Source organism: Rhodococcus sp. As11 (assembly GCF_048957735.1).
Lineage (GTDB): Bacteria > Actinomycetota > Actinomycetes > Mycobacteriales > Mycobacteriaceae > Rhodococcus > Rhodococcus gordoniae.
On sequence record NZ_JARDJE010000001.1, the window covers coordinates 55316 to 286001 of the forward strand.

Sequence of the window (230686 nt, forward strand, 5' to 3'; positions counted from 1 at the left end):
TCGAGGCGTGGAGGCGGCAATCGCACTCCCGGACGGTCGCGGGGAACACGAACGCGTAGCGCTCCGGTGGAGATCGTGCATCGAACGGGTGTCGACAACATCACCGACTCGCCGTCGACTCCGACCGGAATCTCCGGTACGTCCGCATCGACGACCACCTCTGTCGCGGTGCGCTGCAACAGCCCTCGGTCGTGAGTGCGACGGAGCAGGCCGATGGCCTGGCGGGCGTTCGAGACCGAGATCGCGACGACACCGAGCCGCCCACTGTCCAGACGGGCTCGTCGCCCGAGTCCCGCCAGGTCGTCGAAGGTGTACGGGCCGTTGCTGACCAGGACGGCCTGCGGTCCGTCGACGGTCTCGGTGTCGATTCCCGCCCGCAATGCAGGCCTACCCTGCTCACCGAGCAGATCCGGCAGCATCTGCAGTACCGTCGCCGTCTTGTCGGCGCGGTACTGCGGGCTCCGCACCACCTCCGCGTAGACACCGAAGGACGCGTTGTTGACGAACGGGCGACCGTTGATCCGGCCGAGATCGACGCGCAGTTCGACACCGTCGCCGAGAGCGCCCAGGCCCGCAGCGGGATCGTCCCGGTCCAGCCCGAGATCGAGGGCGAAATGGTTCCGGGTTCCGGCGCTGATCACCACGAACGGAAGTCGATGTTCCGCTGCGACCGCCGCGACCAGGGCCTGGGTTCCGTCGCCACCCGCCACGCCGAGCAGGTCGGCCCCGCGCTCGATTGCCTTCTCCGCCAGTTCGGTGACGTCGAGTTGCTGCGGTCCGCTCAACAACACCACTTCCGCCCCGAGTTCTTCGGCCTTGCGCTGCAGGTCGAAACGGACGACCTTGCCGCCGCCCGAGCGTGGATTCATGACGAAGAAGGGATGCCGAACGGGCACGGCCGGAAATTCCGGCTGCGGAGTCACCCGGGCATGTCGTAGAGCCCGGCGTCCACACCCGACCGCCACGGCCACGAGCAGCACCGATGCGAGGGCGGCCCACAGGTGACCCGCCGCCACGAAGACGACCACCACGACGACCGGCGCGAGCACGGTCACGGCCAGCGCAGCCGCGCGGATCACACCGTGGTGGGTGAGAAACCAGTAGGCTCCGGCAACGGCCAGGGCGCCACCGGCCACCGCGACCAGCAGCAGCGCGACGACGCCGCGCAGACCCGCCTCCGCGAGTGGCACCACGATCGCCGCGATCACGGCGATGCAGCCCGCCCATGCCCACCAGCGCGATTCGGCGACGTTCTCGTCGGTACTCGGGTGATGATCCTCGGACATGGGCGTCGACCTCGCATTCGCGTCGAGTACCGAGCACTCGGGGACGGATCGATCCGCAGCGGGCCGCGGTCGTTCCTACGGGTCTACGCCTTTCCGGAAGAAGTGTCCAGAGGCGTCAGTTCCCGCCGTAGCGGCGCGCGAAGGTGCCGAGCGACGACTGCAGGTCGCCGTGCAGGGCGCGCGCCACCCCCGACCCGATCGGGCCGAACAACGGCGCTCCGCCGAGTTCTATCTTCATGGTCAGCGCCGAACTGTCCCCGCGGGCCGCGACGGCGAGTCGCATGGAGAATTTCGTACCGCCCTTGCCCGTTCCCTTCAACACCACGTGGTGCGGCGCGTCCAGTTCGACGATGGTCCACGTGACCCGGTTGCGCATGCCCTTGACCGACACCACCGACTGCAGCGTGGTGCCCTCGGACAGGGCATCGGGAAGGTCGCTGCGCCAGCCGTCGTGGATGCTCAGCCACTCACCGAACGACTCCAGACGGGAAGCGTGCTCCCAGGCAGTGTGCGGGTCGAGCGGAAGATCGGTCGACACTTCGAGTTTCGCCATGGTCCGCAACAGTAGACGCTCGGTTCCGGGGACGGAGACCCGAGACACGGCGGTGGCCCGCCCCCGATCGGGAGCGGGCCACCGCGGCACGGAGGGTCAGTGGGAGACGGCCTTCTCCACACCGACACCGGTGAGCGAGCGAACTTCCATCTCCGCCTGCTTGTACCGGTCCTCCTGCTTGCGGCGTCCGACGAAGGTGCCCACGATCCCGAGGACGAACGCGAGCGGGATCGACACGATGCCCGGGTTGGACAACGGGAACCACGAGAAGTCGACCTCCGGGAACATCGCCGACGGGGCACCGGATACCGCCGGGGAGAACACGATGAGGACGAGGCAGCTGATCAGACCACCGTAGATGCTGAACAGGGCGCCGGTCGTGTTGAACTTCCGCCAGAACAGCGAGTACAGCAGCGTGGGCAGATTCGCCGAGGCGGCGACCGCGAAGGCGAGCGCCACGAGGAAGGCGATGTTCTGTCCCATGGCGAGGATGCCGAGGACGATCGACACCAGACCGATCACGACGACCGTGATCCGCGAGACCCGCACCTGCTCGTCCTCCGTGGCGTTGCCACGCTTGATGACGCTGGCGTAGATGTCGTGCGCGAAGGATGCCGAGGCGGTGATGGCAAGGCCGGCGACGACCGCGAGGATCGTCGCGAAGGCGACCGCCGAGATGATCGCGAGGAACAGCGTTCCGCCGAGTTCGAAGGCCAGCAGCGGTGCCGCCGCGTTCTCCTTGCCGGGAGCACCGAGGATCGCGTCGGGGCCGACCATCTTCGCGGCACCGTAACCGAGGACCAGGGTGAACAGGTAGAAGGCACCGATGAGCGCGATGGCCCAGGTGACCGAGCGACGGGCTTCCTTGGCGGTGGGCACGGTGTAGAAGCGCATCAGCACGTGCGGCAGACCCGCGGTACCGAGGACCAGCGCGAGGCCGAGGGAGAGGAAGTCGATCTGCGTCATGTTGCTGATGCCGTACTTGGCACCGGGAGCGAGCACGTCACGCTGCGCGACGGCCTCGTTCGACGAGCTCGACACCATCGCCTGAGCGTCGGCGAGCAGCTGCGAGAAGTTGCCCCGCACCGCGAACAGGACGAGCACGAACATCAGGCCCGCACCGGCGATGAGCAGCACGGCCTTGACCATCTGCACGTAGGTCGTGCCCTTCATACCGCCGATGAGCACGTACACGATCATGAGCACACCGACGACCGCGACGACGATGGCCTGGCCGACCTTGCCCTCGATGTCGAGCAACAGCGCCACGAGTCCGCCGGCGCCGGCCATCTGCGCGAGCAGGTAGAACAGCGACACCGCGAGGGTCGAGAGCGCCGCCGCCATACGCACGGGGCGTTCCTTGAGCCGGAAGCTCAGCACGTCGGCCATCGTGAACCGGCCCGTGTTGCGGAGCAGTTCGGCGACGAGCAGCAGGGCGACGAGCCATGCCACGAGGAAGCCGATCGAGTACAGGAAGCCGTCGTAACCGTAGACTGCGATCGCACCCGCGATACCGAGGAACGACGCGGCCGACAGATAGTCACCTGCGATGGCGAAACCGTTCTGCGGGCCGGAGAACTGGCCGCCGCCGGTGTAGAAGTCGGAAGCCTTCTTCGTCGTGCGGCTGGCCTTGATGACCAGTGCCATCGTGACGACGACGAACGCGACGAAGATGGCGATGTTGAGGATCGGGTTACCGACGTCGGTCCCACCCTGGGCGAGAACGGTCACTGCTGCGGTCCTTCCAGTTCCTCGCGGATCGCCGCGGAACGCGGATCCAGCTCACGGCCGGCGAACTTCACGTACACGGCGGTGATCACGAAGGTCGTGACGAACTGACCCAGACCCAGGATCAGACCGACGTTGATGTTGCCGAGGACCTTCGTCGCCATGAACTCGTCCGCATACGTGGCCAGCAGGACGTACAGGGCGTACCAAGCCAGGAAGAACGCCGTCACCGGGAACACGAAACGGCGCAGGCGGCTGCGCAGTTCCTGGAACTCCGGGCTCTCCTGCATCGTGACGAACTCCTGCGGCGTCGGTATCCGACGCTGCTGGGGTACGCCACTCTCGCTGAGTGGTGCTGTGGTCACTGCCGACTCCTTGGTAGTCGTGTGAAGTGAGGATGATCACAAGATTAATGAGACGGCAGTCACACGAACAGAGACGGGTACGGGTGGAACGACGAGGGGTGCGCTCGTGCGACGAACGGTCGCGTCACCGCGACGAACGGCGCCCCTCCCCGGGTCCCCGCCCCCGGTCGCCGAACGCACCGAGTTCGCGGTCGCGTCCCATGCCGAGCCGCTCGGGGACGTGCATGCGGGAGAACGTCCGGCCCAGGTCACGAGGGATCCGCCGGCGCGTCAGCACACTCACCGTGATCATCGTGAGGAACGCCAGCGGCACACTCAATGCCGCCGGATAGGCGGAGAGCACCGTCGGCCACCCTGCGGCCACCGACGGATCGATCGGCAGCAGCACGGTCGCCAGAGCGGCGGCCCCCGCGACGAGACCACCGACCACCATTCCCGCCGCGGCGCCGATCGCGGTGAGACCGCGCCACCAGATCCCCAGGACCAGCAGCGGACACAGCGTCGACGCGGCGATCGCGAAGACCTGCCCCACCGACCGCGACAGGTCGAGGGAGGTCACCGACAGCGCCAGCACGAGCGGCACCACGCCCGCGAGTACCGCCGCGATCCGGAAGTCGCGCACCCGTCCGCGCAGCACGTCCGTGGACAGCACGCCCGCGACACTGACCAGCAACCCGGAGGACGTCGACAGGAAGGCCGCGATCGCGCCCGAGGCCACGAGGGCGGCGAGCAGCTGCCCACCCCAACCGGACAACACCGATCCGGGCAGCAGCAGCACCGCGGCGTCCGACCGTCCCGTGATGAGCAACTGCGGGACGTACAGGCGCGCGAACACCCCGAGCAGCGTCGGGAACAGATAGAACAGCCCGAGCAACCCGATCACGGCGAAGGACGTCATGCGCGCCGCGCGACCGTCCGGGTTCGTGTAGAAGCGCACCAGCACATGCGGCAGACCCATGGTCCCGAGGAAGGTGGCGAGCATCAGCGAGTAGACCTGGAACAGCGGATGTTCGCTGCTCGCCCCCAATCCGGCCCCCGGAGACGCCCAGCTGTGGTTGTCGGTCGGCGCACCGGCCACCACCGGCACCGGAGACCCCGCGTCGAGGACGAGTTCGGTGCCGGCCCCGAGGACGTGCTCTCCCGGCTCGAGTTCGAAATCACCTGCGACCGATCGGCCGTCGACCTCTCCGGTCACCACGACCGGCAACGGCTCGGCGACCTGCACGACCACGTCGATCGTCACGTCGACGGTCGTGGTCTCCGTGACGGTGGGCGGCACGGGCTCGTCGACGGCCCGGTGGTCGCCGACGAAGTGCAATGTCAGCACCAGCGCCGGCAACGCGACGGCGGTGAGTTTGAGCCAGTACTGGAATGCCTGCACGAACGTGATCGAGCGCATCCCGCCGCCGACGACGTTGGCCACGACGATCACGCCGACCACCGCGACACCCACCCAGTCGGGTACGCCCAGAAGGATGTTGAGGGTGAGCCCTGCCCCTTGGAACTGCGGGACCAGGTAGAGGATGCAGATGATGGCCACGACCATCATCGACAGGGTGCGCAGCCACTTCTCCCCCAGCCGGAACTCCGCGAAGTCGGGGACGGTGTAGGCACCCGACCGCCGCAGCGGCGCAGCGACGAACAGCAGCAGACCCAGATAGCCCGCCGTGAAACCGACGGGATACCACAGTGCGTCGGCGCCGAACTTCGCGACGAGTCCGGCGACACCGAGAAAGGATGCTGCGGAGAGATATTCACCGGAGATCGCCGCGGCGTTCCAGCGAGGGCCCACACTGCGCGAGGCGACGAGGAAATCCGAGGTGGTGCGCGCCATCCGCACGCCGTACACGCCGATCGCGACGGTGGCGATCGCCGCGGCGACGAGACCGACGACGGTGGCGACGGGAATCGATCCGCTCACGGGGCGTCAATCGTCGGTGAGGTCGGTGAAATCCTGCTCGTTGCGTTCGGCGAGGCGCAGGTACACCCACGCGATACCGAGCAGGATCGGATAACCGACCACCCCGAGCAACACCCACGGCAGGCGGATGCCCAGCACCGTCATCTCCGCGAGACCGGGAAAGGCGTGGAACAGCACCGGAATCGCGCCGAGCAGGCACACCGTGAACAACGCGACCCGAAGGGCGAGCCCGAGTTGCGCACGGACCAACCCGCGGACCATCGCGTCGCCGACCTCGGTCTGCTGTTGCACCTCCACGCGGGTGCGGACCATGCGCGCTCCGCGCCGCTCGGCGAGAACGACCTTCTGTCGCTGCGGAGGTGGGCCACCGGTGCTGCTCATCGCGACGTCCACGACTGCATGGGCCCGCGGATGAGCCGGTCCTTGAGCTCGCGCGTATGCCGGCGGCTGACCGGTAGTTCGACGGGCGGGGAGTTGCTGTCGCCGCGCAGGCAGACGACGAGGCCCGAACCGACGCTGCGGATACCGGTCACCAGCGGCAGCGCCACCAGATAGGAGCGGTGCACGCGGAGGAAGCCGGCCTCGGCCCAGCGGTTCTCGAGCGTCGATATCGGGATGCGGACCAGGTGCGAACCGGTCGCGGTGTGCAGTCGCGCGTAGTCGCCCTCGGCTTCGACCCAGTGGACCGACGAGCGCGGCACGAGCGTGGTGACGCCGCCGAGCTCGACGGGAATCACGTCGTCGCCCGGACCGGTGTCGGATGTCGTCTGCGCGGCGGGTCGGCTGCGCTCGGCGATCCGCCGGACCGCTTCGGCGAGCCGTTCCTCACGGAGCGGTTTGAGGACGTAGTCGACGGCACCGAGGTCGAATGCCGAGACCGCGCGGTCGTCGTGCGCGGTCACGAACACCACGGCCGGGGAGACCGCGAAATTGCGGAGGATGCCCGCAAGCTCCAGGCCGTCGAGTCCGGGCATGTTGATGTCGAGGAAGACCGCGTCGATGCCGCCGTCGCGCAGCACGCGCAGAGCGGTCGTCGCGTCTCCCGCGGTGTGCACGACGCCGATCTCCTCCTGCGCGCGCAGCAGGTAGGCCAGCTCGTCGAGGGCCGGCGGTTCGTCGTCGACCGCCAGCACGGTCAGGTTGTCTGTGATCTCGTTCACGGCGAGTCCATCGTGCCATGTCGGGTCTTCCTCACGGCCGGATACCCGCCCGGAACTTCGGCACGCGCATGCTGACCCGGGTGCCGGCACCCGGCGCGGTCTCGATGACGAGACCGTAATCGTTGCCGAAGGCGGCACGTAACCGGTCGTCGACGTTGGCGAGACCCACGTGCGCCGACTCCCGGACACCGCTGCCGTGCTCGCTCTCGGCGATCGCGTCGAGCGTCCCCGAGCGCAGCAGTTCCGGATCCATGCCGATGCCGTCGTCCTCGACGCTGATGACACAGTCGGTGCCTTCGTCGGCCGCCGTGATGATGATCGTCCCCGTGCGGGTGTCCTTGCCCGCGATCCCGTGCCGCACGGCGTTCTCGACGAGCGGCTGCAGGGCGAGGAAGGGCAGCGTCACGTTGAGCACCTCGGGCGCGATCTGCAGACGCACCTCGAGGGCATTGCCGAAGCGGGCGCGTTCGAGCGTCAGGTACCGGTCGATGTTGCGCAGTTCCTCGGCGAGCAGGGTGTACTCACCCGCCGCGCGGAACGAGTACCGGGTGAAGTCCGCGAAATCCAGCAACAGTTCGCGGGCCCGATCGGGATCGGTGCGGACGAACGACGCCACCGTGTTGAGCGCGTTGTAGATGAAATGCGGACTGATCTGGGCGCGGAGCGCACGGACCTCGGCACGGTCGAGCCGGGCGCGGGAGGCGTCGAGTTCGGCCAGTTCGATCTGACTGCACGCATAACGCGCCACCTCGGTGATCGCACCGAGCAGCGCCGGGCCGGGTTCGACGGTCGTCACGACTCCGAGCACCCCGGCGACACCCACGTCCTCCACGACGAGCGGCTGCGCGATCAGTGCGCGGGCCGCGAGATCGCCGTTGGTCCGGCGCAGATCGTGGTGGCCGACGAGGACACGTCGCTTGTCGGCTGCGGCACGGCCGGCGGCGGCGAGCATCTCCTCCGTCAGCTCCTCGAACGGACCGTCCCATGCGAGCAGTGCGCCGTCCTCGTCCAGCAGTGCCACCGCGCGAGCTTCGGCCAGCAGCATCCGCAGGTGCGGAGCCGCTTCCTTCGCGGACGACGCGTCGAGTCCGGCCCGGAGCGGACGGGCCGCGAGCGACGCCGTGTGCAACGTCGCGTGGACCGCGCGTTCGGCGGGTGTGGTGACCACCCGCCGGGTCCACAGCACCACCGAGATCACGACCAGCACCAGGAGCAGCACCGCCACTGCGAGCTCGATCGCGATCATGCGCCCACGTTACGTCGGATCGGCCGGGCGATCCGGGAACGCCCGTCCTGTCGTCCTACCGTTGTGCACCGCTGTCGCGGCGGCGACGGATACGTTCCTCCACGGCTGCCTCGTCGACATCGAGACTCTCCAGCACGTCGCGAAGGATCTCGTCGTCGAGTTCCCCGCGATCGCGTGCGTCGATGAGCGCCTGGCGCCGCGCCTGCAACGTCGCGCGCCGGATGTCGTCGAACAGCGCGGCCGGTCGCGGTCCCGCATCCTCCGCCGCGTCCTCGGCGGTCTCCGCCTCCTGCCGGGATCGGAGCGACGTGCGTGCCCTGTTCAGCAGTGTCTCGTAGATCTCCGGGTTCACACCGTCGGGGGGGTCCACGGCGAGTTCGCCGAGCACACGGTCGCTCGACTCCGCCGAGATCCGGCGGGCCACCGCCATCTGTTCCTCGGTCCGCAGACGCTCGTAGGGGTCGGTGACGTCGAGCCTGCGGATGAGCCACGGCATGGTCGCTCCCTGGATGACCAGTGTGCCGATGGCGACGACCAGCGCGGAGATCTGGATCATCTCCCGACCGGGGAAATCGGCACCCGACGCGATCACGACGGGCACTCCGCCGGCGGCGGCGAGAGTGACGACTCCCCGCATGCCCGCCCAGGACACCACGACGTGCTCCCGGAAGCGCAGCTGGTCGCGGCCGAGGCGCTCGGATCCGGCGCGGCGCACGAGTGCGCGCCGCCCCCAGTGCAGCAGGCCCCACGCGGGTCGCACGAGCATGACGACGAGCAGGATCGCCACCGCGCCGAGCAACGCGACATGCAGATCGGTGCCGCTGCCGCGGACGTCGTCGAGGACGAACCGGAATTGCAGGCCCATGTAGGCGAAGACGAAGGTCTCGAGCACCACGTCGACGCTCTTCCACACCGCGCGTTCCTGCAACCGCGTGCTCACCGAGACCTCGGTGGCGCGGTGCCCGAGGAACAGTCCGGCGGCGACGACGGCGAGCACTCCCGAGGCGTGGACCTCCTCGGCGGCGAGATAGGCCGCGAACGGAAGAACCAGCCCCAGGACGGTCTCGAGCGGCGAGTCGTACATCCGGGCGCGGATCAGGTGCACGATGTACGCGAGCACCAGACCGACGGCGACCCCACCCGCGACCTCGTAGAGGAAGAACAGGACCGGCGAATCGGCGAGGATGTGCGTTCCCGTGACGGCCGAGATCGCGACGGTGAACAGGGTCAGGGCGGTGGCGTCGTTGACCAGCCCTTCCCCGGTCAGCACCGCGAGGACCCGTTTCGGCAGTCCGAGTCGCTGACCCACGGCGACGGCGCTGACCGCGTCGGTCGGTGCGACGACCGCGCCGAGAGCGAGCGCCGCACCGAAGCTCAGCGCCGTCACCATCGCGGACGCGGTCCACGCCACGACGAACGCCGTGACGAGCACGGTGAAGATTCCGAGCCGCAGGATCGACGGCAGGTACCGACGGAAGGTGGGGACCGAGAACCTCAGGGCCGACGAATACAGCAGCGGTGGCAGAACGACCCCGAGGATGATGTCCGGATGCAGTTCGAGCCGTGGCAGACCGGGCACGAACGATACGAGCGCTCCGACGGTGACGAGCACGAGCGGAGCCTGGAGGTCGCGGCGCGACGCGACGGTGGTCACCGCGATTCCGGCGATGACGACCAGCAGGATCCAGGCTCCGTTCATCGCGGCAGTACCGTGCCAGGCGTCCGGTTCACGGTGTGATCGTGGCACAGGAGCCGCTCGCCCGGAGGAACCTGCAGACCGTTTGTACCGACACGGCACGGGTATGCAACCGATCGACCGCCCTGTACCCGTCCCTGCGAGGAGTGCGTGTGATCCCAGACCGCGACGACGACGGTTGTGCGGACCTGCGCACCTGTGCCGCACCGGGCGCGATGAGCCGGGGAGACCTGCCGGCCGGACGAATCGGGTTGCCACACCGCTTGTCCGGGCACCGATCGGCTGGACGCCTCCGTATTGCCCGGAACCCTCGGCGGATACGACCGAGGTCCGCGCGTGCAGGCCACCTGCGATGGCCTGCCCTCCTCGGCATTCTCCCCCGGGGACCGAGTCACCTCGTACTCACGACCGCTGCACTGACACTCATCGAGAAGTACTGATCCCCGATGGACCGGAGGAGCGGACAGTGATGACACTGATAGGTTTCCACGCCTCACACGAACAGGTGTCTCCATCCCGCCTGCTCGAGGACGTCCGGCTCGCGGAAGCAGCCGGTTTCCGGGCGGCCATGTGTTCGGACCACATCGAACCGTGGTCGCACAGGCAGGGACACTCGGGTTTCGCGTGGTCGTGGCTCGGTGCGGCCCTGGCCACCACCGAACTGCGTTTCGGCGTCGTCACGGCGACGGGCTTCCGCTACCATCCCGCCGTCACCGCTCAGGCCACCGCGACTCTGGCATCGATGTTCCCGCACCGTTTCTGGTTCGCGCTCGGCAGCGGTGAGCATTGCAACGAACGCATGTCCGGGACTCCCTGGCCGCCCAAGGAAGAGCGTCAGCAGATCCTGGGCGAGAACCTCGACATCGTCCGGCGTCTGCACGCGGGCGAGGTCGTCGACCACGACGGCGCTGTGAAGGTCGACCGCGGACGTGTCTGGGACCGACCACCGGTCCCTCCCGAAATCCTGCTCCCCGCACTGACTCCCGAGACGGCCCGCCGATTCGCCGGCCGGGTCGACGGCCTCGTCACCGTGAACGCCCCGCTCGACGACCTGCGCCGCATCCTCGACGCCTACCGCGACGGCGGCGGAACCGGACGGACCGTGCTGCAGGTGCATCTGAGTTGGGCGAGCACCCGGGACCGGGCCGAGGCGATCGCCCGCGAGCAGTGGTCGACCAACGCCCTACCGCCGGAGCTGATGGCCGATCTCGCGACACCGGAGGAATTCGAGTCGCACGCAGTCGAAGTCGTCGACCACGACCTCCACAACTCCGTCGTGGTCTCCGACGACCCGGCCGAACACGTCGACCGCCTGTGCGAATTCGCCGATCTGGGCTTCGACGAGATCTACCTGCATCACGTCGGTCCGGAGCAGCGTCCGTTCATCGACACCTTCGGCGACGCGGTGCTGCCGCACCTGTCGTGATCGGTGCTGCCGCACCTGTCGTGATCAGGGCTGACGCGGACCGGGCTGCGCTTCGGGACCGGGGCCGCCCTCGGGACCCGGCTGCCCGCCGGGCTCCGGCTGCGCTCCCGGAGCGGGATTACCGGTGGTACCCAGGTGTTTGCGGGCGGCGTCCTGTGCCTTGTCGACGTGCTGGGCGTACTTCCCGCCGGTGCGTCCGTCGACGTGGTCGCCGGCCTTCTCGATGAAACCGTCGGCCTTGTCGGGATTCTTCTCGGCGTAGTCCTTGCCCTTGTTCACAAGGCCCTTCAGCGAATCCATGAAACCCATAGCGCGGTCCTTCCCTCGTGCAGAGTGCCGTGGGTCCGGGCACACCGAACCATGTGCTCCGAGTCAGTGTACGCCCGGGAGCAGATCGTCGGGGGCCGCGAACAGGCGGCGGTGCTCACCGTGCAGGCGGCCCGACACCCACCACAGGATCTCGACGAGGACGACTCCGATCAGGCCGCACGTCACCGCGATCGTCGTATACGCGACGTTCGACGGATCGAGGGCGAAGAACTCCCGCGTGACCGGCACGGAGAACAGGATCACGTATCCGAGTACCGAACCGGCGAGCAAGGCGATCTTCCACCACTGGTACGGGCGGGCCACCACGGCGAGCACCCACAACGCGATGATCAGCAACGTGATCAGGGCAGACGTCCCGGCCTGGATCTTCTGCTGCTCGGTCTGGTCGGGACCGCCGTAGACGAGCACGTAACAGACGAAGGTCGCCACACCCACGACGACGCCGGACGGGATCGCCAATCGCATCACCCGGGAGACGAAGCCCGAGCGCGCCCGCTCGTTGTTCGGGGCCAGCGACAGGAGGAAAGCGGGGATGCCGATGGTGAACCACGCCGCGATCGTCACGTGCCGGGGCAGGAACGGATAGGGCAACGGTTCGAAGTCGAACACCTGGGACAGCACGCCCGACATGCCCACCAGGAAGGCGAGCAGCACCGAGTAGACGGTTTTGGTGAGGAACAGATTGGAGACGCGTTCGATGTTGCCGATCACCCGGCGACCCTCGGCCACCACGTAGGGCAGCGTCGCGAACTTGTTGTCGAGCAGGACTATCTGTGCGACCGCGCGGGTCGCGGGGCTGCCCGATCCCATCGCGACTCCGATGTCGGCGTCCTTGAGGGCGAGGACGTCGTTGACGCCGTCGCCGGTCATGGCGACGGTGTGTCCGCGCGACTGCAGTGCGCCGACCATGGCGCGTTTCTGATCGGGACGGACCCGGCCGAAGGTCGTCGATCCTTCGACGACGTCGGCAAGTTCGTTCTCGGCCTCCGGCAGGGAACGCGCGTCGACGGGAGACGTACTTCCCGGCAGGCCGAGCGACGAGGCGACCGCGCCGACGGCGATCGCGTTGTCGCCGGAGATGACCTTGACGTCGACATGCTGGCCCGCGAAGTACTCGAGGGTCGGTTTCGCGTCCGGACGCACCCGCTGGTCGAGGACCACGAGTGCGACGGGCGTGACCGTGCCGGGCGCGTCCACCACGTCGACCGGACGGTCGCTGGAGGCGAGCAACAACACCCGCAACCCGCCGGCTCCGAGTTCCTCGGCGCGTCGCGCCGGCTCGCTGCCCGGATCGAGCAGTACGTCGGGAGCACCGAGCAACCAGTTGCCGTGCGTGCCGTAGGACTGCCCGCTCCACTTCTTCGCCGACGAGAACGGTGCCACGGCCGTCGGCTCGCCCCAGCCCGGGGCGGTGGGGAACGCCTCCGCGATCGCGAGGACGCTGGAGTTGGGACGCGGATCGTCGGCCGCGAGCGCAGCGAGGGCGGCGCCGGCCTCGTCGAAGTCGCTCCCGTCGACGACTTCGACGTCGGTCAGGCGCATGCCGTTCTCGGTCAGCGTGCCTGTCTTGTCGGCACACACCACGTCGACGCGCGCGAGCCCTTCGATCGCCGGCAGTTCCTGCACGAGGCACTGCCGGCGTCCGAGGCGGACGACGCCGACCGCGAACGCGATGGACGTCATGAGCACGAGCCCCTCGGGCACCATCGGCACGAGGGCGGCGACCATGCCGCTCAGCGCGGGACCGAGCGACTCGCCGCTGGAGAAGAGCTGGTTGTAGATGATCAGCAGACCCGCGGGAATCATCAGGTAGGTGATGAAACGCAGGATCTTGTTGATGCCCGCGTTCAGTTCCGATTTCACGAGGGTGAACTTGCTCGCCTCTTCCGCGAGTCGCGCCGCGTAGGCGTCGCGGCCTACCTTCGTGGCGCGATAGGAACCGGAGCCGGAGGCGACGAAACTACCCGACATCACCGTCGACCCCGGAACCTTGTGCACGGCGTCCGCCTCGCCCGTCAGCAGCGATTCGTCCAGCTCGAGTCCCTGGGCCTCGACCACCTCACCGTCGACGACCAGCTGGTCGCCGGGGCCGAGTTCGATGATGTCGTCGAGCACCACTTCGTGCGGAGCGACCTGCGCGGCGGTGCCGCCCCGGCGCACGACAGGCTTCGTCTGACTGACGATGGCGAGCTTGTCCAGGGTGCGCTTGGCGCGGACCTCCTGGATGATGCCGATTCCGCTGTTCGCGATGATCAGCAGACCGAACATACCGTCGATGATCGAACCGGTGGCCAGCACGATCAGCAGCAGCACCCCGAGGATCGCGTTGATCCGGGTGAACACGTTGGCCCGGACGATGTCCTCGACCGATCGGGACGCGCGGTCGGGTACATCGTTGGTGAGGCCACGCGCGACCCGCTCGGCGACCTGCTCGGTGGACAGCCCGGTGGCTGCGTGGTCGGGTGCGAGGGCAGGTGCCTCGCCCGTTCCCACCACCGTCGGGGGCTCTTCTACTGCCATGACGAACCAGATTAGGGTACGAAAGCGAACAACCGGCGTCGTGGCGGGTGGATCAGCTCGACGCAAGCCACCACGGATCGACCGCGACGGGCTTGGATATATCGATCCGTTGCCCCGGCATCGGCACCGCGGTGGTCACCTCCGACTCCCTCGCCGCGGGTAGCAGCCGGGCGACCGGTTCCGACCAGGCGTGGAAGGCGAGATCGAAGGTTCCCCAGTGCACGGGGACGAGCAGACTGTCGCGCCGGTCGACACCTCCGAGGTCGAGGTGCGTGCGCACCGCCTCCTCGGGATTCATGTGCACGTCGGGCCAGCGCTTGTCGTAGGCGCCGACGGGCAGCAGCGTGAGGTCGAACGGGCCGTAGGCTTCACCGACATCCGCGAACCGCGGGGTGTAGCCGCTGTCGCCGCCGAAGAACACCCGGCGCGTCGGTCCGGTGAACACCCACGACGACCACAGGGTGATGTTGCGCTGGAGACCGCGTCCGGAGAAGTGCCGGGCCTCGGTGCACGTGATGCGCAGCCCGTCCACCTCGACGTGCTCGTCCCAGTCGAGTTCGACGATGCGTTCCTCGGCGATCCGCCATCTGCGCAGGTGCGCGCCCACACCGAGCGGCACGACGAAGCGGGCGGTCGGTTGCAGCACGGCGAGACTCTCGACCGTGAACCTGTCGAGATGGTCGTAATGGTCGTGCGAGATCACCACCGCGTCGAGGCGCGGCAGGGTCTGCAACTCGGCCGGCACCGGGTGCAGGCGCGCCGGGCCGACGGTCGGTGACGGCGAGACCCGCTCGCTCCACACCGGGTCGCACAGCACCCGGTAACCGTCGACCTCCACAAGCGCACTCGAGTGCCCGAACCACGTCACGGCGAGCTCCGCCGCGTCGACCGGAGCGAGATAGGGCGACAACGGCACCTCGGCGCGAGGTCTCCCCCGCGATCCGCGAGTGAGCAGGTCCTTCGCGAAACCGCCCGCCTCCTCGGGGCCGAGCACGGACGCCGGATCGGTGTTGTGGAACCGACCGTCCCGGTAACGGGGCGACGCGGCGGCGTAGGGGCGGATGTCGGAGACCGAGGCGCCGAGGGAACCGGGCAGCCCGTTCACGGCGCGTGCGACCCACAGCGTGCCCGCGCCCGCGAGGGCGGCGGAGACCGCAGACCGGATGTTCATCGTCCGCGGAAGATCGGGTCGCGGCGCTCGGCACGAGCGAGCCGGGCTTCCTGGACGTCTTCGCTGAGCCACGCCGCGGCGAGCGCGGCGGTCTGCTCGGGGGTGGCCTCGTCGCGGGTGCCGTCGTCGTTGAGGAACAACTTCATCGCATGCAACGACAGCGGCGCGAGTTTCGCGATCTCGCCCGCCCATGCCTGAGCGTCGGCGAGGTCACCGATGCGGTTGGCGAGTCCGCGCGCGAGCGCTTCTTCGGCGTGGACGGGCTCGGCGGCGAGGAAGACGGAGCGCGCAGGACCTCCGCCGAGGAGCGAGGCGAGTCGCCGGACGGTCCAGCGATCGACCGAGATGCCCAGTCGTGCAGCGGGTACCGCGAAACGCCCGGTGGGAGCCACGACCCGGAGGTCTGCGGCCAGCGTGAGCTGGGTGCCGGCACCGATGGCGGGGCCGTTGACGGCCGCGATCACCGGGATCGGGGCTTCCACGATGGTGCGCAACATCTCGGCGAGGCTGTCGGTGAATCCTTCGGCGTAGACGTCGCCGGAGAGGTCGGCGCCGGCACAGAAGCTCGTGCCCCGTCCGGTGATCACCATGACCCGCGCGTCGTCGGCCACGGCCTTCTCCACCGCTTCGCGGATCTCCACGCACAACTGCGTGTTGAGCGCGTTCCTGCGCTCCTCGCGTTGCAGTTCCACGGTCACGACGTCGCCGTCGCGGCTGATCCCGATCATGTGCGATCCCCATCCCTTCGTCACCGGACACCCCGCATCATTCCATCAGTTCGAGCGTGCACTGATCGCCTGATCCGATTTCGGTGGGTCCGGCCCCGCCGAGCGGGGGTGGAACCACCGACATCAGTGGAACCAGTCGAGGAGCCGGCCCCGCGACCAGCAGCGCGCCACCGCATCCACGCGTTGCCGAGAACCCTCGTACAGCGCGATGCCGACGATGCTGTGGCCGGAGGCAGGGCGATCGCCGAGTGTCGGGACCGACGGCGCGACGCCCACCCCCTCGGCCGACACCCACGCGACCGTTCGTCCCGCAGCGGCGGCCCGGAGTCGTTGCACGAACAGGGGACGCCGGGCGACGGGGAGACGCGACAGCGCCCAGGTCGTCGTCACGACGGGCAGAGCATCCTCGGGTACGGCCGCGATCGCTTCGGGCAGCAGGTCCACGATGTCGCCGCGGAACCGGAGGGGTGGATCCGCGGCGAACAGAACGTCCTCGCTGTCGGGCCTGTTGCGGGTCACCGCGACGCGCGCGACCACAGGAGGCATCGCCCGGCCCGGGACCGACCCGCCGTGGACGATCGAACAGTTCTCCTGCACAGAAGAATCCGGGTCGCCCAGGAACAGGCCGTCGCTGTAGGTGATGCCCACGCGGTCGACACACAGGTTCAGGGCTGCGGGGCGCCCCACATCGATCAGACCGATCGCGGTCGCTTCCGCGCGGTGGGCAGCCTCGGTGATCGCCGGGTGGAGCACCGCGTAGCGCCCCGTCTCGTCGGTGGCAGTTCTCCCTCGCGCCGTGCCGGCCATGTCTGCTCACTCCTCGTCGTCGGCACGTGGACGGCCGGGCCCGCGCATGCGGCCCACCTCGCGTGGCAGCCGGTCGGCATCGGCGAGGGCGCGCCGGAGCAGGAATTCGATCTGAGCGTTGGTGCTGCGCAACTCGTCGGCAGCCCACCGCGCGAGCGCGTCGTGGACTGCCGGGTCGAGGCGCAGCAACACCTTCTTACGTTCGGGCATGCCGCATGATCCCTACTGGTACAGCGATCCCGTGTTGAGGACGGGCTGAGCACTCTGGTCGCCGCACAATACGACGAGGAGGTTCGAGACCATCGCAGCTTTGCGTTCCTCGTCGAGTTCGACGGTGTGTTCGGCCTCGAGGCGGGCCAGTGCGGTTCCGACCATCGACACGGCACCCTTGACGATCTGCTCGCGGGCGGCGATGACGGCACCGGCCTGCTGGCGTCGCAGCATCGCCTGGGCGATCTCGGGCGCGTAGGCGAGCTGGTTGATGCGGGTCTCGATGACGCGGATACCGGCGGACTGCACGCGGTCGTGGACCTCGGCCGAGAGCTTGGTGGTGATCTCGTCGGCGTTCTGGCGCAGCGACATCACTTCCGGCGCACCGTCGTACGGGTAGGAGCCGGCGATGTGGCGGACCGCGGCCTCGGTCTGGACCGCGACGAATTCCTCGAAGTCGTCGACGTCGAAGACAGCCCGCGCGGTGTCCTCGACCTGCCACACGATCACCGCCGAGATCTCGATGGGGTTGCCGTCGGCGTCGTTGACCTTGGCCTTGCCGGTCTCGTGGTTGCGGATGCGTGTGGAGATCTTGCGCCGAGTGTTGAGCGGGTTCATCCAGCGCAGACCTGGTTCACGCAGGGTGCCGGTGTACGAACTGCCGAGGAGCTGGAGGACGCGCGCCTCGTTCGGTTCGACGAGGACGAGTCCGGCGAGCGACACGAGGGCGAGCACCGCGATCACAGCGCCGACGACGATCAGGGGAACCGTCACCTCGACCGCTCCCCAGCCGATCAGCCCGGCGCCGACGGCGACCGCGACCAGAGCGGCGATCAGTACGGGCCAACCGTTGGACGAGGTGCCCGGCCGCTCGGTGGTGACGGGTGATTGCACGACATTCATGTTCCTACCTCCCAGAGTCAAAGCGATATAAAAGTGATATCACATTTATTCGGTGGGCGACAGCGTTCGCTCCGCGCACGGTCCGCGAGAGCGGCATGATGAAGGACAACGATCCGAGAGGGAGGCTCGTGATGATCGCCGACGAGGCACTCGATGCTGCCGACACGCGCACCGCCGACGCGACACCGGTGGACATCGTCGTCATCGGCGCCGGACAGGCCGGCCTGTCGACCGCCTACTTCCTCACGCGATTCGGAGTCGCACCCGAGACCGGATTCGTCGTCCTCGACCGCTCGTTCGGCCCCGGCGGGGCATGGCAGGACCGCTGGCCGTCGCTCACCCTGAGCACCGTCAACGGTGTCCACGACCTGCCGGGCCTCGCGTTCGCGGACGTCGTCGACACCTCCGCGGGAGAAGTCCCGGCGGCCTCGGCGGTACCGCAGTACTACGCCGCCTACGAGAAGGAGTTCGACCTTCCCGTCCATCGCCCGACCACGGTCCGGGTCGTATGCGACCGCGGCGACCGGCTGCGCGTGGAGACCGAGTCGACCGTCTACGCCGCCCGCGGCATCGTCAACGCGACCGGCACGTGGGAGCGGCCCTTCGTCCCGTGGTATCCGGGGGCCGCGCAGTTCACCGGGCGGCAACTGCACACCAAGGACTACCGGACGGCCGACGAGTTCACCGGACAGCACGTGCTCGTCGTCGGCGGCGGCATCTCGGCGGTGCAACTCCTCGACGAGATCTCCCGCGTCACCGAGACCACCTGGGTGACACGTCGCGAACCCGCTTGGAGGGACGAACCTTTCACGTCCGCACGGGGTCACGCCGCCGTCGCGCTCGTCGAGGACCGGGTGCGGCGCGGACTGCCACCCGGATCGGTCGTCTCCGTCACCGGGCTCCCCCTCACCCCGGCGCTGCGCGCCGCACGCGAACGCGGTGCACTGGAGCGGTCGCCGATGTTCTCCGAAATCACCGAGACCGGTGTCCGGTGGAGCGACGGCCGAACCCTCGACGTCGACGTCATCCTGTGGTGCACCGGTTTCCGCAGTTCCCTCGACCACCTGGCTCCCCTGTCGTTGCGCAACTCCGGTGGCGGCATCACCATGGCCGGCCGCCTCGCGACCCGGGTCGCGAAGGATCCGCGCATCCACCTCGTCGGGTACGGTCCGTCCGCGTCCACGATCGGTGCGAACCGGGCCGGCCGCGCCGCCGCGCGCGAACTGCTCGACCATCTCACCGGCGAGGTACCGCAGCAGTGAGTGGGCGGGGCGGATCGGTACTGCTGGTCGCCCTCGCGACCACCGCCAGCCTCGTCGCCTCGTCGCCGGCCCTGGTCGACATCGCCCTTCCTCCCCCACCGCCGGCGCCGGCCGCACCTCCACCGACACCGCTGACGGCCGACGAGCTCGTCGCGCGTACCGTGCCGGTCGTCGTGACCATCGATGCGAGCGCGGGCTGGACCGGGATGACGGGCACCGGGATCGTGCTCACCCCCGACGGCACGGTCGTCACGAATCATCATGTGGTGAGCGGAGCCACCGACATCAGCGCGGTGAGCGGTGCCGACGGATCGATCTACGACGCGGAGGTTCTCGGTTACGACCGCGAACGCGATCTCGCCGTCCTGCAGCTCGGCACCGCGAGCGATCTCCCGGCCGCGACGATCGCCGACGTCCTGCCGCCGGTGGGTTCCCGCGTCACAGCGTTCGGCAACTCGGAGGGTGGCGGAGTCGTCGTGGCCACCCCCGGCACCATCGTCGAGTTCGACCGCAACGTCGTGGTGCGCGATGCCACGAACGGGTCGCGACACCGTCTCACGGGGATGATCCGCACCGACGCCCCGATCCGGCCGGGCGATTCCGGTGGTCCCCTCGTCGACGACTACGGAACGGTCGTGGGCATCAACACCGCGGGTGCCGTGCAACGGAACACCGACACCTCGCCCGGGACGAGCCCCGAGGCGTATGCCGTGCCCATCGCCGAGGCGATCACGGTCGTCGAGCAGGTGCGCGCAGGCGTGAGCGAAGGATCGGTGCACGTGGGTCCCACGCCGCGGCTGGGCGCGAGCGTCACCACCGCTCGCAAGGACGGGCAGGATCTCGGTGTCGAGGTGCTGTGGGTGTCCTACGGCAGTCCCGCCTACCGTGCCGGACTCGATGCCGGCGACGTCGTGGTGTCCTTCGACGGTGAGCCGGTCTCGTCGACCGCCGAACTCGAGCAACGACTGCTGCGGCGGCGTCCCGGCGATGTCGTGTCGATCGAGTGGACCACCGAGGGTGGCGAAAAGCGTTCCACCGAGATCGTTCTCGAATCCGGACCGGCACGCTGACGTCGTCGTTCACGAAAACCGGTTGATTCCCGGGCCGGCCGGCGAAGACACTCGACCTGGAGTCGCCTCGAGGTCGCAAGATCTCATCGGACCGCTCGACGACCGGGGAAAGACGATGAGCAACCACACCGCACCACCGACGCACAGGCGTCCACGCATGGCGCGCGGGCCCGTGCGGCCGTTCGCCCACCCGCAGTACCGCCTGCTGGTCCTGGCGCTCGCGGCGGGACTGCTGTCCGTGGATACCTGGCTCATCGCGGTGGTGTGGCAGGTCGTCGACATGGGTGGCGGTCCGGCCGAACTGTCCTCCGTCGCAGTCGGACCAGCGGTCGGCATGCTCCTCGTCGCGCTTGCCGGCGGTGTCCTCGCCGACCGGATTCCCCAGCGCACCCTGCTTCTCACGACGTACATCGCACGTGCGGTGCTGGTGGCGGTGACGGCGGCACTCGCCGTCGGAGGATCGCTCACCTTCGGGCATCTCACCGTCGTGGGGTTCGCGCTGGGGCTGGCGAACGGCGTCCAGTTCCCGGCCTATTCGGCGTTGCTGCCCTCCATCGTCCCTCCGCAGGACCTGCTCGCCGCCAACGGCGTCGAGGGAGTGCTCCGGCCGACGCTCATGCAGGCGGCCGGCCCGGCGGCGGCGAGTGCTGTCGTGGCCGCCTCGTCCCCCGCAGTCGCGTTGTGCATGGTCGCGCTCCTCGAGGTGGCCGGGGCACTGTGCATTCTCGCGATGCGTCCGACCGCGGTCCGCCGGGCCGGTGCACGGACGGGCGGAGTCAGCGGTTTCCGTTCCGTCGTGGACGATCTCGCGGAAGGCGTGCGGTTCACCGTGCGCACTCCCTGGTTGCTCGGAACGCTCCTCTTCGGATCCGTCGCGGTCCTCTGTGTGCTGGGACCGATCGAGGTGCTCATCCCGTTCGCGATCCGCGAGTCGACCGGGGGTGGGCCATCCCAGCACGCGATGGTGATGGCGGGTTTCGGCGTCGGTGGCGCCGTCGGGTCGACGATCGTGGCGTCGCTCCGGTTGCCGAGACGCTATCTCACCGTCCCGCTCCTGATGTGGGGCCTGGGCTGCGTCCCCCTCGCCGTCATCGGGGTCTCCGGGTCGGTACCGATCATGATCGCCGCGGTGTTCGTCGTCGGCGCGCTGTTCAACGCCGGATCCGTCGTGTGGGGAACGCTGCTGCAACGGCGGGTGCCCGCGCACCTGCTCGGTCGGGTCTCGAGTCTCGACTTCTTCGTCTCGATCGTGTTCATGCCGCTGTCCATGGCCGTGGCCGGGCCGCTGGCCCTCACGGTCGGGCTCGCGCCGACCTTCGCGATCGCCGGGTCGGTGCCGGCCGTCGCCGCGGTGATCGTGATCGTCGCGGCCCGGACGCGGCGCGACGAGATCGACAATCCACTCGACGCCGTCCCGGTGGGCGACGGTGGGATCGTGCCCGCGGAGTGCGGCGGCTGAGGGACCGCTCGTGGCCGGTACCGACCCGCGCCGGACCTCGGACTCGTCGCACCCGGGATACTCGGTGCGTGAGCGCAACACTTCGTATCAACGGCCTGTCGGCCTCCCGCGGGGAACGTGTCCTGTTCGACGGACTCGATCTCACCGTCGCACCCGGCGATGTGATCGGCCTGGTGGGGGCGAACGGCGCCGGAAAATCGACGCTGCTCACAACCCTCGCGGGGATGGGGGACGCCGACGTGACGGGCTCCGTGATACTGAGCCCGCCCGACGCCACCATCGGCTATCTCGCCCAGGAACCCGAACGGGTGCCGGGCGAGACGATCCTCGGTTTCCTCGCACGTCGCACGGGTGTCGCGGCGGCAGAACACGTCATGAACGCCGCTGCCGAGCGACTCGGCGACTCCGACGAGGACGAGTACACCCCGGCGCTCGAACGGTGGCTGGCGCTCGGCGGGGCCGACCTCGCCGAGCGTGCCGAAAAGGTGATCGACGACCTCGGCCTGGAAGCGGGCCTCGACGCTCCGATGACGGCGCTCTCCGGTGGCCAGGCCGCCCGCGCCGGGCTGGCGGCACTGCTGCTGTCGCGCTACGACGTCCTGCTGCTCGACGAGCCGACGAACGACCTCGATCTGGCCGGGCTCGAACGGCTCGAACGGTTCGTGGACGAGACACGCACGGCGTTGGTGGTCGTCAGCCACGACCGCGAATTCCTCGCGCGCACGGTGACGGGCATCGTCGAACTCGATCCCGTGCAGCAGCAGATCTCGGTGTACGAGGGCGGGTACGAGGCGTATCTCGTCGAGCGTGAGGTGGCGCGCCGGCACGCCCGTGAGCAGTTCGAGGAATACGCCGACACGAAGACCCAGCTCGAGGAACGCGCTCGGATGCAGCGGAACTGGCTCGAGCACGGTGTGCGCAACGCGCGTCGCAAGTCCAAGGACAACGACAAGATCGGGCGCAAGCACCGCGCGGAGGCCACCGAGAAGCAGGCGGCGAAGGCCCGGCAGACACAGCGGCGCATCGAGCGACTCGACGTCGTCGAGGAACCGCGCAAGGAATGGGAACTGCGCATGTCCATCGCCGCCGCCCCACGCAGCGGCACGGTGGTCGCGACCCTCGACGACGCCGTCGTCCGGCGGGGAGACTTCGTCCTCGGCCCGATCACCACGCAGGTCGAGTGGGGCGACCGCATCGTCGTCACCGGCCCGAACGGCGCGGGGAAATCCACGTTGCTGCGGTTGCTGCTCGGCACGATCGCACCGGATTCCGGGCGCGCGTCGCTCGGGTCGGGTGTGCTGGTGGGTGAGATCGATCAGGCCCGCAGCCTGTTCGAGGGCGACGAACCGCTGGTCGAGGCGTTCGGGCGCAACGTGCCCGAGTGGCCGGACGCCGAGGTCCGGACCCTGCTGGCGAAGTTCGCCCTCAAGGGGCACCACGTCCTGCGCACGGCGTCGTCGCTGTCACCGGGCGAACGCACCCGCGCCGGGCTCGCGCTGCTGCAGGCCCGCGGCGTCAATCTGCTGGTGCTGGACGAACCGACCAACCACCTCGATCTGCCGGCGATCGAGCAACTCGAGCAGGCCGTCGACAGTTTCGAGGGCACCCTGCTGCTGATCACGCACGATCGCCGCATGCTGGAGACCACGCGGACCACGCGTCGATGGATGCTCGACGGCGGGACGCTGAGTGAGGAGTTGCTGTAGATGGGTGGAAGCGTGCGGGTGGACAGTTGGACGTGGTCGGTCCGGTTGTTCAAGACCCGATCCGCCGCGGCGAGTGCGTGCCGCGCCGGGCACGTCCGCGTCGATGGTGTGACGGCCAAACCGTCGACACCGGTGACGCTCGGCGCCGAGGTCCGTGTGCGTGCCCACGGCACGGAGAAGATCGTCGAGGTCACCCAGCTCGTGAACAAGCGGGTGGGCGCACCGATCGCCGCCACCGCCTACATCGACCACAGTCCCCCGCCTCCGCCGAAGGAGATCCTCGCCGCGCTTCCCCGCCGGGACCGCGGAGCGGGTCGCCCGACGAAGAAGGAGCGCCGTGAGCTCGATCGGCTTCGCGGAGTCGACGACGACTGAACAACCCGCTGAGCAGGCAGTCGTCTTCAGCAGTTGACAAACTGTTGTGTTTTCCCAACACTTTGTTCCATGAGTCCGGTACGCCGTGGGGAAACGCTTCCCATCTACAACCGCATCCGCGTCCTGCGCGCGGAGCGTGGCATGAGCCGCGCACAACTGGCCGCGCTCATCGACGTGAACCCGCAGACCGTCGGCGCACTCGAACGTGGCGACCACTATCCGAGTCTCGATCTCGCCTTCCGCATCTGCGACGTGTTCGGGCTGCCGGTCGAAGCCGTCTTCTCCCGCACCGAGTTCACGCCGTTGTCGACGGAGCTGTACAAGCCTCGGAAGGAGGCCTGATGACCACCGAATCGCTGCTCGACCGCTACGAGGACTACCGCACCCGCCGGTTCCTGAAGAACGAGGAGATCACTGCGGGATGGATGCCGAACTGGCGCACCCGACGCCGCCGGCGCATCCTCGCCGGCGCGGTCGTGGCATTGATCGCGCTGATGTTCGTCACCGCCATCGCGTCGTACTTCACGATGTGGGCAGCGATCGTCTGGTTGCCGGTCGCGCTGATCTTCCTGCCCACGTGGACGTGCCTGCAGATCGTGTCGGGACGTCAATCCGACGCTCCGCGTCACGCGCTCGACGAACGTGAGATCGCCGAGCGCAACAGCGCCCGTTCGATCGGTCTGTCCGTGGCACAGGGGCTGCTGATGCTGCCGATCTTCGCGCTGCTGTGGAGCGCCTCGATCGCGTCGATCGACCATCGGGCGCTCGCCTACTCGGCAGGCGGATTCGCTCTCGCCTCGATACTGTTCAGCGGCTGCCTGCCCGCTGTTCTGCTCGCCTGGACCCGCCCCGACGACGACCCGGAGGACGTGCTGTGACACTGACGATCGACACTCTCTCGAAACGCTACGGCGACAAGATCGCCCTCGACGGCGTGAGCTTCGAAGTCCGCCCCGGTGAGTTGTTCGGCTTCGTCGGCAGCAACGGAGCGGGCAAGACCACCACCATGCGGATCGCGCTCGGCGTCCTGGCCGCCGACGCCGGCGAGGTCCGCATCGACGGGCGGCCCGTCGACCTCGAGATGCGCCGCAACATCGGGTACATGCCCGAGGAACGCGGCCTGTACCCGAAGATGAAGGTCGGCAAGCAACTGGCCTATCTCGCTCGGCTGCACGGACTCTCGAAAACGGAGGCGACGGAGGCGGTGCAGCGGTGGACCGAGCGGCTCGGCATCGCCGAACGCCTCGGCGACACCGTCGATGCCCTGTCGCTCGGCAACCAGCAGCGCGTGCAGCTCGCCGCCGCCCTCGTGCACGACCCGAAGGTGCTCGTGCTCGACGAGCCGTTCTCCGGACTCGACCCGGTAGCCGTGGACGTCATGAGCGACGTCCTCGTGGAGAAGGCGAAAGAGGGTGTGCCGGTGGTGTTCTCGAGTCACCAGCTCGACCTGGTCCAGCGCCTGTGCGACCGGGTGGGCATCATCGGCGCGGGCAGGATGCGCGCCGTCGGCACCGTCGACGACCTGCGCGCCGGCGGCGACGCGCTTCTCGTCGTCCACGCGCCGCAGGCACCCCGCGGCTGGGCGGACGGTCTGCCGGGAGTCACCCACGCCGAGTACGAGGACGAGCGCACCGTGCTCACCGTCACCCCCGGTGCCGACGACCAGCTGATCCTCAAGGCCGCCCTGGCCACCGGCCCCGTCCACGAGTTCTCGCTCCGGCGCCCGTCCCTGACCGAGCTGTTCCGAGAGGTGGTGTCCGCATGAGCGCCCCGTTGAGCAACGCCCGAGCGGTCGGTCTCGTCGCGTCGCGCGAGTTCGTCACGCAGGTCCGGAAGAAGAGCTTCCTGATCAGCAACGCGATCATCCTCGTCGCGATCGTCGTCGGCATCGTCGCCACCTCGATCCTGTCCGGCGGCGGCGAGGATCGACCCACCGTCGGAGTCGTGGGTGCACCCGCTCTGCAGACGACGATCGAGTCGCTCGGTGAGACCGTCGGCACCCCGCTCGAGGTCTCCGAGGTTCCGGATGCCGCCACCGCGCGCGACCGGGTGTCCTCCGGCGATCTCGACGTCGCCCTCGTGCCCGGCGACGGTGCGTCCGTCACGGCGATCACCGAATCGGAACTCGACACCGACGTCCGGGCTGTCGTCGAGGCCGCGGTCGTGCAGCAGGCCCAGGTCGCCGCACTGACCGATCGCGGTGTCGATCCCGCTGCGGTCGCGGCCGACGTGGCCGCGGCGACCGTGACCGTCGACGCCCTCGACCCGCCGGATCCCGAACAGGGACAACGCATCATCCTCTCGATCATCGCCGTGGTCCTGCTGTACATGCAGATCCTGATGTTCGGCATGTACGTCGCGATGGGTGTCGTCGAGGAGAAGTCGTCGCGGGTCGTCGAACTGCTGCTGTCGACCCTGCGGCCGCTGCAGTTGCTGTGGGGCAAGATCCTCGGCATCGGCGCGGTGGGGCTCCTGCAGCTCACCGCCTACGGCGCGGTCGGTGTCGGCACCGCACTCGCCACCGGCACCCTCACGATCACCGGCACCGCCCTCGGGGTTCTCGCCGGCACGCTCGGCTGGTTCGTCCTCGGTTTCGCGTTCTTCGCCGTGCTCTACGCGGCGGCGGGATCGATGGTGTCTCGGCAGGAGGACGTCAACTCCACCTCGGGCCCGCTGGTGTTCCTCATCCTTGCGATGTTCTTCGCGGCCTTCTCGTCGGTCGACGACCCCGAGGCCGGATGGAGCACCACGCTGAGCTGGATCCCGCCGTTCTCGGCGATCCTCATGCCCCTGCGCATCGCCGCGGGTGTTGCCACGCCGGTGCAGATCGTCGGCACCATCGTGCTCATGGTGATCGCCATCGGAGTGCTCAGCGTGATCGCCGCGCGCATCTACCAGCGGTCGATCCTGCGCATCGGCCGGACGGTCACGTGGAAGGAAGCGCTCGGCCGATAGCCGATCCCGCTTCGAGGGGGAGAATATGTGCGGTTTCTCGCAAGACGCCGCACATATTCTCCCCCTCGTTCGCGTCGGTATAGGTTGACCTTCGACCGACGAGGACAGGTGGAGGCAACGTGGCCGGTGGCAGGATCTCGGCGCAGGAGTTCATCGACAAGGTGCTCGACCCGGGCAGTTTCGCCTCCTGGGACGTTCCGCCCATCGACGTCGGGGCCGGTGAGAAGTACCTCGCCGATCTGGGCAGGGCCGCCGAGAAGTCGGGTGTCGACGAATCCGTGCTCACCGGTTCGGGCACCGTCCACGGCCGGCGCGTCGCGCTGATCGTGTGCGAATTCTCCTTCCTCGCAGGCTCTATCGGTGTCGCCGCCGCCGAACGTATCGTTGCCGCCGTCGAACGCGCGACGGCCGAGGGACTGCCCCTGCTCGCGTCCCCCACCTCGGGCGGCACCCGCATGCAGGAAGGCACCCTCGCCTTCGTGCAGATGGTGAAGATCGCCGCCGCCGTCGCTGCCCACAAGGCCGCCCATCTCGGCTATCTCGTGTACCTGCGCAATCCGACGACCGGTGGCGTGTTCGCGTCGTGGGGGTCGCTCGGGCACGTCACCGCCGCCGAACCCGGCGCGCTCGTCGGTTTCCTCGGCCCGCGCGTCTACAAGGCGCTCTATCAGGAGGACTTCCCGGAAGACGTGCAGACGGCGGAGAACCTGTACCGCAAGGGCGTGATCGACGGGGTCGTGCCCCTCGGCGGTGTGCGGCAGGTGGTGCACCGGCTGCTGCGCGTGCTGGTCGAGCCGAACCGGCCCGAGGTGGCAGCGAGTCCGGCGATCACCGCCGTCGACGACGTCCCCGACATCCCGGCCTGGCAGTCGGTGATGCTCAGCCGACGTCCCGAACGACCCGGCATCCGGCAATTGCTGCGGCACGCCGCCTCCGCACAGGTACCCCTGTCCGGAACGGGGCAGGGCGAGTCCGACCGCACCGTGCTGCTCTCGCTCGCCCGGTTCCGCGGCGTCTCGTGCGTGATGTTCGGCCAGGACCGCGCGGGACAGTCGCCCGAACGCACGATGGGGCCGGGTGCGCTGCGCGAAGCCCGGCGCGCGATGCGGCTGGCGGACGAACTGCGCCTGCCGCTGGTGCTCGTCATCGACACCCTGGGCGCCTCGCTGTCGAAGGAGGCCGAGGAGCGCGGGCTGGCACCCGAGATCGCCCGCTGCCTCGCCGATCTCGTCACTCTGCCCACCCCGACGGTGTCGGTGCTGCTCGGCCAGGGCACCGGAGGAGGTGCGCTCGCCCTGCTGCCCGCCGACCGGGTGTTGTGCGCGCAGCACGGCTGGCTCGCACCGCTCCCACCCGAAGGCGCCAGCGCCATCGTGCACCGCGACACCACCCACGCCCCGGGGATGGCGCAGGATCAAGGGATCCGCTCCCGCGACCTGCTGCGCAACGGTGTGGTCGACGCGGTCGTCCCCGAGCACCCCGACGCCACCGAGGAACCCGTCTCGTTCGTCAAGCGGGTCGGCGCGGCGGTCGCGCGCGAACTCGCCGTCCTCACCGACGAACCCGCGGAGGAACGGTACCGGCGACGGATCGAGCGGTATCGGAAGCTCGGCGTGCCCTCCTGACCCGGCGCGATCCGGATCAGCTCGAACCCGCCACCGCTCCACCCGCAGCGATGGCCGTCATCATCGCCGCGTTGACCGATGCGACGGCGTCGCGCACCGCCTCGGCCGCCCACTCGCCCTGCGCGATCTCCTTCGCCCGCTTCTTCACCGCCCGCTTGTCGGCCTCCGGGAACACCTTCGGCGCCGCATCCGCCGCCGACAGCAGCGCGATCAGGGCCGCGGTGCGTGGGTCCGGGGTCAGGCCGTCGATCAACGCCGCGCGGATCGGGCCACGGACGCGCTCCTCGTGGCCGGAATCGCTCGCGGGCCACTTCTTCGTCGGAAAGACACCGAGTATCTTCCCGCGCTCCTCCGAGACCGAGCCCTGCTCGACGACCCGTGCGAGAAGCTTCTCCTGGAGGCCCTTCTGCAGTTTCTCGATGGCCACCGTCGGCTTCACCGGCCTGCCCGAGCGGAGCCGTTCGACCGCCTCGGCGAGGATCGGGTCGGCGGGTCGCGCCTCGGTGCGTATCACGATCCGACCCTTTCTCACCTGCTTCCCCTCGGTGTCGACCGCCACCACGTCGTCGAGGGCGAGTTCGACGAGCACCGCACCCGCGAGAACACGGGGCAACTTCACTCCGTCGACGAGCGGCTTCCCCGATTCGTCGTCGAGCAGCAGGAGCAGAAGGTCTTCCGCTATCGAGGTCATGCGAGTCAGGGTAGGCACTTCGCCCGCTCGTCGCGCGATCGTGTCCGTCCGACGCAGACACGAGGTCGCCCCACCGCAGGTCCCATAGAGTGGTTCGGTCCACAACTACCGTCGAGGAAGGACACAAGCGATGGGCTCGTACGAGGAGGCGTTCCGCCGGAGCACCGAGGATCCCGAGGGATTCTGGCTCGAGGCCGCCCAGGCGGTCGAGTGGGAGAGCGCGCCGACGCGAGCTCTCGACGACTCGGCGGCACCGTCGTACAGGTGGTTCCCGGACGGCACCCTGAACACCAGCGTCAACGCGCTCGACCGGCACGTGCGCGCGGGGCACGGCGATCGCCCGGCGCTGATCTGGGATTCGGCGATGGTACCCGCGAAGCGCACCTACACCTACGCAGAGTTGCTCGACCGAGTCGCGACGTTCGCCGGGGTGCTGCGCGACCAGGGTGTCGTGGCCGGCGACCGCGTGATCGTCTACATGCCGATGATCCCCGAGGCCGCGATCGCGATGCTCGCCTGCGCCCGTATCGGGGCGGTGCACTCGGTGGTCTTCGGTGGGTTCGCCGCGAAGGAACTCGCGACCCGCATCGACGACGCGAAGCCGGTCGTGCTGGTCACGGCCTCCGGTGGTCTCGAACCGGGCCGCACCATCGAGTACCTGCCGATCGTCGAGCAGGCGATCGGTCTGTCCCCCACGCCGCCGCACACCGTGATCGTCAAGGATCGTGAGCAGATCCCCGGTTCGGCGGCCGACTACCAGACCTCCTCCGCGGCGTGGTTCGACTGGGACGAGCTCTGCGCCGACGCCGCTCCCGCCGAGCCCGTGACTGTCGCGGCGACCGACCCGCTCTACATCCTCTACACCTCCGGCACCACCGGGAAGCCCAAGGGCGTGGTGCGCGACAACGGCGGGCACGCCGTAGCTCTGACCTGGTCGATGCACAACATCTACGACATCGACCCGGGCGACGTGTGGTGGACCGCTTCCGATGTGGGCTGGGTGGTCGGCCACTCCTACATCGTCTACGGTCCGCTGCTGGTGGGCGCGACGACGGTGATGTACGAGGGCAAGCCCGTCGGCACACCCGATGCGGGCGCGTTCTGGCGGATCATCGCCGAGAACGGCGTCAAGGCGTTGTTCACCGCCCCCACCGCGATTCGGGCGGTGCGCAAGGCGGATCCGAACGCCGAGGAGCTGAAGAAGTACCCCATCGACTCGTTGCGGACGCTCTTCGCCGCCGGTGAACGCCTCGACCCCGACACCTACCACTGGGCGACGAAGGTGCTCGACCGTCCGGTGGTCGACCACTGGTGGCAGACCGAGACGGGCTGGGCGATCGCCGCCAATCTGCGCGGCCTCGAGGCGATGCCGCTCAAGGCCGGCTCCCCGACCGTCCCCGTTCCGGGATACCGGGTCGAGATCGTCGACGGCGAGGGCGGGCTCGTCGATCCGAACACCGAGGGCAACATCGTCGTCCGGCTGCCGTTGCCGCCGGGCACCCTGGCCGGCCTGTGGCAGGACGAGGATCGTTACCGCCGCTCGTACCTCGACACATTCCCCGGTTACTACCTCACCGGCGATTCCGGGTACATCGACGAGGACGGCTACGTCTTCGTCCTCGGCCGCTCCGACGACGTGATCAACGTTGCCGGGCACCGGCTCTCGACCGGCAGCATGGAGGCCGTGGTGGCCGGACATCCTGCCGTCGCCGAATGCGCGGTGGTGGGCATCCGCGACGAACTCAAGGGTCAGCGCCCGTCGGGTTATGTAGTGCTCAAGGCGGGCGTGGAGATCGATCCCGAGACCCTGCGCCGAGAGCTCGTCGCGATGGTCCGCGACCAGATCGGCGCGGTCGCGACCTTCCGCGATGTGACGGTGGTCCAGGCTCTCCCGAAGACACGCTCCGGCAAGATCCTGCGCAAGACGATGCGGCAGATCGCCGACCACGAGGAGTACACCGTGCCGTCGACGATCGAGGATCCGGCGGTGCTCGACGCGCTGAAGCAGCAACTCGGCGGCTGACGGCACGCCACGGAGGGTGTACACGGCAGCGGACGGATACTCGGTGCAGAACACGAGTATCCGTCCGCTGGAGTACGCCTACGTCACTTCCGTCGTCGGCGCCTCACGACCATCAGCACGAGCACGGCCGCGATGACCCCGCCGGCCACCGCGATCAGATCGGGCCGGTTGCGGACTTCCTGGGCCCGTTCGGCCGCGGACTGCTTGACCCGGGTGGGCACGTCGAGTCTGTCGGTGAGTTCGCCGACGGTCGCGGCGAGTTCGGCCCGTTGACGTTCGATGTCGGCCACGTCCTCCGGACGCCCATCGTTGTCCGATGCGGTCACTTCGTTGCTCCCTTCGCGGCGTCGATGTCGGCGCGGACACTGGCAACCGTGCGTTCCGGTACGGGGGGTGCGGCGTTCTTCGCCTTCGAGGCACCGACCGCCGCGAGGATGCCTCCGACGACGAGCACCACTAGCGCGACGATGAGGGCGGCGAGCCACGGCTCGACGGCCGTGGCGAGGCCGAGCACGGCTGTCGCGATCAGCGTCGCCAGTCCCAGGAACAGCAGGATCGCTCCCGCACCCGAGATACCCACGCCCACACCGATACGGGTGCCCTTGGACTTGACCTCCTTGAGCGCGTGGGAGACCTCGGTCCGGACCAGGGTCGACACCTGTTCGGTGAGCCGCTCGGTGAGTTCGACCGTGGACAGGTTCTTCGGTTGTTCGGCCACGGGACGCGCATTGCCGCCGGGCGTCGTCATCGCGGACTCCTTTCTGTCGGGGGTCGGGGAGGGTCCACGGAGTCGGTCGCCTCCTCGGAGGAGTTGTCCACGCTGTGGGCTTCACGCAGTTTCCGCCCGTGCTCGACGAGTTCCTCGAGCTTGGCGGCGTTCTTCTCGCTCGCGCGTGAATCACGTTCGGGCAGTTGCAGTGTCTTCTCGGCGGGCATACCGGCCTGTAGCTGGCGGCCTCGCTCCATCTCGGCGTCGAACTCGGCACCGAACAACAGGGCCAGGTTGGTGATCCACAACCACAGCAGGAAGATCACTGCGCCGGCGAGGGATCCGTAGGTCTTGTTGTAGCTGCCGAAATTCGAGACGTAGAAGGCGAATCCCACCGAGGCCACGATCCACACCAGGATCGCGATGAGTGATCCGAGGCTGACCCAGCGGAATTTCGGCTGGGACACATTGGGTGTCGCGTAGTACAGCACCGCGACGATCATGACCACCAGCGCGAGCATCACGGGCCACTTGACGATGTTCCACACCGTCACAGCGGTGTCGCCGAGGCCGATGACGTCGCCGATCGTCCGTGCCACCGGACCACTGATCACGAGCATCAGGGCGGTGGCGCCCGCGGCCACCAGGGCCACTGCGGTGATCAGCAGCATCAGCGGACGCAGTTTCCAGACGGGCCGCCCCTCTTCGATCTCGTAGATCCGGTTCATGGCGCGGCCGAAGGCGCCGACATATCCCGATGCCGACCACAGTGCGCCGAGAATACCGACGACCAGGGCGAATCCGGCTGTCGGTGCGGCGACGAGCTGTTCGATCGGCCCTCGGAGCGTATCGACGGCGGAGGACGGACCGAGATCCTCGACCATGCCGAGCACGGCATCCACCGTCGTCTGCCCCTGGCCGAACACACCGAGCAACGAGACCACGACGAGCAGGGCCGGGAACAGCGACAGGACGGCGTAGTAGGTCAGCGCGGCGGCGAGATCGGTGCACTGATCCCGACTGAACTCTCGAATCGTCCTGCGCAGCACATACTTCCACGACGGTTTGGACAAATCGGTCGGAGAGTCGGGTTTGCGCGGATCGTCGGGTGCGAGGGTGGCACCCGATGACCCGTCACGTCTGTGCTCGGCATCCATACTGCGGCGGATACCCGCGGTCGCACACGGACCAAACTCACAACCGCACCGAGACCGAACGCGCCGCCCCAGCGGCGCGACGGCCGTACGATTCGGCTCATGCCCGACATCCCACTCGAAGGATCCGCCGACGGTTTCGCCGACATCGCCTCGCAGCTCGACTACCCGATGTTCATCGTCACCGCATTCGACGGTGAGGAACGCAGCGGCTGCCTGATCGGATTCGCGACGCAGTCCGCGATCGATCCGGCGCGCTTCCTCGTGGCACTGTCGGACAAGAACCGGACGTACCGGGTGGCGTCGAAGGCGAAGCATCTCGCGGTACACGTCCTGACCCCGGCCGATCGCGAACTGGCGGCGCTGTTCGGTGAGCACACCGGTGACGACATCGACAAGTTCGACCGCTGCTCGTGGCGGGAGGGACCGTACGGCCTGCCCGTGCTCGACGGCCCGCGGGCCTGGTTCGTCGGCCGGATCCTGGAGACGTTCACGACCGGTGACCACGGAGGCTTCCTCCTCGAACCCGAACGCGGCGAGCTCCGCGGCGACCTGGACCGCCTCATGACCTTCGCGTCCGTGGGCGATCTCGAAGCCGGGCACGGCGCGTGACGTGCATCCGTAGAGCACAAGTGATCTGATCGGCGACATGCGACGACTCGACGGCACCCCTGCGGCGCAGCACGTGGACGACACGACGCTGCGCGCCCTCTACGCCTATCCCGACGACCTGTCCCGGCCGTGGCTGCGGATCAACTTCGTGTCCTCGCTCGACGGCGCCGTGGCGGTCGAAGGACGGTCGGGCACCCTGGGTTCCCCTTCCGACAAGAAGGTCTTCGGGCTGTTGCGCGAGCTCGCCGACGTGATCCTCGTGGGTGCGGGCACGGTGCGCGCCGAGAACTACGGTGGCGCCCGGACGAGCGAGGCCCTGCGGGCGCGGCGGCAGGAGGCCGGACTGGCTCCGACACCCCCGGTCGCGGTGGTGACCGCCTCGTGCGACCTGCCACCCGACCTGCGTCTGTTCACCGATACGACGATCCCGCCCGTGGTGTTCACGACCGCACGTGCCCCCGAGAGCGCCCGGCGCGCGGTCGAGGCCGCCGGTGGCGAGGTACGCGTCATCGCCGACGCGGTGATCGACGGACCCTCCTTGCTCGCCGCGATCGGCGAGGCAGGATGGCTCCGCGTGCTGTGCGAGGGCGGGCCCAGCCTGTTCGGCCGCATGATCGAGGACGGCGTTGTCGACGAGCTGTGTCTGACCTGGGCGCCGGTCCTGGCCGCCGGTAACGCCGGGCGCATCGCGCACGCACCGACGGCTGCCCTGACCCCCCTGCGACGTGCGCACCTGGTGTGCGACGACGACGGCACCCTGCTCACCCGCTGGGTGCGGACCGATGCTCTGGAAGGAGACACGCATGGCCGATGACGATGTGGTGGAGGGGACGGACACCTCCGACGAGCTGATCGAGCAGTTGGCCCAGCTCGCCTCCGACAAGGAATTGACGCTCGGCTGCGCGGAGTCGCTCACCGCCGGCACGCTCGCAGCCCGCCTGGGTGCCGCGAAGGGCAGCTCCGACTGGTTCCGCGGCGGCATCGTCGCGTACTCGCGCGAGGTCAAGTACGGCCTGCTGGACGTACCCGAAGGTCCGGTGGTCAGCGAGACCGCGGCGCGCACGATGGCGGAGAGCACCTCCCGCCTCCTGGGAGCCGAGATCGTCGTCGCCGTGAGCGGAGCCGGCGGACCCGATCCGCAGGACGGCCGTCCGCCGGGCACGGTCTGTTTCGCGACGACCGGTCCGGACGGAACTCGCAGCGAGGAGCAGCACTTCGACGGTGACCCGGAGAAGGTGCTCGCACAGACGGTGCGTCACGCGCTGTCGTTGCTCGTGGAGCGGGCATCCGCCTGAAAATCGGATGCGGTCCCCTGCCTGCGGGACCTACCGTGACGGCCATGCGCGTCGTCTTCACGAAAGGTCCCGGCATCGGGTACGAGATCGCGGTGCATCGCGAGACCGGACCGGAACTCGCTCCGCGCAACGGCCCGGGCGGTCACCCCTATCTCCCCCACGACCTCGTGCACCTGCTGGTCGAGAGGGAGGCGGGCATCGAGCTCGGCGTCTACGGGCAGTTGGCCGCCGGCGACAACGGCCTGTTCTGGCCTGCCGACGACGCAGAACGAACCCGGGCCGGTCGGCGTCGCAGGTCGAAGAAGCATGCGATGCCCCCGCGCGCGGAGGCCGACATGATCAGGTCGGAGGAACTGGCGCGCATCGCCGTCCCCGTCTGGGAGGCGCGGCGCCGCCCGGCAGACGGGCTGCCGGCCCATGTCTCCGAGAAGGACGTCGTACCGGTGGTCGACCGCATCGTGGACACCTTCGACGACTACGCCGACCGGTGGCATGCGCTACCGGTCGGCGGGTCGCTCACGGTGACCTGGGAGAGACCGTCACAGAGCCGACGGTGACACGTCCAGGGTCGTCCGGTCGAGGCTCGCGAGCAGATCGAACTGCGGGCCGGTCCTCGGCAGTTCGAAACGGAAGAAATAGCGTGCGGCAGCGCGCTTCCCGTCGAAGAAGTCACCCTCGCGGTCGCCTACGGCGAGGAGCTGCTCGAGCCACAGCCATGCCACGACGACGTGCCCGACGGCTTCCAGATAGACCGACGAGTTCGCCAGGGCCACAGCGGGATCGCCGGTGGACCACAGTGTCGCGGTGGTCTCCGCGACGCGCCCCACGGCCGCGCCCAGCTGTTCCGCGTAAGCGGCGGCGTCACCCCCTGCCCGTGTCGCCTGCGCGATGGTCCGTCCTACCGTTTCGCCGAGCAGCGCAAGAGCGGCACCGCCCTGCATGATCACCTTGCGGCCGAGCAGATCCAAACCTTGGATACCGTGGGTGCCTTCGTGAATGGGGTTGAGGCGGTTGTCGCGGTAGAACTGTTCGACGTCGAACTCGCGGGTGTAGCCGTAGCCCCCGAGCACCTGGATCGCGAGGCTGTTGGCCTCGAGGCACCACTGCGACGGCCAGGACTTCGCGATGGGCGTGAGCAGGTCCAGCAGCAGACCGGCGCGTGCGCGCGCCGCTTCGCTCTCGGCGGTGCGCTGGTCGTCGACGAGCTTCGAGCAGTACAAGCCCAACGCCAGCGCACCTTCGACGTACGACTTCTGCGCCAACAACATCCGCCGTACATCGGCGTGTTCGACGAGGGGAACCTGCGGTGAGGCCGGATCCTTCGCGCCGAGCGGACGGCCCTGGGTGCGGGTGCGGGCGTAGTCGAGGGACTGCAGGTATCCGGCGTACCCGAGGGAGGTGGCAAGGAAGCCGACGCCGATCCGCGCCTCGTTCATCATGTGGAACATGTACGACAGGCCCTTGTGCGGCTCGCCGAGCAGGTAGCCGACCGCACCGGCCTTTCCGCCGGGCGTGTGGACGCCCTCCCCGAAGTTGAGCAGGGTGTTGGTGGTGCCGCGGTTGCCCATCTTGTGGTTGAGGCCGACGAGAGCGACGTCGTTGCGTTCGCCGAGGGTGCCGTCGGCCTCGACGAGGAACTTCGGGACGATGAACAGCGAGATGCCCTTCACCCCGTCCGGTCCGCCGGGGATCTTGGCGAGGACGAGGTGGACGATGTTCTCGGTGAGTTCGTGATCGCCGCCGGAGATCCACATCTTGGTGCCGGTGAGGCGGTAGGAGCCGTCGTCCGCGGGCACGGCCTTGGTGGTGATGTCGGCGAGCGAGGAACCTGCCTGGGGTTCGGACAGGCACATGGTGCCGAAGAAGCGCCCCTCGAGCATGGGCGGTACGAAGGTGGCGATCTGCTCGTCGCTGCCGTGCGCGACGAGCAGGCTCGCGTTCGCCGCCGTGAGGAAGGGATAGGCGGAGGTTCCGGCGTTCGCCGCCTGGAACCACGCCATCGACGCGCGCTGCACCGTCACCGGAAGTTGCATCCCGCCGTGTTCCTCGTCGAATCCGCCCGCGAGGAGGCCCGCCTTGGAGAACAGCTCCAGGGCGTCCTTGACCTCGGGGATGATCTCGACGCGGCCGTCCTCCCCGATGCGGGGTTCCTGGGCGTCGGCCTTCTTGTTGTGCGGCGCGAAGTGCTTGGTGGCGATGTCGGCGCTCAGGGCGAGTACGGCGTCGAAGGTTTCCCGAGAGTGGTCGGCGAAGCGTGTCCGCGTGGTCAGGGACTCGACGTCGAGCCAGTCGTAGAGAAGAAAGTCCAGATCGCGGCGGGACAGGAGAGGAGAGGGCATCGGGGATCCTTTCGGGCGACGCGGGTATCCGGCCGCAGCAGGAACGAACTAAGCGCTCACTCAGTAGAGCAATGCCGGTGCATGATGTCAACGACGCCTTTTCCGCGACCCGCAGGACGGACCCCGTGACCGACACACCCGAGCAGACCTCCGACGCGCCCGTTACCGTCGATTCCCCCGCCGCCGCCCTTCCGGGCGGCGGATCCGACGTCGCGCGCCGGCTCGTCGCCTCCGCCGTGGAGTCCTTCGCCCGACGTGGCTACCACGCGACCACCACCAGGGACATCTCCGTCGGCGCGGGGTTGAGCCCCGCCGCTCTGTACGTGCACTTCCCGTCCAAGGAGGCGGTACTCTTCGAAGCCGGTCGCAACGGACACCTCCACGTTCTCGAGGAGGTCGAGAGCGCTGCCGCGATCTCCACCGATCCGGTCGAACGGATGCGCGCGATCGTCGACCGGTTCGTGCGGATCCACGCGGTGCACCACACGACCTGCCGCGTCGCGCAGTACGAACTGCACGCGCTCTCGGAGGAGCACTACCGCGAGATCGCCGAGATCCGCCGGCGCACCGACGCCGTGGTCCGCGAGGTCATCTCCTCCGGAGTCGGCAGCGGTGCGTTCCGCGTCGGCGACGTGCCCACCGCAGCCCTGGCCGTCCTGTCGCTGGGAATCGATGTCGCCCGGTGGTACCGCCCGGGCCGAATGGACGTCGACGACCTGGCCCGCCACTACGTCGACCTGGCGTTGTCGATGCTCGGGGCACCCCCACACTGACCCGGGCCGGCCGCCGAACGACGACGAGGCCCGCGACATCGGTGTGACCACCGTTGTCGCGGGCCTCGAATGTCGTTGCGGGCGCGGTTATCCGACGCCGAGCAGATCGATCACGAAGACGAGTGTCTTGCCTCCGAGCGGATGCCCGGAACCGGCCGGTCCGTACGCGAGCTGCGGGGGCACCGTGAGCTTGCGACGTCCACCGACGCGCATGCCCGGAATGCCCTCCTGCCAACCCGGGATCAGCCGTCCCAGCGGGAACCGGGCGGAGTCGCCACGAGCGAACGACGAGTCGAACACCTCGTTGGTCTCGTACTCCACACCGTGGTAGTGCACATCGACCACGCCGCCCGGCTGGGCCTCGTCGCCGTCACCGATCGTGATGTCCTCGATCACGAGATCGGCGGGCGCAGGGCCGGTCGCCGGCTCGATCGTCGGAACCTCCGGCGGCACCTGCACGGCGAGCAGGTCGATGATGAACACGAGGGTCTTGCCGGACATGCGGTGTCCCGATCCGGCCGGACCGTAGGCGAGTTCCGGCGGGATGGTCAGCTGGCGACGCCCGCCGACCTTCATGCCCGGGATGCCTTCCTGCCAGCCGGCGATCAGGCCGGACAGCGGGAAGGTGATGGACTCACCGCGGCTCCACGACGAGTCGAACTCCTCACCGGAATCGAACTCGACCCCGACGTAGTGGACTTCGACCTTCGATCCGGGTTCCGCCTCGGCACCGTCGCCGACCACCAGGTCCTTGATGACCAACTGGGTGGGAGCGGGGCCCTCCTGGAACTCGATTTCGGGCTTTGTCATGCGTGTCTCCTCGTCGGGATTCGGTCGAGATGTCCGGTCGTTACGAGGGTCAGCGCTCCTCGAGGGACGTGTACGGCCGCTCGGTGTAGCCGGTGTAGATCTGACGCGGACGGCCGATCTTCAGGGTCGGGTCGGAGTGCATCTCACGCCAGTGCGCGATCCAGCCGGGCAGGCGGCCGAGGGCGAACAGCACGGTGAACATGCGGTCCGGGAAGCCCATCGCACGGTAGATCAGGCCCGTGTAGAAGTCGACGTTCGGGTACAGCTTGCGCTCGATGAAGTAGTCGTCCGTGAGCGCGGCCTCTTCGAGCTTCATGGCGATCTCGAGCAGTTCGTCGCCCGCACCGAGCTTCTTGAGGATGCGGTCGGCGGTCTTCTTGACGATCGCGGCCCGCGGGTCGTAATTACGGTAGACGCGGTGCCCGAAGCCCATGAGCTTCACGCCGTCTTCCTTGTTCTTGACCTTGCGGACGAAATCCTTGACGTCGCCCTCGGACTTGGCGATGCCGTCGAGCATCTCGAGCACGGCCTGGTTGGCGCCGCCGTGCAGCGGGCCCCACAGCGCGTTGATGCCACCCGAGATGGACGTGAAGAGGTTGGCATCGGACGAGCCGACGAGACGCACCGTCGAGGTCGAGCAGTTCTGCTCGTGATCGGCGTGCAGGATGAGCAGCATGTCGAGCGCCTGCGCGATCTCGGGATCGATCTCGTAGGGCTCGGCCGGGAAGCCGAAGGTCATGCGCAGGAAGTTCTCGACCAGCGACAACGAGTTGTCGGGGTAGAGGAAGGGCTGACCGACCGACTTCTTGTACGCGTAGGCCGCGATGGTCGGCAGCTTGGCGAGCAGACGGATCGTCGACAGCTCGACCTGCTCGGAGTCGTCCGGGTCGAGGGAGTCGGGGTAGTACGCCGACAGGGCGTTGACAGCGCTCGACACGACGGGCATCGGGTGCGCGTTGCGCGGGAAGCCATCGAAGAACCGCTTGAGATCCTCGTGCAGCAGGGTGTGGCGGCGGATCTTGTCGGTGAAGACCTCGAGCTGCTCCGCGGTCGGCAGCTCACCGTAGATCAGCAGGTAGCTGACCTCGATGAACGTGGACTTCTCGGCGAGCTGCTCGATCGGGTATCCGCGGTACCGCAGGATGCCCTCCTCACCGTCGATGTACGTGATCGCCGACTTGGTGGAGGCGGTGTTGACGAAACCCGGATCCAGGGTGGTGTACCCGGTCGCCGCAAGGAGCTTGCCCAGCTCGATACCGTCATTGCCTTCCGTCGCCTTGGCGATCGACATCGTGTGTTCGCCACCGGGGTAGCTGAGGGTGGGGTTGGTGTCATTCTCAGCGGGCACGAAGGATCCCTCTCAAGCTCAGACCTACGAGAAACTTCCGGACATTCACGTAGAACCTAGCCGTAGCGCGGGGTATGCGCTGAGGCAGGGTCCGCCGAAAGTCCCCGATCGGTATGTCGTCCATGTGGGCTCCGAACGCTCGCCCGCACCCTCTGCGACAGCGCCGCAAGGCCGGCACACGCCGATAACCTGCGGCAATACTACCCAAGTCTCACCAAGGTCGTTACGCGGGGATCTGCGCGTATCCGGCGCCCACGCGGTCACTCTACTCACGGCACCGCGAGGAGCACATCGAGGAGTGCGGCGGTGGCCTGCGCGACGGCTGCACCCTCGAGAGGCGCATCGGTTCATCGGTCGTCGAGTCCGACAGGATCGCCGCCATCACCGGCTGCCCGTCGGGCGACCACACCATCCCGGCGTCGTCCGCCGTCCCTTCGGAGGGATCCTTCCGCTTCGAGGCGCAGAACAGCGGCGGCGGAGAACAGCGCCCCGGCATCGTGCAGAACATTCTGCGCGGCAGAGTGTTTCGAATCGGCATGACGCAACCCCGCGCATCGCCGTCACCGGGTTGCACGCGCCGCTTCCGGACGAAGTCGTTTCCGGCGAGAATGTGGACCTGTCGTCACCCGAGGGTGCGTGAGACCCGGTAGCGCACGAAGGCCGGGAAGGCGACGACGCACACGAGCGTGCCGACGATCACGAGCACGCCGCCGCCGGCCGCGGCGACCGCGGTTCCTGCCGCGGCCGCAGCGGCGCCGTGAAGCACGTCGCCGATGCGCGGTCCTCCCGCGACGACGACGATGAACACACCCTGCAAGCGGCCGCGCATCTCGTCGGTGGCGACGGTCTGCAGCATCGTCGAGCGGAAGGCCGCGGACACCATGTCGACCGCCCCGCCGAACGCCAGGAAGAACAGGGCGAGCCACAGCAGCAGACCGCTGCCGTCGGGCTCGGCCCACCACACCGCGGCGCCGAAGCCGACCATCGCCACGCCCCACAGGACGATGCACACGATCACGGCCAGTCCCTGGCGCTGCACCCGCGGCAGCCACCCGGAGAAGACGCCGCCGATCACCGCGCCCACCGACATCGCCGCGAACAGCAGACCGAGGGCGAAGCCACCCTGCGCGGGATCACCGAACGATTCGTGGGCGATCTGCGGGAACAGCGCGCGCGGCATCCCGAACACCATCGCGACGATGTCGACGACGAACGACGCCAGCAGGATCTTCTGTCCGGACAGATACCGGAAGCCGTCGAACACCGCGCGCAGACCGGCGCGGGTCACCTCGCCCAGCGGCGGGATCGCCGGTAGCCGGACCACCGCCCACAGGGTTGCGAGCAGGAAGATCGCGTCGAGCAGATAGAGAGTGGGCAGACCCACGACCGGGATGAGGGCACCCGCGAACAACGGCCCGGCGATGGCACCGAACTGCACCACCGTCATGTTCAGCGAGGTGGCCGCCGCGATCTGCCCCGTCGGCAGCAACCGCGGGATGATCGCCGCGCGGGTCGGCTGGTTGACGGCGAAGAACGCCTGCTGCACCGAGAACAGACACAGCAGGATCCACACGTTGTCCAGTCCGCTCGCCGCCTGCACCCACAGCAGCAGGGACGTGGCACCGAGTCCGGCGGAGGTGATCAGGAGCAGCTTCCGGCGATCCATGGCGTCGGCGAGGGCTCCACCCCACAGTCCGAAGACCACGAGGGGAACCAGCCCGAAGACACCGGTCAGGCCCACATATGCCGAATTGCGGGTGATCTCGTAGATCTGCTGCGGCACGGCGACCACGGCCATCTGGGCGCCGATGACGGTAACGATCCCGGCCCACCACAGCCGGGCGTAATCCTTGGTGCGCAGGGGTGTGGTGTCGGCGAGCAACCGCCTCACGGTTGCAGGCGCTCGGTGACCCAGCGACCGTCGACCGAGCGGGTCCGGATCCTGTTGTGCAACCGATTGGGTCGGCCCTGCCAGAACTCGACCGACTCCGGCACGATCCGGAAGCCGCCCCAGAACGGCGGCACCGGGATGTCGTCGTCGAGGTCGTACCGCTCGGCGGCCTCGACGAGGGCGTGCTCGAGATCGGCCCGCTCCCCCACCGGCCGTGACTGTTGCGACGCCCACGCGCCGAGTCGTGATCCGCGCGGACGGGTGTGCCAGTACGCGAGCGTCTGATCGTCGGGCACGCGGACGACCGGTCCGCGGACCGTCACCTGCCGGTAGACCGGCAGCCACAGGAAGGTTGCCGAAGCGTAGGGATGCCCGGCCAGATGGCGGCCCTTGTCGGACTCGAAGTTCGTGAAGAAGGTCAGGCCGTCGGCGTCGATCTTCTTGCACAGCACGGTGCGGGTCGCCGGGTGGCCCTGCTCGTCGACGGTCGCGAGCACCATCGCATTGGGTTCGGGCACAGCGGTGGCGACCGCGTTCGCAAACCACGTACGCAACAGCGGAAGCCAGCCTCCGGCGACATCGTCCGGGGTGAGATCGCGGTCGGCGGGGGACTCGTCGGTCGGCCCGGCCGGGCTGTAGTCGACACGCATACGCGCGAGGTCGTCTCCCTCGGGGCGCGGCAACGGTGTATCGGACGGCACGAACGACGACGGTACTCCGGCATCCGGAAGGCGGCGCTCGGACCACGAGGACTACAGTTTTCAGGACGACCCGAGTGGGGTGCCGATCACACCTGGCGGTGACCTCATTCCACCGGCAGCGCGGCTCGGACCGGGCCGTGCTCGAATGAGGAGAGCCCAACCGTCATGGCAATGCGCACGTCAGTTCCCGAGGATTTCGTCGCAGGACTCGAAGGCGTGGTCGCCTTCACGAGCGACATCGCCGAGCCCGACAAGGACGGTGGCGCACTGCGCTATCGCGGGGTCGACATCGAAGAACTCGTCGAGAAGGGAGTCACCTTCGGCGACGTGTGGGCTCTGCTCGTCGACGGCGAGTTCGGTCGCGGCCTGTACCCGGCCGAGCCGTTCCCCCTCCCGATCCACACCGGCGACGTGCGTGTCGACGTCCAGGCGGGGCTGGCGATGCTCGCACCCATCTGGGGTTTCCGTCCGCTGCTCGACATCGACGACGCCACGGCCCGCGACAATCTCGCGCGTGCCGCGGTGATGGCCCTGTCCTATGTGGCCCAATCGGCCCGCGGCATCTATCAGCCCGCCGTGCCGCAGCAGCGCATCGACGAGGCGAGCACCGTCACGGAGCGTTTCATGGTGCGCTGGAAGGGCGATCCCGATCCCAAGCACGTCGAGGCGATCGACGCCTACTGGGTGTCGGCGGCCGAGCACGGCATGAACGCCTCGACGTTCACCGCCCGGGTCATCGCCTCCACCGGCGCCGACGCGGCCGCATCGCTCTCCGGCGCCGTCGGCGCGATGTCCGGGCCGCTGCACGGCGGCGCCCCGGCCCGCGTGCTGCCGATGATCGAGGAGACCGAACGCACCGGCGATCCGCGCGGACTGGTCAAGGGCATCCTCGACCGCAAGGAGAAGCTCATGGGCTTCGGTCACCGTGTGTACCGCGCCGAGGACCCCCGCGCCCGGGTGCTGCGCAGCACCGCGAAGCGGCTCGACGCTCCCCGCTTCGAGGCCGCGGCCGCGCTCGAGCAGGCCGCGCTGGCCGAACTGCGCGAGCGTCGCCCCGACCGCGCGATCGAGACCAACGTCGAGTTCTGGGCCGCGGTGATCCTCGATTTCGCGGAGGTCCCTGCGGCGATGATGCCTGCGATGTTCACCTGCGGGCGCACCGCCGGCTGGTGCGCGCACATCCTCGAGCAGAAGCGCCTGGGCAAGCTGGTGCGTCCCGCGGCGATCTACACAGGCCCGGATCCGCGACCTGCCTCGGAGGTCACGGGCTGGGACTCGATCGCACACCGTTGACCCCTCCCCCGGCCGGGCCCGACCAGCGCCCGGCCGGGGCTCCGAGGAGGCGGTCTAGACTACCTGTGCACCATGTCCCTCGACTCTTAGGACACGCATTCCGATGGCAGACGCGTCACCGATCATTCCCGCCGACCTGAAGCCCGCAGACGGCCGCTTCGGCTGCGGCCCCTCCAAGGTTCGTCCCGAGCAGCTGCAGTCGCTGGTCGATGTCGGCGCTTCGGTGTTCGGCACCAGCCACCGGCAGAAGCCGGTCAAGGACGTCGTCGCCCGTGTCCGCTCGGGTCTGCGCGACCTGTTCTCCCTGCCGGAGGGTTACGAGGTCGTCCTCGGCAACGGTGGCACCACCGCCTTCTGGGATGCCGCGGCGTTCGGTCTGATCCGGGAGCGTTCGCAGCACTTCACCTACGGCGAGTTCTCGTCGAAGTTCGCGACCGTCGCGAAGAAGAACCCGTTCATCGGCGACCCGATCGTCGTGGGTTCGGAGCCCGGTTCGGCCCCCGAGATCGTCGCCGACGCGTCGGCCGACCTCATCGGCTGGGCGCACAACGAGACCTCGACGGGTGTCGCGGTTCCCGTGCAGCGCCCTGCCGGTTCCGACAACGCCCTGATCGCGATCGACGCGACCTCGGGTGCCGGCGGCCTGCCGGTGAACATCGCCGACGCCGACGTGTACTACTTCGCTCCGCAGAAGTGCTTCGCCGCCGACGGTGGTCTGTGGATCGCGCTGATGAGCCCGGCCGCGCTCGAGCGTGTCGCGGAGATCAAGGAGTCGGGTCGTTTCACCCCCGAGTTCCTGTCGCTGCCGATCGCGGTGGACAACAGCAGCAAGGACCAGACGTACAACACCCCGGCGCTGGCCACCCTGCTGCTGTTCGCCAACCAGATCGAGTGGATGAACGGCAACGGCGGGCTCGACTGGGCGGTCGCCCGCACGAAGGATTCGTCCGCGCGCCTGTACGAGTGGGCCGAGGCATCCGAGTACGCGACCCCGTTCGTCGCCGATCCGGCACTGCGTTCGCAGGTCGTGGGCACCATCGACTTCGCCGAGTCGGTCGACGCAGCCCAGGTCGCGAAGATCCTGCGCGCCAACGGCATCGTCGACACCGAGCCCTACCGCAAGCTCGGCCGCAACCAGCTGCGCGTCGGCATGTTCCCGGCCATCGATCCCGAGGACGTCTCGCAGCTGACCAAGAGCATCGACTGGGTCGTCTCCCAGCTCTGAGCACGCTCGCGAAGCGGGGCCGGGTCCGGGATCGGACCCGGCCCCGCTGTCGTTCGAGTCTCGACCTCGCATCGAGACATTTCGGCGAACCCTGGACGATAACGCGCCGCGCCGGATTTCTTGCGATGCCACTCGGCGTGGCGCGGCGTGTCCGGCCACGAAAAATATCGCGGTCGGTTACAGTCGGGCGGGTCAATCGCGATCGGCGCGAGGAGGTCAAGGTGCGAGAGCTTCGAGTGGTCGGTCTCGAGCCCGATGCTAAGCATGTGGTGCTCGCCGATCCCACGACGGGGGACAAGTTCCGCATTCCCGTCGACGACACCCTGCGCGCAGCCGCTCGCGGGGATCTGGCCCGTCTCGGCCAGATCCAGATCGAGACGACCAGCCAGCTCCGTCCTCGCGAGATCCAGGCCCGCATCCGCGGCGGCGCCTCGGTCGAACAGGTGGCCGACGAGGCGGGCATCCCCGTCGCCAAGGTCGAACGGTTCGCCTATCCCGTTCTGCTCGAACGGTCCCGGGCCGCCGACATGGCCAAGAAGGGTCACCCGGTCCGACCCGACGGACCTGCTGTCGAAACCCTGCTCGACATCGTCACGCATGCCTTCCGCGCCCGTGGGCACAGCCTCGACGAGGCCGAATGGGATGCCTGGCGCGACGACGACGGATTCTGGGTCGCGCAGTTGCGGTGGCACGCCGGTCGTTCCACGAACCGGGCCCACTGGCGGTACCAGCCCGATGCGCACGGTGGCACGATCACCGCTCTCGACGACATCGCGGCCGATCTGGTGGATCCCGATTGCGGTCGTCCTTTGCGCTACCTGACCCCGGTCTACTCGGCGCGCGACGTCGACGATTCCACCGAGGCCGAGAACGCCGAACGTCACGCCCCGATCGCACTGGAGTCCCCCGCTGCCGAAGAACCGGCTCCCGAGCCGGCCGCTGCAGAGGAGGCTGCCGTCGCCGCCACCGTGGGCGACGAGGCACCACAGGCCCCCGCGAAGGACAAGCGCGGCAAGCCGGCCCTCCCCTCGTGGGACGACGTGTTGCTCGGTGTGCGCAGTAACGGACGCGTCTGAGGAAGACGTCGGCGATGTCGGCGACGGTGTCGACGCTCTGGTACGTCGACGCACCCGATCCTGCCGCGGTCCTGCGCGAGTTCTCCCCGGATCGTGATGCGGCGCAGGCACTTCTGTCGCGCATGTTCCCCGACGTCCACGTCGATCCCGGTGTGCGGGTTCCGCTGACCGAGGTCGGTCGAGACGATACGGCGGACTCGGTCGAACGGTTCTGGGTCGGCAGCTATCCCGGCGTGACGGTCGTGTCGAACCGCCGATTCGCACTGCGCCACCCATCGGAGCTTCCCGCGATGTGGTTGCGTACGCCCGCCGCGGAACACACCTGCCTGCTGGCCTCCGATCCGGCCGGCGCGTGGGGATCGTTCGCCGTGTGGGAGTGCGGCAGGCTGCGACGCAGTTTCGGGGCGAGCACGGTCGAGTTCTTCGAGGACGAGGGCCTGCCGTTCGTGTGGGAACGGCCGTTCTGGGCGGGTGACCATCCGCTCCGCTGGCCGCCGAACATCCCACCGCCCCCGGAGTCCCTGCCTTTCCACCCCCGCAAGCTCGTCGAGGAGGCGCACGGCGCATGGCTCGGATTCCGCTACGTCGGGCGTCGCCACGACGAACCGGACCCGCGCGAGATCGAGACGTGGAGTTTCACGCTGCGCACCCCGGTCCCGCAGGTCACCGCCCCGGCTCCGAAGACCGGCTGGTGGCGGCGCCTCGTGGCGCGTTGACCTCCCGCCCCTACCCCGGAATCTCGACCGGACTGTTCATTCCCCTTCTGTGATAAGAGTTTTCAGGGAGTCGACGTCCGCCGGCGTGATCTCCGGGGACTGGAGGACGATGGTCCAGGCGTCCACGTACTCGGTGCTGTACTTGTGGCCGTGACCGGCCGGCACACCCGTGGAGAAAGGCAGATCTGCCGTGATCTGCCAGAACGTCACGAACGGTATCCACACCATGTCCTCGAGCACGTCGCGACCGGGGGCTTCACCGATCCAATCCGGTTCGCTCGTGATCAGACGCGGACTCCACCACACGATCGGGTCCGACGGATGCATCAGATACAGCACCCGACTTCCCTCCCACGGAGCGGCGTCGGGAGGAATACCCGCCTGCGGGTCGTTCGTGAATCGCACCGTGCGACCGTCCCGGAAGACCGGCTCGACCTCCGGGCTGCCCTCGTCCCGGCGATCGCTGAACTCCCGGAAGAGGACGTTGAAGTTCGGAGGACCGGCGAACACCGTACCCGCCGTCCGATTGCGCAGGTCGTACTCGCCGCTGAAGGCCGTCTCCCCACCGAACGAACCGAGACTCTCACCTGCCACGAACAACCGGGGGCGGGCGTCCTGAGGAAGCTTGGACCAGACGTCGTAGACCGCGTCGAACAGATCGCGTCCGGCTTCCCTCGCCTTCGACTGGTCGACCAGATAGGAGATCCACGAAGGCAGGTAGGAGTACTGGATGGCAACGGTCGCGACATCGCCGCCGGTGAGGTACTCGACGGAGTCCACCAGAGCCGGATCCACCCATCCACTCCCGGTCGTCGTCACCACCACCAGATTCCGGCGTTCGAATCCGCCTGCCCGCGTGAGGTCTTCGACCGCCAGCGCCGCTCGCGTCTCGGTGTCCTCGGACGACGCCAGACCGGCGTAGATCCGGATCGGTTCGAGGGCAGGACCTTCGGTGAACCGGCCGATCTGCTCGGTGGACGGACCCTGCCCGACGAAGATCCGCCCCTGCCACCCCAGGGAATCCCACGGCACCACCGAATCCGGTCCGCCGGAGCGCAGCGCGGTCGTCGGTTGCTGCACACCTTCCTCGGTCTGCGTGTCCCGTGCCGAGAACGCCGTGTTGGCGACGTCGATGAAACCTGCCAGCAGCACGCCGGAGACGAGCGCGTACACCAGGCCGGCGACGAGCACCCATCCCACGACGTTCGCGGCTCGCTGCCCGATCCACCGGTCGAGCGTCTTCGCCGCCCAGCGATACAGACCGCGAATACCGCGTCCGATCGCCAGGAGGAGGCCGAACACCAGTACCGCGATGACCGGCGAGAGCACCGTGAACACGAGATCGTACTCGGAAATCCCCATCAGAGATCGGATTTCGTGCTGCCAGTACTGGCCGAGTCCGAAGAAGACCGCGAAGAGGACCGCCCCGCAGACTCCGAAGATCCACCACGACGCAGCCTTGGGAGACCGAAGAGGCCGGTCGGCGAACGCGCGCCACACGAACGCGAGGAGCACCCCGAGGCCGTATCCGATCGCGGCCGTGATCCCGCAGATCATCCCCTGCAGGATCCCACCGCGCGGAAGCAACGACGGGGTGAAGGACAAACATGCGAAAAGCACTGCACCCCAACACCCGGGAAGCGTGAGATGCAGTGCACTCCGTCGTCGCTGCGAACGGGAAGCGCCGGACTCGGTCGTGATGTTCCCCACCGCTCCGCCCCGAACGCTGCGACCGCCTTCCTGCACGGCCGCGTCAGTAGTAGTCGGAACGCGGCTGCCAGGTCGAAACCGCCCAGATCACAACCACATCGAGCGCGATGATCAGGATCGACCACCACGGGTAGTACGGCAACCACATGAAGTTCGCAAGGATCGACAACGCGGCGATGACGATGGCCGTGACGCGAGCCCACATGGCGCCGCTCATCAACGCGAGACCGGCGACCAGCATCACGACACCGAGGACGATGTGGATCCATCCCCACGCAGTGAAGTCGAATTTGAACGTGTACTCCACGCCCTGCACGAAGACTTCGTCCTCGGCCACCGCGGCGATGCCCTGGAAGATCTGGACGATGCCGACGGTTGCCAGGATGATCGCTGCGCCGATCGAGGTGCCTGCGGCGATACCCTGTTCGACACTCGTCCCGCCCCGGTCGGGGCGTACATCCTGCGACATGACAATCCTCTCGTGTAGGAAGAAGACATCGACCGTGCGCCGCTCCTCGCGAGGAGCGGTCACGATCCGATTCTCAGAGCAAGGGCGTTTCCGGCTTATGCTGCCACCCTTGCACTTTCAACCGCCGGCTTCTCGACTCGACGAGGCGTCGAACGCACGAGCCGACCGCGGGAGGGCACCGTCGCAGTGCCCTTCCCGCGACGATGTTCACGCGATGGGCACGCCGTCACGTCCGGTCGTGGCGTTACCGAGCGCCTGAGCCTTGAGGTGTTCGTACTCCGCGGGCGTGATCGCACCGGAGTCGAGCAGGGCCTTCGCATCGGCGATCTGTTGAGCCGGGGACTTCCCGGCCGCCACGGTCCGGATGTATTCGTCGGTGGCCTGCTTCGCCTCCGCTTGGGCCTGCTGTGCCCGCAGCGCCATTCCCCGACCGCGAGCGATCAGGTAGACCAACGCCGTCAGGTACGGAAGGACCACCAGACCGATGACCCACACCGCTTTCACCCAACCGGATACGGAGTGATCCCGGAAGAGGTCGACGATGATTTGGAACAGGACGATCAGATACGCCACGAAGGCGAACACGACGACGGTGTACCACACGTAGTCCCAGAATGAATCCATAGCCGAACCTCCCCGGCCGAACCGATGGCGGGCGATGCCCTGTGAAACCACCGGAGAATGAAGATCTCGAATTCTGTTGTCCTGCGGTGTGCCGCAACGGCACTGCCACTACTCGCGGCCCCCGGTCCACTCGTCGACACCGGTGTCGAATCGTGACGACTGTCCGATTCGGGCTTCGGCAGGTCCATCTTCGGTCATGACGACCTCCGTCCCTCTGTTCGGGAGGGCCGGATATACCATACGCCCGTTCCCGGGTGGAGGGCGCCGGTTTGCGCAATCGGCGCGTTTCGGTACCGGATCGGGTCGATCAGGAGTACACCGCCCGGGGGTTCCAGGTTGCGACCGCCCAGATGACCACTACATCGAGTGCGATGATCGCGAGCGCCCACCCGGGATAGTAGGGAAGCCACATGAAGTTCACCAGGATGGACAGCGCGGCGATGACCATCGCCGACACCCGCGCCCATGTCACCCCGGAGATCAACGCGATGCCCACGATCACCATCACGACACCGACGACGATGTGGACCCACCCCCACGTGGTGAGATCGAACCTGAACACGTACTCCTGACCGGTGACGAACACTTCGTCCTCGGCGACCGCCGCAATCCCCTGCAACAGCTGCAGAGCGCCGATCAAGGTCATGATGATCGCGGCGCCGACCGACGTTCCCGCGGCCAGACCCTGCTTGACCGACATTTCCTCCCGATCGGCATGCACATTGTGAGACATGATGCTCCTTCCGGACGACCCGTCATCATCGAGTGTGCGCTCCGCCGGAATTCTCCAGTAGGGGTTGACGATTTTCCTCCGCCGGTGAGCACACCCGGAACGGTCAGGCCACGAGCAGCGCGAGCCACCCGAACGGCACGCCGCCCACGACACCGGCCGCGAGCCAGCGCAGCACCGGCACCCGCAGCCACGACCACACGGTCGGGACGATTCCCGCGGCCGTCACGATGTTGACGACGACCGCGAGAACCGGATCGATCCGGCCGAGCACCCGGCCGCAGGCCACGACGGCGATGACGGTGGCGACGAAGGAGAATGCCGTCAGTGTGAGCCCCGTCCCCCACGGGGTGGGCGCGGGGTCGCGAGCCGGGATCATCGCGGCAGCCGGACCCGCTCGTAGAACGCCATCGCCGCCGCAGTGGCCACGTTCAGCGAATCCGTGCCGGGCGCCATGGGAATTCGGGCACGCACGTCGGTCGCCCGCATCGCCTGCTCGGTCAGACCCGGGCCTTCGGCACCGAGCAACAGTGCGACCTTCTCCTCCGTCATCGCTTCCGCGAGCGGGATCGCCTGCGGATCGGGAGTCAGCGAGATCAGCTGGAATCCCTTGCCACGCAACTGATCCAGGTCGGACGGCCATCGGTCGAGATGCGTGAAGGGAACACGGAGGACGTGCCCCATCGACACGCGGACCGCCCTGCGGTACAACGGGTCGGCGCAGCCCTTCCCGAAAAGCACACCGTCGACACCGAGGCCGGCCGCGTTGCGGAACATCGAGCCGATGTTCTCGTGGTCGTTGACCCCTTCGAGCACCGCGACCGTGGTCGCCTTGCCGAGGACCTCGTCGAGCGACAACGGTGCGGGTCGGTGCGAGACCGCGAGCACGCCTCGGTTGAGGTGGAACCCGACGATCTCGGCCATGGTTCCGGCGTCGGTGCGGTAGAAGGGCACGTCGACGTCGCACAGGTCGCCGGCGAGTTCGTCCAGCCGTCGACCCACTCCGAGCAGGCTCGCCGGAGAGAACCGGGAATCGAGCATGCGCTGGACGACCAGCACACCCTCAGCGATCACCAGCCCCTTCCGACCGGGAAGGTCGGGCCGACGATCCGCCGAGTTGAGATCGCGGAAATCGTCGACCCGGGGGTCGGAAGGATCGTCGATGTCGATGACGTGAACCACCGGGACATTCTCCCAGCGTCCGCGTCCCCTCCCGCACCGGGTCGGTCGACGCGACCGTGACACGAGGTCGACGCGACCGGGGGTACGGTCAGTCGTCTTCCGCGACCAGCGCCGTGAGGATACCCACGGCCTCGCGCAGCGTCGCGAGCGATGCGGAGTCGAGATTCTCGAGCCGTTCGGTCAGCCACACTTCACGTGCCTGGGCTTCGTCGGCGAGCAACTCGGTCCCGGCGTCGGACAACGTCACGATGATCTGTCGTCCGTCCGTGGGATGCGGTGTCCGCTCGACGAGGCCGAGTTCGTGAAGCGAGGCGATGACCCTGGTCATCGAAGGCGGTTGGACGCGTTCGCGCGCAGCCAGCGCCCCCGGGGTCATCGCACCCTCCTGCGCGAGGGTGGCCATCGCCGAGATCTGGGTCAGGGAAACTCGGGAATCGGTGCGTCGCCCCCGCAAATGACGCGTCAGACGCACAACGGCGAGTGAGAGGTCACCGGCGAGTGCGCGTGTATCCGAGATCATGGCGTGCAGAATACGTCACATCGCCCGAAACACGCCTCGGCCCTCTACGTGAGCAGTTCCGTGATCGGATCGACCGAGAAGTACAGGGCGAACAGCCCCGCGACGATCCACATCAGCGGATGGATGGTGCGGATCTTGCCGCTGGCCGCGTGCAGGACCACCCAGGTGATGAAGCCGACGCCGATGCCGTTGGCGATCGAGTAGGTGAACGGCATGACCATGATGGTCAGGAAGGCCGGCAACGCCACGGCGAACACCGAGAAGTCGATGTCGCGGACCTGGCCGATCATCAGGGCACCGACCACGACCAGCGCCGGAGCGGCCGCCTCGATCGGGACCACCTCGTACAGCGGAGTCAGGAACATCGCGAGCAGGAACAACACGCCGGTGACCACGTTGGCCAGGCCGGTGCGGGCTCCTTCCGCGATACCCGAGGCCGATTCGACGAACACCGTGTTCGAGGAGGCCGAGGCGCCGCCACCGACGATGGCGCCGGTGCCCTCGACGACGAGGGCCTTGCCGATGCCCGGCAGGGTGCCGTTCTTGTCGGCGAGGTCGGCCTCCTTGCCGAGACCGGTCATGGTTCCCATCGCGTCGAAGAAGTTCGCGAGGACGAGGGTGAACACGAGCAGCGTCGCGGCGATCACGCCGATGCGGGTGAACGCGCCGAACAGGTCGACATTGCCGACGAGGCTCAGGTCCGGGATCCCGAAGAAGGAGTCCGGGGCCTCGGGGGTGCTGAGGTTCCAGCCCTTCGGGTTGGTGCCCAGGGACGGACCGACGTCCGTGACCGCTTCGATGATCATCGACAGGATGGTCGTGACGACGATGCCGATCAGCAGTCCGCCGCGCACCTTGCGTGCGACGAGCACACCCATCAGCAGGACACCGACGACGAAGACGAAGGTCGGCCACGAGGCGATCGATCCGTCGATACCCAGGCCGACCGGAACGGTGGTGCCGGCGGCGTCGGGGATGCGGCGTACGAAGCCGGCGTCGACGAGACCGATCATGGCGATGAAGGCGCCGATACCGGCGGCGATGGCGGCCTTCAGTTCCGCCGGGATGGCGTTGAACACCGCGGTGCGGAAGCCGGTCAGGGCCAGCACGACGATGATGATGCCGTCGATGACCACCAGACCCATCGCTTCGGGCCAGGTCACCTGCGGGGCGATGGTCACCGCGAGCAGGCTGTTGATGCCCAGGCCGGCGGCGATGGCGAACGGATAGTTGGCGACCACACCGAAGACGATGCTCATGAAGCCGGCGACCAGCGCGGTGACGGCCGCGACCTGATTGATGGGCAGGATGTTGCCCAGCACGTCGACCTTCGCGCTCGCGTCGTCGGCGGAGAAACTACCGAGGATGAGCGGGTTGAGGACCACGATGTACGACATCGCGAAGAACGTGACGATGCCGCCACGCACCTCCCGGGACACGGTCGAACCGCGCTCGGTGATCTTGAAATAGGCGTCCAGAAAGGACGTTCGCTTGGAGTCGGTGCCTACGGCCATGTCCACAAAATCCGCTCGTCGAGTACGGGGCGTCGCAACGGGAACCGATTATTGCAGCGCGAAGGAACTAATCTGCAATCCGTGGAACCCGCCCAGCTCGTCGCCGCCCGTATCCGACGCCTCGCCGACCCCCGCCCCGCGCTCGCCGTGGGAACCGCTCTGTGGGTGGTGGCGACCGTCGTCGTGTTGTGGGTCGGCGGCGATCTCCGCGACGATGCGCTACCGATCTGCGTGGCGGGAATCCTGGTGGGGCTGCTGGGAACTGCGCTCTTCCTGCTGCAGCGTCGCGCCGCCCGTCGCGGCGACCGCGGCGCCCAGGTGGGTCTGGACTGATTCCCGTACACCGCCGTCCGCGAGACACCCACGGCGGGTCAGCGGCGGATCCGCACGCGAGTGATCAACCACACCCACAGCACGGCCCATGTGATCCCGAAGATCCAGCCCGCGACGACATCGGTGAACCAGTGCGCGGCCAGGTAGACGCGGGAGAACCCGATGGCCAGGGTGTACGTTGCGAGCGCCGCCGTCGCGACCGTCCGGCGACGATCCCCCCGCGGCCACGTGCGCACCACCACCGCCACGAGCACCGTGGCCAGCACGGCACTGGTCATCGCATGTCCCGAAGGGAACGACTCGGTGTGCAGGACGACCAGTCGTTCGGGTTCGGGGGGCCGGACGCGGCCGAACAGATGCTTGAGCAGCGACATCACCGGCCAGCCCGTCAGTACGGCACCGGCCACGAAGACGGCATCGCGCAGACGATCGGCGCGCACCAGCAACAACGTCGTCACCGTCGCGATCAGACTCGTCGCGATTCCCCCACCCGTATGGGTGAGGACGGTCACTGTGGTGGTCAGTACGGGCTCGCGGATCGAGACCATCCAGTCGAGCACCGCGACGTCGATCGTCACGGTCCGGTTCCCCGGTGCGGCGCAGCTGCCACCACGGTCGCGCGGCCCGCCGCGAGCGCGGTGAGCGCGGCGGCCAGGCCCTTCGGCGTGCTGTGGACGGTGCCGGCGGCATCGACCCACCATTCGACCTCGATCTCACCGGCCAGAGCCCCGGAGCAGCGCACGACCAGCCGGTCGTGCAGGGCGAGCACCCCGCGCGGCAGCGGTACACCGGCGACGATCCCGGCCAGGACGGCGGCAGGCTCGCGTTCCCAGGTCGAGCTGTGTCCCTGCTCGACGGGTTCGGCGTCGACGACCGCCGACGCCACGGCGATGTCGAGCACGTCCGCAAGCGCGTGCGCGGTTCCCCGTCCGCCGGTGACGAGCCGGTCGTGCGGGATGACGGCCGCGAACCACGGACGGTCGGGGACGAGGGCGTCCGCGGCATCGGCGACGGTGCCCGCCAGGCTGCGCACCCCGTCGGGCAGGGTGACCGACTCGGGATCGAGACCGCCCGACGAGAAGGCCGCGGCGAGCGCGTCGTGAGCGGCGACGATCGCCGCCGGTCCCGGCGATCGGCTCTCGTCGGCGAGCCGGTCGAGCAGTGTCTGTGCCAGGTCGAGGTCCTCGATCACCGTTCCGGCGAGGGCACCGCGGAAGGCGGCCGCGTCGGGATGGGTGCAGGGATCGAGGAGACCGTCGAACAGGACGTCGTCGGCGAAGCGGTAGTGCCCCAGGGGCCGGCCGTCGAGCGACGCGCGGGTGCGCAGGTACCACGCGGTGTATCCGGCAGGGTCGGCGAGCGCCTCGGCCGTAGTGGGTTCGGTCGCCAGCAGGGTCAGCGCCCGTGACCAGCGACGATCGTCGACGAGATCGAGATCGCGCACCGCGACGAGTGTCTCGGGATCGTCGTCGAGTCGCTCCCACCAGAGGTGTTCGTCGGGCAGGTCGTGATCGGGACCGGTGGGCAGGTCGGCGCGGAGGACCGTGAAGCCCCAGCCCACACCGATCGCGCGCAGCGCGTCGGCCCCGTACCGGTCGACGACGGACGGGTCGACGGTGCCGAAGGGTGCGTCCTCGACCAGCACCTCGGCGAGCGGCGCGCCGGGGAGCAGGAGTTCGTCGGCGGGAACGGCATCGCCGTGGGTGTCGGGCAGCAGCAACGCCCCGAGTTCGCGAGGCACGGCCGCAGCGGAGGCGAACGGCACCAGCCGGAGCACGACGTCGGCGAGCTCGCCGGCCGGGAGGTCGCCGTCCGGGTCGATGTCGTCGGGATCGGCGTCCTCGACAGCGGCGGCGAGCGCCGGGTCGGCGAGCAGATCCTCGACCGTCACGGTGCCGGCTCCGAGCCGGGCGAGCAGAGGATGCGCGGCCTCGGGATGGACGAGGCGCACCCACGGCATCGACACCGCGCCCACATCCTGCAGTTGCGTCGCGAGGACGGTCGTGCGCGGGCCGGTCACGGTCCGGCCGTCCGACAGCGGAACCGGCAGGGATGCGAGTTCCTCGGCCGCCACCGCGTCGACGACGAGCGGAGTCAGCGCCTCGTAGAGGCGGTTCCACCACTTCGGATCGCGTTCGTGGCCGGAGAGCAGTTCGGCCAGTCGCGCGAGACCGAGCCGGTGCACTCCGACGGCCGAGAGCGCCGACGAATGTCGCGGGCCGCACAGCTCCGGGATCACGAGCCCGGGGACGACCTCACCGAGGACGTCGGCGAGCTCGTCGGTGAGACCGGGCAACGCGACGGCCCGGTCCGGTACCAGATCGGCGTCGCCGTCGGCTGCGGGAAGCCACGCTCCGGCGGCCAGGTCGTCGAGGATCGCCTCGCGGATCCTGCCGTCGACCTCGCTGCGCGCGAAGCCCGGGAGGGGCACGAGGTCGAGTCGCTGGTCGGGGGGCAGAGCCGCGACGAACCGCGCGTACCCGCGGGCGACGTTCTCGACGTGGGCCCCGGGCAGCACGCGCCGCCGGTCGGGTTGCATCGCGACGTCGGCGACGACGATCGCGGGCAGCGACAACTCCTCGTCGGAGCGGGTGGGAGCGCGCAGGACGTCGCTGCCGACCGGTGCGACCCGGCCGTCCACGACGGGGACGAGCCACCGCGCCGACGATCCGGTGAACTCCCACCAGGTGCGACCGCCGATCCGCACCTCCCCCAGGCCGTTGTCGAGTTCGCGCCGGTGGCGGGTGAACTCGTCGTCGCCGATGACGACGGTGCGCAGGCCGGGAAGTTCGAGCAGGATGTCGTGGGCCTCGGCGCGGAAGGCATCGAGCAGCGCGACCGGGTCGACCCCGGCACGCAGGGTCAGCACGACCTCGGTGTCGCTGCCGGGCACCGGTGGTGTCGCCGTCGGCCACACGAGGCGCAGCGCCGGGACACCGGACTCCGGTTCCGGCAGGCCCCGCTCGGCGAGGACCGAGCGGGTGCGCTCGGCCGAGAAGTGGATCGAGCCGGTCCGCGAACGGACCTCGATGTCGTCGGAGACCGCCAGCACCGCGGTGAAGCCGACACCGAACCGTCCCACTGTGGATGCGGTACCGCTCTTGTTCGACGAGCGCAGCGCGGTCAGTGCATGGACACCGCCCACGTCGAGCGGCTCGCCGATGTTCGCGACATGGAGCCGACCGTCGGCGACCCGTACCCGCAGTTCCCCCGGTGTACCGGCGCGCGCGGCGGCATCGGCGGCGTTCTGGGCGAGTTCGGTCAGGACGCGATCGCGGTACCCCGCACGGACGTGATCGGCCTCGGTGGCGGCGTCCTCCCGGAGGCGGGTGGGCGACGACGACCACGCCGCGAGGATTCCCTCGCGTAACGCCGCGGTCCCGAACGGATCCGCGGGGCCCGGCCGGGTCACGTCAGTCGGTCTGTTCCGGTTCGGACGAGGACGACTCGGCAGCGGCAGGCTCGTCCGCGGACTCGGCGGGCGCCGAGCCGAGTTCGACGACCTCCACGGCCGAATCGTCGAATGCCTCGTACAGCGGGGAGCCGGCGCCGGTGGGCAGAGAGGTGTCGGAATGCGCACCGCACCCGTACTCGGCGTGCACGACATGACCGTCGGCGGCGAACTCGTTGCCGCATACCCCGAAGGCCGCACGCAACGAACCTGCGAGGGGGAGGTAGAAACCGCACAGGCGGCACGAGGACGGGGCGGCCTTCGCCATCTCCGAACCGGGGCCGTACTCGCCGTCGAACCACCGCTGCGCTGCTTCGAGGCGACCCTCGAGGCTCATGACCTGCCTGCGGCCCAACCCGATCTCGAGGGCGGTCTCGTCGACCTCGGGATCGCCGGACTGCATGTAGCCGGGTACCAGCCGCACATCGTCGGGAGCGGGAGCCAGCAGATCGCCGGGACCGAGATCGCCGGGACGGATCCGCTCGCTCCACGGCACCCACTCGGGCGCGACGAGGGCGTCGGGGCCGGGCAGGAGCACGAGTTCGCTCACCGTCACCCGGTCGGAATCCGGTGCGGCGGACACGACGACGGCCCACTGCCAACCGCGGTAGCCCGGAAGCTCCGCGACGAAGCGGTGGGTGGCCGAGCACTCGTCCTCGCGCGTGACGCCCAGATAGGCGCCGACTCCACCGTCTCCGAGTTCGTCGAGTGCGGCCCGAGCGAGGTCGGCGGCGTCGGCGAGCACGGAACGCACCGCCGGATCGACCACGGGGTTCGTTCCTCGGGAAGCGGAAGCAGAGGCAACACTCACGGCCCCCATTCTGCCTGACCTGTCGGCCCGGGCGCCCGCGGGTCGCGGAAGCTGGTGCAGACGCGGGTCGCACATGCGATGCAGGATGGGCGCGTGTCCCGTCTTCTTCTCTCGGCCGCGGTCGCGGCGATCGTCTGCGTCACCACCGCCGGATGCGGTGACGATCTCGTCGCCGAACCCGGGCCACCGGCCACCGAGCTCGGTGTGGAGGTCGTCGCCACACACCCTCACGATCCGGAGGCGTTCACCCAGGGCCTCGAGATCGACGAGGACGAACTGCTCGAAGGCACCGGCCGTGCCGGACACTCGTGGGTCTCGGCGCGGGAGGTCGACGTCGACGGCGGCACCCTCACACTCGCCGAAGCCGAACGCACCCGTGAGCCCGTCCTCGACGACTTCTTCGGGGAGGGCATCACCGTGGTCGACGACGAGCTGTGGCAACTGACCTGGAAGGACGGCACCGCCGTCGTGCGCGATCGCGACACGCTTCTCGAGAAGCGCCGCGTCGGCTACGACGGCGAAGGCTGGGGGCTGTGCGCCCGGCCCGACCGTCTGGTGATGAGCGACGGCTCGGCCGAGCTGATCTTCCGCGACCCCACCTCCTTCGCCGAGATCGGACGCGTCACCGTGCACCGGGAGGGCCGCGCCGTGACGAATCTCAACGAGCTCGAGTGCGCCGAGGACGGCAGTGTCTACGCGAACGTCTGGCAGACGGACGAGATCGTGCGGATCGATCCGTCCACCGGCCGGGTGGACGCGCGGATCGACGCGGCGCCGCTGCGCGATCTGCTGCCCGACGGGGCCGAGGTGGACGTCCTCAACGGCATCGCGCAGATCCCGGGAACCGACCGGTTCCTGGTGACGGGCAAGTACTGGCCGACCCTGTTCGAGGTGCGTTTCGTGGGGTGATCCGGGTGGCATACCGATCGCGACACGCCTCACCGGGGCCACGACCCGCCCTTGTGTTACAGCCGCTACAGCGTGGGGAAGAATCGAAGACGTGACCGAACCGGACGAGCGACCCGCCCCAGAGGGAGCAGACCGACCTGCCCCGGGCTCGCAGCATCCGGGGTACAGCAACTATCCGCCTCCCCGCCGCGTCTCGGGACGTCGCACTCCCCTGCCACCCCTGCATCCCGTCGACCACCCGCGCCGACCTGCGGGTGCGCCGGGTGCCGATCGCGACGAGTCCGCGTCCGGCACCGATGCACCGCGCGCTCCGCGCATGCCGCGGAAGCTGACGGTGACGCGGGTCGCGGCTCTGCGCAGCCGCGAACTCACCTCGAAGGGCATCGCGACGTTCCGCCGGGCCGCCACCGCCGACGGCGCCGACAAGTCGGGACTGACCGCGCTCACCTACGCGACGATGGCGAACTTCGCTTCCGATGCGGCGATCGCCGTCGCCCTCGCGAACACCCTGTTCTTCTCGGCGGCCACCGGGGAGGACAAGACGAAGGTCGCGCTGTATCTGCTCATCACGATCGCGCCGTTCGCGATCATCGCGCCGCTCATCGGGCCGTTGCTCGATCGGCTGCAGCACGGTCGCCGTCTCGCGCTGGCGACGTCCTTCGCGCTGCGCACGGTGCTCGCGATGGTGCTCGTGTTCAACTTCGACAGCTGGCTGCTGTATCCGGCCGCCCTGGGCATGATGGTGCTGAGCAAATCGTTCGCGGTACTCAAATCCGCGGTGACCCCACGCGTCCTGCCACCGGAGATCGATCTGGTGCGGGTGAACTCCCGGCTGACGGTCTTCGGCCTGGTCGGCGGCACGATCGGCGCCGGCGCGGTCGCGGCGGCCGCCGCGTGGGCGTTCGGGTCGGCGGGAGCATTGTGGCTGTGCGCCGGGATCACCGCCTTCGGCGCCTATCTGAGCATGCGTATCCCGGCCTGGGTCGAGGTCACCGAGGGCGAGGTACCGGCGACACTGTCGTACCACCGCTCCGATGCGCGTACCGAGGTGCTGCATTCCGACACCGTGACCGAGGTGATCGTCACCAAGTCCGGAAAACGGAAACAGCCCCTCGGACGGGCCGTCGTGACCGGACTGTGGGGCAACGGCACGATCCGCATCCTCACCGGCTTCCTCACCCTGTTCATGGCGTTCGTCGCGAAGAACACCACCGGACAGGATCCGCTGATGCAGGCCGCGATGCTCGGGGGTGTCGGCGCCGCCGCCGCGATCGGCAACTTCGCCGGCAATGCGACCGGAGCGCGACTCGCGCTGGGGCGGCCCGCCCTGATCGTCGTGCGGTGCACCGCGGCGGTCGTGGTCGTGGCCGCCGTGGTCGCCGCGACCGGCAACGTCCTGACCGCAGCCCTGGCGGCGCTCGTCGCGGCGTGCGCCAGCGCGCTCGCCAAGGTCTCGCTCGACGCGTCGCTCCAGCAGGACCTCCCGGAGGAATCGATCGCGTCGGGATTCGGACGGTCCGAGACCGTCCTCCAGCTCAGCTGGGTGTTCGGCGGGGCGATGGGCGTGCTGCTGCCCACCGAACTGTGGCTCGGATTCGCCGTGGTCTCCGTGGTGCTGGTCGTCGGATTCGCACAGACGGTGCTGACATACCGTGGGGGGACGTTGCTACCGGGATTCGGCGGCCGTCGACCCGAACGCGTCTCCACCGAGACGGCTGCCGGGCGACGACGCGCCGGCGGATCCCCCACCGAAGATTGGAACAGTTGAGTTGCAGGCCCGGACGAAGAAGACTCTCGCGCTGCTGCTGGTGGCCCTGGTGATCGTGGTGGGGGGAGTCGCCGCCACGGTGTGGAAACTGGTCGATTCGGCCGAGCCCACGCTTCCGACCATCACCGCGTACGCCCGGGGAAAGACCGTGACGGTCGACCCCGCGCAACACTGCAATCTCTATCTCGAGGACTGCGTGGAGAACCCCATCGGTCAGCTCGACGTGCCGGCGGGCTACCCGCTGCAGTTGTCGCTCCCCGCGGAGATCGCCGATGCTCCGTGGCGCATCATCACCGTCTACGGCGACACGCAGACCGGTCAGACCTACGTCGACGGCGCCATGTTCGAGGCCGGGGCGCGTCGGACGCTCACTGTGAAGAGCTCTCCCGAGCTGCAGCTGCTCGGGGTCGAGATCCAGCTGCCGTCGGCCGTGGTCGACGAGGCCGGTGAACCGATCGCGCACGCAGTCTGGGCCGTGAAGACCTTCTGATCCGGCCGCACGAACGACGCCGGGCCGCTCTCGCCGGTAGCGAGGCGGCCTGGCGTGTTTCGTTTCTAGTGGTCGAGCTCGCGCGCGATCGCCCGCATGACCTCGGAGATGCGCTGACCGGTCTTGCGGTCGGGATAGCGCCCGCGCCGCAGATCGGGCTGTACCGCTGCTTCGAGCAGCTTGATCATGTCCTCGACCATGCCGTGCAGCTCGTCCGGTGCGCGGCGCTTCTGCTGGACAGGAGCCTCGCGGCGTCCCTGCCGCAGCGTGGGTTGCTCGAGGAGCTCGACCTTCAGCGCCTGCGGACCCCGGCGACCCACTGCCATGCCGAACTCGACGCGCTGCCCGGGCTTGAGCGCTTCCACTCCTTCGGGGAGCGCGGAGGCACGCACGTAGACGTCCTCGCCCTCGTCCTGGGACAGGAAGCCGAAGCCCTTTTCGACGTCGTACCACTTCACCTTGCCGGTCGGCACCGCGCTCACCCGCTCCTCGACAGCTGTGCCCCCACGGGGCAACCCGTTTACCATGCAAAACAACGCGCCCCGACTCGGTCGAGTGGGACGCGTAGACGCCTGCCAGTGTACCTGCCGGGATGTGCGTCCCCCCGAATCGTCTTCCCGCTCCCGGACCTCACCGCCGGACCCCGCGACGACTACCGTGGTCACGTGGGTACTTCATCTTCGGATTCGTCCGCCGCTCCGCGTAACGGCCTCCTGAAGGCCGCGATCGTGTGTTTCGCCGTCGGCGTGGTGGCCGTCCTCGCCATCTTCCTCACCCCGGTGATCACCGACGGCAAGCCCGGGCTCGTGCTGTATCTGCTGACCCTCGCCTGGCCGCTGGGCTTCGCGCTCGCCATCGCCTTCGCGCTGAGCTCGGGCCGGCGCGCACGGAACGGAGACCGGACATGAGGATCCTCCTCAACATCATCTGGCTGATCTTCGGCGGCCTGTGGCTCGCGCTCGGTTATTTCGCGGCCGGTCTGATCTGCTGCATCCTCATCATCACCATCCCCTTCGGCATCGCGTCGTTCCGCATCGGTGTCTACGCGTTGTGGCCGTTCGGCAAGACGACGGTCGACAAACCGACGGCCGGTACCGCGTCGCTGATCGGAAATGTCATCTGGATCGTGGTCGCCGGCATCTGGCTGGCCCTCGGGCACATCGCCACGGCGATCGCCATGGCCGTGACGATCATCGGTATCCCGCTCGCGATCGCGAACCTGAAGATGATCCCGATCTCCCTGATGCCCCTGGGGAAGGAGATCGTTCCTGTGGAGACCCGCCCGAGTTATATGTGATCTTTATCACATAACAGGGGGATAACGAGCGGGACTCGAAACGGATTTTCGGGTACCCGAACCCCACTACCTGGGACTTTATTCCCTGGTACGCGATGCGCGCGTTCGCCGACCCTCGAATCGGCGCGTTATCAATTGGTGACACTTCGCCCTCGGGCCGTTACCGTCATGTCCGGTCGAACCGCCAGGCTCGGCCGGTCCGGAACCGCCGCGCCAAATTCCTGTCCCGTGGTTCCGGAAATCCCGACGAACGATCCACAGGGGACAGGAAACGGGGGACCCACCGGTCTCCCAGGAACCGACCGGCCCACAGCCGGACGGTGTCCAGGAGGCCCGGGCCGACGCAAGCGCGACGGCCCTCGGGGTGAAGCCGAAGGCGCTCCCAACGGAGCGACACGGCCGGGCAACCTCTTCAGCCCGAACCCGACAGCTGACCTCGTAGGTGCGTACGGAGAGGAACACGGAACCGACATGAGCGGACGCCATCGCAAGCCCACCAATACCGGTCGTACCGTCGCGAAGTTCGCGCTGACGGGTGCAGTCCTCGGCGTCACGGGTGTCGCGTTCAGCGGCACCGCCGCTGCCGCCCCCGACTCCGACTGGGACCGCCTCGCACAGTGCGAGTCCGGCGGCAACTGGGGAATCAACACCGGCAACGGCTACCACGGTGGCCTGCAGTTCTCGCCGAGCACCTGGAACGCCTACGGCGGCCAGGAATACGCTGCCTCGGCCAGCCAGGCCAGCCGCGAACAGCAGATCGCCGTCGCCGAGCGTGTCCTCGCCGGCCAGGGCTGGGGCGCATGGCCCTCCTGCTCGTCGAGCCTCGGACTGTCGAGCGCGCCCACGCAGCGCTCCGTCGACACGGTCCCCAGCGCTCCTGCGGAGACCCCGGCGCCGAGCATCGAGAACGCTGTCCCGCAGCTTCCGGAGACCCCCGCCCTCCCCGCCGATGTCCAGGGCATCCTGGCCGGCTTCGAGCAGGGCGTCACCGCGCTCCAGGACGCCGGCGTCGAGCTCGACCCGAACATCCTGGACGCCGTTCGCGCGGTGCTCCCGCAGTAACACTCCGAACATCCCGGGAAGGCCCCGCACCACTGATGGTGCGGGGCCTTTCCGCATGCGCGGACCCGGCATGGGCCCTGAGAACGACGACGCCCGGCCCCTGCGAAGGGACCGGGCGTCGTGCGGAAGAGCCGAATCGGTGATCCGCGATCAGCGGTTGATCACCGTCTTGGGGTGCGTGTAGGGCAGGTCCTCGACCGGCAACGGGAACACGGTGTCCTCACCGTAGGGGGAGAGCGGACCGGATCGCGTGGACGACAGTTCGGTGACAGCGTGCTCACCGTCGGCCAGCTCGGGCCATCCGTGGTCGACATAGTGCTTTTTCGAAGAGGTAGCCATGCGCTCATTTTGGCAGGTGAGTTCGGGGCCTGCTACCGCAGGTCTCTAATCTGGAGGGGATGTCCCCGACCACGCCCGCTCCCGACACCGCCTCGGACTCCCTCGCCCGCTGGCTGGCAGGTCGACGCGACACGGATCTCGCTGCCACGCTGCGTGCCCGGCCCGACCTCGTGGTGCCGCCACCGGCGAGCATGAACGTGCTCGCCAACCGGGCACAGCAACGCGCCTCGGTGTTCCGTGCTGCCGACGAGCTCGACACCGCCACCTTCGGAATCATCGAGGTGCTGGCGCGTCTCGGAGCGGTCGTGTCCCCCGTGGCCCGGGCCGCCGTACTCGACGAGGTGTCCGGCCGGCTCAGCGCGAGGAATCTCGACCGGATCCTGTCCACCCTGCGGTCGCTGCTACTGGTCTGGGGATCCACCGACGAGTTGCGTCTGTCCGCTGCCGCCGTGGACGCCGTCCCGTGGCGCGTGGGACGCAGCAGCGACGTCGCCGGTCCGTCCCGGCAGGAACTCGACGATCTCCTCGCGGCGCTACCGCCCGAGCAGCGCAGCATCCTCGACACCCTGTCCCGTACGTCCCCGATCGGCCGTACCCGCGACGCCGCGCCCGGAACACCCGACGAGCGGCCCGTGCAGAAACTGCTCGCCGCCGGACTGCTCCTCCGCATCGACGACGAGACCGTCGAACTCCCCCACCGGGTGGGTCAGGCGCTGCGCGACGACGCACCCTTCGACCCGGCGGCGCTCGCTCCCCCGCGCGCGCCGAAACCCACCCGGTCGACCGCCGACGTCAACGCGACCGCCGCCGGTGCCGCCCTCGAACTGCTGCGGCACTGTGAGGACGTCCTCGACGTGCTGGGCGCGCAACCCGCCCCCGTCCTCAAGGCCGGCGGACTCGGTGTCCGCGAACTGCATCGCATCGGGAAGTCGGTCGGCCTCGACGACGACGAGACGGCGCTGGTCGTCGAGGTCCTCGCCGGCGCCGGGCTGATCGCGCGTGGCCTTCCCGACCCGCCCACACCCGGCGACGACGATCACTGGGCCCCGACCACCGCCACCGACGCGTGGCTGGCGTCCTCCCCCGCCTACCGCTGGGCGGTCCTGGCCGGCGCCTGGCTCGACCTGCCGCGGCGCCCCTGGCTGATCGGCCGGCGCGACCAGAACGACAAGCCGGTCGCCGCACTCTCCGACGAGGTGAAGTCCCCCACGGCCGCCCGCGATCGGCGACTGCTGCTCGACGTCCTCTCCGACGTGCCGGCACTGGGCGCGGACGTCGCCGATCTCCGTGCAGCTGCGGCGTGGCGTCGTCCTCGCTGGGCGGGTCGTCTCGACACGACGAGCGTCGTGGAGACCGTGCGTGAGGCGACGACCCTCGGTCTCGTCGCGCACGGCATGCTCGCGTCGCCCGGTAAGGCGTTGCTGCACGGCGGCGACGCCGAGGCCGAGATGGCGGCCGTGCTGCCCGAACCCGTCGACTACGTGCTCGTCCAGGCCGACCTGACGGTCGTCGCTCCCGGACCGCTCGTCCCCGAACTCGGCGAGCGGATCGCACTCGTGGCGGACGTCGAATCGGCCGGTGCCGCGACGGTCTACCGGATCGGCGACGGCAGCATCCGGCGCGCGCTCGACGCCGGTCTCGGCGCGAGCGACCTGCACGGTCTGTTCGCGACGCATTCCCGTACCCCGGTGCCGCAATCGCTCACCTATCTGATCGACGACGTCGCGCGTCGCCACGGACGTCTGCGCGCGGGTGTTGCGACGTCCTTCGTCCGCGCCGACGACCCAGCTCTCCTCACCGAGGTGTTGTCCGCCCCGGTCGCCGCGATGCTCGCTCTGCGTGCGGTCGCCCCGACCGTCGCGATCTCGCAGGCACCGCTCGCCGAGGTGCTCACCGAGCTGCGTGCCGCGGGCTTCGCTCCGGCCGGAGAGGACGCCTCGGGAGCGATCGTGGATCTACGGCCCCGAGGGGCCCGTGTCGCGATGCCGCGCGCCCGCGCCCGTTACGCCGGACCGACCGCGCCGAGCGGCGAGCAGCTCGACACCCTGGTGCGTACGCTGCGCGCCGGCGACCGTGCGGAGGCCGCGACACCGACGGCCTCGGCGCGCGGCGACGGCAGCAGATCCGGGGGCGCGGCGACTCTCGCACTGTTGCAGCTTGCCGTGCACGGCAAGCGCAGCGTCACCCTCGGCTACGTCGACGCCCAGGGGGTGGCGACGCGGCGGATCGTCGACCCGGTGTCGGTGGGCGGCGGACAGGTGCAGGCTTTCGACCCGGCGACGGGCTCGGTGCGCAGCTTCGTGCTGCACCGTGTCACCTCGGTGGCACTGGTCGACTGACGACGGAACCGGGTGCGGCCGTCGGCATTCGGCGGCCGGTCGCGCACGAGCCCGCCCCCTTCATGTGCTCCCGCGGAACAGATTCCGCGGCAATGGATTCGAGTCCTCGATCACCGATCTGCTCGACATCGGACCGGTGGCACCATCCGGGTTCGCCGAGGAGCGTCGAGATCTCCCGGGTCACTCCTCGCGCACCCTCGTTCTCGTACCGGTTCGAGTACCGGTGAGGGTCCGTTCCGCCAGGGGCGCGACCTCGGGTGCGACAGGAATCGACGCACCGTGAAATCGACTCCGGGAACCCGGACGCCTGCACTATTTCTGCATTGTGTTCGGATGGCGCACAGAATATTTCGGGCGACTGGCTTTTTCCCGGAAATGACGTATGGTGTGGTCCTGTCGAGTGGTTGTTCATCGAAGATGGAGTGACAATGGCCGACAAGGGCAAGAATCCGAAGAAGCCTGCGAAGTCCCTGAAGGAACGTCGACAGGAGAAGCGGCAGAAGACCGCCGAAGCCGGAGAGTTCATTCGTAAGCGGAAGCGGAGCTGAATCCACTTGCAGGCCATGGATCTCGAAATCGCAGCGCTCGAAGCGCTGTACGAGAAGATAAGTGGATTGTCCGGTCGGGAATCGGGCACCGACGCGCAGCGGCACGGATATCGGTCCGCACTGGCGCGTGCGCGTGTGTTCGTTCTCGACGAGCGTGCCGGCGCGATGAAACAGCCGGCCTGAGAACAGAGAATCGGTACTGGAATGAAGCGGACGCTGCATGCCCTGGACAGGATCCAGGAACGACTCGAGTCGGAATTGGATTCGAGGCCTCCGGCCTCCGAGAAGGACGCCGGTTACCGGTCCGGGATCTCCGAGGCGCTGGTGTGCGTGATGGAGGTGCGGCAGTCGCTCGCACGGTGAGTATGTCGTGAAGCCGGGTCGGGCGTGCGTTCCCCACAGGGAGCGCACGCCCGATCCTGTCGTGGTGGCGCGGTACGGCCCGAACCTGGAGAATGGGAAAGTTCAACTTTCTACCCACAGGAGGCACTCGTGGCCGACGGACCGCTCATCGTCCAGTCCGACAAGACCGTGCTTCTCGAGGTCGACCACGAGGGCGCCGACGCGGCTCGTCAGGCGATCGCACCGTTCGCCGAACTCGAACGCGCCCCCGAGCACATCCACACCTACCGGGTGACGCCGCTGGCACTGTGGAACGCCCGTGCCGCCGGTCACGACGCCGAGCAGGTCGTCGACGCGCTGGTCTCGCATTCCCGGTTCGCCGTCCCGCAGGCCCTGCTCGTCGACATCGTCGACACCATGAGCCGCTACGGGCGTCTCCAGCTGGTCAAGCACCCCGCGCACGGCCTGACCCTGGTCAGCCTCGACCGCGCGGTGCTCGCCGAGGTTCTCCGGAACAAGAAGATCGCGCCGATGCTCGGCGCCCACATCGACGACGACACCGTGATCGTGCACCCGAGCGAACGCGGACGTGTCAAACAGATGCTGCTGAAGATCGGCTGGCCGGCCGAGGACCTCGCCGGCTACGTCGACGGCGAGGCCCACCCCGTCTCGCTGGACTTCGAGACGAACCCGTGGCACCTGCGCGACTACCAGGAACTGGCCGCCGACTCGTTCTGGGCAGGCGGCTCGGGTGTCGTGGTGCTGCCGTGCGGCGCCGGAAAGACCATGGTCGGTGCCGCCGCGATGGCGAAGGCCGGCGCGACGACGCTCATCCTCGTGACGAACACCGTCGCCGGGCGGCAGTGGAAGCGGGAGCTGATCGCCCGCACCTCCCTCACCGAGGAGGAGATCGGCGAGTACTCGGGTGAGAAGAAGGAGATCCGCCCGGTCACCATCGCCACCTACCAGGTGATCACCCGCAAGTCGAAGGGCGAATACCGCAATCTCGAGTTGTTCGACTCCCGCGACTGGGGGCTGATGATCTACGACGAGGTGCACCTGCTGCCGGCACCGGTCTTCCGGATGACCGCCGACCTGCAGTCCCGCCGGCGCCTCGGCCTCACCGCGACCCTCGTGCGCGAGGACGGACGCGAAGGCGACGTCTTCTCGCTCATCGGCCCGAAGCGGTTCGACGCGCCGTGGAAGGACATCGAGGCCCAGGGCTGGATCGCGCCCGCCGACTGTGTGGAGGTTCGCGTCACCCTCACCGATGCCGAGCGCATGGCGTACGCCGTGGCCGAGCCCGAGGAGCGGTACAAGCTGTGCTCGACCGCCCGTACCAAGATCCCGGTGGTGAAGTCGATCCTCGCGCAGCACCGCGATGCACCGACGCTGATCATCGGTGCTTACATCGATCAGCTCGACGAGCTGGGCGAAGCGCTCGACGCCCCCGTCATCAAGGGTTCGACGAAGACGAAGGAACGCGAGGCGCTGTTCGACCGGTTCCGTGCCGGCGAGTTGAAGGTGCTGGTGGTGTCGAAGGTCGCGAACTTCTCCATCGATCTGCCGGAGGCCTCCGTCGCGATCCAGGTGTCGGGCACGTTCGGGTCGCGGCAGGAGGAGGCCCAGCGTCTCGGGCGGCTGTTGCGTCCCAAGCACGACGGCGGGCAGGCCCACTTCTACTCCGTCGTCTCGCGCGACACCCTCGACGCGGAGTACGCCGCGCACCGCCAGCGGTTCCTCGCCGAGCAGGGCTACGCGTACCGGATCACCGATGCCGACGATCTGCTGGGCCCGCAGATCGGCTGACTGCCCGCGGGAGGCCGTTCGGGGCTCCCATAAGCTGGTGGCGTGCGCCGCTTCGACTTCCCCCTGGACCTTCCCCATGCCAAGGCCGTGAACCAGACCCTCGCGGATGTCCGTCGTCTGCGGTGGTCGGCGATATTCGTCGGCGTGGTGTGTGTCGCCGGTGCGGTGGGCCTGTTCCTGCTCGGCGAGAGCTGGTCGTACATCGTCGCCGCCGTGCTGGCCGTGGCGGCCGCGACGTCGGTGTGGGTGGCGCTGTGGGCACCGCGCAAGGTCGGGACCATCGAGCAGCTCTATCACGACAGCCCGCTCGTTCCGGCTGTCGTCGCGGCGAAGCGCGCCCGCGGGTTGACGCTCCTCGCTCTGGTGGACATCGCGAAGCCCGAGACGACGGGCCGGCACTTCGCCCTCGTCACCCGCAACGTGGAAGCGGTCCCCGGCCACCGCATCGCGGTCGGCGAGCGGGTGCCGTGTGCCGCGGTCCTCTCCGACCGCACGACCCGCAACGACTCGGGTGTGTGGCAGATGGTCGGGCCGATGCCGATCGCGTGGGGCACCCGCGACAAGAAGGTCATCGCCGATGCCGTCGCACAGATTCCCGACGTCGAGTGGCGCGTGCTGAAGGACCAGCTGAAGAGGGTGGACGAGGTCGATGCCACCGACGAGCGTCGTCTCGAGCTGTCGAGCAAGGAACTGCCGCCGGAATTGCGGTGACCCGGAAGTTCGGTGACATGGAGATTCGCACGCTGACCGACGACGTGGTGGTGCTCTCGCCGCCTCGCTCGGCCGATGTCGACGCCATCACCGAAGCGTGCCGGGACCCGCGGATCGCCCGCTGGACCACCGTGCCCTCTCCCTACACCCGGCCGGACGCGCGGCATTTCGTCGAGGACATCGTTCCGGCCAAGTGGGAGAAAGGTTTCCCCGATTGGGCGATACGATCCGCCGCAGACGGGGTGTTGTGCGGCATGGTCGGATTCGTCCCGCGCGAGAGCACGGATCCGGAGATCGGCTACTGGATCGCCCCGGCCGCGCGGCGCCGGAGTCTCGCGACCGCCGCGGTGCGACTGGCATGCGGTTTCGCGTTCGCCCCGGACGGCCTGAACGTCCGGCGGGTCGCCTGGCGCGCCTTCGTCGGCAACCGTGCCTCCGCTGCCGTCGCACGGCGGGTCGGATTCCGGTACGAGGGCATCGTCCGGAACGGTCTCGTCCAGCGCGGCGTTCCGCGGGACGTGTGGGTCGCCGGGCTGTCTGCCGACGACCCACCCGGACCCGTGGACGGCTGGCCCTTGTAGGCCGTCACGCGAGGTGAGGAAGCACTTCCTTCTCGAGCAGTTCCAGCCCCGAGGTGTCGTAGGCGGCCTCGGGCACGTAGAAGATCGCGTACTCGAGCCCCTGCTTCTTCAGGGCAGTGAGGTTCTCGACGATCTGCTCGGGGGTGCCGACGGCAGGCATCCCCCGGAAGGCGTCGAGCGCCCCGCCGGCCTTCTCCGGTCCCACGATCGGTTCGAGACGGGCCCGCAGCGCCTCGAGTCGGTCCTGCACCTCGGCTTCGGTGCGGCCGATCGCCACGTTGTAGTTGGCCGACCGCACGATCGCGCCGAAGTCGGTGCCGACCTCGGCGCAGTGCTCCCGCAGGATCTCCGATTTGCGCGCGAAACCTTCGGGTGTGCCGTCGAAGTTGGTGTACTGCGCGTACTTCGCGGCGATCTTCAAGGTCACCTTCTCGCCGCCGCCCGCGATCCACAGGGGAATACCGCCCTCCTGCAGCGGAAGCGGACGGACGATCGCGCCGTCGACGGTGTAGTGCCTGCCGGAGAAGGTCGCGGAACCCGTGGTCCAGGCCTGCCGGAGGATCTGTACGCCCTCGTCGAGGCGGCGCAGTCGCTCACCCGCCGACGGGAAACCGTAACCGTATGCGCGCCATTCGTGTTCGTACCAGCCACCGCCGATACCCATCTCGATGCGTCCGCCGGAGATGATGTCGGTGGTGGCCGCGACCTTCGCGAGGTAGGCCGGGTTGCGGTAGGCCATGGCGGTGCACATCTGGCCGATGCGCACGCGCTCGGTGACGGCCGCGAAGGCCGACACGAGGGTCCATGCCTCGTGGGTGGCCTCGTCGGTGGGTGCAGGGACCGTGTGGAAATGGTCGTACACCCAGATCGAGTCCCACGGGCCGCGATCGGCGCGGACCGCGAGGTCGCGCATCACCTGCCACTGGTCGGAGGGATCGATGTCGACGAGGTCCAGTCGCCAGCCCTGGGGGACGAACAATCCGAAGCGCATGCGGGTCCTAAGGTCGAAGTGACGGTGTTCGGTGCCGGTTCGGCCGGCGCCACCTGTTCCAGTGTGCGACGCGGCCACGGCGAGTATCGCGGAACGAAGCGGAACATGCAGGCCGCTCCGATCTGAGGCTTCGGGTCGAATCCCTTCGTCGTGCACCCCCGGCGGGGAGCTCGGATGATCCGGCAGAGCTCACCGGTCGGCGCGCCACCGCGACAGGCGACGTTCGATCGAGACGAGGATGCCGTTGAAGACGAGCCCGACCAGCGAGATCGCGACGATGCCCGCGTACATGTCGGGGATCCGGAAGTTCAACTGCGACGCTGTGATCAGATATCCGAGACCGGCCTTCGCGCCGACCATCTCGGCTGCGATGAGCACCAGGATCGACGACGCCGCCGACATCCGGATACCGGTGAAGATCGTCGGCACCGCTGCGGGCAGGACGACCTTCCGGAACAGGAGGTGCGTCGGAAGACCGAGCGAGCGCGCGGATTTCACCAGCAACGGATCCACGGTGCGCACACCGGAGATGGTGTTGAGGAGGATCGGGAATGTGCACGCGTAGATCACCAACGCGACCTTCGAGGTCTCCCCGATGCCCAGGATCAGGATGAACACCGGGAGCAGCGCGAGCGCGGCCGTGTTGCGGAAGACCTCCAGGATCGGGTTCGACAGGTCGGCGACGGGTTTGTACCATCCGATCGCCGCTCCGAGCGGCACCGCCACGGCGACCGCGACGAAGAACCCCACGAGCGCACGGGAGAGGCTCGCAGCCAGGTGGTCGGCGAGCCGGCCGTCGCCGATCAGGTCGGCGAAGGCACCGACCACGGTGGTGAACGGGGGCAGGAACACCTCGTCGACGAGCCCGACCCGGGGAGCGATCTCCCACAGGGCCAGGAAGGCGACGATCGCCGCCGCGGGCTTGACGACACGCCACACCAGGGCGACGGTGCGCCGCCCGGCACTGCGCACCGGCGATCCGGCCGGCGCGACGGCGGGCTCGGCGTGGCCGTCGAGCCCGGGCTTCGTCAGAACGGCACTAGTGCTGGACATGCTGGGCCTCTTCCGTTGCTGTGGCGAGTTCGAGGTCGTGCGTGCGGGTCACCTCCGAGTGCAGCAGCGACCAGATGTCGTGCCGCAACGTCCGGAATGCCTCGCTCGAGCGGACGTCGTCGACGTTCCGGTCGATGTCGACGTCGACGATCGTCTTGATCCGGCCCGGTCGGGACGTGAGGACCGCGACGCGCTGCCCGAGATACACGGCTTCGTCGATCCCGTGGGTGATGAACAGGATGGTCTTACCCGTCTCGCGCCGGATGCGGAGCAGTTCGTCCTGCAGCGATTCGCGGGTCTGGGCGTCGAGTGCCGCGAACGGCTCGTCCATGAGCAGGACCTCGGGGTCGAAGGCGAGGCTGCGCGCAATGGCGACGCGCTGCTTCATGCCTCCCGACAACTCGTGCGGGTAGCGGTCACCGAATCCGTGCAGTCCCACGAGATCGAGGTAGTGTCCGGCGAGCTCACGCCGCTCCCGTTTGGGCAGCCCCTTGGCCTCCAGACCGAATTCGATGTTGTGGCGGGCCGTGCGCCACGGGAGCAGTGCGTACTGCTGGAAGACGATTCCGCGATCCAGACCGGGGCCGGTGACGGGACGGCCGTCGAGCAGGATCTGTCCAGAGGTCGGCGTACCGAGACCACCGAGGAGGTCGAGCAGGGTGGACTTTCCGCAACCGCTCGGACCGACCAGCACGAGGAACTCGCCGTCGGCGAGGTCGATGCTGATGTCGTCGAGAGCGGTGAAGGTGTCGTTCGTGCCGCGTACCGGGAACTGCTTGGTGACGTGGTCGATCCGGAGTTTGGGCTCGCTCACTTCGCCTCCTCGAGAGGTTCACCGTTCGGACCGCTGGTGGGTTCGTAGGTGCCGTTGGCGTAGGGGTTGAACTCGTTCGTGAAGACGTCGTCGAGTTCGACCTGTCCTTCGTCGAGTTCGCCGTTGCGCGTGAGCCAATCGATCCAGGTCCGAATCTCCTGGTCGGTGATCACTCCGCCGGGTCCGGCCACGCCGGGGCTGCGCCAGTACTCGACGAGACTCGTCGACTCGTTGCGTCCGCGTCCCTCGATGATCTCCTTGTACTTCGCGATCACCTCGTCGCGAGGAGTGACCTGTGTCCAGCGGATGGCACGGGCCGTGCCCTGCACCAGATCCGCGACGGCGCCGCGGTTCCGTTCGATGAAGTCGTCGCGGAACACCAGGGTTCCGTAGGAGAACGATCCGAAGAGGGATTCGTCGGTGAACAACGGGCGGATGCCGCCTCGTTCGACGGCGGTCTCACGGAACACGCTGCCGAGCGTTCCGACGTCGATCTGTCCTTCGCGCAGAGCCTGTTCCGTATTGACGGGCGGCACCACGATCAGTTCGACCTGCGCGATCTCCTCCGCGTTCAGGCCCTGCTGGGCGAGCCATTCCCGGACGAGAAATTCGTGGTGGGCGCCGAGGGTGTTCATGCCGACCTTCTTGCCGATCAGATCGCGTGCGGTGCGGATCGGGTTGTCCTCGAGGACGAAGTAGCCGGTGAAGGTCTGCTCGTCGGAGCCGTAGTAGGCGAGCACGGAGGTCAGCGGGGAGTTGCCGGCCTGCGCCTTGATCACGGCGCCGTTGAACGCGCCACCGAAGTCGACCTGGTTCGTGGCGGTGTTCTGGAGCGACTGGGGACCGTTGCCGTTGTCTCCGATCCACTCCAGTTCGACGTCTTCGAAGTACCCGAGCGCTTCGGCGAGTTCGGGGAATCCGACCTGGCCGGCCGAACCCTCGTAGCGGAGGACGGTTCTTCCGTCCGCGGTGGTGGTCGCCCCGGAACCCGAGCACGCGGTCGCGACGGAGGCGAGGGTGAGAAACGCTGCGGCGGCAGCGACGACGCGCAGACTACTTCTGCGCAGAGGGGATGCGGGCATCAGGATTCGAGTCCTCGTGTCGGCCCGAGGGTACGGGCGCGGTGATGGGTACCCGGCCCTTCCGGGTACAGGAACTACGCACCGGTGGTGCGACGATGGCATGACTGTCGCTCAGCGACAACACAACCGACACTCGGACACGGTTCGTCCCCCTTCGATGTTCTGCGACGGTGACAGCATCCCCGCCCGGCAGAGGTGGTCACAACGATTGTGCGCAGAGTGATCCGAAGTGGGTGAATCCTCGTCCACACACGACGAAGGCCGGCACATCGACTGTGCCGGCCTTCGCCGTGGTGGACACGATCCGCGCGGGCGCTTCACCGCCTCGGATCGTGTCCGTCTTCCGCCCCCTACCGATCGGCCGGGAGCGGTGGGTGGGTTTCGTACACCGTCTCCCTGTTGCGGCCGAGGTCAGCGACGGAAGAGCGACCGTATGCTCCGACGCTCGGCGCGGGCCGGGACGGTGTCCTGACCGCAGGTGCAGCGATCGGCGGCGGGGACGGAACGCAGGACGGCGTCGACATGCTGTCCGCATCCACCCCATCCGGTCTTTCCGCAGTTCGGACAGGCGACGGGGTAACACATGAGAGTCCTCCTCGATGAGAATTCGCTACGGACCCGGCGACGGGGTCAGGAGCGCGAAGCTGCACGTCGTTCGGCAGCCCGGTGGTGGATCTCGGTCATGTCGAGGGCCTCGATCCGGGTGATCAGGTCCTCGAGAGCCGGTGCCGGCAACGCCCCGGGCTGCGAGTAGACGAGCACACCCTCCCGGAAGGCCATGATCGTCGGAATCGAGCGGATGTTCGCCGTGGCAGCGAGTTGCTGTTCGGCTTCGGTGTCGACCTTGGCATGCACGATCTCGGGGTGCGCCTGCGACGACTTCTCGAAGACCGGCCCGAAGGCACGGCACGGGCCGCACCACGATGCCCAGAAGTCGACGAGCACGATGTCGTTGCCGAGAACGGTGGATTCGAAGTCCGCCATCGTGAGGTTCTTCGTCGTCATGAGTTCTGCTTCCTTCTCGGGGTCGGCACGATCAGGCGGGGACGTGGGATTCGGCCCATGCGTTGTAGCCTCCGAGCAGATCCGTGACGTTCTCGAAGCCCTGGGCCCGCAACAGTGAGGCCGCGACGCTCGAACGCCATCCCCCTGCACAGTGCACGACGATCGGCTTGCCGGACGGGACCTGGTCCAAGCGGGTACGCAACTGGGCCAGCGGGATCGGCATCGCACCCGGAATGGTTCCGAACTCGCGCTCACCGGGATTGCGGATGTCGACGAGGGTGACCGCGTCGGCGGCGAGCAACCGGTCGAGTTCGTCGACCGATGTCCTGGATGCGGTCTCGACCAGATCGGCCAGTTCCGCCGGGAACACCCCGTCCCGATCGACGTTCAGATAGCCTGCAGCGCCGTCCGATCCGATTCGGGCCAGACGCACCGCGGCGTCCTGCTCCTCGCCGGGATAGGTGATCAGTACGATCTTCTCGCCCACCTCGGCGACCATGCCGCCGGTCTCGGCGAAACGCCCGTCGAATCCGACGTTGATCGAACCGCGCAGATGCCCGGCGGCGAAGTCGTCGACGCTGCGCGCATCGAGGACACGCGTGCCGGCGGCGAGTTCCGCCTTCATCCGCTCGGGGCTCAGCTCGGGAATCGTGTGATCCTGCGCCAGAAGCGGGTGCATCCGCTTGTTCATCGCGGCGTCGACCGAGAAGTACGACGGTGCGGCCGGCTGACCTTCGGTGACCAGGGCGACGAAGTCGTCCTCGCTCATCGGTTGCACGGACGGGTTGGTGGCGCGCTGTTCGCCGATGGTCGAGGTGAGTTCGGTCGACAGGTTCTTCCCGCAGGACGAACCGGCACCGTGAGCAGGCATGACGACGACTTCGTCGGGCAATGTCAGCAGCTTCTCGTGCACGGTGCGGTACATCGCGCGAGCCAGATCGGCACTCGAGCCGTCGCCGAGGTTGACCAGATCGGGACGTCCGACGTCGCCGATGAACAGCGAGTCCCCGGTGAGCACTGCGGCCGGGACGGCGCCGGAATGCTCGCGCACCAGCACCGAGATCGACTCCCAGGTGTGGCCCGGGGTGGACAGGATCTCGAGTTCGACCTCCCCCAGCGACAACTTCTCGCCGTCACGCAGACGGCGGATCGGGTAGTCGGTCTCCGCCGCTTCACCGAATCCGATCCACGCACCCGTGGCGTCGACCAGCTCGAGATGACCGGAGACGAAGTCCGCGTGGAAGTGGGTGTTGATCACACCCTCGATGGTCAGGCCGTACTTCTCTGCGTCGGAAAGATATTCGGTGATGTCGCGGCGGGGATCGACCACGACCGCCCTGCCCGTGTTCTCGTCACCGATGAGGTAGGACGCATGGGAGAGGCACTCGATGTAGTACTGCTCGAGAATCATGGATTCCTCCGTTGCTGGATCCGGATGGCGTTCCGGTGATATGGACATCGTGGCATATACCCCCTAGGGTATGTCAAGTACCCCCTGGGGTATCAGTTCGCTCCCGGAGCTCGGCCCTGCCGGGACGATCACATTTCTTGCATATACCCCCAGGGGTATGTATACGATGGTCCTGCAATACCCCCGGGGGCACCTCCTCGAACCCCTACCGATCCTCACGCTCGAAAGGCCACTCATGACCGAGTCCCCTACCGCCACCGTCGATCCGAATTCCCTGCACGAGTCGATCGATTCGGGCGGGCCCGTACGGATCGTCGACGTCCGGACTCCCGGCGAATTCGAGTCCGTGCACATTCCCGGCGCCTACAACGTCCCCCTCGACCTGCTGCGTGAGCATCGCGACGAGTTCTGCGCCCATCTCGACGAGAACGTCGTACTGGTGTGCCGCTCCGGGCAGCGTGCCGGCCAGGCCGAACAGGCCCTGCGTGAAGCAGGGTTGCCGAACCTCCACATCCTCGAGGGCGGCATGCTCGGCTGGGAATCGGCCGGCCTGCCCGTCAACCGCGGCGCAGATCGCTGGGATCTCGAACGCCAGGTCCGGCTCGTCGCCGGCTCGCTCGTCCTGGGCTCGGTTCTCGGAAGCATCGCCGTGCCGAAACTCAAGTGGCTCGCTGCCGGCATCGGCGGCGGGTTGACCTTAGCCGCACTGTCGGACACCTGCGCGATGGGCATGCTGCTGTCCAAGCTGCCCTACAACCGCGGGGCACAGTGGGATCTCCAGAACGTCGTCACCCAGTTGACCGGAGGTCCGTCCTGCCCGGCCGAAAGGAAACTGGCATGGTCGCGCTGACCGTAGCCCTGGCGGTCCTGGTCGGCGTCACCCTCGGACTGCTCGGTGGCGGGGGCTCGATTCTCACCGTCCCCCTACTCGCTTACGTCGCAGGGATGGACGCAAAGGAGGCGATCGCCACCTCGCTGCTGGTCGTGGGTGTCACCAGCGCGGTCGGCGCGATCTCCCACGCTCGCGCCGGCCGCGTGCAGTGGCGTACCGGCATCCTGTTCGGCCTGGCCGGCATGGTCGGCGCCTACGGCGGTGGTCTGCTCTCGCGCTTCATTCCGGGCACCGTACTGCTGCTCGGCTTCGCCGTGATGATGATCGCCACAGCGATCGCCATGCTCCGCGGCCGCAAGAACAAGGCCGCGGCCGGTGAGGGCGACGCTGCGATGCCCGTCGGCAAGATCCTGCTCGACGGTGTCGTGGTCGGCCTGGTCACCGGTCTCGTCGGTGCCGGCGGCGGCTTCCTCGTCGTGCCGGCCCTGGCATTGCTCGGCGGCCTGCCCATGCCGATCGCGGTCGGCACGTCGCTGATCGTGATCGCCATGAAGTCCTTCGCCGGACTCGGAGGCTATCTGTCCACCGTGCAGATCGACTGGCGTCTCGCGGCGATGGTCACCGGTGCCGCCGTCGTGGGCAGCCTCATCGGCGGCCGTCTGACCTCGCTGGTCGATCCGGACACCCTGCGCAAGAGCTTCGGCTGGTTCGTGCTGATCATGTCCTCCGTCATCCTCGCGCAGGAGATCCACCCCGGCGTCGGCATTGCCACGGCGGCACTCACCGTGGTCGCCGCCGGCGCCACCTATGTCTGCAACCGCAGCGAGCACTGCCCACTGCAACGCCTCGGAGGACGCTCTCGCACAGCCGCGGCGGCGGGCTGAACGCACGACGCGGAAGCGCTCACCCGTTCTCGACAGACCCGAACCGAGGAGTTCACCATGCAGGAAGTCGACACTGTCGCTCTGATCACGGCGTGGGAGTCCGGAGCTCCGGTGCTCGATGTCCGCGAGGACTACGAGTACCTCCGGGGCCACGTCCCCGGCGCCCGGTCGATCCCCCTCCCCGAACTGTCCGCCCGCGTAGGGGAGGTACCGCCGGGAGGGACCGTCTATGTGATCTGCGCGTCCGGAAACCGGAGCAAGCGTGGAGCCGAGATCCTCGAATCCGCGGGACGGTCCGCAGTGTCCGTCGCCGGCGGGACGAGGGCGTGGGTCTCCGCGGGTCGGGAAGTGCGGCGCGGACCCACCCCCTGAGCGCCGCGCCGAACTTCTTCACCAGCGGCCTGCATGCCGCCTTCGATGACGGCATGCAGGCCGTAGAGTGGAACTTCGCCGGGCCGGGCCCGGACGATGGTGAAACGAAAGCGGTGACACGGACGTGATGGGCCTCGGCGAGCTGGAATCGGCGATCATGGACGTGCTGTGGCAGAGCGACGAACCCCTTCGTGTACGCGATGTGCTGGCACGCCTCGAGCCCGACCGGTCGCCGGCCTACACGACCGTGATGACGGTCCTGGACAACCTGCACACCAAGGGCATGGTCACCCGCAGCCGAATCGGCCGTGGTTACAGCTACCGCGCAACCCGTAGCCGCGAGGAAACCGCGGCAGAACTGCTGCGGCACGTGCTCCGGACGTCCGGCGACGCCGAACAGGTCATGCTGCACTTCGCCAGTTCTGCGACGGAGGACGAATCCCGGATCCTGCGCCGCGCCGCCCGGCGGACCACGGCCCGCAACCGCAGGAATCTGCCCTCGTGATCGTTGCAGCAGCACTGTTCGTGGCAGCGCTCGTCCTCGGTTTCGCAGCGCCGCGATGGCTTTCGCATCTGGCCTCCCCGGGCCGCGATCCGCGCGGTGCGCTCACCGCGTGGGTATCGACCGAGGTCCTGTTCGTCGCGGCCCTGGCCGGCGGTCCCCTGGCGGTAGCCACGCGACCCGGCTTGCAGATCGATCATCTGCCGGTACCGGCGTCGTGTGTGCGTACGGCGCGGGACGAAGGATTGCTGCCGTGGCTGCCCTATCTGGAGACAGCGCTGTGGGTGGTCGCGGGCGCGGTTCTCGTGCGGATCGCCGTGGTGGTGTCCCGTTCGTACCGCAGGCACCGCCGCGAAACCGTTGCCCACCTCAACCTGGTCCGCATCCTCGGAAGGATCCGGAGACACGCCGGGGGTGAAGTCATCTGGTTGCAGGACACCGCCTGCGCGGCATACAGCATCGGCGGCCGTAACGGCACTGTCGTGGCCGGCGAGGGACTGAAAGCGCTGGACCCACCGACGCGTCGGGCGGTACTCGATCACGAGTACGCACACATCCGCGGTCGCCACCATGTGCTGGTGGCGATCAGCGGGGCCCTGAGGACGGCGTTGCCGTTCGTGCCGCTGTGCCGCCAGGGAGCGCCGTGGATACGTGTGCTCGTCGAGCTGGCAGCAGATCGCCGGGCCGCGCAGTCCTGCGGACACGATGCGGTCCGCGATGCTCTGCTCCGGTGCGCAACGACGCTCGATCCGGCGGCACGAGAAGAAGCATCCGACGGGTATCTCGACGCGAGGCTCCGGTGGTTGAGTCCGGTTCGCCGGTCCGGCCGTTCGCACGGCGTACTCGCTCGTCCTTTCGCAGTGGCCTTGTCCGCTCTTCCCGCATTCCTCACGGGAGTCTCCGTCGTCGGAATCGTGACCGCGTCCTGCCTCACCGTGTGATCGGCGATTCACAGGAGTCGTCGCAGGGACGTCGCCGCCACCGGTAGAGAACGGCGCCGGCGAGCAGGGCCAGCGAGAGGACGGCGAGGATCGGCTGTAGCGGGGCCCACCATCCGAGCGCTCCGGACGCGCCGATCGTGACGAGCACCACTTTGTTGCAGACCGGGCAGCCCACGGCGAACACGGTCAGCATCACTCCGGCCGCGGGTGTCGCCGTCCGCGGACTCCCGGAGTGGGAGTTCTGTAGACCGAACCACAGCGCGGTCAGCACCACGGTCGCGCCGAGCACCGGGTATTCCCACCAGCGCACCGGGATCTCCCGGCCGAACCACGGATTCGCGAGGATGTCCGTCGGTACGCCGACGACCAGAAGAGTGATCACCCCCGCGGCCACCGCTCGGAGCAGGGCTCTGATCCGATACGAATTCTTCTGAGCGATTGCGGGATTGCGAGTCTCGAGAGCTGCGGGAGGGGTGGTCACATCGGGATCCTTGTCGACGGAGAGTGGCACAACTACTAACCAGCTTAGTAGCTCGAGCTACTATCCTGCTTAGTAGTTCGGGGCGGTCGATCCACTCCGGCACGACCGACCGTGGAGGCACGCATGACCCCGACGAAACACACCGTCCGCACCCGGCGGGACCTGTGGCTGCTCGGCGCGCTCGGCGTCGTCGTCGCGGTTCTGCTCGCGTTTCTCGTCGTCGGCCGCACCGGCGCCGAAGATGCGGCCGACCCTGTGACGGCTCCGCAGATGGGACCGGTCGGAGATATGTCCCGGCGCATCGACGGTGACCCGTTGGCGATCGGTGCGGTGGATGCTCCCGTGGTGTTGGTCGAGTACTCCGACTACCGCTGCCCGTTCTGCGCCAAGTTCAGCCGAGACGTCGAGCCGGCTCTGATCGACAAGTACGTCGACGAGGGCATTCTGCGCATGGAATGGCGCGATCTTCCGATCTTCGGCGACCAATCGATGGCCGCTGCCCGTGCCGGACGCGCCGCTGCCGCACAGGGGAAGTTCTGGGAATTCAACGCGACCGTCTACGCAGCTTCCCCCGATCGCGGCCATCCCGACCTGACGCCGGAATCTCTGCGCAGCTTCGCAGCTGCGGCCGGAGTGCCCGACCTGGATCGATTCGACCGGGAGGCTGCGGACCCGTCCGTCGACCAGTCCATCTACGCCGACATGCTCGAGGCGAACACCATCGGCGTATCGAGTACGCCGTCGTTCGTGATCAACGGCACCCCGATCCTGGGCGCACAGCCGCTCGGAGTCTTCGAGCAGGTCATCGAGGCAGCAGCCGGGGCGGCGGAGTGACCGAGATCGGCCTGCTCGGTGCTCTGCTCGGCGGCGTGCTCTCCCTGCTCAGCCCGTGCTCGGCGCTGCTGCTGCCCTCGTTCTTCGCGTATGCCTTCGACGGTGCGGGGCGCCTGGCGGCACGCACCGCACTCTTCTACGCCGGATTGACCTCGGTACTCGCGCCCCTGGGAGCCGGACTGGGATTGATCGGTGCGCTCCTGACCCAGCACCGCGCCGTGATCACCCTGGTCAGCGGCACCATTCTCATCGGTCTCGGCATCATGACCGTTGCCGGCGGAGGCTTCGCATCGAAGTCGGCGCAGCAAGCCGCGAACTCGCTGACCGGCTCCGGCGCCCTGTCGGTGTTCGCGCTCGGAGCCGTGTACGGATTCGCAGGATTCTGCTCCGGACCCCTGCTCGGGAGCGTGCTGACCATCGCGGTCGCCGGGGGGCACCCGCTGCACGGGGCCGTGCTGATGGCCGTCTACGCCCTCGGTATGGCGCTGCCGCTGTTCGCACTGGCCCTCGCGTGGGAACGATTCGAGCTGCGGAAGCGCACCTGGCTACGAGGACGTCCCATCACCCTCGGCCCCCTGCGAACCCATACCACGTCTTTGATCTCGGGGCTGCTGTTCATCGGCATCGGCGTGCTGTTCCTCGTCACCGACGGCACCGCGAATCTCACCGGGCCGATGGGTGTCGACGAGCAGTTCGATCTGCAAGTAGCACTCGGCCGGTGGACACAGGAGGTGCCCGTCGTCCCGATTCTTCTGATCGTCACGCTCGTCGCGTTCTTCGTCGTCATGCTCCGCGTGGTGCGTCAACGGCAAAGACGCTGATACGCGCCACCGCGATCGTCGGGTCGCTCGCCGGGTGCCGTCGGTCGCACGACTCACACGCCGATTTGATACCCCCGGGGGTACACTGGTCTGCAGAACTAGGAAAGGACGCCTCCATGGTCGGCGACGAAGACAGCATCGCATTGGTACTCAACCGGCTGCGCCGCGCACAGGGTCAGCTCGGCGGAGTGATCGCGATGATCGAACAGGGCCGGGACTGCAAGGACGTCGTCACTCAGCTTGCAGCCGTGTCGCGCGCGCTGGACCGCGCCGGTTTCAAGATCGTGGCGAGCGGGCTGAAGGAATGCATGAACGGCAATGCCGAGGACGGCAAGGAACCGATGACCGAGGTCGAACTCGAGAAGCTCTTCCTCGCCCTGGCCTGACCCCTCCCCTTCCGAGAGAAAGCAGGACACCCATGACACTCGCACTCTCGACCACCCTGCACACCTCGTTCCCCGACGCGGTCGAACGCACCCGTAAGGCGCTGTCCGAGCAGGGATTCGGCGTGCTCACCGAGATCGACATGAAGGCCACCCTGAAGGCGAAGCTCGGCGAGGACATGGAGGACTACGTGATCCTCGGGGCATGCAATCCGCCACTGGCACACCGCGCAGTGACGGTCGACAGGCAGATCGGGCTCCTGCTCCCCTGCAACGTCGTGGTCCGCACCGATCCGAACAACCCGGAAACGGTCGTGGTCGACGCGATGAACCCGCAGATGATGGTGCAGGTCGCCGATCAACCGGGACTCGCGGAGGTCGCCGACGACGCCACCACCGCCCTGCAGGCCGCAATCGATTCGCTGAAGGCGGACGTACCGAAGAACTGAAGGCGACAGACACCACGAAGGCCGGCACAGAGCTGTGCCGGCCTTCGCCGGCCGTCTCGAGTTCCGCCGGGTCGGACCAGGACGGAAGTTGCCGGGCGTGTTTCATGAAGTCGCGCAGGTCGTTCGGAAGTCCTCAGGGCGACGGCCGAGAGTTCTTCCGCCCGGCAGTTCCTCGTTCCCATTGCGCTGCCGGATGTTCAGTCGACGCGGTAGTACCGCCCGGCGTCGTCCAATCGTGCACGCAACGCGTCGATTGCCGGCCGTTGCCCCTTGTGCAGCTTCGTCTCGGCGTCCGCCGCGACGACCCAGCGCGCCTCGTCGACCTCCGGGATGGTGATCCGCTTGCCGGAGCGCGGGGGCCATTCGACCTCGCACGTGTTGCTCTCGACGAACCTCAGCTCCTCCGCCGTCTCCCCCGCGTAGATGCTGACGATCTTGCCGGACGACTGCCGGTAGCGACCCAGCAACGACAACGGCACATCCGGGGGCTCGATCCCGCATTCCTCTGTGAACTCGCGCAGGGCGACCTCGCGAGGATCCTCCTCGGGACCGTACTCGCCCTTCGGTACCGACCAGGCCGCTTCGTCCTTCCCCTTCCAGTACGGGCCGCCGGGGTGGACGAGCCACACGCCGAGCAGTCCGGTGTCGTCGATGCGATAGAACAGCAGACCCGCACTGGTGACGGCCATCATTACTCCTGTATCCCTGTGACAGGTCGACGCAGAACGGTTCTCAACTTCGCGGGCGCGGCGCGGCGAGGGTCGGACAGGTAGATCTCGTGGTGTTCACCCGCGAACGTCAGGCCTCGCTCCGGCATCACCTGCGTGTGCAGGCGCCGCAGTACAAGTCCTTCGTCGTCGTACGGTCCGATGTGCAGGATCTGCAGCGCCTTGCCCTCCGTCAACCGGAACGGCCGAACACGCGGCAACGAGGGAAGCGACTTCTTCTTCGCGCGGGCCTTCCCGCCCGCGGACACGATCGCCTCGGTCACCATGTCGCCGGTGATCCAGGTCGGCTGCGCGATCATCATGCGCCACGACCAGAGGTCTTTGTTCCGGGTGTGGAAGGTGGTCATGTCCTCGCTCCACCACAGTCCTTCGAGGGGCCCGACGACGAAATCACGGCCGAGTTCGTTCTCGGAGGTGAACTTGACGGTGTATGCCACCGAGTAGAGAGCTTCCACGGCGTCGGCGTACTCCTCGGAACTGTTCGGAGCGCCTGTCCCGTCCACGGCCGGATAACCGAACTCGGGGACGTGCACCTCGGTGAAATCCTCGGACGAGCAGGTGTACCGCTCGCGGTACTGCCGTTCGATGTCGTATTTGTCCACGGCACCCCTTCCGTTCGAGGACGAGAATAGGCGTCCGGCGGCATCCGTACGCGCGATCCGCCGTTGCCTTCGCCCTGCAGCCGATTGCGTCTAGCATCGTGCTCATGCTCGACGAGAGCGCCCAGAAGGCGTTCGAGGAGAACCGCACCCACCTGCTGTCGGTGGCGTACCGCCTCACCGGCAGCCTCGCCGATTCCGAGGACGCCGTACAGGACGCATGGCTTCGACTCGCGGGCGCGGATGCCACCGAGGTGCGCGACCTGCGTGCGTGGCTGACGACGGTCGTGGGGCGATTGTGTCTCGACAGACTGCGCTCGGCCGCGGTGCGCCGCGAGACGTGTGTGGGCCAGTGGTTGCCCGAGCCGATCGTGGCGCCCTTCGGTTCCTCCGTTCCCCCGGATCCGCTCGACGAGATCGTGCGCGACGAGGACAACCGTCTGGCCGCCCTCGTCGTGCTCGACAACCTGACCCCGGCGCAGCGCGTGGCGTTCGTCCTCCACGACGCGTACGGCATCCCCTTCGACGACATCGCCCGCACCCTCGGCGTCGCCACCCCGACCGCCCGCCGGCTGGCCTCCCGCGCCCGCCGGACGGTGTCGTCCGTTCCGCCGCCGAGTTCGCCGGCCGAACACGAGGAGGCCGTCGTGCGGCTCGTCGCGGCCGTCGCCGGCGCCGACCTCGATGCCGTCGTCACCGCGCTCCATCCCGATGCCCGCATGATCGGGGACGCCGGGGGCACGACCCGCACGGCACCGAACGTCGTGGTCGGCGCCGAGAAGGGTGGCGCGTTTCATCCTGGAGTTGCCGCGGCTCCACGGCGCCGAGGCGTTGACGGCGTTCGAACCGGTCCTCGTGAACGGCGAGTCGGGTCTGCTGAACCGCGGTCGCCCGGCCGAGGACGGTCGGCCGGGCTTTCCCACGCGTGACGGCGTGGACCGTGCGGGACGGACGGATCCGGGCTGCCTACGACATGGCGGATCCCGAGAAGCTCAGGCGCGGAATCCTCCTGGACGACAGCATCTTCGATCAGTCGTCAAGCGCTCCCGGTCTCACCGGTGCGCGGTTCGGCCCACGGGACGCGGCAGGCGTCCGTGCTGAAACCCTGATCGTGGATGCCCAGAGCCGAGTTCATGCGCGCACGCATGTTCTCGAGCGCGATCTGATAGGTGAGTTCGACGACGCCCGCCGGCCCGAAACGACGCTCGAGGTCGGCGACCTGTTCGTCGGTGACCTCCGTCGCCACGTCGCCGGTCATCGCGTCGGCGTAGGCGATCGCAGCCTTCTCGTCGTCGCTGTAGAGATCGGAGGTCCGGTACTCGGCGATGTAGGCGAGGCGTTCGGTGTCGAGTCCGTCCAGTCGCTGCACCATCGTGCCGAAATCGATGCACCACGAGCATCCGACGGTCCACGCCACGCGATAGACCGCGATCTCCCGGACCGCGGCGGGCAGGACGGTGGAGGCGCGTTGAGCGAGCATCTCGTGGACTCCGCTCGTACGCATCAGCCTCGGATGGTGCGCCGTCACCGCGAAGGGTTCGGGTACCGAACCGAACCTGCGGCGGGCGAACGCATACATCGCACGGGTCGTCGGGCCCGCGCGGTCGGGAGCGACGGCTTCGAGTCGTGCCATGACAATGTCCTTCCGATACGACCGACGGAGCCTTCCGTCGGATCCGAGGTGGTCTACACCATGGAGACGAGGCAGGCCGCACGGATGTGACACCTCGGGCGCTACGCTGCAGGAATGGTTGATTCGACGACTTCGGGACGGGTTCGTACGGTCTCCCGGTTACGACCGTTCGCCTCGACGATCTTCGCCGAGATGACCGAACTCGCCGTACGGCACGGCGCGATCAACCTCGGGCAGGGCTTTCCCGACGTCGACGGTCCGCCCGCGATGCTCGAGATCGCCCGTCGCGCTATCGCCGAAGGCGTCAACCAGTACCCGCCGGGGTCCGGCATGCCCGTGCTGCGCGAGGCCGTCGCCGCCGACCGCGCCGCGCGATACGGCCTCCACCACGACCCCGGCTCCGAGGTACTCGTCACCGTCGGCGCCACCGAAGCGATCAGCGCCGCCATCCTCGGACTCGTCGAGCCCGGCGAGGAGGTGCTGCTCACGGAGCCGTACTACGACTCGTATGCCGCCGCGGTGGCTCTCGCCGGGGCGACGCGGCGTACCGTGCCGCTGACCCGTTCCGGGAACGGTTTCGTGCTCGACGTCGACGCCCTACGCGACGCCGTCACCGACCGGACCCGGATGCTGGTCGTCAACAGCCCGCACAATCCCACCGGCACCGTCTACGACCGTGAGGCGCTGACCGCTCTCGCCGAGTTGGCCTGCGAACGCGACCTGCTGGTGCTGTCCGACGAGGTGTACGAACATCTCGTCTTCGACGGTCGCGCGCACATTCCTCTCGCGTCGTTGCCGGGCATGGCCGGACGAACGGTCACGGTCTCGAGTGCCGCCAAGACGTTCAACGTCACGGGCTGGAAGATCGGGTGGGCGATCGGCCCGCGCGAACTGATCGACGGGGTACGTGCCGCGAAGCAGTTCATGACGTTCGTCGGAGGGGCGCCCTTCCAACCCGCGGTGGCGCACGCGCTGACGCACGAGCAGGAGTGGATCACGTCGATGCGCGACGACCTGGAGCGCAAACGAACCTTCCTGTCGCGTGCGCTCTCCGATGCCGGATTGCAGGTGTTCGACTCCGCCGGAACGTATTTCGTGTGCGCCGATCTGACATCTGTCGGCAGGTCGGATGCGGTCGCCTTCTGCCGGGAACTTCCCGGGCGGATCGGGGTGGCCGCTGTGCCGGTGAGTGTCTTCGTGGACGATACCGCCTCGTGGAATCACCTGGTGCGCTTCGCGTTCTGCAAGCGGGACGAGGTGCTCACCGAAGCGGTGGCACGCCTGAACGGATTGCAGGAGGCGCGCTAGATGTTGCGTCCGACCATTCCGTCCGACTTCGTCTCGCGAGCGGTACGGGTGGGAGCCGAGGAGGGCATCGATCTGCAGCCCGCTCTCGACGCGGCGCGCATCAGCCGTGCGGTGCTCACCCATCCCCATGCGCGCCTCACACCGGCGCAGGTCAGTCGCTTCACCCAGCTGGTCTGGCAGATCACCGACGACGAACTCTTCGGCATCGCAGCGGCACCCGTGCCTCGCGGCACCTTCCGGGTGATGTGCCTGACCCTCATCCACCGGCCCGATCTCGACCGCGCCCTGCGGCGGATGATCGAGGTCAACCACGTCCTCGGTTCCCTGCCGCAACTGAGCCTCACCCCGGGCGGGTCCACCACCTTCCTGGAGGTGGAACTGCCGGAGGTCGTGGACGACAAGACCCGTGTGGTGGTCGATTTCCTGCTCATGCTGCTGCACCGTTTCGCGGCGTGGCTGGTGGGAGGCCGCGTCCCCCTCGAATCGGTGTTCCTGCCGTACACCGAACCCGATCCCGTCCTGGCCCGCAGTTACGACGCGATCTTCGGCGTGCCGGTGACCTTCGGCGCCGGACGCGCCGCGCTCCAGATCGACAACGCCGCACTGAAATCCCCACTCGTGCAGACGGAGGAATCACTCGAGGAGTATCTGCGGGATTCTCCGAACCTCATTCTGTCCGAACGTGATTACGAATCGACGGTCTCGACCCAGGTGCGGCGGATATTCGAGTCGGGCATCGAGGGACGGACGGCGACCGCCGAGGACATCGCCGGCAGGCTCGCGGTGAGCGCTCCCCACCTACGACGTCTGCTCCGTCAGGAGGGCACGTCGCTGGGGCAGTTGCGCGAGGAGGTTCTCCGCGACCTCGCGATCGCCGGGCTGAGACGCGGCGAAGCGGTCGACGACCTGTCTTCCCGGCTCGGTTTCTCCGAGCCGAGCGCCTTCCGGCGGGCATTCAAGAGATGGACGGGAAATACCCCTCGCTCATACCGCGAACACCGCTGACGGTGGCGGACGCCGACCGAGGCAGTGCGACCGGATACCCGCACAGTCGCGGATCGAAACTCGATCGGACCAGCAGTTTTCGGTCGTGGATCGGAGAGGGGCCCAGGCCGGTGCCGGGCTTGCATTCGCGCATTTTCAGTGGGAACGTCGGAGGTGAACCGTCATCGACTGTCGAGAGGGTGATCTACGAGCTATGCGCACGATCGTTCGCGACGACTATCCGACCCGCGGTCGCACCGCCTGTGAGTCCGTCGAGAGGAAGGATCCCGTCGTCTGGGGTTCGGCAGCCGACGGACCGCTCGACGCGAAGGCAGTGGTCGAATACGACCGCCGCGGATTCCACACCGCCGAAGGACTTCTCGCCGCGCACGACGTCGGGAACCTTCTGGAGGAGACTTCGCGCCTCGGCCGCGAGCTCGGTGACGACGACCGCGTGGTCCGCGAACAGGGCAGCGGCGACGTCCGCTCGGTCTTCGACGTGCACCGGCTCAGCGATCTCGTGGACTCCATCGTCCGCAGGCCCGAGATCGCCGGAATCGCACGGCAACTGCTGGGATCCGACGTGTACGTCCACCAGTCGCGGCTCAACGTCAAGCCCGGCTTCCGCGGCGGACCCTTCTACTGGCATTCGGACTTCGAGACGTGGCACGCAGAGGACGGCATGCCCAAGCCGCGCGCTCTGAGTATCTCGATAGCCCTCACCGAGAATTACGGCTACAACGGCGGTCTGATGATCATGCCGGGTTCGCACAGGACGTACGTCTCCTGCGCCGGTGAGACACCCGACGACTACTACCGGGAGTCGCTGGTCACCCACGTTCCGCAGACGGGTTCGCCCGACGAGGACACCCTCACCCGCCTGGCGGCCGAGCACGGTATCGCGACCTTCACAGGCCCGGCCGGGTCGGCGACGGTCTTCGATTCGAACTGTATGCACGGTTCCAACGGAAACATCACACCGTTCCCGCGCTCGAATCTGTTCGTCGTGTTCAACAGCGTCGAGAACACGCTCGTCGAACCGTTCGCCGCATCGAAACCGCGGCCGTCCTATCTCGGCAGCCGCGACTTCACGCCTCTGCGGTGACCCGGGTGAACACACCACCGGGGTGAGGCCGCCGCCGGTTGGCCGGGCCGTCCTGCAGCGTCCCGGCCGCAACCGGCGCACGGAGACCTCGTCACACGGGGCCTGATCACATGGAGGCCTCGCGCCTTTTCACGTCGATCGGCATGGCGCGTCCACCGGAGCCGAAGATCGCTCGTCGGAGGGTGAATCTGCCCAGGTCGGGATCGTAGGGCCGGTATGCCGCATACACGAGGACGTGGAGACGTGACTGCAGACGGATGAGCCCGAGAATCTCCGGCGTCAGGCGGCCGTGCAGTTCGAAGGTGTCGATTCCCGATCGAATGTAGGCCGCGTACTCACGCGGCGGTGTGTAGGCCCGGCGCGGCGACAGATCGACGTACAGGTCGGTCAACTGGGCGATCTCGATGTCCGCCTTGCGCAGGCACAGCGCGAGATCCAGATCCTCGTGGATCCTCGGGTCCGTACTGACGACGTCCCGGACCTGCTCCCATGCGGATCGTCGCAGCGCCATGTTCGCGCCGTGCAGATTGTCGATCCGCCGTTCCCCACCGAACGTTCCCTGGGCCACCCGCTTGCCGACGTACCACTTCTTGAGCGCCCGGTAGGGAGAATCGTACGAGTTGTTCAACCCGCTGATCGCTCCCACTGCCGCAGTGTCTTCGCGCGCGAAGAAGGTGCGAACGGTACGTGCCCACTCCGGGCGAACCCGCGTGTCCGCGTCGATTCGTCCGATGAGATCCCCTGTCGCCGCATCGAATCCGGCATTGCGCGCGAATGCGACACCCGGCCGCTCCTCGACGATCCGGCGGACGAGCGGGTCGCCGGCGGCGACGGCATCGATGATCTGCGCGGTGCGGTCGGTGGAATTGTTGTCCACCACCAGGATTTCGTGTATCTCCGACCGCTGCGCGAGCAGTGCCGCCAGACACTGTCCGATATAGCGTTCCTCGTTGTGGGCCGGCACGACGATCGACAACCTGTTCGTAGCCATGGGGCGACGGTACCCGACGGGGCGGCGACCGGCGGAGTCGTCATCGCAGACGACTCCGCCGGTCCTTCCGGCCGCGGACGGAGAAGATTCAGCCGCGGCGGGTACGCACCGCCTGCGCGAGACGGTCGAGTTGCACCGCGGTGGTGTCCCAGTCGATGCACGCATCGGTGATCGACCTGCCGTAGTCGAGCTTGTCGGCCTCCCCGAGAGTCAGGTCCTGGCGACCCGACTCGATGAAGCTCTCGAGCATCAGGCCGACGATGCCCTTCTCGCCGGCCTCGATCCGCTCCGCGACATCGGTGACGACGTCGACCTGCTTGTTGTGGTCCTTCCGGCTGTTGCCGTGGCTGGCGTCGATGACGACACGCTCGGGCAATCCCGCCTTGCGCAGCCTGGCCATCGTGTCGGCGACGGTCTCGGCGTCGTAGTTCGGGCCCGCGCTGCCGCCGCGCAGGATGACGTGGCAGTCGGGGTTGCCGACGGTCTCGATCAGCGCGGCCTGGCCATCGAGGTCGGTGCCGGGGAAGACGTGGCTCGCCGCCGCGGCCCGGGTGCCGTCGACCGCGACCTGCACGTCGCCTTCGGTGGAGTTCTTGATACCGACGGGCATGGACAGCGCACTGCACAGCTGGCGGTGGACCTGGCTCGCGGCGGTGCGGGCACCGATGGCTCCGTAGGTGACCAGGTCGGCGTAGTACTGCGGGAGGATCGGGTCGAGGAACTCGCATCCGACGGGCAACCCGAGGCCGGAGACGTCGAGCAGCAGCTTGCGGCCGATGCGCAGGCCGGTGTTGATGTCGAAGGTGCCGTCGAGGTGCGGGTCGTTGAGCAGGCCCTTCCATCCGAGGGTGGTGCGCGGCTTCTCGAAGTACACCCGCATCACGACGTGCAGGTCGTCGCGCAGCTCCTCGGCCTTGGCGGCCAGACGGCGCGCGTAATCCATCGCGGCGGCGGGGTCGTGCACGGAGCAGGGACCGACCACGACGACGAGACGGTCGTCGGTGCCGTTCAGGATGTCGACGGTGCCTGCGCGGCCCGAGCGGACGGTTGCTGCAACGACGGCGTCAGGTGCGTACTCGGCACGGATCTCGGAGGGCGCGACGAGAGGGCTGACCTTGACGGTGCGCTGTTCGTCGAGATTCGACGTGGAGATTCCGGTGGTCGCGGTTCCGGTGGTGGGGCTCATCGATGGTTCCTGTTCTCGGTGGTTCGGATTCCGACCCGAGAGAACCTGCGATTCCGACGAGCCGGTCTGGATCCGGCTCGTAGGTGGAGAAGTCAGCGCGTGGTCACGCCGACCGACCCACCCCGGGCCGGCCTGCTAAACCAGAAATATGCACGCTGCATGACTCCGTACTGTACCAGGAGAGCCGAAGCCCATGTCGAACCGGCCACGTCCCCGGACCTTCTAGTGTTGTGAGCATGAGCAAGCCAGTCGTCCGCAGCCGACATGTCGCTCGTGTCGTCCGGTGTGCACCCCGCCGGGTCTACGAGTTCGCCGCGGATCCCGACAACCTGCCGAAGTGGGCCGCCGGTCTGGCCCGCAGCGAGGTGCGGCGCGTCGGCGACACCCTCGTCGCGGAGTCCCCGATGGGCGAAGTCACCGTGCGGTTCGTCGGCGCCAACGACTACGGGGTGCTCGACCACGAGGTGACGCTGCCGTCGGGGACGAGCGTGCACAACCCCATGCGGGTGCTCCCCCATCCGGACGGCGCCGAGATCGTATTCACCGTCCGCCAGATCGAACTGACCGACGACGAGTTCGACCGCGACACAGGCATGGTGGAAGAAGACCTCGCGCGACTCGCGGCGCTCCTCGAGTCGTAACTCTTCGGAACAGGAGAACGTGCATGGCTCGCAAGATCGCCACGAACACCCCGGTCGGAATCCGGGAGTTGCTGGATTTCGTCCGGCCCCGGCACCGGATGATCCTGATGACGCAGCGCGACGACGGCACTCCGCAGGCTTCCCCCGTCACCGGTGGCGTCGACGACAGCGGACGCATCGTGATCGCGACCTACCCGCAGCGTGCCAAGACCCGCAACGCCCGTATCCGTCCCGAGGTCGGCGTCGTCGTGCTGTCGGACGACTGGAACGACGCGTGGGTACAGATCGACGGAACCGCGGAGGTGATCGACGCCCGGGACGACGTCGAACCGTTCGTCGAGTACTTCCGCAACATCGCCGGTGAGCATTCGGACTGGGACGAGTACCGGCAGGCGATGCGCGATCAGGGCAAGTCGCTGATCCGGATCACCCCGGCCCGCTGGGGTCCGGTGGCCACGGGAGGGTTCCCACCCGAGCTGCCGTAGGCAGTTCACCGCCCCGCGTCGACCACGTGCCCCGCGATCCTGCGCAGGGGCACGTTGCGTTCCTGGGAGAGCTTCCGGAGCAAGGCGAAGGCATTGTCGGCGTCCACCGCGAAACGCTCCATGAGCATGCCCTTGGCCTGGCCGATGACATCGCGTGACGCGAGAGCGGTGCGCAACTGATCCTCCCGGCGGGAGGCGATCACCGCGAGCGCTGCGTGGGTCGCCAGGCTCGTGCCCACATCGATGCTGCGAGCGTCGAACGCTCCCTCACGAGAACTGTGCACGTGCAGGGCACCGTGGACGTCGTCGGTGTACAGGCACAGCACCAGCACTGATCCGACACCGACGGCCGATGATTCGGAAGAGAAAGCAGGCCAACGCCTCTCGCGTCGCATGTCGGGTACGAGCACCGTTGCCCGCTCCCGCATCGACTCCACGCAGGGTCCCTCGCCCGATTCCTGCTGCAGTGCGTCGATTCGCCTCGGGAACAGCCCGGTCGCAGCACGGGAATCGAAGCGGAGACCGGACGTACGCAACGCTATGCCGGCCTGCTCGGCACCCGGGATCAGGTCGACGGCCGCCGCGGTGATCACGCGCAGGGTGTCGTCGAGACAGGCACATTCGATTCGCATTCTGCGCGCCACATCGTCTATCCGACAACGCAATCGCCCTTCGGACGAATCTCCGTTCGTCCGCTCTGCGTTGCCGGTCTCCCCCAATGCCACGCCACATACTTGCATCGACGCGTCGGAACGCCGAAAGTCCCTAGCACGAGAGGTACGTCGCCCCCTCACCCACCGGACGCGTCCGGAAGGCCTACCGCCACGGCACCCGTTCCGGCTCGCGCAGGATCCGTCGTGCCGTGGACATCCGGTGCACCTCGTCGGGGCCGTCGTAGATGCGGGCGTAGCGCGCCCGGCGGTACATCCCTTCGAGCGGGGTGTCGGCGGTGAGGCCGAGCGCCCCGTGCACCTGGATCGCACGGTCGACCACATCGTGCAGCATCTGCGCGCCGCGGAACTTGGCGAGCCCGATCCGGACGCGGGCGTCCTCTCCCGAGTCCATGACCCGCGCGGCGTCCAGGGTCATCAGCCTGGCCGCCTGGATGTCGGCGGCGGATTCGGCGATGTAGCGCTGGATCTCACCTTTCTCGGCGAGCAGCGACCCGTGGGCGAAACGGGCGTCGGCGCGGGCACACATGAGTTCGAAGGCTCGTTGCGCCTGACCGAGCCAGCGCATGCAGTGGAAGATGCGCCCCGGCCCGAGCCGGTCCTGCGCGACGACGAAACCGTTGCCGCGTTCGCCGAGCACGCTCTCCTCGGGAACCCGCACACCGGTGTACCGCACCTCGTAGTGATCGCTCGGGTCGTGCCCCATCGTGGGGATCGCACGGACGATCTCGAGTCCGGGCGTGTCGATGGGCACGATGATCGCGCTGATACTGCGGTGCAGCGGCGTCGACTCGGGTTCGGTCCGGGCGAAGACCGTGCAGTACCCGGCCTGCGCGGCACCGGTGGTGAACCACTTGTGCCCGTCGATCACCCATTCACCGTTCTCGAGCCGCGCGGTGGTCTGCACGAGTACCGGGTCGGAACCCGCCACTTCGGGCTCGGTCATGCCGACGGAGGGCAGGATGTCGCCGGAGACGAGACCCGGGATCCAGCGCTCGCGTTGTTCGGCGGTGCCGTGTCGCTGGATCATCAGTGCGTCCTGCATGGACACCGACCCGACCGCGAGTTGTCCGTACTCGGAGCGGCCGATGATCTCGTTGAGGTAGACGAAGTCGAGGAAGGAAACCCCGCCACCGCCCATCTCCGCGGGATGCCCCAGAGCCCACAACCCCAGCTCCTTCGCCCCGGCCTTCAGGCCGGTGAGGGCCTCGGCGGCCGTGTCGTCGTGTCGGCTCAGGACCGGTTCGAGAGGAATCACCTCGTCGTCGATGAACGAACGCATGCGGGTGCACAGCTCGGCCACCCGTCCTCGGGGCCGGTTCCCAGTCATGCCCGCCAATGTATCGGCACACACGTCCACCCACAGAGCGTTCCGTCCGCTCCGGGTGTGGAAACCCGCCCGCCGGGGCATTCTGGGGCGAGTCCATCCTGCGACGCGACGAGCACGGAGGTGCCATGCCGGATCCTTCCGACCGAGTGCCGGAATACGAACACACCGAAGACGGTCATCTCGTCGAGAGCCGGGCCGAGGACTTCGCCCACGCGCGCAGCCTGCCCGTCGACCCGGACTGGTTCAAGACCGCGGTCTTCTACGAGGTCCTCGCCCGCGCTTTCAACGACTCGAACAACGACGGCACCGGCGACCTGCGGGGCCTGACCGAAAAGCTCGACTACATCGCGTGGCTCGGTGCCGACTGCATCTGGCTGCCGCCCTTCTACGATTCGCCGCTCCGGGACGGCGGTTACGACATCCGCGACTTCCGTGCTGTGCTACCGGAATTCGGCACGGTCGAAGATTTCGTGCTCTTCCTCGACGAGGCGCACAAGCGCGGCATCCGCGTCATCACCGACCTCGTCATGAACCACACCTCCGACACGCACGCATGGTTCCAGGAATCGCGGAGCGACCCCGACGGGCCGTACGGCGACTTCTACGTGTGGTCGGACGTCGACGACCGGTACCAGGAAGCCCGCATCATCTTCGTCGACACCGAGACGTCCAACTGGACGTGGGATCCGGTGCGCAAGCAGTACTACTGGCACCGGTTCTTCTCGCATCAACCCGACCTGAACTACGACAACCCCGAGGTGCAGGACGCGATGCTCGACGTCCTGCGTTTCTGGCTCGATCTCGGCATCGACGGGTTCCGGCTCGACGCGGTCCCCTATCTCTTCGAACGGGAAGGGACCAACTGCGAGAACCTCCCCGAGACGCACGCCTTCCTGAAGAAGTGCCGCTCGGTGATCGACGCCGAGTATCCCGGTCGGGTGATGCTCGCCGAGGCGAACCAGTGGCCCACCGACGTCGTCGAGTACTTCGGCGAACCCGAGATCGGCGACGAGTGCCACATGGCCTTCCATTTCCCGCTGATGCCGCGCATCTTCATGGCGGTGCGGCGGCAGAATCGTTTCCCGATCTCCGAGATCCTCGCCCAGACCCCGCCGATCCCGAAGACCGCCCAGTGGGGCATCTTCCTCCGCAACCACGACGAGCTGACCCTTGAGATGGTGACGGACGAAGAACGCGACTACATGTACGCCGAGTACGTCACCGATCCGCGGATGCGCGCCAACATCGGGATCCGCCGTCGTCTGGCTCCGTTGCTCGAGAACGACCGGAACCAGCTCGAACTCTTCACCGCTCTGCTGCTGAGCCTGCCCGGCTCCCCCGTCCTGTACTACGGCGACGAGATCGGCATGGGCGACAACATCTGGCTCGGCGACCGCGACGCGGTGCGGACCCCGATGCAGTGGACTCCCGACCGCAATGCCGGATTCTCGCGCGCCGACCCGGCGCGGCTGTATCTGCCGGTCATCATGGATCCCACTTACGGATACCAGGCGGTGAACGTCGAATCGCAGATGAATTCGACGAACTCTCTGCTGCACTGGACGCGGCGGATGATCCAGGTCCGCAAGCAGCATCCGGCCTTCGGCAAGGCCTCGTTCACCGAACTCGGCAGCGCCAACCCCGCGATCCTGTCCTATCTGCGCGAGATGTCGCCGAGCCCGGAACGCAATTACAGCGACGTCATCCTGTGCGTGAACAACTTGTCGCGTTATCCCCAGGCGGTCGTGCTGGACCTGTCGCGCTTCGCCGGGTGGATCCCGGTGGAGTTGACCGGTTCCGTTCCGTTCCCGCCGATCACGGAGGAGGGTTACATGATCACCCTGCCCGGTCACGGATTCTTCTGGTTCGCCCTGCAGCCCGATCCGTCGAAGGAGGGGCCGGGCGAGCACCCGGTGAGCAGCGAAGCGGAAGCGGCGGTACAACCGTGATGACCAACACCGAACTCTATCCGGACGAGCGGCTCGTCGAGGACCTGCGCGAGTGGATGCCACACCAGCGATGGTTCGCGGCCAAGGGTCACACCATCACCGGGATCAGCGTCGTCCTGCGCCATCCGCTCGTCGAGGAACCCGGTTTCGGGGCCGACCATCTGCTCGTGAAGGTCTCGTTCGAGTCGACGGCGGACCAGATCTACCAGGTGCCGCTGGGTTTCCGTTCCCATCTCCCCGAGGAACTGCAGTCGTGGAGCGTGGTCGGTCCCGACGACTCCCACGACCACGGCCTGCACGTCTACGACGGCCTTCGCGATCAGGAGATCCTCGACCGGTACTCCCGCAGTCTGGCGAGCGGCACCCCCGCCGGTCCGGTGGATCTCCACAACGTGCCGGGTTCGGTCATCGAACAGGGACTGCGGGGCCGCGCGCTGAGCGCGGAACAGTCCAACACCTCCGTGGTCCTCGGAGAGAAGTTGCTGCTCAAGATGTTCCGGCGCGTGACGCTCGGTATCAACCCGGACGTCGAGCTGCCGCTCGCACTGGGCGAGGACGGTTGCCGGTCGATCGCACCGATCCGGGCGTGGATCGACGCGGAGGTCGACGGGGTCCGCACCACGCTGGCGATGGTGCAGGACTTCGCGGCGAATTCGGCAGACGGCTGGTCGATGGCGCTCGGCAGCGTCCGGGATCTGCTCATCGAAGGGGACCTGCGTGCCGACGAGGTGGGCACCGACTTCGCCGGCGAATCCCACCGCATCGGTGCGGCGGTCGCGGATGTGCACGCCCACCTCGGCTCCGCGCTCGGCACCGACGAGCGCGCCGCCTCCGAACTGGCCGAGGGCATGCTCCACCGGCTCGAGGGTGCGACGGCCGAGGTCCCCGAGCTCGCCGACCTCACCGAGGCGATCCGCGCACGATTCGAGGAGGTCGCGGCGCTGGGGCAGATTCCGGTGCACCGCATCCACGGCGACCTGCACCTCGGTCAGGTGTTGCGCACCCCCGAGCGCTGGCTGCTCATCGACTTCGAAGGGGAGCCGGCGAAGTCCCTCGAGGAGCGCCGCAAGCCCGACAGCCCGTTCCGGGACGTGGCGGGGATGCTGCGGTCGTTCGATTACGCCGCGCATCATTCGGTCCGCGAATCCGAACAGGGCACGGCGGTGGAGTCGCAGCGGGAGTTCCGGGCACGGGAATGGGCCGAACGCAATTGCGCCGCCTTCTGCGACGGTTACGCGGCCGCCTCGGGAACGGATCCGCGGGACGCCGACGTCCTGTTGCGCGGGTACGAGCTCGACAAGGCGGTCTACGAAGTGGTCTACGAGGCGCGGCACCGTCCCTCGTGGTTGCACCTGCCGCTCGAGGCGATCCGTCGCCTCACCACCGGCTGACCGCCGCCCGAACGCCGGGAATGCAGGAAGGGGAGAGATGCCGTGGCATCTCTCCCCTTCCTCGTCCCGCAGGTCAGCTCACCTGGAGCAGCAGTTCGTCGTCGACGACGTCCGCCGTGACCCGGTTGCCCTCGGCGAGTGCGTCGTCGAGCAGCATGTCGGCGATGCGATCGTCGACCACCCGGGAGATCGAGCGGCGCAACGGGCGGGCACCGAACTCGGGCTGGTGACCGTTGCGGGCGATCCACGCCACCGCGTCGGAAGTGAACTCGAGATCGATCCCCTTGCTCTGCAGACGCTTCCGGCTGTCGGCGAGCAACAGCTCGGTGATCCGATGCAGCTGGTCGTCGTCGAGCTTGCGGAACATCACGATCTCGTCGATGCGGTTGAGGAACTCCGGCCGCATCGATTCGCGCAGCCGTCCCATGACCCGGTCGCGCAACGGCTTCTCGGCCGCCTCGGCGTCGCCGGTGGTGAAGCCGAGCGCGCCACCGCGACTCGAGATGATGTCCGAACCGAGGTTGCTGGTCATGATGACGACGGTGTTGGTGAAGTCCACCGTGCGTCCCTCACCGTCGGTGAGGCGACCGTCGTCGAGGACCTGCAGCAACGTGTTGAACACGTCCGGGTGCGCCTTCTCGATCTCGTCGAGCAGCACCACCGAATAGGGGTGGCGACGCACCTGTTCGGTGAGCTGCCCGGCCTCGCCGTAGCCGACGTAACCGGGAGGGGCACCGACGAGACGGCTCACGGTGTGGCGTTCGCCGAACTCGCTCATGTCGATGCGCAGCATGGTGCGCTCGTCGCCGAAGAGGACCTCGGCGAGCGCCTTCGCGAGCTCGGTCTTGCCGACGCCGGTGGGACCGAGGAACAGGAAGCTGCCCACCGGACGACGCGGGTCGCTCATGCCGGAGCGGCTGCGCCGCACGGCGCGTGCCACGGCGTGCACGGCTTCGTCCTGCCCGACGACGCGCTTGTGCAGCTCGTCCTCGAGAGTGCGCAGCCTCTCCTTCTCCGCGCGGGTCATCTGCGAGGCCGGGACACCGGTGGCCCGCGAGACGATCTCGGCGATCAGTTCCGGATCGACGGTGGGAGTTTCCTCGCCGGTTCCGTCGCCGCTGTCGATCCGTGCCTGGAGACGGAGGATCTCGTCGCGGATGCGCGAGGCCTCCTCGTACTGCTCGGCTTCGACGGCCCGGTCCTTCTCCGCTTCGAGTTCGCCCAGCCGCGAACGCAGTTCGGTCACATCCGTGCGGGGGTCCGCAGGCGCAGTCGTGCACCGGCCTGGTCGACGAGGTCGATCGCCTTGTCCGGCAGGTGCCGGTCGGGCAGGTACCGCATCGACAGGTCGACGGCCGCTTCGAGCGCTTCGTCGGTGTACCGGACCTTGTGGAACTCGGCGTACCGATCGGCGAGACCCTTCAGGATCGCGACGGCGTCGTCGCGTGCGGGCTCGTCGACCGTGACCGGCTGGAAACGACGTTCGAGTGCCGGATCCTTCTCGATGTGCTTGCGGTACTCGTCGAGGGTGGTCGCACCGACGACGTGCAGTTCACCGCGGGCGAGCTTCGGCTTGAGGATGTTCGCCGCGTCCATCGCGCCCTCGTTGCCGGCGCCCGCACCGACGACGGTGTGGATCTCGTCGATGAAGACGATGAGCCTGCCCTGCTGGGCGACGATCTCGTCGAGCGCCGTGGTGAGGCGTTCCTCGAAGTCGCCGCGGTAGCGGGTTCCGGCGACCATCGCGGTCAGGTCGAGCTGGACGATGCGCTTGTCCTGCAGGACCTCCGGGACGGCGCCGTCGACGATGCGCTGGGCGAGCCCTTCGACGATGGCCGTCTTGCCGACACCGGCTTCACCGACGAGCACCGGGTTGTTCTTGGTACGCCGGGCGAGGATCTCGATCGTCTGCTCGATCTCGTCGGCGCGGCCGATGACGGGGTCGATGCCGCCGCCCCGGGCCCGTTCGGTGAGGTCGACGCCGAACTTGTCGAGCGTCGGCGTGGACGTCTCCTCGGCGACGGGAGCCGTGGGGACGGGCTGCAGCGCGGTCTGCAACGCCTGCGGTGTCACGCCCAGCGACGCCAGCAGGCGTCCGGGAGCACGGGTCTGGTCGGCCGCGAGCGTGAAGAACAGGTGCTCGGGGTCGATGTAGGTGGAGCCGAGCGCACGCGAGAGCTGGTGCGCTTCGAGGAGTGCGGTCTTCACGGCACCGGTCAGTGCGGGTGCGGAGACGGCCTCACCGGGGCGGCTCTGCGGCAGCCGCTGGTCGACGGCCGCAGCGACGTCGGCGGGGTCGGCCCCGGCGCGGGTCATGACCGTGCGGGACGGATCCTGCTCCGCCATCGCGCGGAGGAGGTGCAGCACGTCGAGTTCCGCGTCACCACGGTCGGTGGCGTAACGCGCCGCGTGGGCGAGGAGGTCCTGGGTGCCGCGGCTCATGAAACGCGTGATGTCGATTCGGCCGGGGCCACCAGGTCCGAAGAATGCCGGCATTCCGAAGCCTTTCTGTCGAACTTGAGCCATTCTCACTCAACTAACGTGCCCGGCTGCCGTGCAATTCCCATGCGTGAATGATCTGGATCACACATCCGGTTGGGGCCATCAATATTGTGCACAACATAACGGTGCACTACATTCATCTCGTGTCGTCTCCCCTCGAACTCGACCAGCAGGTGTGCTTCGCGCTCTACCGCGCGTCCCGCACCGTCACGGCCGCCTACCGGCCACATCTCGACCGGCTGGGCATCACCTACCCGCAATACCTCGTACTCCTGGCACTGTGGGAACGCGATGCGCGAGGCGTGCAGGATCTGTGCGACTCGCTCGATCTCGACACCGGCACACTGTCCCCCCTGCTCAAGCGGCTCGAGGCCGCCGGATACGTCGAACGACGCCGGCAGCAGACCGACGAACGTCGTGTCGTCGTCCATCTCACCGAAGCGGGGGATGCACTCCGGACAGAGGCCGCGGACATCCCCGGCTGCGTGACGCGGGACAGCCGGTTCGACGTCGACGAACTGGTCGCGCTGCGCGAGACGCTCCACCGCCTGACCGCCGCGTTGCAGGAAGCACCCGGCGCACTCTCGAAGAAAGGCAGGACATCGTGAACATCGTCTACACCGCCGAAGCACTCGCCACCGGGGCAGGCCGCGACGGCCACGCCCGCACCAGCGACGGCAAGCTCGACGTCGACCTCGCCCTGCCCACCGAGATGGGTGGCAGCGGGAAGGGAACCAACCCCGAACAGCTCTTCGCCGCCGGCTACGCCGCGTGCTTCCATTCGGCGTTGCAGATGATCGCCCGGCAGGAGAAGGCGGACGTCAGCGATTCGGCCGTCGGCGCCCGCGTCGGCATCGGCCCGACCGACGCCGGCGGATTCGGTCTCGCCGTCACCCTCGAGGTGACCCTGCCGAACCTCTCCCGCGAGAAGGCGCTCGAGCTCACCGAGAAAGCCCATCAGGTATGCCCGTACTCCAACGCGACCCGCGGCAACATCGACGTCACCCTCGAGGTGACGGACGACTGAGTCACCCCCGAGGGTGACGGACGACTGAGTCACCCCCGAGGGTGACGGGCGACTGAGTCACCCCCGAGGGTGACGGGCGAGTGACGCGCCCCTGCGCGGCGCACGTGTCCACGCCGACCCGTAGCGTGGAGACGTGCGCACGCAGGACCGGTCGCAGCTCACGACGTTCGCGGCCGAACTCGATTTCCCCCTCGACGACTTCCAGCTCGAGGCCTGCCACGCCCTCGAAGACGCCCGCGACGTGCTGGTGTGCGCTCCCACCGGGGCGGGCAAGACCGTCGTCGGCGAATTCGCCGCTCGCCTCGCGCTCGCAGCGGGCGGTCGCTGTTTCTACACCACCCCCATCAAGGCGCTGAGCAACCAGAAGTATCTCGACCTGTCGCGCCGTTTCGGCGACGACCGGGTCGGTCTGCTCACCGGCGACATCTCGCTGGACCCCCACGCGCCCGTGGTCGTCATGACCACCGAAGTGCTGCGCAGCATGCTGCACGGCGGCTCCCCACTTCTGCACGGTCTCACCCACGTCGTCATGGACGAGGTGCACTATCTCGCCGATCGTGAGCGCGGCGCGGTCTGGGAGGAAGCAATCCTCTCGCTCGCCGACGACGTCCGGCTGACGAGCCTGTCGGCCACGGTGAGCAACGCCGAGGAATTCGGTGGCTGGCTGCGCGGCATCCGCGGCGACCTGGCCGTCGTCGTGGAGGAGACCCGCCCCGTACCGCTCACCCAGCACATGCTCGCCGGCGGACGCCTGTTCGACCTGCTGTCGCCCGGCGGCACCGTCGACGAGACCCTCGAGCGGTACATCGCCCACCGCCGGCTCGTCGAAGCCGCGCCCGGCCCTGCGACCGGCAGAGGACGGCGACGGCGACGGGCACGCGGAGCACCCGGACCGGCCGGCGGCGACCTGCCCGGTACCGTCGCCCGGCTCGAGGCCGAACAATTGCTGCCGGCCATCTGGTTCCGGTTCAGCCGCAACGGTTGTGACGACGCCGTCACCGAATGCCTCGAATCGTCGGTCCGTCTCACCGAGGCCGCCGACACCGCCGAGATCCGCGCAGTCGCCGACCGGCACACCGCGGCCCTGCCACCCGCCGACCTCGACGCGGTCGGTCACACCGGGTGGCTCGAAGGTCTCGAACGTGGCTTCGCCGCGCACCACGCCGGTTTGATCCCCGCCTTCCGGCACACCGTCGAGGAACTGTTCGCCCGCGGTCTCGTGCGGGTCGTGTTCGCCACCGAGACCCTCGCCGTGGGAGTGAACATGCCGGCGCGCACCGTCGTCCTCGAACGTCTCGTCAAACCCACCGCCGACGGCCAGGTGCGCCTCTCCCCCGGCGAGTACACGCAGCTCACCGGCCGTGCCGGTCGTCGCGGTATCGACGTCGAAGGGCACGCCGTGGTGCTGTGGAGTCCCGAAGCCGACCCCGCGACGGTCGCCGGTCTCGCCGGCGCACGCTCCTATCCGCTGCACAGTTCGCTGCGTGTGGGATACACCACCGCGATCAACCTGGTCGCCGGTCGCGGCGTCCCCGGTGCGCGGGAGTTCCTGCGACGCTCGTTCGCCCAGTTCCAGGCCGAGCGGTCCGTCGCAGCACTCACCGACGCTGTCCGCGCGAACACGACCACGCTCCGCGATCTCGACACCGAACTCGGCGACGTCGAAGGCTTCACGGAGTACCGGCATCTGAGCGAGCGGCTCGCCGAGGCGCGACGATCCGGCTCGGCCGACCTCGTCGCCTCGCTCGCACGGGCGGTGCGCTCACATCCGGCGCACCGGCGCGGCGACAAGGACCGTCTCCTCACCCTCTCCGCCCGGCGCGCCGCGGTGCACGGCGACACCGAACGAATGCGATCGCAGATCGAGACGGTCACCGGCCGTCTCGCCGACACCTTCGATCGCACACTGGATCTGCTCGAGGATCGGGGCTATCTGCTCCGGGATCCGGTGGGCGGGTCGGCCTACGTCACCGACGACGGTCGCCGGCTGGGCCGGATCTACTGCACGAACGAACTTCTCGTCGCCGAGTGTGTCCGCACCGGAGCCTGGTCGGGACTGACACCCGCCGAACTCGCCGCCGTCGCCTCCAGCGCTCTGGGCGAGACCCGGCGCCGCACCGTCGGTGTCCCCGGCCGTACGACCCCGGCGATCGACGAGGCGCTGCGCGCCACCTCGCGGTTGTGGAGCGAACTCGCCGGACGCGAGGAACGACTCGGACTGGAAGTGGGGCCGGATCCGGATCCGATCGCCGTCGCCGCGATCCACCGCTGGGCGCGCGGGGACGGACTCGCCGCTGCCCTGCGCACCGCGTCGGATGCCGGACTGTCGGCGGGCGATCTGGTCCGCCGATATCTGAGGACCCTCGACCTCGTGGACCAGACCGGACTGTGCCGGCGGGACGAACTGCCGCCGGTCTCCTTCACCCTGACCTGACGGCCGGGGCCTCCCCTGAGCTCAGGGCATCGAGTACTCGACGGAACACAGCCGCTCCGACAGCTCCCACAGTTTCCGGGCCAGGATCTCGTCGCGGGAACGCGAGCTGGACTGCACCCGCTTCGGATGGCCGCGCATCTCGAAGAAGGCGTCGGGCCCGTAATAGCCGCCCGGCTCCGCGTCCGGTGCGGTCGCCGCGTAGAGGCTCGGGAGCGCGCCCTGTTGCGGGGACTGCCCGATGATCGGAGTGACGAGTTCGACGATCTTCCCGTGCCAGGACTCGCTGCGGTACTGCAGATTCGTCGACGAGTAACCCGGATGCGCGGCAATCGATCTCACATTCGATCCGGCTGCGGTGAGACGCCGCTGCAGCTCGTATGCGAACAGCAGATTCGCCAGCTTCGACTGCCCGTAGGCGAGCCACCGCTCGTACCGGCGGCGTTCCCAGTCGATGTCGTCGAGATCGATGCTGCCGATGCGGTGCATCGCGCTGCTGACCGTCACGACCCGGTCGGTGATGCGATCGATCAACAGCCCGGTGAGCGCGAAGTGGCCGAAGTGGTTGGTCCCGATCTGCATCTCGAAGCCGTCGGCCGTCCGCCGCAACGGCACCGCCATGACACCGGCATTGTCGACCAGGACGTCGATGCGCTCGTACTCGGCCCGCACCGCCTCGGCGAATGCACGTACCGATGCCAGATCCGCCAGGTCCAGACGACGGACCCGGGCGCGGTCGCCGAGTCCGGCCGCGACCGCCTCGCCCTTGGCGACGTCGCGGCAGGCGAGCACCACCTCGGCTCCGGCCCGCGCGAGTGCCCGGGCGGTCTCCGCACCGAGACCGCTGTTGGCTCCGGTCACGATCATCGTGCGTCCCGACAGATCCGGAATATCGTTCGTCGTCCACCCCATGCCCGCCACCCTACGGACGCGTGTCGCGCCGCGACAGTCCCCCGCGTCCCGCGGCGATGCCCCCCCGCGTCCCGCGGCAATGCCCCCGGGTCCCGCACGGTGGTCCCGATGGATTGCATCCTCGCCGTCGCCCGCACCTGCTCGTAGACTGCCCCGGAACGTACGGTCGCACGCGCGCGGGGGCGTATGCACGACAGGAAGGTTCCATCGATGGGGCACCACCCCGGACGTCCGGATCGTGAGCTCGCCGCAGCGTTGCGGAACGGAGCGCCGGATGCCACGGCAGCGGTCTACGACCGTTTCGCCCCCGGTCTGTACGCATACGCGTGCGGTTTCGTCCCCGTGTCGTCCGCATCGGACGTGGTGTACGACTCCGTCTGGACGGCGGCCGCACGTATCCGGTCGCTGCGCGATCCCGGACTCCTCCGCGCCTGGCTCCACGCCGTGGTCCGGGCCGAGTGTCTCCGGGTACTGAACCGGACCGGATCCGCACTCGAATATCTCCCCGCCACCGATCCCGCCTACCAGGCCGGACCCGAGGTGCTCGAGGTCCGCGAGGCCGTCCATCTGCTCGGCGGCACCGCCCGCGAGGTGGTCGATCTCGCGGTGCGGCAACACTTCTCGTCTCACGAGATCGTGGCGATGCTCGGGTCTGCGGGCGACGGGCGTGTCCTCGCCCATGCGCAGGACTTCGTCGACCGGGCGGTGCCCCGCGTACCGAATGCGCTCGGAACCTTCTCCCTTCTCCCCTTCGCTCCGCTGCCCGCCCACTTGCGGGGACGGGTCCTGGCGGTGCAACCTTCGGAGGCGGAACTGCTCGATCTCGGCCGGCGGCTCGAACCGGTGGACCGTGAAGGCTTTCCGCGTCGTGATCGTCGCGCGAAGCGCACCCTCCCCGTCGTCGCGGCATCGGTGGCGTTGTTCGCCGCTCTGGGTGTGGGTGCGTTGTACGCGTTCCCGCAGGCCGAGCCCGTCGACCGGCAGGTTCTGCGCCCCGCCACCGGATCGACGCTCGACGCGGGATCCGCGGTCGCCACGACCACGGCCGACACCGCGACCGAGACCACTACGACGCCCGAGGCTCCGGAGACGACGACGGAGGAGGCGATGATCGAGGCACCGGTGGCGACCACCACTGCGGCCCCGCTCACCGAACCCACTGTGGCATCCACCGCTGCCTCCACTACGACGGCGACATCGACCGGTAGCGGTTTCACCAGGCGCGGAGGTCCCGGACGCGAGGCCGAGCCGGAAGAGGAGCGTCAGCACCGGGACACCGAGGAGAGCGACGCACCGGGCACCGCGACGGGTCGTCCCACCACCTCGGGTGCACCCACCACCCCGCGGGAGATGCCGATGCTGCCGACCTTCCCTCCACGCGGCAGCGGGTGACGCACAGAGTTCACGACGGGACGGTGAACCCCCGCCCCTACCATCGAGACGTGCCGTCCATTCACCATTCACCGTTGCGGAAGACCGACCCCGAGAGTCTGTACCGGATCGTCGCGCTGCGCACCGACGTGTTCGTCTTCGAGCAGGGCATCACCTGCGAACCGGAACTCGACGGGCGCGATCTCGACCCGGCCACCGAGTTGTTCTGGACGCAGGACGGAGACGAAGTGCTCGCCACCCTGCGCGTGCTCCACGACGACGGGGACATCGCCCACATCGGGCGAGTCGCCACCGCCCGGCACGCACGCGGACGCGGGCTCGCCGCCGACCTGATCGAGGCGGCGCTCGCGACCTGTCCGGCGGTGGTCGACATCTCGGCGCAGGCGTACCTGGAGAACTGGTACGCCCGATTCGGATTCGTGCGCACCGGACCGAACTACATCGAGGCCGGGATCGACCACGTGCCGATGCGCCGGACCGCGTGACCGGGGACGCGCATCAGCCTGCGTCGAAGACGGTCATCAGCCGATCTCGAAGTGCACTCCGGTGAGCTTCTCCGACAGCTCCCACAGACGCGTCGCGGTCTCCCGGTCGCGGGCACGACGCCCCACGGCGGCGACACCGGGGGATCCGTACAGCAGGAAGCGCGGACCGATGTAACCACCCGAGACAGCCGGATCGGAGGCGGCGAGCACGACCGATTCGGCCCCCTGGTCCGGCGTGCGCTGCAGGACCCTCTTGCCGAAGCCGAACAGCCGGTCGAACCACGTCCCCGTGTGGCTGCCCACTTCCGTCGCCGCGTAGCCGGGGTGGGCCGCGACCGCGCGCAGAGGCGAGCGGGCCGCAGCGAGGCGGCGTTCCAGTTCGAGACCGAACAGCAGGTTCGCGAGCTTCGACTGCGCGTACCCGGCGGCACGGTTGTACGGGCGCCGTTCCCAGTTCAGGTCGTCGAGATCGACGCGTCCGAGGAGGTGAGCGGCGCTCGACACCGTGACGACGCGACCGGTGATGCGTGGCAACAGCAGTCCGGTGAGGGCAAAGTGTCCGAGATGGTTAATTCCCATCTGCATCTCGAACCCGTCGGCGGTGCGGCTGAGCGGAACCGCCATCACCCCGGCGTTGTTGACCAGGACGTCGATCTGCCGATCGGCGAAGGCGTCCGCGAAGGCACGGATCGCCGAGAGATCGGCGAGATCGAGCGACATCGTCTCGGCCCGGGGCCCGATCTCCTCGGCGATGCGCTTGCCACGGTCGACATTGCGGCCGGCGATCACAACCCTGGCTCCGGCAGCTCCGAGCGCCCGGGCCGTCGCTTCACCCACACCGCTGGTGGCCCCCGTCACGACGACGGTGCGGCCGACCAGCGTTGTGGAAGCGTCAGGCGCCAATCGAGGACTTGAGCATCGGGAGCATCGCCCACAGCTCGTCCTGCCAGTATCCCCACGAGTGGGTGCCCAGGACCGGGAACGAGAAGTGTGCGGTGTCGATGCCCAGGGTCAGCAGGCGCACCTGGAAGGCACGGTTCTGCGTGAGGGCGAGCGCTTCGAGCCCCATGGCGTTGGTCGTGTTGAAGCTGCCCACGAGCGAGCCCGGCCGGTCGTACTGGCCGGGCAGACCGCTCGCCGCGGAGATCCACATCGGCAGACCGCGCAGGTTCGGCGCCGCGACGAACGGGTCGTGACGCAGCCACGCCGAATCCCAGGGCGGTCCCCACATCGCGTCGGAGTTGTATCCGCCGGCGTCGAGCATGGCCACACGGATGGCTTCGCGCATCCCCGGTGCCGAGAGGTTGAGGTAACCCGACAACGAACCGGCGAAGGTGAACTGGTTGCGGTGGTAGGCGGCCAGGATCAGCGCCGCGTTGCCGCCCATCGACAGGCCGACCACCGCGTTGTTGCCGCGGTCGATGCCGTAGACGTTCGCGAGATGGTCCGGCAGGTTCTGGGTCAGGAAGGACTCCCACTTGTACGTGTAGGGCTGACCGTTGAAATTGCTCGGCGCGTACCAATCGGCGTAGAAGCTCGACTGCCCACCGACCGGCATGATCACGTTGACACCGTGGTCGGCGAGCCACGCCGCGTTGGTCTCGTGTTCCCAGCCGCTCATGTCGTCGGTGGCACGCAGCCCGTCGAGCAGATAGACGGCCTTGTTGCTGCCGTTGTTCGCTCGCCAGATGCGCACCTTGATCGCGCCTACACCGCCCGGTGCCGCGACCATGTCCTCGTGGAACCGGGTGTACGGGTCGGCCGAGGCCGTCCCGGCCCCGACTCCTGTGAACACGAGGGCCAGTGGAAGTACCACCGCTGCCACCAGTAGCCGAACGAGAGCGCGTCCCCCCCGCCGACGTGTTCCGGTCTTCGCCGAAATCGTCACAACAAGCTCCCCTTGCACTCCAGTAACATTCTTCACTTCCGTCCCAGGGTATCGACGGTGCAGAAACCTTAAGCAGGCTTGCACACAATCGTTATCGTGGAAAGCCCGGCCGTGTTATCGACGCGGCTTCGGCACGTTGTCGACACAGCGTCGGCACCGGGAATCCCACGGTGCGACTAACCTGACGATCCGTGCCCGACGCTCCCCTCCCCGTTCGCGACGGCTTGAACCCCACCCGCCTGCGACTGCCGGAAAATGCCAGCTGGGAGACCATGGCGGAGTTCCTGGCGGCGCGCTTCCCGAGCGATACGACACGAATTGCGGAGAAGATCGAAGGCGGCGAAGTGGTCGTACGGGACGGAACTCCGATCACGTTCTCCACGCCGTACACCCCACGTGAATTCGTGTATCTCTACCGTGATCCTCCGGTCCAGCCGCGCGTCCCGTTCGAGATCGACATCCTCCATCGGGACGAGAACCTGCTCGTGGTCGACAAGCCGCACTTCCTGGCGACCACACCTCGCGGCTCGTGGGTGACGGAGACAGCCCTGGTCCGGCTGCGCACGGAACTGGATCTTCCCGAGCTGTCCCCCGCTCATCGGCTCGACCGGCTCACGGCGGGCGTACTGGTGTTCACCGTCCGGCGCGAGGCGCGACGCGCGTACCAGACCCTGTTCGACCGGCGTCTCGTGGAGAAGGAGTACGAAGCGATCGCTCCGGCCGCACCGCATCTCGACTTCCCCCTCCACGTACGCAGCCGCATCGTCAAGGAGCGCGGCGTCCTGCAGGCGCGCGAGGTCGAGGGTCCTGTCGACGCGGTGACCCGGATCGACGTCGTGGCCACGGCCGGCGACCGTGCCCGTTACCTTTTGCGTCCCCGCACCGGCAGGACGCACCAACTCCGTGTCCACATGAACTCGCTGGGAATCCCCATTCTCGGCGACAACCTCTATCCGGAGGTGTACGAGGTTGGGGCACAAGACTATTCGAATCCACTGCAGCTACTGGCGCGATCGGTGTCGTTCCACGATCCCATCACAGGTCGGTCGACCCGCTTCGTAAGCCGACGAAACCTGGCAGCATGGGGTAACAGCACGCCAGGACCCCGCTGACCGGCGAGTTCTCGTCTTGGAGGTTCCCATGGATATCGGCATCATCTCGCGTACCTACGACGGGAGGGTCGCTCTTCGGTTCCAACGCTCGTTCCCCTACACCCCCGAGAAGGTGTGGAGCGTTCTCACCGATCCCCAGCACCTCCGCGCCTGGTTCCCTGCCGACGTCGAATTCGAACTCACGCCCGGAGCGGCACTCGAATTCCGATCCACACAGGAACAGACCCGGCGTTTCGGACTCCCGGAAGGACACACCACCACGGGCAGCGTCCTCACGGTGCGCACCGGACGGATCCTGGAATACCTTTGGGACGCCGATGTTCTGCACTGGGAGATCACTCCCGACGGCTCCGGCGGGTGCTGGCTCACCCTCACCCACACCACCGACGACGAAGAGGACGCCCTCGCGCACGGCGCGGGCTGGCACGCCGGGTTCGAAGTGGTGGAGGCCCAGTTGGCGGGACGCCCGGTCGACTGGTCGATCTGGGACCGCGCCGCCGAACTGAGTTCGCACTATCGGAGCGATTCGGACTGATCCCCTAGCGTCGCGCCCCCCGCTGCGCGGGAGCCGATCCGACCCGGTCGAGATCGTGTTCCCGGCCGGCCGTCCGCGCGACGATCCGCGCACCCCACGCTCCGATCGCATCCCAGTCCCGGAAATCACCGGAGGGGGCGCCGAACATCCTGACGACCATCCGTTCGCCGGTGCCGAGCACCGCCGGATCCAGCTTTCCCGGGAAGGTGCGATGCTCGCAGGCCCCGACGCGTTCGGCGACGGCGCACGCGTCGTACGACGTGTCGACCCGTCGCCCGCCCGAAGCGACCGGGCCCGACGAGAAGAGATAGACGTCGCGCTCGCGCAACTCGGACGCATACCGCTCGGCGAACTCCCGTGCGCTGCGCAGCCAGCGACCGCGATAGACGGCACTGCCGAGCACCACGACGTCGTACGCGCCGAGATCGTCGACGTGCTCGGGCGCGTTCACGTCGACCTGTGCGCCGCGGTGGCGCATCGACGCGGCGAGTGCGGTCGCGATCTCCGCGGTCGAACCGTGCCGACTGGCCACCGAAACAAGAACCTTCATCACTACCCTCCGGACCCGCGTCGAACCATGATCACCCCGGAACCGAGCCTTGACCAGGGCCGAAGTGCTCTTTGCCCGGTATCGGCAGATCACAGCCGGACGAATCACCGCATACCGGACCGCATGGCAAGGTGGAAGGCGACGCGTACCGAGAAGGAGCAGATGGATGCCCAGCACACCGTCCCCGGCCGCCGCGGAGGAGGCCGAACGCAAGTACTCCGCCACCGGCGACCAGCCGCTCCCCGACCTGGCGGGGTTGCCGTCGGTCGATGCGATCGACGTCGACCGATTCGAACTGTCGGCCCAGTACTACGACACTGCCGACCTGAACCTGCTGCGCTCGAAGATCACGCTCCGCAGGCGTGAGGGCGGCGACGACGCAGGATGGCATCTCAAGCTCCCGTCCGGTGTCGACACCCGCACCGAACTGCACTTCCCCCTCGGCGACGACTCGGCCGAGGACATCCCCGCCGACCTGTCGTCGCTGCTGCGCGGGCTCCTTCGCGGTGCGCCGCTGAGCCTGGCCGCCCTGCTGGTCACGCAACGGCATCGGCACCGTCTCCGCTCTCCCGACGGCGACCTCCTCGCGGAGGTGGTCGTCGACGAGGTGGACGCCGTACGCCGGGCCGACGGGTCCGAGATCCGCTGGCGGGAGATCGAGGTCGAATGGAACTCCTCGTTCGACGAGAAGACCATCGGCCGCTTCCTCTCGGCGCTCGAGAAGCGCTTCGCGGCGGCCGGGATCACCCGCTCGGAAAGCCCCTCGAAACTGCACCGTGTGCTCGGTGATCTGATCCCCACCCGACCGCGGATCGCGAAGGGCCTGCTCCCCGTTCGCGACTATCTCGCAGCCGAACTGCACACTCTGGAGTTGTCGGACCTCGCGGTGCGTCGCGACGCTCCCGATTCGGTGCACAGCATGCGCAAGGCCGCACGGCGCCTGCGCAGCGCACTGCAGACCTACTCCGGCGAGATCGCCGTGGACGACGACCTTATCGACGAACTGCGTTGGCTCGGAAGACGTCTCAGCCCGTCGCGCGATCTCGAGGTCCAATGGGAACGACTCGCGGATCGCGTCGCCGACATCCCGGTCGAGTCGCACCGGGAAGCGACGCGTGCCCGTATCGACGAGTACTTCTCGGCCGCATCCGAGGCTGCACGCCTCGAGGCCGTCGACACCCTCCGTTCCGACCGGTACGTCGCGTTGCTCGCCCGACTCGACTCGGCGATCGACGACCTCGCCCCCGCGACCGAAGCGGTGGGTGCACGACCGAAGGTCGCGCGGAAGGAACTGCTGCATGCGATCGAATCGCTCTCGGACAAGGTGTCGCGTCGCGTCGCCGAGGTGGGAGATGCCGAGAGCACGGCCGAACGCGACGAGTTGATGCACCGGGCCCGCAAGGGGGCCAAACGGATGCGGTACGCCATCGAGGTGATCGCGCCGCTGCATCCGAAGCGCTCCGGGCGGGTCCTCGACCGGTTCGACACCTTCCAGGATCTGCTCGGCGAATTCCAGGACTCCGTGGTGGCCCGGGAACACCTCCTGCACATGCTCTCCGAGCAGGGCCACACCGCCGAGACCAGCTTCGGGCTCGGGATCCTGTTCCGCATCGAGAGCGAGATCGGCGACGCACAGGCCGCGCACCTGGACGAGGGCTGGAGGAAGGCCCACCGATCGGCCCGCCGGTTGTGGAGCTGACCGAGGTCCGAAGGCCCTGGTCCGGTCCTGTCCGATCGGGGATCATGAAGACCGTCGACAGCGGGTCACCACCGCGTCGTGGCGGTAACGTGACCTCGAGCCGACCGGCACACGGGAAGCCGGGCGCCGCAACGAGAAGGAGACATCGATGAGCACACCGAGCACCGGCAAGGCAGTCGTCGCAGGCGTGGACGGCTCCGAAACGGCTGTAGCGGCAGCGCGATGGGCCGGCGCCGTCGCGTCGCGTATCGGAGCACCCCTCCACCTCGTGCACTCGATGCCCCCGGAGGGCATCTTCTACAGCGAAGCCGCGGTACTGGTGCAGTCGCAGATGATCCAGCAGCTCGAGGAGGACGGCAAGAAGCTCCTCGCCGACGCCGCCGAGCGCGTCCGCGCCGATCACCCCGATCTCGAGATCGGTAGCTTCATCGGCCCCGGCCCCGCGGCCAAGTCGCTCCTCGAAGCCGCCGAGGATGCCCGTCTGGTGGTCATGGGCGCCACCGGCGCGGGCGCACTGGAGAACTTCCTGCTCGGCTCCACCGTCCTGCGTGTCGCGAACCATGCACCGTGTCCGGTGGTGGTGTGGCGCGGCGACACCGACGCACCGCTGCCCGATTCGCGGCCGATCGTCGTCGGCGTGGACGGAAGCGAATTGTCCTCGGCCGCAGTCACTCACGCGTTCGACCTCGCTTCGGCCCTGAACGTCCCCCTCCGTGCCGTGCACTCGTGGATCGGTGATGCCGCTCTCGGCGTCGGCGCCACCGCCGCGCTGGTCGACTGGGATGCAGTGGAGACCTCGGAGACCGCGGTTCTCGCCGAGACCCTCGCCGGATGGAGCGACCGTCACCCCGAGGTCACCGTCGACCGCGTGATCGACCGGGGCCCGGCGACGAAGGTCCTGCTCGCGCACCTCGACGACGCCCAGCTCGTCGCGGTCGGAAGCCACGGTCGTGGCCAGTTCCGCGCCGCACTGCTCGGATCCACGAGTCAGAACCTGCTGCACAAGGCCCCGTGCCCGGTGCTCATCGCGCGCACGGTCTAGACCGGCTCCTCCGGGGAACGGGGATCGCTTCGACGGAAGCGGTCCCCGTTCCCCGTTCGATCGACGCGATCACCAGGGCGCCGGACCGAGCATGCTCTCCAGTCGCGTCTCGTCGACGGTCTCGACGCCCGTGTCGATCCGGAACGCCTCCGGCCACGGGTCCCTCCGCCGGAGTTGCCGTTCGAGCACGGCGGGAGTCGCATCGGAGGCATCGTCGCCGCGTTGAGCTCGGGATGCCATCCGCTGCAGAAGGATTCCTTCGTCCGCACGACATTCGATCTCGATCACATCCACTGCCGCGTCGTCGGCCACCCTGCGGGCCGCGTCGCGCTGCGCGGACGACAACCAGGTCGCGTCCAGCACGACGGATCGTCCGCGGGTGAGCGCGGTCCCGGCGCGGCGGAGCATCTCCCGGTAGGTCGCCTCCGAATGCGCCGGCGCGTACAGGCCGGTGTCCGTTCCGTCGCCGGTCCGGGCGGTGGGCCGCAGCCCCACCAGTTCCTTGCGGACGACGTCGCTGCGCACCACCTCCGCGCCGAGATACGCGCCGGCCGTGCGCGCGAGCGTCGTCTTACCGGTTGCGGAGACACCCCCCACGAGCACCATACGAAGACGTCCGCGGTCGAGATGGCACTCGAGCAGGTCGAGGAAGCCTGCGGCCGTCTCCCGCGCCCCCGTATCACCCTGCTCGTAGCGGAGGGCGGTCACCTTCGCTCGCACCAGCGCTCGATAGGCGATGTAGTGGTGCACGAGCGACGGCGGCGGCCGATCACCCGAGACCTCGGCGTACTGCTCCAGCAGCCGCCGTGCCGCGGCCTCGGCGCCCAGACGTTCGAGATCCATTGCAAGGAAGGCCAGATCGAGAACCGCGTCTCCGTAGCGCAGTTCGTCGTCGAACTCGAGGCAGTCGATGATGCGCGGGCCGTCGTCGAGGCAGAAGATGTCGTCGGCGAGCAGATCGCCGTGTCCGTCCACGGCCCGGCCCGCCGCGATGCGTTCGTCGAACAGGGCCGTCCGGCCCGCGAGATAACGATGCACGGACTCGCGTATCCGTGCCGACGAGTCGGCGCGATCCGCTCCCACCTCCAGCCCACCGAGATGGTCGAGACTGAGATCCCACAACTCGGCGACGAAATCCGCGGAGGCACACCGGTCGATGCCGGGGCTGTGCGGCGAGGAAGCGTGCAGCGCCGCGACCTGCCGGGCCACTTCGTCGATCACCGACGACACGTCCTCCCCCCGCCGGACCGCCGCGGCCAGGCGCCGGTCGTCCGGGAGCCGCACCATTTCGACGAGGTGCTCGCACGGCTGCCCATCCGGGCCGTAGACGTCCGCGACCCCCAGGTAGACGTCGGGCGCGAGACGGCGGTTGAGTTCCACTTCGCGGTGACAGATCCGCTCGCGGGCCTCCCGCGTGCGGTTGTCGAGGAAGCCCAGGTCGAGCGGCTTCTTCATCTTGTGCACGCGATCGCCGACGAAGAACACCACCGACGAGTGCGTCTCCCGCAGCCCCGCGTACTCGACGAGCCCTGCATGTTCGCCACCGTCCGGTCCGGTACCTGCGGTCACTGCGTCCTCCCTGCCGTCGGCGGGTCCACCGAGCCCTCTCGTCCACCACATTGTCGTTCAGGCACTCCACCGGTGCATCTGCGAAGTCTCTGCGATCGTCCGGATCGCCCGAACGAAACGGCCACGGCAGGTAACTTTCACACCGGGGCGACTTCTGGACGGGGTGAGATGAGGAACGACCAACTGGGGCGACCGCGAAGCGACGACACCGTGAGGGCACCCGGCGGACCGACGGTGGCGGTCGTGGCGTACACGACGACACTCGAACGGACGATGATCGAGGACTGGCTGCGTTCGGACGAGGTACCCGCCGAGTACCGCACGCCGACCGGTCCGCAATCGCTCGAACTCGACTCCCGGGTGCTCGTGGACCAGCTCGTCACCCGCACCGACGACCCGCTGATCCTGCCCGTGCGCGTCGTGTGGCTCCCGGCCGAACGGGACGGTGCGCGACGCGTGCGGTTCTCCGACGTCCTCGCCCTGACGAACCCGCGCAACCCGAATCTGCTGCTGCAGAAGTGGCTCGTGCGCAAGGGTGCCGACCGCCACCGGATCGTCGTGGCCCAACCGGCCCGCCTGTCCGAATTGCGTGCCGCGCTCGCCGCGGAGCGCGGCGCCGCCGACGACGAGGCCCTCGCGCGATACGTGACCCGCCGCGCCGTCGTCGCACTCGAACGCGCCGAACGTGCCGTGATCGGGGACCGCTACAAGGTCCCTCGGCTCGTCGCCGCACAGATCATGGACTCGTCGCTCTTCCGGCGCCGTCTCGACGAGATCGCCGCCGAGCACGGTCTGTCGCGCGCCGAGATCGACGCGCGGGCACGCAGTGCGCTCGACGAACTGGTGGCCGTGCAGTCGCGTCTGGTCACCGACCTGTTCACGCAGGCGATGCGGCCGCTGCACGCGGCGGCCTGGACGGTGCACGCGGACGAGTCCGGCCTGCGTGCGCTGCGCGAGTCCAACCGCCGGTACTCCCTGGTGTTCCTTCCGTCGCATCGGTCCTATGCCGACGCCTTCGTCCTGGGCGACATCCTGGCGGCGAACGACTTTCCCGGCAACCACATCATGGGCGGAGCCAACCTCACCTTCTGGCCGATCGGTCCCGTCGCCCGCCGCACCGGCACGGTGTTCATCCGGCGCAGTTTCGCCGACGACGACGTGTACAAGGCGGCGCTCGAGGAGTACTTCGCGTTCCTGCTCAGCAAGCGGTTCAACCTCGAATGGTATTTCGAGGGCGGCCGGACCCGGACGGGCAAGCTCCGGGCCCCGCGCTACGGCCTGCTCAGTTACGTCGCCAACGCGATCCGCGGCGGGCGGGTCGAGGACGCGATGCTGGTGCCCGTGTCGATCACCTACGAGGGCCTGGCCGAGGTCGCGGCGGTCGCCGCCGAACAGACCGGCGCCACGAAGAAGCCCGAAGGGCTGGGTTGGCTCGTCCGTTACGCCCGCAACCAGCGCAAGCGGGCCGGGAACGTGTACGTGCGGTTCGGTGATCCGGTGTCGATGCGCGAACTGCTGGTCGCCGGTGGGGATCCGGACCTGACCGCACCCGCTCTCGCCGCCGGCCCCTCCGCGGCGCCGACGGATCCCGAGGAAGTGCGAGCACTGCGACGGAAAGCGCTGCAGAAGGTCGCCTTCGAGACCGCGGTCGGCATCAACTGCAACACCCCGGTGACGGTGAACTGCCTGGTCACCCTGGCACTGCTCGGTGTACGCGACCGCTCGCTGACGCTCGAGGAGGTACGGGCGGTGATCGCCCCGGTCCGCCGCTATCTCGACCGTCGCGGTGTTCCGCAGGGCGGCCTGCACATCCTCGACGTCGAGGGCGGGCTCGAGGATGTGCTCTCGTCGCTGACCCACGCGGGTGTGGTCACCACCTACGCAGGCGGGGAGGAACCGGTCTATTCCATCGAGCCGGGCCAGCATCTCGTGGCGGCGTTCTACCGCAACAGCGGCGTGCACTGGTTCGTCAACCGCTCGATCATGGAACTGGCGATCCTGTACGCGCACGCCAATCCCGGCGACGATCCCGCTCGTGTCGCGTGGGAGGAGGCGAAGAACCTCCGCGACCTGCTGAAGTTCGAGTTCTTCTTCCCCGACCGCGACACCTTCGAGGCCCAGATTCGCGACGAGCTGGCTTGGCTCGTCCCGTCCTGGGGCGATGCCCTGCCGACGAAGGACGAGGCGCTCACCGGCCTCGTCGAGACCGGTTTCTTCATGTCGCACCGCACGCTGCGGTCGTTCTTCGACGCGCAACTCGTCGTGGCGGAGCGTCTCGCCGTGCGGGACCCCGAGCTCGAGATCGACCGCGCCGCCTTCCTCGCGGAGTGTGTGGCGGTGGGCCGGCAGATGCTGTTGCAGCGCCGCTTGTACGGACCGGAATCGGTGTCGTCGGAGTTGTTCGCGTCCGCACTCGACCTGGCACGCAATCGAGGACTGCTCGACCGGAACGAGAACAGCGCCATCGTCCGCGAACGCAGGACGGCATTCGCAACGGAGTTGTCGGCGTTGGCGCAGCGGGTCGCGCTGGCCGAGTCGCTCGACGTGTCGAACAGAAAGGTGGAGCGGTGAATCTCGAGCAGGCCCTCGAACGGGTGCGCACGGGTCCGCACGGACCCCAGGTGGCGGCCTTCTTCGACTTCGACGGCACCATCGTGCACGGGTTCTCCGGTGTCCACTTCTTCCGCGATCGGGTGCTCGCCGGAAAGGTCTCCGCATCCGAACTCGCCGCGACGATGATCAACGGACTCCGCGGGACGGAGACCGAGGATGATTTCGAACGTTTCGTCGCGATCGCCTTCAAGGCGTGGCGCGGTCACACCGAGGACGAACTCTACGAGATCGGCAACCGGCTGTTCATGACGACGATCGCCGGGCATCTGTATCCGGAGGCGTGGCAGCTCATCGGGGCGCACCAGAATGCGGGTCACACGGTGGTGATCGCCTCGTCGGCGTCCCGCTACCAGATCCAGGCCGCCGGGGACGCATTGGGAGTCGAGCACATCCTGTTCACCCCCCTCGAGGTGGAGAACGGTGTGCTCACCGGGCGGGTCGATGGGAAATCGTTGTGGCGCAGCGGAAAAGCGCAAGCGGCGCGCAGTTTCATCGAGACTCACGGTATCGACGCCGAGGCCAGCTACACCTATTCCAACGGTGGCGAGGACGTGGAGTTCCTGGCCACCACCGGCAACCCCACCGCCACCAACCCCGATCGCACCCTCGCGCGCGCAGCCGTCGAACGCGACTGGCCGATCATGCGTTTCCGGCCGCGTGGTACGCCGGGTGCGCGGGAGCTCGTTCGGACCGTCGCCGCATACAGCGGTTTCTTCGGCTCGGTGTGGACGGGTCTCGGCCTGGGTCTGGTCAACCGCAGCCGTAAGACCGCCCTCGACTCGATCATCAACATCGGTTCGGAGGTCTCACTGGCGCTTGCCGGCGTGAACGTGCGCATCGTCGGGGAGGCGAATGCGTGGGCCGTGCGACCGGCGGTGTTCATCTTCAACCATCAGAGTCAGCTCGATCCGATAGTGCTGGCCAAGGTCCTGAGGCAGGACTTCACGGGCGTGACCAAGAAGGAGATGGCCGACGATCCGCTGTTCGGACCGCTCCTGCGGTTCGTCGGTGCCACCTTCGTCGACCGCACCAACACCGAGCAGGCGGTCGCGGCACTCGAACCCGTCGTCGAGACCATCCGGCAGGGGACGTCGCTCGTCATCGCCCCGGAGGGCACACGATCGCTGACACCGGCGATCGGCAGATTCAAGAAGGGCGCCTTCCACATCGCGATGCAGGCCGGTGTCCCGATCGTGCCGGTCGTGATCCGCAATACCGGTGAGATCCTGTGGAAGCACTCGACCCTGCTGCGTCCGGGCACCGTCGACGTGGCGGTACTCGAACCGATCGACGTGAACGGCTGGTCGCGGAAGAAGCTCGGAGAGCACATCGCCGAGGTCGAGGATCTCTACCGCCACACCCTGTCCAGCTGGCCCGGCGACTAGATGTCGAACGAGACAGTGAAACCGGGACGACCGGACGACGAGGAACCGGACGACGGTACGGCCGACGAGACGGAACCGGACCAGGGCACGACCGCCGAGACGGGACCGCTCACCCCGAAACGGCGGCGCCGGCTCAAGTGGCTCATCGGCGCACTGCTGGTCGTGGTGCTCACCGTCGAGATCGTCCTCGTGTGGCCGGAGTTGTCCGACAGCGTCCGCGGCCTCGGGCACCTGTACTGGTGGTGGGTCCTCGCGGCGGTGTGCGCGTCGATGGCGGAGATGTCGACCTTCGCTCGGGTTCAGCGGGCACTGCTGTCCGCGGCGGACGTGAAGGTCTCGCAGCGGCAATCGCTCTCGGTGGCACTGGCGGCGAACTCCATGAGCGTGACCCTTCCGGGCGGGCCGGTGGTCGGGACGACCTTCACCTACCGGCAGATGCGCCACTGGGGTGCATCCCCGGTGGTGTCGACCTGGCAGCTGGTCATGGCAGGTCTCCTCCAGGCCGCCGGGCTCGCGTTGCTGGGCCTCGTCGGCGCTCTGCTCGTCGGCGCGAGCAACAACCCGTTCTCGTTGATCTTCTCGATCGGCGGTCTGCTGCTGCTGGTCGTGCTCATCCAGTACGCGGCGGGCAACCCGGGTTCGTTCGAGTCGATCGGCCTGATCGCCCTGCGCGGGCTGAACCGTCTGCGGAAGAAACCCGAACACGCGGGTGCCCGGGCGTGGCGGAAGATCGTCGATCAGTTGAGCGCGGTGCAACTCGACCGTCCGCACGCGGCCCGCGCGTTCGGCTGGTCGGTGAGCAACTGGGTGTGCGACGGCGCGTGCCTGGCGTTCGCCGCGTACGCGGTCGGTGGAGCGCCGAGCCTGGCGGGTATCGCGGTCGCCTACGCGGCCGGAACCGCCACGAGCCGCGCCATCCCGCTGCTTCCCGCGGGGCTGGGCGTCATGGATGCGGTGCTGGTCCCGGCGCTCACCGCCAGCGGGATGACCGGTGCGCAGGCCCTGTCGGCGGTGGTGGTGTACCGATTGATCAGTTTCGTGCTCGTCGCCGCCGTCGGCTGGATCGTCTTCGCGTTCCGCTACCGGAACGTCGGCGAGGAGGACGAGGGCGACACTCCCCCGGATCTGCGGATCTGGGACGACGACTGAAGACGCCTACCCGAAAGATCGCCCGTGCGCCGGTCGGGGCGCTAGCGTTGCTCCATCCGAATGAATGGAGGGACGAGGTCCGTGGCACAGCACGAGGTCACACGTAAACGGGAGGTCTGGTCGGGCCGGTCGGTGTTCATCATGGCCGCAATCGGTTCGGCGGTCGGACTCGGCAACATCTGGCGCTTCCCGTACATCGCATACGAGAACGGGGGTGGCGCGTTCCTGATCCCGTATCTGGTCGCGCTGCTGACTGCGGGCATCCCCCTCCTCCTGGTCGACTACGCGATCGGGCACAAGTTCCGCGGGTCGCCGCCGCTGGCCTTCCGCCGGTTGCGCCGCGGAGCCGAGTTCATCGGCTGGTGGCAGGTGCTGGTGTGCTTCGTCATCGGCGTGTACTACGCGGTGATCGTGGCGTGGGCCGCGCGGTACACCTTCTTCTCGATCACCGAGGCGTGGGGTGACGACCCCGAGGGCTTCTTCATGAGTTCGTTCCTGAACCAGGACACCGACGCGACCTTCGGCCTGAACTTCGTGCCGGGTGTCGCGTGGACGCTGCTGCTGGTCTGGATCGCGACGCTCGCGGTGCTCGCCCTCGGCGTCCAGCGCGGTATCGGCAACGCCAACCGGTTCTTCGTACCGTTGCTGGTTCTGCTGTTCGGCGCGCTCGTCGTCCGGTCGCTGACCCTCGACGGTGCGACGACCGGTCTGGATGCGTTCTTCAGCCCGAACTGGTCGGCGCTGACCGACACCAGTGTGTGGATCGCGGCGTACGCGCAGATCTTCTTCTCGCTGTCCGTAGCCTTCGGCATCATGGTGACCTACGCGTCGTACCTGAAGCGCAGGACGAACCTCACCGGTTCGGGTCTGGTCGTCGGTTTCTCGAACTCGAGCTTCGAGGTGCTCGCCGGCATCGGTGTGTTCTCGGCCCTGGGCTTCATGGCCCAGGCCCAGGGTGTCGAGGTCGGTGAGGTGGTCGCGGGCGGTATCGGTCTCGCGTTCATCGCCTTCCCGACGATCGTCTCGGAGATGCCGGGTGGCCCGATCTTCGGCGTGCTGTTCTTCGGCTCGCTGGTCTTCGCCGGGTTCACGTCGATGATCAGCATCATCCAGGTGACCGTCTCGGCCTTCCAGGACAAGACCGGTCTCGGCCGGGTACCGGCCGTCCTGGCCATCGGTGGTGTGTCGGCGATCGTGTCGCTGCTGCTCTTCCCCACCACGACCGGCTTGAACACTCTCGACGTGGTGGACCGCTTCGCGAACCAGTTCGGCATCGTCGGTGTCGCCTTCGTGGCGCTCGTGGTGGTCGCCTGGATCTACCGGCGCCTGCCCGAACTCCGCGACCACCTCAACTCGGTGTCGTCCTTCCGGGTGGGAACGGGATGGATGGTGTTCACGGGCATCGTCACCCCACTGGTTCTCGGCTACATGCTCTTCAGCGAGGTCCGCGACCGTATCCGCGAGGGTTACGGTGGCCTTCCCGACAGCCTGGTCACCGCCTTCGGGTGGGGCGTGCAGGCCGGCGTGATCGTCCTTGCCGTGCTCCTGACGTTCGTCCCGTGGCGCAAGGGGATCGACGAGGAATACGAGCTAGACGAGAATCGTCCGCTCGCATCCGCCCAGGTCTCCGTTCCGTCCGGTGACTCCGTCCCCGGACCCGACTCGTCCACCGGAGGTACCCAGTGAGTACGGCAGCCATGGGCATGATGATCCTCGCTCTGATCACCCTGTGGGGTGGTCTCGTGATGAGCATCCTCCACCTGCGCAAGCATCCGGACGATCCGGACTGATCCGCACGCGCGACCCCGACGGGGTCGATTGCCGACGCTGCCGCCCGAGGGTGTCGGTTCGGTAACGCCACGGGGCGGCGCTCCGGCCGGAGCGCCGCCTTTGTGGTCTCCTGGAACTGTCGTAACCTAAACCTCTACTTTAGAGTTAGGTACAGCCCGTCCGGGTGTCACGACCCCCAGGAGGAGAACCCCACATGAGCCGCAGACACCGTCACCGGATGCGCCGCTTCTCGGCCGCCGCAGCCCTCACCGTCGCCGCAGGCCTGACGCTTCCCGCCGTCGCCGTGGCCGAGCCCGCCCCTGCAGAGCCGGCAGCACCGGCGCAGGCGCCCGTCGAGAGCCCGCTCGTGGCCGCCCTCGAAGCGCTCCGCGCACTGCCCGGCGTCGATCCCACCGCTCTGGCCGCGGCCGAAGCCATTGCGAACGCACGAGGAAGTGCGGTCGACGCCGCGGAATCGACCCCGCTCGGCGCCTACGAGGACGGTATGGAATTCCTTCGCCGCCTCGGCGTCGAACCGTTCCTCTACCCCACCGGCGCACCGTTCTGCACGGCCGACGGCGACCTGCCGTTGGGCATCGTGCCGGCCGTCGCGGGCGCACTCCCCGGCCCATGGCCCGACTCCGACATCCCCTTCGCGTCGGAGAACCTGAACGTCGTCGCCCCCGCCGAGACGCTGTTCGCGTTCGTTCCCGTCGGCCTCGGGGACGACGCCGACGCCTCGGGCATCCAGCTCGCGTGGTTCAACGTCAACACCTTCCAGGGCGGTTTCGTGCCGATGGGCACACCGGAGGAGGCTGCGGCGGGAGCGGTTCCGGCCGGCATCGGCGAACCGGCACGCAGCATCATCGAGAGGGCCGTCACGAGTTTCATCGCCGACACACTGCCCATGGGCGGGGTGCGGGTCGCGCCGGTCGAGACAGGTTCGGGGACCGTGCTCTCCGCCATCTTCGGCACCGTGCAGAACGGCGAGACCTCGTGCTTCTTCCTGCCCACGATCGGCATCGTGGACGTGCCGGCACCCTGACCGGCATCGGAATTCTGCGGCGGGCGGGCCTCAGTCCGCCCGCTGCAGCCGATCGAGCCGGTCGAACACGAGCGTGACGGCGGTGTCCATGTGCGCGAGCACGTCGTCGACCGATTGCCGTCCGGCAACCCAGGCGACCAGCGCCGACATCCACACGTCGGCGATGATCCGCACGGCGTTGAGCACCTCTTCCGTGACGATGTCGATGCCGGACGCCTTCGCGAAAAGAAGGGTGAGCACCTCACCGAGACGATCGAGTTCGGGCGCCGAGGACGCGTCGGCGAACATCGCCGCCCGGATGAGGGCGTCGTAGCGCAACGGATTCTCCGAGACGCGGGGCATCACCCACCGCAGCACCCCCATGAGGCGCTCACCGGCACTGTCGCCGGGAATCTCCGCGGTGGCCACAGCTTCTGCGGCGGTTTCGAATTCGATCACGAGCGCGACGACGAGCAAGTGATTCTTCGACGGGAAATAGCGGTAGACCGTGCCGAGAGCGACGCCGGAGCGATCGGCGACCGCTCGCATCTGCACGGCGTCGTAGCCGCCTTCCGAGGCGAGTCCCTCGGCGGAGGCGATGATCCGCATGTACCGTGCCCGCTGGGCCGGGCGCAGGCCCGCTCCGGGTGACCGGGCGGACCCGAGGGCAGGCCGCGACGTCTGCGCCGGCGCCGACCCCTCGCCCGCGGTCACCGTCGTCGACTGCTCCGTCATCTCGTCACCTTCCGTCATACCCGTACCGAGGATAGTTCAGGGGGTGCCCCGCCTCTTCGTACCGCTATCGGTCCCGACGGGACAGGCGGGAGGATGTCCCTTCCCTCCGAATGTAGAACGCGTTACATTTTCTCCGTCACCGTCAGGAGAGGGGCAGCTGTGCGTCACGGAATCACCCTGTTCACGAGCGACCGGGGAATCCGGCCCGATGTCGCCGCCTCCACCGCCGAGAGCTGCGGTTTCGACAGTTTCTCCGTCCCGGAGCACACCCACATCCCCGTCCGCCGCGAATCCGTGCATCCCGGCACCGGCGACGAGACCCTGCCCGACGACCGCTACATGCGCACCCTCGATCCGTGGGTGGCGCTCGGTCTCGCGGCAGCGGTGACGTCGACGATCACGTTGGGCACCTCCGTCGCGCTGCCCCTCGAGCACGATCCGATCACGCTCGCCAAGACCATTGCGAGTCTCGATCATCTCTCCGGTGGCCGCGTGCACTTCGGTGTCGGATTCGGCTGGAACGCCGAGGAACTCGCCGACCACGGTGTACCACCGAAGAAGAAGCGCACCGCTCTGCGCGAATATCTCGAAGCGATGCAGGCGCTGTGGACCGAGGAGCAGGCCTCCTACGAGGGCGACTTCGTCGCGTTCGGGCCGAGCTGGGCGTGGCCGAAACCCGTACAGCAGCCACGTCCCCCGATCTTCCTCGGCGCCGGTTCCACCGACCGCAACTTCGACTGGATCGTCCGCCACGCCGACGGGTGGATCACCACCCCCAGGGAGGACAACGTCGTCGACAACGTCGCGCGCCTCCACAAACTCTGGGCCGACGCCGGCCGCGCAGGGGTTCCCGAGATCCTCGCTCTGGCAGGTCGTCACGATACCGAGCAGCTGAAGCTCTGGGAGGACACCGGAGTGACCGAAGTGATCTTCGGCCTGCCCGACCGTTCCCAGGACGACGTCGTCGCCTACATCGACCGCCTCGCCTCGAAACTCGACCACTGATCACCGACCGGAACGGATCCCCATGAGCACCGACCTCCACCCCCTCTCCGCCGATAACGTCACCACCTGGGACCACGAAGCCGACGTCGTCGTCGCCGGTTACGGCATCGCCGGTGTCTCGGCATCCATCGAGGCCGCCCGCGCGGGCGCCGACGTGCTCGTGCTCGAGCGGACCGGCGGGTGGGGCGGGGCGGCCTCGTTGTCCGGCGGCATCGTCTACCTCGGCGGTGGCACCCCACTGCAGAAGGCACTCGGATTCGAGGACACGCCCGAGAACATGAAGGCATTCATGCTCGCCGCGCTCGGGCCGGGAGCCGACGAAGCAAAGATCACCGAGTACTGCAAGGGCAGCGTCGAACACTACGAGTGGCTCGTCGACAACGGCGTGGTGTTCAAGGAGAGCTTCTGGGGCGAACCGGGCTGGGAGATCCCCGGTGACGACGGGCTGATGTACTCCGGCGGCGAGAACTCCGCGCCCTTCAACGAGATCGCGACGCCCGCCCCGCGCGGCCACGTCCCGCAGATGGCCGACAAGCGGACCGGCGAGAAGGGCGGTGGGTACATGCTCATGCGGCCGCTCTCGCAGGCCGCCGAAAGCCTCGGTGTACGAGCCGAATACGACATGCGGGTGCAGCGGTTGATCGTCGACGTCGACGGACGCGTCGTGGGCCTGGCGGCCAAGCAGTACGGCGAGGACGTCCACATCCGCGCCCGCCGCGGAGTCGTCCTCGCGACCGGCAGTTTCGCCTACAACAAGGAGATGGTCGCCTCCTACGCACCGCAGCTGACGGGACGGCCGGGTGCGGCGATCGAGGAGCACGACGGCCGCGCGATCCGCATGGCGCAGGCACTCGGCGCCGACCTCGCGCACATGGACGCCACCGAGGTCGCGTTCTTCGGCGACCCGCAGTTGATGGCCCGGGGCATCCTCGTCGACGGCCGGGGTCAACGATACGTTCCCGAGGACACCTATCCGGGCCGTATCGGTCAGCTCACGTTGCTGAAGAACGACAACCGGGCGTACCTGATCATCGACGAGAAGTCTTACGAAGAGGGTTGTGCAGCAACGAGTTCGACGCCATTCTTCCGTTTCCGGCCGAAGTGGGTCGCGGAGACGGTCGCAGAACTCGAATCCGACATGGAGCTGCCGGCCGGAACGCTGCAGGCCACCGTCGAGGTCTACAACCGGCACGCCGAGAACGGCAACGATCCGGTGCTGGGCAAGAAGAGCGAATGGACCAAACCGATCGGCAGCCCGATCGCGGCGCTCGATCTCCGTAACTGCACCGCCGGCTTCACACTCGGCGGCCTGCGCACCTCGGTGGACTCGGAGGTACTGCACGTGTCCGGCGATCCGATCCCCGGTCTGTTCGCCGCCGGCCGCTGCACATCGGGCGTGTGCGCGTGGGGATACGCGAGCGGCACGTCGCTGGGCGACGGAAGCTTCTTCGGGCGGCGCGCCGGTCTGTCCGCGGCGAAGGGCTCCTGATCGACGGAAGACCGGCGCCCGGCAGCGGAGGCACCTTCGCCGGCACCGACCGGTCGCGCGACCACGGTTTCCGGGCCCGTCGCCTCCGGTCGTTGCGCGACGCGCTGCGCGAGCACGTCGAGGAACTGCGGGAGATCACCATCGCCGAGGTCGGCGCTTCCCGATTCCGGTCCCACCGTCGCGGCCGAGAGCATCGGACGACGCGGCCGATGGGTAGGGTGATCCGGGATACACCGCACCACGCGAGAAGAACGGAGACCCATCCGATGTCCCGCACCACCCTGCCCCGCGAGGCGATCGAACTCGCCGAGGCGACACCGGGTTTCATGCCTCAGGACGAGGGAACCGCGTTGCACGAGGCTGCGGTGCAGTATCTCGGTGACGGCGTCGGTGTCGAGATCGGCACGTACTGCGGTCGCTCGACCGTGTATCTCGGAGCCGCGGCGAAGGCGACCGGTGGCACCATCGTCACCGTCGATCACCACCACGGTTCGGAGGAGCACCAGCCGGGCTGGGAGTACCACGACCCGTCGCTGGTCGATCCGCACACCGGCCTGCTCGATACGGTCGGTGCCCTCCGGCACACCCTTGCCGACGGCGACCTCGAATCGCACGTCGTCGCAGTGGTCGGAAATTCTCCTGTGGTGGCGTCGTTCTGGCGCACTCCGGCGTCGTTCGTGTTCATCGACGGCGGTCACAGCAGCGAAGCCGCCCGTGCGGACTACGACGGGTGGGCGAAATGGGTGCGTATCGGCGGCGCACTGATCATCCACGATGTCTTCCCCGACCCGAAGGACGGTGGCCGGCCTCCGTACGAGATCTACTGCCTCGCGCTGGAGAGCGGCGAATTCGTCGAGAAGTCCGTGACGTCCTCCCTGCGAATCCTCGAACGCACCGGCGGAACGGTCGGCTCCCTGCCCGGCAGCTGAGTTACGGGACGAGCACCGGACAGCGTTCGGTGCAGCGGTCGGCTCCCACCTGATGGGCGGGCGCAGCGGCATCCCGGAAGACGGCGTTTCCTCCCGTCGTGCGCGAGAGCGCATCGGCGGCGAGGATCACCGCCGCACTGGTCCACGAACTGACCTCCACCGGCCATCTCTTGCCGTCGGCGTAGACGAGACCGGTCCAGTACGAACCGTCCGGATCGCGCAGATGCTGCATGGCAGCGAACAATTCGCGCGCACGACCGGAGTGACCGAGAGCATCGAGCGCCAGGACCAGTTCGCAGGTCTCGGCCCCGGTGACCCACGGCCGGTGGTCCACGCAGCGGATCCCGAGCCCGTCGACGACGAAATCCGACCAGCGCTCGGCGATCCGTTCGTGCGCCTCGGTGCCGCGCACCGCTCCGCCGAGGATCGGGTAGTACCAGTCCATCGAGTACTCGGGCTTCGGGGTGAACGCCTCGGGGTGCCGGCGCAGCGCGTGACCGAGACGGATCAGCGCGACCTCCCATTCGGGTTGGGCCTCACCGACCTGCTCGGCGATCCGCAGCCCGCACCACAGACTCTGGTGGATGCTCGAACAGCTCGTGAGCAGGGCCTCGTCGAACATGCCGCCCGCGCCTCGTGCCCACGAGATCTGGCCCCCCGGCAATTGCATGTCGACCACCAGATCGAGTGCGGCGCGCACCGTCGGCCACATGTGCTCGACGAACCTGCGATCGCCCGTCACGAGATGGTGGTGCCACACGCCCACGGCGATGTAGGCCGTGAAATTACTGTCGGTGTCGTGGTTCTCGACGATGTCGCCACGGAACTGGATGGGCCACGAGCCGTCGCCTCGCTGCGTCCGCCGCGACCACTCGAAGGCAGCATCCGCTTCCTCGCGCAAACCGGTGGCGGTCAACGCCATCGCGGATTCGATGTGATCCCACGGATCGGTGTGTCCACCGGGGAACCACGGGACGGCTCCGGACGGCTCCTGCATCCGCGCGATGGCGCGACCGGTGGCCAGGCACTGCTCGGGCGACAGCACTCCCGGCACCGAGGGCACCGTCACGCGCGCGGAGTCACCGCGCCGCACCGGCTGTTCCCGGCTTCTCGAGGTAGAACACGACACTCTTCCCGATGACGGGGTCGAGGACCTTCTCGGCCGTCCGGGTGATCCACGGCGCCTTCATGAGATCCCAGACCAGCAACCGGTGATACGCCTTCGCCAGCGGATTGTCGTCGTTGTCGACTCCGACGGCGCACTTGAGCCACCAGTACGGCGCGTGCAGCGCGTGGGCGTGATCGGTTCCCGAGACCAGGAGGCCGGCGGCGGCGAGTTTCGCGGCGAGTTCGTCGGCCTTGTAGATGCGGACGTGTCCGCCCTCCACCTCGTGGTATGCGTCCGACAGTGCCCAGCAGATCTTCTCGGGCAGCCAACGCGGGACGGTCACGGCCGCCACACCTCCGGGCTTGAGGACCCGGACGAGTTCGGCGATGGCCCGTTCGTCCTCCGGGACGTGCTCGAGTACCTCGGAGATCAGCACGAGATCGAAGGTCGCGTCGTCGTAGGGCAATGCGAGTGCGTCGCCGACCTCCGCCCGGGCCAGCGCGCCTTCGGGGACCTCACCTTCGAGCTCCATCGCGACGAACATGTCGGCGACGGCCTTCATGTCGTCGGCGTTCTGATCGAAGGCGACGACATCCGCACCGCGTCGATACAGTTCGAACGAGTGACGCCCTGCACCTGCGCCGATATCGAGGGCCCGTATCCCCGGTACGACGCCCAGGCGGTCGAAGTCGACGGTCAGCATCCGTTCTTCCCCTCTCGGTGCGCGGCAATCGCTCTTTCGTAGACTGCGGCGGTCTTCGCCGCCACGGCCGCCCAGCTGTAGCGTTCGAGCACGCGGTCGCGGCCCTTCGCGCCGAGACGCCGGCGTTCGGCCGGGTCGTCGAACAGGGCCGCGAGCCCTGCTGCAAGCTGCTCGGAGTCGCCCGGGGGCACAAGAAGACCGGCATCCCCGACGACCTCGGGGATGGCGCCGGCCCGACTCGCGACGAGCGGCGTTCCGCACGACATCGCTTCCACGGCCGGCAGCGAGAATCCCTCGTACAGCGACGGCACCGCCGCGATCTCGGCGGAGGCGAGCAGGTCGGCGAGCTCGGTGTCGTCGATCCCCGAGACGGTGCGCACGACATCGCCGATCGCGAGTTCGTCGATGAGTTTCTCGGTCGCACCACCCGGTGCGAGCTTCGAGACGAGGACCAGTTCGATCTCGCGTTCGGTGCGCAACTTCGCGACCGCTTCGAGCAGCGTCGGAACCCCCTTGAGCGGGGCATCGGCGCTCGCGACGCAGACGATCCGGCCGGCGACGCGCTCGGCCTGCCTCGGAGCGAACATCTCCGTGTTCACGCCGAGCGGGATCGTATGGATACGTTCGGATTCGATCCCGAAGGCCGTCCGGATGTCGTCGGCCGAATTCTCCGAGACCGTGAGCAGGGTGGGGAGACGACGCGCCACCTTCTCCTGCATGCGGAGGAATCCGTACCACCGCCGGAGCGTGAACCTGCGGCGGAAGGTGGTGGCGGAGGCCAGATCGAGTTCGCGGTCGCGGGTGATCGGATGGTGGATCGTCGCGACGAGCGGAAGATCCTCGGCGATGCGCAGCAGACCGGAGGCGAGCGACTGGTTGTCGTGCACGACGTCGAAATCACCGAGACGCCCACGCAGCAGGCGCGCGGCGCGCAGACCGAAGGTACGCGGTTCGGGGAAGCCGGCGGTCCACATGGTGGCAACCTCGAGGACGTCGATCAGGTCGCGGTACTCACCCGGCTTCGGGGTGCGGAACGGGTCGTCGTCGCGGTAGAGGTCGAGACTGGGCACCTTCGTGAGCGTCACGCCGGGATCGAGTTCGGGGTACGGCTGGCCGGAGAACACCTCGACGGTGTGTCCCTGGGCGACGAGTTCGCGAGCGAGATGGCGAACGTAGACCCCCTGACCCCCACAATGCGGCTTGCTCCGGTACGACAACAGAGCTACGCGCACATTCCACCTCGGGTTCCGCTCGGAGGGCCAGGTCTCGGACAGATGTCCACTAGTTGTGTAGGGCACACACTAGAACATGTTTTGTGCCCTCACGATAGCGAGCCGGGGATGGTGCCGTGAGGATCGGCGACACGAGTGGGAGCACCGACCTACCGGACGGGCAGCCGTGACGAACCGACAATACGACGAAACCCCGGTATCGACGTGATACCGGGGTTTCGCCTGGAGCGACCCTGACGGGACTCGAACCCGCGACCTCCGCCGTGACAGGGCGGCGCGCTAACCAACTGCGCCACAGGGCCATGAGGAACCTTCGGTTCCCATAGCATGACCCACCGTATCCGGTGGGTCGGGTCTTGTGAAATTGATAGTTGTTTGCCGGACAACCGTGGTGGCCAGGGCCGGGATCGAACCGGCGACCTTCCGCTTTTCAGGCGGACGCTCGTACCAACTGAGCTACCTGGCCGGATGGCACCCGAACCGAATGCCGATCGTATATCTAGGAGCGACCCTGACGGGACTCGAACCCGCGACCTCCGCCGTGACAGGGCGGCGCGCTAACCAACTGCGCCACAGGGCCATACATATTCACTTCTCACACCAAGATACTGCACACTTCGACGAGGTCGAAGCGTACCCCCTACGGGATTCGAACCCGCGCTACCGCCTTGAAAGGGCGGCGTCCTAGGCCGCTAGACGAAGGGGGCCCGATCGGATTTCTCCGAACCGCACCCTCAACGGGTTTGGCGTTCCGTTGGGAGCTTGGACAGCTTATGCCACGGCATTCCTGATTCACAAATCAGCAGGTCAACCGGCCTATTCGTCGTTGCCGGACCTACTCGGCCACCCCTTCTCCCGCCAGCGCTCGAGCCACTCCTCCGAGGCCATCGCCTCGAGCGGCACCTCCACACAGGACTCGAAGCGCGCACGGACGTCGGTGTCCGGTGCCGTGAGGTCGGCGAGATAGCGCTGACCGGCGAGCGACGACGCGATCGCCGCGACGAAACGACGAAGATCGACATCGGGCCGGAACAAGCCTTTCTCCTGCGCCTCGCGTGCCAGTTCGTAGCCGGCCCGTCCCCACACGACACTGCCCCGCAACCTGACCTCTTCCGCGAACTCGGGTTCGGTGACGAGACGGAACTCCGCGGCGATGACCACATCGTCGTGCAGGGCCGCACCGAGATCGCCGACGAGTCCGTGCAGTCGTTCGAACGGATCGAGACCGGGTACGTCCATCCACTCGGCGACGATCGCGCGGTAGCGCTCGAGTCCCTCGTCGAGGACGGCCCTGGCCAGATCCTCCTTGGAGGCGAAGTGGAAGTACATCGCACCCTTGGTCGCGTTCGACTGCTCGAGGATTGCGTTGATCGATGCTGCAGCGAAGCCTCGCCGCGCAAATTCGGTGGCTGCCGATCGGACGATCGCAGCTCGCGTACGACGAGCACGCTCCTGTTGACGGGGCATGGGGAAATTCAGCCTTCCACGTTCCTCTGTTCCCCCACGAGACAACTCTAGTCTGCCCCCGCGATCCCGCCCACGGGTCGTGTTCGACCGAGTGAAACGAGGAACTTCACACCGGCGAGATCGGGGTTTTCAGAGAACACACCGGGTGGTACGCTTTGTCCGGCTCGGGTGCGGAGCAGGGGGTGAGCACCCGAGCCGTTGTCGTTCCTTCACAGGCGGCACCCACACCACGCGATGTCCGATATCATCGACCGCGCAGTGAGGATGCAGTGTGGTTCCCGAGCGGTACGGGGACGAGCAATGTGGTTACACTGTGCGCCCATGCCCCTATAGCTCAGTTGGTAGAGCTACGGACTTTTAATCCGCAGGTCGTAGGTTCGAGCCCTACTGGGGGCACCGGCAACGCCGGCGTCGTACGCGACGCCGGCGTTCGTCGTTCCGAGGGATGGTTCCCCGTTACACGCGGTGCGATCCGGGCGGGACGTCGTCGGCGCTCCGTCCGAGTTCCTTCCCCGCATCGCGGCGCGCTTCGAGTCGCTCCTGTTCGATCCGGCGCTGTTCGAGATCCGTGCGGGCCTGCTTCAGGTCGCGTCCGCGCTTGCGGTAGCGGGTGAGCGCGACGACGAACACCATCGCGGCCAGCGCTCCGAGGATCGCCCCGATCAGCGTGGCGCCGCGGAAACCCGGAGCGTCCACGTCGAGGATCCGCTCCCCGGCGTGCGCGCCGTTGCCGGTGCCCAGCACGACCGCCAAGGTCATGAGGTTCGGCAGAGCGACCACCAGCGCGAGCACGCCGAGAGTGATCTGCAGTCCGCGGTGGTATCTCCAGTTACGGACCTGCCAGATCCACGCGAGCAACGAGATCGGGATCGCCGTGCAGAGGATGCCGAAGAGCAGACCCCACAGCACTCCCCGTGTGAATCCGCCGTCCGCGAGCCCGGCGATCCGCTGCGCCCACCAGCGTGGAACGAACGCCGCCGACGCGTAATAAGCGATCACGAGCACGATCGCTGCCACGACCACCGTGATGACCTTCCTGGCCCACGGCGGCAACCCCTTCCGCGAAACGGTCTCGACATCGCTGTTCGTCATCCGGAACCTTCCTCGCCGATCGGTACGTGCGTACCTGCCGTACGCATGTCAGCCTACGGACCACCGCTTTCACCGCAGGTCCCTTCGCACTGCGAATTTCACCCGGTACGGTTGCCCGACTTTGTATACGGTGAGCCGCAGGGGTAATCGAACGTTCGCCGTCCGGGGAGGGACATGCGCAGTTTCGTGGATCTGGGCCTGTTCCTGGCCGCTGTCGCTCTGGGAATCGGATCGGTGTTACCCGTGGTCGGCGGAATACGTCCCACCGAGATTCCCCTGGTGGCGTTGCGCGACGGCTTCCCCGCCGGCGACCTCGCGAGTGTCGCGGTCCCGGGTCTGCCGTTGTACGAGTCCCTCGCGGTCCCACTCGTGGTGGCCGCAGCGCTCCTGCTCGCGGCCGCGCTGTTCGACTCGGTGGCGGTCGGGTGGGCCGGGACGCTGATCGGCGTCGCCACGGCGGTGGTGTTCTGGACTCGTCTGTTCCAGACCCACGGTGAGTACGTCGAACTCAACCGCAGCACGACGCTGACCAATCAGAACGGGACCGTCCTCCTGTTCAGCGGCACGCTCGTCGCGCTCCTGTGCTGCCTCGTCGCACTGCGTCGCTCCTCGACGAGTCGCGCCTCCCTGGATTGAGCTTCCCCGGACCGAGCCTCCCCCTGCGGCGGGGCCGGTCCCGATACGCTCTCCGCACCGGGTGACCGCTTCGGGACACCCACAAGTCAAGGCAGGAACGATGGCAAGTCTCGACGAACTGATGTCCCGTATCCCGGTCGCGCAGGTGGCGCAGCGACTCGGCGTCGACACAGCGACGGCGGAGACAGCCGTCCGTGCGGCGCTCCCCACCCTCGTCGGCGGTCTCGACGCCAACGCCCGGAACGCGACGGGGGCGGCGTCGCTGCTCTCGGCGCTGGGCAAGCACTCCGACTCGAGCCTGGCCGAGGGTGACGTCGACGTCGACGGGATCGACACCGAGGACGGCGACAGGATCGTCTCCAACGTCTTCGGCGACAACAAGGAGCAGGTGATCTCGACCCTCGGCTCCGTGAACGGTGCGGGCGGGAACGATCTGATCGCCAAGGTACTCCCGATCATCGCTCCCATCGTGCTGTCCTATCTCGCCGAGCAGATCGGCGGTGGCGCGGAAGCGAACTCCGCGAGCACCTCGCAGGGTGGCGGTCTCGCCGATCTCCTCGGAGGTCTGCTGAAGAACGCCGGCGGCGGTTCGGCCCCGGCCGGCGGCGGTCTCGGCGACGTCCTCGGCAGTGTGCTCGGTGGCAATTCGGGTGGTGGTCTCGGCGGACTCCTCGGTGGACTTCTCGGCGGCGGCAAGCGCTGAGAGCCTCTGGAACAACACGTTCCGCTCTTCTCTGTGATGCAGCACGAGCGGGACGGTACTGTCCTCGAGCGTTCCGGACCTGTACCGTGATCCGGGCGATGTGGGGGGCCACTGCACGGTGCGGCCGCATGCAGCGGCGACGATCGGATGATCGGCCGGGCCCCCTTCTCCGTATGCCGGCGGAGTACACGGACACGATGTGAGGGGTAGAAGAGTATGACGCGAGTCCTGACTCAACTGGAGTTGCTGCGCGAACTGGAGCCTGTAGCCGAAGCCAACCTCAACCGGCACCTCTCGATGGCGAAGGACTGGCATCCGCACGACTACGTCCCGTGGGACGAGGGCCGCAACTTCGCCGCGATGGGCGGTGTCGACTGGGAGCCCGAGCAGTCGAAACTCGGCGAGGTCGCCAAGGCCGCCATGATCACCAACCTCCTCACCGAGGACAACCTGCCGTCCTACCACCGTGAGATCGCCGAGAGCTTCTCCCGCGACGGTGCCTGGGGCACCTGGGTCGGCCGGTGGACGGCGGAGGAGAACCGCCACGGCATCGTCATGCGCGACTACCTGGTCGTCACGCGTGGCGTCGATCCCGTCGCGCTCGAGAACGCCCGCATGGAGCACATGACGAACGGCTTCGCGTCCCCCAACTCCACCGGCATGCTCCACTCGGTCGCCTACGTGACCTTCCAGGAGCTCGCGACCCGTGTGTCGCACCGCAACACCGGACATGCCTGCGACGACTCGATCGCCGACAAGATGCTCCAGCGCATCGCCGCCGACGAGAACCTGCACATGATCTTCTACCGGAACATCTGCGACGCGGCGATCGACGTCGCACCGGCCCAGACGCTGGCGGCGATCGTCGAGGTGCTCGAGAACTTCCAGATGCCGGGCGCCGGTATGCCGAATTTCCGTCGCAACGGCGTGCTCATGGCCAAGCACGGCATCTACGACCTGCGTCAGCACCTCGACGACGTCGTGATGCCGGTACTCCGCAAGTGGAGGATCTTCGAGCGCGATCTCGGCAGCGAGGCACAGCGCGATCTCGACAAGCTCGGCACCTTCCTCGAGGAGCTGGAACGCCAGGCGGGCCGGTTCGAGGAGATGCGCGACCGCTCCCTCGCCCGGGAGGCCGCGAAGCGCGAGAAGGTGGGCGCGAACGCCTGAGTCCCGTACGGGCGCCGACGCCCGATCGCGACGGAGGTTATCCTGTGCCCGGCGCCGATTTCGGAGCCGGGCACAGTCGCTTCCGCGGTCCTCCACGAACGGGCACGCTATTTCTTTGTCACACAACGGTTTCCAGAGGTACCCATGTCTTCCCTCCGTATCGGCACGATCGAACTGAACAGCCCGGTCGTGCTGGCGCCCATGGCGGGAGTGACGAACGTCGCATTCCGTACGCTGTGCCGCGAACTCGAACTCGAACGGGCCGGCAGCACGTCGGGTCTGTACGTGTGCGAGATGGTCACCGCACGCGCCCTCGTCGAGCGGCACCCGGTCACCATGCACATGACGACCTTCGGTCCCACCGAGACACCGCGGTCGCTGCAGCTGTACACCGTCGACCCCGACACGACCTACGCCGCGGCGAAGATGATCGTCGACGAGAACCTCGCCGACCACATCGACATGAACTTCGGGTGCCCGGTCCCCAAGGTGACCCGCAAGGGCGGAGGATCCGCCCTCCCCTACAAGCGCAGACTGTTCGGGCAGATCGTCGCGGCTGCCGTCCGCGCCACGGAAGGCACGAACGTCCCGGTCACGGTCAAGTTCCGCATCGGGATCGACGACGAACACCACACTCACCTCGACGCCGGTCGCATCGCGGCCGCCGAGGGAGCAGCAGCCGTGGCCCTCCATGCCCGGACCGCAGCGCAACGGTATTCGGGAGCGGCCGACTGGGACGAGATCGCGCGGTTGAAGGAACACGTCACCGGCGTACCCGTGCTCGGCAACGGCGACATCTTCGACGCCTCCGATGCGGAGAAGATGATGGCGCAGACCGGTTGCGACGGCGTGGTCGTCGGTCGCGGCTGCCTCGGGCGCCCCTGGCTGTTCGCCGAACTCAGTGCCGCGCTCGGCGGTCGCCCGATTCCCACCCCGCCGAATCTCGGTGAGGTGACGCAGATCATGCGCCGACACGCCGAACTGCTCGCCGACCATCACGGTGAGGACCGCGGCCTGCGCGACATGCGCAAGCACATCGCCTGGTATCTGCGCGGATTCCCGGCCGGGTCGGAGATCCGTAACGGGCTCGCCCGGGTGTCGACGCTCGCCGAACTCGACGATCTGCTGGGCAAACTCGACCACGACGTGCCGTTCCCCGCCGATGCCGAAGGCCCGCGGGGACGCCAGGGTTCCCCGAGCAGCGTCGCGCTCCCCGACGGCTGGCTCGACGACCCGGAGGACACCTGCGTGCCCGAGGGCGCCGACATGATGCACTCGGGAGGATGAGTCCTTCCTCGGGGGCTGTCCTGGACGGATTCGCGGATCGACCCACGGATGTCGTGCGTCACAGCCGCGTCACGGTCACATGCAACCGGCGATCAGTATCATTGCGGAGTCCTCGCGACGGTCGCCGCTGAGCGATCGGGTGGACGACGACGGATGACGATGCGGCGCGACCGCAGAAGGAGCAGGTATCGGTGGACGAGGAGCACGAGACAGGATCTCCGGATCCTCGCGCTCCCTGGGAACGACCGATAGCCGACAGCACCTACCGCGAAGCCCGTCCGGGCAGGCGCAGCCGCGCGGGTGGGGTGCACCGCTCCGACGAGCCCGACCCCGACTCCGGTCGCCACGAGGGCGCGCGCAATCGCCGGGCTGCGGATTCGGACGATCCGGAACAGCTCACCGTCGCCGAACTGCTCGACAAGGTGGGGCGACGATCCGATCCCCCTCCCCGGCCGGATCCGCCGAGCACGTCCACATCGTCACTGCCTCCGGCACATCCTCGCGGCCCCGAGCCTTCCCGGTACGTGGCATCCGAGGACGAATCCGGAGGGGCGGTGCTCCCGCGAAGAACGCCTCGCCCGGTGGCGCCGCCGACCCGCTCGACACCAACGAGCCCTCCTGCGCGGCCCGACCCCCATCCTCCGATGCCGCCGAGCGCGGGCGCACCGCCGGCAGCGCCCCGAGTGCCACCGGGACCGTCCCGTCCCCGGCCACCGGAGAATCCCCGGCCACCGGAGAATCCCCTCCCGCCGCGCGCCCAGGCACCGGATCGTATGACCGGCCCTCCGTCCCACGCGGCCCCGGCGCCACCACCGCGAGCGGTGCCTCAGGCGGAGTCGCGAGCGGTGCCTCAGGCGGAGTCGCGACCGGCACCTCCCGTCGGCGCGTCGCAGTCACCACCTCCTCGACAGAAACCGCCGGTCGTGGATGAACAGCCGACCGTCAAGATCGACGCGGTTCCTTCCGTGGACGACCGTCCGCCCGTCGAGGACGAGCACGACGAGAAGGCACACAACGCCGCGCTGCCCCGACCGGTGGGCAGTGGCACCCTCGGCCGTCTCGCTCAGAGCAAGCAACGCAAGCGGAAACGCCTCCGGTTCGCGGTGCGAGCGGCAGTGGCCTTCGTCTCGGTCCTGGCGCTGCTGGGCAACGGTGCGGTGTGGGGATACCTCCGTTCCACGGAGGCAGGCTTCTCCCAGATCGCCGCACTGGACACCGAATCGGACGACATCGTCGACCCGATCGGCCAGACGGGCGACGAGACCTATCTGATCGTGGGCACCGACACCCGCGCCGGCGCCAGCGGTGCGATCGGAGCCGGAACCGTCGACGACGCCGAGGGCGCTCGTGCCGACACCGTCATCCTCGTCAACATCCCCGCGGATCGCAGCCGCGTGGTCGCGGTGTCGTTCCCCCGCGATCTGGATGTGGAACGCCCGGTATGCCGCGGATGGGACAGCGCGACCGGCGACTACGATTCCGAACTGTATCCGGCCGCCGAAGGCGACAAGCTCAACGCGACGTACGCGCTCGGCGGGCCGAAGTGTCTGGTCAAGGTGATCCAGAAGATCTCCGGGTTGAAGATCGGTCATTTCGTGGGCATCGACTTCGCGGGCTTCGAATCCATGGTCGACGAGATCGGTGGGGTCGAGGTGTGTACCCCCATACCGTTGATCGACAACGAGCTCGGTCCCCTCATCGAGACACCCGGCACCCACACGCTCGACGGGAAACGCGCACTCGACTACGTCCGCGCCCGCAAGATCGATTCGGAGGGCAACAGCGACTACGGCCGGATCAGCCGGCAGCAGAAGTTTCTGTCGTCGCTGCTGCGTTCGACATTGTCGAACAAGGTGTTGTTCGATCCCGGGAAGCTCAACGGATTCATCGGCGCCTTCACCCGCGCGACCTTCGTCGAGAACGTCAACACCGAGTCGCTCGTCAAACTCGGGCGTTCGATGCAGAACGTCGAGGCCGGCGCGGTGTCCTTCCTCACCATCCCCACCGCCGGCACCAACGACTGGGGCAACGAGATTCCCCGGACGGACGACATCGAGGCGATCTTCACCGCCATCATCGACGACCTGCCCCTGCCGGGTGAGAAACGCGAGGACGTGCCGGAGGAGACCGCACCCGCACCCGCCGAACCTCTGCCGGCACAGCTCGCCGTCGATCCCTCGTCGGTGTCGGTGCAGGTCTCGAATGCCTCCGGTGTCTCCGGCCTGGCGAACCGGACCGCGGAAACCGTCGCCGCCTACGGTTTCCCCGTGTACTCGATCGGCAACTACGCCTCGGGCACGAGCACCCAGACCGTGATCCGCTTCGGTGCGGGGCAGGAAGCCGATGCCGCGACCGTCGCCTCGGCCTTCCCCGGGGCGGTCCTACAGGAAGCTCCCCCGTCCGCCCAGCTCGGCAGCATCGTGGAGATCGTCCTGGGCACCAGCTTCGACGGCACGGTCGTCGCTCCGACCCCGGCAGGCACGCCGCTCGCCCCGATGAAGATCCAGACCCGGTCGGAGTCGTCGGTGGAGCTTCCCGCGGATCTCGCGATCACCAACGCCGCCGACGATCTGTGCACGTAGAGGCCACTGTTCGGCCGATGCCGTTCACCTGCGGTTCATACGATGCTCGCCGTTCGGACCGGTCGAGGTCGTAGGCTGTGCCATTATGCGCGTCGTCTACAACGAACAGATGGGCGAGCTCGGCGATCTCCTCGGGGAGATGGCCGGACTCGCCGGAACCGCGATGGAGCGGTCCACCAGAGCTCTTCTCGAAGCCGATCTCGCTCTCGCCGAGCAGGTGATCGACGAGCACGAGAAGATCACCGAACTCGGCGCGATCTGCGAGGAGAAGGCGTTCCAGCTTCTCGCGCTGCAGGGTCCGGTCGCCGGTGACCTGCGTGCCGTGGTCAGCGGGATCCAGATCGTGGCCGACATCGATCGCATGGGTGCGCTCGCACTGCACATCGCGAAGGCGACCCGCCGGCGTCACCCCAATCATGTGCTCCCGGACGAGGTGAAGGGGTACTTCGCCGAGATGGGACGGATCGCGGTGGCTCTCGGTGCCGCGACCCGCGAGATCCTCGAGACCCGCGATCCCGCCCGTGCCGCCCGCCTCCACCACGAGGACGAGGCGATGGACGACCTGCATCGTCACCTGTTCACCGTTCTCATGGACCGCGAATGGGAGCACGGCGTCGCCGCGGCCGTCGACGTCACCCTGCTCGGCCGCTACTACGAGCGCTTCGCCGATCACGCCGTCGAGGTGGGTCGCCGGGTGATCTTCCTCGTGACCGGCAAGCTCCCCACCGAGGAGGAGATCCGTCAGCTCGTCGAGAAGGTCGACAGCCTGACCGTCTACCCCGAGAGTCACTGACCTTCGAGTCACCGACCTTCCGAACCGACGAGACCCCGACCGGACGAATCCGGTCGGGGTCTCGCACGTCGGGGCAGGCTCAGCCGAAACGGCCCGAGATGTAGTCCTCGGTGGCCTTCTTGCTGGGATTGGAGAAGATCTTCTCGGTGTCGTCGATCTCCACCAGACCGCCGGGGCGGCCCGTCGCCTCGAGGTTGAAGAACGCCGTCTGGTCGCTCACGCGCGCAGCCTGCTGCATGTTGTGCGTGACGATGACGATGGTGAAGTCCTTCTTCAGCTCACCGATCAGGTCTTCGATGGCCAGCGTCGAGATCGGGTCGAGCGCCGAGCACGGTTCGTCCATGAGCAGCACGTCGGGCTGCACCGCGATCGCGCGGGCGATGCACAGACGCTGCTGCTGACCGCCGGACAGGCCGCCGCCCGGCTTGTCGAGGCGGTCCTTGACCTCGTTCCACAGGTTGGCGCCGCGCAGCGACTTCTCGGCGATCTCGTCGAGCGTCTTCTTGTCGCGCACACCCTGCAGCTTGAGGCCGGCCACGACATTGTCGCGGATCGACATCGTGGGGAACGGGTTGGGCCGCTGGAAGACCATGCCGATCGTCTTGCGGACGCCGACCGGGTCGACGTTCGGATCGTAGATGTCCTCACCGTCGAGGAGGACCGAGCCCTCGACATAGGCGCCGGGGGTCACCTCGTGCATGCGGTTGAGCGACCGCAGCACGGTGGACTTGCCGCAACCGGACGGGCCGATGAAGGCGGTCACGCTCCGCGGCGGCACGGACAGGGTCACGTCGGCCACGGCGTGGAACTTGCCGTAGTAGATGTTGACGTCCTTGAGGTCCAGACGTTTGGCCATTACCGGCTCCCTACTGGTGTATCGATGTGAGAAAAAGTCTGCGGACTACTTCTTGCCGACCTGCGAGTACCGGCTGATCAACTTGGCGGCGATGTTGAGGATCGCGATGACCAGGATCAGGGTGAGTGCGGCACCCCAGATGCGCTGCGAACCGGCGGCGGTGGGGTTGTTCATCTCGGCGACCATGACGCCCGGGAGGGTGCCCTGCTCGCCGCCGAACAGTCCGAAGTTGATGAAGGGCGCGTAGCCGACGAGGATCAGCAGCGGCGCCGTCTCACCCATGACGCGGGCGAGGGCGAGCATGATGCCGGTGATGATGCCGGCGAGCGAGGTGGGGAGCACGATGCGCGCGATGGTCTTCCATTTGGGCACACCGAGGGCGTAGGACGCCTCGCGCAGATCCTGCGGGACGATGCGGAGCATCTCCTCCGTGCTGCGCACGACCACCGGAACCATGAGCAGCACGAGCGAGAGCGAGACCGCGAAACCCGACTTCGGCATGCCGAAGGTCGACACCCACAGGGCGTAGATGAACAGCGCCGCGACGATCGAGGGGACACCGCTGAGGATGTCGACCATGAACGTCGTGATCCGGCCGAGCCGGGACTTGCCGGCGTACTCGACGAGGTAGATCGCCACGAAGACGCCGAGTGGGATCGAGATGATCGCACACACGAGTCCCTGCAGGAGGGTGCCGACCAGAGCGTGGTAGACGCCGCCGCCCATCGACGAGGACGTCAGTCCGCTCAGCGAGTGCGTGAACCAGGTCGGCGACACGAGCGCGGGAAGACCCTTGGCGACGACCGTGATCAGCACCCAGGCGAGCGGGATCAGCGCGACGACGACCGAGAGGGTGACGAGCACCGTGGCTGCGGTGTCCTTCGCGCGGCGACGTCCGCTGACACGCTGGAAGGCCGGGGTCTTGACCGGAGAGGTGAGCGTGGTGGTCGACATGGATCAGTCCTTCTTTCCTGCGACGATCATGCGCGCGGCGGCGTTGACCACGAAGGTGAGCACGAAGAGCACGAGGCCGGCGGCGATGTACGCACCCGCCTGGATGTCGTTGTTGAATTCGGCGTAGCCGAGCGCGATCTTGGATGCGATCGTCGCGCCGCCGTCGAACAGCGACCAGGAGAACGCCTGCGAGGTGGTGCGCAGGATGAGGTACAGCGCCATCGTCTCGCCGAGCGCGCGGCCGAGGCCGAGCATCGATCCGCTGATGTAGCCGGACTTGCCGAACGGGATGACGGTCGTCCGCACGACCTCCCAGCGGGTCGCACCGAGCGCGAGAGCGCCTTCGATGTGGGCCACCGGGGTCTGGACGAACACCTCGCGGCTGACCGCGGCGATCGTCGGCAGGATCATCACGGCGAGGACGATGCCGGCGGTGAAGATCGTTCCGCCGCCCACGATGGAGCCGCTGCCTGTGGCGAACAGCGGGAACCAGCCGAGATTGGTGTTGAGCCATTCCGCCACGGGGCGCAGGAACGGGGCGAGGACGAGCATCCCCCACAGGCCGTAGACGATCGAGGGGACCGCGGCGAGCAGATCGATGACGTACGCCAGCGGTTTCCGGAGCCGATCGGGGCAGTAGGAGGTGAGGAAGATCGCGATGCCCAGAGCGACGGGCATGGCAAGGAACAGCGCGAAGAACGAGACGAGCACCGTCACCTGGAACAGATCGAGGACACCGAACGCCATGTCGGCGATGTCCTGCGTGATCCACTCGCGGCTGGTGAGGAAGTTGACCTGGTTGCGCTGCAGGGCCGGGACGGCGCGCCAGACCAGGAAGACCGCGATCGCGCCGATGATCACCGAGATCAGGACGGCGGAGCCCGATGCCAGTGAGCTGAAGATTCGGTCTCCCGGCCGCACGACGGTCTTGCGTGCCTGGTCCGGGGATGGGGATGGGGTGCTGATCGTGTCCTCCGTGATGCCGGTGACACCGCCCGTTCCTGAGCGGGTCGGTTCGTCGGCCGCGATGGGAACCGACGTGTTGTGCGCGTCACTCATGTGCGCTCGCAATCCTTCTCAGCGTATTCGTCAGGAACGGGCGGGTCGATGATCGCTCGGTCACTCGGGACCGGGCGATCTCGCGGTCATCCGGCGGCGATGGCGTCGATCGACTCGGTGAGGCGGCTCTTGAAGGCGTCGGGCAGCGGGACGTAGCCCTGCTCGGACAGACCTTCCTGGCCCTCGTTGGCAGCGGAGATCAGGAACGACTTGACGGCGGCCGCGGTGTCGGCATCGTAGCCGCCGGAGCACACGATCTCGTAGGTGGCCAGCACGAGCGGGTACGCACCTTCCTCGGTGCTGCCGAAGATCGACGACAGGTCGAGGGTGAGGTCGCCCTCGGAGGACGGCACGAACTCGGCACCCGCGATGGCCTTACCGGCGGTCTCCTCGTTCAGGTCGACCGGGCCGGAGCCGTTGTCGATCTTCGCGATGCTCAGGTTGTTCTGGTCCGCGAAGGACTTCTCGACGTAGGTGATCGAGTTGGGCGAACCGGAGACGGCCTGCGCGACACCCGCCGAGCCCTTCGCGCCCTCCCCGACACCACCGGTGAAGTCGGAACCGGCCCCGCTGGTCCAGGCACCGTTCGAGGCGGTCTCCAGGTACTGCTGGAAGTTGTCCGTCGTGCCCGACGAGTCGGAGCGGACGATCGGGGTGATGTTCGCGTCCGGCAGCGCGGCACCCTCGTTGAGCGCAGCGATGGCCGGATCGTTCCACTTGGTGATCGAGCCGTTGAAGATCTTGGCGGCGGTCTCGGCGTCGAGCACGAGATCGTCGACACCCTCGACGTTGTAGGCCAGCGCGACCGGGCCGAAGACCAGGGGCAGGTTCCATGCCGGGTTTCCGGCGCAACGCTCGGCGGCCTGCGCTGCCTGCTCGTCCTTGATGGCCGAGTCCGAACCGGCGAAGTCGATCTGGTTCGCGATGAACTGCGTGCGGCCGTCACCCGAACCGGTGGGGTTGTACGCGATGTTGACGGTCGCGTCCTTCTCGGAGCACACGGCGATGTAGGTGGAGACGAACTGGTCCATCGCGTTCTTCTGCGCCGACGAGCCCGCACCCGAGAGGTTGGACTTGCCGTCGCAGGCCGCGGCGGACGCGGACGCGTCGACGTCTACCGATCCGGCGTTGTTGTCGCTACCGCACGCAGCGAGCGTGAGGGCTCCCGCGGCCACAACACCGAGCAGGGCGCCATTGCGCTTGAGGTTCACCTGTTCTCCTCCGGAAGTAACTTCACACGACCGCGGCGCCGAACGGCGGCGGCATCGTGGCGCGGGCCGTGCCGGCGCCGGGTCGGCAGTACTCGACCCGTTAGAGAAGGTAGGAGGAATCGGTGGACACTCGGACGACCGTAGGTTAACGCGGGATGAACACGCCGGATACACCTGGCGATGGTGTTGCGACCATCACTCGAACTTCACCCGGATCCGGTGTGTCGGGTGGGCGGTGTTCACCTTCGTGGGGAACGGAGGTGTTCACTTCCGGGCGTAGGCGACATCCACGTGGAACCGCTCGAAGCCGAGCTTGCCGTAGGTGTTCAGCGCCGCGGTGTTGTCGCCTTCGACGTAGAGCAGGACTCCGGGCAGACCGCGATCGCGGAGGTAGTGCAGACCCGCGAGGGTGAGCAGGCGACCGAGCCCACGGCCCTGGGCGGACGGGTCGATGCCCACCACGTAGACCTCGCCGAGCTCCGGGTCGGATGCGGTGGCCGGGTGCACCTTGGTCCAGTGGAAGCCGAGCAGTCGATCGCGCTCGGCGGGGTCGAACGCGAGGAACAGACCTTCGGGATCGAACCACGACTCGCGTCGGCGTTCCTCCACGTCGGCGGCCGTCCAGCGGCCCTGTTCGGGATGCCATTCGAACGCCGCGGCATTGACACGGAGCAGTTCGGCGTCGTCTTCCGGGCCGCCGTAGGTGCGCAACTGCACCGACTCGGGGACCTCGAGAGCGGGAAGATCGTCCTCGGTGAGCCGGCGACGCAACTGGAGGAGTTCGCGCACTCCCGTCAGACCGAGATGTCGCGCCACCGCCTGCGCGGCAGGCAGATCGCCGTGCGCCCAGACACGGGTGCCGTCGCCACCTTCGGCGAGTGCACGTCCGACGAGTTCGCGGCCCAGTCCACGGCCGCGCCGCGACGGGTCGACGACGATCTCCGCCATCGCGGGATGACCGTCCTGAGCAGGCACGACGTTCGCGTAGCCGGTCACGGCACCGTCGTCCGCGAGCGCGACGAGATGCCGGGCCGAGCCTTCCCGGCCGAGGGAATGTACCGCCTGTTCGGAGATGGGCGCGGTGCCGTCGGCCTGTGTTGCCCGGGACAACACGGCGCGCACGGCTTCGGCCTGCTCGGCGGACGGGAGGTCGACGAATTCCGTATCGGTGCTCACGGAACGAATTGTGCCCCGGAGTCCCCTGCGCCGGTGTCCCCCGCGCCGGAATGCGGGATCCGCGGGTCGTCGAGAAGCGTGTCGTCCACATCGTCGTCGTCGACGTCGGGAGTGACAGTGCCGCCCTTGCCGGCCCTGGTGGACGGACGCACCGCCTTGTAGCCGACGTTGCGGACGGTTCCGATCAGCGCTTCGTGCTCGGGGCCGAGCTTCGCGCGCAGGCGCCGGACGTGGACGTCGACGGTGCGGGTGCCACCGAAGAAGTCGTACCCCCAGACCTCCTGCAGCAGCTGGGCGCGGGTGAACACCCGGCCCGCGTGCTGGGCGAGGTACTTGAGGAGCTCGAACTCCTTGTACGTGAGGTCGAGCGGACGTCCGCGCAGGCGGGCGGTGTAGGTGCCCTCGTCGATGGTGAGTTCGCCGAGGGTGATCTTGCCCGTGTTCTCCGGCCCCACCGCGACTCCCGAGCGGCCGATCAGCAGCCGCAGGCGTGCATCGAGCTCGGCCGGTCCCGTGGTGGACAGCAGGATGTCGTCGAGTCCCCATTCGGGGTTGACGGCCACGAGTCCGCCCTCGGTGAGCACAGCGACGACCGGCACGGCCGAGCCGGTGCTGCCCAGCAACCGGCACAGCCCTCGCGCTGCCGCGAGATCGGTGCGGGCATCGACGATCGCGATGTCCGCGGAACCTGCTTCGAGCAGCGACGATACTTCTGTGGGAGCCGGCCTGACCGAATGCGGGAGCAGCGTGAGGGACGGCAGGACCGCATCCGGATTCGGGTCGGAGGTCAGAAGGAGCAGCTCCACCGGGCCTCCAGTTCTTCGCGCGACCAGCGCGGATAGGGGTCGTCAACGTCGTGCAACAGGGTAACGCCCCGATTGTTACCGCTATGTAAGCACGACAATTCCGTGAACGGCCTCCGAGCGGACGGGCCCGGTCCGGCCTCCGGCGCATCCGACACAATGGTGGGCGTGCGCAAACTGATCTTCGGTCTCGTAGTCCTGCTCGGACTCGCGGTCCTCGCCGATTTCGGCGCGGCGGCGTGGTCGGAATACCGCGTCTCGCGTGCGCTGCGGGAGGGTGGCGTTCTCGAATCCGATCCGGCGGTGACCATCCACGGGTTCCCCTTCCTCCTCCAGGCCCGCAACGGTCACTACGAGAACGTCGAGATCGTGGCCGACAACGTCCACACCGATCTGCTCGGGGACATCACCGTCGAGGCCAATCTGATCGGTGCGCACGCCGAGGCCGGCGAACTGCTCGAGGGGTCGATCCGGACCGTGCCCGTCGACCTGCTGTACGGCCGGGTCATGCTCGATGCCACCGAACTAGGACAGCTCTACGGCATCCCCGACCTGCAGGTTTCCGCTCCGCCGGCGAACAAGTCCGACGGCACGGGCGGATCCGGTGGCTCCGGGCCGACGACGGCCGGCGGGGTCGTCCTCACCGGAACGGTGCCCGTCGGACCGGTGGAGGCCACGGTCAGCGTCCAGGCCGATCTGGTGCTCGACGGCGACCGCGTCCACATCGTCGCGTCGGATCTCTACTTCGGCCCCGAGGGGCGCGCCGATTTCTCGGTGCCCGACATCCTGAAACCGGCGGTGCTGGGACTGTTCACGACGACGATCGAACCGCAGAATCTGCCGTTCGGAGTCCGGCCCACCTTCGTCGAGGCGCGCGGCTCCCGGATCGTCATCGAAGGTGAGGCCCGCGACGCCGTCATCGATCTGCAGGAGGTGCAGAGCCCGGCATGATCGCAGTGATCGTCCTCATGGTCGTGACAGTCGCCACACTGGTGGTGGGCACGGCCCTGCGCACCCGTTCCGGCAGACTCCGCGCCGTCGGCGTCGACGCACCGGCCGGGACCCACGAACTCGATCCCGCGCTCGCCACGGCAGGAATCGGGGACGGTGTTCCGGTGGTCCTGCACTTCTCCGCACCCTGGTGCGGACCGTGCGCGGCGGTGCGGCGTGTCGTCGTGCAGGTTCTGGACCGCGCCGGCGGCCCGGCCCGCGAGGTCGAGCTCGATTTCGACGAAAATCCCGCCCTGGCACGGAAACTCGGAGTCCTCTCGCTGCCCACCACGTTCGTCTTCGACGGCGACGGGCGCGAGCGGTTCCGCGCGTCCGGCGTTCCGACGGCCGACGACCTGCGCACAGCACTCGCGTCGTTGTGATCCCGGGGGTCCCCCAACCACGGTGACGTGGGTTAAACTCCCTCGCGTGCAGAACCGCCACGAGCTGATGCTCACCCGACGCCGCGCAGTCGATCTGTGCCGCCTCGGTGGCTGTTGTTGTCCCTGCTGAACGTGTCGGCGGGTTCGTCCCGACGCTGCGGCTGACGCCGCTTCCACCGATACGTCGCCCCGCGGTAGTACGTCGCCTCCGCCCAGCGAATCAGAATCCAGCAGGAGCTTCTCCATGTCCGTATCCACTTCCGGCACGCCCGGACGGCAGGTCGACGTGCGCGGCCCCCGATTCGCGGCGTGGATCACGACCGGCGTCCTCGTCGTCGTCCTGATCGTCGCCGCCTTCTCTCCCGTCGCTGCATCCGTACTCCTGGCCCTGCAGACGATCGTGTTCGCTCTCGGAGCGGCACTCGGCCCGCGACGCAGCCCGTACGGTGCACTGTTCGCGCGGCTCGTCGCTCCCCGCCTCGGTGCTCCGATCGAGACCGAGCCGGTGGAGCCGCTGCGGTTCGCGCAGCTCGTCGGATTCGTCTTCGCCCTCGTCGGAACCGTCGCGTTCTTCGCCGGCGCGATCGTCGTGGGCTCGGTGGCGGCCGGCTTCGCGCTGTTCGCGGCACTGCTCAACGCCGCCTTCGGCGTGTGTCTCGGCTGCCGGATCCACCCGCTGGTCGCTCGGATGCGTCGCGTGCCCGCCTGACCGGCGGTCACCGGACTCGACACCCTCACCTCCACCGGCACGGAGCCCGCCCGGGTTCCGGTCCCGCAAACCTCCCGATTCCCTCACCGAAAGGAACACCCATGGCTCGCTCCGATGTCCTGGTCTCCGCAGACTGGGCAGAGCAGAACCTCCACGCGCCGAAGACCGTTTTCGTCGAGGTCGACGAGGACACCAGCGCCTACGACGGTGGCCACATCGAAGGTGCCGTCAAGCTCGACTGGCGCAAGGACCTGCAGGACCGCGTCCGCCGCGACTTCCTGAACCGCGAGCAGTTCTCCGAGCTCCTCTCGCGCAAGGGCATCGCGAACGACGACACGGTCGTGCTGTACGGCGGAAACAACAACTGGTTCGCGGCGTACGCCTACTGGTACTTCACGCTGTACGGCCACCAGGACGTCAAGCTCGTCGACGGCGGCCGCAAGAAGTGGGAGCTCGACGGCCGTCCGCTGTCGAAGGACGAGGTCACCCGTCCGGCCACCGAATACAAGGCCGCCGAGCCCGACTACTCCATCCGCGCCTTCCGCGACGAGGTCATCGATTCGATCGGCACCAAGAACATCGTCGACGTGCGTTCGCCCGACGAGTTCTCCGGCAAGATCCTCGCTCCGGCCCACCTGCCGCAGGAGCAGGCGCAGCAGCGCGGCCACGTCCCCGGTGCCATCAACATCCCGTGGAGCACCACCGCCAACGAGGACGGCACCTTCAAGTCCGACGAGGAACTCGAGAAGCTGTACGCAGAGAAGGGCTTCGACGACAGCAAGGAGACCATCGCCTACTGCCGTATCGGTGAGCGCTCGAGCCACACCTGGTTCGTGCTGCAGGAGATCCTCGGCAAGCAGAATGTGAAGAACTACGACGGCAGCTGGGTCGAGTACGGCTCGCTCGTCGGCGCCCCGATCGAACTGGAGGTCAACTGAACATGTGTGGAGCACCCGTCCAGACCCAGACCCTGCCCGCCGGCGTGGACACCGAGAAGGAGACGGTCATCACCGGCCGCGTCCTGAACGCCGACGGTGAGCCCGTGGGCGGCGCGTTCGTGCGCCTGCTCGACGGCACCGACGAGTTCACGGCCGAGGTCGTCGCTTCGGCGACCGGCGACTTCCGTTTCTTCGCCGCCCCCGGCGACTGGAAGATCCGCGCTCTGTCGAGCTCCGGCAACGGCACCTCCACCGTGAGCCCCACCGCTCCCGGCGTGCACAACGTCGATGTGACGGTCACGAAGTAGCACGACCGGAACACTCACGAAGGGCTCTGCTCCATCAGGAGCGGAGCCCTTCGTCGTACCGGAAGAGCCGCCGTCTAGAATGACCGCGTGGTCATCTTCTTCGAAATCCTGCTGGTCGCCGCAGCGCTGCTCATCACCTGGTTTGCGCTCTACACCATCTACCGTGTCGTCTCCGACGGATCGTGACGAACGGCGGATCGGACGGTACGCGGCGTAGCGGCGACGAGGCGATCGCCCGCGCCGCCGAACGCGCTCGCGTCACCGCCGAGCTGAACATCCCCGTCCTGTCCGGGCTCCCGGGCGCCGAGGACACCGCGAACCTGCGGCTCGGCCCCGACCTGAACCCCGCCCTCCTCGCCGTCCTGCCGCTGGTCGGGGTGTGGCGCGGCGAGGGCGAAGCCAACGATCCCGAGACCGGCGACTACCCGTTCGGTCAGCAGATCACCGTCGCGCACAACGGCGGCCCGTATCTCGTGTGGGAGGCGCGTTCGTGGCGTCTCGACGAATCGGGTGCCTATGCGGGCGAGGATCGGCGCGAGAGCGGCTTCTGGCGTGTGTCCGGAACGGGCGCACCCGACAGCGACGATCCCGAGACGCTCGAACTGCTGCTGACGCACAGCTCCGGCGTCGTCGAGCTGTTCTACGGCACCGCCCTCACGCAGTCCTCGTGGGAGCTGGCGACCGACGTGGTGATCCGCACCAAGTCCGGTGAGGTCGTCGGCGGAGCGAAGCGCCTCTACGGCATCGTCGAGGGTGGCGATCTCGCCTACGTCGAGGAGCGCGTCACCGCCGACGGCGAGCTGAAGCCCCGGATGTCCGCCCGCTTGTCACGCCATATCGGCTGATCGAGCCTCTTCCCTCCGACCGGGCCGACCGGGCCTGATCCCCGACGGGGCGGCCCGGCCCGCTCCTGTCAGTCGTCCTTCAGGGCCGTCGTGCCCTGGTTTTCCCGTGCATGCGCGCCGCTCCCCTGCGCTCCGAGCGCCTCGAGTTCGTCCGCGTGTACCTTCGCGATGCCGGCATCCTCGGCATCGGTTCCGTCGTCCCCGCTCTCGTCGGGGATGGCCCGCGTCCGGACGACGACCTCGGGGGCCGGTAGTTCCTCGGCCGCCTCGAGGTCTTCGGCGGACCGCACCTCCGGCCACTGCCGGGTGACCGGTTCCGGCCGTTCGCCGAGGTCCTCACGGATACCGCGCACGAGGCTGTACATCATGACGAAGCCCATCACGAAGAACGGCAGACCCACCACGGTGATGACCTGCTGAAGTGCGTCCAGGCCGTCCTTGCCGGTCGCGACGAGCATGGTCGCGGCGACCAGGCCCATGAGCACCGCCCAGAACAGACGCTGGTGGATGGGCGCCTTCTCCTCGTGGCCGGAGGCCATCATGTCGAGCACCATGGCGGTCGAGTCCACCGAGGTCACGAAGAAGATCACCACCAGGATGATCGCGATCCCCGAGACCAGTCCGGTGAGCGGGAAGTTTCCGAGGAACTCGAACAGCGCACCCGGGATGTCGCCGTCGTCCACGACCCGTTCGACGAGACCGCCGTTGCCCTCGAGTTCGATGTGGAACGAGCCCATCCCGAAGATGCTGAACCAGATCACCGAGAACAGCACGGGCAGACCGAGGACACCGCCGACGAACTCGCGGATGGTCCGGCCTCGGGAGATGCGGGCGATGAAGATACCGACGAAAGGCGACCACGTGATGGTCCACGCCCAGTAGAAGACCGTCCAGGTGTTCTGCCAGCCGGAGTCGGCGAAGGTGTCGGTCCAGAACGCCAGCCGCGGCAGGGCCTCGGCGTAGATGCCGGCCGATTCGATCATGCCTTCGAGCAGGAACAGGCTCGGACCGGTGACGAGCACGAAGACCAGCAGCATCACGGCCATGCCGATGTTGATGTTGGACAGACGTTTGATGCCCTTGTCGAGACCGAGAGCCACCGAGATACCGGCCATCACCGTCACGACCGCGATGAGCGCGATCTGGATGATCCCGGATTCCTGAATGTCGAACAGCTGCGCGAGACCGGCGTTGATCTGCAGGGTGCCCAGGCCGACCGAGGTCGCGACCCCGAAGATCGTACCGATGATCGCCACGACGTCGATGGTCTTGCCGATGGGACCGTAGATACGGCCCCCGAGCAGGGGCGCGAAGATCGAGCTGACGCGCGGCGGCAGGTGCCGTTTGTAGATGAAGTAGCCGAAGCCCAGGCCGGGCAGCGCGAAGATGGTCCAGGTGTGCAGCCCGAAATGGTAGAGCGCGAAGCCCATGGCCTCTTCCGCAGCTTCCACCGACTGCGGCTCGACGTCCTGCATGGGTGGGTTCGCGAAGTGCGAGATCGGTTCTGCCACGCCCCAGAACATGAGAATGGTGCCGATACCGGCTGCGAACAACATGGCGAACCACGCCAGGGTCGAGTGCTCCGGCCGTTCGTCGTCACCGCCGAGCCGGACCCGGCCGTAGTGAGTGAAGGCGATTCCGACGAGGAACAGCAGGAAGGTCGTGACGCCCAGGATGTAGAACCATCCGAGATTCGTCATGATCCAGCTGGACGCAGTACTGAAGATCGAGTCGACGCTGTCGGTGAAGGCGATCGTCACTACGACGAAGAGCAGCGCGATGATCGCGGACGAGAAGAAAATCCCCGGTGACGTGCGTAATTTCAACGAATCGTGAGCTTTTTGAAGTACCGGCACCCCCTCGGGGTACCCACAACGGATGATCTTGCACACCCGGAATGCCGACCTCGCCCGAGACGCGGACAGCCCCCGAGCCGCACCGCCGGACGGATCTCTTTCGCATCTCGGCGGTCCCGATCGGACGGACCGGGAACTCGGGGGCCGGGTGACTACCTGGGATTCGCCAGCCGCACGCGGTCGGTGAATTCCGTCGTCGGCAAGCAGCTAGCGGGTAGCCACCTCACGCGTCCGAATATCACTCACTTCCAGACCACCTCCTTCCTCGTGTACCTGCGAAATTACGCCTCGCCCGAGGAGCTGTGCAACGGATTTTTCTCGACGCGAACGACCAGGTCGGCGGCCGTGTCCGCGGGTAGGCGGTGGGTGACCACCACGACACTGCGTTCGGGTCCGACCAGACACGCATCCCGGTCCAGGAGGAGCCGCTGCAGCCGCTCCGCGCTCTCGTCGTCGAGATGCTCCGTGGGTTCGTCGAGCAACAGGATCCGCGCGGGCGACAGCAGGGCCCGGGCCAGCAGGATACGACGGCGTTGCCCACCGGAGACCGTGCGGGCCCCGGCTCCGAGAACGGTGTGGACGCCTTGCGGGAGTCCGTCCACCCACTCCCCCAGCCCCACCGCCCCGAGGGCGGCCGACGCCTCGGTCTCGTCCACGTCGCCCCGCGCCACGCGCAGGTTCTCGAGGATCGACGTGTCGAACAGGTGGGCGTCCTCCGCGAAGAACCCGATCTGCCGGCGCACCGCACCGGGATCGATGTCCGCGAGGTCGACACCGTCGAGGGTCACCGTGCCCTGGCGTGGGTCGAGCAACCCCGCGAGTGTCATGAGCACGGTGGTCTTGCCGCTGCCGCTGCCGCCCACGATCGCGACGCGACAACCCGGCCGCAGGTCGAGGTCGACCGGTTCGGTGGCCGGTCCGCCGGGCCATCCACCTCGTAGCCCCTCCGCACGCAGCCGGCCGGGGCCGTGGGCCGGTGCGGTGCCGTGCGGGACCGTCCGATCGGCGCGGTCGAGCAGATCAGTGATACGACGGGCTGCCAGGCGTGCGCGGTTGAGGGTCTGCGCGGCGGCCGGCAGTGCGGCGGTGGCCTCGAACGCCGACAGGGGCAGCAGGACGAGGACGCCGAGTGTCGTCGGGCTCATGGCCGCGGGTCCGGAACCGAAGACCGTGATGCCGACGAGAAGGGCACCGAGCACGCTCGCCCCCACGGCGAGGGGTGCGGCGGCGTCGGCGAACGCGGCGGGGACCGCCGACCGGTCGGTGGCGCGGACGGAGGCGACGTTCGCGGCGCGGGCCCGCCGGGTGAGCGGATCCAGCCGTCCCGCGACCCGCAGTTCCGCCGCGTGGTCCAGCACCGTGACCGCGTCCTCGGTGAACCGGGTGCGGGCCGCGTTCGCATCGGCGTCCGCGCGTGCGGCCGCGCGTGCCGACAGCCACGGCGCGAGCAGCCCGGCGACGAGCAGAGCCACCGCGAGCACCGCACCGGCGGCGGGCGCGATGACGGCGACGGTCGCGACCGCCGCGAGGGAGAGCACGGACGCGACGGCGATGGGCACGAGTGCGCGCACCACGACGTCACCGAGGGCGTCGACGTCGGCGCCGGTGCGAGCGAGCAGATCGCCGCGACCGAGGCCCAGGGCAGCGGCCGGATCGCCGTCCGCGAGTCGCCGATAGAGATTCGCCCGGGCCGACGTCGTGCCGCGCAGAGCGGTCTCGTGCGTCGCCAGACGTTCGAAGTAGCGGAACAACCCGCGGGAGATGCCCAGTGCCCGTACCGCGACGACCGCGACGGTCAGGTCGAGGACGGGGGGCATCTCCCACGCGCGCACGATCAGCCACGCCGACAGGCCGGCGAGCAGCAGCGCGCTGCCGAGGGTCGCGACACCGGCGAGGACGGCGAGCAGCACCCGGCGCGGTTCGAGTTCGAGCAGGGCCATCGCGCGGCGCAGGTCCTTCATCGGGATTCCTCCGCGGCCCTCATCGGGTCACCTCCGTGATCGGTGCCGCGTGGACGGTGACGACCTCGTCCGCGATGGCGAGCAGGGTGGGGCGGTGCGCGACCACCACCACCGTCCGCCCGGCCGCGGCGAGACCGCGCAGTGTGTGGAGCACGGTGGCCTCGGTGTCTTCGTCGAGGTGGGCGGTCGGTTCGTCGAGCAGCAGCACCGGACGCGAGGAGGCGAGGGTGCGGGTGAGCGCCAGCCGCTGCCGTTGGCCGAGCGACAGACCTGTGCCGCCCGCCCCGACGACGGTCTCCCAGCCGTCCGGGAGTTCGGCGAGCACGCTGTCGAAACCGGTGGCCGCACAGACGTCGTCGAGGTCGGTGGTGTCCGGGTCGACACCGGTGAGCCGAAGATTGCCGGCGAGGGTGCCCGGCAGCAGCACCGGTCGTTGCGGGAGCCACGCCACCTGCGACCACCAGCCCTCGTCGCCCACGACGGGCCGGCCGTCGACGGTCACGGCCCCTTCGCTCGGCTGGGCGAGACCGAGCAGCGCCAGCAGGGCCGTGGACTTGCCCGCCCCGTTGGCACCGGTGAGCGCGGTGATCTTCCCGGGACGGCAGACCGCGTCGAGTCGGTGCGGGGCGTTCCCGCCGCGTCCGGGGACGCTCATGCCGTCGAAGACGATCTCGCACATCTCCGCTCGGCCGGTGCCGATCGTTCTCGCGGACTCGCCTCGCGGGTGCACCTCGCCCGGAGCCGAGTCGAGTACGGCGAACGCCTTGTCGGCCGCGGCCATCCCGTCCTCGGCGGCGTGGAACTTGTTGCCGACGGTCCGCAGTGGGAGGTAGGCCTCTGGCGCGAGGATCAACGCGATGATGCCGGCTTCGAGGGGCATCGATCCGTAGACCAACCGCATACCGATACTCACGGCGACCAGCGCGACCGACAGCGTGGCAAGGAATTCCAGCACTGTTCCGGACAGGAAAGCCACGCGCAGAGCCGACATCGTGGTCGCGCGGTGCTCGTCGCCGAGTTCGCGCACGCGATCGGCGGGCCCCTTCTCGCGCCCGAGTGCGCGCAGTGTCGGGAGTCCCGCGAGCAGGTCGAGCAGTTGCGACGAGAGGGTGGTCATCGCGCGCAGGGTGCGGTCGGCCTTGCCCTTGGTGAGCAGGCCGATGAGGATCATGAAGATCGGGATCAGCGGGAGAGTGACCACGACGATGATCGCCGAGGTGAGGTCGTGCACGGCGATCACGACGATCGTCACCGGCGTGAGGATCACCGCCAGCACCAGGGCCGGCAGGTAGCCGGTGAGATAGTCCTTCAGTCCGTCGAGCCCGCGGGTGAGGACCACCGCGATCTCGTCGCGTCGCGGATCGAGTGCTCGCGGAGGCAGGTTCGCTGCGGCACCGAGGACGTCGTGCTCGAGTCCGGCGACCACGCGGGTCGCGGAACGGTGCGCGTACCGCGACTGCAACCACGTCACCGCGACCCGCACCACGATCGCCGCGGAGAAGATCACCAGTTCGGTCGTCCAGTCGGCGATCGACCGGGCGTCGGTGGTGATGACACCTGCGAGCACCCGGCCGATCATGAGCGCGGTGACGACGACCATCACGACATCGACCACCGAGGTGGCCACCGTCAGGACGAGATATCCGCGAGCCGCGGCCGAGTAGCGCCACAACCGCGGGTCCACCGGTCCCCGCCGGCGCGCGGAGGCGTCGGCAGGGACGGAGGAGTGCGTCGTCGTCACTTCGAGCCGATCTTCAATCCGATCGAGTGCGGGATGTGGTCGGTCGACAGACGCCGGCGGAACACCCAGTACGTCCAGCCCTGGTAGGCCAGGACGACCGGAGTCATGAACGCTGCGGCCCACGTCATGACCTTCAGTGTGTACGGGCTCGACGAGGCGTTCTCGATCGTGAGCGACCACGCCGGGTCGAGCGTCGAGGGCATCACGTTCGGGAACAGCGACGCGAACAGCAGGACCACGGTCGCGGCGATCGCCACGGTGGTGAACACGAACGCCCAGCCCTCACGCTCGGCGACGGTCAGCGCGACCACCGCGAGCAGGGAGACCGCCGCGACGGCGACGAGGGCGATCGTCCAGCCCTTGCCGTAGGCGAGCTGTGTCCACACCACGAACGTGCCGGCCACGAGGACCGCGGGCACGGCCAGCTTCCGCGACAGCGCCACGGCGTCGGTCCGGACCTCGCCTTCGGTCTTGAGCGCGATGAAGACCGCACCGTGCAGGGCGAAGACGAGCGCCGTCGTCGCCCCGCCGAGCAGGGCGTACGGATTCAGCAGGTCGAAGAAGCCGCCGATGTACTGCTTGTCGGCGTCGATCGCCACGCCGCGCACGATGTTCGCGAACGCCACGCCCCACAGCACTGCGGGGACCCACGAGCCGAAGATGATCCCCCAGTCGCAGCGGCGACGCCAGGCCGGGTCGTCGATCTTGCCGCGCCATTCGATGGCGCATACCCGCACGATCAGGGCGAGCAGGATCAGCAGCAGCGGGAGATAGAAACCGGAGAAGAGGGTCGCGTACCACTCCGGGAACGCCGCGAACAGCGCACCGCCCGCAGTGATGAGCCAGACCTCGTTGCCGTCCCAGACCGGACCGATCGTGTTGAGCAGCACCCGGCGCCTGGTGTCGGCCTCGGCGGTTCTGCCGCGCCCGAGCACCGGGAAGTGCATGCCGACACCGAAATCGAACCCCTCGAGGACGAAGTAGCCGGTGAACAGCACTGCGATGAGGATGAACCAGATTTCCTGAAGTCCCATGTCCGCCCACTCCTAGTACGCGAAGGACAGCTGTGTCGGCTGCGTGTCGTCTGTGTCGTCGCCGGAACCCGGCGGCTGGGCGTCGTGTTCCTGCGGACCCTCCATCGCGTACTTGCGGATGAGCCAGAACCATACGACTCCGAGTGCCGCGTAGACGAGGGTGAAGGCGATCAGCGAGGTGAGCACCGTGCCGGCGGTGTGATCGGAGACGCCCTGGTCGACGGTGAGCCGGATCATGTCCACGCCTGTCGGGTTGGGGTGCACCACCCAGGGCTGCCGGCCCATCTCGGTGAAGATCCAGCCCGCGCTGTTCGCCAGGAAGGGGGTGGGGATCGCGATCAGCGACAGCCACGAGAACCATTTCTGATCGGGTACCCGGCCTCGGCGGGTGACCCACAGCCCGGCCAGGGCCAGGGCCGCGGAACCGGCGGCCAGGCCGATCATCGCGCGGAACGACCAGTAGGTGACGAACAGGTTGGGCTTGTAGTTACCGGGGCCGAACTGCTCCTCGTACTGCGCCTGCAGATCCTCGACGCCCTGCAGCGTCACGCCCGAGAATTCACCCTGGGCGAGGTAGGAGAGGACGATCGGCACGTCGAGGACGTGGACGACGCCGTCGCAGTCGTTGTGCGTGCCGACGGTGAGGATCGAGAAATTGGGATCGGTCTCGGTATGGCACAGCGATTCGGCCGAGGCCATCTTCATCGGTTGCTGCTCGAACATGAGCTTGGCCTGGACGTCGCCGGTGACGAACAGCCCGATGCCGGAGATGATCATCACCATCAGCCCGAGGCGGGTCGCGGGGCGGAACAGTCCGCGGGCGTCGTCCTCGAGCTTCTGTGCCTCTTCGGGTTCCGAGGCGCGGATCGCGGCGGCGCGTCGCATGTTGCGGACCATCCACCAGCCGCCGATGCCTGCGACGAAGGTTGCGGCGGTGAGGAATCCGCCGGCGACCGCGTGGGGGAAGGCCGCGAGCGCGGTGTTGTTGGTGAGCAGTTCCCAGATGCTCGTCAGCTCGGCGCGTCCGGTCTCGGGGTTGTAGACCGCCCCGACCGGGTGCTGCATGAACGAGTTCGCCGCGATGATGAAGTAGGCGGAGGCGTTCACGCCGATCGCGACGAGCCAGATGGTCGCGAGGTGTACGAGTTTCGGCAGCCGTGTCCAGCCGAAGATCCACAGGCCGAGGAAGGTCGACTCCATGAAGAAGGCGACGAGGCCTTCGAGGGCGAGGGGTGCGCCGAAGACGTCGCCGACGAAGCGGGAGTACTCACTCCAGTTCATGCCGAACTGGAATTCCTGCACGATGCCGGTCGCGACACCGAGCGCGAAGTTGATCAGGAACATCTTCCCGAAGAACTTCGTGAGGCGGTACCAGTGGTCCTTGCCGGTGACCACCCACATCGTCTGCATGATCGCGACGAGCGGCGCGAGGCCGATCGTCAACGGCACGAGGATGAAGTGATACACCGTCGTGATCCCGAACTGCCACCGGGACAGATCCAAGACGTCCATTGCCACTCCGAGGTGAGGCCCGGGTCGGTACGGGAATCCGAGCGTGGGCCGACGCTGCGGTTCTCGTTCGCACAATCATGCCGGTAGCACTTCTCCCGGCCTTGTTACTACCGAATGTAGTAGCGATTGCGGACAGTGGAACACGTTCGTGTCGCCCGACACATCGGACACACGTCACATCGGAGGTGGAACAGCGCAGCGGACACCCGCCGCCACTCACCCGGCGGCGTCGACCGCCTCGTTCACTTGGCGGCGTCGACCGCCTTGCTCACGAGACCCTCGATCTCGCCCTCCTGCACACGTGACACCAGCGCGTGCCCGTTGAGAGTGTGCACACGCACCGCGAGAGCCACGCTCGAGATCAGCCAGACCCCGTCGGCGACGACGAGATCCGCCGGGCGCAACGGCTCGTACCGGACCGCGAAATCCTGTTCACCGGCCAGATCGAACAGCGCCTGCTGCGTGGTACCGGGGAGGATCCCCTGCTCCGGCGGCGGTGTGACCAGCGTCCGTCCGCGCGCGACGAGCACGGTCGAACGCGGACCTTCGAGCACAGAACCCTCGGCGCTGACGAAGATCACGTCGTCCGCCCCGACCGCCTCGGCGTGGCGCAGCGCCGCCATGTTCGTCGCGTACGACAACGTCTTGGCGCCGAGAAGTTGCCACGGCGCCTTCTGCGCGAGGTCTGTCGAGTAACCCCGCTCCAGGGTCACCACCGACACACCGTCGCGCCGGACCGTGGCGACACGTTCGGCCACCGGCGTCACGAGCAGGAAGGCCGTCGGGGTGTCGCCGCCCTCGCGACCACGCGTGTAGACCAGCCGCAGGACACCCTCCCGCTCCGCGCCCCACTGTTCGAGGGCCACATCGACGGCCAGCCGCCAGTCGTCGCGATCGGGCTCGGGCAGCTGCACGGAGGCCGCGGACGCCACGAGGCGGGCAAGGTGCAGTTCGAGCGCACACGCCCGACCGCCTCGCACGAGCAACGTCTCGAACACCCCGTCGCCACGAAGAACACCGAAATCGTCGGCGTGCAGAAGGGGTGCGTCCGCATCCCTCACCTCGCCGTCCAGCGTCACCAGCACCCGCTCAGCCATGGGGCTCAGCCTAGCCACTGGCAGACCTGCCGGCCGGTTCCCCATAGACTGGTGTCGTGACCGAGTCTCCGATCGTGTCCGAAAGCGCCCTTCTCGCACTTCCCGGCGCAGTCGCCTCGCCCTCCGGTGGGCCCGATGCCGGACTTCCCTGGCATTACGGCGACCCGCTCGGCGAACAGCGTGCCGCGTCCACTGCAGCCGCGGTGGTCGATCGTTCCACCCGCTTCGTCATCGCCGTCCCCGGCGATGAACGCCTGAGCTGGCTGCACACCATCACCAGCCAGCACATCGCCTCGCTCCCCGCGGGTTCCTCCGCCGAGAACCTCATCCTCGACGCGAACGGCCGCGTCGAACACCATTTCGTGCAGACCGACCTCGACGGCGTGACGTGGATCGACACCGAAGCCGATCGCGGACCCGATCTGCTCGCCTTCCTGAAGAAGATGGTGTTCTGGGCGAAGGCCGAACCCCGCGACGGCAACGAACTCGCGATGCTGAGCCTGCTCGGGCCGGAGTCCGGAAGCCCGGCCGTGCTGTCCGCGCTGGGCATCGACTCGTTGCCGACCGAGCCCTACGCGGCCGTCGCTCTGCCCTCCGGCGGGTTCGTGCGCCGGATGCCGTGGCCCACCGAGCACTCCTTCGACCTTCTGGTGCCGCGTGAGTCGCTCACCGCGACCTTCACCGCGCTGCGAGACGCAGGCGCACGCCCCGCCGGCAGCTGGGCCTTCGACGCTCTGCGCGTCGAAGCGGTCCGTCCCCGCATCGGTGTCGACACCGACGAACGCACCATCCCGCACGAGGCCCGCTGGATCGGTGGCCCCGACCAGTACGGCGCCGTCCACCTCGACAAGGGGTGCTACCGCGGCCAGGAGACCGTCGCGCGCGTCCACAATCTCGGTAAGCCCCCGCGACACCTCGTCCTGATCCATCTCGACGGCTCGGCCGACGGACGACCGGAGACGGGCGACGACATCACGGCGGGAGGCCGCACGGTCGGGCGGATCGGCACGATCGTCGACCACCACGAACTCGGGCCGATCGCGCTCGCGCTCGTCAAGCGCACCATCACGCCCGACACGGCGCTCGTCGCGGGGCCGTGCGCGGCATCCATCGACCCCGACTCCATCCCGCCCGACGACGGCATCCAGGCAGGAAGGGCGGCGGTCGAGCGATTGCGCGGCCGGTGACCGCCGATACAGCCGGCATGCGGCCGGCCACCTCGGGGACCGTCGCAGCGGCCTGCATCGTGCACACGCTGCACGAGACCGGACTGCGACGCAATCCCGTCACCGCGATCGACAAGCGTCCCGTGGACGGTCCGGTGCACGTCGGCGAACTCGGACTGGCCGGCGACCGCCAGTGCGACACCGCCAACCACGGCGGTCGTTTCAAAGCCGTCTACGCCTTCTCGCAGGCCGAGTCGCGGCGCTGGGGCACCGAACTCGACCGCGAACTGCCCATCGGCTGGTTCGGCGAGAATCTGCACGTCGCCGGGTTCTCCCCCACCGACGCCGTCATCGGTGAGCGGTGGCGTGTCGGTGAGGGCGGTCTGCTCCTCGAGGTGACCGGGCCGCGCACGCCCTGCCGCACCTTCGCGATCCGTTCGCACGAGGGCGACTGGGCCACGCGGTTCACCGCCCGGGGCGACTGCGGCGCGTACCTGAAGGTGATCGTCGAGGGACCGGTGGGTGCGGGCGATCGGATCGTCGTCGAGCACGTCCCCTCCCACGGAGCGACGGTGCGCGATCTGTTCACCGGGCGGGGCCACGAGCGGGTCGCCGCGATGCTCGAGCAGCAGTCCGGTCTCGCTCCGAGCGTCGTCGCCAAGGCCCGGCGCCTCGCGGGACGACCACAGAAGGGTTCCGTGGGTCGGTCACGGAAGGGAGAGGCCCGTTGAGCGTCGAACTGGTCGAGGTGGTGCGTTCGGGTTTCCGGGAATGCGTCCACCGCGGGTCGCTGATCGTCCTGGACCCGGACGGCGAAGTGCTCGTCTCGGTGGGCGAGGTACACACGCCGATCTATCCGCGGTCGTCGAACAAACCCCTGCAGGCGGTCGCGCTGCTGCGCGCCGGCTTCGTTCCCCGCGACTCGGCGGAACTCGCGATCGCCACGGCCTCGCACGAAGGTGAGGCCGACCACGTGGAGGCCGTCGACCGGCTCCTGACCGGCGCGGGCTTCACCGAGAACGATCTCCGCTGCCCGACGGACCTGCCCGGCAACGAACTCGCCCGCGCCGAGGTGCTCGCCGCCGGAGGCACACCGCGGTCGATCTACATGAACTGCTCGGGCAAGCACGCGGCCATGCTCGCGGCGTGCACGGCGAACGGCTGGGACACCGACGGCTACACCGACAGCGGTCACCCGCTGCAGCAGTGGGTGACCGAGACGATCCTCGAGCTGACCGGCGACATCGAGGACACCGACCTCGGGATCGACGGCTGCGGACTGCCGATCGTGCCCGTCCCGCTGTTCAATCTGGCCCGCGCCTACTCGCGGCTGGCGACGGCGGAGGCCGGCACACCCGAACGCGCCGTGGCCGACGCGGTGCGCGAGCATCCGTTCCTCATCTCCGGCACCGGTAAGGACGACCTGAAGCTCATGCGTGCGGTGCGCGGCCTGCTGTGCAAGGCGGGCGCCGACGGAATCCACGCCGGTGCACTGCCGGACGGCACATCCTTCGCTTTCAAGATCGACGACGGGCACGAGCGGGCACGCCTCCCGCTCACCGCGGCCCTGCTCCACCGCCTCGGTTCGGGAACCGCCGCGGGCTCCGCGACCTTCGACTCCGAACGGCTGGCCTTGCTCTCGTCCGCGCCGGTGTTCGGCGGCGGCGTGCGAGTCGGCACCGTCCGGGCCGTCCCGGGGGTGTTCTGAAGGGCATCTTTATCACATTTCACCAGCATTCATGCAGGTCGGGTCGTTATGAGGCGTAACGGACACCGGCCCAGCCGGGTGTGTGGAGGCGCAACCGAACTTTCCACGCTAAAGTGGGCGTCAGGAAAATACTCAACACACCGGGGCCGCCACTTTTCCCCAGGCCGCCCCGTCAAAGCGCGAGGGGGTTGGCCATGGGCCGCGGCCGGGCTAAGGCAAAGCAGACCAAGGTTGCACGGCAACTCAAGTACAGCTCGCCGTCCACCGACTTCGAGAGCCTCCAGCGAGAGCTGTCTGGCGGAGCAACCAACTCGCAGCGGGACGAAGTCTTCGCCGAGCAACGTTCCGGATGGGACGACGACTACGACGACGACTGGCGTCGCTGACCTGAATCACTCTCCGACGGAGGGGGAGGCCGATCTTTCGGCTCCCCCTCCGTCGGTGTGGTCGGCATTCGACGCGAGGCCGGGCGGCGCTCGTTTCCGTCCTCGGCCTTCGAGTCTGTGACTTCCGAGTTCACGACACGGCAGTAACCGAAAGGCCGGTCTCCCAGTTTTCCTGGGGGAACCGGCCTTTCGTCGTGTTCGCGTGGGGGCGACGCGTGCGCCTGTCAGAAGCGCGGATGATCTCCGAGCAGCACCGCGCGCTCGTCGGCGCCGTCCTGCGCCTTGCGGACCGTGCCCAGCGTCCAGCAGTCGATGTGCCGGGCGGTGAGCACCGCCAGAGCGCGATCGACATCCTCGGGGGCCACGATGGCCACCATGCCGACGCCCATGTTGAAGGTCTTCTCCATCTCGGCCCGCTCGACCCGTCCGCGCTGCGCGATGAGGCCGAAGACCGGAGCGGGGCTCCAGGTGGTGCGGTCGAGTTCGGCCACGAGCCCCTTGGGCATCACACGCGCGAGGTTCGCGGCGAGACCGCCACCGGTGACGTGGCAGAAGGTGCGCACCTCGGTCTCGGCGGCGAGCGCGAGGCAGTCCTTGGCGTAGATGCGGGTGGGCTCGAGCAGTTCCTCACCGAGGGTGCGACCGAACTCGTCGACGTGCGCCGTCAGGCTCATCTTGCCGATGTCGAGCAGGACCTTGCGGGCGAGCGAGTAACCGTTCGAATGCAGACCCGAAGCGCCCATCGCGATCACGACGTCGCCGGGGCGCACACGGTCGGGTCCGAGGAGCTTCTCGGCCTCGACGACACCCACGCCGGTCGCGGACAGGTCGTAGTCGTCGGCGGCCATCACGCCCGGGTGCTCGGCGGTCTCGCCACCGAGCAGCGCGCATCCGGCCTGGACGCATCCCTCGGCGATACCCGCGACGATCTCCGCGACGCGCTCGGGCACGACGCGACCGACCGCGATGTAGTCCTGCAGGAAGAGCGGCTCGGCACCGCAGACCACGAGGTCGTCGACGACCATCGCGACGAGGTCGAGACCGACCGTGTCGTGCTTGTCGAGTGCCTGCGCCACCGCAAGCTTGGTGCCGACGCCGTCGGTGGACGCCGCGAGCAGCGGCTCCTTGTATCCGCCCTTGAGGGCGAACAGACCGGCGAACCCACCCAGGCCGCCCATGACCTCCGGGCGGGTGGCCTTCTTCGCGTGCGGGGCGAACAGTTCGACGGCTCGGTCACCGGCCTCGATGTCCACGCCCGCCGCGGCGTAGGAAGCTCCGGGGGTTGCGTCCTCGGTCATGAGTTGTCGGCTCCAGCCTCGAGTTGTGTCTTGTCGTGAAAAATCTGGCTACGCGCGGGCCGGGTACCTGCGTCCGGGCATGCGAAACGCACGCCGAACCGGGCCGACCGCGGCACTTACGGTACCCGACCAGCTTCTACGGCCGACTGAGAACGTCCGCGTTGTCGTTGTCCAACACGGTCGGAGTGACCGAATCGGTGTCGACGACGCCGAAGGCGTCCTTGCCCGCCCGGTGTTCGGTGGGAAGCGCGATCGGGTAGTGACCGTCGAAACATGCAGCGCACAAACGGGATGCGGGCTGCTCGGTGGCGCCGATCATGCCGTCGATCGAGATGTAGCCGAGCGAATCGGACCCGATCGACCGGCGCACCATCTCGACCATCTCGTCGTAGTCGTGCCCCTCCTCGACGCTGTCGCGGGTGCCTGCGCCGTTGGCGATCAGCTCGGCCGGCGACGCGAAGTCGATGCCGTAGAAACACGGCCACTTGACGGGCGGCGACGCGATGCGCACGTGGATCTCGAGGGCACCGGCCTCGCGCAGCATCCGGATCAGGGCGCGCTGCGTGTTGCCGCGCACGATCGAGTCGTCGACCACGACGAGCCGCTTACCGCGGATCACTTCGCGCAGCGGGTTGAGCTTGAGCCGGATACCGAGCTGCCGGATGGTCTGGCTGGGCTGGATGAAGGTGCGTCCCACGTAGGCGTTCTTCATCAGGCCCTGCCCGTACGGGAGTCCCGAACCCTGCGCGTACCCGACGGCGGCCGGGGTGCCCGACTCGGGCACCGGGATGACCAGATCGGCGTCGATCGGATGTTCCTTCGCGAGCCGGCGTCCGATCTCCACGCGGGTCGCGTGCACGGAGCGACCGGCGATGGTCGAGTCGGGGCGCGCGAGGTAGACGTACTCGAAGACACAGCCCTTGGGCTCGGGGTTGGCGAAGCGCGACGAGCGCACACCGTTCGCGTCGATCGCGAGCAGCTCGCCGGGTTCGATGTCGCGGACGAAGGACGCGCCGACGATGTCGAGAGCGGCGGTCTCGCTGGCGACGACCCAGCCGCGGTCGAGCCGTCCGAGGCACAGCGGGCGGATGCCCCACGGGTCGCGGGCCGCGTAGAGGGTGTGCTCGTCCATGAAGGTCAGGCAGAACGCGCCGCGCAGCTGCGGGAGCAGCTCCATCGCGGCCTCTTCGATCGTGCTGTTCTTCGCGCCGTGCGCGAGCAGCGCACCGACGGTGTCGGAGTCCGAATTCGCCGCGCCGGGCCGCGTGGGATCGAGCACACCGAGGCGGCGTCCGCGTTCGGCGAGTTCGGCGGTGTTGACGAGGTTGCCGTTGTGGCCGAGCGCGACGCCCGAGCCGGAGGCGGTGGTGCGGAAGATCGGCTGCGCGTTCTCCCAGGTCGTGGACCCGGTGGTGGAGTAGCGGCAGTGACCGATGGCGATGTGCCCGGTCATCGCGGCGAGCGTCTGCTCGTCGAAGACCTGGCTGACGAGTCCGAGGTCCTTGAACACGAGCACCTGCGAACCGTCGGCCACGGCGATGCCCGCGGCTTCCTGTCCGCGGTGCTGCAGCGCATAGAGACCGTAATAAGTGAGCTTGGACACGTCCTCGCCGGGAGCCCACACTCCGAACACTCCGCACTCTTCGCGGGGTTCGTTCTCGGGTTCGGTGGAGGCGAGAAGATTACGTGTGTGGACCGACAGATCGGCACTGGTCACGGACGTGCTCCCTGAGGCTGGACAAGCGGGGCTCCCCCCATTCTACGGCCCGCGGGAGGTGCTTCTTCCCACACACCCGGTGTGCACCCCGCCGGACGTCAGAGTCGGGCGATCGGGAGCAGCCGGCCGATCTCCGCGGCGCGCCCACCCGATGCCTCCACCGCCCCCGAGGTCACGGCCGCGTCGAAATCGATGCTGCCGACCACCAGGCGCAGCCACGTGCGCGGATCGGTCTCCACGACGTTCGGCGGGGTTCCCCGCGTGTGGCGGGGGCCTTCGATGCACTGGACGGCCACGAACGGCGGCACCCGCACCTCCACGCTCGATCCGGGCGCGAGTTGCTCGAGGGTGCGGGCACTGAGCCGCACCGCGGCGGCGAGGTCGGGGCGCGGCGGCTTCTCGTCGCGCTCCCCCGTCACCCACGGACCGACCCGCTCGAGGGCGGTGCGCAGCTCGGCGGGGTCGACGGGTCTCCGTGGTGCCATATCGCCGCAGCCTAACGACCCGCGTCGCGCTCGGAGGCCTCCGGACGGGTCGCGACACCCACCGCGACGGCGCCGCCGGCATTGATCGCCAGGTGCAGGAGCATCGGGGCGAGGACGCTGCCCGTCCGTCGTCGTAGTTCGTCGAACACGATGCCGCTCAGGGCGGTGAGCACGACGGTTCCGGGAACGGAGTCCCCGGCGTGACGGGCGGGCACGACGTGCCAGAGCCCGAAGGCGACGGCCGTGAGCACCCGGTCCCGGCGTCGCGACGCCCGGCGCGCCAGCGCGTACAGCACCGAACGGAACATCAGCTCCTCGGCCAGGACCGTTCCGAAGGGAATGTGCACGAACACCCACTCGGTGTGGTCGGCGCGACGCGCTCCCGCCGCCATCCGTCGTCGCACGGGCGGAACGGCGAGCATCACGGCGTAGGCCGCGACCGGCACCACCGCCGATGCCGTCCCCCACAGCACTCCCCTGCCCGTACGGCGCCAGCCGAGCTCGGCTGCGGAGACACCGGCCGCGCGGGTCGCCGCGGCGAGCGCGAGTCCGAACCCGGCGTTCGCTGCGGCTCTCCCCCGGGGACCGAGATCCACCGCCGGAAGGACGAGGTTGTTCCACGCGACCAGCACGGCGGCGCATCCCGCAGCGAGGAATCCCCCAGCGGGCCGCGCGCTCACTTCTCGGGCCCGTCGTGGTCGGCGAACGCCTCGAGGGCGATGCGTACCCGTTCGGTGTCGTTCTCGGTCCAGCCCTCGGGTCGGGTGACTGCGATCCATCCCTCGAGCACCGCCGACCCGTAGTTGTGGCCGTGCCCGTCGGGCACGCCGGCCGCGTTGGTGAGATCGGCGGAGACCTGCCAGAAGGTGACGAACGGGAACCACCGCATCTGCGGCAGCCGGTCGGGTCCGGGCGGCTCCGACAGCCAGTCGGGGCGGGAGAACAACAGGTCGGGCGACCACCAGACGACAGGATCGGAGGCGTGCTGGATGTAGAGCACGCGCGGCGACAACCACGGTGTGTCCGGCTCGTGGATCGCCTCCCGGCTGTCGGCGAAACGCACGACGAGACCGTCCGCGTACACCGGCTGCACCTCGGTCGTCCCGGGATCGCGGCGCTCGACGAGCTGCCGCCACAGGCGGTTGGAGTTGGGCGGGCCCACCCACAGCACCCCGTCCATCCGGGCACGGATCTCGGCGAGACTGTCGAAGGCACCCTCCCCGGACTGCGTCCCGAGACTCTCGCCGTAGAGGAACAGGTCGGGACGATCGTCCTCCGGCAGCTGCGACCAGCGTTCGTACACCCGGTCGACCAGCATCTCGCCTGCGGCAGCCGCCTTCTCGCGGTCGGCGAGGAACGAGATCCAGCTCGGGAGGTACGAATACTGCCAGGCCACCATGGCCAGGTCGCCGTTGTGGACGAGTTCCATCGCGCGGGCCGCCGTGGGGTTGACCCAGCCGGTGCCGGTGGTGGGGATCAGGACGAGCGTCGACCGCTCGAAGGCGCCGGTCCGCTCGAGTTCGCCGAGGACGAGATCGATGCGCTCTTCCGGCGTGGGGGCGGTGTCGAGGCCGACGTACACCCGGATCGGTTCCAGGGCGGGACGGCCGTTGACCGCGCTCAGTTCCTCGGCATCCAGGCCTCGCGCGACGAAGTTGCGGCCTTCGAATCCGAGGGTCTCCCAGGGCGCGAGGGATTCGGGGCTGCCGGACTTGGCGGGCTCGACCGGCTGGACGGCGCCGGGACGGGTGGTGTCGTCCTGCAGACCGAAAGCCTGGTTGACGACGGCGTAGGCGCCGCGGATGAGTACGCCGTCGATGAGCATGAAGGTGGCGAGCACCACGACGAGCACGCCCAGTGTGCGAGCGAGGCCGAGCGGCATCCCCGTGCGACGGCTCAGCTGGGCGGATATCCAGCGCCCGATGTCGCGTAGCCCCCGCCACAGGGCGATGAGGGCAGCGGCGACGGCCAGGCTCAACAGGATGGTGCGCAGATAACCGCTCGTGGTGCTGCCCTCTGCCCCCATCAACGCGGCGAGCTGGCGTTGCTCACCGGCGGACAGGACGAGCGCGACGAGTGACGCGAGGACGGCGGCGACCGGAACCGCGACCTTGATCGCGCGCAGCACCGGGAGCGGTGGCGGCCACCACCGCCGCCCGGAGAGCACGAACCGCGCCACGGCCCAGCCGACGACGCACCCGACGCCGTAACCGATCGCGGCGTTGATGCCGCCGATGAGGCCCTGGAAGAGCCAGTCGCGCGGAAGCAGCGAGGGTGTCAGCGACCAGCAGAAGAACAGTGCGGCGAACGCGATACCGGTGAAATCCAGGCCCAGCCACCCCCACACCCGAGCGGTGAGGGGGTGGCGATCACCGAAGTCGGTGACCGCGGCGATGATCCGGCCCTGCCGGGCCTCGAACGCCGCCAGCCGATCGACCCGGGTGGCCGGCACGGCTATCCGAACAGAGCAGGCAGGGTCCCTTCCCACACCTCGCGCAGCTCGGTCATGGGGATCGAGAACAGGCCCTGGACCTCGACGGAGTCGGATCCCTCGTCGACGACACCGATGCGCACCCACGGCATGTTGCGCGCGGTGCACATGCCCGTGAAGCGAGACTCCTCGGTACGCGGCACGGCCACGAGCACACGACCGGCCGACTCGGAGAACAGCGTCACGAACGGATCGGCACCCTCCGGAAGCAGCACGCGGCAGCCGGTCTCGCCCGCCAGCGCGGCCTCGACGACGGCCTGCGCGAGGCCACCCTCGGACAGATCGTGCGCGGCCGAGATCAGGCCGTCGCGCGAACCGGCGGTGAGGATCTCCGACAACAGCCGCTCACGATCGAGGTCGACCTGCGGCGGAACGCCACCGAGGTGGTCGTGCTCGACCTGCGCCCAGATCGATCCGTCGAACTCGTCGCGGGTCTCACCGAGCAGGATCAACGTCTCGCCCGGTTCGAGGCCGATGCCGGTGGGGATGCGACGGTGCACATCGTCGATCACGCCGAGCACCGCGACGACCGGCGTCGGCAGGATCGCGGTGGCGCCGGTCTGGTTGTAGAAGCTGACGTTGCCGCCGGTGACGGGAATGCCGAGCTTCGCGCAGCCGTCGGCGAGGCCGCGCACGGCCTGCTGGAACTGCCACATCACGCCCGGATCCTCGGGCGAACCGAAGTTCAGGCAGTTCGAGACGGCCTTCGGCGTCGCGCCGGTGACGGCGACGTTGCGGTAGGCCTCGGCGAGGGCGAGCTGGGCGCCCGCGTACGGATCGAGCTGGGTGTAGCGGCCCGAGGCGTCGGTGGCGAGGGCGATGCCGCGTCCGGTCTCCTCGTCGATGCGGACCACACCGCTGTCGGCGTTCTCGGCGAGCACGGTGTTGCCGCGCACGTAACGGTCGTACTGCTCGGTGATCCACTTGCGGCTGCACAGCGCCGGCGACGCCAGCATCTTCAGCAGCGTCTCGCGCAGTTCGTCGGCGGTCTCGGGCCGCTTCAGGCCGGCCGTGGTGTTCGCGACCAGCGCGTCCTGCCAGGACGGGCGTTCGATAGGACGCTCGTAGACCGGGCCCTCGTGGGCGACCGTGCGCGGCGGCACGTCGACGACGGTCTCGCCGTGCCAGTCGATGACGAGACGCTCGCCGTCGGTGACCTCACCGATGACGGTCGCCAGGACGTCCCACTTCTTGCAGACGGCCATGAAGGCGTCGACGTTGTCGGGCGTGACGACCGCGCACATGCGTTCCTGCGACTCCGAGGACAGCACCTCGGCCGGGGTCATGCCCTTCGCGCGCGTCGGGACACGCTCGAGGTTGATGTGCATACCGCCGTCGCCGGCGGCGGCGAGCTCGGAGGTCGCGCAGGACAGTCCGGCACCGCCGAGATCCTGGATGCCGACGACGAGCTTCTCGCGGTAGAGGTCGAGGCAGCACTCGATGAGCACCTTCTCGGTGAAGGGATCGCCCACCTGCACGCTCGGCAGCTTCTTGGGTCGGCCGCCGTCGCTGTCGTCGAACGTCTCGGATGCGAGGACGGAGACACCGCCGATGCCGTCGAGACCGGTGCGAGCACCGAACAGGATGACCTTGTTGCCGGTACCCGAGGCGTGGGCCAGGTGCAGGTCCTCCACGCGCATCGCTCCGGCGCACAGCGCGTTGACGAGCGGGTTGCCCTGATAGGAGGCGTCGAAGACGGTCTCGCCACCGACGTTGGGCAGGCCGAGCGAGTTGCCGTAGCCACCGACACCGCGTACGACACCGTCGACGACGCGACGGGTGTCGGGGTGATCGGCGGCACCGAAGCGCAGCTGGTCCATCACGGCGATCGGGCGGGCACCCATGGCCATGATGTCGCGGACGATGCCGCCCACGCCGGTCGCGGCGCCCTGATACGGCTCGATGTACGAGGGGTGGTTGTGCGACTCGACCTTGAAGGTGACGGCCCAGCCGTCGCCGATGTCGACGACACCGGCGTTCTCACCGATACCGGCGAGCATCGACTCGCGCATCTCGTCGGTGGTGGTCTCGCCGAAGTAGCGCAGGTGCACCTTCGACGACTTGTACGAGCAGTGCTCGGACCACATCACCGAGTACATGGCGAGCTCGGCGTCGGTGGGGCGCCGGCCCAGGATCTCCTTGATCCGGGTGTACTCGTCTTCCTTCAGACCCAGCTCCCGATAGGGCTGAGCGGCGTCGGGGGTTTCGGCGGCGTGGGAGACGGTATCCACGTGCGGTGACACTGGGCGTCGGGTCCCTTCACTCTGGGATCGAAAACGGCAGGCCGGGCGGGAACTGCCGCGGACCAGTCTATCGGTGTGCAGGGGCGACGGGGTTCACCGGTGCGGGCACGAGCTCCGAGGGTGTGACGGTCACCTCGGTGCCCAGCGCATCGAGGGTGACGGTGCCCGAGTGTTCGCCGTCGAATCGGTACCACCCGTCGACGAGGGTGAAGGTGGCGAGCACGGGCGGCCCGCCGAGATCGACGATCCAGTACTGCGGGACTCCGGCCTCCGCATATTCGGAGAACTTCGTGACCCGGTCGGTGCGGGCCGTGCCGTCGACGGTGACCTCCACGACCAGCTTCACCTCGGCGATCGGGGCCCGATCGGGGTCGGCGTCGACGAGGGACCGTCCCACGACGATCACATCGGGGCACCGCACCGTCAGCGGGTTCTCCGCGACCAGCACCTCGACGCCTCCGATCGCAGACCATTCGTCGGGCAGCTTCTCGTCGAGGAGCAAGGCCAGGGTCACCGCGGCGTGATCGTGTGCTGTTCCCGGCCGGGGCGCAGCGATCAGCACGCCTTCGCACACCTCGACGTGGTGCCCGTCGGATTCGGGCAGGGCCGACCACTCGTCGAGGGACAGCAACTGATCGGGATAGGACGGGACGTTCATTGCATTCCCCCGTTCTCGCCGATCGGACACGACCGTCTTCAGTGTGTCACCGGTGGGCGTGGCGGGGTGGGCGAACGCGGTCACGACGCGGGGGTCAGGAAAGCGGTCAGGGCCTGCGCGTAGCTCGTCACGTCGTCCGCGCCCATGAACTCGCGCGCCGAGTGCATGGCGAGTTGCGGGGCGCCGACGTCGACGGTCGTGATGCCGGTCCGCGACGCGGTGATGGGGCCGATCGTGGAACCGCACGGCAGGTCGGCGCGGTGCACGTACCGCTGCAGCGGAACCCCGGCCTGCTCACAGGCCAGCGCGAAGGCGCCGGCGCCGGTCGCGTCGCTCGCGTAGCGCAGGTTCTGGTTCACCTTCAGGACCGGTCCGCCGTTCACCGCGATCCGGTGGGCGGGTTCGTGTCGCTCGGGATAGTTGGGGTGCGTGGCGTGCGCCATGTCGCCCGACGCGACGATCGAGCCGGCGCGGGCACGCAGGAACTCCTCGCGGCCGCCGCCCCGGAGCAGGACGATCCGCTCGAGGACGGTGTTGAGCAGTTCCGAGAAGGCGCCGCGGTCGGACATGCTGCCGACCTCCTCGTGGTCGAACAGAGCGAGGAGCGGCATCGGGCCGCCGTGCGCGGCGACGTGGTCTGCGGCGTCGAGCAGCGCGTGCAGTCCGGCATAGCAGGTGCCCTGGTTGTCGAGGCGCGGTGCGCTGACCAGATCGCGGCCCGGTCCGACGACCGCGCTCGGAGCGAGGTCGTGGGTCATCAGCTCCCAGCCCAGCACCGCGCCCGGGTCGATACCGTGCTGCTCGGCGACCCACGCGATGAACGAGCGCGGTTCGGTGCCGACTCCCCAGACGCCGTCGACGTGACGCTGCGGGTCGAGGTGCACGCCCTTGCGGTCCTCGGACAGGTGGATGGCGAGCTGCGGAACCCGCAGGACCGGCGCGTCGACGCGGACGAGAACGTCCTCGGTGGTCTCACCCGAGCGCACGGTGAAGCGGCCGGAGATCCCGAGGTCGCGGTCGAGCCACGAGTTGAGCCACGCACCGCCGTACGGTTCGAGACCCACGAGCCGCCAGCCCGCCGACGTGAGGTCGGGATGCTGCTTGACGCGCAGATTGGGGCTGTCGGTGTGCCCGCCGACGATGCGGAAGGGCGCGGCCGGATCGTCGGCGACACCCTCGGTGCTCCACGCGAGCAGCGACCCGCCCCGCACCAGGAAGAAGCGTCCCGGTTCGGAGGGCCAGGCCTGCTGCTCGTGCAGTTCGACGAATCCCGCTTCGCTCAGCGCCGCGGCGACGGTGGCGCAGACGTGGAAGGGCGACGGCGACAGGTCGACGAAATTACAGAGACCCCGAGCATCGGCACGCGTGGAAGACATGACTGCATCTTCGCATCACGGACAGGCTCAGTGCCCTCCGGCGACACAGAACAGGTTGCCCTCCGGGTCGGCGAGCGTCACCCATCGGAAGTCGTCGCCCATGTCCTCTCGGTGGACCTCCTTCGCGCCGGCCTGCACGAAGCGATCGACCTCGGCGTCGAGGTCGGGGGCCGTGAGATCGAGGTGCACGCGGTTCTTCCCCGGTGTCGGATCGGACACCTTCTGGAAACCCAGCCTGATGCCTTGCGGCAGGGCGACGATGAAGAACCAGCCGTCGTTCTCCTCCTCGATACGCCCGTCCGTGCGCTCGGCCCACCATCTCGCGAGCGGACCCGGATCGGACGTGTCGAAGGTGATCATTGCGATGGTCGCTGTCATGACGCGACGGTACCGCCGGGGACCGACAGGTGATATCCGTCGAGGAACGGGCCGATTTGGGTAGTCCTACTCAGGACATACCGACCTGGCTCGGGCAAACTGATCCGCGATGTCGCGCATGGGGGATGACGACGACATCGCGCCCGGGACTTGATCGGGGGGTCGAGCTCCGGGGTTGTAGGGACGAGGGATTCCGCAGCCGATCGGGACGGTCGCGGGGTCCCTCGTTCCGTCTCTCCGGTTCCGGGACTTCAGGTTCGGAGGATCACGCGAAACCCCTGGAACGAGCGAAGTCCCCACCGGACCCGGGGGGGTCGATGGGGACTTCGCCGGAAGCTCCGGTCAGGCGATCACGCGTTGACGACCGCGTCCAGCACGCTGTAGAACATGCCGAGTCCGTCGTCGCTGGGGCCGGTGAGCGCCTCGGTGGCGTGCTCGGGGTGCGGCATGAGACCGACGACCCGGCCGTTCGCCGACGAGATGCCGGCGATGCCGCGCTGCGAACCGTTCGGGTTGTCGCCCGCGAAGCGGAACACCACGCGACCTTCACCCTCGAGCTCGTCGAGCACCTTCTCCGGCGCCTGGTAGCGGCCTTCACCCGACTTGAGCGGGATGAGGATCTCGGCGCCGGCCTCGTAGCGCGAGGTCCACGCGGTGGTGTTCGACTCGACCTTCAGCCACTCGTCGCGGCAGACGAAGTGCAGACCGGCGTTGCGGGTGAGCGCGCCCGGCAGCAGACCCGCCTCGCACAGCACCTGGAAGCCGTTGCAGATGCCGAGGACGGGCATGCCCTTCTGCGCGGCCTCGACGACCTTGCCCATCACCGGCGCGAACCGTGCGATGGCACCGCAGCGCAGGTAGTCGCCGTAGGAGAAACCGCCGGGCACGATCACCGCGTCGACACCCTTGAGATCGGCGTCCCCGTGCCACAGGCTCACGGCCTCACCACCGGCGAGATTCACCGCACGGGAGGCGTCGACGTCGTCGAGCGTTCCCGGGAAGGTGATGACTCCGATGCGTGCGCTCATGCGTCACCGTCGATCCGCCGGATGGCCCAGTCCTCGATCACCGTGTTGGCGAGCAACGACTCGGCGATCTTCTCGAGCTCCTCGTCGCCGACGCTGCCGTCGACCTCGAGCTCGAAACGCTTGCCCTGACGGACGTCGGTCACGCCCGCGAAGCCCAGCCGCGACAGCGCCCCGGTGATGGCCTGACCCTGGGGGTCGAGAATCTCGGCTTTGGGCATGACTTCGACGACGACACGCGCCACGTGCTGCTCCTCGGTAGTAGTGCTGGCGCCCGGGGACGGACACCGGACATCCAGCAGTTTACCGGCCGCGGCCACCGGGACGGGCATCGGCCGAGGTCCCGCTCGTGCGAGACCTGTCACGCCCGTTCAACGCCGCTCGGCAGCAACGAGTTCGCGCACGCGGGGCGGCGGAAGGCGGGAGGAGGCTGCCGAAGCGGAGTTCCTGTCCGTAGCCGGTCGTCGGGCTCCGTCCGGCGGCATACTCGACGACATGCACCTGACCCATTTCGGCCACTCCTGCATCCTCGTCGAACACCTCGGCGCGAAGCTCCTCTTCGACCCCGGAAATTTCTCCCACGGGTTCGAGGGCATCACCGGCCTCGACGCGATCCTCGTGACCCACCAGCATCCCGACCATGCCGATACCGGCCGGCTGCCCGCGCTCCTCGAGGCCAATCCCGGTGCGCAGCTGTTCTCCGACCCTCAGTCCGCGAGCCTGCTCGAGGGCGACTGGACCGCGGTGCGTCCCGGCGATTCGTTCTCCGTCGGATCGCTCACCGTGCGCGGCACCGGCGGACGGCACGCGGTGATCCACCCCGACCTGCCCGTCATCGACAACACGGCCTTCCTCGTCGGCGACGAGGAGAATCCGTCGCGGCTGCTGCACCCCGGCGACTCGCTGTACATCCCGCACGAGCGCGTGGACGTGCTGGCCCTGCCGTCGACCGCGCCGTGGCTCAAGATCTGGGAGGCGATCGACTACCTGCGCGCCGTGAATCCGCGGGTCGCGGTGCCGATCCACCAGGGCATCGTCAACGACAGCGGTCGCGGCGTCTTCTACGGCCGGTACAGCGAGATGGCGCCGGAGGGCACCGAGTTCCGCGTGCTGCCGCACGAGGACGGAGTCGAGGTCTGACGCTGCTCTGTTCCGACGAGGAGGTTCAGCGGGCGGCGGCGCGACCCGCCGCCCGCCCCGAGAAGATGCATCCGCCGAGGAAGGTGCCTTCGAGCGACCGGTAGCCGTGCACGCCGCCACCACCGAATCCGGCGACCTCACCGGCGGCGAAGAGCCCCTCGAAGACCGATCCGTCCGACCGCAGGACGCGCGACGACAGGTCGGTCTCGAGCCCGCCGAGCGTCTTGCGGGTGAGCAGGTGCAGCCTGACGGCGATGAGCGGCCCGGCCTTCGGGTCGAGGATCCGATGCGGTGCGGCGATGCGGACGACGCGGTCGGGTGCGTAGGCCCGTGCCGCGCGCACCGCCGCGACCTGCAGATCCTTCGTGTACTTGTTGTCCATCTCGCGGTCGCGGGCCTCGACCACCGAACGCACCTGCTCGTAGTCGAGCGGCGCCTCGGGGGTGAGTTCGTTCATGCCCGCGACGAGATCGGCGAGCGTGTCGCGGACGACGAAGTCGACGCCGTGCTGCTTGAAGGCCTCGACCGGTCCGGGTGCGCCCGCCTTGACGCGCTGCAGCAGCAGCCGGATGCTGCGTCCGGTGAGGTCGGGGTTCTGCTCGGAGCCGGAGAGCCCGAATTCCTTCTCGATGATCTTCTGGTCGAGCACGAACCAGGTGTGGTCGTGGCCGGTGCTCACGATGTGCTCGAGGGTGCCGAGCGTGTCGAAGCCCGGGAACAACGGCACCGGTAGCCGCTTGCCCGTGGCGTCGAGCCACAGCGAGGAGGGACCGGGGAGGATGCGGATGCCGTGACCGGGCCACACCGGGTCGTAGTTGGTGATGCCCTCGGTGTAGTGCCACATGCGGTCGCGGTTGACGATGTTGCCGCCGGCCTTCTCGGTGATCTCGAGCATCCGGCCGTCGACGTGCGCGGGCACGCCGCTGAGCATGTGCTTCGGCGGCTGCCCCATGCGCTTCGGCCAGTTCTTCTTCACGAGGTCGTAGTTCCCGCCGATGCCACCGGAGGTGACGATCACGGCTCCGGCGGAGAACTCGAAGTCTCCGACGACGGTGCGGGAGGACGCCACGCCGCGCGGCGCGTCGGTGGGCTCGAGGATCGCCCCGCGCACGCCGGTGGCAGCTCCGCCCGTGACGACGAGTTCGTCGACCCGGTGCCGGTGCTTCAGCGTCACGAGTCCGCGTTCGACGCCTTCGCGGAGCTTGCGCTCGAAGATCTCGACGAGACCCGGACCGGTGCCCCAGGTGATGTGGAACCGCGGGACCGAGTTGCCGTGCCCCGCAGCGTCGTACCCGCCGCGTTCGGCCCAGTTGACCATCGGGAAGATCTTCAGGCCGCGCTGCTTCAGCCAGGCGTGCTTCTCCCCGGCCGCGAATTCGACGTAGGCCTGGGCCCACCGCCGCGGCCACCGGTCCTCGACCTCGCGGTCGAAGCCGGCCGTGCCCATCCAGTCCTGCAGGGCGAGCTCGTAGGAATCCTTGATCCCGAGCCGCCGCTGTTCGGGACTGTCGACGAAGAACAGACCACCGAACGACCAGAAGGCCTGTCCGCCCACATTGTTCGAGTTCTCCTGATCGACCAGGAGAACCGTACGGCCGGCGTCGACGAGTTCGCCCACCGCTACGAGTCCCGCGAGTCCCGCCCCCACCACGATCACGTCAGCGTCCATGGCCGCAAACACTACCGAGCGAATGCGGCGACCGGGAGGCCCCGCGAGGCGGCCGGGATCACGCCGCGGTGATCCCCGTGGGACGCCGCGGCCGGCTGTAGACGGCCGGTTCCGCACCGTGACGCAGTGCGATGTCCACGGCGGCGAGGATCGCGTGCCGGGGTCCGGGCTCGGCGAGCCGAGGAGCCGCGATCGCCAACCGGAGCAACTCACCCCGCCGTGCCACCCGCGACGCGCCGATCACCATTGCCCGGCACCACCACGGCTCCGACTTCGCACCGTCGCCGATGCCGTACACCCGCGACTTCGTCACGGTGCCTGCCGCGAGATCACGGATCCCCGCGATGTCCGCCATCACCCGGAATCCGACCTGCGGAAGTGCGGCCACCGCTCCGGGCGACGCGAGCCAGCGCGGAGGCGCGAACAGCCGCGTGCGGAGTCCCGTCTCCTCGAGCACGCGGTCGGCCGCGAGCAGGCGCAAGCGCGCCTCGTGTTCGGGCAGTGCGGCGAACTCGGCGCGACGACGCTTCGTCGCCGCCTGGTCGTATCCGTGCAGCACGATCGCGTCACCACCCTCACGCCGCTCGAGAAGCCACTCCTGCGTCGCCGGATCGCGGACGAGACGGTAGTGGTCCTTCAGGCGTGGTGCGACGAGCAGCGACAACGGCACGCCACGCGCGTCCATCTCCCGGGCGAATCCGTCCACGACATCGCGTGTGACGTCCCGGATCCCCGAGACCGACACGATCATCCGTCCGTTCATGACGCAGAGCCTGCTCCATGCAGGTGAACAGACACCCGGCCTTCCGGGGAAGTCCCGGTGAAAACCCGGTCGTACCGGCTCCCATCCCGCTGATCGGGACTGTGTCGACGGACACAATCGACCGGACATAACGTCCGGGCGTGGCAGTCCCGAATCAGACCTATACCCGCCTCCTCTCGCCCGGCACCATCGGACCCATCACCCTCGACAACCGGGTGGTGATGCCCGCCATGGACATGAACCTCTGCGAGGACGGTGAGATCGAGCAGGGCGACATCGATCATTTCGTCGCCCGCGCGGCCGGGGGTACCGGCCTGATCGTCACCGGCTGCTGCGCGGTCGCCTATCCGGCCGGGTGCGCCAGCACCAAGGAACCCGGCCTGTCCGAGGACCGTTTCATCCCCGGTCTCCGCGCTCTGGCCGATGCGGTTCACGAGGCCGGCAGCAAACTGTGCGTGCAGATGGTGCACCACGGCAAGGTCGCGCGCATCGACACCCTGCAGGACCGGCCGCAGCTCGTGCCGAGCATCCCGAAGCCACCGAGCGACATGAGCGCCATGGCCGATTGCACTCCTGAGGAGCTGCAGCGCATGGCCACCATCCAGGGCGGCAAGCAGGCCCGCTACAACGAGGCCACGGAGAGCGACATCGAGTGGTTGATCCGGATGTTCGCCGAGGCCGCGGGCCGGGTCGCGGCCGCCGGAGCGGACGCCGTGGAGATCCACGCCGCGCACAACTACGTCCTCGGTGCCTTCCTCAGCCGCTACACGAACCAGCGCACCGACGAGTACGGCGGGTCGCTGGAGAACCGGGCCCGGCTGACCTGCGAGGTGATCCGCGCGGTCAAGGCAGCGGTCGGCGATCGTCTCGCCGTCATCGTGCGCCTCGCAGGGCAGGAATACGGGGAGACGGACGGTCTCACCGTCGAGGAATCCGCCGCTGCCGCCGCATTGTTCGAACAGGCCGGGGCCGACGCCATCCACATCACGGGCACCGCACTGAACGCGTTCGCGAACTTCACCGATGGTCCGCTGCCGGACAAGGTCGGCTACTACACCCACAACGCGGCGGTCGTCAAACGTGCGGTGTCCGTTCCGGTCATCACCGTTGGCCGCATGCTGCCGGAGGTCGGCGAGCAGATGATCGCCGAGGGCGTCACCGATTTCGTCGCGATGGGCCGTCAGCTGCTGGCCGATCCCGCTGTCGTCGCCAAGCTGAAGCAGGGACGCAGCGAGCAGATCCGCCCGTGCATCAACTGCTATGTGTGCGTGCAGGAGAACTTCTGGGACGCCACGCCGATCTGCGCGGTCAATCCGGCGCTCGGCAACGAGACGCTCGTGCCGTTCGTCCGCAGCGCGACGCCGAAGCACGTCGTCGTGGTGGGTGCCGGGCCCGGCGGCCTCGAGACGGCGCGCGTCGCCACCGAGCGAGGACACCGCGTCACCGTCCTCGACAAGACCGACCGGCTCGGCGGGACCCTGTGGTTCTCGACCCTCACCACCCCCGACAACGAACGGCTGCTGAAATGGCTGACGGCCGAGGTCGCCCGCCTCGGCATCGACGTGCGGCTCGGCACCGAGGCCACCGCCTCATCGATCCGTGCCCTGAATCCGGACGTGGTGGTCGTCGCGACGGGCGCCGTGCGGGAGCGTCCCACCGTGCCGGGCGGGGACCTGCCGCACGTGCACACAGGCGACAGCATGCGCGCGCTCATGACGGGCGCGGGCGACGTCTCCGGCCAGTCGCCCCTGCTGCGGGTGATGGGCCGATTGGGCAAGCTCGCGGGTATCACCACGAGCCCCCGGAGGATCCGTGATCTGAGCCGGCGGTTCCTGCGTTTCCTGCCGATGGCGAAGGACGTCGTCGTGATCGGCGGGTCGCTCGTCGGCCTCGAACTGGCCGAGTTCATGGCCGAACGCGGCAGCCGGGTGACCCTGCTCGCCGAGGGGCAGCAGCTCGGGGTGCCGATGGCGATGCCGCGCCGGTGGACCGCCGTCAAGCACGCGCGTGAGGTGGGTCTCGAGGTGCACCGCAACGCGACTGTCGAGCGCATCACGCGGGAGACGGTGGAGTTCACCGTCGGCGGCGAGACGAAGTCGGTACGTGCCCGGATGGTCGTCGTCGCGTCCGGGGTGTCGGCGGCGGCACCGCTCGCCGAGGAGCTGGCCGGCTCGGGCGTCGACGTCCGGGTCGTCGGGGACGCCGGTCGGGTCGACTACATCGAGGGCGCCGTCCACAGTGCGTGGAAGGTCGCGACCGAGCTGTGAGAGCGGGTGACGGCCGGCTCGTGCACCCACGAGCCGGCCGTCGCCCGTCGGGTCAGGATTTCTGGTTATCCGGTCCCACGAACCTGTCGCGGTGCACCGCCTCTTCGAGCGGGCGACCCTTGCGCCAGCCGAACCGTTCGAGGTCGGGCACCTCCTGGAGCCGGGTGACCGGCCCGACGCACAGCCACGCGATGGGACGCGCGGGCGCGCTCACTCCGACGAAGTCGGCGAGGAATTCCTCCTCGTAGAACGACACCCAGCCCACGCCGAGGCCCTCGGCGGTCGCGGCGAGCCACAGATTCTGGATCGCCAGGACGGCCGAGAAGAGACCGGACTCGTCGACGGTGTGCCGGCCGAGGATGTGCTTGCCGCCGCGTTCGGGGTCGTAGGTCACGACGATGCCGGTGCGGGACTCGGTGATGCCTTCGATCTTGATGGGGTCGAAGGTGCTCTTCCGGTCCTCGGGAAGCGAGTCGGCGAACGCCTGCCGGCAACCGGCGACGTGCCCGGCGAACTCCTTCAGACGCTGTTCGTCCTGGACGACGACGAAGTCCCAGGGCTGGGTGTTGCCGACGCTGGGTGCATGGTGCGCCGCGGCCAGGACACGCCAGAGCACGTCCTCGGCGATCTGCTCACCGGCGAACTCTGCGCGCACGTCGCGGCGCATGCGGATGATGTCGTAGAGCGCCTCACGCGCTTCGGTCCCGAGCACGTCGATCAGGCCGGAAGGATCTCTTCGAGGGCGTCGAGGATCTCCGGCGCATCGGGTTCCGTGCGGGGACGGAAGCGCCCGGCGACCGTGCCGTCGGGGGCGATGAGGAACTTCTCGAAGTTCCACTGGATGTCGCCGGCTTCCCCGGAGGCGTCCGCGTGCTTCGTGAGCTCGGCATAGAGCGGATGGCGGTTCTCGCCGTTGACCTCGATCTTCTCGAGCAACGGGAAGGTCACCCCGTAGGTCGTGGAGCAGAACTCCTGGATCTCCTCCGGCGTGCCGGGTTCCTGCCCCATGAACTGGTTGCACGGCACTCCCACCACGAACAGTCCGCGGTCGCGGTACTCCTGCGCGAGCTTCTCGAGCGCCGTGTACTGCGGGGTCAGCCCGCATTTGGACGCGACGTTGACGACGAGAACCGCGTGGCCCTCGTATGCACCGAGACTTGTGGGTTCACCCGAGAGGGTGTCGATCGGGATGTCCTGGAGAGGCGTGGTCATGGTTCCAAACTAGCTTGTGCTCCATCACTCTCCCCAACAGCAGCGCTACGTCTTCTCCCGGGAAGTCTCCGGGCCCGCCGGACCCGCTTCCGGAACTGCTCGTCCCTCCCCCTCGCCGGGAACGGGAGCACCCGACGGGAACCCCTCTGCGATGTAGGACTCGTAGACCGGCCGCCATGCGGTCTCCGAATCGGTCGTCTGCAACGGCGGTGCGCCCGCCGGCACCGCGTCGAACTCGCCGAGGCAGACCGTCCGGCCGCGGCGACCATCGCGGTCTCCCGGTCGCCGAGCACGTTGACGAATCGAGCTCGGTTCTTCACAGCGACCCCCGAAGTTGTGCGGCTGGAGAGCGAGGCGTGCTTCCTCCCGGAAGTATGCTCCCGGATCCGCTTCGGAAACGGCTGTCCGCCACGAAAATTTCCGTGGCGGACAGCCGTTGTCGTAGCGGACGGACCGGGTCAGACGGAGACCTTCTCCAGGCTCGCCGGTTCGCGCTCGGGAGCGGGCTCGTGATCGTCGACCATCATGCTCTCGTCGAACGGCAACCGTCCGCTGAGCACCTCGTCGACCCGTTCGCGGTCCACCGACTTGGTCCACGTGCCGATGAGCAGGGTCGCGATGGCGTTTCCGGAGAAGTTGGTGACGGCACGCGCCTCGGACATGAACCGGTCGACACCGACGATCAGGCCGACGCCGTCGAGCAGGTCGGGGCGGTGGCTCTGCAGACCGCCGGCCAGCGTCGCCAGACCGGCACCGGTGACCCCGGCCGCACCCTTCGAGGCGACGATCATGAACAGCAGGAGCGAGAGCTGCTCACCCATGTTCAGGGGACTGCCCATCGCGTCGGACACGAACAGGGCGGCCATCGTCAGGTAGATCGCGGTGCCGTCCAGGTTGAACGAGTAACCGGTGGGCACGACCACGCCGACCGTGGTGCGCTGGACACCGAGGTGCTCCATCTTGGCGATCAGGCGCGGCAGCGCGGACTCCGACGACGACGTCGCGAAGATGAGCAGGTACTCGCGGGCGAGGTACTTGACGAGCTTGAACACCGAGACACCGGAGACCGCTCGCAGCAACGATCCGAGAACACCGAAGACGAACACGACGCACGTGAGGTAGAAGGCGATCATCAGCACACCGAGCTGCAGGACCGCGCTCAGACCGGTCTGGCCGACGACGTTGGCGATGGCACCGAACGCACCGATCGGGGCGAGCCACAGGATCATCGTCAGGATGCGGAAGACCAGCTTCTGCAGGTGGCCGATGCCCCGCAGGATCGGTTCACCCGACTTGCCGATGCCCTGGATGGCGAAGCCGACGAGCAGCGCCACGAACAGGGTCTGCAGGACGCTGCCCTCGGTCAGTGCGGACAACAGGGAGGTGGGGATGATCGACGCGATGAAGTCGACGGTGCCGCCGGCGGCATGCGCCTTCTCGGCGAGTTCGGCACCCGATCCGGCGTTGGCCGGATCGAGGGTGAGCCCCGAGCCCGGGTCGAGCAGGTTGCCCACACCCAGGCCGATCGCGAGGGCCACGGTCGACATGCCCACGAAGTAGATCAGCGCGAGTCCACCGATCCGGCCGACGCTCGCCGCTGCCCGGACCGACCCGATGCCGAGCACGATGGTGCAGAAGATCACCGGGCTGATCATCATCTTGATCAGGTCGACGAACATGGTGCCGAGGACACCGAGCGACTTGCCCGTCTCGGGGGCCAGCCATCCGACGGCGATACCGGCGACGACGGCGACGATGACGCCGATGTACAGCCAGTGGGTACGGTCGCGGCGTTTCTCGCCCCGCACGGTTGTGGTGCTCATGGAGTGCCCTTCGATCATGCGCGGGCTCGTCGCGCGATGTTCACGGATAACGGGATGCGGTGACGCACCGGCGAGGACTCGGGAATCGACCGTGGTTCGGTCGGGTACTACGGGACCCTGGTAGGGGCCGCTCCGCGCCCGGGTGGTGACCGGCATCACGTCCACATAAGGACATGGTGGTGGCCGGGTCGCCGCGGGAGAAGTTTGTGTACATAGTGTTCACGGGAGGTGAACGGTGAACCGTCGCCAGGCGAGACCGCCGATGAGCGTGGCGGGCCAGCTGCTCATCCTCCAGTCGGTCGTGTTCACGGTGGTAGCGATCGTGGCGGGTGCCCTCATCGTCGTCGACGAACGGCGGGACGCCGACGACGCCACCCGTCGCGGCGTGACCGATATCGCAGTGACCACCGCGGTGTTCCCGGAGATCGCCGAGGGGCTGCTCGCCCCCGACCCGACCGCCGCGCTCCAGCCGCGCGCCGAACAGATCCGTGAGGCGACCGGAGTGGACTTCGTCGTGATCGTGGACCCGGACGGGCTCCGCGTGACGCATCCGGTCCCGGAGAGGATCGGACTCCCGTACACCGGCCACATCGACGAGGCCCGGTCCGGGCAACCGTTCAGCGAGACGTACACGGGCAGCCTCGGATCGTCGATCCGCACCATCGCGCCGGTCTACGACGACGGCACGCTCGTCGGATTCGTGTCGGTCGGGGTGACACGGGAGAGGATCGCCGAGAACTTCGTGCGGAGCCTTCCGGGCATCGTCGGGCTGGTGGCGGCCGGGCTCGTGGTCACCGCGGCGGGGGGATACCTGATCGCGCGGCGCCTGCGCCGTCAGACCCTCGGGCTCGATCCCGACCAGCTGCGGCGCATGTACGAACACCACGACGCCGTCCTGCACTCGATCGGCGAAGGGCTGCTGGTGTTCGGTGGAGCACCCGGCGCCTCACCGCAGGTCGACGTCGTCAACGACGAGGCACGCCGCCTGCTCGGCCTTCCCCCGACCGAGCCGGTCCCCTTCGACGCCCTGCCCGAGACACTGCGCGAACTCGCAACCACCGGCGAGGCACGCGACGAGGTGCACCTGACGCGCGACCGCACCCTCGTCGTCAACAGCGACGCGGTGAACTGGAACGAGCGTCGCATCGGCACCGTCGTCACCCTCCGCGACCACACCGAGTTGCGCGGTGTCCTCGGTGAACTCGACTCGGTCCGCGGATTCGCCGAGTCGCTGCGGGCGCAGGCCCACGAGTCGGCGAACCGTCTGCACACCATCGTCACGATGGTCGAACTCGGCCGGACGGAGGACGCGGTCGCGTTCGCGACGCAGGAACTGGCGGTCTCCCAGCACCTGATCGACCGGTTGACCGGTGCCGTCCACGAGCCGGCGCTGTCGGCGTTGCTGCTCGGCAAGATCGACGAGGCCGCCGAACGAGGTGTGGAACTGACCGTCACCGACGACACGGAACTGGGCCCGGTTCCGTCGATCCCGGCGCGCGATATCGTCACCCTCGTCGGGAATCTCATCGACAACGCCATCGACGCCTCCCATGCGTCGGACGACCCGTGGGTGGAGGTGACTGTGCGGCGGGACGATTCGTCGATGATCGTCGAGGTCGCCGACAGCGGGCCGGGGATGTCGCCGGAGGTGCTGGCCCGGGCCATGCAGCGCGGCTACTCCACCAAGTCCGAGCAGCGCGGCCTCGGACTCGCACTCGTCGCCCAGGTCGTGGCGCGTCACGGGGGAACTCTGCGCACCGAACCGTCGCTGGGTTCGATGATCGTCGCCGTGATCCCCCTGGAGAGCCGGCCGTGATCCGGGTACTCGTCGTCGAGGACGAACCGCTCATCGCCGAGGCCCACCGCGAATACGTCGGGAGGGTGGACGGATTCGAGGTGGTAGGTGTCGCGCACACGGGTAGCGACGCCGTGCGGGCGGTCGCGTCGGCTGCGCGGGTGGGCACACCGGTGGATCTGGTGCTGCTCGACATCGGGCTCCCCGACACGAGCGGCCTCGAAGTGGCTGCACGCCTGAGCGCCGGTCGTCCGAGTCCCGACATCATCGCCGTCACGTCGAACCGCGATCTGGAGGTCGTGCGGACGGCGGTCGCGCGGGGTGTGGTGCTGTATCTGCTCAAGCCGTTCACCTTCGCGGCACTGCAGGACAAGCTCGAACAGTACGTGGCCTACCGCTCGGCGTTGCGCGACGCCGAGACCGCGGCGGGCCAGCACGATATCGATCGCGCCATGTCGGCTCTGCGCACGAGCAGTTCCCGTCCGTCCACACCCAAGGGCATCTCCCCCGACACGCTGTCGAAGATCACCGATTTCCTTCATCACGCCGACGGGCCGCGAACCGCTGCGGAAGTCGGATCGGCCGTGGGGGTCTCACGCGTGACGGCGTGGCGCTATCTCGAACGGCTCGCCGACGACGGCGCCGCGACCCGACTCACCGAATACGGCCGCGCCGGTCGACCGCAGGTCCGGTACGAACTGCGCAGGTGAGCAGTTTGCTATCGGCTACACAGTTCGTCATTCGCGTCGGCAATTGCTGCGGCGAATAGCGAGAACGCGAGCGGATACCGAGCTCAGCCCGCAGCGGTCTCCGCGCGGTAGGCACCGGACGTCTCGAGCACCCACGCGAACTCGAACGCGACCTCGCGCCACTTCTCGTACCGGCCCGACACACCGCCGTGTCCCGCGCTCATCTCCGTCTTGAGCAGCAACGGCGCATCGCCGGTCTTCGTCGCGCGTAGCTTGGCGACCCACTTGGCGGGTTCGACGTAGAGCACGCGCGTGTCGTTGATGCTGGTGATCGCGAGGATCGCCGGGTAATCCTTGGCCTCGACGTTCTCGTAGGGGCTGTACGAGCGCATGTACTCGTACACCTCGGGATTCGCGAGCGGGTTGCCCCACTCGTCCCATTCGATCACCGTGAGCGGCAACGACGGATCGAGGATCGACGTGAGCGGGTCGACGAACGGGACGTTCGCGAGGATGCCCGCGAACAGTTCGGGCGCGATGTTCGCGACCGCACCCATGAGCAGGCCACCGGCGCTACCACCGTCGGCGACGAGCTTCTCCGGGCTCGTGACACCGGTGTCGATCAGGTGCCGCGCGCACGCCACGAAGTCGGTGAAGGTGTTCTTCTTCGTCAGCGACTTGCCGTTCTCGTACCAGTGCCGGCCCATCTCGCCGCCGCCGCGCACGTGCGCGACCGCGAACACCATGCCCCGGTCGAGCAACGACAGCCGCGCGACGGAGAAGGCCGGGTCGATACTGGCCTCGTACGAGCCGTAGCCGTACAGCAGCGTGGGCGCGTTCTCCGGGGTGCCCTTCCGCGCGACGATCGACAACGGGATCGTCGTGCCGTCCTCGGCGGTCGCCCAGTCGCGGCGCTGCTCGTAGAGCGACGGGTCGAAGTCGCCGAGCACCGGCTGCGACTTGAGCAGCGTCAGCTCGCCCGTGCTCACGGTGTAGTCGTAGACCCGGCTCGGGGTGATGAACGAGGTGTAGCCCAGACGCAGGGTGGGCTGGGTCCATTCGGGATTCGCGCCCGGTCCGACGGCGAAGAGTTCCTCGCCGAATTCGAGTTCGGTGAGCGTGCCGTAGCCCTCGTCGGTCAACGGCCACACCGCGAGCCGGGTGAGGGCCTCCCGACGGTAGCCGAGCACGAGGTGCCCTTCGAACGCGTCGACGTCCTCGAGGCGCACGTCGTGCCGGTGTCCGATCAGGGTGCGCAGGGCGGACGGGTCGTCGACGGGAGCTTCGGCGAGCACGAAGTTCTCGGCCTTCTCCCCCGTCTCGGGGTCGACGTCGTTGTGCAGGACGAGGAATCGGTCCTCACCTGCGATCACCGCGTGTTCCGCGCCGTACTCCACACCTTCGCGGCGCGGCAGGATCACACGGAATTCGCCTGTGGGGTCGGCGGATTCGAGTACCCATCCCTCGGTGGTGATCTTGGACCCGACCCAGATCATGAGGTACTTCTCGCTGCGCGTCGAACCGATCGACACCCAGTACCGCTCGTCGGGTTCGTGGAAGACCTTCACGTCCTCGTCGACGGCGGTGCCGAGCTTGTGCCGCCAGACGGTGTCGGGCCGCCACGACTCGTCGACCGTCTGATAGAAGACGTGGCTGTGGTCGAGCGCCCACGTCGCCCCCGGTGCGGTGCCGGGGATCTCGTCGGCCAGCAACGCGCCCGTGGCCAGGTTCTTGAATCGCAGCGTGTACCGCTCGTCGCCGACGACATCGGTCGAGTACGCGAGCAGCGTGCCGTCGTGGCTGATCGAGAACGCCCCGAGCGAGAAGAACTCGTGCCCTTCGGCCTCGACGTTGCCGTCGAGGAGCACCTGTTCGCCGGGGAGTTCGACGCCCGGGGTCACGTTCGGCGGTGTCCAATCGTCGGCGTCGGCGATCGGGCACCGGCACTGGATCGCGTACTGCTTGCCCTCGACCGTGCGGGCGTAGTACCACCACTCACCCATCCGGGTGGGGACCGACATGTCGGTCTCCTGAGTGCGCGACCTGATCTCCTCGAAGATCGTTTCACGCAGCGGAGCGAGATGTTCCGTCTGCGCCTCGGTGTACGAGTTCTCCGCTTCCAGATACGCGACGACCTCGGGGTCGTTCTTGTCGCGCAGCCATTCGTAGTCGTCGACGAAGGTGTGCCCGTGATGGGTGCGCGCGAGCGGCACCTTCTTCGCGACCGGCGGAGTGATCTTCGAGGAGGTCATATGCGGTCAGCCGATCCAATCGTCGAAGGACAGTCCCGAAATACGTTCGTACGCCTCGATGTAGCGAGCTCGCGTCTTGTCGACGACGTGCTGCGGCAGCGGCGGGGGCGGGGTGTCGGAGGCGCGGTCCCAGCCCGATTCGGGTCCGGTGAGCCAGTTCCGGACGATCTGCTTGTCGAAGCTGGGCTGAACCTTGCCCTCCTCGTACTCGTTCGCGTCCCAGTAGCGGGACGAATCCGGGGTGAGGACCTCGTCGGCGAGCACCAGATTGCCGGCCTTGTCGAGACCGAACTCGAACTTGGTGTCGGCGAGCAGGATGCCGCGGTCGGACGCGTACATGGCGGCGCGGTCGTAGATGTCGAGCGTGTCCTGGCGCAGCTTCATCGCCAGGTTCAGCCCGACCTTCTCGACGACGTCGTCGAAGGAGATGTTCTCGTCGTGGTCGCCGAGCGCAGCCTTGCTGGCCGGGGTGAAGATCGGCTCGGGCAGTCTGCTGGCCTCGACGAGCCCCTGGGGCAGGGTGACACCGCAGACGGAGCCCGTGGCCTGGTAGTCGAGCAGGCCGGAGCCGGTGAGGAAGCCTCGGGCGACGCACTCGACGGGCACCATCTCGAGGCGCTTGACCACGAGTGCGCGGCCGAGGACCTCCTCGGGGATACGCTCGTCGTCGGGTTCTCCCGCGAGGTGGTTGTTGGTGGCGTCGAGCAGCTTGAAGAAGAACACGCTCATCGCAGTGAGGACCCGCCCCTTGTCGGGGATCGGGGTCTCGAGCACGTGATCGTAGGCCGAGATCCGGTCACTGGCGACGAGGAGCAGGTGCTCGTCGTCGATCACGTACAGATCGCGCACCTTGCCGCCGGCGAGGTGTTGGTAGGACTCGAGTGAAGGACGCACGCTGACACCCTAGTGCTCATCGAGTGGCTGCACCGCACCCCGTGGCGGATATCCCACTCGTTCACAGCCGGGTGGAACAACGAACGTACGAGTGGGAACAGGAGTGGCATGGCCGCATCGTCGCGAGTGGACGTCGGGTTCGGGTCCGAGCGGGGCCCGATCCTCGTCGCCCTGATGCTCGCCACCGCCCTCGTGGCGCTCGAGAGCACGATCCTGGCCACCGCGATCCCGACGATCGTCGCCGACCTCGGTGGCTTCACCCAGTTCCCGTGGTTGTTCTCCGCCTATCTGCTCACGCAGGCGGTGCTCGTCCCGGTGTACGGCAAACTTTCCGACGTCTTCGGCCGCACTCCGATCCTGTTGTTCGGTATCGGGGTGTTCGCGGTGGGTTCGGTGCTGTGCGCGCTGTCGTGGAGCATGCCGGCGCTGATCGCGTTCCGCGCGGTGCAGGGCCTGGGCGCCGGCGCCGTGCTGCCGATGGCCCAGACCATCGCCGGGGACATCTACACCGTCGCCGAGCGCGCCAAGGCGCAGGGCTATCTCGCCAGTGTGTGGGGAATGTCGGCGGTGATCGGCCCGGCCGTGGGCGGTGTCTTCGCAGACTTCCTGTCGTGGCGGTGGATCTTCTGGATCAACGTGCCGTTGTGTGCCCTCGCGGCGTGGGTGCTCGTCCGCAACTTCCGCGAGGACACGCCGTCGGGACCGCGACCGCGCGTGGACTGGGCCGGCGCGGCGACACTCGCGGTAGGCGCCGCCCTGCTGATCCTCGGCCTGCTCGAGGGCGGGCAGTCCTGGGCGTGGACGTCGGCGACCGGGATCGGCATCTTCGCCGCCGGTGCAGCCCTGATCGCGGTGTTCGTGTGGATCGAGTCCCGCGCCGCCGAGCCGATCCTGCCGATCCGGCTGTTCACGCGACGTGTGCTGGTCACCACCAGCGCGGTGTCGTGCCTGGTGGGTGCGGTCGTGCTGGGCCTGACCTCGTACGTGCCGTCGTTCGTGCAGGGTTCGCTGGGCACCACGGCGCTCGTCGCGGGGTTCACGCTGGCGACGATGACGATCGGCTGGCCGCTCGCGGCGGCGCAGTCGGGCCGGCTCTATCTGCGGATCGGTTTTCGCAACACCGGTCTGGTGGGTGCGGTGCCGCTGTTGTGCGGCGCGGCGCTGTTGACGCAGGTCGGGGTGGATTCGACTCCCTGGGAGGTGGCGCTCTGCTGCGTGCTCGTGGGACTCGGGATGGGGTTGATCGCCAGTCCCGCGCTGATCGCGGCGCAGTCCAGCGTCGACTGGTCCGAGCGGGGCGTCGTCACGGGCGCGAACGCCTTCGCACGTGCGATCGGCAGCGCGGTGGGCGTGGCGGTGTTCGGTGCGCTGGCCAATGCAGCCCTCGGGGGCGCAGCGGCGGACGAGACCGTCACCGGAACTCCCGGTGCGGCGCAGTTGGCGGACTCGGTGGCGCCGGTGTTCGTCGCCGTTCTGGTGTGCGCCGGACTGCTCGTGTCGTGCGTGTGTTCGATCCCGAATCGTCCGGCAGCGGCCGGGTAGGCGACACGCCGCGTGCCTATACCGTTACCTGTGCGCTGTTTCGTATTCGCTCGGAATCGGGCACCATCTCTGCGGTGAGAACGACAAGCGGCGGCAAGGACACCATCGACGACGTGACGTACTTCCCCGTCGGGGCTGCGGAACACGCTCTGCAGCGACTGGCACACGCCACGGCAATGCAGGACACGACGGATTACGAGTCGCTGCGCTCGGCCATGGACGCGGAGTACTTCTGGCGCGGTGTCGCCGAGACCTTCCGGATCGCGGACGAGGCGTTCCGGATCGTGTCGTCCGCGACACGCGACCGGCAGGACATCTCCGCGCACGTCATGGCGCGCGCTGCCGACTGGGTGGGCACCATCGAGCTCGCCACCGAAGGTTCCCGGTTGTACGGGGCACTCGTCGCCTACACCCAGGGTGTCAGCGAAGGGTATTCGGCAGTGGAGGCGTGGGCGCGCGACGGACGAGCATGACGCGATGCGGGGCCGGGGGTGTCCATCCGGCCCCGCCTCCTCTCGTCCTGGGGACCGTCCGTCAGGCGACGGCTTCGAGATCGCCCGCGTCCCGGAAACGCCGCAGTGTCGGAGTCGAGACGAACATCACCGCGATGACGGCCACACCGGCGACGCCGTAGACGGTCAGGGCCATGGAGATCGGTACCAGGGAGGCCACGACTCCGGCCGCGACGGCGCCCACGGAGGTACCGGCCGTCACCTGCGCACCCCACACCGCCGCGATCCGTCCGCGGTACTCGTCGGAGGTGTTGCGCTGGACGGTGGCGTACCGCACGACGTCCGCGAGCGAGTCACCGAATCCGTGTGCGGCGAGACCGAACAGCACCACGGCGAGGATGCCGGTTGCACCGGCACCCACCAGACCCGCGGCCGAGACCGCCATGAGCAGGTAGACCACCAGCCCGTACCGGCGGATCGACCCGGTCCAGCCGCTGGTCAGCGACCCCACCACGGCCCCGACGGCAGGCGCCGTGTAGAGCAGGCCCACCACCGACGGGCCGACGCCGAGCACCTCGTCGGCGAATTCGGGGATGAGCACGGCCCAGCCGGACAGCAACATCGCGAGGAACCCCACGATCAGCACCTGCCCCACCACACGGTTGTGTGCCGCGTACCGGAAGCCCGACATCACCGATCTCAGCGGTGATTCCTCCGCGACGTGCGTCGGGGGCAGCGACGGCAGGCGGGTGATGCAGAAGGTGGTGATCGCCGTGGTGAACGCGGCCAGCGCGTAGGCCACGCCCACGCCACCGGCGGCGATGACGACACCGCCGAGGGCCGGGCCGATCATGGCGCCGAGGTCGGCCGTGAGCGCCATGAGCGCACCGGCCGCGGCGAGCTTGTCGCGCGGGATCAGGCTGGGAGTGACCGCCATGAGCGCGGTCGACGAGATCCCGCCCGCGATGCCGTCGACGACGGCGAGCACGTAGATCGCCCACATCTGCGGTACCGGCAGGATCGCGTTGACCGCCAGCAGGGCGAAGGCGACGCCCGCGGTGCCGCGTGCGATCGCGATGACATTCCGCCGGTCGTAGCGGTCGGCGAGCACCCCGCCGGCGAAGGTGGCCGCGAAGGTGGTGACACCGATCACCGCGGAGACCGCAGCGACCTGCGCCGTCGAGCCGGTGAGCTGGTACACCTGCACGGGCACCGCCACGATGAGGAAACCGAGACCGAACAGCGAGACGACGCGTGCGGTGAACAGGTACCGGAATTCGCGGCTGGTGCGCAGCGGGTCGATGTCGATGAAGAGCTTCTCGAAGACGGCCACGATCACCCGCTCATCCGCGGGCGAGCAGCGCGATCCACTGCTCGAGGTCGGGGGCCGAGGCGAGATCCACGAAATCGACTTCGACTCCGGCGCTGCGCCACTGCTCCACGAGGGCCATCAACCGCACCGAGTCGAGTCCCTGGTCGACGAGGCTCGCCGACGGATCGAGTTCGTCGACGTCGATGTCCAGGATCCTGGCGGTGTCGGCAAGGACGGTAGTGCGATCGAGCACGGAGTTCTCCTTCTTTCGATATATGCACGGTGCAGGATGCTGCACCGTCGGGCGGTGTCGGAGGCGCCTTACATCGCGGTGCCGGAGGTGCCTTACATCGCGGTGCCGGAGGTGCCTTACGTTGCGGTGCCCGTGAGCTTTCTCGCGGTGACGACGACCTGCACCGTCTCCTGCCAGATCCGCGCGATCTCGGCGAGCGTGTCCGCGTCGACCACGTCCGCCGCGGCGGCGAACTCGCATTCCAGAACCGCGCCGTCCGGGGTGTCCTCGGTGATCGCGTCCACCTGGAGGACATGGTCGAGCGGCATGTCCGGATCCACCGAGCCGCCGATCGCGGCGGCGCCCGGTGCGCCCGACCACGGACTGCCGGACCCCTCGCCGAGCGTGAGCCGGCCGAGGTAGTTGAAGACGACGGCCGGCGGCACGTACCGGGCGAAGCGGTCGCCGAAGTCCGGGTTCAGTCGCCGCAGCATCCCGAAGCCGATGCCGTTGTCGGGTCGCGCCCGCGACGCGCGGGCCACCGCGCGCAGCGCCGCGACCGCTGCCTCGGTGTCCCGGGACGCGGACGCCACGTCGACCTCCGTCAGATCCACCGTCACCGGATACATCGACGTGAACCAGCCGACCGTGCGCGAGAGGTCGGCACCGGGGACCACCTGCTCCTCCCGGCCGTGTCCCTCGAGGTCGATGCGGACCTGGTCGCCGCCCCGGACCGACGCCACCGCGACGGCGAGGGCCGCGAGGAGGATGTCGTCGACGACGTCCGCGGCCAGCACCCGTTCGGTGACGTCGACGGGCAGCTGCACCCGAGTCGACCGGGTCGAGCGGACGGTGTCGCGTGCCGGGTCGAGCGGGCGCGAACCGAGCATCGGTTCGTCGGTGTCGACGGCGCGCTGCCAGGCCGACCACGACGCGGTGATCCGTTCCGAGCGTGCGGCCTTCGCGAGTTCGTCCGCCCACACCCGGAACGGTGTGCCGCTCGACGGCAGGGTCACCGTCTCCCCGCGCTCGGCCTGTTCGACGGCGTCGGCGAGGTCGGGGACGAGGATGCGCCACGACACGCCGTCCACCACGAGGTGGTTCACGACGATCAGGACGCGTCCGGCCTGGTGCGGTCCGAAATCGAACCACACGACCTGCACCATGCGTCCGCCGGCGGGATCGAGTGCAGCGTACGCGTTCTCGCGATACTCGTCGAACAGTTCGCCCCAGTCCCGCCCGGTGGCGTCCACTCGCCGCACCGAGCCGGTGAGGTCCGGGACGGCTTCGGGGACGGTCCACGACGGCCGTCCTTCGTCGTCGACGCGGAAGGTCGAACGCAGCATCGGGTGGGCGGCCACGAGCGCCTCGACCGCGGTCCGCAGAACGCCGAGCGTGAGTCCGACCGGCGCGACGAGCAGGCGTGCCTGTGAGAACCGGGACAGGCCCGTCCACTGCTCGAGGGTGTCCCACACGATCGGCGTGACGGTCACCTCCCCCGTCGCCTCGCCGACGGCAACAGGGTGGGTGTCTCCCGTGTCGTCGTCCACGGCGGCCGCGAGCGCTTCCACGGTGCGCAGTTCGATCACCTGGCGGGTGGTGATCCACAGCCCGGCGGCCCGGACCTTCGACACGAGCTGGATCGAGACGATCGAATCGCCACCGAGCGAGAAGAAGTCGTCGTCGATCCCCACCCGGTCGAGCCCGAGCACATCCGCGACGAGATCGGCGAGGACCCGCTCGGTGCCGGTGCGCGGCGCACGCGCCCCCACCAGCGACGAGAAGTCCGGTTCGGGCAGGGCCTTGCGGTCCACCTTGCCGTTGGCGGTGACGGGGAAGGTGTCGAGCACCAGCACCACGGCGGGCACCATGTAGTCGGGCAGGCGCTCGGCGACCGCGGCACGGACCACCGCGGGATCGACGTCGCCGTCGGGGGTCACGTAGCCGACCAGGCGTGTCACGCCGCGACTGTCGGTGTGCGCGTTCACCACCGAGTCCCGCACGCCGCGCACCGCGGTCAGTGCGGCCTCCACCTCGCCGAGCTCGACCCGGAAACCCCGGATCTTGACCTGGTCGTCGCCCCGGCCGAGGAATTCGAGCACGGGCCGGCCGTCACTGCCGCGCACCCGCCGGACGAGGTCGCCGGTGCGGTACATGCGGGAACCGTCGTCCTCGAAGGGGTTCGGCAGGAACCGGACCGTCGTCAGGTCGGGCCGGCCGAGATATCCGCGGGCGACACCGGCACCGGAGACGTACAGTTCGCCGACCACACCCATCGGGACGGGGCGGAGCATCGCGTCGAGGACATATGCGCCGGCGCCGTGCACGGCTCGGCCGAGGCACGGTGTGTCGGCGTCGGTGACCGCTCCGATGAGCGAGTCCACCGTGCACTCGGTGGGTCCGTAGAGGTTGAACGCCCGCCCGTCGGTCAGCTCCCGCAGACGCCGCCACGACGCCGGATTGACGGCCTCACCGCCGAATCCGACAGACGCCGGACGGTGTCCGCTCTCGTACAGTCCGGCCGCGAGCATGCGGTCGAGGAAGGACGGGGTGACCTCGAGGAAATCGAGTTCGTGCTCGAGCGTGTACGCGACCATCCGTTCGGGATCACGCATGGTGTCCTCGTCGAAGACGTGCACGGTGTGCCCGTCGAGCAACCACAGGGTCGGCTGCCAGGACGCGTCGAAACCGAACGACCACGCGTGTCCGACCCCCACCGAGTCTCGTCCGGCTGCCGCCACGGTGGGGACGTAGAGATCCGCGCGGTGGCTCTCGAACAGATTGAGCAGGTTCGCGTGCGTGACCGCGACACCCTTCGGCAGTCCCGTCGAACCGGAGGTGTAGATGACGTACACGCCGTTGTGGGGGCGCAGCGCACCGCGCCGGTCGGTGTCCGTCAGCGGAGCGGTGGACAACTCGTCGAGCTGTCGCTGCAGGGCGGGATCGTCGAGCACCACGATCCGCGTGTCCCCCGCGACCGGTGCGATGCCGTCGAGAACCGAGGCGACCGTGACGATCACCTGCGGTCGCGAGTCGGCCACCATGTGCGCCAGCCGATCCTGCGGATAGGACGGGTCCATCGGCACGTACACGCCGCCCGACGAGATCGCCGCCGCGATCGCGACGACCATGTGCTCGGATCTGGGTAGCGCGAGTCCCACGACCGTCTCGGGCCCGACCCCCGTCTCGACGAGGAGCCGGGCGAGTCGCGCAGATCGTCGTCCGAGTTCCGCGAAGGTGAGCGTCGTCCCGTCCGCGACCACTGCGGGCGCGTGCGGGGTACGCGCGATCTGCCGCGCCAGGAGGTCGGCGACGGTTGCTGCTCCGCTGGACGGCGCCGCGGGAGTCGTCGACCACTCGCTGCGCAGACCGGCCCGCTCGGTGCTGGTGAGCACGTCGAGTTGTGCCACGGTTCCGGGGTTCTCGGCAGTGAGCCGGTCGAGGATGCGCACGAGCCGCTCCCCCAGCGCGGCGGCGTCGTGATCGGTGAACAGATCGGTCCGGTACTCGAGACCGAGGTGCAGTTCGTCCTCGAGCCCGGCGACCAGCACCAGGGGGAAGTTCGTGGCATCGGAACCTCCGACCGATCCGACCCGCACGCCGCCCTCCCGCTGCGCCGCGTCGAGGGCGTCGCGGTCGACGGGATAGTTCTCGAAGACGAGGAGAGTGTCGAACAGTTCGCCGATCCCGACGGCGCGCTGGATGTCGGTGAGACCCACGTATTGATGGTCCATCACGCGGTTCTGCGTGCTGTGGGTCCGCGTGACGAGATCGGTGATCGACTCCCCCGCCTCCGCGCGGACGCGCACCGGAACGGTGTTGATGAACAGGCCGATCATCGATTCCACACCCGCCACGTCGGGGACGCGCCCGGAGACGATCGCGCCGAAGACGACATCGGTTCTGCCGGTGAGCGATCCGACGAGAAGGCCCCATGCGGTCCGGACGAGTCCGTTGACGGTGACCCCGTGCCTGCGGCTCGCCTCGACGAGGCGCTGCGACAGCCCGTCGGGCACCGCGACCGTCAGTTCGGCCGGAAATTCCGGTCGCAGCGCCGTACCGGACGGCGCGACCAGCGTGGGTTCGTCCACTCCGTCGAGCAGTTCGCGCCACACCTCGACACCGGCCGCGACGTCCTGTGCACCGAGCCAGGTGAGGTAGTCCGAGAACGGGGCCACCGGCGGGAGTCCGGCGGTGGATCCGCCGGCGGCGTAGAGCTGCAGGAGTTCCTGCACGAGCAACGGTGTGGACCAGCCGTCGGAGACGAGATGGTGCATCGTGAACAGCAGTCGCGCCCGTGAAGGTCCCGCGAGCACCAGCGTGAATCGCGCCAGGGGTGCGACTGCCAGGTCGAACCTGCGTGTGCGATCCGCAGCGAGAAGTTCCGCCACCCGCGTGTCGAGCTCGTCCGGATCGACGGCCCCGAGATCGACGACGGTCCACTGGGGTTCGGCGCTCCGGCGGACGACGCCGATCGGTTCTCCTGCCGTACCGGGTCGGTATCCGGTGCGCAGCACGGCGTGCCGGTCGACGAGCGCGCGCACCGAACGGTGCATCGTCTCCGCGTCGACGCGGCCGTCGAGAGCCAGGTCGGTCTGCATCGTGTACACATCGACGCCCTGGGCGGCCTTCACGTCGTTGCCCGAGCCCGACGGTTCGTCGAGTCCGGCCAGGAAGTACATCCCGCGCTGCAGGGGGGTCAGCGGAACGACGTCCTCGATACCGCCGGGGTTCTCACCGTGCAGTGTGAGGACCTCGTCGACGGACAGACCGGGCGCCGTGAGCATCGACGGCACCGGGGCGCCGACGGTTTCGCTCGCCACCGTGTCCGTGAGGAGGTGCAGCGCCGCGAGCCAGCGTTGCCCGATCCGGCGGGCCCGGTCGGCGTCGAGTGCACCGGTGGCGTAGGTGAACACCGCCGAGAGAGCGGGTCCGTCCGGTCCGTCCTCCGTGATCGCGTTGACGTCGAGGACGTGGTCGAGGGGCATGGCCGGATCGACGGAACCGCCGAGCGCGGCCACCTCGGGTGCGGCCGACCACGCCGAGTCGGTGGTCTCGCCGAGGGTCATCCGGCCGAGATAGTTGAACATCACCTCCGGGGCCCGGTAGTCGTCGAACCGCTCGCGGCCGTCCCCGAGGAAACGCAGGAGACCGAACCCGATCCCGTTGTCGGGTATCCGCTTCAGCGACTCGGCCGCATGGGCGACGGCCCGGAGCGGATCGTGCCCCTCGAGGGTGTATGCACCGCCCAGTTCGACGGTCACGGGATACAACGAGGTGAACCATCCGACGGTGCGCGAGAGGTCCGCATCCGGCACGATCTGTTCCTCACGGCCGTGGCCCTCGAGGTGCACGCGCAGGGCGGATCCGCCGCACACGTCGGTGACGGCGAGGGCGAGGGCAGCGAGCAGCACGTCGCCGGTGCCGATACCGAAGGCGGCCGGCACGGTGGTGAGGATGCGTTCGGTGACCTCGACCGGCACGTCGACCTCGACCGACGCCGAGGTCGACACGGTGTCGCGCCGGGGGTCCAGGGCACGGGTTCCCACGGCGGGGGTGTCGCCGGCGGCGACAGCGGATTCCCAGACCGGCCACGATCCGGCGACCCGGTCGGATGCGGCCGCCTCGACCAGCGATTCCGCCCACTCCCGGAAGGACGTACCGGTGTCCTCCGGCGCGGGAGTCTTTCCACGGGCGGCCGCTTCGACGGCATCGGCGAGGTCGGGCACCAGGATCCGCCAGGACACCCCGTCGACGACGAGGTGATGCGCGACGACGACGATGCGCCCGGCCTGCTGCGGTCCCGGGTCGAGGAAGGCCACGCGGAGCATCACCCCGGTCTCGGGGTCGAGTGCGTCGACGGCCTCCGACGACACCTCAGCGATGAGATCGTTCCATGAAATCTGTTCCGTGGTCGAGAGATCCACTCGCCGGACGAGCGTCGCGGCTTCCGGGATGCTCTCGGGCACGGTCCATGTCGCACCGCGACGAGTACGCCCCGACGGTCCCGCGTCGCCGACGGTGAACCGCGAGCGCAGCATCGGGTGGGCCGCGAGCAGTGCCCGTACGCCGGTGACCAGATCGTTCTCCCGCAGGCCGGCGGGGGCGACGAGCACTCGCGACTGGGTGAACCGGCGGAGCGAGTCGAACGAGCCGGACGCGAGGGATTCGTGGACGATCGGAGTGACGGGCACCGTGCCGGTCGCCGCCGTGCGAGGTCGCCGGGGTTCGTCGGCGGGTGTCTCGCACGCCGCGGCGAGCCCGGCCGCGGTGCGCAGTTCGAAGACCTGACGGGCCGTCACGCGCACCCCTGCGCCGCGCAACCGCGACACCAGCTGGATGGAGACGATCGAATCGCCGCCGAGGGCGAAGAAGTCGTCGTGGACACCGACGCGGTCGAGGCCGAGAACGTCGGCGATGGTGGTGCACAGCGTCCGTTCGGTCTCGGTGCGCGGTTCCCCGGCACCGGCCAGTGCCGAGAAATCCGGTTCGGGCAGTGCCTTCCGGTCGACCTTGCCGTTGGCCGTGAGCGGGAGGACAGGAAGTGCGACGACGACGGCGGGCACCATGTAGTCGGGCAGCCGTTCGGCGAGCGCGGCCCGTACCGCGGCGGTGTCGGCTTCGCCGCCGACGATATAGCCGACGAGCCGGGTCGTTCCCCGGTCGTCGGTGTGCGCGACGACCACGGCGTTCCGTACGGACGGATGCGCGGTGAGTGCAGTTTCGATCTCGCCGAGTTCCACGCGGAAGCCGCGGATCTTGACCTGGTCGTCGTCGCGGCCGATGTAGTCGAGCGTGCCCGCCTCCGTCCAGCGCACGACGTCACCGGTGCGGTACATGCGGGCCCCGGCGGGTCCGTAGGGGTCGGCGACGAAACGTCCCGCCGTGAGGTCGTGCCGACCGAGATAACCTCGGGCCAGGCCGTTTCCGGAGACGTACAGTTCACCGGCCACACCGGCGGGAACGGGTCGCAACCAGTGGTCCAGTACGCGCACGCTCGTGCCGGGGGTGGGACCCCCGATCGTCACGGTGTCCCCGGCGATGCGCGCGGAGGTCGCGTCGACGGTGCATTCGGTGGGTCCGTAGCAGTTCGTCGCCGCCACACCGCTCGCGGCGAGTCGCTGCCACAGCGCGGTGCTCACCGCTTCACCGCCCACGGTGACGGTCGCGGGGATGTGCCCGCCGGGTTCGAGGAGTCCGGCGTCGAGCAGCCGGTTCATGAGGACGGGCACGGTGTCGACGTAGTCGATGCCGCGGGTGCGCACGTAGTCGACGATGTGGTCGACGTCGGCGCGGTACTCGTCGGGAAGCACGTGCAGCACATGGCCTTCGAAGAGCCAGGTGAGGGTGGCAACCGCCGAGTCGAAGGCGAACGGGTAGGTGAGCAGGACGTGCCACTGCCCGTCACGTGGTGTGCGGCCTGCGCACTGCATGGGGCCGACGCGTTGCGCGGCGTGCAGGTCGGCGAGGTTGGCGTGGGTGACGGCCACACCCTTCGGAAGCCCCGTCGATCCGGAGGTGTGGACGACGTAGGCCAGGTGGCCGGGGCGGAGCGGAGCGCGCCGGTCCGCATCCGTGAGCGGGGTGGCCGGCAATGCCGAGAGGGCGGACTCGACGTCCGGGTCGTCGAGGGTGAGCACGTCGGCGCCGTCGAGTACGTCCCCGAGACTCGCGCGCACGGCCCGAGTGGTGATCACCAGTCGCGGTGCGGCGTCGGTGATCATGTGCCGCAAACGGTCTGCGGGATAGGACGGATCGAGCGGCAGGTAGCCGCCTCCGGCGGTGAGGACGGCAGCGATCGCGTCGACCATGACGCCGGTCCGGGGCAGAGCGAGACCGACCCGGTCGTCGGGTCGCACCCCGCGGTCGACGAGCAACCTCGCCAGTCGCGCCGAAGCCGCGCCGAGTTCACCGAACGTCGATTCCTGCTCGCCGCACACCACCGCGGGGCGGTCGGTGTCGACGGTGAACCGCTGCGCGAGCAGGTCGGCGACGGTGCCGGTCGACGGTGCCGCGGGTGCTGTGGCCCAGGTGCCCAGTACGCGTTCCCGTTCCGCGGGTGGCAGGACGTCGAGGTCGGCGACGCGGCCGTCGGGCCGGGCGCACAGCGCCCCGAGGATCGCGACGAGGCGGGCGCCCAGTGCAGTCGCCTCGTCCGCGTCGATCAGCGACGGGCGGTGATCGAGCTTGACGACGAGCCGGTCCGACATGCCGGCCGTGAGGACCAGCGGATAGTTGGTGGCGTCGCGTCCGTCGACGCCGGTGATCGTCACTCCTCCGGCGCGCTGCGCCCGTTCGAGGGCGTCGCGGTCGACGGGATAGCTCTCGAACACGGTGAGGGTGTCGAACAGTTCACCGATCCCCACCGCGCGCTGCACGTCGGACAGGCCGAGATACTGGTGATCGACGGTGCGCGACTGCTCGAGCTGCACGCGGCGCAGCAACTCGGCGACGGTCGCGGCGGGATCGAGCCGCACCCGCACCGGCACGGTGTTGATGAACAGCCCGACCATCGATTCCACGCCGACGAGCTCCGGCGGGCGACCCGAGACCGTCGCACCGAAGACGATGTCGTCGCGGCCGAGCAGACCGGACAGGAGCATCGCCCACGCGGTCTGCAGCACCGTGTTGAGGGTGACCCCGATGGTGCGGGTGAGTTCCGACAGCGTCGCGCCGAGTTCCTCCGGGACCGCCACGTCGAGTTCGTCGCAGCGTTCCGACGAGCGGGTCGCGCCCGGCGGGGCCACGAGCGACGGTTCGCCGACGCCGTCGAGCGCCCCGCGCCACAGCGTTCGGGCTGCCTCGCGGTCCTGTTGCCCGAGCCACGCGAGGTAGTCGCGGTAGGGGCGCACGGACGGCAGTCCCGATGCCGATCCACCGGCGGCGTAGATCTCGAGGAGTTCGCGCACCAGGATCGGGGACGACCATCCGTCGACGACGATGTGATGAGCGGTGAACAGCAGTCGCACCTCGTCGGGGCCGAAGCGGACGAAGGTCCAGCGCACGAGCGGCGGTTGCGTCGGATCGAACCATTCGTGCAGGTCGTCCTCGACGATCCTCTCGAGCCGGTCTTCCGCCTCGGCGCGTTCGAGACCCGACAGATCCTCGCTGCGCCAGGGATTCTCCACTCCCGACACGACGAGACCCGCCGTGCGGCCGTCCTTGCGCGGGCGGAAGCAGGTACGCAGCGCCGAGTGGCGGTCGAGCAGTGCCTGGGCGGAGGCGGCCATCCGCGCCTCGTCGACCGTGCCCGACAGGCGCACCACCGATTGCACCGTGTAGGCGTCGGGGTCGGTCGCATCGGTGTCGTCGGAGGTCGAGCCGGACTGCGCTGAAACGGTACTCAGGTAGAGCAGCCCTTGCTGCAGCGGTGAGAGCGGGACGATGTCTTCGAGCGCGGTGGAACGGGTCATCTGTCGCTTTCGGTATATGACGGTCGATTCGGGCACGAACGACGAACGACCCCCGCGTCGGGACGTCGGGGGCCGTTCGGCCGAGGGCGCGGGGCGAGCCCGCAGCAGCAATTACTCCCGGTTCCGGTTGGCAGGAAGCTTCTCCAACTCGACGTCGATGGAATCGAGCGCCAGAAGGGCAGTTTCGTAGGTCGCCGCACTGGAATGCTTGACGGCGACGAGGTTGCCGGCCTTCACGGCGGGCAGATCCTGCCACAGCGGGGAGGCGAACAGTTCCTCCAGCTCCGGCGGGAGCGAACCGTCGGCCTCGACACCGTAGACGATCACGTCGGCCTCGCCGAGGTTCTCGGGCAACTGCTCGACCGACAGGTACTCGGCATGGACGGACTCGGGATCGGTCGGCTCCCCGAAGAAGTCGAGCCCGAGATCGTCGAACAGGTTGGTGGTGTACGACGAGGCGTACTCACGGGAGAATTCACCGGGTTGGGTGCCGCACACACCGCAGACACCGGCGAACTTCAGGTCCCCGAGCGAGCCGGCGTACTTGTCGGCGATCTCGGCGGCGCGAGCCTCGTACTCCTCCTTGAACTCCCCATAGGAGTCGCTGACGTTCGCGGCATCGGCGTACTGCTCACCGAGTTCGCGCCATTCGCCCGGGACCGTGAGTCCGACGAAGACCACCGGGGCGAGCGCCTCGAGCTTGGCCACGTCGACCTGTTCCTTCACGCGGGCCGGGACGCCCATGATGATGAGGTCGGGATCGGCGGCGGTGACGGCCTCGTAGTTGAGCTCCGAGACAGCGCCGTCGGGGGCGACCTTCGGCAGCGCCTCGTAGGCGGCCAGGGTCTCCTCGTCCATGTTGTCGAGCTCGCGGCTCCACTCGCACACGGCGGCGAGGTTCGCGCCGGCCTGGATGAGCGGGAGGGTCGCGTAACCGCAGGACACGATGCGCTGCGGGTCGGCCGGAATCTCGATGCTGCCGTTCTGCGCCTCGAAGGTACGCGTCGCCGCGGAGTCGGTGCCGCTCTCGCTGTCGCTCGAACATCCCACCAGTCCGACGGCCAGCAGAGCTGCCGCGCCGAGCGCCGCGGCGCCCCGCGCGCGCTTGCGTTCCAGAACGCGCATCGTTGATCTCCCAAGAGTCTCTCGCCGGGGCGCGTCGCCCCGGTCATGGTTGGTTAGGCTAACCGAAAGAGACCGTCCCGCCAAGCGCTTCGTGTCAGCCGAATTCGAGCGCGAAATCGTCGATCTCCGCTTGGTCCAGGTCGTCGAGCGTGAGGTCGGACGGCGTGAACCCTCCTGCGTCCTCGTCCGCCGAATGCCCTGCGAGCGCACGCAACGCCGCGATCCACTCGTCGGCGAGCGCGGCGACCGTCGCCGCCGGAACGAGATCGGGGCTGTACCCGAACATTCCGCGCAACACCGGCTCGGTACCGGAATCGTCGGTGAGCACGCCGATCTCGACGGCGTGCGCGACGGGCATGTCGGCTTCGGTGGCCCCACCGAGCACCGAACTCTCCGGGGCGCCGGCCCACGCCTGCCCCTCGGTCTCCCCCAGCGTGAACCGGCCGAGATAGTTGAATCCGATGTCCACGGCACCGGCGCTCGCGAGTTCCGGACCGCCCACGGGATCGAGGTGCCGCAGCATCCCGAACCCGATTCCGCTGTCTGGAATCTCTCGCAGCTGTTCCTTCACCCGTTTCAACGCGTCCCCCGCACTCGTTCCCCCGGCGTACGCGTCGGCCACATCGAGCCCGCCGACGTCCAGGCGCACCGGATAGAGCGTGGTGAACCAGCCCACCGTGCGCGACAGATCCACCCCCGGGACGGCCTGTTCCTCACGGCCGTGCCCTTCGAGGTCGACCGCGATCGCCCCGTCGCCGCACACCCGCGCGGACGCCAGCGCCAATGCTGTGAGCAGGACGTCCTCGACGCCGGCACGGAACCGCTCGGGAACGGTGGTGAGCAGCGCGTCGGTGAGCTCGGACGGAACCTCGACCTGTACCTTCGCGGTCTCCGCCATGGTGTGCCGCACAGGATCCGGATCCCCGGACGCCAGACGCACGCGTCCCGTCGGTGCGAGGATCCGCCGCCACAACGACAGTTCGGATCTGCGCGTCGGCACCCCGTCGAGCAGTCCCCGTGCCCAGCGGCGCAGCGACGTGCCCGCGCGGACCGGCACGACACCGTCGACCGCGCCGGCGAGATCGGGCACCAGGATGCGCCACGACACGCCGTCGACGACGAGGTGATGCACTGCGACGAACACCCGCCCCGGCGCATCGGGACCGGCGTCGAAGAAGATCACGCGCACGAGCGCGCCCGCAGCAGGATCGAGTTCGGCGTACGCGGCCTCGGTCGCGGCGACGATCGCCTCCTGCAGATCGGGCGAACCCGAGACGTCCACGCGGGTCACGATGTCCGCGGCGTCGACGGAACCGACCGGGCGGACGTCGAGTACCCGCGCCTGCGGGTCGAAGACGGCCCGCAGGGCGTCGTGCGTGTCGAGCAGGGCCTGGACGCCGCCGGTCAACCGCTCGACGGTGAGCCCCGTAGGCGCGAGGAGCAGCCGCGACTGCGCGTAGCGGGCGTAGGGTCCACCACGATCGAGCATGTCGTGGACGATCGGTGTCGCCGGGATTTCGCCGAGTGCCGCCTCGACGTCGACCGTCCCCGGGCCGTCCTCGATCTCGGCGACCCGGGCGAGACCCGCGGGGCTCCGGTGCTCGAAGACGTGCCGCGCGGTGAACCGGATCCCGGAGGCGCGCGCCGCGGACACCAGCTGGATGGACACGATCGAATCGCCACCGAGAGCGAAGAAGTCGTCGTCGGGACCCACGGCGTCGAGTCCGAGTACACCCGCCGTCAGTTCGCACAGACGCTGTTCGAGTTCGTCCGCCGGCAGCCGGCTCTCGGCGGCCGGAGTGAAGACCGGCTCGGGAAGTGCTCTGCGGTCGATCTTTCCGTTGCGGGTGACCGGCAATTCGTCGAGCACGACCGTGACGGCGGGAACCATGTGGTCGGGCAGCCGGTCGGCGACGTACACCCGCAGGGTGTCGGGGTCGGTGGTCCCGGCCGCATAGGCGACGAGTCGCTTGCGACCCGGTTCGTCCTCGCGGACCACGACCGCCGCGGCACTCACTGCGGGGTGGCCGCCGAGCACGGTCTCGATCTCGCCGAGTTCGATGCGGAAGCCGCGGATCTTCACCTGGTCGTCGGTGCGGCCGAGGTAGTCGAGCACCGGGCCGTCGGTGCCGGAGATCCTCCAGCGCACCAGATCGCCGGTGCGGTAGAGGCGCTCGCCGCCGGTGCCGAAGGGGTCGGCCACGAACCGTCCGGCCGTCTGCGCGCTTCGGCCGAGATAGCCGCGGGTGACGTGCGGGCCGCCGACGTACAGTTCACCGGCGACGCCCGGGGGCACCTGCCGCAGATAGGCGTCGAGGACGTACACCCGGCCGCCGTGGATCGGCGTTCCGATGTTCGGGGTGCTGCCCGGGGTGAGTACGACGCCGGTCGCGTCGACGGTGCATTCCGTCGGACCGTACATGTTGCTCACGCGCACATCGGTTTCCGCGGCGAGCTGCGACCACAGCTCACCCGGGACGGCCTCGCCGCCGAGTACCATCGACTCGGGACGGTGCGGCGCGGCAGGGTCGAGGAGTCCCTCGGTGAGCAGGCGACCGGCGAGCACCGGACCGCAGTCGAGTGCGTCGATGCGGTGCCTCCGGACGTACCGGACGATCCCCTCGGCATCGGCCATGAGGTCCTCGGCGAGTACGTGCACGGTGTGGCCGCCCAGCATCGCGAGGAGGGGTTCGACGGACGAGTCGAACGCGAAGGTGTAGCTCAGCAGCACGGCGCGGCGGCGCATCGCGGGATCGCCGACGGTGCGGGTGCGCACCGTCTCCCACAGGTTCACGACACCGCGATGCGGCACCACCACACCCTTCGGGGTGCCGGTCGAACCGGAGGTGTACACGAGATAGGCGGTGGTGTCCGGGTGCACGACCGGCAGGTGCACGTCCGGGCCGGGGCCGGTGATCGATCCGGCCGCGTCGACGTCGAGCACGACGCCCACACCCGCGTCGCGGAGCATGAACTCGTTCCGGTCGGCCGGTTGCTCCGGGTCGAGCACCAGATAGGCCGCTCCCGACTTCCACACGCCGAGGATCGCCGCGACCAGCACGGATTCGCGCGGAAGACTCAGTCCCACGACGTCTTCGGGACCGATCCCGTTCGCGACGAGGTGACGGGCGATCCGGTCGGACCACGCATCCAGGTCGCGGAAGGTCAGACGGCTCGACGGCGTGACCAGCGCGGTCTCCTCGCCGTAGCGCTCCACGGTGCGAGCGAACAGTGCGGGCAGGCTCCGCGGTCCGGACCGATCCGGGAGCGCGGTCGCATCACCGGCGCGCAACACCTCACGCTCGGAGGCGGTGAGCAGAGCGAGCTGCGAGAGCCTCGCGTCCGGATCGGCGCACACCGCGGCGAAGGCCCGCTCGACCCGCGCGGCGAAGGCCTCGGCGGACGACTCGTCGAACAGGTCGCGGGCGTACTCGACGCGTACGCACAAACCACCGTCGGATTCCTCGATGACGCCGAAGGTGAGGTCGAACATCGCGGTGTCGTTCGCGACGAACGAGGGTGTAGGCGTCAGGCCGTCGAATCCCGTGATCGCCGGCGGGCTCTGGTACTGCACCATCACCTGGAACAGGGGGTGCCGGGCCGCGCTGCGCTCGGGGTTGAGGGTTTCCACGACGCGGTCGAACGGGACGTCCTGGTGCGAGTACGCCGCGACGTCGGTGTCCTTGATCCGGGCGAGCAGCTCCCGCACGGTGGGGTCGCCCGAGAGGTCGGTGCGCAGCACCACCATGTTGACGAAGAAGCCGACGAGGTCGTCGAGTTCCGGGGCGGGCCGTCCCGCGGTGGGCGATCCGAGCGGGATGTCCTCGCCCGCACCGCTGTGCGAGAGCGCGAGCGCGACCGCCGCGTGCACCATCATGAACATCGTGGTGCCGGTCGCGCGTGCGGCCTCCCGGATCCCCGCCGCACGATCGGCCGGGATCCTGTGTTCGACACCGCCGCCCGCATAGGACGCCACGGCCGGACGCGGGCGGTCGGCGGGAAGGCCGAGTTCGGCAGGGAGACCGTCGAGCTCCTCGCGCCAGAACGCGAGTTGCCGTGCGGAGAGCGAGTTCTCGTCGTTCTGGTCGCCGAGCAGTTCGCGTTGCCAGATCGCGTAGTCGGCGTACTGCACGGGCAACGGTGCAGGCTCGCGGGAGTCGCCGCGGACGTGCGCGGAGTAGAAGGTGCCGAGATCGCGCAGCAGCAGGGGTGTGGACAATTCGTCGCTCGCGATGTGGTGGGCGAGCACGAGCATCACGTGCTCGTCGGGCGCCATCGTGAACAACCGGATCCGCAACGGGATCTCGCGTTCGAGATCGAACGCGTGCCGGGCCTCGGAATGCAGGCGCCCGGTGAGCGCGTCGCGGTCGACGGTCTCGACCGCGAAGGGAACGGCAACCCCGGCAACTTCTTCCACTCCGCGCACCTGCTGCATCCCCGTGCCGTCACGCTCGACGAGAACGGTGCGCAGACTCTCGTGGCGCGCGAGCACGTCGGAGACCGCCTGCCGCAACGCATCCGGGTCGACCGGTCCGTGCAGGTCCACCGTGATGGGGACGTTGTAGGTCGGACTGGGCCCTTCCATGCGGTACATGAACCACAGCCGCTGCTGCGCATACGACAGTGGTGCAAGGGACAGGGCCGCCGGATCGCTCTCACCGCGCGGGACGAGCGCCGGTCCGGCCGGAGCGGCGGTCGGGTGGTCTCCACAGTGCGCGGCGAGCGCGACGACCTGCGGATGATCGAAGACCGTCCGGATCGGCAACTCCACACCGAGCTCGTCACGGATGCGGGCGAGCAGTGTCGCGGCGCTGAGCGAGTGGCCGCCGAGCGCGAAGAAGTCGTCGTCCGCGCCCACCGTGTCGAGACCCAGGATGTCGGCGTAGATCCGGCACAGCGCCCGCTCGGTCTCGGTCTCCGCGGTGCGGGACGAGACCATCGAGGAGAAGTCCGGTTCGGGCAGCGCCGTGCGGTCGAGCTTGCCGTTGGAGGTCAACGGCAGTTCGTCGAGGACGACGAGCGCGGCGGGAACCATGTACCCGGGCAGGAACTCGGCGACGAGGCGGCGCGCCTCGACCGGTTCGGGCACGTCCTGCCCCACGAGATAGCCGACGAGCTGCGTAGCACCGGAGGGATCGGTGCGCACCACCGTCGCCGCACGGGACACACCGGGGATGCGCAGCAGGGCGGCGTCGACCTCACCGAGTTCGATGCGGAATCCGCGGACCTTGACCTGGTTGTCGACTCGGCCGCGGTAGACGATGCGGCCGTCCTCGGTCCACTGCACGAGGTCGCCGGTGCGGTACAGGCGGGCGTACGGACCCGAGGAGTCCTCCGAGTACGGATTCGCGACGAATCTGCTCGCGGTGAGTGCAGGCGCGTCGAGATATCCCCGGACCACACCCGGCCCGGCCACGTACAGCTCGCCCTCGGTTCCGGCCGGCACGGGTGCGAGTCCCGCGTCGAGGACGTGGACGCGCAGGTTGGCGACGGGCCGGCCGACCACCGGTGTCTCGGCGTCGGCGACCTCCGCGACGAGGACGTCGACGCTGCACTCGGTGGGGCCGTAGAAGTTGAAGGCCGCGCCCCGGCGTTCGCGCAGGCGGTTCCACAACCGCTCGGAGACGGCGTCGCCGCCGAAACCGAGGGTGGGCACGGTGCCGTCCGGGAACAGGCCGTCGTCGACGAACTGCTCGAGTTGACTCGGTGAGAACTCGACGAAATCCCATCCCTCGTCGAGGGCGCGGCGTGCGAGCGCCGCCGGGTCGCGCCGGGTCGCCTCGTCGACGATGTCGACGGTGTGCCCGGCGAGCATCCACAGCAGCGGCTGCCACGACGCGTCGAACGCGAGCGACCAGGCCAGGCCGAGGCGGACGGATTCGCGGCCGGCCTCGCGGGCGGCACGGGTGAACACCTGGGCGCGGTGGCTGTGGAAGAGGTTGACCAGCCCGCGGTGGGGTACGACGACACCCTTCGGTCTGCCCGTGGAGCCGGACGTATGGATGACGTAGGCGATCGTCTCGGGTGTCGGCGGACGGCGCTCCGAGTCGTCGAGCGGAGCGTCGGACACGGCGTCGAGGTCGAGATCCTCGAGCACGACGCGGTGGGGTGCGCCCGCGACCTCACCGACCCGGTCGTCGGTCACGCGGGCGGTGAGGACGCAGACGGGATCGGTGGAGCCGAGGATGTGGGCGAGGCGGTCGAGGGGCTGGTCGACGTCGAGCGGCACGTAGGCGGCGCCGGTCTCGAGGACGGCGTGGATGGCGACCAGCGCGTCGACGGTACGGGGCAGCGCGAGCGCGACCCGCGCGTGCGGCCGGTCGAGATCGACCCGGGAGGCCAGATACCGGGCCAGGCGGTGCACCCGCGCGCCGAACTGCGCGTAGGTGAGCGTCACACGGGCGTCGGCCACGGCCGGTGCGTCGGGGGCCGCCTCGATCCTCTCCCGCAGCAGATCGACGAGCGTCAGCTCCGGGTCGAACGGGATGTCCGGGCTGTGGCTCCAGTCGTCGAGGATCGTCCGTCGCTCGGCGGCGGTCAGGACGGACACCTGCGCGAGCGGGGTGTGCAGATCCCGCTCGGCAACCGAACCGAACAGCATCTCCAAGCGCTCGGTGTGGAGCGTCAGATCCGCCTCGCTGTAGACGTCGGCGTCCACGTCGACGAACACCTCGAGTCCGGCACTGCCGTCGAGTGGCCGCACGGTGACCATGAAATCCTGCAGGGGCCCTCGGGCCACCGAGTGCACGGCCGCGCGCATGTCGCCGAACCGGAGGGAGTCGCCGAACGGCTTGACGTTGACCGACGGCCCGATGACACCGCGGGATCCGGTGGGCAGCCGCAGGTCGCGCTGGATGTCCTCGGTCCGGTAGCGATAGTGGTTGCGGCACAGTGCAACTCCATCGCGTACCTGGGCGACGAGATCGACGAGCGTGACCGAGGCGGTGGGATTCAGGCGCAGCGGAACGACATTGACGGCGGTGATCGGCACCCGCAGTGCAGCGGTGCCCAGGCGGTTCATGACGGGGAAACCGAGCGTGAGGTCCTCGCGACCGGTCGCGCCACGCAGATAGACGGCGACGAGGGCGGTCACCGCATCGCCCCAACTCGCGCCGACCTCCTTGCCGAGGGCCACCAGACCGCGCTGCTGTTCGGCGTCGAGGGTGAAACGCGCGCCGCGGGAGCGTCGCGCGATGCCACCCGGGCCGGGTCGCAGGGCGACCGCTTCGTCCACGCCGTCGAGGTACTCGCTCCAGAAGGCACGGTCGGCATCGAAGTCGGCCGAGTCGCGATAGACCGATTCTTCCCGGATCACCGCTTCGACCGGATCGAACCGTGCGGCAGCAACTTCCGCACCGGCGACCGCGGCGGTGTACCGCTCGGCGATACGCCGGTTGAACAGCGAGAAGCCGAAGGCGTCGAGGACGATGTGGTGGGCGCGGAGGTAGAGCAGGACGTGATCGTCGGCGAGTCGCAGGACCGCTGCCCGGACGCACGGATCCACCGACAGGTCGACGGCCCGTTCGAGGTCGCGTGCCATCCACTCGTGGGCCGCCTCCCAGGGGTTCGCCGCGGAGGTGAGGTCGACGGCCGGGGCGAGATCGAGCGGGCGCGCACCGGGGATCCGGACGACCGTACCGTCGGCGAGGGTCTCGAACCCCACGACCAGCGCCTCGGCCTCGGACGCCGCCCCGGAAACGGCCGCGACCAGCTTTTCCTCGTCGATCGCACCTCGCAGTTCGATGCACTCCGAAGTGTTGAACAGCGGGTTGTCGGGGTTCAGTTGCTGGGCGAACCATACACCCGACTGTGCGCGCGACAGGGCGAGCCGTGAGGCGTCCGGGCCGGCAAGGGGCACTGGAGATCCTCTTTCCTTCGGTCGAAACGAATGACTGAGAACGGAATCCGCTGATGGGCGCGCTGCGGCGCCGGAGGGGACAGTACCAAAGGTTAGGCTTACCGTATATGTTGCTCTGTGATCGTGTGCCTCGTGGCGCGGTCCTGCCAGCAGACCTCCTCAACCGGAAGGTACGAGAATGCAAGTGCCGGTCCTCGGCGCAACCGCTACCGACCGGGCCGAGCGGCCCGTCGCGCATCCGTTCGTCCTGTCCCGTCCACACGGCACCGTCGTCGCCGAAGGCGTGAGTGAGCGCTTCGACCACCCGTCCGCCGCCGCCGAGGCCCTCCGCGCCGGCCGGATCACCGCACTCGTCGGTGCGTTGCCGTTCGAGGTCGGTCGTCCCGCCGCGCTGACCGCCCCGCACCTACTCCACCATTCCCCCGCCCCCTACGCCGCACCCGCCGGCAACCTGCCCCCCATCGCGATCACGGGTGCGTTGCCCTCCGAAGGCGAGCACATCGACCGGGTCGAGACCGCACTGCGATTGCTCCGCTCGGACGAGAGCGAACTGCTCAAGGTCGTCCTGGCGCGCGCACTCGTCCTGCGCGCCGGCCGGCCCGTCGGCCCACACGAACTGCTCGCCGCCCTCGTACGAAACGACCCGCTGCACAACGGCTTCCTCGTCGATCTCACCGCGGCCGGCGACCCGTGGACGGGCCGTCATCTGGTGGGGTCGAGCCCGGAGGTGCTCGTGTGCCGTCGCGGCGATCGGGTCACCGCCCACCCCCTCGCCGGTTCCGCACCGCGCCACCGCGATCCCGAGATCGATCGCGCGACCGCCGAGACACTCGCCGGTTCCGCGAAGAACCTCGCCGAACACGCGCACGTGATCGATGCGATCCGCACCGCGCTCGAACCGTTGTGCGCCGACCTCGACATCCCCGATCGGCCGTCGGTGACCAGCACGCGGCAACTGTGGCATCTCGGCACGCCCGTCGAGGGCCGGCTGCGCGACCCGGATGTCACGGCACTCGATCTCGCACTCGCCGTGCATCCCACCCCCGCGATCTGCGGCACGCCGACCGCCGCCGCCCGTGACCTGATCCTCGCCACCGAGGGCGATCGGGGTTTCTACGCCGGGGCCGTCGGATGGTGCGACGGTCGCGGCGACGGCGAATGGATGGTGACCATCCGCTGCGCCGTCCTCGAACCCGACGGGGTCGGGCTCACCGCCTACGCCGGGGGCGGTATCGTCGCCGACTCCGACCCCGCCGACGAACTGGCCGAGACGACCGTCAAGTTCGGCACCGTTCTCGATGCACTGGGAGTACTCCGGTGACCGAGACCCCCGCACCCCAGTCCCCCGCACCCCGGGACCCCGTCACACTCGTCGTCGGAGCCGCACAGGGCATCGGCCGCGCGACCGCGGAGACCCTCGCGCGCGCCGGGCACCGTCTCGTGCTCGTGGATCGCAACGCGGAAGGACTGGGTAGGACCGCTGCGCTGCTGGGCGATTCCGTCCCCACCTACGCCGTCGACATCCGCGACCACGACGCCGTCGCCTACGCCGTCGACAGCATCGAATCCGAGCACGGACCGATCGAGCATCTCGCGCACGTCGCCGGTGTCTTCACCACCGGATCGGTGCTCGACTCCGACCCCGAGGACTGGCAGCACATGTTCGACGTCAACGTCACCGGACTGCTGTCGGTCCTGCGTTCGGTCGGACGGGCCATGCGGGAGCGGCAGTCGGGTTCGATCGTCGTCGTCGGGTCGAACTCCGCGGGCGTGCCCCGCATGGGCATGGGCGCCTACGGATCGTCCAAGGCCGCCGCCACCATGATCGTGCGGATACTCGGACTCGAGCTGGGGCCGTACGGGATCCGCGCCAACATCGTCGCGCCCGGCTCCACCGACACGGCCATGCAACGCTCGCTGTGGGCGGACCCGAACGACGACACCGGTGCCCGCGGAGCCATCGAAGGCGATCTGTCGCAGTTCAAGGTCGGCATCCCCCTCGGCCGTATCGCCGAACCCACCGACATCGCCGAGGCCATCGAATTCCTGCTGTCCGACCGCGCGCGTCACATCACCATGCAGGCGCTCTACGTCGACGGCGGCGCAACACTGCGCGCCTGACAGACCCGACCCGTCCCACCTCCCGAAAGGAACCGCTCCGTGACAACCGGTTTCGAGCGCACACCGCTCGTCGACACCGCCCGCTACCCCGAGGAGTTCGCCGAGCGGTATCGCGCAGCCGGTTACTGGACGAGCGAGACCTTCGGCGAGTTCCTCCCGGCCCGCGCCGCCCGGTTCACCGGCCACACCGCCGTCGTCGGACACGACACCACGGGATCCTGGCGGCGCATCACCTACCGCGAACTCGACGACATCTCGGCCCGCATCGCCTCCGGTCTCGCCGACCTCGGGGTCCGCACGGGCGACCGCGTCGTCCTGCAGTTGCCGAACATCGTCGAGTACACCGAGGTCCTGTTCGCGGTGTTCCGCCTCGGCGCGCTCCCGGTCTTCGCCCTGCCCGCGCACCGTGCCTCGGAGATCGGCTACTTCTGCCGGTTCAGCGACGCCGCCGCGTACGTGATCGCCGACGAACACGGCGGGTTCGACTACCGCGTGCTCGCCCGGCAGATCACCTCCGAGACGGAGAATCCGCCGGCAGTCGTGGTCGCCGGTGAGGCCGAGGAGTTCACCGCACTCGGGTCGCTGCGCGACCGCGAACCGGCCCCGATCGCGGAGAGCGACTCCGAAAGCGTCGCCTTCCTGCAGTTGTCGGGCGGAACCACCGGCACATCGAAGCTCATCCCCCGCACCCACGCCGACTATCTGTACTCCGTGCGCGAGTCCGCAGCGATCTGCGGCGTGGACGAGAACACCCGCATGCTGGTCGCGCTGCCGGCGGCACACAACTTCCCGATGAGTTCGCCGGGCATCCTCGGTGTGCTGCACGCCGGCGGCACCGTCGTCCTCGCTCCGGATCCGAGCCCGGACACCGCGTTCGCCCTGATCGAGAGCGAGCGAGTGACGATGGCGTCGCTCGTCCCACCCCTCGCGCAGGCGTGGTTGTCGGCGCGGGCCCGCACCGGACGCGACCTGTCGTCGCTCGAGGTGCTGCAGGTCGGAGGCGCGAAGTTCCCGGCCGAAGCCGCCAAACGTGTTCGGCCCGAACTCGGATGCACGCTGCAGCAGGTCTTCGGTATGGCCGAGGGCCTCGTCGACTACACCAGGCTCGACGACGACGAGGACACCATCGTCACCACGCAGGGCCGGCCGATCAGCCCCGACGACGAAATCCGGATCGTCGACGACGCGGGCGATCCCGTGCCCGTGGGCACCGCCGGACACCTGCTCACCCGCGGCCCGTACACGATCCGGGGCTACTACGATGCGCCCGAACACAATTCGACGGCGTTCACCCCGGACGGCTTCTACCGAACCGGCGACATCGTCCGGCTCACCGGGCACGGCTACCTCGTCGTCGAGGGACGCGCGAAGGACCAGATCAATCGGGGCGGCGAGAAGATCGCGGCCGAGGAGGTCGAGAACCATCTGATCGCGCACCCGGCAGTGCTCGACGCGGCGGTGGTGTCGATGCCCGACGAGTATCTCGGCGAACGCACCTGCGCCTTCGTCGTCGCCGAGGGCGAAGCACCGAAAACCCTCGCGCTCAAGGAATTCCTGAGGAAGCGGGGGATGGCCGAGTACAAGATTCCCGACAAGGTGCAGTTCGTCGACGCCTTCCCGGTCACGGGAGTGGGCAAGATCAGCCGGAACGAACTGCGGCGCGCTCTCGCGGCCACGCTGAAGAACTGATCCCGCTCGGCCCCGAAGCGTCGGCGTCACCCCGCTCGGCACGAGCGGCGAGGGTTGCGTAGCGGCCACCGCGGGCGACGAGTTCGTCGTGCGTTCCGCGTTCGACGATGCGGCCCCGGTCGAGGACCACGATCTCGTCGGCGTTCCGCACGGTCGAGAGTCGGTGCGCGATGGTGATGGTCGTGCGTCCGCTGCGCGCGGCGTCGAGCGCCTGCTGCACGGCGTGCTCGGTGTCGTTGTCGAGGGCGCTGGTCGCCTCGTCGAGCACGAGGACACGCGGGTCGCGCAGAAGGGTGCGTGCGATCGCCAGGCGCTGCTTCTCCCCACCCGAGAAGCGGTGTCCCCGGGCACCGACGACGGTGTCGTAGCCGTCGGGCAGCGAGACGATCAGATCGTGGATGTGGGCGGCGCGGGCTGCGGTCTCGATCTCGTCGTCGGTCGCGTCGGGCTTCGCGTAGCGCAGGTTCTCCCGGACGGTCGCGTGGAGGAGGTAGGTCTCCTGCGAGACCACGCCGACCAGTGCGGCGAGATCGGCGAGCCGCATGTCGCGCAGGTCGACACCGTCGATGCTCACACGTCCCTCGGTCGGGTCGTACAGTCGTGCGACGAGCGAGCCGAGAGTGGTCTTGCCCGAGCCGGTCTCGCCGACGAGCGCGACCTGAGCCCCGGCCGGGACGTCGAGGTCGATCCGGTCGAGCGCGTCGCGGTGGGCGCCTTCGTAGCGGAAGCTCACGTTCTCGAACCGCACGTGGCCCGCGACGGCCGCCGGGTCGTGCGGGTCGTCGATGTCGACGGGAAGGTCGAGGTATTCGAAGATGCGGCTGAACAGCGCGAGCGAACTGGTGACGGAGACGCCGACGTCGAGCAGGCCCATCAGCGGCCGGAACAACGCGCCCTGCAGGCCGGTGAACGCCACCAGGGTGCCGATCGTCATGCCACCCGAGGTGGCCGGCAGGCCCGCCACCAGGTAGAGAACGGCGGGGATCGCCGCGAAGACGATGTTCATCGTGGCCATGCGCCAGCGACCGGACAACTGCGCGTGCACCTCGAGATCGGCCAGTTCCTCCGAGGTGCGGGCGAACTTTTCGGACAGTGCCGGGCCGGTGCCCAGGGTCTTGACGAGCAGGACGCCGCTGACCGACAGTCCTTCGTCGATCTGGGACTGCATGTCGGCGAGGCGGCGCTGCTGACGGGCGGTGACGGCGCGGCGCATGAGCGCGACCCGGCGGGTGAGCCAGATGGCCGGCGGGAGCACGATCAGCGAGAGCAACGCCAGTCGCCAGCTGAGGACGGCCATCGCGATCGCGGTGCCGACGACGGTGGTGACGTTGGAGGCCAGCGAGGTCGCGGTGTTGGTGACCACGGACTGCATGCCGCCGATGTCGTTGGTCAGCCGCGACTGGATCTCGCCGCCACGGGTGCGGGTGAAGAAGTTCAGCGACTGTCGCTGCAGGTGGGAGAAGACCCGGGTGCGCAGACCGTGCATGACGTTCTGGCCGACGGTCGTGGAGATCCAGGTCTGGACGACGGACAGGAGCGAACTCGCGACGGTGACGGCCAGCATGCCTCCGACCGCCCACAGCAGCAGGCTCACGTTCTGGTGCGGGATGGCGTCGTCGATGACGGCGCGGACGAGGAAGGGCGTCGCGAGGGAGATCACCGACGACGCGACGATGAGCGCGACGACGAGGGTGATCTTCCACCGGTGGGGCGCGAACAGGGCGCCGATGCGGCGCAGGCTCACCGGGGATTCGCGGAGCTGGTCGAGGTCCTTCTTGTCGAGCTTGCCCCGGCGGCCGGGTCTGCCGCCGAGCGTGGGTGGGGGCTGCATCATGTGCGCCACCTCGATTCGTGGTTCGTGACTCGTACTTGTTGAGGTTGCCTCATTGAGTGGGAACCGTCAAGTGAGGTACTGTGGCCACTATGTCGGATTCACCCGTCGCGCTGCGCGATCTTCTCCTCACCACCACGCGTACGCTGCGCCGACGCTGGCACGACCTCCTCCGGCCGTGGGGATTGTCACCCCACGAGTACCGGGCGCTCGACGTCATCGGACGCGCCGACGACCCCATCCGCCTCGGCGTCGTGGCCAAGGAACTGCGCATCGTCCCCCGCTCGGCCACCGAGGTGGTCGATCGCCTCGAGTCGCGCGGCCTCACCGAGCGGCTCCCCGATCCCGCCGACCGGCGCGCGGTCTGCGTGCGGCTGACGGACGAGGGCCGCAAGGTCCGGGCCGAGCTGGCCTCCGCCCGCGATGCCGACGCCGTCGCGATGCTCGACCGGCTCGACGCCGAGGAGCGCGCGCGACTGTCCGAGCTACTGCACAAACTCGTCGACGACCGGCCGCACTGAATTCTCTCCGATCCGGGCACTCACATTTCCGTCGGCGACGACGTCTTCTCTACGAGTATGTCCGTGCCCGTGCGCCCGCGCCGATCGAGGAGAGCCCGTGGAGACCATGGACAGCCTGCAGTCTCGTGTCGACGCGTTCGCGTGGCCGGAACTGGCGCAAGAGCTCGACGAGAACGGCTGCGTCCTCACCGGGCCGCTGCTGAGCGACGACGAATGCGCCGAACTCGCCGCCCTGTGGGACGACGACGCCCGCTTCCGCACCACGGTCGACATGAGCCGCTACCGATACGGGCACGGCACCTACAAGTACTTCGGCCCACCCGTCCCCGACACCATCGCATGCCTGCGTTCGGCGTTCTACCGTCGGCTGCTCGGCGTCGCGCGCTCGTGGGCCGAACGCCTCGGCGATCCCGCACCCTGGCCCGACGACTTCGACGACTGGCTCGGCATGTGCCACGCGGCCGGCCAGACCGACCCCACCCCACTGATGCTGCGCTACACCGCCGGCGACTGGAACGCTCTGCATCGCGATCTCTACGGCGACCTCGTGTTCCCACTGCAGGTCGTGATCGGGCTCGACCGAGCGGGCATCGACTACACCGGCGGCGAATTCCTGCTGGTCGAACAACGGCCCCGCGCGCAGTCGCGAGGCACCGTCACCGTGCTCGAGCAAGGCCACGCCCTGATCTTCACCACCCGCGACCGGCCGATCCGCTCTGCGCGCGGATGGTCGCGGGCGCCGGTCCGGCACGGCGTGAGCACTGTCCGCTCGGGCCTGCGTCGCACACTCGGCCTGGTGTTGCACGACGCGGCCTGAGCATCCTCGGTGCTGCCCGACGCGGCCTACCCCGTCAACGTTCGAAGAACCGCGGCGGATCGTCCACGGGCATCGTGGCGATCTGCTCCTCGGTCACGCCCCGGCACCGTCCGCGGCGGGGCACCGATTTCACGAATCGGTGGGAGCCGACTCTTCGAGCGCTTGCCGGTAACGGCGCATGCCGCGCAGCCACCGATCGTAGTCGGTGCCCTTGTTCCGGTACATCTCGAGGACCTCCGGGTGCGGGAGGATCAGGAAGTGCTCCTCCTCCATCGCGGCGAACACCGTCTCCGCGACGTCCGCGGGTTCGAGAACCGCACCGGCGGTCGTGACGGCCCGGGTGGCGAGTTCGCCGAGTGCGTGCCCGGATGCGTCCCCCGAATACAACAGGGGCGTGTTCACCCCCATCGGGCACAGACAGCTCACCCGTACGCCTTTGTCGCCGTAGGTCACCGACAGCCATTCGGCGAATCCGACGGCCGCGTGCTTGGTGACCGAGTAGGTGGCCGAGCCGATCTGCGTGAGCAGGCCGGCCGCCGAGGCCGTGCTGACGAAATAGCCTTCGCCGCGTTCGACCCATCGGGGGACCAGGAGCCGCGCCGCCCGGATGTGCGCGCGCAGGTTGACGTCGAAGGACTGCTCCCACACCGAGTCCTCGATCTCCAGACCGGGCACACCGGTGACACCCGCGTTCGCGAAGTACAGGTCCACGGGACCGAACTCCGATTCGGCCCGCTCGACGAGCCCGCGGATGTGTTCCTCGTCGGAGACGTCCGCCGCCACCGCGACCGCGCTGCCCGGCGTCACCTCCTCGAGCTTCGCGACGACGCGCTGCGCGGCATGTTCGTCGAGGTCGGCGACCACCACTCTCGCGCCCCGCCCGACGAGTCCGGCAGCAATGGCGCCGCCGATTCCGCCGCCCCCTCCGGTCACGACGGCCACTTTTCCTTCGACCTTCACCGGCTGCTACCTCCCCGTCGAGTCGCAGTGCCGCTCCGTGCGGCACAGTTGGTACGGAACCTGTCTACACGTACCGCCCACACGCACGGAGGTCGAACACCCGGGATGGACGAATTGTTCTCCGTCTCCCGGCCGCGGCGCGAGATTGCGCCGGGCGCCGTCCACGTGCCCGACTGGCTCGACCCGGACGAACAGCGCGAACTCGTCGAGTCGTGTCGTGAGTGGGCGCGCCCGCCGGCGCCGATGCGGCACACGCTGCTACCGGGCGGCGGACGGATGTCGGTGAGCACGGTGTGCCTCGGATGGCACTGGTCGCCGTACCGCTACACCCGCACCGCGGTCGACGTCGACGACGCTGCCGTACCGCCGCTTCCCGACCGACTCGTCGAACTCGGACGGCGTGCCGTTGCCGATGCCTACGACGATCCGGCGGCCGGGAACGAGTACGAACCCGATACCGCCCTGATCAATTTCTACGACCGCGACGCCCGGATGGGCATGCATCAGGACAAGGACGAACGGGTCAGCGCGCCGATCGTGTCGCTCAGTTTCGGGGACGCGTGCCTGTTCCGGTTCGGAACCAGCGAGTCGCGCGGCCGGCCGTACACCGATGTGCGTCTCGAATCGGGCGACCTGTTCGTGTTCGGAGGGCCATCGCGGTTCGCCTATCACGGGGTGCCCGTCGTGTACCCCGACACCGGAAGCGCCCGCTGCGGACTCGCCACCGGACGCCTCAACATCACCCTGCGGAGCACGGGACTCGAGTGACGGTGCATCCATAATTCCGAACGGTCGGTCTGTGACTTTGTAACCGACTACACTCGACATAGCGAGTTTCCGGCGAGAAAAGCGTCGAATCGGACAATTCTCTCGTTCGGCAACCATCGGTGTCGGGGTCGATCACAGGAGACTGTCATGTCCCGCTTCGGTTGTTCACGTCGCCTCCCGGCGATCGTCGCCGGACTCGCACTCGGAGTGGCAGGCCCTGCCGTCGCTGCCGCCACTGCCGGTGCGGAGACCTTCCGCCCGTGCCCCGAACGGTTCGTCCTCGCGGTCGACGGAACCCGCAACATCGATTCTCCCGATTCGATCGATCCCGATTCACCCCTCGCGAAGATCTCGGCGCGCTATGCGGCACCCGGCACCGTGATCGAGCACATCCGCTATCCCGCCGTCGTGGTGCCGGTGCCCGAATCCGGTTCGAGCGAGGGCTCCGGACGTCTCGCCTACGACGAATCCAAGAGGATCGGCCATCAGCGACTGCGCGAGACGATCACCGTCCGGCACGGCTCGTGCCCCGACAGTGAACTCGTCGTCCTCGGCTACTCGCAGGGCGCCTCGATCGCCGGCGACGTCCTCGCCGAGATCGCGTCCGACGACTCGGTGCCGCCGGATCGCATCAGCGGTGTGCTGTATTCGGATCCGCGTGACACCCGAGGTGTGGAGACCCTGTTTCCCGGTGAGGTCGCACCGGGTATCACGCTCGGCGGCGGCCGCGACGATTTCGGCACGATCGCCGTCGAACGGGTCTGCATCGAGGGCGACGCGGTCTGCGACGGCGTGACCCCGGAGGAGAGCGAGGGATGGTTGCTCGAGAACGTCACCGGCTACCTGAAGCTGCACACCACCTACCCCGACTATCAACCGTGAGGAGCGGGGTGGGCGAACCGGTTGGGTATCGTCGATTCATGAGCGTCGAGTCCCCGGCCACCCATCTTCCTGCTTCCGGCGATGATCCTCTCGCGCTGGAGCGGCAGGTGTGTTTCGCGCTCGCCGTGGCGAACCGCGCCGTGCTCGCGGTCTACCGGCCGATCCTCGACAGGCTCGGCCTGACCCACCCGCAGTATCTGGTGATGCTCGCCCTGTGGGAGGACTCGCCGGCGACGAGCAAGCAGGTCGGGCAGTTGCTCCAGCTCGACTCCCCCACCCTCTCGCCGCTGCTCAAGCGGCTCGAGTCGCTGGGTCTGATCACCCGTCGGCGCAGCGTGACCGACGAACGGCAACTCGTCCTCGAGCTCACCGAGGCCGGACGAGCCCTGCGCGCCGAGGCCGAGTCGGTACCGGGACAGGTCGTCGACGCCCTCGGTGTCGGAGTCGACGAACTCCAGGACCTGCACGCCACGCTCGTCCGCGTCAACGCGGCGGCGCTGAAGGCCGGATCGCTCTGACGGAACCCGGACGGCCGTGATCGCGAAGCCGTGGCAGCTGTAGTCGGCGCGCGCGGCGGATCCCCCGGCTTCCCCACCCGCTTCGGGTTCTCGAGAAGCGGTCCCGGCAAGGGTCAGGGCACCATCCAGCCCAGCACCGAGGTGGACTGCAGCCACACGAGGACGGCGAGCACCACGACCCCGGCGATGCTCAGCGGCCAGATCCGGCGCAGGAGGAGCCCGTCCTTGCCGGACAGTCCCTTCACCGACGACACGAGGGCGAGGTTCTGCAACGCGATCGGGGTACCGGTGGTGCCGCCGGCCATGTTCCCCGCGACCAGCACGGTCGGGTCGAGACCCGATTGCTGGGCCGCGGCGACCTGCAGGCTGCCGAACATCGCGTTCGAGGCGGTGTTCGATCCGGTGACCACCACACCGAGCCAGCCGAGGACCGGCGACAACAGCGCGAAGGCCGCTCCGGCGCCGGCGAGGAATCCACCGATCGTGGCGGTCTGCCCGGACAGGTTCATCACGTACGCCAGGGCGAGAACCGCCGTGACCGTCGCGAACGACCACCGCAACTGCACGACCGCGGCGACGAAACAGCGCGCCGCATCCGGCACCGCGACCTTCAGCACCGGCATCGACAGCAGCGCGGCGACGAAGACGAGACTGCCCGGAGCGGTGAGCAGATCGATGGTGAAGGTCTCCGCGGTGGGAACGTCCCCGTCGGCGGTGGTCACGTCCACACCGGGCCACGGGAACGACAGGCTCGCGTTCGACAGCAGCGACGCGACCGGCCCGAACCGGCTGACGAGGAAGACGATCACGATCAACGCGTAGGGCGCGAAGGCCTCGACGACGCGGCGGCGCGAATCGTGGATCCGTTCGGGCGCGGCCCGGCGGGCCCGACGCTGGGTGGGGTGCACCTTCACCGCGACCAGCAGCACGAGCAGACCCGCCGCGGCAGCCGCGATGTTGCTCAGCCCCACCGTGAGGTAGCTCGCGCATACGAACTGGGCGGCGGCGAAGGCGAGTCCGACGGCGAGCGCGACCGGCCACGTCTCCCGGACGCCGCGCCATCCGCCGATCACCGCCACCAGCACGAGCGGGACGAAGACCGCGAGCAGGCAGACCTGCCGCGCGACGACCGGGCCGATCTCGTCGATGGGGATCTCCGAGACGCGCGACATCGTCAGGATCGGGGTGCCCATGACGCCGAGCGGTGTGACGACCGAGTTGGCGAGCAGGGCCGCAGCGGCCGCACGCACCGGCGGCAGTCCGGCACCGATGAGCACGACGGTCGCGACGACGATGGGCGTGCCGAAGCCGGCGACCGCCTCGAGCAGCGCACCGAACAGGAAGGCGATGACGATCGTGAGGATGCGCGGATCCGGGGAGATCCGCCCGAATGCGCGGGTGAGGACGTCGAAGTGCCCGGATTCGACGGTGAGCCGGTACACCCAGACGGCGTTGACCACCGTCCACATGATCGGGAAGAGCCCGAAGACGGCGCCTTCGATCCCGGCGCTGAGCGCCGACCCGATCGGCATGCCGTAGACGGCGGTGCCCACCACGAGCGCAACCACCACTGCGATTCCCGCCGCGGAATGCGACCGCAACCGGAAGACGGCGAGCAGGACGAGCATGGTGAGCAGCGGGAGCACGGCGACCAGCGCGGACCATGCGAGGGAACCGCCGACCGGTGCGATCGGCTGGATGTATGCGTCTGTCACCGGATCACGACCGGTGCGACTCCACCGCGGTGCGGATCGTGGCGGCGGTGCCGTCGAGCACGGTCCGGTTCGGTGTCTGCCAGTGGGCGCGGATCCCGAAGCCGTCACCGGCCGTGCGCGGCACGAGGTGCAGGTGCACGTGGAAGACCTCTTGGCCGGCGGCCACACCGTCGGCGAGGAACATGTTCACGCCCTCGATGGGCAGTTCGGACGCGCGCATCGCCGTGGCGATCCGTTGTCCGGCGGCGAACACCTTCGCTCCGTCCTCCGGATCGAGCTGCGCCAGTCCGGACGCGTGCCGTTTCGGAATCACGAGCAGGTGTCCCGGGGTGCACGGACGGATGTCCATGAACGCGAGCACGTCGGGTTCGTCGAGTACGACACTGGCCGGCGACTGCCCGGCCACGATGGCGCAGAAGATGCAGTCCGTCACCGGGGCGTGGACTCCTCCGCGTGCGCCGGACCCCGGGCCGCTTCGAGGAGACGCAGCAGTTCGCCCTCCACCGCGGGCCGGTCGCGCACCGGATCGTCGCTGTGCGCGAGGCACAGCATCGCTTCCTCGACGGCCGCGATGAGCAGGTGGGCGAGTACCGACGTCCGCGTGGACGACATCTCGTAGACGTCGGGGTCGACGGTGACGAGCGTGCGCTCGATCGACTTCAGGGACGAATGCCGATGCGTCTCCCGCACTTCGGTCCAGCCGAGGACGGCGGGAGCTTCGATCAGCAACAACCGGCGCGTCGCCTGGTCGTAGACCGCGTCGAGCGACGCGAGCACGGCCGAGGTGAAGCCTTCCCAGGCATCCTCGATCGGCTCGGCGGGAGCCAGGGAGCCTTCTGTTTCCTTCTGGATACGCTCGATGACACCGCGGAACAGATCCCGCTTGTCGGCGAAGTGGTGGTACAGCGCACCGCGCGTCACCCCCGCCACCGAGACGATCTCCTCCGTGGCCGCCGCTGCGTACCCGTCGCGCAGGAACACTTCGAGCGCTGCGTCGAGCAGTGCGGTACGTGTCCGCGCTGCATCACGCACCCGACCCGTATTTCCCTGTTTCACCGACATTTCGTTCTCCCCTGCTGATACCGCCACCCCCATCGGACACTCCCCCCGGTAGTCGGTCTCTTGTTCTTCCCGAACCCGCTTCCTACAGAATCGGTGCCGGCGTGTACTTCGCCGCTTCCGGATACTGCGCGACGAGATCCTGCACCGCCGCGACGACCGCGTCGACCTGTGCCACCGCGGCTCCGGCGAAGACCTCCCGGTCGGCCAGTGCCGCATCGAGCGCGGCGCGATCGAGCGGGAGCCGGTCGTCGGCCGCGAGACGGTCGAGCAGATCGGGTTCGCGGCCCTGCTCGCGCATCGCGAGCGCAACGGACACGGCGTGTTCCTTGATGGCCTCGTGAGCGGTCTCGCGACCCACCCCGGCCCGTACGGCGGCCATGAGCACCTTGGTGGTCGCCAGGAACGGCAGGTACCGCACGAGTTCCTTCTCGATCACCGCCGGGTAGGCGCCGAACTCGGCGAGGACCGTCAGGAAGGTCTCCATCTGGCCGTCGATCGCGAAGAAGGCGTCGGGAAGGGCGACCCGCCGGACGACGGAGCAGAAGACGTCGCCCTCGTTCCACTGCGCACCGGCGAGTTCGGCGGCCATGGAGGCGTATCCGCGCAGGACGACCTGCAGACCGTCGACGCGCTCGCACGAACGGGTGTTCATCTTGTGCGGCATCGCGGACGAACCCACCTGGCCGGGCTGGAATCCTTCGGTGACGAGTTCGTGACCGGCCATGAGCCGGATGGTGTGGGCGAACGACGCGGGGCCGGCACCGACCTGCACGAGCGCGGAGAGCACGTCGTGGTCGAGCGAGCGCGGGTAGACCTGGCCCACGCTGGTGACGACGTTCGCGAAGCCGAGATGCTGCGCGACCTTCTGCTCGAGCTGCGCGAGCTTCGCGGCATCGCCGCCGAGCAGGTCGAGCATGTCCTGGGCGGTGCCCATGGGGCCCTTGATCCCCCGCAGGGGGTACCGGGCGATCAGCTCCCGGACACGCTGCAGAGCGATGAGCAGCTCGTCGGCCGCGGAGGCGAAACGCTTGCCGAGGGTGGTGGCCTGCGCCGCGACGTTGTGCGAGCGACCGGCCATGACCAGCGAGGCGTACTCGGTCGCGCGCTCGGCGAGCCGCGCGGCCACGGCGACACCGTGGGAGTGGACGTGTTCGAGCGACCTCAGGATCTGCAGTTGTTCGACGTTCTCCGTGAGGTCGCGGCTGGTCATGCCCTTGTGGACGTGCTCGTGCCCGGCGAGCGCGTTGAACTCCTCGATGCGAGCCTTGACGTCGTGGCGGGTGACGCGCTCCCGCGCCGCGATGGAGTCGAGATCGACCTGCTCGACGACGCGTTCGTAATCGGCGATCGCCTCGGCCGGAACGTCGATCCCGAGTTCGGCCTGCGCCCGCAGCACCGCGAGCCACAGGTGCCTCTCGAGCACGATCTTGTGCTCGGGCGACCACAGATCCCTGAGTTCGGGACTGGCGTAGCGAGTGGCGAGGACGTTGGGGATGTGGCTCACAGAAGTGAGTTTACGGTCCGGTCCTGCCCAGGTATTCCCCGACCTCACTCCTCGGCCGGGGGCGCGACGGTCTCCACGACGTCGAGCAGGATGCCGCGCGCGAGCGAGCGCGGGTCGGGATCGAGCTCACCCAGCCCGCCGAGGACCGCACCGTCCACCACCGCCACGAGCCGGCGCACCTCCCTCGGCCGCACCGATCGGCAGCAGCGTTCGAGCAGGTCGGTGAGCAGGTCGTCGATCTGTTCGCGCATCCGTACCTGCACGTCGTGCAGTTCCGGATAGCGGGCCGTGGCGACGCACCGTTCGTATCGCGAGATCAGGCGTTCGCGGTCGATTCCGCCGTCGTCCTCCCGGGGCCCTATCAGCAGGTCGACGATGAGATCGGCCGTGCCTTCGAGGCTGCGCGGAAGCTGCTGGATATCGCGGACCCGCGCCCGCATCGCATCCAGTTCCCGTTCGCTGTTGTAGTCCACCGCGCACGCGACGAGATCGTCGAGCGATGCGAAATAGTAGGTCGTCGACGCGAGTGGAAGACCCGCGCGGGTGGCGACGGCGCGGTGGCGTACGGCGTCGATACCGCCCTCGAGAATGAGGTCGGCTGCTGCTTCGACCAGCGCCTGACGGCGCCGTTCGCCCTTCGGGGTTGCAGCAATCGACACACTCTCATGGTGACAGCTCGGGGGTCTCACCAGGGGAAAACGGAATTCGAGACCAACCGGTACCATTACGCCCGCCCGCGCGTGTCGAGTCTCGGCGGGTGCTTCCCGTGCACAGGTCATCGAACGATCGGAGCCGTACCGGATGAGACGTCGACGCTTTCTGCAGGCATCCGTTCTCGGGGCTGCGCTGGCCGGTACCGGTGCCGTCGGCTCCGGCCTGTCCGCCATCTCCGGCCTCGGGCTCCCCCGGGCGAACGCATTGCCCGTCGGGCTCGAGGAGTACCGCCGTCTCGTGCCCGAACTGTTCGTGCCGCCGCCCACCCCGCCGGAGCACTCCGAGGTCGTCGTGGTGGGTTCCGGTTTCGGCGCGAGTGTCGCCGCCCTGCGCCTGGCCGAGGCCGGGAACCGGGTCACGATGCTCGAGCGCGGTATGCGCTGGCCCCGCGACCCGCACCGGGAGATCTTCACGACCGACCTGCTCGCCGACGGTCGCGGCTACCACCACCGCACCCGGTTCACCGGTCCGACCGGCATCCCGGTGGTGTGCGACGACTTCGCCGGCGTCCTCGACGTGGTCGACTACCCGAACATGTCGGTGTGGCGCGGTGCCGCGGTGGGCGGCGGATCGATCGTCTTCACCGGCGTGATGATCGCCCCCGAACGGCACTTCTTCGAGCACGTCTTCGGCGACCGCCTCTCCTACGACGAGATGACGTCCACCTGGTACCCGAAGGTGCGCTCGATGCTGCGCCTCGATCCGATGCCCGACGACATCTACAACGCCGGGGAGTTCACGCATTCGCGGCGCTGGGACGACGACGCACGCGCCGCCGGCTACAGTCCGCACCGCATCGACGGGATCTGGGACTGGGACGTCGTGCGTGCCGAACTCGCCGGTTCGGTGCGCCGGTCGGCCGTCGCGGGCGAGAGCAATCTCGGCAATTCGAACGGCGCGAAGTTCGATCTCACCCGGAACTACATCCCGGCAGCCGAGGCGACCGGTCGCACGCTGGTGTGCCACGGCCACCGGGTGCTCGCCGTCGGCCAGGACGGCAACGGCCGTTACCGGCTCGACGTGCAGGCCGTCGACCCGACGGGTGCGGTGCTGCGCACCACCACGATCACGTGCGATCGCCTCGTCCTCGGGGCCGGATCGGTCGGCACCACCGAACTGCTCGTCAAGGCCCGGCACACCGGTTCGTTGCCGAACCTCGACGAGCGCGTCGGGCGGGGCTGGGGCACCAACGGCGATGCCGTGCTCGTGCGGTCGTTCGCTCTCACCGACGGTTTCGGCGGCGACCAGGGAGCGCCGTCGGCGTCGCGGATCGTCGACGAGTCGGGCCTGCCCCTGAGCCTCGAGAACTGGTTCGTCGCGGGCACCGCGAAAGACGTCGGGATGCTCGCCTCGCTCGGCATGACCCTCGATCCGACTCGCGCCGACTTCACCTACGACGCGGGCGCCGACCGTGCCGTCCTGAACTGGCCGGCGGGCGGTGAGCGCGAGAGCGTCGACGCACTGCGGGCCGTGCACAACGCGATGGCACAGGCCGGCGGCACGATTCCGGGCGCATCACCGATGGCCGAGGACGTCAATGCGACGTTCACCGCGCACCCGCTCGGTGGTGCGGTGCTCGGCGACGCGACCGACGGTTACGGCCGCGTCCACGGCCATCCCGGTCTCTACGTCGTCGACGGCGCACTGATCCCGGGCAGCACCGGCACCGCCAACCCCTCGCTGACCATCGCCGCGCTGGCCGAACGGAACATCGCGCGGATCATCGCCGACGGGCGGTGACCCGCCCTCGGCGGCCGGGGCCGGTGATCACGAGACGGGCAGCCACCCCGCCAGCCGGTCGAGCGCCGCGGTGACGTCGGCGGTCGATCCCGCGAACGACAGTCGCACGGTGCCGTCGCCGCGCACGGTGTCGAAGTCGACACCCGGGGCGAGCGCGAGACCGGTGTCGTGGAGCAGTCGCGCGCACCACGCCGTCGAGTTCTCGCCGTCGAGCAGATGCCCGATGTCGGCGTAGACGTAGAAGGCGCCGTCGGCCGGTGCGAGTTTCGTGATGCCGAGATCCGGCAGTCCTTCGAGCAGCAGTTCCCGGTTCACGGCGTAACGGGAGACGTGCCCGTCGAGTTCGGTGCGGGCCTCGGTCCCGAACGCCTCGATCGCCGCGAACTGGGAGATCGACGGCGGGCACACCGTCATGTTCGACGCGAGTCGCTGCAGCGCCGGCCGCATCCTCTCCGGCGCGAGCATCCAGCCGAGTCGCCAGCCGGTCATCGAGAAGTACTTCGACACCGAGCCGATCACCACGGATTCGCGGGAGGTCGCCCAGGCGGTGGAGGTCGCGGGTGAGCCGGGAGTACCGAATTCGATGCCGTGGTAGATCTCGTCGGAGACGAGGAGGCTGCCGTGCTCGTCGCACCAGCGTGCGAGCGCCGCGAGCTCGTCCGGTTCGATCATCGTGCCGGTGGGGTTCGCGGGACTGGCGACGACGACACCCGCGGGCGGAGTGTCGAGTTCCTCGAGCATCGCGACGGTCGGCTGGTAGCGGGTCTGCGGGCCGCAGTCGAGTTCGACGACGCGGCAGCCGAGCGCGGCGAGGGTGTTGCGGTAGGCCGGGTAACCGGGCCGGGCGACGACGACGGTGTCGCCGACGTCGAAAGCCGCGAGGAACACCAGGGTGAAGGCACCGGAGGAGCCGGTGGTGACGACGACGTCGTCCGGATCGACGTCGATGCCGTACTTGTGGCGGTGGTACGCCGCGATCTCCTCGCGCAACGGCAGGATGCCGAAGGTTTCCGTGTAGCCCAGCAGTTCCGCGTCGATCGCGAGGTTCGCGGCGCGGAGCACGGGGGCGGGTGCGGGGGTCGACGGTTGTCCGGCGGCGAGACTCAGGACGTCGCCGTGGGAGCGCTGCCGCTCGGCGGCCGCCTTCCACACATCCATGACGTGGAACGTCTCGATAGCAGAGCGTTGGGATTCGGGGCGCACGTCGACGACGGTAGTACGCGCGCGTCGTTCCTCAGAGCCGGACGCGCTGAAGCCGGGCGAGGGCACCCCACGCGATCGGATAGTCCGGACGATCGACGACCTGCGCAGGCGCGGCCTCCGCGCCGGTGGCCGTCTCCTCGGGTTCCGGCGCCGGCTGCGGCACGACCGGCAACAGCAGATGCGAGTCGAACTGTCCGCCCGCATGCACGATGTGGAAGCCCTTGTTGATCGTGCGGTCGTGGCCGACGCGCGGATTCTCGTCGAGGTCGTGGCCGGCGATGACGAGAACGAGGCTGGAACCGGCCTCGAAGAAGGTGCTGTGCGGCATGATCTCGATGTCGACCGGCACGATCTGGTCCGGCAGCAGCGGCCAGTACTTCTTCCGGTCGTGGACGGGCCGGTAGGCGGTGGAGGCTTCCGGGTCCAGTGCCCGGCGGGAGACCCGCATCCAGCCGTGGGCGACGAATCCCTTCTCGTATCCGCCGTGGCCTTCGAACCACACGTCGCGGCCGTATTCATCGCGCTTGGCCAGGCCGACGAACAGGTCCATATCGTCGGCATCCTTCGCCTGCACCCACAGACGCAGCGCTGCGTGCCCGGTGATCTCGGTGTCCTCGGCGAAGGTGTGGGTGAAGACGAGTTCGTCGCCCGCGACGGGGAAGGTGCGCCGGAACTGGCGGCTCCCACACGGCGTGGTGCTCAGAGCGGCGTTCGCGTGGTCGAGGTGGAGTGAGACGTAGCGGGTGCCGGGCACGGGCCACTCGGACTCGAGGCGTTCGGAATAGGTCCGGAGGTCGTGGCGGGTCTCGAGGCGCACGCGCGGGGTGTCGGCGAAGCCGTTGTCCTCGTCCTTGAGGTAGTGGTCGAAGAAACGTCGCTGGTAGTCGAGCGCTTCGTTGCCGTAGAAGGTCTGCCACATCTTCCGCCCGTGGGTGTAGAGCCACTTGTGCTCCGACCCGATGCGGCGGTAACCCTCGACCGCTCCGCGGGCGCGGGGGCCCTGATCCGACCAGGAGACTCCCACCAGCGCGGGCACGGTGACGTCCTCGAACCGGGGAGGCGGGGCGACGTGACGGAAGAAGTCGGGGAACCGGCGCAACAGCCACGGGGTGAACCGCCGGAGGGACACGGCGCCGCAGCGCACCCCGGTGTTCATCGCGCTGTACCAGAACTCGCTGTAACGGGTCTCGGGGATGCCACCCTGGGTGAGGATGTCGCGGCAGGGATCGCTCACGCCCTCCCAGGGGGCGATGGCCGCGAGGTAGGGCGG

208 protein-coding genes, 5 tRNA genes, 3 pseudogenes and 1 riboswitch (2 of these 217 cut by a window edge) are annotated in these 230686 nt (G+C 68.5%); of the genes and pseudogenes, 103 read left to right on the forward strand and 113 right to left on the reverse strand.

The window, feature by feature from the left end; genetic code table 11:
* The 9 genes from PV766_RS00325 to PV766_RS00365 form a co-directional block, all read right to left on the reverse strand.
* Positions 1 to 1286, reverse strand: the 5' portion of a protein-coding gene (locus PV766_RS00325) for a diacylglycerol/lipid kinase family protein (protein WP_421096207.1). Its footprint begins 37 nt before the window's first position; 1286 of the gene's 1323 nt are visible here — the first part of the coding sequence; the start codon lies at positions 1284 to 1286; its stop codon lies off the left edge, out of view.
* Between the two features lie 115 nt (positions 1287 to 1401).
* Positions 1402 to 1839 carry a type II toxin-antitoxin system Rv0910 family toxin gene (locus PV766_RS00330; RefSeq protein ID WP_421096208.1) on the reverse strand — a complete coding sequence of 146 codons (438 nt, stop codon included), beginning with the start codon at positions 1837 to 1839 and terminating at the stop codon, positions 1402 to 1404.
* Positions 1840 to 1935: 96 nt separating this feature from the next.
* On the reverse strand, positions 1936 to 3570 hold the full coding sequence (locus PV766_RS00335) for a solute symporter family protein (protein ID WP_064064351.1): 1635 nt from the start codon (positions 3568 to 3570) through the stop codon (positions 1936 to 1938).
* The gene (locus PV766_RS00340) at positions 3567 to 3932 is read right to left on the reverse strand and encodes a DUF485 domain-containing protein (RefSeq protein ID WP_064064350.1); all 366 of its coding nucleotides are present in this window, start codon (positions 3930 to 3932) and stop codon (positions 3567 to 3569) included. The genes PV766_RS00335 and PV766_RS00340 overlap by 4 nt, the downstream gene beginning before the upstream one ends.
* A 124-nt stretch (positions 3933 to 4056) precedes the next feature.
* Complete coding sequence (locus tag PV766_RS00345; protein WP_129977085.1) at positions 4057 to 5853, reverse strand: cation acetate symporter; 1797 nt, start codon at positions 5851 to 5853, stop codon at positions 4057 to 4059.
* Between the two features lie 6 nt (positions 5854 to 5859).
* Positions 5860 to 6234, reverse strand: coding sequence for a hypothetical protein (locus PV766_RS00350; protein WP_037224178.1), 375 nt, complete (start codon positions 6232 to 6234; stop codon positions 5860 to 5862).
* On the reverse strand, positions 6231 to 7013 hold the full coding sequence (locus tag PV766_RS00355; RefSeq protein WP_129977086.1) for a LytR/AlgR family response regulator transcription factor: 783 nt from the start codon (positions 7011 to 7013) through the stop codon (positions 6231 to 6233). Before PV766_RS00355 ends, PV766_RS00350 begins: the two co-directional genes overlap by 4 nt.
* 31 nt (positions 7014 to 7044) lie before the next feature.
* A complete protein-coding gene (locus tag PV766_RS00360) occupies positions 7045 to 8259 on the reverse strand; it encodes a sensor histidine kinase (protein ID WP_421096209.1) in 1215 nt (404 codons plus the stop codon).
* Between the two features lie 55 nt (positions 8260 to 8314).
* A complete protein-coding gene (locus PV766_RS00365) occupies positions 8315 to 9958 on the reverse strand; it encodes a Na+/H+ antiporter (RefSeq protein ID WP_255162275.1) in 1644 nt (547 codons plus the stop codon).
* Positions 9959 to 10424: 466 nt separating this feature from the next.
* Between PV766_RS00365 and PV766_RS00370 the strand changes: the two genes are divergently transcribed.
* Positions 10425 to 11381 carry a TIGR03885 family FMN-dependent LLM class oxidoreductase gene (locus tag PV766_RS00370; protein WP_421096322.1) on the forward strand — a complete coding sequence of 319 codons (957 nt, stop codon included), beginning with the start codon at positions 10425 to 10427 and terminating at the stop codon, positions 11379 to 11381.
* A gap of 24 nt (positions 11382 to 11405) precedes the next feature.
* Here the strand turns inward: PV766_RS00370 and PV766_RS00375 are convergent, their stop codons facing one another.
* The 7 genes from PV766_RS00375 to PV766_RS00405 all read right to left on the reverse strand — a co-directional run bounded on the left by PV766_RS00375 (position 11406) and on the right by PV766_RS00405 (position 18050).
* Positions 11406 to 11690, reverse strand: a complete 285-nt coding sequence (locus tag PV766_RS00375) for an antitoxin (RefSeq protein ID WP_129977089.1) — start codon at positions 11688 to 11690, stop codon at positions 11406 to 11408.
* A 63-nt stretch (positions 11691 to 11753) separates the two neighbouring features.
* On the reverse strand, positions 11754 to 14231 hold the full coding sequence (locus PV766_RS00380; RefSeq protein WP_255162273.1) for an HAD-IC family P-type ATPase: 2478 nt from the start codon (positions 14229 to 14231) through the stop codon (positions 11754 to 11756).
* 52 nt (positions 14232 to 14283) lie between these two features.
* Positions 14284 to 15402 (reverse strand): MBL fold metallo-hydrolase, encoded by a 1119-nt coding sequence (locus PV766_RS00385; RefSeq protein ID WP_129977090.1) that lies wholly within the window; start codon positions 15400 to 15402, stop codon positions 14284 to 14286.
* On the reverse strand, positions 15399 to 16130 hold the full coding sequence (locus PV766_RS00390) for an enoyl-CoA hydratase (RefSeq protein ID WP_421096210.1): 732 nt from the start codon (positions 16128 to 16130) through the stop codon (positions 15399 to 15401). Before PV766_RS00390 ends, PV766_RS00385 begins: the two co-directional genes overlap by 4 nt.
* 123 nt (positions 16131 to 16253) lie before the next feature.
* The gene (locus tag PV766_RS00395) at positions 16254 to 16937 is read right to left on the reverse strand and encodes a DUF2332 family protein (RefSeq protein WP_421096211.1); all 684 of its coding nucleotides are present in this window, start codon (positions 16935 to 16937) and stop codon (positions 16254 to 16256) included.
* Between the two features lie 6 nt (positions 16938 to 16943).
* Complete coding sequence (locus PV766_RS00400; RefSeq protein ID WP_016933661.1) at positions 16944 to 17147, reverse strand: hypothetical protein; 204 nt, start codon at positions 17145 to 17147, stop codon at positions 16944 to 16946.
* A 12-nt stretch (positions 17148 to 17159) separates the two neighbouring features.
* Positions 17160 to 18050, reverse strand: coding sequence for an SPFH domain-containing protein (locus PV766_RS00405; RefSeq protein WP_421096212.1), 891 nt, complete (start codon positions 18048 to 18050; stop codon positions 17160 to 17162).
* Between the two features lie 131 nt (positions 18051 to 18181).
* Between PV766_RS00405 and PV766_RS00410 the strand changes: the two genes are divergently transcribed.
* From PV766_RS00410 to PV766_RS00455, 10 genes are all read left to right on the forward strand, one after another.
* Positions 18182 to 19312 carry an NAD(P)-binding domain-containing protein gene (locus tag PV766_RS00410; RefSeq protein WP_421096213.1) on the forward strand — a complete coding sequence of 377 codons (1131 nt, stop codon included), beginning with the start codon at positions 18182 to 18184 and terminating at the stop codon, positions 19310 to 19312.
* The gene (locus tag PV766_RS00415; protein WP_421096214.1) at positions 19309 to 20382 is read left to right on the forward strand and encodes a S1C family serine protease; all 1074 of its coding nucleotides are present in this window, start codon (positions 19309 to 19311) and stop codon (positions 20380 to 20382) included. Before PV766_RS00410 ends, PV766_RS00415 begins: the two co-directional genes overlap by 4 nt.
* A 157-nt stretch (positions 20383 to 20539) precedes the next feature.
* The gene (locus PV766_RS00420) at positions 20540 to 21841 is read left to right on the forward strand and encodes an MFS transporter (protein ID WP_421096215.1); all 1302 of its coding nucleotides are present in this window, start codon (positions 20540 to 20542) and stop codon (positions 21839 to 21841) included.
* A gap of 68 nt (positions 21842 to 21909) precedes the next feature.
* Positions 21910 to 23547, forward strand: coding sequence for an ABC-F family ATP-binding cassette domain-containing protein (locus PV766_RS00425; RefSeq protein WP_421096216.1), 1638 nt, complete (start codon positions 21910 to 21912; stop codon positions 23545 to 23547).
* Entirely contained in the window at positions 23548 to 23922 is a 375-nt protein-coding gene (locus tag PV766_RS00430) for an RNA-binding S4 domain-containing protein (protein WP_016934130.1), read from the forward strand. It abuts the gene before it with no gap.
* Between the two features lie 69 nt (positions 23923 to 23991).
* On the forward strand, positions 23992 to 24264 hold the full coding sequence (locus tag PV766_RS00435) for a helix-turn-helix transcriptional regulator (protein ID WP_016934131.1): 273 nt from the start codon (positions 23992 to 23994) through the stop codon (positions 24262 to 24264).
* Positions 24264 to 24800 carry a hypothetical protein gene (locus PV766_RS00440; RefSeq protein ID WP_421096217.1) on the forward strand — a complete coding sequence of 179 codons (537 nt, stop codon included), beginning with the start codon at positions 24264 to 24266 and terminating at the stop codon, positions 24798 to 24800. Before PV766_RS00435 ends, PV766_RS00440 begins: the two co-directional genes overlap by 1 nt.
* Complete coding sequence (locus PV766_RS00445; RefSeq protein WP_064064760.1) at positions 24797 to 25687, forward strand: ABC transporter ATP-binding protein; 891 nt, start codon at positions 24797 to 24799, stop codon at positions 25685 to 25687. Before PV766_RS00440 ends, PV766_RS00445 begins: the two co-directional genes overlap by 4 nt.
* Positions 25684 to 26877 (forward strand): ABC transporter permease, encoded by a 1194-nt coding sequence (locus PV766_RS00450; protein WP_129977100.1) that lies wholly within the window; start codon positions 25684 to 25686, stop codon positions 26875 to 26877. Before PV766_RS00445 ends, PV766_RS00450 begins: the two co-directional genes overlap by 4 nt.
* A gap of 119 nt (positions 26878 to 26996) precedes the next feature.
* Complete coding sequence (locus tag PV766_RS00455) at positions 26997 to 28502, forward strand: carboxyl transferase domain-containing protein (RefSeq protein WP_129977101.1); 1506 nt, start codon at positions 26997 to 26999, stop codon at positions 28500 to 28502.
* Positions 28503 to 28518: 16 nt separating this feature from the next.
* On the opposite strand, the gene PV766_RS00460 is transcribed toward PV766_RS00455, so the two are convergent.
* A complete protein-coding gene (locus PV766_RS00460; RefSeq protein WP_421096218.1) occupies positions 28519 to 29193 on the reverse strand; it encodes a GOLPH3/VPS74 family protein in 675 nt (224 codons plus the stop codon).
* Positions 29194 to 29323: 130 nt separating this feature from the next.
* Here PV766_RS00460 and PV766_RS00465 point away from each other — a divergent pair, with 130 nt between their 5' ends.
* Positions 29324 to 31216 (forward strand): propionyl-CoA synthetase, encoded by a 1893-nt coding sequence (locus PV766_RS00465; RefSeq protein WP_421096219.1) that lies wholly within the window; start codon positions 29324 to 29326, stop codon positions 31214 to 31216.
* An 83-nt stretch (positions 31217 to 31299) separates the two neighbouring features.
* Here the strand turns inward: PV766_RS00465 and PV766_RS00470 are convergent, their stop codons facing one another.
* The 3 genes from PV766_RS00470 to PV766_RS00480 are packed head-to-tail and all read right to left on the reverse strand — an operon-like array spanning position 31300 to position 33082.
* A complete protein-coding gene (locus PV766_RS00470; protein WP_421096220.1) occupies positions 31300 to 31542 on the reverse strand; it encodes a DUF3618 domain-containing protein in 243 nt (80 codons plus the stop codon).
* Positions 31539 to 31964, reverse strand: a complete 426-nt coding sequence (locus PV766_RS00475) for a phage holin family protein (RefSeq protein ID WP_421096221.1) — start codon at positions 31962 to 31964, stop codon at positions 31539 to 31541. The genes PV766_RS00470 and PV766_RS00475 overlap by 4 nt, the downstream gene beginning before the upstream one ends.
* Positions 31961 to 33082: a YihY/virulence factor BrkB family protein gene (locus tag PV766_RS00480; RefSeq protein ID WP_421096222.1), complete on the reverse strand. Its 1122-nt coding sequence runs from the start codon at positions 33080 to 33082 to the stop codon at positions 31961 to 31963. The genes PV766_RS00475 and PV766_RS00480 overlap by 4 nt, the downstream gene beginning before the upstream one ends.
* 99 nt (positions 33083 to 33181) lie before the next feature.
* On the opposite strand from PV766_RS00480, the gene PV766_RS00485 reads away from it, so the two are divergent.
* Genes PV766_RS00485 through PV766_RS00500 form a run of 4 tightly spaced genes read left to right on the forward strand, consistent with a single transcriptional unit; the run spans position 33182 to position 35543 of the window.
* Positions 33182 to 33691, forward strand: coding sequence for a flavin reductase family protein (locus PV766_RS00485; protein ID WP_129977107.1), 510 nt, complete (start codon positions 33182 to 33184; stop codon positions 33689 to 33691).
* A 37-nt stretch (positions 33692 to 33728) separates the two neighbouring features.
* On the forward strand, positions 33729 to 34505 hold the full coding sequence (locus PV766_RS00490; protein ID WP_421096223.1) for a pyrimidine reductase family protein: 777 nt from the start codon (positions 33729 to 33731) through the stop codon (positions 34503 to 34505).
* Positions 34495 to 34986, forward strand: a complete 492-nt coding sequence (locus PV766_RS00495; RefSeq protein ID WP_129977109.1) for a CinA family protein — start codon at positions 34495 to 34497, stop codon at positions 34984 to 34986. The genes PV766_RS00490 and PV766_RS00495 overlap by 11 nt, the downstream gene beginning before the upstream one ends.
* Before the next feature lie 44 nt (positions 34987 to 35030).
* The gene (locus PV766_RS00500) at positions 35031 to 35543 is read left to right on the forward strand and encodes a hypothetical protein (RefSeq protein WP_165369251.1); all 513 of its coding nucleotides are present in this window, start codon (positions 35031 to 35033) and stop codon (positions 35541 to 35543) included.
* On the opposite strand, the gene PV766_RS00505 is transcribed toward PV766_RS00500, so the two are convergent.
* Positions 35526 to 37325, reverse strand: coding sequence for an acyl-CoA dehydrogenase (locus PV766_RS00505; RefSeq protein WP_421096224.1), 1800 nt, complete (start codon positions 37323 to 37325; stop codon positions 35526 to 35528). The genes PV766_RS00500 and PV766_RS00505 overlap by 18 nt on opposite strands.
* 77 nt (positions 37326 to 37402) lie before the next feature.
* Here PV766_RS00505 and PV766_RS00510 point away from each other — a divergent pair, with 77 nt between their 5' ends.
* Positions 37403 to 38098 carry a TetR/AcrR family transcriptional regulator gene (locus PV766_RS00510; protein ID WP_064064798.1) on the forward strand — a complete coding sequence of 232 codons (696 nt, stop codon included), beginning with the start codon at positions 37403 to 37405 and terminating at the stop codon, positions 38096 to 38098.
* 87 nt (positions 38099 to 38185) lie between these two features.
* Here the strand turns inward: PV766_RS00510 and PV766_RS00515 are convergent, their stop codons facing one another.
* From PV766_RS00515 to pdxH, 5 genes and pseudogenes are all read right to left on the reverse strand, one after another.
* Positions 38186 to 38581: an FKBP-type peptidyl-prolyl cis-trans isomerase gene (locus tag PV766_RS00515; protein WP_232284705.1), complete on the reverse strand. Its 396-nt coding sequence runs from the start codon at positions 38579 to 38581 to the stop codon at positions 38186 to 38188.
* Positions 38558 to 38908, reverse strand: a pseudogene (locus PV766_RS00520) (FKBP-type peptidyl-prolyl cis-trans isomerase); the annotation flags it as partial. The gene PV766_RS00515 and the pseudogene PV766_RS00520, both read right to left, overlap by 24 nt.
* Positions 38909 to 38957: 49 nt before the next feature.
* Positions 38958 to 40256: a citrate synthase gene (locus PV766_RS00525; protein WP_016933032.1), complete on the reverse strand. Its 1299-nt coding sequence runs from the start codon at positions 40254 to 40256 to the stop codon at positions 38958 to 38960.
* A 622-nt stretch (positions 40257 to 40878) separates the two neighbouring features.
* Positions 40879 to 42147, reverse strand: a complete 1269-nt coding sequence (locus PV766_RS00530; protein WP_421096225.1) for an MFS transporter — start codon at positions 42145 to 42147, stop codon at positions 40879 to 40881.
* Positions 42144 to 42848 (reverse strand): pyridoxamine 5'-phosphate oxidase, encoded by a 705-nt coding sequence (gene pdxH, locus PV766_RS00535; protein ID WP_421096226.1) that lies wholly within the window; start codon positions 42846 to 42848, stop codon positions 42144 to 42146. The genes PV766_RS00530 and pdxH overlap by 4 nt, the downstream gene beginning before the upstream one ends.
* 165 nt (positions 42849 to 43013) lie before the next feature.
* On the opposite strand from pdxH, the gene PV766_RS00540 reads away from it, so the two are divergent.
* The 4 genes from PV766_RS00540 (at position 43014) to PV766_RS00555 (ending at position 47158) form a co-directional block, all read left to right on the forward strand.
* Entirely contained in the window at positions 43014 to 44141 is a 1128-nt protein-coding gene (locus PV766_RS00540) for a citrate synthase 2 (protein WP_129977112.1), read from the forward strand.
* A 103-nt stretch (positions 44142 to 44244) separates the two neighbouring features.
* Positions 44245 to 45366 (forward strand): phosphoserine transaminase, encoded by a 1122-nt coding sequence (serC, locus tag PV766_RS00545; protein ID WP_016932820.1) that lies wholly within the window; start codon positions 44245 to 44247, stop codon positions 45364 to 45366.
* A gap of 221 nt (positions 45367 to 45587) precedes the next feature.
* The gene (gene sepH, locus PV766_RS00550; RefSeq protein WP_421096227.1) at positions 45588 to 46442 is read left to right on the forward strand and encodes a septation protein SepH; all 855 of its coding nucleotides are present in this window, start codon (positions 45588 to 45590) and stop codon (positions 46440 to 46442) included.
* Between the two features lie 14 nt (positions 46443 to 46456).
* A complete protein-coding gene (locus tag PV766_RS00555) occupies positions 46457 to 47158 on the forward strand; it encodes a DUF6928 family protein (RefSeq protein ID WP_421096228.1) in 702 nt (233 codons plus the stop codon).
* 36 nt (positions 47159 to 47194) lie between these two features.
* On the opposite strand, the gene PV766_RS00560 is transcribed toward PV766_RS00555, so the two are convergent.
* The 8 genes from PV766_RS00560 to PV766_RS00595 form a co-directional block, all read right to left on the reverse strand.
* Entirely contained in the window at positions 47195 to 48778 is a 1584-nt protein-coding gene (locus tag PV766_RS00560; protein ID WP_421096229.1) for an alpha/beta hydrolase, read from the reverse strand.
* A 133-nt stretch (positions 48779 to 48911) separates the two neighbouring features.
* The gene (locus tag PV766_RS00565) at positions 48912 to 49337 is read right to left on the reverse strand and encodes a DUF7144 family membrane protein (protein WP_421096230.1); all 426 of its coding nucleotides are present in this window, start codon (positions 49335 to 49337) and stop codon (positions 48912 to 48914) included.
* 207 nt (positions 49338 to 49544) lie between these two features.
* Positions 49545 to 49961 (reverse strand): SHOCT domain-containing protein, encoded by a 417-nt coding sequence (locus tag PV766_RS00570; protein ID WP_016932825.1) that lies wholly within the window; start codon positions 49959 to 49961, stop codon positions 49545 to 49547.
* Between the two features lie 307 nt (positions 49962 to 50268).
* Complete coding sequence (locus tag PV766_RS00575) at positions 50269 to 50694, reverse strand: DUF7144 family membrane protein (protein WP_016932827.1); 426 nt, start codon at positions 50692 to 50694, stop codon at positions 50269 to 50271.
* Positions 50695 to 50797: 103 nt separating this feature from the next.
* On the reverse strand, positions 50798 to 51070 hold the full coding sequence (locus PV766_RS00580) for a DUF2537 domain-containing protein (protein WP_064064771.1): 273 nt from the start codon (positions 51068 to 51070) through the stop codon (positions 50798 to 50800).
* The gene (locus PV766_RS00585) at positions 51067 to 51873 is read right to left on the reverse strand and encodes a TrmH family RNA methyltransferase (protein ID WP_421096231.1); all 807 of its coding nucleotides are present in this window, start codon (positions 51871 to 51873) and stop codon (positions 51067 to 51069) included. Before PV766_RS00585 ends, PV766_RS00580 begins: the two co-directional genes overlap by 4 nt.
* Before the next feature lie 88 nt (positions 51874 to 51961).
* Positions 51962 to 52393, reverse strand: a complete 432-nt coding sequence (locus PV766_RS00590; RefSeq protein WP_026002996.1) for a MarR family winged helix-turn-helix transcriptional regulator — start codon at positions 52391 to 52393, stop codon at positions 51962 to 51964.
* A 44-nt stretch (positions 52394 to 52437) separates the two neighbouring features.
* The gene (locus tag PV766_RS00595; RefSeq protein ID WP_064064773.1) at positions 52438 to 53907 is read right to left on the reverse strand and encodes an NCS2 family permease; all 1470 of its coding nucleotides are present in this window, start codon (positions 53905 to 53907) and stop codon (positions 52438 to 52440) included.
* An 81-nt stretch (positions 53908 to 53988) separates the two neighbouring features.
* On the opposite strand from PV766_RS00595, the gene PV766_RS00600 reads away from it, so the two are divergent.
* Positions 53989 to 54240: a DUF2530 domain-containing protein gene (locus PV766_RS00600; RefSeq protein ID WP_016935129.1), complete on the forward strand. Its 252-nt coding sequence runs from the start codon at positions 53989 to 53991 to the stop codon at positions 54238 to 54240.
* A gap of 38 nt (positions 54241 to 54278) precedes the next feature.
* On the opposite strand, the gene PV766_RS00605 is transcribed toward PV766_RS00600, so the two are convergent.
* Genes PV766_RS00605 through PV766_RS00615 form a run of 3 tightly spaced genes read right to left on the reverse strand, consistent with a single transcriptional unit; the run spans position 54279 to position 58511 of the window.
* Positions 54279 to 54818, reverse strand: a complete 540-nt coding sequence (locus PV766_RS00605; RefSeq protein WP_064064774.1) for a phosphatase PAP2 family protein — start codon at positions 54816 to 54818, stop codon at positions 54279 to 54281.
* Positions 54815 to 57652, reverse strand: coding sequence for a sacsin N-terminal ATP-binding-like domain-containing protein (locus tag PV766_RS00610; RefSeq protein WP_129977115.1), 2838 nt, complete (start codon positions 57650 to 57652; stop codon positions 54815 to 54817). The genes PV766_RS00605 and PV766_RS00610 overlap by 4 nt, the downstream gene beginning before the upstream one ends.
* A gap of 1 nt (position 57653) precedes the next feature.
* Complete coding sequence (locus PV766_RS00615) at positions 57654 to 58511, reverse strand: DUF3027 domain-containing protein (protein ID WP_242496761.1); 858 nt, start codon at positions 58509 to 58511, stop codon at positions 57654 to 57656.
* Between the two features lie 84 nt (positions 58512 to 58595).
* On the opposite strand from PV766_RS00615, the gene PV766_RS00620 reads away from it, so the two are divergent.
* The 3 genes from PV766_RS00620 (at position 58596) to PV766_RS00630 (ending at position 61669) form a co-directional block, all read left to right on the forward strand.
* Complete coding sequence (locus PV766_RS00620) at positions 58596 to 59411, forward strand: glutaminyl-peptide cyclotransferase (protein WP_129977116.1); 816 nt, start codon at positions 58596 to 58598, stop codon at positions 59409 to 59411.
* A gap of 91 nt (positions 59412 to 59502) precedes the next feature.
* Positions 59503 to 61179: an MFS transporter gene (locus tag PV766_RS00625; protein WP_421096232.1), complete on the forward strand. Its 1677-nt coding sequence runs from the start codon at positions 59503 to 59505 to the stop codon at positions 61177 to 61179.
* A gap of 1 nt (position 61180) precedes the next feature.
* A complete protein-coding gene (locus PV766_RS00630; protein WP_064064777.1) occupies positions 61181 to 61669 on the forward strand; it encodes a DUF2771 domain-containing protein in 489 nt (162 codons plus the stop codon).
* Positions 61670 to 61734: 65 nt separating this feature from the next.
* On the opposite strand, the gene PV766_RS00635 is transcribed toward PV766_RS00630, so the two are convergent.
* The gene (locus tag PV766_RS00635; protein WP_172506139.1) at positions 61735 to 62142 is read right to left on the reverse strand and encodes a cold-shock protein; all 408 of its coding nucleotides are present in this window, start codon (positions 62140 to 62142) and stop codon (positions 61735 to 61737) included.
* Positions 62143 to 62334: 192 nt separating this feature from the next.
* On the opposite strand from PV766_RS00635, the gene PV766_RS00640 reads away from it, so the two are divergent.
* From PV766_RS00640 to PV766_RS00650, 3 genes are all read left to right on the forward strand, one after another.
* Positions 62335 to 62577: a hypothetical protein gene (locus tag PV766_RS00640; RefSeq protein WP_037222384.1), complete on the forward strand. Its 243-nt coding sequence runs from the start codon at positions 62335 to 62337 to the stop codon at positions 62575 to 62577.
* Positions 62574 to 62966, forward strand: coding sequence for a YccF domain-containing protein (locus PV766_RS00645; protein WP_064064778.1), 393 nt, complete (start codon positions 62574 to 62576; stop codon positions 62964 to 62966). The genes PV766_RS00640 and PV766_RS00645 overlap by 4 nt, the downstream gene beginning before the upstream one ends.
* 326 nt (positions 62967 to 63292) lie before the next feature.
* Positions 63293 to 63427, forward strand: a riboswitch (cyclic di-AMP (ydaO/yuaA leader).
* 10 nt (positions 63428 to 63437) lie between these two features.
* Positions 63438 to 64028: a resuscitation-promoting factor Rpf1 domain-containing protein gene (locus tag PV766_RS00650; RefSeq protein ID WP_026002975.1), complete on the forward strand. Its 591-nt coding sequence runs from the start codon at positions 63438 to 63440 to the stop codon at positions 64026 to 64028.
* A 150-nt stretch (positions 64029 to 64178) separates the two neighbouring features.
* Here PV766_RS00650 and PV766_RS00655 read toward each other — a convergent pair whose 3' ends face one another.
* Positions 64179 to 64367 (reverse strand): hypothetical protein, encoded by a 189-nt coding sequence (locus PV766_RS00655; RefSeq protein ID WP_006551681.1) that lies wholly within the window; start codon positions 64365 to 64367, stop codon positions 64179 to 64181.
* Positions 64368 to 64426: 59 nt separating this feature from the next.
* On the opposite strand from PV766_RS00655, the gene PV766_RS00660 reads away from it, so the two are divergent.
* From PV766_RS00660 to PV766_RS00685, 6 genes are all read left to right on the forward strand, one after another.
* Positions 64427 to 66706: a helicase-associated domain-containing protein gene (locus tag PV766_RS00660; protein WP_421096233.1), complete on the forward strand. Its 2280-nt coding sequence runs from the start codon at positions 64427 to 64429 to the stop codon at positions 66704 to 66706.
* Between the two features lie 563 nt (positions 66707 to 67269).
* Positions 67270 to 67437 (forward strand): hypothetical protein, encoded by a 168-nt coding sequence (locus PV766_RS00665; RefSeq protein WP_016932729.1) that lies wholly within the window; start codon positions 67270 to 67272, stop codon positions 67435 to 67437.
* Between the two features lie 21 nt (positions 67438 to 67458).
* Positions 67459 to 67617, forward strand: coding sequence for a hypothetical protein (locus PV766_RS00670; protein WP_016932728.1), 159 nt, complete (start codon positions 67459 to 67461; stop codon positions 67615 to 67617).
* Positions 67618 to 67746: 129 nt separating this feature from the next.
* Positions 67747 to 69405 (forward strand): DNA repair helicase XPB, encoded by a 1659-nt coding sequence (locus PV766_RS00675; protein ID WP_064064780.1) that lies wholly within the window; start codon positions 67747 to 67749, stop codon positions 69403 to 69405.
* A gap of 42 nt (positions 69406 to 69447) precedes the next feature.
* Positions 69448 to 70116 (forward strand): DUF3239 domain-containing protein, encoded by a 669-nt coding sequence (locus PV766_RS00680; protein WP_129977119.1) that lies wholly within the window; start codon positions 69448 to 69450, stop codon positions 70114 to 70116.
* 17 nt (positions 70117 to 70133) lie between these two features.
* Complete coding sequence (locus PV766_RS00685; protein ID WP_129977120.1) at positions 70134 to 70697, forward strand: GNAT family N-acetyltransferase; 564 nt, start codon at positions 70134 to 70136, stop codon at positions 70695 to 70697.
* Positions 70698 to 70701: 4 nt separating this feature from the next.
* Here the strand turns inward: PV766_RS00685 and PV766_RS00690 are convergent, their stop codons facing one another.
* From PV766_RS00690 to PV766_RS00715, 6 genes are all read right to left on the reverse strand, one after another.
* Positions 70702 to 71688, reverse strand: a complete 987-nt coding sequence (locus PV766_RS00690) for an LLM class F420-dependent oxidoreductase (protein WP_129977121.1) — start codon at positions 71686 to 71688, stop codon at positions 70702 to 70704.
* Positions 71689 to 71877: 189 nt separating this feature from the next.
* Entirely contained in the window at positions 71878 to 72741 is an 864-nt protein-coding gene (locus PV766_RS00695) for an ABC transporter permease (protein WP_129977122.1), read from the reverse strand.
* Positions 72728 to 73555, reverse strand: coding sequence for an ABC transporter ATP-binding protein (locus PV766_RS00700; RefSeq protein ID WP_129977123.1), 828 nt, complete (start codon positions 73553 to 73555; stop codon positions 72728 to 72730). The genes PV766_RS00695 and PV766_RS00700 overlap by 14 nt, the downstream gene beginning before the upstream one ends.
* Entirely contained in the window at positions 73552 to 74637 is a 1086-nt protein-coding gene (locus PV766_RS00705; protein WP_094980927.1) for an ABC transporter substrate-binding protein, read from the reverse strand. The genes PV766_RS00700 and PV766_RS00705 overlap by 4 nt, the downstream gene beginning before the upstream one ends.
* Positions 74638 to 75267: 630 nt before the next feature.
* Positions 75268 to 75642, reverse strand: coding sequence for a thioredoxin (gene trxA, locus PV766_RS00710; protein WP_129977124.1), 375 nt, complete (start codon positions 75640 to 75642; stop codon positions 75268 to 75270).
* Positions 75643 to 75673: 31 nt separating this feature from the next.
* Positions 75674 to 77053: an MBL fold metallo-hydrolase gene (locus PV766_RS00715; RefSeq protein WP_006551697.1), complete on the reverse strand. Its 1380-nt coding sequence runs from the start codon at positions 77051 to 77053 to the stop codon at positions 75674 to 75676.
* Positions 77054 to 77288: 235 nt separating this feature from the next.
* On the opposite strand from PV766_RS00715, the gene PV766_RS00720 reads away from it, so the two are divergent.
* The 5 genes from PV766_RS00720 (at position 77289) to PV766_RS00740 (ending at position 80584) form a co-directional block, all read left to right on the forward strand.
* Complete coding sequence (locus PV766_RS00720) at positions 77289 to 77903, forward strand: rhodanese-like domain-containing protein (protein ID WP_421096234.1); 615 nt, start codon at positions 77289 to 77291, stop codon at positions 77901 to 77903.
* The gene (locus tag PV766_RS00725) at positions 77891 to 78769 is read left to right on the forward strand and encodes a sulfite exporter TauE/SafE family protein (protein ID WP_094980928.1); all 879 of its coding nucleotides are present in this window, start codon (positions 77891 to 77893) and stop codon (positions 78767 to 78769) included. Before PV766_RS00720 ends, PV766_RS00725 begins: the two co-directional genes overlap by 13 nt.
* Before the next feature lie 57 nt (positions 78770 to 78826).
* Complete coding sequence (locus tag PV766_RS00730; protein ID WP_006551700.1) at positions 78827 to 79141, forward strand: rhodanese-like domain-containing protein; 315 nt, start codon at positions 78827 to 78829, stop codon at positions 79139 to 79141.
* 127 nt (positions 79142 to 79268) lie between these two features.
* On the forward strand, positions 79269 to 79646 hold the full coding sequence (locus PV766_RS00735) for a BlaI/MecI/CopY family transcriptional regulator (protein WP_006551702.1): 378 nt from the start codon (positions 79269 to 79271) through the stop codon (positions 79644 to 79646).
* The gene (locus tag PV766_RS00740) at positions 79643 to 80584 is read left to right on the forward strand and encodes a M56 family metallopeptidase (protein WP_255162252.1); all 942 of its coding nucleotides are present in this window, start codon (positions 79643 to 79645) and stop codon (positions 80582 to 80584) included. Before PV766_RS00735 ends, PV766_RS00740 begins: the two co-directional genes overlap by 4 nt.
* On the opposite strand, the gene PV766_RS00745 is transcribed toward PV766_RS00740, so the two are convergent.
* Positions 80574 to 81065, reverse strand: a complete 492-nt coding sequence (locus tag PV766_RS00745) for a hypothetical protein (RefSeq protein ID WP_231781085.1) — start codon at positions 81063 to 81065, stop codon at positions 80574 to 80576. The genes PV766_RS00740 and PV766_RS00745 overlap by 11 nt on opposite strands.
* Positions 81066 to 81188: 123 nt before the next feature.
* Between PV766_RS00745 and PV766_RS00750 the strand changes: the two genes are divergently transcribed.
* The 4 genes from PV766_RS00750 to PV766_RS00765 all read left to right on the forward strand — a co-directional run bounded on the left by PV766_RS00750 (position 81189) and on the right by PV766_RS00765 (position 83552).
* Positions 81189 to 81899, forward strand: coding sequence for a DsbA family protein (locus tag PV766_RS00750; protein ID WP_255162250.1), 711 nt, complete (start codon positions 81189 to 81191; stop codon positions 81897 to 81899).
* Complete coding sequence (locus PV766_RS00755) at positions 81896 to 82720, forward strand: cytochrome c biogenesis CcdA family protein (protein ID WP_421096235.1); 825 nt, start codon at positions 81896 to 81898, stop codon at positions 82718 to 82720. Before PV766_RS00750 ends, PV766_RS00755 begins: the two co-directional genes overlap by 4 nt.
* Positions 82721 to 82836: 116 nt before the next feature.
* Complete coding sequence (locus PV766_RS00760) at positions 82837 to 83106, forward strand: metal-sensitive transcriptional regulator (protein WP_006551708.1); 270 nt, start codon at positions 82837 to 82839, stop codon at positions 83104 to 83106.
* Positions 83107 to 83138: 32 nt separating this feature from the next.
* Positions 83139 to 83552, forward strand: coding sequence for a DUF302 domain-containing protein (locus PV766_RS00765; RefSeq protein WP_006551709.1), 414 nt, complete (start codon positions 83139 to 83141; stop codon positions 83550 to 83552).
* Between the two features lie 197 nt (positions 83553 to 83749).
* Here PV766_RS00765 and PV766_RS00770 read toward each other — a convergent pair whose 3' ends face one another.
* Positions 83750 to 84241 carry an NUDIX domain-containing protein gene (locus PV766_RS00770; RefSeq protein ID WP_129977129.1) on the reverse strand — a complete coding sequence of 164 codons (492 nt, stop codon included), beginning with the start codon at positions 84239 to 84241 and terminating at the stop codon, positions 83750 to 83752.
* Positions 84242 to 84243: 2 nt separating this feature from the next.
* Positions 84244 to 84882 carry a GyrI-like domain-containing protein gene (locus tag PV766_RS00775; RefSeq protein ID WP_421096236.1) on the reverse strand — a complete coding sequence of 213 codons (639 nt, stop codon included), beginning with the start codon at positions 84880 to 84882 and terminating at the stop codon, positions 84244 to 84246.
* A gap of 104 nt (positions 84883 to 84986) precedes the next feature.
* On the opposite strand from PV766_RS00775, the pseudogene sigJ reads away from it, so the two are divergent.
* Positions 84987 to 85894 (forward strand): annotated as a pseudogene (gene sigJ, locus PV766_RS00780) (RNA polymerase sigma factor SigJ); the annotation flags it as partial.
* Positions 85895 to 85915: 21 nt separating this feature from the next.
* Here sigJ and PV766_RS00785 read toward each other — a convergent pair.
* Entirely contained in the window at positions 85916 to 86512 is a 597-nt protein-coding gene (locus PV766_RS00785) for a carboxymuconolactone decarboxylase family protein (protein ID WP_255162849.1), read from the reverse strand.
* Positions 86513 to 86626: 114 nt separating this feature from the next.
* Between PV766_RS00785 and PV766_RS00790 the strand changes: the two genes are divergently transcribed.
* From PV766_RS00790 to thpD, 3 genes are all read left to right on the forward strand, one after another.
* On the forward strand, positions 86627 to 87820 hold the full coding sequence (locus PV766_RS00790; RefSeq protein WP_129977131.1) for a pyridoxal phosphate-dependent aminotransferase: 1194 nt from the start codon (positions 86627 to 86629) through the stop codon (positions 87818 to 87820).
* Positions 87821 to 88825, forward strand: coding sequence for an AraC family transcriptional regulator (locus tag PV766_RS00795; RefSeq protein WP_421096237.1), 1005 nt, complete (start codon positions 87821 to 87823; stop codon positions 88823 to 88825). It abuts the gene before it with no gap.
* A 193-nt stretch (positions 88826 to 89018) separates the two neighbouring features.
* Entirely contained in the window at positions 89019 to 89909 is an 891-nt protein-coding gene (thpD, locus tag PV766_RS00800; RefSeq protein ID WP_421096238.1) for an ectoine hydroxylase, read from the forward strand.
* Between the two features lie 106 nt (positions 89910 to 90015).
* On the opposite strand, the gene PV766_RS00805 is transcribed toward thpD, so the two are convergent.
* Both PV766_RS00805 and PV766_RS00810 read right to left on the reverse strand, forming a co-directional pair.
* Positions 90016 to 90900, reverse strand: coding sequence for a glycosyltransferase family 2 protein (locus tag PV766_RS00805; protein ID WP_129977133.1), 885 nt, complete (start codon positions 90898 to 90900; stop codon positions 90016 to 90018).
* Positions 90901 to 90988: 88 nt separating this feature from the next.
* Positions 90989 to 92086, reverse strand: coding sequence for a 3-deoxy-7-phosphoheptulonate synthase (locus PV766_RS00810; RefSeq protein ID WP_064064791.1), 1098 nt, complete (start codon positions 92084 to 92086; stop codon positions 90989 to 90991).
* A gap of 236 nt (positions 92087 to 92322) precedes the next feature.
* On the opposite strand from PV766_RS00810, the gene PV766_RS00815 reads away from it, so the two are divergent.
* Entirely contained in the window at positions 92323 to 92727 is a 405-nt protein-coding gene (locus tag PV766_RS00815; protein WP_129977135.1) for an SRPBCC family protein, read from the forward strand.
* Positions 92728 to 92750: 23 nt separating this feature from the next.
* On the forward strand, positions 92751 to 93212 hold the full coding sequence (locus PV766_RS00820; protein ID WP_129977136.1) for a PPOX class F420-dependent oxidoreductase: 462 nt from the start codon (positions 92751 to 92753) through the stop codon (positions 93210 to 93212).
* A gap of 5 nt (positions 93213 to 93217) precedes the next feature.
* Here PV766_RS00820 and PV766_RS00825 read toward each other — a convergent pair whose 3' ends face one another.
* A complete protein-coding gene (locus PV766_RS00825; RefSeq protein ID WP_016934134.1) occupies positions 93218 to 93844 on the reverse strand; it encodes a GAF and ANTAR domain-containing protein in 627 nt (208 codons plus the stop codon).
* Between the two features lie 184 nt (positions 93845 to 94028).
* Positions 94029 to 95213 carry an acyl-CoA dehydrogenase family protein gene (locus PV766_RS00830; RefSeq protein WP_207213545.1) on the reverse strand — a complete coding sequence of 395 codons (1185 nt, stop codon included), beginning with the start codon at positions 95211 to 95213 and terminating at the stop codon, positions 94029 to 94031.
* A 125-nt stretch (positions 95214 to 95338) separates the two neighbouring features.
* On the opposite strand from PV766_RS00830, the gene treS reads away from it, so the two are divergent.
* Both treS and PV766_RS00840 read left to right on the forward strand, forming a co-directional pair.
* A complete protein-coding gene (gene treS, locus PV766_RS00835; protein ID WP_129977137.1) occupies positions 95339 to 97162 on the forward strand; it encodes a maltose alpha-D-glucosyltransferase in 1824 nt (607 codons plus the stop codon).
* Complete coding sequence (locus PV766_RS00840) at positions 97162 to 98553, forward strand: maltokinase N-terminal cap-like domain-containing protein (protein ID WP_129977138.1); 1392 nt, start codon at positions 97162 to 97164, stop codon at positions 98551 to 98553. The genes treS and PV766_RS00840 overlap by 1 nt, the downstream gene beginning before the upstream one ends.
* A gap of 73 nt (positions 98554 to 98626) precedes the next feature.
* Here the strand turns inward: PV766_RS00840 and PV766_RS00845 are convergent.
* Positions 98627 to 101049: pseudogene (locus PV766_RS00845) on the reverse strand (ATP-dependent Clp protease ATP-binding subunit).
* Between the two features lie 149 nt (positions 101050 to 101198).
* Between PV766_RS00845 and PV766_RS00850 the strand changes: the two are divergent.
* The 3 genes from PV766_RS00850 (at position 101199) to PV766_RS00860 (ending at position 104516) form a co-directional block, all read left to right on the forward strand.
* Complete coding sequence (locus PV766_RS00850) at positions 101199 to 101663, forward strand: MarR family winged helix-turn-helix transcriptional regulator (RefSeq protein ID WP_129977140.1); 465 nt, start codon at positions 101199 to 101201, stop codon at positions 101661 to 101663.
* Positions 101660 to 102082, forward strand: a complete 423-nt coding sequence (locus PV766_RS00855) for an organic hydroperoxide resistance protein (RefSeq protein WP_129977141.1) — start codon at positions 101660 to 101662, stop codon at positions 102080 to 102082. The genes PV766_RS00850 and PV766_RS00855 overlap by 4 nt, the downstream gene beginning before the upstream one ends.
* A 133-nt stretch (positions 102083 to 102215) precedes the next feature.
* Positions 102216 to 104516 (forward strand): DEAD/DEAH box helicase, encoded by a 2301-nt coding sequence (locus tag PV766_RS00860; RefSeq protein WP_129977142.1) that lies wholly within the window; start codon positions 102216 to 102218, stop codon positions 104514 to 104516.
* Positions 104517 to 104537: 21 nt separating this feature from the next.
* Here the strand turns inward: PV766_RS00860 and PV766_RS00865 are convergent, their stop codons facing one another.
* Positions 104538 to 105425 carry an oxidoreductase gene (locus PV766_RS00865; RefSeq protein ID WP_129977143.1) on the reverse strand — a complete coding sequence of 296 codons (888 nt, stop codon included), beginning with the start codon at positions 105423 to 105425 and terminating at the stop codon, positions 104538 to 104540.
* Between the two features lie 210 nt (positions 105426 to 105635).
* Between PV766_RS00865 and PV766_RS00870 the strand changes: the two genes are divergently transcribed.
* Positions 105636 to 106817, forward strand: a complete 1182-nt coding sequence (locus tag PV766_RS00870; RefSeq protein ID WP_421096239.1) for an RNA polymerase sigma factor — start codon at positions 105636 to 105638, stop codon at positions 106815 to 106817.
* Positions 106818 to 106867: 50 nt separating this feature from the next.
* The gene (locus PV766_RS00875; RefSeq protein WP_026002902.1) at positions 106868 to 107302 is read left to right on the forward strand and encodes a GNAT family N-acetyltransferase; all 435 of its coding nucleotides are present in this window, start codon (positions 106868 to 106870) and stop codon (positions 107300 to 107302) included.
* 36 nt (positions 107303 to 107338) lie between these two features.
* On the opposite strand, the gene PV766_RS00880 is transcribed toward PV766_RS00875, so the two are convergent.
* Both PV766_RS00880 and PV766_RS00885 read right to left on the reverse strand, forming a co-directional pair.
* Entirely contained in the window at positions 107339 to 108205 is an 867-nt protein-coding gene (locus tag PV766_RS00880) for an oxidoreductase (protein WP_421096240.1), read from the reverse strand.
* Complete coding sequence (locus tag PV766_RS00885; RefSeq protein ID WP_242496764.1) at positions 108195 to 109190, reverse strand: alpha/beta hydrolase; 996 nt, start codon at positions 109188 to 109190, stop codon at positions 108195 to 108197. The genes PV766_RS00880 and PV766_RS00885 overlap by 11 nt, the downstream gene beginning before the upstream one ends.
* 191 nt (positions 109191 to 109381) lie before the next feature.
* Here PV766_RS00885 and PV766_RS00890 point away from each other — a divergent pair, with 191 nt between their 5' ends.
* Complete coding sequence (locus PV766_RS00890; protein ID WP_421096241.1) at positions 109382 to 110302, forward strand: pseudouridine synthase; 921 nt, start codon at positions 109382 to 109384, stop codon at positions 110300 to 110302.
* A 28-nt stretch (positions 110303 to 110330) separates the two neighbouring features.
* A complete protein-coding gene (locus tag PV766_RS00895) occupies positions 110331 to 110837 on the forward strand; it encodes an SRPBCC family protein (protein ID WP_421096242.1) in 507 nt (168 codons plus the stop codon).
* A gap of 4 nt (positions 110838 to 110841) precedes the next feature.
* Here the strand turns inward: PV766_RS00895 and PV766_RS00900 are convergent, their stop codons facing one another.
* Positions 110842 to 111387 (reverse strand): flavodoxin domain-containing protein, encoded by a 546-nt coding sequence (locus tag PV766_RS00900; protein ID WP_115311540.1) that lies wholly within the window; start codon positions 111385 to 111387, stop codon positions 110842 to 110844.
* 166 nt (positions 111388 to 111553) lie between these two features.
* Here PV766_RS00900 and PV766_RS00905 point away from each other — a divergent pair, with 166 nt between their 5' ends.
* A complete protein-coding gene (locus tag PV766_RS00905) occupies positions 111554 to 113086 on the forward strand; it encodes a CHAD domain-containing protein (protein ID WP_421096243.1) in 1533 nt (510 codons plus the stop codon).
* Between the two features lie 148 nt (positions 113087 to 113234).
* Positions 113235 to 114128 (forward strand): universal stress protein, encoded by an 894-nt coding sequence (locus tag PV766_RS00910; RefSeq protein WP_016932414.1) that lies wholly within the window; start codon positions 113235 to 113237, stop codon positions 114126 to 114128.
* A 69-nt stretch (positions 114129 to 114197) separates the two neighbouring features.
* Here the strand turns inward: PV766_RS00910 and PV766_RS00915 are convergent, their stop codons facing one another.
* Positions 114198 to 115748 carry an AAA family ATPase gene (locus PV766_RS00915; protein ID WP_421096244.1) on the reverse strand — a complete coding sequence of 517 codons (1551 nt, stop codon included), beginning with the start codon at positions 115746 to 115748 and terminating at the stop codon, positions 114198 to 114200.
* A gap of 117 nt (positions 115749 to 115865) precedes the next feature.
* On the opposite strand from PV766_RS00915, the gene PV766_RS00920 reads away from it, so the two are divergent.
* The 6 genes from PV766_RS00920 to PV766_RS00945 all read left to right on the forward strand — a co-directional run bounded on the left by PV766_RS00920 (position 115866) and on the right by PV766_RS00945 (position 123659).
* Entirely contained in the window at positions 115866 to 118268 is a 2403-nt protein-coding gene (locus tag PV766_RS00920) for a glycerol-3-phosphate 1-O-acyltransferase (RefSeq protein WP_421096245.1), read from the forward strand.
* Entirely contained in the window at positions 118265 to 119695 is a 1431-nt protein-coding gene (locus tag PV766_RS00925; RefSeq protein WP_064064586.1) for an HAD-IB family hydrolase, read from the forward strand. The genes PV766_RS00920 and PV766_RS00925 overlap by 4 nt, the downstream gene beginning before the upstream one ends.
* Complete coding sequence (locus PV766_RS00930) at positions 119696 to 120844, forward strand: lysylphosphatidylglycerol synthase transmembrane domain-containing protein (RefSeq protein WP_064064587.1); 1149 nt, start codon at positions 119696 to 119698, stop codon at positions 120842 to 120844. It abuts the gene before it with no gap.
* An 81-nt stretch (positions 120845 to 120925) separates the two neighbouring features.
* Positions 120926 to 122530: a sodium-dependent transporter gene (locus PV766_RS00935; RefSeq protein ID WP_016934356.1), complete on the forward strand. Its 1605-nt coding sequence runs from the start codon at positions 120926 to 120928 to the stop codon at positions 122528 to 122530.
* A complete protein-coding gene (locus PV766_RS00940) occupies positions 122527 to 122634 on the forward strand; it encodes a methionine/alanine import family NSS transporter small subunit (protein ID WP_081494105.1) in 108 nt (35 codons plus the stop codon). Before PV766_RS00935 ends, PV766_RS00940 begins: the two co-directional genes overlap by 4 nt.
* A 194-nt stretch (positions 122635 to 122828) precedes the next feature.
* On the forward strand, positions 122829 to 123659 hold the full coding sequence (locus tag PV766_RS00945; protein WP_421096246.1) for a hypothetical protein: 831 nt from the start codon (positions 122829 to 122831) through the stop codon (positions 123657 to 123659).
* Between the two features lie 30 nt (positions 123660 to 123689).
* On the opposite strand, the gene PV766_RS00950 is transcribed toward PV766_RS00945, so the two are convergent.
* A complete protein-coding gene (locus PV766_RS00950) occupies positions 123690 to 124373 on the reverse strand; it encodes a TetR family transcriptional regulator (protein ID WP_421096247.1) in 684 nt (227 codons plus the stop codon).
* Positions 124374 to 124532: 159 nt separating this feature from the next.
* Between PV766_RS00950 and PV766_RS00955 the strand changes: the two genes are divergently transcribed.
* From PV766_RS00955 to PV766_RS00965, 3 genes are all read left to right on the forward strand, one after another.
* The gene (locus PV766_RS00955) at positions 124533 to 125378 is read left to right on the forward strand and encodes an LLM class F420-dependent oxidoreductase (protein ID WP_421096248.1); all 846 of its coding nucleotides are present in this window, start codon (positions 124533 to 124535) and stop codon (positions 125376 to 125378) included.
* Between the two features lie 22 nt (positions 125379 to 125400).
* On the forward strand, positions 125401 to 126867 hold the full coding sequence (locus PV766_RS00960; RefSeq protein WP_421096249.1) for an FAD-dependent oxidoreductase: 1467 nt from the start codon (positions 125401 to 125403) through the stop codon (positions 126865 to 126867).
* A 266-nt stretch (positions 126868 to 127133) separates the two neighbouring features.
* Positions 127134 to 127796, forward strand: coding sequence for a class I SAM-dependent methyltransferase (locus PV766_RS00965; RefSeq protein ID WP_129977166.1), 663 nt, complete (start codon positions 127134 to 127136; stop codon positions 127794 to 127796).
* 1 nt (position 127797) lies between these two features.
* Here the strand turns inward: PV766_RS00965 and PV766_RS00970 are convergent, their stop codons facing one another.
* The 8 genes from PV766_RS00970 to PV766_RS01005 form a co-directional block, all read right to left on the reverse strand.
* Positions 127798 to 128889 carry a prenyltransferase gene (locus tag PV766_RS00970; RefSeq protein WP_129977167.1) on the reverse strand — a complete coding sequence of 364 codons (1092 nt, stop codon included), beginning with the start codon at positions 128887 to 128889 and terminating at the stop codon, positions 127798 to 127800.
* Complete coding sequence (locus PV766_RS00975) at positions 128876 to 129607, reverse strand: class I SAM-dependent methyltransferase (protein ID WP_064064001.1); 732 nt, start codon at positions 129605 to 129607, stop codon at positions 128876 to 128878. Before PV766_RS00975 ends, PV766_RS00970 begins: the two co-directional genes overlap by 14 nt.
* Positions 129601 to 130839 (reverse strand): glycosyltransferase family 4 protein, encoded by a 1239-nt coding sequence (locus PV766_RS00980; RefSeq protein ID WP_064064002.1) that lies wholly within the window; start codon positions 130837 to 130839, stop codon positions 129601 to 129603. The genes PV766_RS00975 and PV766_RS00980 overlap by 7 nt, the downstream gene beginning before the upstream one ends.
* 228 nt (positions 130840 to 131067) lie before the next feature.
* Positions 131068 to 131141: transfer RNA gene (locus PV766_RS00985), tRNA-Asp, on the reverse strand.
* Positions 131142 to 131228: 87 nt separating this feature from the next.
* Positions 131229 to 131305: transfer RNA gene (locus PV766_RS00990), tRNA-Phe, on the reverse strand.
* A gap of 40 nt (positions 131306 to 131345) precedes the next feature.
* Positions 131346 to 131419, reverse strand: a tRNA-Asp gene (locus PV766_RS00995).
* A gap of 54 nt (positions 131420 to 131473) precedes the next feature.
* Positions 131474 to 131546, reverse strand: a tRNA-Glu gene (locus PV766_RS01000).
* 109 nt (positions 131547 to 131655) lie between these two features.
* Positions 131656 to 132306, reverse strand: a complete 651-nt coding sequence (locus tag PV766_RS01005) for a TetR/AcrR family transcriptional regulator (protein WP_016932276.1) — start codon at positions 132304 to 132306, stop codon at positions 131656 to 131658.
* Positions 132307 to 132629: 323 nt separating this feature from the next.
* Here PV766_RS01005 and PV766_RS01010 point away from each other — a divergent pair.
* A tRNA-Lys gene (locus PV766_RS01010) sits at positions 132630 to 132702 on the forward strand.
* Positions 132703 to 132762: 60 nt separating this feature from the next.
* Here PV766_RS01010 and PV766_RS01015 read toward each other — a convergent pair.
* Complete coding sequence (locus tag PV766_RS01015; protein ID WP_064064003.1) at positions 132763 to 133398, reverse strand: hypothetical protein; 636 nt, start codon at positions 133396 to 133398, stop codon at positions 132763 to 132765.
* 174 nt (positions 133399 to 133572) lie between these two features.
* Between PV766_RS01015 and PV766_RS01020 the strand changes: the two genes are divergently transcribed.
* The 6 genes from PV766_RS01020 to phoU all read left to right on the forward strand — a co-directional run bounded on the left by PV766_RS01020 (position 133573) and on the right by phoU (position 140569).
* Positions 133573 to 134034 carry a hypothetical protein gene (locus tag PV766_RS01020; protein ID WP_064064004.1) on the forward strand — a complete coding sequence of 154 codons (462 nt, stop codon included), beginning with the start codon at positions 133573 to 133575 and terminating at the stop codon, positions 134032 to 134034.
* Between the two features lie 100 nt (positions 134035 to 134134).
* Positions 134135 to 134737 (forward strand): DUF937 domain-containing protein, encoded by a 603-nt coding sequence (locus PV766_RS01025; protein ID WP_421096250.1) that lies wholly within the window; start codon positions 134135 to 134137, stop codon positions 134735 to 134737.
* Positions 134738 to 134953: 216 nt separating this feature from the next.
* Positions 134954 to 135907: an acyl-ACP desaturase gene (locus tag PV766_RS01030; RefSeq protein WP_129977168.1), complete on the forward strand. Its 954-nt coding sequence runs from the start codon at positions 134954 to 134956 to the stop codon at positions 135905 to 135907.
* Between the two features lie 144 nt (positions 135908 to 136051).
* Positions 136052 to 137194, forward strand: coding sequence for a tRNA dihydrouridine synthase DusB (gene dusB / locus PV766_RS01035; protein WP_421096251.1), 1143 nt, complete (start codon positions 136052 to 136054; stop codon positions 137192 to 137194).
* 644 nt (positions 137195 to 137838) lie between these two features.
* Positions 137839 to 139776 (forward strand): LCP family protein, encoded by a 1938-nt coding sequence (locus PV766_RS01040; RefSeq protein WP_421096252.1) that lies wholly within the window; start codon positions 137839 to 137841, stop codon positions 139774 to 139776.
* An 85-nt stretch (positions 139777 to 139861) separates the two neighbouring features.
* Positions 139862 to 140569 carry a phosphate signaling complex protein PhoU gene (phoU, locus tag PV766_RS01045; protein ID WP_016932743.1) on the forward strand — a complete coding sequence of 236 codons (708 nt, stop codon included), beginning with the start codon at positions 139862 to 139864 and terminating at the stop codon, positions 140567 to 140569.
* 79 nt (positions 140570 to 140648) lie between these two features.
* Here the strand turns inward: phoU and pstB are convergent, their stop codons facing one another.
* The 6 genes from pstB to PV766_RS01075 form a co-directional block, all read right to left on the reverse strand.
* Positions 140649 to 141425 carry a phosphate ABC transporter ATP-binding protein PstB gene (pstB, locus tag PV766_RS01050; protein ID WP_016932744.1) on the reverse strand — a complete coding sequence of 259 codons (777 nt, stop codon included), beginning with the start codon at positions 141423 to 141425 and terminating at the stop codon, positions 140649 to 140651.
* A 45-nt stretch (positions 141426 to 141470) separates the two neighbouring features.
* Complete coding sequence (gene pstA, locus PV766_RS01055) at positions 141471 to 142379, reverse strand: phosphate ABC transporter permease PstA (RefSeq protein WP_064064544.1); 909 nt, start codon at positions 142377 to 142379, stop codon at positions 141471 to 141473.
* A 3-nt stretch (positions 142380 to 142382) separates the two neighbouring features.
* Complete coding sequence (gene pstC, locus PV766_RS01060; RefSeq protein ID WP_129977169.1) at positions 142383 to 143438, reverse strand: phosphate ABC transporter permease subunit PstC; 1056 nt, start codon at positions 143436 to 143438, stop codon at positions 142383 to 142385.
* A gap of 86 nt (positions 143439 to 143524) precedes the next feature.
* Positions 143525 to 144649, reverse strand: a complete 1125-nt coding sequence (gene pstS / locus PV766_RS01065) for a phosphate ABC transporter substrate-binding protein PstS (protein WP_064064545.1) — start codon at positions 144647 to 144649, stop codon at positions 143525 to 143527.
* A 264-nt stretch (positions 144650 to 144913) separates the two neighbouring features.
* On the reverse strand, positions 144914 to 145825 hold the full coding sequence (gene mshD / locus PV766_RS01070) for a mycothiol synthase (protein WP_421096253.1): 912 nt from the start codon (positions 145823 to 145825) through the stop codon (positions 144914 to 144916).
* Positions 145822 to 146631 carry a winged helix-turn-helix transcriptional regulator gene (locus PV766_RS01075; RefSeq protein WP_421096254.1) on the reverse strand — a complete coding sequence of 270 codons (810 nt, stop codon included), beginning with the start codon at positions 146629 to 146631 and terminating at the stop codon, positions 145822 to 145824. Before PV766_RS01075 ends, mshD begins: the two co-directional genes overlap by 4 nt.
* A 165-nt stretch (positions 146632 to 146796) precedes the next feature.
* On the opposite strand from PV766_RS01075, the gene PV766_RS01080 reads away from it, so the two are divergent.
* The 7 genes from PV766_RS01080 (at position 146797) to PV766_RS01110 (ending at position 150801) form a co-directional block, all read left to right on the forward strand.
* On the forward strand, positions 146797 to 147579 hold the full coding sequence (locus tag PV766_RS01080; protein WP_129977172.1) for an LmeA family phospholipid-binding protein: 783 nt from the start codon (positions 146797 to 146799) through the stop codon (positions 147577 to 147579).
* A complete protein-coding gene (locus PV766_RS01085) occupies positions 147576 to 148001 on the forward strand; it encodes a thioredoxin family protein (RefSeq protein ID WP_016932751.1) in 426 nt (141 codons plus the stop codon). Before PV766_RS01080 ends, PV766_RS01085 begins: the two co-directional genes overlap by 4 nt.
* Positions 148002 to 148047: 46 nt before the next feature.
* A complete protein-coding gene (locus tag PV766_RS01090; RefSeq protein ID WP_363887211.1) occupies positions 148048 to 148131 on the forward strand; it encodes a putative leader peptide in 84 nt (27 codons plus the stop codon).
* Positions 148132 to 148245: 114 nt separating this feature from the next.
* A complete protein-coding gene (locus PV766_RS01095; protein ID WP_421096255.1) occupies positions 148246 to 148710 on the forward strand; it encodes a DUF4395 domain-containing protein in 465 nt (154 codons plus the stop codon).
* Positions 148711 to 148811: 101 nt separating this feature from the next.
* The gene (locus PV766_RS01100) at positions 148812 to 149648 is read left to right on the forward strand and encodes a sulfurtransferase (RefSeq protein ID WP_421096256.1); all 837 of its coding nucleotides are present in this window, start codon (positions 148812 to 148814) and stop codon (positions 149646 to 149648) included.
* Positions 149649 to 149650: 2 nt separating this feature from the next.
* On the forward strand, positions 149651 to 149956 hold the full coding sequence (locus PV766_RS01105; RefSeq protein WP_421096257.1) for a DUF1416 domain-containing protein: 306 nt from the start codon (positions 149651 to 149653) through the stop codon (positions 149954 to 149956).
* A 182-nt stretch (positions 149957 to 150138) separates the two neighbouring features.
* Positions 150139 to 150801, forward strand: coding sequence for an FABP family protein (locus tag PV766_RS01110; RefSeq protein WP_064064549.1), 663 nt, complete (start codon positions 150139 to 150141; stop codon positions 150799 to 150801).
* A 68-nt stretch (positions 150802 to 150869) separates the two neighbouring features.
* Here PV766_RS01110 and PV766_RS01115 read toward each other — a convergent pair whose 3' ends face one another.
* On the reverse strand, positions 150870 to 152561 hold the full coding sequence (locus tag PV766_RS01115) for a BCCT family transporter (protein WP_421096323.1): 1692 nt from the start codon (positions 152559 to 152561) through the stop codon (positions 150870 to 150872).
* Here PV766_RS01115 and PV766_RS01120 point away from each other — a divergent pair.
* Positions 152500 to 152637 (forward strand): hypothetical protein, encoded by a 138-nt coding sequence (locus PV766_RS01120; RefSeq protein WP_245207894.1) that lies wholly within the window; start codon positions 152500 to 152502, stop codon positions 152635 to 152637. The genes PV766_RS01115 and PV766_RS01120 overlap by 62 nt on opposite strands.
* Before the next feature lie 301 nt (positions 152638 to 152938).
* On the opposite strand, the gene cydC is transcribed toward PV766_RS01120, so the two are convergent.
* The 5 genes from cydC to PV766_RS01145 all read right to left on the reverse strand — a co-directional run bounded on the left by cydC (position 152939) and on the right by PV766_RS01145 (position 160002).
* Positions 152939 to 154618, reverse strand: a complete 1680-nt coding sequence (cydC, locus tag PV766_RS01125; RefSeq protein WP_421096258.1) for a thiol reductant ABC exporter subunit CydC — start codon at positions 154616 to 154618, stop codon at positions 152939 to 152941.
* 19 nt (positions 154619 to 154637) lie between these two features.
* A complete protein-coding gene (gene cydD / locus PV766_RS01130) occupies positions 154638 to 156359 on the reverse strand; it encodes a thiol reductant ABC exporter subunit CydD (protein ID WP_421096259.1) in 1722 nt (573 codons plus the stop codon).
* Positions 156356 to 157393 carry a cytochrome d ubiquinol oxidase subunit II gene (cydB, locus tag PV766_RS01135; protein ID WP_064064552.1) on the reverse strand — a complete coding sequence of 346 codons (1038 nt, stop codon included), beginning with the start codon at positions 157391 to 157393 and terminating at the stop codon, positions 156356 to 156358. Before cydB ends, cydD begins: the two co-directional genes overlap by 4 nt.
* 12 nt (positions 157394 to 157405) lie before the next feature.
* Complete coding sequence (locus PV766_RS01140) at positions 157406 to 158905, reverse strand: cytochrome ubiquinol oxidase subunit I (protein ID WP_016932855.1); 1500 nt, start codon at positions 158903 to 158905, stop codon at positions 157406 to 157408.
* 242 nt (positions 158906 to 159147) lie between these two features.
* Positions 159148 to 160002: an aminodeoxychorismate lyase gene (locus PV766_RS01145; RefSeq protein ID WP_016932856.1), complete on the reverse strand. Its 855-nt coding sequence runs from the start codon at positions 160000 to 160002 to the stop codon at positions 159148 to 159150.
* Positions 160003 to 160058: 56 nt separating this feature from the next.
* Here PV766_RS01145 and PV766_RS01150 point away from each other — a divergent pair, with 56 nt between their 5' ends.
* The 4 genes from PV766_RS01150 (at position 160059) to PV766_RS01165 (ending at position 163262) form a co-directional block, all read left to right on the forward strand.
* Complete coding sequence (locus PV766_RS01150) at positions 160059 to 161189, forward strand: YgfZ/GcvT domain-containing protein (RefSeq protein ID WP_421096260.1); 1131 nt, start codon at positions 160059 to 160061, stop codon at positions 161187 to 161189.
* Positions 161190 to 161206: 17 nt separating this feature from the next.
* Positions 161207 to 161899, forward strand: a complete 693-nt coding sequence (locus PV766_RS01155) for an MOSC domain-containing protein (protein WP_165369260.1) — start codon at positions 161207 to 161209, stop codon at positions 161897 to 161899.
* Positions 161896 to 162876, forward strand: a complete 981-nt coding sequence (locus PV766_RS01160) for an asparaginase (protein WP_255162222.1) — start codon at positions 161896 to 161898, stop codon at positions 162874 to 162876. Before PV766_RS01155 ends, PV766_RS01160 begins: the two co-directional genes overlap by 4 nt.
* Before the next feature lie 194 nt (positions 162877 to 163070).
* Positions 163071 to 163262 carry a DUF3073 domain-containing protein gene (locus PV766_RS01165; RefSeq protein WP_006551813.1) on the forward strand — a complete coding sequence of 64 codons (192 nt, stop codon included), beginning with the start codon at positions 163071 to 163073 and terminating at the stop codon, positions 163260 to 163262.
* Positions 163263 to 163486: 224 nt separating this feature from the next.
* Here PV766_RS01165 and purM read toward each other — a convergent pair whose 3' ends face one another.
* The 11 genes from purM to purS all read right to left on the reverse strand — a co-directional run bounded on the left by purM (position 163487) and on the right by purS (position 175178).
* Positions 163487 to 164560 (reverse strand): phosphoribosylformylglycinamidine cyclo-ligase, encoded by a 1074-nt coding sequence (purM, locus tag PV766_RS01170; protein WP_016932860.1) that lies wholly within the window; start codon positions 164558 to 164560, stop codon positions 163487 to 163489.
* A gap of 136 nt (positions 164561 to 164696) precedes the next feature.
* A complete protein-coding gene (purF, locus tag PV766_RS01175; RefSeq protein ID WP_016932861.1) occupies positions 164697 to 166277 on the reverse strand; it encodes an amidophosphoribosyltransferase in 1581 nt (526 codons plus the stop codon).
* Between the two features lie 98 nt (positions 166278 to 166375).
* Positions 166376 to 166762 (reverse strand): sterol carrier family protein, encoded by a 387-nt coding sequence (locus PV766_RS01180; RefSeq protein WP_255162220.1) that lies wholly within the window; start codon positions 166760 to 166762, stop codon positions 166376 to 166378.
* A gap of 11 nt (positions 166763 to 166773) precedes the next feature.
* Positions 166774 to 167442, reverse strand: a complete 669-nt coding sequence (locus tag PV766_RS01185) for a CPBP family intramembrane glutamic endopeptidase (protein ID WP_129977180.1) — start codon at positions 167440 to 167442, stop codon at positions 166774 to 166776.
* Positions 167439 to 169214: an alpha/beta hydrolase gene (locus tag PV766_RS01190; RefSeq protein ID WP_255162219.1), complete on the reverse strand. Its 1776-nt coding sequence runs from the start codon at positions 169212 to 169214 to the stop codon at positions 167439 to 167441. The genes PV766_RS01185 and PV766_RS01190 overlap by 4 nt, the downstream gene beginning before the upstream one ends.
* 2 nt (positions 169215 to 169216) lie before the next feature.
* Entirely contained in the window at positions 169217 to 171496 is a 2280-nt protein-coding gene (gene purL, locus PV766_RS01195) for a phosphoribosylformylglycinamidine synthase subunit PurL (protein ID WP_129977182.1), read from the reverse strand.
* Between the two features lie 67 nt (positions 171497 to 171563).
* Complete coding sequence (locus PV766_RS01200) at positions 171564 to 172154, reverse strand: Uma2 family endonuclease (RefSeq protein WP_255162218.1); 591 nt, start codon at positions 172152 to 172154, stop codon at positions 171564 to 171566.
* An 80-nt stretch (positions 172155 to 172234) separates the two neighbouring features.
* Positions 172235 to 173530 (reverse strand): M18 family aminopeptidase, encoded by a 1296-nt coding sequence (locus PV766_RS01205; RefSeq protein WP_064064560.1) that lies wholly within the window; start codon positions 173528 to 173530, stop codon positions 172235 to 172237.
* Positions 173531 to 173557: 27 nt separating this feature from the next.
* Complete coding sequence (locus PV766_RS01210; RefSeq protein ID WP_255162216.1) at positions 173558 to 173908, reverse strand: VOC family protein; 351 nt, start codon at positions 173906 to 173908, stop codon at positions 173558 to 173560.
* 350 nt (positions 173909 to 174258) lie between these two features.
* Entirely contained in the window at positions 174259 to 174936 is a 678-nt protein-coding gene (gene purQ, locus PV766_RS01215) for a phosphoribosylformylglycinamidine synthase subunit PurQ (protein WP_064064562.1), read from the reverse strand.
* Positions 174933 to 175178: a phosphoribosylformylglycinamidine synthase subunit PurS gene (gene purS, locus PV766_RS01220; protein WP_006551824.1), complete on the reverse strand. Its 246-nt coding sequence runs from the start codon at positions 175176 to 175178 to the stop codon at positions 174933 to 174935. Before purS ends, purQ begins: the two co-directional genes overlap by 4 nt.
* A gap of 250 nt (positions 175179 to 175428) precedes the next feature.
* Here purS and PV766_RS01225 point away from each other — a divergent pair, with 250 nt between their 5' ends.
* Entirely contained in the window at positions 175429 to 176073 is a 645-nt protein-coding gene (locus PV766_RS01225; RefSeq protein ID WP_016933641.1) for an MBL fold metallo-hydrolase, read from the forward strand.
* Between the two features lie 25 nt (positions 176074 to 176098).
* On the opposite strand, the gene PV766_RS01230 is transcribed toward PV766_RS01225, so the two are convergent.
* Entirely contained in the window at positions 176099 to 177742 is a 1644-nt protein-coding gene (locus PV766_RS01230) for an FAD-binding dehydrogenase (protein WP_064064563.1), read from the reverse strand.
* 58 nt (positions 177743 to 177800) lie between these two features.
* On the reverse strand, positions 177801 to 178505 hold the full coding sequence (locus tag PV766_RS01235; RefSeq protein WP_255162215.1) for a DUF2334 domain-containing protein: 705 nt from the start codon (positions 178503 to 178505) through the stop codon (positions 177801 to 177803).
* A 140-nt stretch (positions 178506 to 178645) separates the two neighbouring features.
* Here PV766_RS01235 and PV766_RS01240 point away from each other — a divergent pair, with 140 nt between their 5' ends.
* A complete protein-coding gene (locus PV766_RS01240) occupies positions 178646 to 180772 on the forward strand; it encodes an FAD-dependent oxidoreductase (RefSeq protein WP_255162214.1) in 2127 nt (708 codons plus the stop codon).
* 52 nt (positions 180773 to 180824) lie between these two features.
* Here PV766_RS01240 and bluB read toward each other — a convergent pair whose 3' ends face one another.
* The 3 genes from bluB to PV766_RS01255 form a co-directional block, all read right to left on the reverse strand.
* On the reverse strand, positions 180825 to 181484 hold the full coding sequence (bluB, locus tag PV766_RS01245) for a 5,6-dimethylbenzimidazole synthase (RefSeq protein ID WP_129977186.1): 660 nt from the start codon (positions 181482 to 181484) through the stop codon (positions 180825 to 180827).
* Positions 181485 to 181489: 5 nt separating this feature from the next.
* On the reverse strand, positions 181490 to 181984 hold the full coding sequence (locus PV766_RS01250; protein ID WP_016933636.1) for a glutathione peroxidase: 495 nt from the start codon (positions 181982 to 181984) through the stop codon (positions 181490 to 181492).
* 458 nt (positions 181985 to 182442) lie between these two features.
* Positions 182443 to 183807: a cation:dicarboxylate symporter family transporter gene (locus PV766_RS01255; RefSeq protein ID WP_129977187.1), complete on the reverse strand. Its 1365-nt coding sequence runs from the start codon at positions 183805 to 183807 to the stop codon at positions 182443 to 182445.
* A gap of 262 nt (positions 183808 to 184069) precedes the next feature.
* Between PV766_RS01255 and PV766_RS01260 the strand changes: the two genes are divergently transcribed.
* Entirely contained in the window at positions 184070 to 185623 is a 1554-nt protein-coding gene (locus PV766_RS01260; RefSeq protein ID WP_421096261.1) for an ATP-binding protein, read from the forward strand.
* Positions 185620 to 186312 carry a response regulator gene (locus PV766_RS01265; RefSeq protein ID WP_016933340.1) on the forward strand — a complete coding sequence of 231 codons (693 nt, stop codon included), beginning with the start codon at positions 185620 to 185622 and terminating at the stop codon, positions 186310 to 186312. Before PV766_RS01260 ends, PV766_RS01265 begins: the two co-directional genes overlap by 4 nt.
* Before the next feature lie 83 nt (positions 186313 to 186395).
* On the opposite strand, the gene PV766_RS01270 is transcribed toward PV766_RS01265, so the two are convergent.
* Together PV766_RS01270 and PV766_RS01275 are read right to left on the reverse strand one after the other, a co-directional pair.
* Complete coding sequence (locus PV766_RS01270) at positions 186396 to 188543, reverse strand: S9 family peptidase (RefSeq protein WP_129977189.1); 2148 nt, start codon at positions 188541 to 188543, stop codon at positions 186396 to 186398.
* Between the two features lie 6 nt (positions 188544 to 188549).
* Complete coding sequence (locus PV766_RS01275; protein ID WP_016933342.1) at positions 188550 to 189437, reverse strand: phosphoribosylaminoimidazolesuccinocarboxamide synthase; 888 nt, start codon at positions 189435 to 189437, stop codon at positions 188550 to 188552.
* A gap of 108 nt (positions 189438 to 189545) precedes the next feature.
* Between PV766_RS01275 and PV766_RS01280 the strand changes: the two genes are divergently transcribed.
* Complete coding sequence (locus tag PV766_RS01280) at positions 189546 to 190979, forward strand: MDR family MFS transporter (protein WP_255162212.1); 1434 nt, start codon at positions 189546 to 189548, stop codon at positions 190977 to 190979.
* Between the two features lie 74 nt (positions 190980 to 191053).
* A complete protein-coding gene (locus PV766_RS01285) occupies positions 191054 to 191452 on the forward strand; it encodes a hypothetical protein (RefSeq protein WP_064064571.1) in 399 nt (132 codons plus the stop codon).
* A gap of 61 nt (positions 191453 to 191513) precedes the next feature.
* Here the strand turns inward: PV766_RS01285 and entS are convergent, their stop codons facing one another.
* From entS to PV766_RS01310, 5 genes are all read right to left on the reverse strand, one after another.
* Complete coding sequence (gene entS, locus PV766_RS01290) at positions 191514 to 192764, reverse strand: enterobactin transporter EntS (protein ID WP_064064579.1); 1251 nt, start codon at positions 192762 to 192764, stop codon at positions 191514 to 191516.
* A 10-nt stretch (positions 192765 to 192774) separates the two neighbouring features.
* Positions 192775 to 192996: a phosphopantetheine-binding protein gene (locus tag PV766_RS01295; RefSeq protein WP_064064572.1), complete on the reverse strand. Its 222-nt coding sequence runs from the start codon at positions 192994 to 192996 to the stop codon at positions 192775 to 192777.
* Between the two features lie 116 nt (positions 192997 to 193112).
* Positions 193113 to 202388 carry an amino acid adenylation domain-containing protein gene (locus tag PV766_RS01300; protein ID WP_421096262.1) on the reverse strand — a complete coding sequence of 3092 codons (9276 nt, stop codon included), beginning with the start codon at positions 202386 to 202388 and terminating at the stop codon, positions 193113 to 193115.
* A 111-nt stretch (positions 202389 to 202499) separates the two neighbouring features.
* Positions 202500 to 203513 carry an ABC transporter substrate-binding protein gene (locus tag PV766_RS01305; RefSeq protein ID WP_255162208.1) on the reverse strand — a complete coding sequence of 338 codons (1014 nt, stop codon included), beginning with the start codon at positions 203511 to 203513 and terminating at the stop codon, positions 202500 to 202502.
* Between the two features lie 94 nt (positions 203514 to 203607).
* Complete coding sequence (locus PV766_RS01310; protein ID WP_421096263.1) at positions 203608 to 211371, reverse strand: amino acid adenylation domain-containing protein; 7764 nt, start codon at positions 211369 to 211371, stop codon at positions 203608 to 203610.
* Between the two features lie 178 nt (positions 211372 to 211549).
* On the opposite strand from PV766_RS01310, the gene PV766_RS01315 reads away from it, so the two are divergent.
* The 3 genes from PV766_RS01315 to PV766_RS01325 are packed head-to-tail and all read left to right on the forward strand — an operon-like array spanning position 211550 to position 215181.
* Positions 211550 to 212692 (forward strand): isochorismate synthase, encoded by a 1143-nt coding sequence (locus PV766_RS01315; protein WP_207213548.1) that lies wholly within the window; start codon positions 211550 to 211552, stop codon positions 212690 to 212692.
* Positions 212689 to 213492 (forward strand): 2,3-dihydro-2,3-dihydroxybenzoate dehydrogenase, encoded by an 804-nt coding sequence (locus tag PV766_RS01320; protein WP_115311535.1) that lies wholly within the window; start codon positions 212689 to 212691, stop codon positions 213490 to 213492. Before PV766_RS01315 ends, PV766_RS01320 begins: the two co-directional genes overlap by 4 nt.
* A gap of 39 nt (positions 213493 to 213531) precedes the next feature.
* Entirely contained in the window at positions 213532 to 215181 is a 1650-nt protein-coding gene (locus PV766_RS01325; protein WP_129977194.1) for a (2,3-dihydroxybenzoyl)adenylate synthase, read from the forward strand.
* Here PV766_RS01325 and PV766_RS01330 read toward each other — a convergent pair.
* Positions 215132 to 217015: an ABC transporter ATP-binding protein gene (locus PV766_RS01330; RefSeq protein ID WP_421096264.1), complete on the reverse strand. Its 1884-nt coding sequence runs from the start codon at positions 217013 to 217015 to the stop codon at positions 215132 to 215134. The two genes, PV766_RS01325 and PV766_RS01330, sit on opposite strands and share 50 nt — an antisense overlap.
* A gap of 89 nt (positions 217016 to 217104) precedes the next feature.
* On the opposite strand from PV766_RS01330, the gene PV766_RS01335 reads away from it, so the two are divergent.
* On the forward strand, positions 217105 to 217533 hold the full coding sequence (locus PV766_RS01335) for a MarR family winged helix-turn-helix transcriptional regulator (RefSeq protein WP_016934492.1): 429 nt from the start codon (positions 217105 to 217107) through the stop codon (positions 217531 to 217533).
* A 106-nt stretch (positions 217534 to 217639) separates the two neighbouring features.
* Entirely contained in the window at positions 217640 to 218350 is a 711-nt protein-coding gene (locus PV766_RS01340) for a 2OG-Fe(II) oxygenase (RefSeq protein WP_371053545.1), read from the forward strand.
* Between the two features lie 129 nt (positions 218351 to 218479).
* Here PV766_RS01340 and PV766_RS01345 read toward each other — a convergent pair whose 3' ends face one another.
* On the reverse strand, positions 218480 to 219310 hold the full coding sequence (locus tag PV766_RS01345) for an SDR family oxidoreductase (protein WP_064063100.1): 831 nt from the start codon (positions 219308 to 219310) through the stop codon (positions 218480 to 218482).
* Positions 219311 to 219415: 105 nt separating this feature from the next.
* Here PV766_RS01345 and PV766_RS01350 point away from each other — a divergent pair, with 105 nt between their 5' ends.
* From PV766_RS01350 to PV766_RS01360, 3 genes are all read left to right on the forward strand, one after another.
* Positions 219416 to 220078, forward strand: a complete 663-nt coding sequence (locus tag PV766_RS01350) for an alpha-ketoglutarate-dependent dioxygenase AlkB family protein (protein ID WP_064063099.1) — start codon at positions 219416 to 219418, stop codon at positions 220076 to 220078.
* A gap of 147 nt (positions 220079 to 220225) precedes the next feature.
* Positions 220226 to 220960 carry a cutinase family protein gene (locus PV766_RS01355; protein WP_016934488.1) on the forward strand — a complete coding sequence of 245 codons (735 nt, stop codon included), beginning with the start codon at positions 220226 to 220228 and terminating at the stop codon, positions 220958 to 220960.
* Between the two features lie 38 nt (positions 220961 to 220998).
* Positions 220999 to 221478 (forward strand): MarR family winged helix-turn-helix transcriptional regulator, encoded by a 480-nt coding sequence (locus PV766_RS01360; protein ID WP_129977197.1) that lies wholly within the window; start codon positions 220999 to 221001, stop codon positions 221476 to 221478.
* A 113-nt stretch (positions 221479 to 221591) separates the two neighbouring features.
* On the opposite strand, the gene PV766_RS01365 is transcribed toward PV766_RS01360, so the two are convergent.
* From PV766_RS01365 to PV766_RS01385, 5 genes are all read right to left on the reverse strand, one after another.
* Positions 221592 to 223193, reverse strand: a complete 1602-nt coding sequence (locus PV766_RS01365) for an L-lactate permease (RefSeq protein ID WP_255162199.1) — start codon at positions 223191 to 223193, stop codon at positions 221592 to 221594.
* 4 nt (positions 223194 to 223197) lie between these two features.
* Positions 223198 to 223626, reverse strand: coding sequence for an HIT family protein (locus PV766_RS01370; protein WP_255162198.1), 429 nt, complete (start codon positions 223624 to 223626; stop codon positions 223198 to 223200).
* The gene (locus PV766_RS01375) at positions 223623 to 224255 is read right to left on the reverse strand and encodes a TetR/AcrR family transcriptional regulator (RefSeq protein ID WP_172506080.1); all 633 of its coding nucleotides are present in this window, start codon (positions 224253 to 224255) and stop codon (positions 223623 to 223625) included. The genes PV766_RS01370 and PV766_RS01375 overlap by 4 nt, the downstream gene beginning before the upstream one ends.
* Positions 224256 to 224337: 82 nt before the next feature.
* Positions 224338 to 225759 (reverse strand): adenylosuccinate lyase, encoded by a 1422-nt coding sequence (gene purB / locus PV766_RS01380; RefSeq protein WP_371053515.1) that lies wholly within the window; start codon positions 225757 to 225759, stop codon positions 224338 to 224340.
* Between the two features lie 44 nt (positions 225760 to 225803).
* Positions 225804 to 226418, reverse strand: coding sequence for a TetR/AcrR family transcriptional regulator (locus tag PV766_RS01385; protein ID WP_371053516.1), 615 nt, complete (start codon positions 226416 to 226418; stop codon positions 225804 to 225806).
* Positions 226419 to 226560: 142 nt separating this feature from the next.
* Here PV766_RS01385 and PV766_RS01390 point away from each other — a divergent pair, with 142 nt between their 5' ends.
* Positions 226561 to 228213, forward strand: a complete 1653-nt coding sequence (locus tag PV766_RS01390; RefSeq protein WP_129977200.1) for a GMC oxidoreductase — start codon at positions 226561 to 226563, stop codon at positions 228211 to 228213.
* A 27-nt stretch (positions 228214 to 228240) separates the two neighbouring features.
* Here the strand turns inward: PV766_RS01390 and PV766_RS01395 are convergent, their stop codons facing one another.
* Positions 228241 to 229416, reverse strand: coding sequence for a pyridoxal phosphate-dependent aminotransferase (locus tag PV766_RS01395; protein ID WP_064063106.1), 1176 nt, complete (start codon positions 229414 to 229416; stop codon positions 228241 to 228243).
* A 31-nt stretch (positions 229417 to 229447) separates the two neighbouring features.
* Positions 229448 to 230686 carry the 3' portion of a CocE/NonD family hydrolase gene (locus tag PV766_RS01400; RefSeq protein WP_421096265.1) on the reverse strand. 480 nt of this gene lie beyond the right edge of the window, so only the last 1239 of its 1719 coding nucleotides appear in the window; the start codon falls outside the window, past its right edge; the stop codon is at positions 229448 to 229450.

Excerpts from the sequence above, each read along its gene's own strand:
- PV766_RS00330 (WP_421096208.1), bottom strand. The coding sequence starts at position 1,839 with ATGGCGAAACTCGAAGTGTCGACCGATCTTCCGCTCGACCCGCACACT.
- PV766_RS00350 (WP_037224178.1), bottom strand. The coding sequence starts at position 6,234 with ATGAGCAGCACCGGTGGCCCACCTCCGCAGCGACAGAAGGTCGTTCTC.
- PV766_RS00360 (WP_421096209.1), bottom strand. The coding sequence starts at position 8,259 with ATGATCGCGATCGAGCTCGCAGTGGCGGTGCTGCTCCTGGTGCTGGTC.
- PV766_RS00365 (WP_255162275.1), bottom strand. The coding sequence starts at position 9,958 with ATGAACGGAGCCTGGATCCTGCTGGTCGTCATCGCCGGAATCGCGGTG.
- PV766_RS00370 (WP_421096322.1), top strand. The coding sequence starts at position 10,425 with ATGACACTGATAGGTTTCCACGCCTCACACGAACAGGTGTCTCCATCC.
- PV766_RS00375 (WP_129977089.1), bottom strand. The coding sequence starts at position 11,690 with ATGGGTTTCATGGATTCGCTGAAGGGCCTTGTGAACAAGGGCAAGGAC.
- PV766_RS00380 (WP_255162273.1), bottom strand. The coding sequence starts at position 14,231 with ATGGCAGTAGAAGAGCCCCCGACGGTGGTGGGAACGGGCGAGGCACCT.
- PV766_RS00385 (WP_129977090.1), bottom strand. The coding sequence starts at position 15,402 with ATGAACATCCGGTCTGCGGTCTCCGCCGCCCTCGCGGGCGCGGGCACG.
- PV766_RS00390 (WP_421096210.1), bottom strand. The coding sequence starts at position 16,130 with ATGATCGGGATCAGCCGCGACGGCGACGTCGTGACCGTGGAACTGCAA.
- PV766_RS00395 (WP_421096211.1), bottom strand. The coding sequence starts at position 16,937 with ATGGCCGGCACGGCGCGAGGGAGAACTGCCACCGACGAGACGGGGCGC.
- PV766_RS00400 (WP_016933661.1), bottom strand. The coding sequence starts at position 17,147 with ATGCCCGAACGTAAGAAGGTGTTGCTGCGCCTCGACCCGGCAGTCCAC.
- PV766_RS00405 (WP_421096212.1), bottom strand. The coding sequence starts at position 18,050 with ATGAATGTCGTGCAATCACCCGTCACCACCGAGCGGCCGGGCACCTCG.
- PV766_RS00410 (WP_421096213.1), top strand. The coding sequence starts at position 18,182 with ATGATCGCCGACGAGGCACTCGATGCTGCCGACACGCGCACCGCCGAC.
- PV766_RS00420 (WP_421096215.1), top strand. The coding sequence starts at position 20,540 with ATGGCGCGCGGGCCCGTGCGGCCGTTCGCCCACCCGCAGTACCGCCTG.
- PV766_RS00430 (WP_016934130.1), top strand. The coding sequence starts at position 23,548 with ATGGGTGGAAGCGTGCGGGTGGACAGTTGGACGTGGTCGGTCCGGTTG.
- PV766_RS00435 (WP_016934131.1), top strand. The coding sequence starts at position 23,992 with ATGAGTCCGGTACGCCGTGGGGAAACGCTTCCCATCTACAACCGCATC.
- PV766_RS00440 (WP_421096217.1), top strand. The coding sequence starts at position 24,264 with ATGACCACCGAATCGCTGCTCGACCGCTACGAGGACTACCGCACCCGC.
- PV766_RS00450 (WP_129977100.1), top strand. The coding sequence starts at position 25,684 with ATGAGCGCCCCGTTGAGCAACGCCCGAGCGGTCGGTCTCGTCGCGTCG.
- PV766_RS00460 (WP_421096218.1), bottom strand. The coding sequence starts at position 29,193 with ATGACCTCGATAGCGGAAGACCTTCTGCTCCTGCTGCTCGACGACGAA.
- PV766_RS00465 (WP_421096219.1), top strand. The coding sequence starts at position 29,324 with ATGGGCTCGTACGAGGAGGCGTTCCGCCGGAGCACCGAGGATCCCGAG.
- PV766_RS00475 (WP_421096221.1), bottom strand. The coding sequence starts at position 31,964 with ATGACGACGCCCGGCGGCAATGCGCGTCCCGTGGCCGAACAACCGAAG.
- PV766_RS00480 (WP_421096222.1), bottom strand. The coding sequence starts at position 33,082 with ATGGATGCCGAGCACAGACGTGACGGGTCATCGGGTGCCACCCTCGCA.
- PV766_RS00485 (WP_129977107.1), top strand. The coding sequence starts at position 33,182 with ATGCCCGACATCCCACTCGAAGGATCCGCCGACGGTTTCGCCGACATC.
- PV766_RS00490 (WP_421096223.1), top strand. The coding sequence starts at position 33,729 with ATGCGACGACTCGACGGCACCCCTGCGGCGCAGCACGTGGACGACACG.
- PV766_RS00495 (WP_129977109.1), top strand. The coding sequence starts at position 34,495 with ATGGCCGATGACGATGTGGTGGAGGGGACGGACACCTCCGACGAGCTG.
- PV766_RS00500 (WP_165369251.1), top strand. The coding sequence starts at position 35,031 with ATGCGCGTCGTCTTCACGAAAGGTCCCGGCATCGGGTACGAGATCGCG.
- PV766_RS00505 (WP_421096224.1), bottom strand. The coding sequence starts at position 37,325 with ATGCCCTCTCCTCTCCTGTCCCGCCGCGATCTGGACTTTCTTCTCTAC.
- PV766_RS00540 (WP_129977112.1), top strand. The coding sequence starts at position 43,014 with ATGGCAATGCGCACGTCAGTTCCCGAGGATTTCGTCGCAGGACTCGAA.
- serC (WP_016932820.1), top strand. The coding sequence starts at position 44,245 with ATGGCAGACGCGTCACCGATCATTCCCGCCGACCTGAAGCCCGCAGAC.
- PV766_RS00555 (WP_421096228.1), top strand. The coding sequence starts at position 46,457 with ATGTCGGCGACGGTGTCGACGCTCTGGTACGTCGACGCACCCGATCCT.
- PV766_RS00565 (WP_421096230.1), bottom strand. The coding sequence starts at position 49,337 with ATGTCGCAGGATGTACGCCCCGACCGGGGCGGGACGAGTGTCGAACAG.
- PV766_RS00570 (WP_016932825.1), bottom strand. The coding sequence starts at position 49,961 with ATGGATTCATTCTGGGACTACGTGTGGTACACCGTCGTCGTGTTCGCC.
- PV766_RS00575 (WP_016932827.1), bottom strand. The coding sequence starts at position 50,694 with ATGTCTCACAATGTGCATGCCGATCGGGAGGAAATGTCGGTCAAGCAG.
- PV766_RS00580 (WP_064064771.1), bottom strand. The coding sequence starts at position 51,070 with ATGATCCCGGCTCGCGACCCCGCGCCCACCCCGTGGGGGACGGGGCTC.
- PV766_RS00590 (WP_026002996.1), bottom strand. The coding sequence starts at position 52,393 with ATGATCTCGGATACACGCGCACTCGCCGGTGACCTCTCACTCGCCGTT.
- PV766_RS00595 (WP_064064773.1), bottom strand. The coding sequence starts at position 53,907 with ATGGCCGTAGGCACCGACTCCAAGCGAACGTCCTTTCTGGACGCCTAT.
- PV766_RS00615 (WP_242496761.1), bottom strand. The coding sequence starts at position 58,511 with ATGGGGGCCGTGAGTGTTGCCTCTGCTTCCGCTTCCCGAGGAACGAAC.
- PV766_RS00645 (WP_064064778.1), top strand. The coding sequence starts at position 62,574 with ATGAGGATCCTCCTCAACATCATCTGGCTGATCTTCGGCGGCCTGTGG.
- PV766_RS00650 (WP_026002975.1), top strand. The coding sequence starts at position 63,438 with ATGAGCGGACGCCATCGCAAGCCCACCAATACCGGTCGTACCGTCGCG.
- PV766_RS00655 (WP_006551681.1), bottom strand. The coding sequence starts at position 64,367 with ATGGCTACCTCTTCGAAAAAGCACTATGTCGACCACGGATGGCCCGAG.
- PV766_RS00660 (WP_421096233.1), top strand. The coding sequence starts at position 64,427 with ATGTCCCCGACCACGCCCGCTCCCGACACCGCCTCGGACTCCCTCGCC.
- PV766_RS00665 (WP_016932729.1), top strand. The coding sequence starts at position 67,270 with ATGGATCTCGAAATCGCAGCGCTCGAAGCGCTGTACGAGAAGATAAGT.
- PV766_RS00670 (WP_016932728.1), top strand. The coding sequence starts at position 67,459 with ATGAAGCGGACGCTGCATGCCCTGGACAGGATCCAGGAACGACTCGAG.
- PV766_RS00685 (WP_129977120.1), top strand. The coding sequence starts at position 70,134 with ATGGAGATTCGCACGCTGACCGACGACGTGGTGGTGCTCTCGCCGCCT.
- PV766_RS00690 (WP_129977121.1), bottom strand. The coding sequence starts at position 71,688 with ATGCGCTTCGGATTGTTCGTCCCCCAGGGCTGGCGACTGGACCTCGTC.
- PV766_RS00695 (WP_129977122.1), bottom strand. The coding sequence starts at position 72,741 with ATGTCCAGCACTAGTGCCGTTCTGACGAAGCCCGGGCTCGACGGCCAC.
- PV766_RS00705 (WP_094980927.1), bottom strand. The coding sequence starts at position 74,637 with ATGCCCGCATCCCCTCTGCGCAGAAGTAGTCTGCGCGTCGTCGCTGCC.
- trxA (WP_129977124.1), bottom strand. The coding sequence starts at position 75,642 with ATGACGACGAAGAACCTCACGATGGCGGACTTCGAATCCACCGTTCTC.
- PV766_RS00715 (WP_006551697.1), bottom strand. The coding sequence starts at position 77,053 with ATGATTCTCGAGCAGTACTACATCGAGTGCCTCTCCCATGCGTCCTAC.
- PV766_RS00720 (WP_421096234.1), top strand. The coding sequence starts at position 77,289 with ATGACCGAGTCCCCTACCGCCACCGTCGATCCGAATTCCCTGCACGAG.
- PV766_RS00725 (WP_094980928.1), top strand. The coding sequence starts at position 77,891 with ATGGTCGCGCTGACCGTAGCCCTGGCGGTCCTGGTCGGCGTCACCCTC.
- PV766_RS00730 (WP_006551700.1), top strand. The coding sequence starts at position 78,827 with ATGCAGGAAGTCGACACTGTCGCTCTGATCACGGCGTGGGAGTCCGGA.
- PV766_RS00735 (WP_006551702.1), top strand. The coding sequence starts at position 79,269 with ATGGGCCTCGGCGAGCTGGAATCGGCGATCATGGACGTGCTGTGGCAG.
- PV766_RS00750 (WP_255162250.1), top strand. The coding sequence starts at position 81,189 with ATGACCCCGACGAAACACACCGTCCGCACCCGGCGGGACCTGTGGCTG.
- PV766_RS00760 (WP_006551708.1), top strand. The coding sequence starts at position 82,837 with ATGGTCGGCGACGAAGACAGCATCGCATTGGTACTCAACCGGCTGCGC.
- PV766_RS00765 (WP_006551709.1), top strand. The coding sequence starts at position 83,139 with ATGACACTCGCACTCTCGACCACCCTGCACACCTCGTTCCCCGACGCG.
- PV766_RS00770 (WP_129977129.1), bottom strand. The coding sequence starts at position 84,241 with ATGGCCGTCACCAGTGCGGGTCTGCTGTTCTATCGCATCGACGACACC.
- PV766_RS00785 (WP_255162849.1), bottom strand. The coding sequence starts at position 86,512 with ATGGCACGACTCGAAGCCGTCGCTCCCGACCGCGCGGGCCCGACGACC.
- PV766_RS00790 (WP_129977131.1), top strand. The coding sequence starts at position 86,627 with ATGGTTGATTCGACGACTTCGGGACGGGTTCGTACGGTCTCCCGGTTA.
- PV766_RS00795 (WP_421096237.1), top strand. The coding sequence starts at position 87,821 with ATGTTGCGTCCGACCATTCCGTCCGACTTCGTCTCGCGAGCGGTACGG.
- thpD (WP_421096238.1), top strand. The coding sequence starts at position 89,019 with ATGCGCACGATCGTTCGCGACGACTATCCGACCCGCGGTCGCACCGCC.
- PV766_RS00805 (WP_129977133.1), bottom strand. The coding sequence starts at position 90,900 with ATGGCTACGAACAGGTTGTCGATCGTCGTGCCGGCCCACAACGAGGAA.
- PV766_RS00810 (WP_064064791.1), bottom strand. The coding sequence starts at position 92,086 with ATGAGCCCCACCACCGGAACCGCGACCACCGGAATCTCCACGTCGAAT.
- PV766_RS00815 (WP_129977135.1), top strand. The coding sequence starts at position 92,323 with ATGAGCAAGCCAGTCGTCCGCAGCCGACATGTCGCTCGTGTCGTCCGG.
- PV766_RS00820 (WP_129977136.1), top strand. The coding sequence starts at position 92,751 with ATGGCTCGCAAGATCGCCACGAACACCCCGGTCGGAATCCGGGAGTTG.
- PV766_RS00825 (WP_016934134.1), bottom strand. The coding sequence starts at position 93,844 with ATGCGAATCGAATGTGCCTGTCTCGACGACACCCTGCGCGTGATCACC.
- PV766_RS00830 (WP_207213545.1), bottom strand. The coding sequence starts at position 95,213 with ATGACTGGGAACCGGCCCCGAGGACGGGTGGCCGAGCTGTGCACCCGC.
- treS (WP_129977137.1), top strand. The coding sequence starts at position 95,339 with ATGCCGGATCCTTCCGACCGAGTGCCGGAATACGAACACACCGAAGAC.
- PV766_RS00840 (WP_129977138.1), top strand. The coding sequence starts at position 97,162 with ATGACCAACACCGAACTCTATCCGGACGAGCGGCTCGTCGAGGACCTG.
- PV766_RS00865 (WP_129977143.1), bottom strand. The coding sequence starts at position 105,425 with ATGGGGTGGACGACGAACGATATTCCGGATCTGTCGGGACGCACGATG.
- PV766_RS00870 (WP_421096239.1), top strand. The coding sequence starts at position 105,636 with ATGGGGCACCACCCCGGACGTCCGGATCGTGAGCTCGCCGCAGCGTTG.
- PV766_RS00895 (WP_421096242.1), top strand. The coding sequence starts at position 110,331 with ATGGATATCGGCATCATCTCGCGTACCTACGACGGGAGGGTCGCTCTT.
- PV766_RS00900 (WP_115311540.1), bottom strand. The coding sequence starts at position 111,387 with ATGAAGGTTCTTGTTTCGGTGGCCAGTCGGCACGGTTCGACCGCGGAG.
- PV766_RS00905 (WP_421096243.1), top strand. The coding sequence starts at position 111,554 with ATGCCCAGCACACCGTCCCCGGCCGCCGCGGAGGAGGCCGAACGCAAG.
- PV766_RS00910 (WP_016932414.1), top strand. The coding sequence starts at position 113,235 with ATGAGCACACCGAGCACCGGCAAGGCAGTCGTCGCAGGCGTGGACGGC.
- PV766_RS00915 (WP_421096244.1), bottom strand. The coding sequence starts at position 115,748 with ATGTGGTGGACGAGAGGGCTCGGTGGACCCGCCGACGGCAGGGAGGAC.
- PV766_RS00920 (WP_421096245.1), top strand. The coding sequence starts at position 115,866 with ATGAGGAACGACCAACTGGGGCGACCGCGAAGCGACGACACCGTGAGG.
- PV766_RS00930 (WP_064064587.1), top strand. The coding sequence starts at position 119,696 with ATGTCGAACGAGACAGTGAAACCGGGACGACCGGACGACGAGGAACCG.
- PV766_RS00945 (WP_421096246.1), top strand. The coding sequence starts at position 122,829 with ATGAGCCGCAGACACCGTCACCGGATGCGCCGCTTCTCGGCCGCCGCA.
- PV766_RS00950 (WP_421096247.1), bottom strand. The coding sequence starts at position 124,373 with ATGACGGAGCAGTCGACGACGGTGACCGCGGGCGAGGGGTCGGCGCCG.
- PV766_RS00960 (WP_421096249.1), top strand. The coding sequence starts at position 125,401 with ATGAGCACCGACCTCCACCCCCTCTCCGCCGATAACGTCACCACCTGG.
- PV766_RS00965 (WP_129977166.1), top strand. The coding sequence starts at position 127,134 with ATGTCCCGCACCACCCTGCCCCGCGAGGCGATCGAACTCGCCGAGGCG.
- PV766_RS00975 (WP_064064001.1), bottom strand. The coding sequence starts at position 129,607 with ATGCTGACCGTCGACTTCGACCGCCTGGGCGTCGTACCGGGGATACGG.
- PV766_RS01005 (WP_016932276.1), bottom strand. The coding sequence starts at position 132,306 with ATGCCCCGTCAACAGGAGCGTGCTCGTCGTACGCGAGCTGCGATCGTC.
- PV766_RS01015 (WP_064064003.1), bottom strand. The coding sequence starts at position 133,398 with ATGACGAACAGCGATGTCGAGACCGTTTCGCGGAAGGGGTTGCCGCCG.
- PV766_RS01020 (WP_064064004.1), top strand. The coding sequence starts at position 133,573 with ATGCGCAGTTTCGTGGATCTGGGCCTGTTCCTGGCCGCTGTCGCTCTG.
- PV766_RS01025 (WP_421096250.1), top strand. The coding sequence starts at position 134,135 with ATGGCAAGTCTCGACGAACTGATGTCCCGTATCCCGGTCGCGCAGGTG.
- PV766_RS01030 (WP_129977168.1), top strand. The coding sequence starts at position 134,954 with ATGACGCGAGTCCTGACTCAACTGGAGTTGCTGCGCGAACTGGAGCCT.
- dusB (WP_421096251.1), top strand. The coding sequence starts at position 136,052 with ATGTCTTCCCTCCGTATCGGCACGATCGAACTGAACAGCCCGGTCGTG.
- PV766_RS01040 (WP_421096252.1), top strand. The coding sequence starts at position 137,839 with ATGCCGCCGAGCGCGGGCGCACCGCCGGCAGCGCCCCGAGTGCCACCG.
- phoU (WP_016932743.1), top strand. The coding sequence starts at position 139,862 with ATGCGCGTCGTCTACAACGAACAGATGGGCGAGCTCGGCGATCTCCTC.
- pstB (WP_016932744.1), bottom strand. The coding sequence starts at position 141,425 with ATGGCCAAACGTCTGGACCTCAAGGACGTCAACATCTACTACGGCAAG.
- pstA (WP_064064544.1), bottom strand. The coding sequence starts at position 142,379 with ATGTCGACCACCACGCTCACCTCTCCGGTCAAGACCCCGGCCTTCCAG.
- pstC (WP_129977169.1), bottom strand. The coding sequence starts at position 143,438 with ATGAGTGACGCGCACAACACGTCGGTTCCCATCGCGGCCGACGAACCG.
- PV766_RS01085 (WP_016932751.1), top strand. The coding sequence starts at position 147,576 with ATGATCGCAGTGATCGTCCTCATGGTCGTGACAGTCGCCACACTGGTG.
- PV766_RS01095 (WP_421096255.1), top strand. The coding sequence starts at position 148,246 with ATGTCCGTATCCACTTCCGGCACGCCCGGACGGCAGGTCGACGTGCGC.
- PV766_RS01100 (WP_421096256.1), top strand. The coding sequence starts at position 148,812 with ATGGCTCGCTCCGATGTCCTGGTCTCCGCAGACTGGGCAGAGCAGAAC.
- PV766_RS01105 (WP_421096257.1), top strand. The coding sequence starts at position 149,651 with ATGTGTGGAGCACCCGTCCAGACCCAGACCCTGCCCGCCGGCGTGGAC.
- PV766_RS01120 (WP_245207894.1), top strand. The coding sequence starts at position 152,500 with ATGATCCAGCTGGACGCAGTACTGAAGATCGAGTCGACGCTGTCGGTG.
- cydC (WP_421096258.1), bottom strand. The coding sequence starts at position 154,618 with ATGAAGGACCTGCGCCGCGCGATGGCCCTGCTCGAACTCGAACCGCGC.
- cydB (WP_064064552.1), bottom strand. The coding sequence starts at position 157,393 with ATGGGACTTCAGGAAATCTGGTTCATCCTCATCGCAGTGCTGTTCACC.
- PV766_RS01140 (WP_016932855.1), bottom strand. The coding sequence starts at position 158,905 with ATGGACGTCTTGGATCTGTCCCGGTGGCAGTTCGGGATCACGACGGTG.
- PV766_RS01145 (WP_016932856.1), bottom strand. The coding sequence starts at position 160,002 with ATGGCTGAGCGGGTGCTGGTGACGCTGGACGGCGAGGTGAGGGATGCG.
- PV766_RS01155 (WP_165369260.1), top strand. The coding sequence starts at position 161,207 with ATGCGGCCGGCCACCTCGGGGACCGTCGCAGCGGCCTGCATCGTGCAC.
- PV766_RS01165 (WP_006551813.1), top strand. The coding sequence starts at position 163,071 with ATGGGCCGCGGCCGGGCTAAGGCAAAGCAGACCAAGGTTGCACGGCAA.
- purM (WP_016932860.1), bottom strand. The coding sequence starts at position 164,560 with ATGACCGAGGACGCAACCCCCGGAGCTTCCTACGCCGCGGCGGGCGTG.
- PV766_RS01180 (WP_255162220.1), bottom strand. The coding sequence starts at position 166,762 with ATGGCACCACGGAGACCCGTCGACCCCGCCGAGCTGCGCACCGCCCTC.
- PV766_RS01200 (WP_255162218.1), bottom strand. The coding sequence starts at position 172,154 with ATGAACGTCCCGTCCTATCCCGATCAGTTGCTGTCCCTCGACGAGTGG.
- PV766_RS01205 (WP_064064560.1), bottom strand. The coding sequence starts at position 173,530 with ATGTCTTCCACGCGTGCCGATGCTCGGGGTCTCTGTAATTTCGTCGAC.
- PV766_RS01210 (WP_255162216.1), bottom strand. The coding sequence starts at position 173,908 with ATGACAGCGACCATCGCAATGATCACCTTCGACACGTCCGATCCGGGT.
- purQ (WP_064064562.1), bottom strand. The coding sequence starts at position 174,936 with ATGAGCGCACGCATCGGAGTCATCACCTTCCCGGGAACGCTCGACGAC.
- PV766_RS01225 (WP_016933641.1), top strand. The coding sequence starts at position 175,429 with ATGCACCTGACCCATTTCGGCCACTCCTGCATCCTCGTCGAACACCTC.
- PV766_RS01230 (WP_064064563.1), bottom strand. The coding sequence starts at position 177,742 with ATGGACGCTGACGTGATCGTGGTGGGGGCGGGACTCGCGGGACTCGTA.
- PV766_RS01235 (WP_255162215.1), bottom strand. The coding sequence starts at position 178,505 with ATGAACGGACGGATGATCGTGTCGGTCTCGGGGATCCGGGACGTCACA.
- PV766_RS01250 (WP_016933636.1), bottom strand. The coding sequence starts at position 181,984 with ATGACCACGCCTCTCCAGGACATCCCGATCGACACCCTCTCGGGTGAA.
- PV766_RS01255 (WP_129977187.1), bottom strand. The coding sequence starts at position 183,807 with ATGAGCACCACAACCGTGCGGGGCGAGAAACGCCGCGACCGTACCCAC.
- PV766_RS01260 (WP_421096261.1), top strand. The coding sequence starts at position 184,070 with ATGAGCGTGGCGGGCCAGCTGCTCATCCTCCAGTCGGTCGTGTTCACG.
- PV766_RS01270 (WP_129977189.1), bottom strand. The coding sequence starts at position 188,543 with ATGACCTCCTCGAAGATCACTCCGCCGGTCGCGAAGAAGGTGCCGCTC.
- PV766_RS01280 (WP_255162212.1), top strand. The coding sequence starts at position 189,546 with ATGGCCGCATCGTCGCGAGTGGACGTCGGGTTCGGGTCCGAGCGGGGC.
- PV766_RS01300 (WP_421096262.1), bottom strand. The coding sequence starts at position 202,388 with ATGACCCGTTCCACCGCGCTCGAAGACATCGTCCCGCTCTCACCGCTG.
- PV766_RS01305 (WP_255162208.1), bottom strand. The coding sequence starts at position 203,513 with ATGCGCGTTCTGGAACGCAAGCGCGCGCGGGGCGCCGCGGCGCTCGGC.
- PV766_RS01315 (WP_207213548.1), top strand. The coding sequence starts at position 211,550 with ATGCAAGTGCCGGTCCTCGGCGCAACCGCTACCGACCGGGCCGAGCGG.
- PV766_RS01330 (WP_421096264.1), bottom strand. The coding sequence starts at position 217,015 with ATGATGCAGCCCCCACCCACGCTCGGCGGCAGACCCGGCCGCCGGGGC.
- PV766_RS01335 (WP_016934492.1), top strand. The coding sequence starts at position 217,105 with ATGTCGGATTCACCCGTCGCGCTGCGCGATCTTCTCCTCACCACCACG.
- PV766_RS01340 (WP_371053545.1), top strand. The coding sequence starts at position 217,640 with ATGGACAGCCTGCAGTCTCGTGTCGACGCGTTCGCGTGGCCGGAACTG.
- PV766_RS01350 (WP_064063099.1), top strand. The coding sequence starts at position 219,416 with ATGGACGAATTGTTCTCCGTCTCCCGGCCGCGGCGCGAGATTGCGCCG.
- PV766_RS01355 (WP_016934488.1), top strand. The coding sequence starts at position 220,226 with ATGTCCCGCTTCGGTTGTTCACGTCGCCTCCCGGCGATCGTCGCCGGA.
- PV766_RS01360 (WP_129977197.1), top strand. The coding sequence starts at position 220,999 with ATGAGCGTCGAGTCCCCGGCCACCCATCTTCCTGCTTCCGGCGATGAT.
- PV766_RS01375 (WP_172506080.1), bottom strand. The coding sequence starts at position 224,255 with ATGTCGGTGAAACAGGGAAATACGGGTCGGGTGCGTGATGCAGCGCGG.
- PV766_RS01390 (WP_129977200.1), top strand. The coding sequence starts at position 226,561 with ATGAGACGTCGACGCTTTCTGCAGGCATCCGTTCTCGGGGCTGCGCTG.